The sequence below is a fragment of the Thioclava sp. PTB-PU3-1 genome, assembly GCF_055666785.1.
Window position 1 is genome coordinate 112,027 of sequence record NZ_JBVNVL010000004.1, and the last position, 226,880, is coordinate 338,906.

Consider the following 226,880-nt stretch of genomic DNA (forward strand, 5'->3'; position numbering starts at 1 on the left):
GATGATGTATAATCGGTTCGGAAGCTGGCGGCTGGCGCTTGCCGCCTACAATGCGGGGCCGGAGGCCGTCGCGAAACATAACGGCATTCCGCCTTATCGCGAGACCCGGAATTATGTGCGGATCATCCTCGGCGGTTGATCCTTCGCAACTCACAAATAGAGAAAAGCCCCGCAAGATCAGCGATCTGCGGGGCTTTCTTTATGTCTTGGGTGAAGAGAGCCGCCGAAGCGGCTGATCTTACGGTATAATACGGGTGTATTTCGTGCCCGCGAGCGTCGCGCCCGCCATCAGACCGGCCTGGCCGAAGACCAGCGCAATGATCGGCGCGGTCGAGGTCAGGGTGGAGGCCGAAATCGCGCCGCCCTGATCCGGCACCGCATAGCGCGCATCCGCGCCGAGCTGCCAGCCATCGCCGCGGCGGAAGCCGGCAAGCGCCTCGGGCGTCATGAAGAACAGGGCATGGGCATATTGCTGCGCGCCGATCTGCAGACCGAAGCTCGCCGCCGCTGCCGAGTAGTAATCCACGGTCACGTTGTTGATCCGCAGCGCGCCGCGCCCGAATGCGCCACCGATGCCGAAACCCGCTTCGGTCATCAGAGGCATCCAGAGCACGCCGACCGACTTGTTCTCGAGATCGCGGGTGCCGGGGTATTTCGTCAGAAGGTAGTTCCGGGTCGCATCGACCCGCGCGTCCAACTTGGCGCTGCCTGCACTGCCCACGCCGTTGCCGCAGGCTGCAAGGCCAAGCCCCGCACCGCCCATCGCCAGAAGGGTCCGTCTGGAAAGTTTCGTCATGTCTGTCGCTCCGCTCGATATGCCCGATCTCGCGCCGGGCTGAATGGTCTTATTACGACCGCTTGGCACAATTAATAGACGAGGGAACCCGTTTTGTCACTTCTTCTTGAGCCCATTCACAGCGAAGTGGCAAGACCCTGCTTAGCCGTTACCGAGCAGCTTCGCAGCCTCCGGCGCGAAATAGGTGAGCACACCATCGCAGCCCGCGCGGCGGAAGCTCATCAGGCTTTCGAGCATGACCTTTTCATGGTCGAGCCAGCCGTTCTTCACCGCCGCCATGATCATCGCGTATTCACCCGACACCTGATAGGCGTAGGTCGGCACGCCGAACTGCTCTTTCACGCGGTGGCAGATGTCGAGATAGGGCATCCCCGGCTTCACCATCACCATATCCGCGCCTTCGGAGAGATCGCGCGCGACCAGCCGGATAGCCTCGTCGGAATTGCCGGGGTTCATCTGATAGGTCTTCTTGTCGCCCTTGAGCGCACCCGTCGCGCCCACCGCATCGCGGAACGGCCCGTAGAAGCCGGAGGCATATTTCGCGGCGTAGCTGAGGATCGTCACATCGGCATGGCCCGCGGCCTCGAGCGCCGAGCGCAGCGCCGTGATCCGCCCGTCCATCATGTCCGAGGGCCCGAGGATATCCGCCCCGGCCTCGGCCTGCGCAATCCCCATTTTCACAAGGCATTCAACGGTTTCGTCGTTGAGGATGATCCCGTCGCGCACCAGCCCGTCATGGCCGTTCGCATTGTAGGGATCGAGCGCGATATCGGTCATAATCGCGATCTCGGGCACCTCCGCCTTGATCGCGCGGATCACTCGGTTGGTGATGTTCTCGGGGTTCCAGGCCTCTTCGCAGGCCTCGGTCTTCACCGCCGGATCGGTATAGGGAAAAAGGCAGATCGCCGGGATACCAAGCTTTGCGGCCTCTTCAGCGGCGCGCACCGCACCCTCCAGCGTGCGGCGGACAACGCCCGGCATCGACGGCACCTCGACATCCGCGCCCGGCACGTCGGTGATGAAGATCGGCCAGATCATGTCCTTCACACTCAACCGGTGTTCCTGCGCGAGATCACGCAGCGCGGCAGTACGGCGCATCCGGCGCAGGCGGGTGTGGGGGAAGGGCGGAAGGATCGGGTTCATCGGCAGGCTCCTCTGGCTCGGCCAAATGGGTGCCATGGATCGGTGCCACAGGCAAGCGCGGCCGATCCGCGCGGGGTTCCGCTCGGGCCGAGGCTGGTCTATGCATCGACTTGAGGGGCCGCGACACGACGACCCGGAAGAACGAGGGCGAGGGGCTTGGAAGTTTTCGACACGATCGCGCGGCTGATCGACCTGCGCAGCTTTTCCAACTTGTGGTACTGGATCGCGCTCGCCGCAGTCTGGTCCTCCGCCTCGCATTGGGTGCTGGGCGTGCCGTGGGACATGGTGATCCGCGCGCGCCGCAAGGGCGGCGAGGCGGCCGAGGATCTCGCCGCGATGACGGCACTGAACGCGCGCAGGCTGAACCGGATCCGGCGCGATGCGGGGTTTTCGATGTCGATCTCCATTCCGTTCATGCTGAGCTTCCTGCTGATCACCGGTTTCATCTATGGCTCGGAGACGGCGCAGGCATTCGCGCTGCTGCTGGTTCCGATGATGGGGGTGTTCGGGTTGAGCCTGCGTCTGGCGCATAAACTCGACGCGGACCCAGCGCTGGCGCATGATCCGACGCTTGCGATCAAGGCGCTCTCGCGTCACCGGGTGAACGTGCAGGCGATCGGCGTCGTGGCGATCATCGTGAGCGCGCTTTGGGGAATGTATCAGAACCTTCTCGCTTCGATGCTGGTTTGACGCGCGAAGCAACTTGACACCGGCGGCAGGGCCGATACCTCGCTTGGCTATGGAGCATTTTCTTCTCTCGGGCGCCCCGGAAGGGTTCGACGCCGCCTTGCTGGCCAAAGAGCTCGCGAAGGGCAAATCGGTCATCCATGTCGCGCGCGACGATCGCCGTCTGGCGGCCATGCGCGGGGCACTTGCGTTCTTCGCGCCCGAGGCGACGGTGCTGGACTTCCCGGCTTGGGATTGTCTGCCCTATGACCGGGTCTCGCCGAATGCCGATATCTCGGCCACGCGGATGGCGACGCTGGCAGCGCTCGCCTCGGGGATGCCCGGGCCGTTCGTTCTTCTGACGACGCTCTCAGCTGCCATGCAGCGCGTGCCCGCGCGCGAGGTGCTGGCGGGTGCGAGCTTCACCGCGCAGGTCGGCAAGCGGATCAACGAGCAGGCGTTGCGCGAATTCCTCGTGCGGATGGGCTTCTCGCAGGCCTCGACCGTGTCCGAGCCCGGCGATTACGCGATCCGCGGCGGCATCATCGACATCTTCCCGCCCGGCGAGGGTGGCCCGGTGCGGCTCGACCTGTTCGGCGATGTGCTCGACGACGCGCGCGGCTTCGACCCGGTGACCCAGCGCACGACCGAGAAGCTGAAAGGCGTGGAACTGGCGCCGGTCTCCGAGGTCATCCTCGACGAGGCAGCGATCACGCGCTTCCGGCAGAACTACCGGATCGAATTCGGCTCGGGCGGTGCGGAAGATCCCCTTTATGAGGCCGTCTCGGCAGGGCGCAAACAGGCGGGGATGGAGCATTGGCTGGGCTTCTTCCATGAAAAGCTCGAGACCATCTTCGATTATCTGCCCGACGCGTCGGTGATGCTCGACGACCAGATCGCCGCGCAGCAGGAAAGCCGCTGGGAAGGGATCGCGGATCAGTACGACACGCGGCGCGAGGCGATGACCCGGCGCGACCGGCTGGACTCGGTCTACAAACCCGCCCCGCCGCAGCTTTTGTATTTGAACCCAGAGGGTTGGGAGGCGGTGTTGAAACCGCTTCGCGTTCTGCGTCTGCAGGTGATCCCGGCACCGCCCGGACCCGGCATCTTGAATGCGGGCGGGCGCGTGGGACGCAATTTCGCGCCCGAGCGCAAGGTCGAAAATGTTAGCCTGTTCAGCGCCTTGAAGGATCATGTTCAAGCGCGTCTGGCCGATGGGCCCGTAGTGATCGCTTCTTGGTCCGAGGGGGCACGTGAGCGTCTGCGCGGGTTGATGGAAGACGAAGGGCTGATCGGCGCCAAGCTGATCGGCTCTGCGCGCGAGATCGGGCCGGGAGTGAACCTCACCGTCTGGCCGCTCGACGAGGGGTTCGAAGCCCCGCGCGACGGCGTCGAGATGACCGTGATTTCCGAGCAGGACGTGCTGGGCGAACGGCTCGTCTCGAAGCCGCGACGCAAGCGCAAGGCCGAGAATTTCCTGACCGAACACACGACGCTGTCGCCCGGCGATCTGGTCGTCCATGTCGATCACGGGGTCGGCCGCTACAAGGGTCTGGAGACGGTCACGGCTCTTGGCGCGCCGCATGAATGCGTGCTGCTGGAATATGCGGGCGGAGATCGCCTCTATCTGCCGGTCGAGAATATCGAACTGCTCAGCCGTTATGGCCATGAGGAAGGCTTGCTCGACAAGCTCGGCGGGGGCGCGTGGCAGGCCAAGAAGGCCAAGCTGAAAGAGCGCATCCGCCAGATCGCCGACAAGCTGATGCGCATCGCGGCCGAGCGTCACCTGCGCAATGCGCCCATTCTGGAAGCGCCGCATCACGAGTGGGAAAGCTTCGCCGCGCGCTTCCCTTATACCGAGACCGACGACCAGATGAGCGCGATCGAGGATGTCGTGGACGATCTGAAATCGGGCACGCCGATGGATCGTCTGGTCGTGGGAGATGTGGGCTTCGGCAAGACCGAGGTCGCGATGCGCGCGGCTTTCGTGGCTGCGCAATCGGGCATGCAGGTCGCGGTGATCGCGCCGACGACGCTGCTCGCGCGCCAGCACTACAAGACCTTTGCCGAACGCTTCCGGGGCACCGCGCTGAACGTGAAGCCGCTGTCGCGTTTCGTCTCCGCCAAGGAGGCGACAAAGACCCGCGAGGGGCTGCGCGATGGCACGGTCGATATCGTGATCGGCACCCATGCGGTCTTGGCGAAATCGGTGAAATTCGCCAATCTCGGCCTGCTGGTCATCGACGAGGAGCAGCATTTCGGCGTGCAGCACAAAGAGCGCCTGAAAGAGATGCGCTCGGAAATCCATGTGCTCACGCTGACCGCGACGCCGATCCCGCGCACGCTGCAACTCTCGCTGACCGGGGTGCGCGACTTGTCGATCATCGGCACGCCACCCGTCGACCGGCTCGCGATCCGCACCTATGTCAGCGAATTTGACACCGTCACCGTGCGCGAGGCGCTGCTGCGCGAGCATTACCGGGGCGGGCAGAGCTTCTATGTCGTGCCGCGGATTTCCGATCTTCCCGAAATTGAGGAATTCCTGCAAACCCACGTGCCCGAGGTGAAATATCTCGTGGCGCATGGGCAGATGGCGGCGGGCGAGTTGGACGACCGGATGAACGCGTTTTACGATGGTAAATACGACGTTCTGCTGGCGACCACGATTGTCGAAAGCGGCCTCGACATTCCGACCGCGAACACAATGGTGATCCACCGCGCCGATATGTTCGGCCTCAGCCAACTGTACCAAATCCGGGGCCGGGTGGGCCGCGCAAAGACGCGCGCTTATTGCTACCTAACGACGAAGCCGCGAATGCCGCTGACGCCGCAGGCGCAGAAACGTCTGCGTCTGCTAGGCTCGCTCGACAGCCTCGGAGCCGGGTTCAACCTTGCAAGCCAGGACCTCGACCTGCGCGGCGCGGGCAACCTTCTGGGCGAGGAACAGTCGGGCCATATCCGCGAGGTTGGGTATGAGCTGTATCAGTCGATGCTGGAAGAGACGATCTCGAAGCTGAAATCGGGCGAGCTGACCGAGACGGCGGATGGCGACTGGTCGCCGCAGATCAATCTCGGCGTGCCGGTGATGATCCCCGACAGCTACATCCCCGATCTCGACGTGCGCCTCGGCCTATATCGTCGCCTGTCGAGCCTGACCACCAAGGTCGAGCTGGAAGGCTTCGCGGCCGAGCTGATCGATCGCTTTGGCGAGCTTCCGAAAGAGGTCAACACGCTGCTGCTGGTGGTCCGTATCAAGGCGATGTGCAAACGCGCGATGATCGCCAAGCTCGACGCCGGTCCGAAAGGGGCCACGGTCCAGTTCCACAACGACAAATTCCCGAACCCGCAAGGGCTCGTGGAATTCCTCACCGCGCAGCGCGATCTGGCCAAGGTGAAGGACAACAAGCTGGTCATTCGCCGCGACTGGAAGAACGACAAAGACAAGATCAAGGGCGCCTTCGCGATTGCCCGCGATCTCGCCGAGAAGGTTATCGAGGCGAAGAAGGCGAAGGCCTGAGCGGCTCCGCGCGGAACATCACCTGTCCGCGCGGCAGCATCCGGTCATCGCGGGTGAGGCTCCAGCCTGCCGCGTCCGCCATCGCGTAGAGCGCGGTTTCCGAGAGGTGATAGGGCGCGCGGGTCGCGTGAGTGACGACGCCGTCTTTCTGGCGGTGGCTGGTCGCAGCCTTGGGCGCGAGGAACACCGTCAGCAGCACGCATTCCAGTTGAGGAAAGCGCTGCAACCCCCTGAGGCAAAGTGCAATTGCGTCGCTCTCCAGATGCGGAAAGACGCCGAAGGCGATGGCATGGGTGATCGTGTCGGACACCCCATCAAAACCGAAATCCGCATCCTCCACCAGTTGCACAGGATCGAGCCGCTCGCGGGCATCAAGCTCCGCCGCATAGCCCGCGAGCATCAGCGCGCGCGAGGCATCCGTGCCCCAGTAATGGCCCGGCTCCAGATAGGGCACCGCCTTGCAGCCAAGCCGCAACGCGCCCGCGCCGATATCGAGAAGCACGTGATCGGGCCGCAATCCGTGATGCAGCAGCGCCGCCATCTGCGCGCGGCCCGTCTCGTCCCAGCGACCGCCCACGATGTCGCGGTGGCGCCCCTTGGCGAGCGCCTCATCGTAGAACCCGGGGCGGGCATAGGGCGAGGACATCGGGAGCGACTCAGGACCGGGGAAAGATGCGCGGGTATGCGCCCTTTGCCCCCGTGCGTAAAGCCCCGTCAGTCGGTCTCCTGCGTCTTGCGGATCAGCCACCAGGCGAGGCTCGAACAGATCAGCGTCGCGATCACCATCGGCAGCGCCGTGCCGTTGAAGGACAGCCCCACGGGGGCTGCGATCACCACCGCGCCGACCGTCGAGATCGCGGCGACGATCGAGGCCGCCATGCCCGCGATATGGCCCATATGCTCCAGCGCCAGCGCGTTCAGGTTCCCGAAGGTCAGGCCCGCCATCGCGAAGACCGAGACCGAATAGACGAAGATGAACGGGAAGCCCGACGCGCCGTCGGTCAGCCCGCTAAGCACCAACACCAGCATCACCGCCGAGATCGCCACCTGAGATATATAGGTCCCCTTGACGATCTTGCGCATTCCCAGCCGCATCACGTAGCGCGCATTGAAGATCGTGGCGGTGCCCGCCATCAGCGCGCCAATGGCGAACCACATCGGGAAAGTGTCGGTCACGCCATGCGCCGCGTAAAGCTGTTGCGCGGTCGACAGCAGCGCGAACATCTGCCCGAAACCCAGCGTCATCGTCACGATATAAAGCCGCACATCGGAATGGGTGATCACTTCCAGCGCCGCAGCGCGCAGCTTCGACACGTTCAACGGGCGGCGATCCTCGGGGGCGAGCGTTTCGGGTTGCCGGATCATCAGCCAACTCACGCCGACGCAGCCAAAGACCATGAAAGCCCAGAACACGCCACGCCAGCCCGCAAACGCGATCACGAGTTGGCCGATCGACGGCGCCACGGCGGGTACGAGGATGAAGATCATCATGATGAAGGAGGTGATCTTCGCCATCTCGCGCCCGGCGAACAGGTCGCGCACCAGCGCCATCACGGTGATCCGCGGGCCCGAGGCGCCGATCCCTTGCAGCACCCGCGCGGCCAGCAGCGCCTCTAAGCTTTGTGCGTGGGCGGCGACGAACGCCCCGACCATGTAGATCGCGATGCCGCCTGCGATGGTCTTGCGACGCCCGAGCGCATCCGAGATCGGCCCGGCAAACAGCGTGCCGACGCCCATACCCAGCACGAAGGAGGTCAGCACCAACTGCGCGCGGTTGACCGCATCGGGGCTCAGTTCCTCCGCGATCTGCGGCAGGGCCGGCAGCATCCCGTCGATCGAGAAGGCGACCGTCGCGATCAGCGAGGCGAGCATGACCGTCAGTTCGGGCAGCGAAAGAGGCGTGCGCGCCCGGGGCGCGTCAGAGATCTGGGACATTCTGGGGGACTTTCCGAAAGTCGGATTTATTCGAAGCGCGAGCATAGGGAGCTGCGCCGATTTGGCCAGAGGGCCGGGCGCGCAGCCCCCTGTGCGCTCACGCGATAGTGACGGCGGTTGCGACGCCGGACAAAGCGGTCAGTGCTGGGTCGCGTCGGAGGGTGCGCCGGACAGCTCGTCGATCACCTTCAGCCACAAATCGGTCGGTTGCGCGCCGCTCACCAGATGCGCATTGGCGACAACGACCGAGGGCACCGCGTTGATCCCGCGCTCGCGCGCATGCGCCTCCTTGGCGACGATCGTGTCGATATCGGCATCCGAGGCCAGCAGCCGCTCCACCAGTCGCGGATCCATCTTCGCGGCCTCCGCCACTTCACACAGCACGGTCGCGTCGCCGATATTGCGCCCGTCGCGCCAATGCGCGGCCAGCAGCCCTTCCATCGCATCCTCCTGACGCTCTTCCAGACCCGCCCAATGGAGCAGGCGATGCGCGTTGCGGGTATTGGGCTGATGGGTCACGCGCTCGGGGTGGAAATCGTAGCCCTCGGCCTCGGCGATCTCGAGCAGTTGCACATGCATCTTCGCGGCCCCGTCCTGACCGAATTTCGCCTGCAGGTAATCCGCGCGCGCCATCCCCTCGGGCGGCATCGTCGGGTTCAGCTCGAACGGCTGCCAGGCACGCTGGAACGGATGGTTCGGGCGTTGCGCCAAGGCTCGGTCCAGCCGGGCCTTGCCGATGAAGCACCACGGGCAAACGGGATCGGCGAAAATATCGAGCGTGATCATGAGGTGACCTCCTGTTGCAGCATGGCGCGGATCTCCGAGCGCAGCACCTTGCCGTTACGGTTGCGGGGCAGGGCGGCGATATGGGCGTAAAGGCGGGGCTGCTTGTAACGTGCAAGCCGGGCCTCGGCATGGGCGCGCAGCGTGTCTTCCGCGGCCTCGCCGGTATAGGCCAGCGCGATGATGCTGGCATCGGCCTTCACCGCGACCTCGACCGCGGCCACATCGCCCGCGCCGGGGCAGTCATGCATGACCTCTTCGACCTCGATCGGCGAGACCCGGAAGCCGCCCGCATTCATCATATCATAGCCGCGCCCGAGATAGGTGATCGCACCGTCTTCGCCCATCGCAACCGTGTCGCCGGTCACGAACCACGGGCCGATCCGGCGCGCCGCCGTCTCCTCGGGGGCGTTCCAATAGCCCAGATAAAGCCCCGGATCGCTCTCATGGATCGCAAGCTGACCCGGCTCGCCGCGCGGCACCGGTTGCCCATCCTCGCCCAGCACGGCGACATGGCGGCCCGCCTGCGGATAGCCGCAGGTGCCGGGCGGCGCGGGATGGTCCGGACTGCCCGAGATGAAGGTCGAGCATTCCGACATGCCGAGCGCCTCGTAGACCTTGGTGCCCGTCGCCGCGTTCCAGGCCGCGCGTGTGGGTTCGGGCAGCGCTTCGCCCGCGCTCAACCCATGGCGCAGCTTCGGCAGCGACAGCGTCTCGTGATGTTTCAGGATCTGGCGATAGACCCCGGGGGCGGCGGCGAAGATCGTCGCGTCGAACCGCTTGAGCAGCAGGGGCAGGCTGCGCGGCTCGACCCCGTCCGCCGGGATCAGCGCGGTCGCGCCCAAGGTCCACGGGTCCATCAGCCCGGTCCCGAGCGTGTATGTCCAGTTGAAGGCGCCGGCATGCATTAGACGGTCGTCCGGCCCCATGCCATACCAGCCGCGATACATCATCTGCCGCGCCCAGATCGCACGATGCGCGTGCATCACCGCCCGCGCCGAACCGCCCGTGCCTGAGGTGAAGATCATATAGGCGAGGCGGTTCGGATCGCCCATCGCGAACTCGCAGGGCGCGGCGTCCTCGGCCTTGCGCAGAATTTCGGCAGGGATCACGCGCGCCGGATGATCGGGCAGGGCGATCCCGTCGCCCGCCACAACCGCCGCCGGATCGAGATCGGCCGCGAGCTTGGTGATCTCGACCTCGGTCAGCTGCGCCGATGTCGGCACGGACACGAGCCCGGCGGCAATGGCCCCAAGGAAAGCGATGGGAAATTCCGGCCCGTTGCCCAGCCGCAGCATCACGCGGTCGCCGGGCGTCAGCCCCGCTTCGAGTAAAAGCGTCCCCGCACCGCGCACCGCCGCGATCAGCCGCCCATAGGACCAACGCTGCGCGCCCGAGGGCTTCACGATCTGCATCGCCAGCTTGTCGGGCGTCGCGGCCCCTGCCGCCAAAACATGTGCGGCCATGTTGAAGGCGTTTGGCGGGTCGGGGATCGGGTCTGTGCGGTAAACGGAATCCATGCAGCCTAGCTAGGACGCAGCGCGCGCCCGAGCAAGCCCGAACGCGCCGACATCACTTTCGCTTCGCCTTGGCGAAAATATCCCGGGGAGCGGCGGAGCCGCGGGGCAGAGCCCCCGTTCAACCTAGGTCATGCGCGCGACGCTCACTCTTCGTCGTCATCGCCGAAGCGGGCGTCGTCGTCATACTCGTCTTCGCCCTCGCCGACATATTTCGCCGACAGCGCAATCGAATGACCGTCATGGGTCGGGTCCATGACAACGTCGGAGGGCAATTCGCCCCGCATCCAGTCGCGGATTTCGTCGCGCGCGTCGGCGGGTTCCTGTTCGGTCAGCTCGGCGATATACCGGATGAAGGCTTTCTGATCGCCGTCGATCTCGTCAAGCTCGGCCTCGTCGGCTTCGGGCCATTTGTCCACGATCGCCTCGTAAAATGCCGCCCAGTTTTCCTCGATATGGTGCCATTTCATCGCTTTTGATCCTTTTCTTCGCGGCTCGTCTCACGGGCGGCCCTAATTCTGAGAAAGGGACGCCCGGGGGGCTTTGCAAGGCACAAGGCAAAGATACCTCGCGTGGTTCCATATCGTGATCAGATCCGCGAGGTTACCTGAACCAGCCCTGCACCGAGCGCGCACCGCCAGAGATGTCGTCGCCCACACCGGCCACCGTGTTGCAGCCTGCCAATGCCGCAGCGACTGCTGCCAGAAGGATGAGTTTTTTCATTGTCCTGCCTCTTGATACCACCAGACATCGGGTTGGAAACCCGGCCATGCCCCGTATAGCGGGGTCTTCTCAGGGTAGTGAAGCTGCTTGATATGGGCGATGCGGTCAACCGGGGCATACCAGATCGGGATGACATAGCGACCTGCAGTCAACACCCGGTCGAGCGCATGGGTCGCGGCGACGAAATCCTCGTGGCTCTTGGCGTCGAGCATGGCCTTGACCATCGCCTCGGCAGCGGGGGAGTTCATGCCCATCCAGTTGCGCGAGCCGGGCTCTTTCACGCCTTTCGAGCCCCAATAAAGGTTCTGCTCGTTACCGGGCGACAACGACAGCGCGCGCCAGTACCATGCCATGTCGAAATCATAGGCGTTGGTGCGCTGCGTATATTGCGCGTCATCGATCACGGTCACTTTCGGGAAGATCCCCAGCTTCTTGAGCGCCTCGATGTAAATATCGACGATGCTCTGGGTCTCTGCCGCGCCTTGCTGCAGCACGATCTCGAAGGTGAAAGGCTTGCCGTCCTTCTTCAGAACGCCATCGCTATCGACCTGCCAGCCCGCGTCTTCCAGCAGCTTCGCCGCAGCGCGCATGTTCTTGCGGTTGCGCACGCCGCCATCCGAGGTCGGCAGCGTGTAGCCGTCGATCGTACCGGGCGGCAGTTGATCGGCGAAAGGCTCCAGCAGGGCTTTGACCTTGTCCGCTGCGGGGCCGTGTTCCATCCCAAGCTCGGAATTCGAGAAGTAGGAGGAAATCCGCGGCTCCGCGCCGCCATTGATGGTCTTGTTGATGAATTCGAAATTGAACGCGTCGATCATCGCCTGACGCACCCGCCAGTCGGCGAAGACCGGGTTGCGGGTGTTCATCACCAGCCCCTTGATGCCCGAGGGGCGCCCGTTCGGGATCTCGGATTTCACCACGTCGCCCGATTGCACGGCGGGGAAGTTGTAATTGCGGCCCCAGTCGGCGGCGTTCCATTCGGTATAGCTGTCGGTCTCGCCGCCCTTGAAGGCCTCGAACACGACCCCGCCATCGCCGAAGTAGTCGTAGCGGATCGTGTCGAAATTGTTTCGACCCTTGTTGAAGCCCAGATCCTTGCCCCAGTAATCGGGGTTGCGCTTGAGCTCGATGAATTTGCCGGGATCGACGCGGCCCACGACATAAGGCCCGGACCCGATAGGTGCCATATTGGTGGTGGAGGCGAAGTTGTGCCCCTCCCATTGCGCTTTCTCCAGAACCGGGCGCATCCCCATGATCAACGCCATTTCGCGGTCCTTCACCTCGGGTTTGAAGGTGATGCGGACCTTACGCTCGCCGGTCTTCTCGATCTTCTCGACCTTCGACCAGGCGTTCTGGTAGCGCGGATGACCTTCGGTGCCGAGTGTTTCATAGGACCAGATGACATCTGCGACCGTCACCGGATTGCCGTCGGAGAATTTGGCCTCGGGGCGCAGGGTGAATTCCACCCAGGTGCGGTCGGGGTCGGTCTCGACCGATTCGGCGAGCAGCCCGTAAAGCGTGAAAGGCTCGTCCATCGAGCGGCCCATGAGCGATTCGGCGACATAGCGGCTGATTCCTTCCGCCGGACGCCCGTTCAGAATCCACGGGTTAAGCGAATCGAACATGCCAGCCACGCCAAATCTGATCTCGCCGCCCTTGGGCGCGTCGGGATTGGCATAGGGCAGGTGGGTAAAGCCGGCCGGAAGTGCAGGCTCTCCATACATTGCAATCGCAGGTTGTGGCTCCGCGGCAGCGATCCCTGTAAATACAGGGGCGAGCCCGAAAAGCGCCCCGCCGAGTAAATAGAAAAACACCGATCTCGTCATGTTAACAATCCCTGCCTTGCCTGCATTTATTGGCGCCAAGCTAGCGAGAGGTTTGAAACTGCGCAAACTTTTCCCTTGGAGAGCGGCGCAGGATTGCTTATAAGGGATGCACTGCTCGATAGGTTTCTTGCCTGTATGAAACCTGCCTCATGACTTGACGCCCGCCCTAGCGCGGGCGTCTTTTTTTACGTCATTCCCCATGAAAACAAGGTCCTCACCGCGATATCACACGGTATTGCGCTTGCAGCATGGCGTTCGCAGGCGCGGCACGGCATGATCCCGGCGAATCCGTAACTTATCGCCACCGAAGGAGAGAACATGTCGCTTCAGGGAAAAACCGCCGTCATTACCGGGTCGAATTCCGGGATCGGTCTCGGGGTCGCGCGCGAACTGGCGCGGGCCGGCGCCGATGTCGTCATCAACTCCTTCACCGATCGCGATCAGGACCACCAGCTCGCCGCCGATATCGCGAAGGAATTCGGCGTCACCGCACGCTACATCAAGGCCGACCTGTCGAAAGGCGCCGAGGCGCGCGCGCTGATCGAGCAGGCGGGCAAATGCGATATCCTCGTGAACAATGCGGGCATCCAGCACGTCTCGCCGATCGAGGAGTTCCCGGTCGAGAAATGGGACGCGATCATCGCGATCATGCTGACCTCGGCCTTCCACACCACGGCCGTCGCGCTTCCGATGATGCGCAAAGCGGGGTGGGGCCGGGTGGTCAACATCGCCTCCGCGCATGGCCTGACCGCCTCGCCCTATAAATCGGCCTATGTCTCCGCCAAGCATGGCGTTGTGGGCCTGACCAAGGTCACAGCACTCGAGACCGCGAAGGAAGACATCACCGTCAACGCGATCTGCCCGGGTTATGTGAAGACCCCGCTGGTGGAGGCGCAGATCCCCGACACGGCGAAGGAATACAATATGACCGAGGAAGAGGTGATCGAGAAGGTCATCCTCGCGCGTCAGCCCTCGAAGGAATTCGCGACGGTGGAGCAGATCGGCGGCACAGCCGTGTTCCTGTGCTCGGATGCGGCGGCGCAGATCACCGGGACCACGATTTCGGTCGATGGTGGCTGGACCGCGCTGTAATCGGAAAACACTCTGGCGGAGCGGGTACGCTCCGCCGGATCAATAGGGGCGCGACGAGAGCGCGCGCTCATGCGCCTGTCGATGGGCGATCACAGCCTCCAGGCGGTTCTTCACCCCGTATTTCTGCATGATATTCGTCATGTAGAACTTCACCGTCTTTTCGCTGATTGCGAGGCGCGTGGCGATTTCGCGGTTGGTCTTGCCGCGTTCCAGCTCCCGCAGAACCTGCATTTCGCGATGGGTGAGGTTCTCGCTCTCGGATTTCTCCTGCCCCGAAAGCGCGGCCTGCAGCAGCGCCGCCGCAAAGCTGGGCGAGACGAAGGTGCCGCCGTGCAGGATCGCGTCGATCGCGGCCTGCAGTTCCGAGACGCCCACGCCCTTGAGAATGTAGCCCTTTGCCCCCGCGCTCATCGCTTCGATCGCGGTTGCAGGCTCGTCGCAGGCCGTCAGCAGGATGCATTGCATGGACGGATCATGATCGATGATCTTGCGCAGCGCGTTCAGCCCGCCGCCGGGCATGCTGAGATCGAGGATCATCACGTCCGGCCTGCGCGTTCGGGCAAGCTCGATCGCGTCGATGGCAGAACTGCCCTGATCGATCACGTCGATCCCGAGCGCGTCTTGCAGAACGGCACACAGCCCCTGCCGGAAAATTGGATGATCATCGATAATACAAGCCGTCGTCGGCACGAAATCGGACATGGAAATACCCCTTAAACGATCCCGCGACCGCGTTCCCCAACGCGCGACGGCCATGCCGTCCGGAATGCCGCGAAATCCTTCTTCCCCCTGACCAACAGAATGAAGGTGTCCTGAATAAACACAATAAAGAAAGACGCTTACAGAATAGTCCGATCTGGCTATCGCTATAGACCGTTAGGATTACGTTCGCGTCACCGTTAGGGGGCGTCTGGATCGAGCGGAATGCGGCAAACCACCTCCGCGCCCTGCGGCTCGAGACGGTTAAATTCGAGCGTTCCGCCAAGCGATTGCGCCCGGAATTGCATACCCGGCAGGCCAAGCCCACCCTCGCGGTATTCGCGCTCTTGCTCGATGGTGTAGCCGGGGGCCGGGCCGCTGTCGGAGATGCGCAGGACGAATGAGCCATCTTCTTGATAGGTTTCAATTTTCTGGCTCGAGCCGGGCGCGTGACGCGCGGCGTTTGCGAGGGCTTCCTGCACGATCCGCCCCAAGGTGCGCCGCGTCGTCTCGGTCAGCTCCGGCGCGCCCGGCGCAAGCGCGAGCGTGACCTGTGCCCCGCTGCGTCGGCTATGGTCCGTGGCGAGCGTTTCGATCAGCGCGGAAAGCGTCGGCGCGGCGTCGAATTGCGGCGCGACCAATCCGCCCGAGATGGCACGGATTTCCTCCATCGTCTTGCGCGCGACTTTCTTGATTTCCGCGACAATCCCGGCCGCTTTCGGCTCATCGGTCGCGCCGGGGGAACGAATCATATGCTCCAGCCGGTCGATCTCCAGCACCAGATAGGACAGAAGCTGGCACGCCCCATCATGAAGGTCCGCCCCGATGCGGCGTTTCGCGCGCTCGTCGATATTCGACGCATTCTGCGCGGCCTCGGCGATCGAGCGGTGCAATTGCGAATTGCCCAGCAGCAGACGCTCGCGCTCGGCGAACTGACGGCGGAGCTCGACGGTCTGGCGCTCGATCGTCAGGCTGCCGCGGCGCACGATCAGGAAAAGCATGGTGAAGACGATCATCGCGAGCGGGCCGACGAAGAGCCAGGTCGTCTTGGCAGAGGTCAGCAGCGCGCCCCGGACCACGTCGGCATTCTGGTAGAATTCGCCCACGGCAAGGACGGTGCCCGTCTCCAGATCGCGCAACGGCGCGTAAATCTCGTACAGCTGCACGCCCAGCGCGCGTTCGGCATCATGGGCGGCGTCCTCCAGATCGGGAAAGCGCCCGAAGACCTTCCCCTCGAGCGCCTCGAAAATCTCGTCGTCGGGCAGGACGTGGCCATGCCCGGTCTCGGGCGCGAAGACCAGCTTGCCTTCGCGGCTCCAGATCTTGATGGCGAGGAAATTGCCCTGTTTGCGAAACCCCTCCGCGAGCGCATCCAGGGCTGCGAAATCCTCGGGGAGCAGGGCCTCCGATTGGCCCAGAGCCTGCACATGCGGCTGCAACAGGTTCTGCATGTAGAAGGCGGCCGTGTCGGCAGAGGCATCGAGCAGCCGCGTCGTCGCACGGTTGTTGATCCAGTACGCGAGGGAGGCGAGCACGAGGCTCAGCACCAGCCCAAGCCCCACGAGAAACTGCAGCGACAGCGAAAACCCCAGAAACCAGCGCAACGGGTTTCGCACCGTCTGCACCGGGTCCGGGGCCCCCAAACCCCCGACCTTGGTCGCATCGCTCTTAGACCTTTGTCCCATAGTCCCTTGCGTCCTTTGGCGAGGAGCGTTCCCGACCATAGGGGAGAATCTCGTTGGACCTAAGACAATTTTCGCCCCCTCGATTTGCTGGCCTGATGGAAGGCAGGAAAAAGCGCCGTGCTTGTGGGGGGTGACGGCGCGAGACGTGGCACAGGGGTAAGTGCCGTCTCGCCTAGCCTCCTGATGAGCCAAGCACCGGCGATGGGTGTGACACGGGACCGCAATGCGGCCCGATTTGGTCTTAGGGGGCTGACATGACGATCAAACTGGCCGGAGCCGATCTCGACTATCTGCTGCAACAAGCAAATATCCTGAACGATTATTCCCGACTGACGAGCGCGCTCGACCCGAACGGGGTGCGCGAGGTGTCGGGCTATAACAACAACCTCGCGGGCGGCTATACCGTCGGCGCGGATGGCACGATCGTCTGGACCGGCGGCAATGTGCATCCCGATTGGGGGCAGGCCGATACCGAGTTCCTGCGCATGTTCACCACCAATCACCCGACCGAGCCGGAATACGGCACCTCTTACGCCACCGTGCAGAAGATGTGGGTGACGCTGGTGCTGCCCGACAGCGAGGGCCGTCTTCCCGACGATCCCGATTATGTCGCAACCTCCAAGCAGGTGCTGGTCGACAACCCGATGTCGATGTCGCCCTCGATGTTCGTGGCGGATGGGGCAGGGAATATGCCCGGCGATCCCGATTACACGCCCACTGTCGACGCGATGTCGATGATGGTGGCGATGTCGGATGCGCAGGCCGAATACCAGTTCGGCACCGATGGTTCGACGCTCGACATTCTCAACAGCTCGGTCGTGGTGGATTCCACGCCGCGCCTGATCTCGCAGCTGATCACCAGCTCGAATGTCGACATGACCGATCCGAACTACAACCCGGCCGCCGTGGCCGCGATGAACAATCTGGGCGGCTCGGCCGTGGACGTGTCGAACTCCGTCGTGGGCGACATCACCACCGCCTTCATGCCGAACCCCGGCATCCTCGGCGGTGTCACCTATAACGAATGGTTCGTGGCCTTCGGTCAGTTCTTCGATCACGGTCTGGACTTCATCCAGAAGACCGGCGGCGTGGTGATGATCCCGCTGAGCCCGAACGATCCGCTTTACATTGATCCGATGTATGCGCCGAACCCGGATTACGTTGATGCGGCGACCACGCCGAACGTTCCCGAGATGATCGCGACGAACCCGGCCTATATCCCGGGCGTCTCGAACATGATGATGCTGAGCCGGGCGAAGCTGTCGAACCCCGATACGGATTTCGACGATCAAGGCAACCTGCTGCCGGGTGTCACGCCGCTCTACAACAACAATACCGGCCTGATGATCGACCAGAGCCAGACCTACGGCTCGCATGAGGCGGTCAACGTGCTGCTGCGCCAATACGATGCCGATGGCGTCCTCACCGGCAAGCTGATCACCGGAGCCGAGGACGGGATCGTCCACCGCCCGGATGCGAATGGCAATCTGGTGGAACTCGACGTCTCGACGGGGGCGGCAGTCGCCCCCGATGGCACGGAGGTCACGGGCAAGGACGAGCTGGCGACCTGGGCCGACATGAAGGTCAATGCGGCTCGGATCGGGATCGAACTGGTCGACACGGATGTGCTCGATTGCCCGTGGATCAACGCAGATGCGATCGGGCGGATGAACTTCACGCCGCAGAGCGATTTCCTCTTCCGCTCTGATCAGAGCATCGCCGACCTCAAAGCGATCGCCACCACGACCGGGATCGAGATCGGGGGCATGACCTACACCTCCTTTGCCGATGTGGCAGCTGCGGGCTATGACCCCTTCGTGCGCTGGACCCTGCAGGACGCGATGGAGGGCAAATGCGCCGCGGCCGATATCGGCGAGGTGCGCACCACCAATCAGGCGATCCTTCTGGATATCGCGCATGGCGCCGCGCCGGGCGCCGATTTCCAGGGCAATGAGCTCGACCCGGCCTCGGACCCGAATGCGGGCGCCTTCACCTACGATGACGCGCTTCTGGCCCGTCACAAGGTCTCGGGCGATGGCCGCGTGAACGAGAACATCACGCTGACCTCGGTGCACCACGTCTTCCACGAAGAGCACAACATCCAGGCGCAAAACGTCATGATGTCGGCGGTTCGCGATGCGATCGCAAGCGGTGATATCGACGGGCTGAACGGCACGGATGCGGCGAATGAAGGTTGGCTGGCGGTGGATATCGACCAGATCACCTTCGACAGCTGGGCTGGCACCGATCTGACCGACGACGCGGCTGTGCAGGCCATCGTCGACAGCCTCACCTGGGATGGCGAGCGCGTCTATCAGGCAGCGCGCATTATCACCGAGAGCGAATACAACCATATCGCGGTCGACCAATACATGGGCACGCTTTACCCGGCGCTGCCGGAGTTCGTGTCCTACTCGGCCGATATCAACCTCAACATCAGCCTCGAATTCGCGCAGGCCGTGTTCCGTCTGGGGCACTCGCAGCTGCGCGAGACCGTCCAGATCGCAGTGACCGACGAGGCGGGCGTCAATCCGGGCGAGCCGGGCTACGTGCCGACCTATGTCGAGAAGGGCCTCTTCGACGTCTTCCTCAATCCCGATCAGTTCGACGTCTATGGCGCGTCCGGGATCGCGGCGGGTCTGCTGACCCAGCAGGGCAACGAGATGGACGAATTCGTTACCGCCGCGCTGCAGCAGTCGTTGGTGGGTGTGCCGCTCGATCTGCCCGCGCTGAATATCGCTCGCGGTCGCGATGTCGGCCTGCCGACGCTGAACGAACTGCGCATGGAAGTCTTCGACGGGCTGACCCAGAACACCTCGAACAATACCAATGGCTCGGGCATCGCGCCCTATCACAGCTGGGAAGATTTCGGGGCGCATCTGCGCACGCCGGAATCGCTGGTGAACTTCATCGCCGCTTATGGGCGGGATGAGGACGGCACCTTCGGGCTGCAAGCCGCGCGCGACGCCTATCAGGCGGGCACGGGCGAGCTTTATGAAATCCGCGCGGCGGCGCAGGCGATCCTCGATGCCGCAGCCGATGCGTCCGATCCGCTGCATGACGAAGCGCTGATGTTCATGCGCGGTTCGGGAGAGCCGACCTACACGCCGGGTGTGGGCTGGTCGCTCTCGGGCGGGCAGGGCGATCAGGGCTTCTGGGATATCGACCTCTGGGTCGGCGGTTTGGCCGAACAGGCGATGTTCGACGGCCCGCTGGGCACCACCTTCAGCTTCATCATGCTGGACTTCACCCAGCGCCTGCAGGATGGCGACCGCTTCTACTACCTCTACCGGATGCCGGTCGGCCACCATCTGGGCGACCAGATCATCGGCGAGCAATTCGCCCATCTGATCATGCGCACCACCGGGCTGGAGCATATCCCGGACGCCTTTGCCACGCCCTCGGCGACCTATGTGCTCGACGGGACGACCTCGAGCGGCGACTACCACGACAATGCGCGCGACGGTCTGCTGGGTGTCGATGACGCCTATGGCGATAACGACTATTTCAACGCGACGCTGGAGCGACTGCCCGACGAGGTGCGCGACGTCGCGCTCGCAAATGGTGGCTTCGAGGCGCAGGATCTCGTCGCGGCGGGAGCCCCGACCAATGCGCGCGGCACCTATCTCAATGGGGCGATCGAGGGCTGGACCCTCAACGGCACAGGCGGCACCTGGGCGCCCACCGAAGCTGCGGTGCCCTTCCTGCCCGAAGGCACGCAGGTCGCACAACTTGGCCGCAATGCATCGATGAAAGCCGACACCGGCACGGACCTCGTCGAGGGAAATGTCTACACTCTGACGCTCAAGGTTGGCGACAAGATCGGCTATGTCGCGACCGGCGGCACGGTCAAACTGGTGGCCTCGGATGGCACCGTGTTGGCCAGCGTCGTTTTCGCGCCGCCGCTCGATGACGACGACGTCACGACGGACGATGCCTGGGACATGGTAACCCTGAGCACCGGTGCTGTGCCTGCGGATCTCGCGGGCCTGGGCCTGAGCATCGTGGTCGAGACCGACGGCACCGGCCAGTACACGCTCTTCGACAACGTCCAACTGACCGAGAGCATCCCCGGCGGTCCGGCCAATGACGGCCATATCACCGTGATCGGCCTCTCGGGCGATGACTTCATCGTCGGGGCTCTGGGCGATGACGTGCTCTATGGCGACGAGGGTAACGACCGCATCGAAGGCGCGCAGGGCAACGACCACATCTATGGCGGCGACGGCGACGACTACATCACCGATTACGAGAATGACGACTTCATCCTCGGCGGGAACGGCAATGACACGATCTTTGCGGGCCCCGGCGTGCTCGACACCTCCCACGGCAACGCGGGTGATGACGAGGTCCATGGCGGCGACGGCATCGACGAGGTCTTCGGCGACGATGGCGATGACCGTCTCTATGGCGAGGGCGACACCGACCTGATGATGGGCGGTGACGGCAACGACTACATGGATGGAGGCGACAGCGTCGACGAGATGTTCGGCGGCAACGGCGCGGACTGGATGGTCGGCGGCGTGGGCGACGACAACATCAATGGCGGCTCGGGCAACGACCTGCTCGAAGGGGGCCTCGGCCCGACCGCGAACGATGGCGACCGTCTCAATGGCGACAGCCCCGCGCAGCTCAACCCGGTGATCGAGTTCAACGGAGACGGCACCGAGGGCGACATGGATATCGGCTCCTACGAGGACGCCTATATCAACGTGGTCGCGAACCTGCAGACTTCGAACAACGCAGGCACCGGCTCGGTCCTGATGGACCAGTATGCCTTCCTCGAAGGGCTTGTCGGGTCGCAATACAATGACGATCTGACCGGCGCGGATGAGAACGGCATCGGCTCGAACGGGATGAACAACTACCTCGTAGGCGGCGGCGGAGACGACCGGCTGACCGGCTTGGGCGATGGCGGCGACGAGACCACGGGGCAGGCCGATTTCATCTTCGGCGACAGCGTGATCGTGGACTCGAACCTCTACTGGATCGGCGACAACCGTCACGATCAGTCGGTGACCGTGACCGGCTTCATCGAGGATTGGTACGGCACGGGCGACACCCGCGTTCAGTTCTCGGACGGCTCGCTGGGTCACATCCTCGGCGATACCGGGACGGAGGGCACCGACACCGCGCTCTACACCGGCAATCGCGACGACTACCGGATCGAGCTGATCTCGATGAACGGCCAGCAGGCGGTGAAGATCACCGATCTGCGCAACGGCACCGACAATCAGGGCAACCCGGTCGCGACCGATGGGGTGGATATCCTCGTCGGCGTCGAATGGGCCGAGTTCGCGAATGGCGAGACGATTTCGCTCAATCCCGATCCGATGTCGGACATCATGTGGAACGCGACCGGCAGCAGTGGCGGCGGCACCATCGCCCGGCTGAGCGCGGATGTGCCCTTCGGCGGTCAGGCGACCTACGAGCTACTTTCCGGCTCGCCGGGTGTGTTGCTCACCGGGACCAACGACGATCAGATCCGCATTCAGGGCGGGCTTGGCGACAACGAGGCACTCACCGCCACGATCCGCGCGACCGACGCGTCGGGTACGCAGGTCACCGAGACCTTCGATATCGTCACCGGCGACGCGACGGACGAGGTGATCGACCTGACCGGCGCGACGAATGACACCACGATCTACGGTCGCGAAGGCAATGACACGATTATCGGCGGGGATGGCAACGACACCATCATCTGGAACGTGACCAATCCGCGTCGCAACCAGCCGGAACGGCCCGACGGGCGCGATTTCGTGGATGGTGGAGCCAATGGCACCGCGGGGGACCGCTTCGTTGTCACCGGCAACAACACCCGCGAGAACTTCGTGATCTACACTGTCGCGGCTGCGATGGCGGCCAACATCACGGTGCAGAACGCGGCCGCAGAAATCGTCATCACCCGCGATGGCGAGGTGATCGCAGAGCTCGCCAACATCGAGGAGATCACGATCAACACGCTCGACGTGACCGCCGATAACGGCAACGGCGGGCTTGACGGCGGCAATACCGGCGGGCGGCGCGGCGACAATGTCGAAATCGTAGGCGACTTCACCGGCACCAGCCTGAACTACTCGACGATTACGGTGAACGGCGATGATGGCGACGATGTCGTGGACATCTCGCAACTCGAATCTGATCACCGCATCGTCTTCCACGGTGGCGGCGGCGATAACGTTCTGGTCGGCGGGACGCGGTCGCAGGACGTGCTTGTCGATGCACGCCACGGCGCGCGTCCGGACAATACGAACCCGGACGGCTCGGATAGCGGCAGCGGCAGCGATGACGGCTCCGACAGCGCGATGCCCGACGGGCTGGTGCTGGTCGGCGACGACACCGCCGAGACCTTCATCGGCATGGAGGGCAATGACGTCATCTTCGCAGGCGGCGGCGCGGATAATGCGCTCGGCAACGAAGGCGACGACATGATCTTCGGCGACGGCGGCGCGGATCGTCTCTTCGGCGGCGAAGGCGACGACGTGATCGAGGCTGGCAAAGGCCGCGACTTGGTCTTTGCCGATGACGGCGACGACACGGTCATCGCGACCGAAAACGACGGGGCCGACAGCTACTGGGGCGGGGAGGGCTCGGATACGCTCGACTACGCCGCGATCCAGGCCTCGGTCGAGGTCGATCTGGGCCACGGCACGAACGGCCACGGTCAGGTGATGATCGGCGAGACCGCAGACCAGATCTACAGCTTCGAGAATGTCATCACCGGCAGCGGCGACGACACGATCATCGCCAACAGCGCGGTCAACGTGATGGATGGCGGGGGCGGTCACGATACTTTCGTGTTTACCTCGGCCGCCGATGCCGATGGCGACCGGATCAACGGTTTCGCACCGGGCGACAAGATCGACCTGAGCGGGATCGACGCCGATCAGGGCGCGGCGGGGGCGCAATCCTTCGTCCTGTTCGCGGCGGGCGATTTCAGCGCCGCGGGCGAGCTGCGCGTCTCCTACGAGATGCGCGACGACGGCGAGCACACGATTGTCGCGGGCAATGTCGACGACGATCTGGATGCCGATTTCGAGATCGACATCGCGGGCCGTCACATGCTCGACGCCTCCGATTTCAACGGGGTGAATTAAGGGGGTAGCGCCCGGCGGAGGGGTCCGCCGGGCGTGATTTTTCAAAGTCTCAAGATCTTGGTGGGAGGATCAAATGAGCAATGCACGTCGCCGTTTCCAAGCCAGCGAAGAGCTCGTTTCCGAGCGTCTCGGCCGCTATCGCGGGCTGATCGTCTTTCTTCTCGGCCTGTCTTTCGTGATCAGCCTGCTCGCACTGACAGGGTCGTTCTACATGCTGCAGATCTACGACCGGGCGCTGACCAGCGGCTCTGTGCCGACGCTGCTGGCGCTCTCGGTTCTCGCCATCGCGCTCTACCTGTTTCAGGGGCTGTTCGATGTGCTGCGCAACCAGATCCTCGTGCGCGTCGGCGCGCGGATCGACAACCGCCTCGCGCCGCTCACGCATCGCGTCGCGATCGAGATGCCGCGTTTCGGCTATTCCACCTCCGAGGCACTGGAGCGGGGCCGCGACGTCGACACGATCCGCAGCTTCATCTCGGGGGCCGGGGCCATCGCGCTTCTGGACCTGCCGTGGATGCCGCTGTTTCTCGGCTTCGTCTATCTGCTGCACCCGCTGCTGGGGCTGATGACCATCGGTGGCGCCTGCGTGCTGATCACGCTCACCGTCATCACCGAGATGATGTCGCGCCGCTCGGGTCGGGAGCTGCAGAAGGCCTCCATCGCCCGTGCGATGATCGCTGACACCAACACGCGTAACGCCGATGTGTTGCACGCGATGGGCTTCGGTCGCCGCGCGGTCGAGCGGTTCGACACCGCCAATGCCGAGCATCTGCGCCTGCATGCGCGCACCAGCGACATCACCGGCACGCTCAGCGGGTTGTCGAAGGTCACCCGGATGATGCTGCAATCGGCGCTACTTGGGCTTGGCGCTTACCTGACCATCGTGGGCGAGCTGTCGCCCGGTGCGATCATCGCCTGTTCGGTGGCCGCGTCGCGCGCGCTCGCGCCGGTGGAGATGGCGATCGGCAACTGGAAGGGCTTCGTCGCGGCCCGCCGCAGCCATGCGCGGCTGCGCGACACGCTCGCGACGCTCGAGGATGATGACACCATGGTCGCCTTGCCCGCGCCGACTGAGAGCTTCACCGTCGAGGGAATGACGGTCGTCGCGCCGGGCTCCGGTGCGGTGCTGCTGGGCGATGTCAGCTTCGATCTGAAATCGGGCGATGCGCTCGGTCTGATCGGGCCGTCGGGCTCGGGCAAGACCACGCTCGCCAAGGGGATCGTCGGCATCTGGCCACTGCTGCGGGGCCATGTCCGTTTCGACGGGGCCGCGCTTGATCAATGGCGGGTGGACCTTCTGGGCGATCATATCGGCTACTTGCCGCAGGAGGTTTCGCTGATGGAGGGCACGGTCGCCGAGAATATCGCGCGCTTTGCGCCCGATGCGACCGATGCGGATGTCGTGGCGGCGGCGAAGGCCGCGGGCGCGCATCAGACGATCATCCATCTGCCCGATGGCTACCAGACGCAGCTCGGACCCTTCGGCACGTCGTTGTCGGCGGGCCAGCGTCAGCGCGTCGGTCTGGCGCGCGCGCTCTATGGGGCGCCGTTCCTCGTGGTGCTGGACGAGCCGAACTCGAACCTCGACGCCGATGGCGAAGCGGCGCTCAGCGCGGCTATCGCTTCGGTCCGGGCGCGTGGCGGCATCGTCGTGGTGATCGCGCATCGCCCCAAGGCGCTGGAATCCGTCAATCTCGTGGGCTTCGTCCAGGGCGGCAAGCTGGTGGCCTTCGGTCCGAAAGACGAGATCGTCAATCGATCCGTCGGGCTCAAACCGCTGCCCAAGGGCAAACGCCCCGCAGCAGCGGCGGAGCTGGGGGACAGCATCGAACAGGCGGTGGGCTGAGCCATGGAACAGGACAAGCTCAAGCTCGGTATCCCGGATGACGAAGCGGCGCTCGCGCCGATACAGAAATACCGTGCGCCGGAGCGGCGCTCGGTCTGGCCCGGCCGCGTGGCGGCGGGGCTGGTAGCTCTTGCCTGGGCGGCGCTCGCGCGCAAGCTCTTCGGCACGGATGCGGCGCAGGCGGAAGGTGTTCAGGACGGCCCGGCCCACCCCCCGGCAGATCCCGACGCCCCCGCCGGCCCGCAGACGCCGAACGCGCATCACATCCCCGAAATGGGGTCGAGCGCGGCACTGGCGCAAGAGGAGGAGCAGCCCGATCCCTTGCCCGAGAACGTGATCCTGTTCCCGGGCGCAAATCCGGCACCTTTCGCGCTCTCTCCGCAACGCTGGCACGCCAAGCACAAGGCGACGGTGGATGCGCAGAACGATACGCTGTTCTTCCCCGAGTCGATCGAGGTGAAGGAGTTCGATTTTCCGAAAGTTCCGGTCTTCTCCTCGACCCGTGCCGCGGCGCGCAAGGCGCGCGAGAGCGGGGACCGCGCCCCTGATGAGCCGCGTCCGCCCGGGCCGACGCCCGAAGCCCCGCGCAACCGCGCGCCGGAGACGAATGGCCCGGTGCGCCTCTCACCCGGTCGACGCGACGAGAGCTTTTTCATCGTCGCGGCGGTGCTGCTAAGCGGGGCGAGCGATCCCGACGGCGATCCGCTCTCGATCCTGTCGATGCAAGCCCAAGGGGGCGAGGTGATCGCCCATGGCGAGGGCGAATGGCTCATCAAACCCGATCAGGGGTTCGAGGGCGAATTGATGATCACCTACGATCTCAGCGATGGCGAGCTGGCAATCGGCCAGACTGCGACGGCACTGATCCTGCCGCCCGACTATCATGACGTGATCGGCACCGCCGAGGCCGATCTGCTGACCGGCACGCCCGACCGCGACGCGATCCGGGGCGAGCGGGGCGACGATATCCTCTATGGCCGCGAAGGCGACGACATGCTCGACGGCGGCGATGGCTGCGACGTGCTGATCGGCGGCGCGGGCGCGGATGTCATCTATGGCGGTGCCGGCAATGACACGGTCTTCGCAGGCGCGGGCGACGATATCGTCTTCGGCGAGGCGGGCGCGGATGCGCTGCATGGCGAAGACGGCAACGACTATCTCGACGGCGGCATGGGCGCGGACAGCCTCGATGGCGGCGCGGGCAACGACACGCTGATGGGCGGTGAAGGCTGCGATCTGCTCGACGGGGGCGCAGGCGAAGACCTCGTCTCCGGTGGCGCGGGCGAGGACCGCATCGTGGTCGCAGAGATATCGGAGGCCTCGGGCGACAGCTATGATGGCGGCGAAGGCTCCGACACGCTCGACCTCAGCCGCATCGCGGAATCGGTCACCGTCAACCTGTCTGCCGGGACGATGACGAGCGCTGCGGGCGAGGCGACGCTCGTCAGCATCGAGAACGTCACCTCCGGCGCGGGCGATGATCAGCTGGTCGCAAGCGATGCCTGCAACCTCTTCGCCGGTGGCGCGGGAGAGGACGTCTTCGTCTTCACCTCGCTCGCATCTATCCAGAACGCGGGCCAAGGCCATGACCGCATCACCGATTTCGAACCCGGTGACCGGATCGACCTCTCGCAGATCGACCCTATGGGGGAAGGCTATGGCGAAATGCGCCTGTTCTTTGCAGGCGCGACCGGCGAGGTCCCCGAGGCACGCGGCGGCGTTTTCATAGCCTACGAGATCGAAGACGGAGAAGACGCGCATGAATTCACCGTCGTGAAAGCCAAGCTGAGCGCGCAGCACGAGGATGGCAGCATCGAGGATTACGATTTCGAGATCGAACTCGACGGCCATCTCACGCTCGAAGAAACCAATTTCCTGTTTGATTGCGACGTGCCCGCCTGACGGGCTGCGCGCGATTTTTTGGTGGGGGGAACCGAAAATGACCAAGACTCACAACGATCCGGCCCTGTTCTCGATCCGTGCGCGCATCCTGTTCGCGACGGCGTTTCTGGGCGCGCTGATCCTCGTCTTCGGCGGATGGGCGGCGCAGGCGAAACTCTCCGGCGCGGTGATCGCGCAGGGGCAGGTTGCGGTGAAATCGCAACTGAAGGTCGTGCAGCACCCGGATGGCGGCGTGATCCGCGATATCCGCGTGGAGAACGGCGATCTGGTGCAGGCGGGCGACGTGGTGGTGCTGCTGGACGATACGCAGCTCCGCTCCGAATTGGGGATCGTCGAGACCCAGATCCGCGAATTCACCGGCCGCCGCGCGCGGCTGATCGCGGTGCGCGACAGCGCGGCCGAGATCGTGTTCCCGGACGGATTTGAGACCGCCGAGGAGACGGCCGCGATTGCCGATGGCGAACGTCAGCTTCTGGCGCATGACCGCGCGATGCAGGATTTGCGTCACGACCAGCTTTTGTCCCAAGTCGACCAGTTCGACGAGGAGATCCGTGCCCTCGAAGCGCAGCGCCAGTCGAACGAGATCGAACGCCGTCTGCGCGGCGAAGATTATGACCGGCTGCAAAAGCTGCTGAAGAAAGGCCTGACCGAGAAGGGCGCGATCACCGAGGTCGAGCGCGACATGGCGCGGCTCGACGGGGTCTCGGGCGAGATAGAGGCCAATATCGCGCGGGTGAAGGGCCAGATCAGCGAGTCGAACCTGCGTATCCTCGAGCTCGACCATCAGGCCCGCACCGCTGCGCAAAAGGAACTGCGCGACATCGACGCCCAACTGGCCGAGCTTCACGAACGCGCCGTGGCCGCGCGCGACCGGCTCTCGCGCACCGAAATCCGTGCGCCGATCGCGGGCGTGGTGAACGAGCTGGGCGTGCATACGGTGAACGGTGTGATCGCACCCGGCGAGCGAGTGATGGCGATCGTGCCCGATGGCGAGCTGATCGTGGAGGCGCGGCTGCGCACCACCGATATCGATCAGGTCATGCCGGGCCAATCGGTGCGGTTGCGCTTCACCGCCTTCAACCAACGCACGACGCCGGAAGTGGCGGGAGAGGTGCGCGTGGTCGCAGCCTCGGCGACGAAGGACGAAAGCGGCGGAAGCTATTACCTCTGCGCCGTCGCGCTGACCGAGGCGCCGGTGCTGCCCGATGGGCGCGGCCTGCGTCCGGGGATGCCGGTGGAGGTGTTCTTCCAGACCGGAGAGCGCACCGCGATCTCCTATCTGCTCAAGCCGGTCGCCGATCAGGTGCAGCGCACGATGCGCGAGGATTGAGGAACAGACTGTGGCGGGCCTGCGTCCGCCCCGCGTTTCAAATCAGTTCAATTGCCCGGCTTCGACCCTCCTTTCGGCACCAGATGGGTGATCCCCGCCGCCGCCGCGCGTGCTAGCGCAGGATCGAGCGACATCGGAATATATTCGCCCGAGCGCCACAGTTCCGACAGGTCGTCGTAGTGGCGGCTCAGCGGATGGCCCGATTGCCCGGTCGAGATGATGAAGACCGAACTGTCCGGATCGGCGAAATCGAGCACTTCGCGATAGCCCGCCGCATGGACGTTGGCGAAGCGGTCGGGGCCATCGCCGCCCTTTGTGCGCCCGCGCATCAGGGTGAAATCGCCGCCCGAGGTCGACTGCCGGATATTCACGAACCATTTCAGTCCCGGCACCTTGCCCAGCACCTGATTGTCCTGCTCGGCGATATGCGCGTCGCCCCAGCGCCAACTTTCGATATTCGGCCCGTATTTCTTCGACAGATCCAACAGCGCCGCGTCAAGCGATTGCCGCGCGATGTCGCTGCAGGTCTCTTTCGGGGCCGACTGGATGATGTCGCACCAATGGCTCGCGCCTTGGGTGTCGCGGAAGACCCGCTCGATGAACAGGGGCTCCAGATGGTCGAATTTCTTCGCCAGAGGACCCAGCTCGTCGCGGATCAGCCGGTTTTGCAATTCGCGCATCCAGGCGGCGTAGATCAGCGGCTCCGGCAGATGCTCTGACATCTCGCCATCCCAGCTCGCCAGCATCTCGAGCGCGCGCTGGCGCATCCGCTCGGGCGTGCCGGCGGGCGCAGGATCACCGGTATACCACAGGTTCGCACCGACCAGCGGCAGCAGACCGCGCGCGGCAGGCGACACGGTGTCGAGCTGCGCCGAGATGAAGCTGTCGCGCGAATGCACCTCACGCTCGCCCATCAGCTTCGACAGGCGCTGAATGCGCTGCGTGTCGCCCCAGTGGAACGAGACGTTATAGGGAAAGGGCCGGTCCACCGTCTTGTTGTTGGTGTTCACGACGATACCGCTCTTCGGCTCGACGAATTGCGGGTTGTCCTTGAAGGGCAGGAAACCTTTCCAGCGGTTCTCGGGCTTCCAGCCCGCGTTCGGCATCCGGCCCTGCGTGTCATTCGCCCGGTCGCGCAGCGGGATTTTCCCGGCAGTGACCAAAGCCACCCCGTCCTTGTCGGCCAGTGTGATATTCTGCGCGGGTGCTACGATCTTCTTCGCCGCATCCATTGCCTGCGGGATCGAATGCGCCCGCATCAGGTCCATCGCGCCGGTCATCGTCGTGTCCTGCGGATCGAAGGCGGTCCAGCTGAGCGACATCACCGAATGCGGCGGCGTGACGGTCGCCAGATCGAAATGGCTGCCGGGCAGCACCGGGCCGTTATCGGTCCAGCGCAGGGTCAGCGTGACCGGCTTGGCATCCTTCACCTCGACGATTACGCGCTTGGTCTTGAAACGCTTCCAGCCGTCGGGCGTGCGGTATTTCGTGGGGTCGTCGGGATCGATCTCTTCGATATGCAGGTCCTGATCGTCGACATAGGCCGTGGTCAGCCCCCAGCCCAGATCCTTGTTGCGCCCCGACAGCACCAGCGGCATCCCCGGGATCGTGCCGCCGATCACGCCGCCCGATTGCAGCTGCAGCCGCGCCAGATACCAGATCGAGGGCGCCGTCAGTCCCAGATGCGGGTCATTGGCCAGAAGCGCGCCCCCCGCAGCCGAGCGGTCAGGCCCCGCAGCCCATGCGTTCGACGCCCCGGCAGAACCGCGTGCGGGGAAGGGAGAGAACGCCCCCGGCGCCCCGTTCTCCGCCGTCTGAATGCCCTTTTGCATGGTCGGGAACAGGCTCGCGTAATCGGGCAGGGCAGCGGTCGCCTGTTGCGGATCGTCGGGCATGATGTCGCGCACGAAGTCTTTGCCGACGAGCGACACACGGGCGCGCAGCACCTCGTCTTGCAGCTGGTTCGACAGCTGCACCGCCATCAGCTTCATGATCGCGAGCGAATCCGCGGGCGTCCAATAGGAGATCTTGCTGTCGAAGAGGAAGAATTCCGGCGCGCCGCGCCCCATTGCGCCCTCGTTGACGATCTCGATCCACTGGTTGACGCCCCGCGCATAGGCCTCAAGCGCGGCCTTGGTGTAATCGTCCTGCGCGGACACCGAGTCGACTGCCGCCTGATACAGGCCCATCCGGCGCATCAGCTCGTCGGTTTTCAGCGTCTCCTGCCCGAACACTTCCGACAGCCGCCCCTGCACCGTGCGGCGCATCAGCGTCATCTGCCACAGCCGGTCCTGTGCATGGGCGAGCCCCAGTGCGAAGAACGCGTCCGGGTCGTCCTTGCCGAAAATATGCGGCACGTCCTCGGTCGAGCGTACGATCTCCACCGGGGCGGTGAGCCCGGTGACTTTATAGGTCGCGTCGTAATCGGGAAGCGAGCGCGAGGCGAAGAAATAGATCAGCCCCCCGACGAGAACCACACCCACGATCGCGGCCATGATCAGCCGAACGCCCCATCGAAATGCCTTATACATCGAGCCCTCTGCGCGCCTCACCCGAAATCCCGCCTCCCGGCGCATGAGTTGACGCGCCCGGTTGGCGCGTTAGTAGTTGAGCCCGACGCTACAATCAACGCGCTCGCGCTACACGGGGCGCGGTTTCGTATTCACGCAAGGGAGAGGTCGATGGCGAAAGTTGCATTTCTGGGGCTTGGAGTGATGGGCTATCCGATGGCGGGGCATCTCGCATCGGCGGGCCATGAGGTCACGGTCTATAACCGCACGGCCGCCAAGGCCGAGAAATGGGTCTCCGAACATGGCGGGTCGGCCGAAGCGGCCCCGCGCGAAGCCGCGAAAGGCGCGGATTTCGTGATGTCCTGTGTCGGCAATGACGACGATCTGCGCGAGGTCTGCCTCGGCAAGGATGGCGCGTTCAAGGGCATGAAAACCGGCGCGGTCTTCGTCGATCACACCACGGTTTCGGCAGCCGTCACGCGCGAATTGGCGGGCGAAGCGGCGGGCCACGGCGTGGCCTTCATAGACGCGCCGATCTCGGGCGGGCAGGCCGGGGCCGAGAACGGTCAGCTGTCGGTCATGTGCGGCGGCGACGCGGCGGCTTATGACAAGGCCGAGCCGGTGATCGACGCCTATGCCAAGATCTGCCGCCGTCTGGGCGAAAGCGGCGCGGGGCAGGTGACCAAGATGTGCAACCAGATCGCGATTGCGGGTCTGGTGCAGGGCCTCGCCGAGAGCCTGAACTTCGCCGAGAAGGCCGACCTGGATATCGCTGCCGTGGTCGAGGTGATCTCGCAAGGTGCCGCCGGCTCGTGGCAGATGGCGAACCGCTACGAGACCATGGCGAAGGACGAATTCGACTTCGGCTTCGCGGTGGACTGGATGCGCAAGGATCTGGGGATTTGCCTGAAAACCGGCGATGAGATCGGGGCCTCGCTGCCCGTCACCGCGCTGGTCGATCAGTTCTACAAGGACGTCCAAGCAATGGGCGGCAACCGCTGGGATACCTCTTCGCTTATCGCGCGCCTGCGCAAACTGGGCTGAGCGGGCAGGGCGGCGGGCCATTGGGTCCGCTGCCCGCCCTTGCCGCCCACCCTTGCCGCTTGCGCACTTGGCCCCTCAACCTGCGCCATGCGCATCCTCGAGAACATCATCAGCGACCGCGGCTCGAAATACGCGGTCTCGGGCGGACCTTGCGCCTCGGAAGAGGAGGCCAAGGCCTTCGTCAAGGAGCTGTGCCGGAAGAAGAAATATGCCAAGGCCACGCATAACACCTGGGCGCTTCTAACGGCGGAGGCCCCGGTGAAGAACGACGATGGCGAGGCAGGCGCGGGCATGGTGATCCTGCGGATGCTCGAGCGCGAAGAGCTCTACGACCACATCATCGTCGTCACCCGCTGGTTTGGCGGCAAGCATCTGGGCGGCGACCGCTTCCGCCATGTGCAGGAAGCGGTTCACATTTACCTCGAAGATTTGCGCGCGGACTGAGGCGCGCCGCTACCGCAGCGCCAGAACCGGGATGTCCGACGCGGTCGTACCGGAGATCTGGCCCACCGGTTTAGCCCCGCCGTTCTGGGTCAATGCCTTCGCAAGATCGGATGCCAGCGGCCCCGCCGTCGACCCGTCGCTCGGCACCAGCCCGTCATCGCGAGTAATCGCCCCCATCCAGAGCCGCGCACCGGATGCATCGGTATAGCGCGTCTGCCACAGCCGAAGCCGCGGCAGCTTGTCGGTCGCGTCGCCATCCGGCATGCGGGTGAAGCCAAGCCCGCTCGGCTCGTTCTTCCAGAACAACGGCGCAAGCGCAGCGCCGGGGCGCATCGTATCGCGCACAGCCCCGAAGGCCGCGCCCGCCAGCGTCTTGAGCGTCACCGCATCGGCGCGTTGCCAGCCAATCGCGCTCAGCGCCGCGGTAATCTGATCGGGGTTCGTCGCCCAGAGCCCGATCGAGAGCGGGAACTGTTGATCCGCGTCGAGTGTCTGCGCCATCAGCGGCGCATCACGCAGCGCCTGCGGCTCGGCCCCTTCGGATATCACGATCAACGGCTGCGCCACGGGGGGCGGGTTCAGCGCCTTGGAATAATCGCGCACGCGAACCATCGTGAAGCCCAGCAGCGCCAGTGTCACGACGCCGATCACGCCCATCTGCCAGCGCGGCCGAGCGCGCGGCGCCCCAGCCCATCGCGGATACAACCACTCGGCCACCGCGATACCCACCAGCAGGCACATCGCGCCGAGAAGCCAGCCGCCCAGCACATCGCTCAGGTAATGCTCGACGAGATAGAGGCGGCTCAACCCGATCAGACCGGCGACCAAGGCCGCCAGAAAGCTCGCGCTCAGCGCCCCGAGCCGCGTCAGCCGCCAGAGGAGGAAGACGAGCATCCCGTAAAAGGCGACCGAGAGCGTCGCGTGGCCCGAGGGGAAACTGCCCGAGGTTTCATGGAAATAACCGAGGATCGAGCGCGGCCGCCCGAAGCCCGCTTTCAGGATGATCACCGAGATCAGGTCCAGCCCGAGCGAGACCACGAGCCCCGCAGCCAGATCGAACCGACGCAGCCACGCGAGCCAGACGAGCGCGAGCACGAGCAGCGCCGCCACGAGCTGGGTATCGCCGAGCGCGGTGATCCAGGTGAAGATCTGGATGAGGCCCGGCGTCCAGAACAGCCGCATCAGCGCCGCCAGACGCGCGTCGATCTGCACGATCGGGTCGCTTTGCAGGAAGTCGAGCGACAGGCCGATCAGCACCGAGGCGAGGTAGAGGAAGGCGAGTGCCAGAAGGCTCAGCGGGAGGCCGGAGAACTTGCTGCGGTCAAGCCTGCGCGCGATCCAGGCCGCCGTTTTCGGGTGGCGCCCGCCCCAGCTATCGACGCGGGGGTGGCGGGCGATCTCGTCCATCAGCCCGCCTGCCATCGCGAGGAGATAGGGCACCGCCCGGTCGAGCCGTCTCAGGACCCAGAAGAGCAATGCCGCGATCACGACGAGCCCCAGCAGGAACAAGGTGTTGCGCGTCATCATCGGGCCGAGCTTGGTGAACCCCGCACCAAGCGCATAGCCGAAGCCGACATGGAAGATCGCGTAGGGAAAGCCGCTCAGCAGGTTCCAGATCCGGAAGCGTCGCGTCTCCATCCCGGCGAGGGCGGCAGCAAAGGGCACGAAGCCCGCCACGGGGCCGAGAAACCGCCCCATGACGATCGCGAAGCCGCCATGGCGCGCAAATAGCTTCTCCGCGCGGCGATAGGCGGCCATGCCTTCGACATTCCAGCGCCCGAGCATACCGCGTCGCGCGTGGCGACCAAGCCAGAACGTGGCCTCTCCGCCGAGGACCGAGCCGATCGCCACGAACCACAGAAGGTCGAGCGGGTCGAGCATCCCCTGCTGCACCATCACCCCGCCGGCATCGACAAGCAGGGTGCCGGGCAGGAAAATCCCGGTCGGCAGGAAGGCCTCCAGCCCCGCCGCCGCCCCGATCACCCAGTAGCCGAAGATCCCCAGGGCGGCGAGATTCGGGAGCACTTGGTGGATGGCGTCGAGCATTTCAGTCCTTTGTCAGCAGATTGCGCGCGCCGCCGGAGATCAGCAGGGTAATTTCGGTGAGCGCGAGATAGGGGGAGGTGCCGGGCGGAAGTGCGACATAATGGGGCCGCCATTCGGGCCGGAATTTCTGTTTGAAACGACGTAACCCTTCGAAGTTATAAAAACTTCCGCCGTGACGATAGATCAGATTGCCAAGGCGGCTGGTCAGCCGCGCAGAGGCGCGATCGGGCAGGCCCGCAAGTGGCGCGAGGCCGAGGCTGAGTTCCGTCGCGCCGCGGTCGCGCAGCGCCTCAATCAGGCCGATGAACAGGAATTGCATGACGCCGTCGGCCGCCTCCGGGCGATACCGCATCAGGTCGATCGCGAAACGCCGTGCATCCGGCCCGCCCAGAAGGTTCGCGAAGCCGAGGATTTCGCCGTCGCGCCGGATCAGCGCAATCTCGCAATGGTTGAGGTAGCGCGGATCGAAGCGGCCGATGGAGAAGCCTTTCTCGCGACCTTTCTGGCCTGCGAGCCACGCGTCGGACACATCGCGCAGCGTCGCTATCAGCTCCGGCGCATGCGGCGGGGACGCGATCTCAAGCGTGAAACCCTCGCGCAGGGCGCGGTTCTGCTCGGCCCGCATCGTCTTGAATTTCGACCCCGTGAGCGAGAATTTCTGCAGGTCGACCACGGCCTCTTCGCCGATCTTGTGCAGCGCATAGCCCATCTCGATCCAGAGCGGCAGGTTCTTCGTCGAGACCTCGTAGAAGACAGGGGTGAGCCCCTCGCTCACCGCGCGTTCGTGAAACTCCCACGCCAGTTGCCGCGCCGCCTCGGGCGGGCCGACGGGATCGCCGAGCACGACCCGCATCCCGCCGCGTTGCGCATACATCAGGAAGGCCGAGCGGTCGGGCGAGAACATCACGCATTTGTCGCCCGTCAGCGCGAACCAGCCCTGCGGCACGTCTTGGGCGGTGAGGATTTCAGCGACCGCGATGTCCTGTTCGGGATCGACGGAGAAGGTGAAGCGGCGCATCGGGCGCAGCGTGAGCCACAGAAGAAACCCGAGCAGCAGCGCGCTGATCAGGAGCCCGGCCCTGAGCGCCCGTGGTGTGGGTGAACTCGCGGTGAAATCGAGCCAGAGCGCGTTGGAATAGGGATGCGCCGCATAGGCGAGGAAGAAAAACACCGCCGCCGAGGCCACCATTCCAAGGATGACCGCGAACCACAGGGGGCCGTAGCCGCCCTCGGTCAGCGCGACCCGACGGTGAAAGGCCCCGCGGAACGGCAGCAACACCACCGCGGCGAGCGACAGGACGACCGCGTTGTCGATGTCGAGATCGGCCGCCAAAACCGAGATCACGCCAAGCACCAGCCCCGCAAGTACCAGCCAATAGGCAAGTCTCACCCGGCGCACCAAGCCATGCGACAGCACGATCAACAGCACACCCGCGAGGGCACAAAGCTGCGTGCCGCCTTCTGCGAGAACCGCCGTGATCAGCCCCGGCTCTCCGCCCTGTCGGCCAAGCACCGGCATCAGCGCGACGATCACCATCCAGAAGCCGAGACCCAGCACCGCCACCCCGGCAATCCTGGGGGCGAGCCCCTCGATGCCGCTGATCACCGGGCGCATCGGCTCGGAGATTTCGCCGAAGACGCGGGTGGCCCAGCCACCTGCGAGCCGCGCCTCATTCAGCGAGACCACGACGAAGGCGATCACGAAGGGCAGCAGGAAATAGATCATGCGGAAGGCCAGAAGGCCCGCAGCAGCCTCGCCCAGGGGAACGCCCGCGGGCAGGGCGGCGATCACCACCGTCTCGAACACGCCGACGCCGCCGGGCACGTGGCTCAGGATGCCGACCATGCTGGCCGCGGCGTAGATCGCGACGAAACTCGCAAATGGCGGGGTGCCTGCGGGCATCAGCACCCAAAGCGCGCCCGCGGCCATGGTCGAGTCGAACAGCGCCACGCCGAGCTGGCCGATCAGGATGCGCGGCGCGGGCATCGCGATCTCGCGGTCGCGGATACGAAGGGCGCGCCCGGTATAAGAGAGCCAGAAGGCCCCGCCCAGAAGCAGTGCCGTCGCCGCAAGCGCACCCATGCGGATCAGGACCTCCGGCGCGGAGATGACGCCTGCGAGCGCTGCCGGATGCACGCAGAGCGCCAGAGCGCCCACCATCGTCAGCCCGAGCCCCATCGCCAGCGCGATATAGGACGACAGCGCCGCGACCTCGAAGGCGTTCAGACCAGCGGCGGAATAGATGCGGTAGCGCACGGCCCCGCCCGAGATCACGCTGATCCCGACCGTATTGCCGAAGGCGTAGCCCAGAAACCCGCCAAGCGCGACGGTCCGCAGCGGCAGCTGCTTGCCGAGGTAATGCAGCGCCCAGAAATCATAGCCGACCAGCGCCAGATAGCCCAAAGCGGTCGCGCCCACAGCCGCACCGAGCGTGGGCCACGGCGTCGCCTTGATCTGCGCGATGACCTGATGGACGTCGATGCTCGCGAGAAGATGATGCAGCGCCCACAGCCCCATCAGGAACAGCACGAGCCCGAGCGCAATCGGCCAGAGAATCTTCACACGCGACTGGGGTGGGGCAGGTTGCGCCGGATCAGCGAGAGCCATCTTATATTTCCACGTTTTTTCCTATCTCTGGCGGGACAATCGCAGAAGGAATTTATGGCCTTCTTAAAATTCCGTAAGAAATCGTCCCGAACGCACCTTATTGGCTGAGACCGCGCGACTTACTAGAGAAAGAAAACAGAAACACACGCGGCGCCGAGAGCAAACGCTCCCGACGCCGTCGCGGGTCCGTTACGCGGCGGCAGGTTTAAATCCGGACCCGGCCGCCGCGTCATGGGCTCTTAGAGCTTCACCCAAGCCGCGCCATTCGGGCCGAGCGACAGCGTGCCGCCCTCCAGCGTCGCGGCAAGGCAGGGGCCGACAAGCTCCCCGTCGGCGTCGAGCGTTACCGGATCGGGGCCGAGGTTGAAGTAGCAGGCGAATTTCATCGCGCCATCGTCGCGAATGAAGCCGAGCACCGGGTCGGGCAGGTCGAGGAATTTCGACGCGCCCTCGCGCAGCACCGGGTTTTCCTTCCGGAAGGCCAGAACGCGGCGGTAATAGGCGAGGACCGAACCCTCATCGGCTTCTTCGATTGCAACGGCGCGGGCCGCTTGCGGCGGCTTCACCGGCAGCCACGGCTTGGCTTTGGAGAAGCCCGCATTCGTGCTCTCGTCCCAGACCATCGGCGTGCGGCAACCGTCGCGCCCCTTGTTCTCGGGCCAGAAACGCAGGCCGGGCGGGTCGGTCAGCTCGTGATATTCCATCTCGGTCTCGGTCTGGCCGAGTTCCTCGCCCTGATAGATCCCGATCGTGCCCTGGAAGGACGCGAGCATCGCGATGGCCAACCGTGCGATACTGTCCTCGGTGCCGTATTTCGCCCAGCGGGTGACATGGCGCTGCACGTCGTGGTTCGAGAAGGACCAGCTCGGCCAGCCATCCGGCGCGCCCTTGAAGAAGCCCTCGATCTTGCCGCGGAAATGCGCGGGCGTGAATTTCGGGCCCAGCATGTCGAAGCTGTAGGCCATGTGCAGACGGTCATCGCCGCGGGTGTATTCTTCCATGATGCCGAGCGCGCGATGGGGCGCTTCGCCGACTTCACCGATCAGCGTGCGCGCCTCGTAGTCGTCCATCACCGCGCGCATCTTCTTGAGGAAGGGGACGTTTTCGGGACGGTTCTTGTCGAACTCGTGATCCTGCATGTCGTAGGTCGAGACCGGCGGCCAGCGTTCGGGATCGGGGTCCATCGCCGGATTGTCGCGCAGTTTCGGGTCGTGGAAGTAGTAGTTCACCGTATCGAGGCGGAAGCCGTCGACGCCGCGATCCAGCCAGAAGCGGAACACGTCGAGCAATTCGTCCTGCACCTCGGGATTGTGCAGGTTCAGGTCGGGCTGCTCGATCAGGAAGTTATGCAGGTAATACTGGCCGCGCTCGGGGGCGTATTCCCAGGACGAGCCGCCAAACACCGATTGCCAGTTGTTCGGCGGGCTGCCATCGGGCTTGGGATCGGCCCAGACATACCAGTCCTTCTTCGCGCCGCCTTTCTTGGCGTCCTTGAACCACGGATGCTGATCGGAACTGTGCGAGATCACCTGATCGATCACGACCTTCAGGCCCAGTTCATGCGCCCGCGCCACCAGCGCGTCGAAATCCTCGAGCGTGCCGAATTGCGGATCGATGTCGCGATAATCGGAGACGTCATAGCCCATATCCGCCATCGGCGAGGTGAAGATCGGCGACAGCCAGATCGCATCGACGCCCAGCGAGGCGACATGATCGAGCCTGCGCGTGATCCCCTTCAGATCGCCGATACCGTCGCCCGAGTCGTCTTGAAAGCTACGCGGATAAATCTGGTAGATAACCGCCCCGCGCCACCAATCCTTCGCCATGAATCGCTCCTCTTTCAGTTTCCTGTTGCCCGTTATCGCGGCAAGGGTAGACTTGTTAGCGCAAACGGCAACCGCCGCTCAGGCCGTTTCTGCGCCTTCGCTTGACCTTGAGCAGGGGGCGGCACATCAATCAATTGCTATCTGACGCGTTCCGGAGACCTCCCCCTTGAAAGACACCCAATTGCCCAGTGCCGAGACAGTTCGCGAAGAAATTCTGCACCACATCACTTTTTCGATGGGCAAGGATCCCGATCACGCCTCGGTCTATGACTGGCGCATGGCGCTGTCTCTCGCGATCCGCGACCGGGTCGTGGCGCCGTGGTTCGCAGCGACCCGGCGGACATGGGAAGAGGGACGCAAGCGGGTCTACTACCTCTCGATGGAGTTCCTGATCGGGCGGATGCTCGAGGATGCCGCGATCAACCTCGGTCTGCGCGCCACCTGCCGCGAGGCGATGGAAGCGCTTGGTCAGGACTGGGAAGCCGTGGTCGAGAACGAGCCCGACGCGGCGCTCGGCAATGGTGGGCTAGGGCGGTTGGCCGCCTGCTACATGGAGAGCATGGCGACGCTGGGCTGCCCCGGATATGGCTACGGCATCCGCTATGAACACGGCCTCTTCAAGCAGCGCTTCGAGGGCGGGCGTCAGGTCGAGACGCCGGAGGATTGGCTCAAGCAGCGCCACCCGTGGGAATTCGAACGGCCCGAGGCGGCCTATGAGATCGGCTTCAAGGGCCATGTCGAAACGCTGGACGGCAAGCCGCATTGGGTGCCAGGCGAGACGGTGCTGGCCGAAGCCTATGACATGCCGATCATCGGCTGGGAGGGCAAATGGGCGAACACGCTGCGTCTGTGGTCGGCCAAGCCCACCGAGCAGTTCGACCTCGCACGCTTCAATCACGGCGATTACGCCGCCGCAGCCGAACCCGAGGCGCTGGCGCGCACGCTATCCCGCGTCCTTTATCCCGATGACACGACCTATGCGGGCAAGGAGCTTCGCCTCAAGCAGGAGTATTTCCTGACTTCCGCCGCGCTGCAGGACATCATGCGCCGCCATCTGGCCGCCGGGCACAGCATCGAGGCGTTGCCCGACTTCGTCGCGATCCAGATGAACGATACGCATCCGGCGATCGCGGGGCCGGAGTTGATCCGCATCCTCACCGATCTGCATGACATGGAGTTCGACGCCGCGCTCGAGATCACGATGCAATGTCTGGGCTACACGAACCACACACTGCTCCCCGAGGCGCTCGAACGTTGGGCGACCTATCTGATGGGCACCGTGCTGCCGCGCCATATGCAGATCATCGAGAAGATCGACAGCTGGCACCGGCGCAAATTTCCCAAACGCGCGCATTACGTCGGCATCGTGAAGCATCAGGAGGTGCGGATGGGCGAACTGGCCTTCATCACCTCGCATAAGGTGAACGGGGTCTCGGCGCTCCATACCGAGCTGATCAAGCGCAACCTGTTTCCCGAGTTGGACCGACTGCATCCCGGGCGCATCATCAATCAGACCAACGGGATCACGCCGCGCCGCTGGCTTCGCATGGCCAATGGTGAGCTGTCGCATCTGATCATCGACACGATCGGCGATGGCTGGGAGGCCGATCTCGACAAGCTGCGCGCACTGGAGCCCTATGCCGAGGATGCGAGCTTCCGCGACGCTTTCATGGCCGCGAAACGGCGCAACAAGGTGCATCTGGCGGATTGGGTGCGCGACACGCAAGGGATCACCCTCGACCCCGATGCGATCTTCGACATTCAGGTCAAGCGCATCCACGAATACAAGCGCCAGCTGCTCAACATCCTGCAGACCATCGCCGAATGGCACGCGATCCGCGAGAACCCGCAGGCCGACTTCCAGCCGCGCGTGAAGATCTTCGGCGGCAAGGCGGCACCGGGCTATCACACCGCGAAACAGATCATCCGGCTGATCAATGACGTGGCCGAGGTGGTCAATAACGACCCTTATGTCGATGGGCGCCTCAAGATCGTCTATCCGCCGAACTACAACGTCTCCATGGCCGAGCGGCTGATCCCGGCGGCGGACCTGTCAGAACAGATATCGACCGCGGGCAAGGAAGCCTCCGGCACCGGCAACATGAAATTCGCATTGAACGGCGCACTGACCATCGGCACGCTCGATGGCGCGAATGTGGAAATTCGTGAACAGGTCGGCGCGGAGAACTTCTTCCTCTTCGGTATGACCGCCGACGAGGTGATGGAGCGCCGCCGCGATCCCGAACATGCGCGCCACGCCATCCTCGCAAGCCAGCCTTTGCAGGACGTGCTGCAGATGATCGCCGAGGGACGGTTTTCTCCTGAGGAACCAGAACGCTATCACGATCTTGTTCATAATATGTGGCATAGCGATTATTTCCTCGTCGCTTCCGATTTCGAGGCCTACGCGGCGGCCCAGAAAGAGGTGGACACGGCCTTCGCCGATCGCGCAGGCTGGGCGAAGATGGCTGTTTTGAACACCGCGCGGATGGGGTTCTTCTCCTCCGACCGGGCGATCAAGGGCTACATGGACGAGATCTGGACCACTCAATCGGCCCTGTGAACCAAGGAGCGCTATGACACTTTCCCGCGACGAGGCCGAAGCGCTTATCCACGCGCAACATCCCGATCCGTTTTCCGTGCTGGGTCTGCATGACGGGGAAATCGTGGCGCTTGTGCCCGGCGCAGAAGAGGTCTGGGCGCTTGGCAAGACAGAGGTCGCGCTGGAGCCCGTCGTGCCGGGGATCTTCATCGGCAAATGGGGCGAGGAAACCTACCGTCTGCGCGCGCGGCACGATCAGACGACATGGGATTTCGACGACCCTTACGGCTTCGCGCCGGTGTTGGGCGCGATCGACGAATATCTGATCGGGGAGGGGACGCATACGCGGCTCTGGGAGAAGCTCGGCGCCCATGTGATCACGCATCAGGACGTCGAAGGCGTCCATTTCGCGGTCTGGGCGCCCAATGCGCGCCGCGTCTCGGTCGTGGGCGATTTCAATTTCTGGGACGGCCGCCGCCACCAGATGCGCCGGATCGGCGCGTCCGGCGTCTGGGAGATTTTCGTCCCCGGCATCCATGCAGGCGCGCTTTACAAGTACGAGCTGCTCGACGCGGAGGGGACGGTGCTGCCGCTCAAGGCCGACCCGGTCGGCTTCGGTGCAGAGCATCCGCCCGCGCAGGCCTCGGTCGTGCGCAAGCTTGGGCGGCATCGCTTCGGCGACAGCGCATGGTGTCAGACCCGCGCCGAGGCGCAGGAACGCCACGCGCCGATATCGGTCTACGAGGTGCATCTCGGGAGTTGGATGCGGATCTGGGACGAGGGGGGCAGGCCGCTTTCCTATCACGAACTGGCCGAGAAGCTGGTCGATTACGTCTGCGATATGGGCTTCACCCATATCGAACTGCTTCCCATTACCGAACACCCGTTCGACGGCTCCTGGGGCTACCAGCCGATCGGGCTCTACGCGCCGACGATCCGCCACGGTCGCCCCGAGGAATTCGCGGAATTCGTGGATGCGGCGCATCGGCGGGGCCTCGGTGTGATCCTCGACTGGGTGCCGGGGCATTTCCCGACCGACGATCACGGGCTGAGACATTTCGACGGCACAGCGCTTTATGAGCATGCCGACCCGAAAGAGGGCTTCCATCAGGACTGGAACACGCTGATCTACAATTACGGGCGGCGCGAGGTGTCGAACTATCTGCTGGCCAATGCGCTGTTCTGGCTGGAGGAATATCACCTCGACGGGCTGCGCGTGGACGCCGTGGCCTCGATGCTCTACCGCGACTATTCGCGGGCCGCTGGCGAATGGGTGCCCAACAAATATGGCGGGCGCGAGAACCTCGAGGCGATCGAATTCCTGCAGAACATGAACGCGGCCTCCTATGGCGGCGCGGAAGGCATCATGACGGTGGCGGAGGAAAGCACCGCCTATCCCGGTGTCACGCGCCCCGTGCATGAGGATGGCTTGGGTTTCGGCTACAAGTGGAACATGGGCTGGATGAACGATTCCTTGCGCTATTTTGCGCGCGATCCGCTCTATCGCAAGTTCCACCATACCGAGCTGACCTTCGCGAGCTCGTACATTTACAGCGAGAATTTCATCCTGCCGATCAGCCATGACGAGGTCGTGCACGGCAAGGGCTCAATGCTGGGCAAGATGCCCGGCAACGACCCCGAGAAATACGCCAATCTGCGCGCCTTCTACGCGTTCCAATGGGCGCATCCGGGCAAGAAGCTTTTGTTCATGGGGCAGGAATTCGGCCAGTGGTCGGAATGGAGCCATGAGCGCGAGCTGGACTGGTATCTGCTCGACGATCCGCGCCACGAGGGACTGCGCGCGCTGGTACGCGATCTTAACCGGCTCTACCGCGAGACGCCCGCGCTGCATTGGGGCGATTGCGAGCCGGAAGGCTTCGAATGGATCGCCGCCGACGACTCCGAGGCCTCGGTCTTCATCTTCGAGCGCCGCGCGCCCGGCTCCGATCCGGTCGTGGTGGTCGCGAACCTGACCCCGGTCGAGCACAGCTACCGCATCGGCCTGCCGCTGGACGGCGAGTGGTGCGAGATACTCAACACGGATTCCGGTTTCTACGGCGGCGAGAACCGCGGCAATCTCGGTGCGATCCGCGCCGAAGACCACGCGCAGGGCCGCTGCGCCCAGAGCGCGGAGGTGTATCTGCCGCCGCTGTCAGTCGTGATGTTCACGCCCGCGTAAGCGGTGCCCAGAGGAGGGGGAGGAATATGAAACCACAGCCCAACACGCGCCTGAGCGCGCAGGCCATGGCCTTCGTGCTGGCAGGCGGCCGCGGCAGCCGCCTGAAGGAATTGACCGACCGGCGCGCGAAACCCGCCGTCTATTTCGGTGGCAAGACCCGGATCATCGACTTCGCCCTGTCGAACGCGCTCAATTCCGGCATCCGCAAGATGGCGATCGCCACGCAATACAAGGCCCATTCGCTGATCCGCCACATCCAGCGCGGATGGGATTTCTTCCGCGCTGAGCGGAACGAATATCTCGACATCCTGCCCGCGAGCCAACGCGTGGCCGATAGCCGCTGGTATGCAGGCACCGCCGACGCGGTGGCGCAGAATATTGATATCATTGAAGATTACGGCGTGAAATACGTCATCATCCTCGCCGGAGACCACATCTACAAGATGGATTACGAGGTGATGCTGCGCCAGCATGTCGACACCAAGGCCGATGTCACGATCGGCTGTCTAACCGTGCCGCGGATGGAGGCGACCGCCTTTGGCGTGATGGCCATCGACAAGACCGGACAGATCACCGATTTCCTCGAAAAGCCCGCAGACCCGCCCGGAATGCCCGGCGATCCCGATCATGCGCTGGCCTCGATGGGGATTTATGTCTTTGACTGGCAATTCCTGCGCGAATTGCTGATCCGCGACATGGAAGACCCGAATTCGTCCCATGATTTCGGGCATGACCTGATCCCGCAGATCGTCAAGCACGGCAAGGCGATGGCGCATAAGTTCTCGGATAGCTGCGTGACGACGGGGCTCGAGACCGAACCTTACTGGCGCGATGTGGGCACGGTGGATGCCTTCTGGCAGGCCAATATCGACCTGACCGATTTCACGCCAAAGCTGGACCTCTACGACACCGAATGGCCGATCTGGACCTATGCCGAGATCGTGCCGCCCGCGAAATTCATCCATGACGAGGATGGCAGACGCGGCTCGGCAATCTCCTCGCTGGTCTCGGGCGACTGCATCGTCTCGGGCGCGGAGGTGCGCAATTCGCTGCTCTATACCGGCGTGCGCGCGCATAGTTTCGCGAGCCTTGAGGAGGCTGTGGTGCTGCCTTACGTCGATATCGGGCGGCATGCGCGGCTGAGCCAATGCGTGATCGACCGCGGCGTGCATATTCCCGAAGGGCTCGTCGTGGGCGAAGACCCGGAGGAGGACGAGAAGTGGTTCCGCCGGTCGGAAGGCGGCGTCGTGCTGATCACGCAGACGATGCTCGACAAACGCGCGGCGGCATTGGACTAACGGGGTCAGAGAGCGGGGCGCTGCCCCGCGCCCCGGGATATTTGGAAAGAGCGAAGATATGAAACGCGTGCTCTCGGTTGCGTCAGAAGCGGTTCCGCTAATCAAGACGGGCGGTCTGGCCGATGTGGCAGGCGCCTTGCCCGCCGCGCTCAAAGGGCAGGGCTGGGAGATGCGGGTGATGATCCCGGCCTATCGCGGGATTCTGAAAAAGCTGAAATCACCGAAACCCGTATGGGAAAGCGAGAGCCTCTATGGCGGCCCGGCGCGTCTGGTGCTGGGCAAGGCGGGCGGCATGGAGGTGCTGGCGCTGCAGGCCGACCATCTGTTCGACCGGGACGGGGGCCCGTATTCGCAAGACGGGCGCGACTATCCCGACAATGCGGAACGCTTCGCCGCCCTCAGCTTCGTCGCCGCCGAGATTGCGCGCGAGGGTGCAGGCAAATGGCAGCCCGATCTGGTGCATTGCCACGATTGGCAGACCGGGCTCGTGCCGTGGTATCTGCGCGGCACCGGCATTCCGACGGTGATGACGATCCACAACATCGCGTTTCAGGGCCGGTTCGGCCGCGACAAGCTGGCGGCGCTCGGGCTGCAGACCTGGGATTTCACCCGCGAAGGCGTGGAATTCTGGGGCGATATCTCGACGCTGAAAGCCGGGCTGGTCGCGGCGAGCGCGATCACCACGGTCAGCCCGCGCTATGCAGACGAGTTGATGCGCGGCGAGTTCGGCATGGGGCTGGAAGGTGTCATTCAGGCGCGCGCGGGTGACCTGCACGGTATTCTCAACGGGATCGATCTGGATGTCTGGAACCCCGAGACCGATCCGGAAGTGACGTCTTTCTCGGCGGCTAAACCCGGCGGAAAATCGAAGAACCGCAAAGCTTTGGAGGCCGAATTTGATCTCGATGTGCCGGGACCGCTGGCGATCCTGATCTCGCGCCTGACGCCGCAGAAGGGCATCGATTTGCTCGCTCCGGCGCTTGGGCCCTATCTGGAGGCGGGCGGCGGTCTTGCGGTGCTGGGATCGGGCGATGGCTGGGCGGAAGACGCGATGCGCGACCTTGCCGCGCGCCACCCCGGCCGGGTCGGCGTGAAGATCGGCTATGACGAGGCGCTGAGCCACCGGATGTATGCGGGCGGCGACGCGGTGCTGGTGCCCTCGCGCTTCGAACCCTGCGGGCTGACCCAGCTCTACGGGCTGCGCTATGGCTGCCTGCCGGTGGTCTCCGCCGTGGGCGGCCTCGCCGATACGGTGGTGGGCGCGACGCCCGCGACCGAGGCCGCAGGCGCATCGACCGGGATCGTCTTCCATCCCGTCGACGATCTCGCGTTGCGGCAGGCGCTGATGAAGCTGATCGCGCTCTATGCCGATCGCAAGGGCTGGGCCGCGATGCAGCGCCGGGCAATGAAGACCGACTGGGGCTGGGACGGATCGGCCGCACGCTACGCCGCGCTTTATGACGCGCTTCTCGCGCGATGAAGATAAGCCCCGGCAGAGCGGACCCGCTGGGCGCAACGCCCTGCGAGGGCGGCGTGAACTTCGCGCTGGCCTCGGCCCATGCCGAGCGCGTGGAGCTGTGCCTGTTCACCAAATCTGGCGAGCAGCGGATCGACCTGCCCGGGCGCACCGGTCCGACTTGGCATGGCTTTGTCGCGGGGCTCAAGCCGGGGGCGCGTTATGGCTACCGGGTGCATGGGCCCTGGGCGCCCGAGGCGGGGCATCGGTTCAACCCGGCGAAGCTTCTGATCGACCCCTATGCGCGCGAGATCGACTCGAAGATCAGCTGGCAAGCCCCTATGCAATATGGGAAATCCAAACCCGACCGGCGCAATAGCGCAAGCGTCACGCCGAAATCCGTCGTGGCCGAGATCGCGCGGCCCGAATGGGATCGGCCGCAGCATAGCTGGTCCGAGACGGTGATCTACGAGGCCCATCCCAAGGGGCTGACGATGACCCATCCGGACGTGCCCGAAGCCTTGCGCGGCACCTGGGTGGGGCTCGCCTCCGATCCGATCCTGTCGCATCTCACCGATCTCGGGATCACCGCGATCGAGCTGCTGCCGAGCTGCGCCTATCTCGACGATCGTTTCCTCGTCGAGAAGGGCTTGAGCAATTACTGGGGCTACCAGCCCATCGCCAATTTCGCGCCGGAGCCGCGCTATTCCGGTGCCGATCCGCGCGGCGAATTTCGCGAGATGGTGCGGCGCTTCCATGGCGCCGGGATCGAGGTGATCCTCGACGTCGTCTACAACCACACGGGCGAGGGCAATGCGATCGGGCCGATGCTCAGCCTGCGTGGGATCGACAATGCGAGCTATTACCGCCTGACGCCCGACGGCGCCTATATCGACGAGACCGGGACCGGCAATACGCTGGACCTGTCGAACCCGCTCTGTCTGCGGCTGGTGATGGATTGCCTGCGCCATTGGGTTGAGGAGATGGGCGTGGATGGCTTCCGCTTCGATCTGGCGGCGACGCTGGCACGCGGCACCTCGGGAGCGGTTGAGGCGCATGCGCAATTTCTCACCGCGATCGAGCAGGATCCGGTGCTGCGAGGGGTGAAATTGATCGCGGAGCCCTGGGATATCGGGCCGGGCGGCTATTACCTGGGTGGCTTCCCGCATCCTTTCACCGAATGGAACGACCGCTTCCGCGACGATGCGCGCCGGTTCTGGCGCGGCGACCGGGGCATGGCGGGCGATTTGGCGCGGCGCGTGGCGGGATCAGCGGAAATCTTCGACCAGAACGGGCGGCCCGCTACGGCCTCGGTGAATTTCATCACCGCCCATGACGGCTTCACGCTACAAGACCTTGTTTCCTATGGCGAAAAGCAGAACCTCGCGAATGGCGAGGAAAACCGCGACGGCCATGACGCGAATTTCTCGGAAGCGCTGGAGAGCGTCGAAGCGCAGGCCCTGCGCAAACGCGCGCTGCTTGCGACACTGCTGATGAGCCAAGGCGTGCCGATGCTGCTGGCCGGTGACGAAATCGGCAATTCGCAGGGCGGCAATAACAACGCATATGCGCAGGATAACGAGATCGGCTGGATCGACTGGACCGTGCCCGACGACACTTTAAAAACATTCGTCAAGCATCTGATCCAGATACGAAAAGATCACCGCGTCCTGCGGCAAAACCGCTATCTGCACTCGCTGATCCGCAAGCAGGACGGGATGCGCGATCTGATCTGGCGGCTTGCCTCTGGTGAGGAACCCGAACCGCATGATTGGAACGATCCCGAGCTGCGTTGCATCGGCGTCGAGATTCGCGGCGCTGCCGAAGGTCCGGCCGGCGAGGCCGGCAGCGAGGCGGTCTACGTGATCCTCAACGCAGGCCCCGCGCGCGAAGTGAAATTGCCGCCGGGCCGCTGGACTCGCGCGCTCGATTCCGCCTTGCCCGGACAGAAAGCGGAACAAATCGACGGCCCCGAGGCTTGCCTTGCCGCACAATCCGTTCAAGTCTTTACCCGCGCCACAGTGCAGGAGAAATCATGACCCGCCACGCGACCCAGCCCATCGACGGCCAGAAACCCGGCACCTCGGGGCTGCGCAAGAAAACCCGCGTTTTCATGCAGCCAAGCTACCTCGAGAATTTCGTGCAATCGACCTTCGACGCGATCGGCGGTGTGCGCGGCAAGACCTTGGTTCTTGGCGGTGACGGGCGTTATTTCGGACGGGAAGCGGCAGGCACGATCCTGAAAATGGCGGCCGCCAACGGGGCTGCGCGGGTGATCGTGGGGCAGGGTGCGTGGCTGTCCACGCCCGCCGCGTCGAACCTGATCCGGCAGCGCCAGGCGGATGGCGGGATCATCCTCTCGGCCAGCCACAATCCGGGCGGCCCGGAGGAAGATTTCGGCGTCAAATACAACAGCGCCAATGGCGGGCCTGCGCCGGAGTCGATCACCTCGGCGATCCACAAGCGCACGCAAGAAATCCGTGAGTATCATCTGCTCGATGCGGCAGATCCCGATCTGGACCGCCTTGGCGAGACGCCGCTGGGAGAGATGACGGTCGAAGTCGTCGATCCGGTGAGCGCCTATGCCGACCTGATGGAAACGATATTCGATTTCAATGCGTTGCGGGACGTCTTTAAAGCGGGCTTCCGGATGCGGATGGACTCGATGTGCGCCATCACCGGACCTTACGCAGTGGAGATTTTCGAGAACCGCCTCGGCGCACCGGCCGGGACCGTCACGCATGGCACGCCGCTGCCGGATTTCGGCGGCATGCATCCCGATCCGAACCCGACCTGGGCGCATGAGCTGATGGATGAGATGATGGGCGAAAGTGCCCCGGATTTCGGCGCGGCCTCGGATGGCGATGGCGACCGGAACATGATCCTCGGCGCGGGCACCTATGTCTCGCCGTCGGACAGTCTCGCGGTGCTGGCCGCGAACGCGCATCTCGTGCCGGGCTACAAGGACGGGCTGAAGGGTGTCGCGCGCTCGATGCCGACCTCTGCGGCGGCGGATCGGGTGGCCGAGGCGCTTGGCCTCGATTGCTACGAGACGCCGACGGGTTGGAAGTTCTTCGGCAACCTGATGGATGCGGGGCGCGTGTCGCTCTGTGGCGAGGAAAGTTTCGGAACGGGCTCCGACCATGTGCGCGAGAAGGACGGGCTCTGGGCGGTGCTGATGTGGCTCAACATCCTAGCCGTTCGCAAGATGTCGGTGGCCGAGATCATGGCCGATCATTTCGCGCGCTACGGTCGCAACTACTATTCGCGCCACGATTACGAGGCGCTGCCGACCGAGCAGGCAGAGGCGATGCTGGACGATCTGCGCAGCCGCCTTGGAGAGCTGAAAGGGACGCAAGTCGAAGAGCTTACGGTCGAAAGCTCAGACGAGTTTTCCTATACCGATCCGATCGATGGCTCGGTCGCGGAAGGTCAGGGTTTCCGCATTCTGTTTGAAGGCGGCTCACGCGTCGTGCTGCGTCTGTCGGGCACGGGCACCGAGGGCGCGACGCTGCGCGTGTATCTCGAGCGCTATGCGCCGGGTCCGGATGGGCTGGACCATGATCCGCAAGATGCGCTCGCACCGATCATCCGGGCGACAGAGGCGCTAGTGGGCATCCGTGAACGTACGGGGCGCGAGAAACCCGACGTCATCACCTGATCCGGTCAGGCGGCAAATCCAGCCGGAAAACAAAGCCGGGGGGCCGAAATCGCCCCCCGTTTTCATACCAGCGTTATACCGATAATCGGTATTATGTAAATTATAAGTGCGATTTGACGCCCATTATGGGGTCAAAACCGTGCTCCCGACCGTTTTCCGGCCCTCCAGCGCCTCATGGGCTGCGGCAACATCCTCCAGAGAAAAGCTCTGTGGCACGTCGATCTTGATCTCGCCTTTCCCAATCATCTCAAAGAGTTCTGAGGCGGAGTTACGCAACCAGCCCGGCTGATCCGTGTGCTGGAACAAGGTCGGACGCGTCAGGAACAGCGAGTTGCGCGCCAGATCGCCGATCTTGAACTGATCCGCCGGACCCGAGCTTTGACCGAAGCACACCAGCGTGCCGAACCGTTTGAGCACATCGAGCGACGTCATCACCGTATCCGCGCCCACCGAGTCATAGACCGCGGCGACGCCCGCGCCATCGGTAAGCCGTTTGACCTCCGCGCCGAAATCCTCGGACCGGTAATCGATCACCGCGTCATAGCCGTGCTCGAGCGCACGCGCGCATTTCTCAGGTCCGCCAGCCGTGCCGATCGCGCGCACGCCCTTGGCCTTCAGCCATTGGCCCGCGATTGAGCCAACGCCACCGGCCGCTGCGTGGAAAAGCACGGTGTCACCAGACTTTACGGGATATGAGTGATGGATCAGGTAATGCACGGTCAGACCTTTGAGCATCACCGCTGCCGCGACCTCATCGGAAATCTCGTCCGGGATCGGCACAACGTTTTTCGCAGCCATCACCCGGTGGCTCGCATATGCGCCATTGGGCTGCGTATACGCCACGCGCTGTCCGACCTGCAGATCGACGCCGTCGCCGACCGCCTCGATCACACCCGCCGCTTCGCCGCCGGTGATCAGATTGCTCTCGACCGGCCACGGATAAAGCCCGGTGCGGAAGTAAACATCGATGAAATTCAATCCGATAGCGGTATGTTTTAAAGTGACTTCGCCGGGCCCCGGTTTGGGGACCTCGATCTCGATCTTGTGGAACTGGTCGCGCCCGCCGGGGCGCGAGATTGCCATCGCATAAGCCATGTTATCCTCCCTGTTGCCGCGCAAAGGTACTGCGCGCGGCCCCGGCGTCAATCCGGGATCGGATGCGGCAGGAAGGCGCCGTTCATCTCGACGATCTCATCCCAGACGCGCAGCGCCAGTTCGCGCGGGCGTTCGCTCTCGCGGCGCACGAGGAACCAATGGCGCATCAGTGGCAATCCCGGCGCCGGGATCAGCGCCAGGCGCCCGGTCTCCAGCTCGTCCGTCACCGTGTGCAGGCTGAGAAACGCGATGCCGAGACCCGCCATCACCGCTTGCTTGATCGTCTCGTTGCTGTCCATCTCCAGCGTGTCGTAGAGCCGCCCGTCGCCGACCCGGTCGAGCCAGCGCGACATCAGGATGCGCGTCCCCGACCCTTCTTCGCGTGAGATGAAAGTCTCGCCGAAAAGCTGCTCCAGATCGTCGGCCTTGGCGATCAGCGGATGGTCCGGCGGTGCGACCAGCGCATGCGGATGCTGGCCGATCGGCTCGGCCACAACCGGCGGATGGCGCGGCGGACGGCCCATCACGGCGATGTCGAAACTGCCGCGCTCGATCCCCTCGATGATGGCCGAGCGGTTGCCCACGCGCAGCGCGACCTCGATCTCGGGATGGGCGTCTTGCAGCATCTTCACCAGCCGCGGCGCGAAATATTTGCCGGTCGAGACGACACCGAGCGTGATCCGGCCCACTTGCCCGCGCGCGATGGCGCTCAGCGTCGCCTCGGCCTGCGACAAGTTGTCCTCGATCCGCAGCGCGGTTTCGCGCAACGCCTTGCCGGCCTCGGTCAGCTCGGATCCCGCACCGTCGACGGCGCGCTGGATCAACTTCATCCCGACCGCATCTTCCAAACCCCGAATTTGCGTATGAATTGCGGGAGTTGTGAGGTTCAGGCTTTCCCCGGCTGCCGTCAGAGACCCACCCCGCGCCACCGCATCAAGCGCGCGCAATTGCTTCAGCGTTACAGCGTTCATCCGCATGTAGTTTCAATTTCCCTTAACGCATATTCCCTTTATTTAAATTTCATAAAAATACGATCCGGGCAATGGTCTGGCTCACAAGAACATCGACTTTGGAGGAGGAGAAGATGTCCGTGAGTTTCGACGGCCTCGGTATTTCTGCCGATCTTGCCGACACCATGACCCGCCTGACCAGCGTCGGCGCCCAGCTTGCCCGCATGATTGCGCGCAACGGGCTTGAGGGAAATCTGGCGGAAGCCGCAGGCACCAACGCCGGTGGCGACGGGCAGAAAGCGCTCGACGTGATCGCGGATGAGGCCTTCATGGATGCGCTGCGCGGTGGTGCGGTTCGTCATTACGCTTCGGAAGAACAAGACGAGGTGGTCGATTTCGGCGAGGGCACGCTCGCGCTTGCCATCGATCCGCTCGACGGATCCTCGAATATCGACGTGAATGTCTCGATCGGCACGATCTTCTCGATCTTCGAGGCCGCCGACGACATGGATGCCAGCTTCCTGCGCCCGGCCAATGAGCAGATCGCAGGCGGCTACATCATCTTCGGGCCGCAGACCGCGCTGGTCGTGACCTTCGGCAAGGGTGTGCAGCAATGGGTTCTCGAGCCCGGCAGCGACATCTGGCGCCGCGTGGCCGATCCGAAGCCCCTGCCCTCCGAGACCTCGGAATACGCGATCAACGCGTCGAACTATCGCCACTGGCCGCAGCCGATCCGCGCCTTCATCGACGATCTCGTCGCCGGTGCCGAAGGTCCGCGCGGACGCAATTTCAACATGCGCTGGATCGCCTCTCTGGTGGCCGAAACCCATCGCATCATCTCGCGCGGCGGCGTCTTCCTCTATCCGGGCGACGACCGCGACGGCTACGAGCGCGGCCGTCTGCGCCACGTCTATGAATGCGCACCGATCGCGATGCTGATCGAGCAGCTCGGCGGCGAGGCCACCGACGGCGCCGATCCCATCATGTCCGCGACGCCCGACCGGCTGCATGCCCGCACGCCCTTCGTCTTCGGCTCGGCCAGCAAGGTCGCCCGCGTCGCCGCCTATCACGACCTGCCGCAGGATGAAGCCCACGCGCTCTTCAACACCCGCGGCCTCTTCCGGAGCTAATCCATGTCCAAGAAACACCCCATCATTTCCGTCGTCGGTTCTTCCGGTGCAGGCACCTCGACGGTGAAATCGACCTTCGATCAGATCTTCCGTCGCGAAGGGATTTCCGCGGTCTCGATCGAGGGGGACGCCTTCCACCGCTACAATCGCGCCGACATGAAGGAAGAGCTGCAAAAGCGTTATGACGCGGGCGATCAAGGCTTTTCGCATTTCTCCTATGAAGCCAATGAACTCAGAGAGTTGGAGCGCGTCTTTCGCGAATATGGCGAGACCGGCAAGGGCAAGACCCGCCATTACGTCCATGACGACGCCGAGGCCGAGAAATGGGGCACGCCGCCCGGCCACTTCACCGAGTGGAGCGATTTCGAGGACGAGTCCGACCTGCTTTTCTACGAAGGCCTGCACGGCTGCGTGGTCAATGACGAGGTGAACCTCTCGGCGCTGGCCGATCTGAAGATCGGCGTGGTTCCGGTGATCAACCTCGAATGGATCCAGAAAATCCACCGCGACCGCGCCTCGCGGGGCTACACGACGGAAGCGGTCACCGACGTGATCCTGCGCCGCATGCATTCCTACGTGAACTGCATCACGCCGCAATTCACCGAAACGGATATCAATTTCCAGCGCGTGCCGGTCGTCGACACCTCGAACCCGTTCATCGCGCGCTGGATCCCGACGGCGGACGAAAGCCTCGTGGTGATCCGCTTCAAGAACCCGCGCGGGATCGATTTCCCTTATCTCACCTCGATGATCAACGGCTCCTGGATGAGCCGCGCGAACTCGATCGTCATTCCCGGCAACCGTCAGGATCTGGCCATGCAGCTGATCCTCACCCCCCTCATCGAACGCCTCGTGCGTGAATCGAAGCGGGCTTGAGAAGGATGAACAAGGTGATGAAAGACATTCAAATCACGCAAGAAACGCGCATGGCGAATGCGATCCGTGCGCTTACGATGGATGCGGTGCAAAAGGCCAATTCGGGCCATCCCGGGATGCCGATGGGCATGGCCGATGTGGCAACCGTTCTGTTCAACCGCTTCATGAATATCGATCCCACCGCGCCGAAATGGCCCGACCGCGATCGCTTCGTTCTGTCGGCGGGTCACGGCTCGATGCTGATCTACGCGATCAACCATCTGCTGGGCTATGAAGATATGGGCATGGACCAGATCAAGGCGTTCCGCCAGCTGGGTTCGCGCACCGCTGGCCACCCGGAATACGGCCATGCCGAGGGGATCGAAGTGACCACCGGGCCGCTCGGTCAGGGTATCGCCACGGCGGTGGGGATGGCGATTGCCGAAAAGATGAAGAACGCGCGCTATGGCACTGATCTGGTGGATCATTTCACCTATGTCATTGCAGGCGACGGCTGCCTCATGGAAGGGATCAGCCACGAGGCGATCGACCTCGCGGGGCATCTCGAGCTCGGCAAGCTGATCGTGATGTGGGACGACAATTCGATCACCATCGACGGTGACACGGATCTGTCCACCTCGATGGACCAGAAGGCGCGTTTCGCGGCGGCTGGCTGGCACGTGCTCGAATGCGACGGTCATACGCCGACCGAGATCGCCGATGCGATCGAGGCCGCGCGTCAGGATCCGCGCCCCTCGATGATCGCCTGCCGCACCATCATCGGCTTCGGCGCACCGAACAAGCAAGGCGGTCACGATGTCCACGGCGCACCGCTGGGTGACGCGGAAATCGCCGCCGCGCGCAAGCAACTGCATTGGGATCACCCGCCCTTCGACATCCCTGCGGCGATTTACGACGAATGGGGCCGGATCGCGTCGCGAGGCGCGCGGGCGCGGGCGGAGTGGGAACAGCGGTTGAACACCGCAACCGCCCGCGCCGAATTCCTCGCCGCCGAAGAGGCCGACACCAGCCCTCTGACCGCCGCGATCGCCGCCTACAAGCGCAAGCTCTCGGAAGACAAGCCCAAGGTCGCGACCCGCAAGGCGAGCCAGATGGCGCTGGAAGTGGTCAACGCCACCCTGCCCTTCACCGTTGGCGGCTCGGCCGATCTGACCGGCTCGAACCTCACGAAATCCTCGGGCATGAAATCGATCACGCCCACCGATTTCACCGGTGATTACATCCATTACGGCATTCGCGAGCACGGCATGGCCGCCGCGATGAACGGCATCGTGCTCCATGGCGGGCTGCGGCCCTATGGCGGCACCTTCATGGCCTTCGCCGATTACTGCCGCCCCGCAATTCGTTTGTCGGCGCTGATGGGCGTGCCGACCTGCTATGTCATGACCCATGACTCGATCGGCCTCGGCGAGGACGGTCCCACCCATCAGCCGGTAGAGCATTTGGCCTCGCTCCGAGCCATTCCAAACTTGCTCATCCTCCGGCCGGCTGATGCGGTGGAGACCGCCGAGGCCTGGGAAATCGCCATGACCTCGACGGCCACGCCGACGATGATCGTGGCCTCGCGTCAGGGTCTGCCGACGGTTCGCACCGAACACACGGACGAGAACCTCACCGCCCGCGGCGCCTATCTGCTGCGCGCCCCCGAGGCCCGCGACGTGACGCTGATCGCGACCGGGTCCGAAGTCGAAATCGCGATGGCGGCAGCCGACCAGCTGGCCGAGCAAGGGATCAAGGCGGCGGTGGTCACCGCGCCGTGTTTCGAACTCTTCGAGAAACAGGACGCGGCGTATCGCGCCGAGGTTCTGGGCGATGCCCCGCGCGTCGGCTGCGAAGCGGCGATCCGCCAGGGCTGGGATCTCTTCCTGCGCCCCGAGGACCGCTTCGTGGGCATGACCGGTTTCGGGGCCTCGGCCCCTGCCCCGGCGCTCTACAAACACTTCAACATCACGTCCGAAGCGATTGTTTCGGATGCAAAAGAACTGATCTGAGGGACTAACGAGAATGACGGTTAAAGTTGCCATCAACGGGTTTGGACGTATCGGCCGCAACGTGCTGCGCGGGATCATTGAATCGGGTCGCACCGATATCGAGGTGATCGCGATCAACGATCTGGGCCCGGTCGAAACCAACGCCCATCTTCTGCAATTCGACAGCGTCCACGGCCGCTTCCCGCAAGAGGTCACGACCGGCGAGGACTGGATCGACGCGGGCCGCGGCAAGATCAAGGTCACCGCGATCCGCGACCCCAAGGAACTGCCCTGGGGCGACGTGGACATCGCGATGGAATGCACGGGCATCTTCACCGCGCGGGAGAAAGCGGCCTTCCACCTCGAGAACGGCTCGAAGCGCGTGCTGGTCTCCGCCCCGGCAGCCGGTGCCGACAAGACCATCGTCTTCGGCGTCAATGACGGTGCGCTGACCAAGGACGATCTGGTCGTCTCGAACGCGTCCTGCACCACGAACTGCCTCTCGCCGGTCGCCAAGGCGCTCAACGACGCGATCGGCATCTCGAAAGGCTTCATGACGACGATCCACAGCTATACCGGCGACCAGCCGACGCTCGATACGATGCATTCCGACATGTATCGCGCCCGCGCCGCCGCGCTGTCGATGATCCCGACCTCGACCGGCGCTGCGAAGGCCGTGGGTCTGGTTCTGCCGGAGCTCAATGGAAAGCTGGACGGTGTCGCGATCCGGGTGCCGACGCCGAATGTCTCCGTGGTCGATCTGGTCTTCGAGGCCGCGAAAGATACCACCGTCGAGGAAGTGAATGCAGCTATCCGCGCGGCCGCTGACGGCCCGATGAAGGGCATCCTCGGCTACACCGACAAACCCAATGTTTCCAGTGACTTCAACCACGACCCTCATTCATCGGTCTTCCACATGGACCAGACCAAGGTGATGGACGGCCGGATGGTGCGCATCCTCAGCTGGTACGACAACGAATGGGGCTTCTCCAACCGCATGGCCGACACCGCCGTCGCGATGGGAAAGCTCCTCTAACCGCGGTTCGAACCGTTTGGCCCACAACGTAAGGAACACCTGATATGGCATTGATTACGCTCAGACAACTGCTCGATCACGCCGCGGAATACGGCTACGGCGTGCCGGCGTTCAACATCAACAACATGGAACAGGGTATCGCCATCATGAAGGCGGCGGCGAAATGCGACGCCCCCGTCATCATGCAGGCCTCGCGCGGCGCGCGGAGTTATGCCGGCGACATCATGCTGCGCCACATGATCCAGGCGCTGTCGGAGATGTATCCCGATATCCCGCTGTGCATGCATCAGGACCACGGCAATAACGAGGCCACCTGCCTCACCGCGATCCGCCACGGCTTCACCTCCGTCATGATGGACGGTTCGCTGAAGGAAGACATGAAGACCCCCGCCGATTGGGACTACAATGTCGCGATCACCAAGCGCGTGGCCGACATGGCTCATTGGGTCGGCGCTTCGGTCGAGGGCGAGCTGGGCGTGCTCGGCAACCTCGAGACAGGCGAAGCGGCGGAGGAAGACGGCTCGGGCGCGGTTGGCAAACTCAGCCATGACCAGCTGCTGACCGATCCCGACGAGGCGCTCGATTTCGTCAAGCTGACCAAGGTCGATGCGCTGGCGATCGCCTGCGGCACCAGCCACGGCGCCTACAAGTTCTCGCGCAAGCCCACGGGCGACATCCTCGCGATCAGCCAGATCGAGAAGATCCACGCGAAGATTCCGAATGTTCACCTCGTGATGCACGGCTCGTCCAGCGTGCCGCAATATCTGCAGGACCTGATCAACGAGTCCGGCGGCGAGATGCCCCAGACCTACGGCGTCCCGGTCGAAGAGATCGAGCGCGGCATCAAGTCGGGCGTGCGCAAGGTGAACATCGACACCGACAACCGGATGGCGCTGACGGCTCAGTTCCGCAAGGTCGCGCAAGACAAGCCGACCGAGTTCGACCCGCGCAAATTCATGATCCCCGCGATGGAAGAGATGGAGAAGCTCTGCCTCGACCGCTTCCAGCGCTTCGGCACTGCCGGGAATGCCAGCAAGATCAAGGTGATCGACCTCGACGACATGGCCAAGCGCTATGCCGACGGATCGCTCGACCCGGTGATTTCGGCTGCAAAAGCCGCCTGACACAACCGCGATCCCGGCAGTCGAGCGCCCGGGGCCGCAGATATCGGATTTAGGGAGACAAGGAGACCCCGATGAACCAGCACGCAAATCCCGGTAAATACAGCGCCGGCGTCAAAGAGTACCGTGAAACCTACTGGGAGCCGAACTACACGCCGAAGGACAGCGACGTGCTCGCCGTCTTCAAGATCACGCCGCAGGCCGGCGTCCCGCGTGAGGAAGCCGCAGCCGCTGTCGCCGCGGAATCCTCGACCGGCACCTGGACCACCGTCTGGACCGACCTGCTGACCGATCTCGACTACTACAAGGGTCGCGCCTATGCGATCGAGGACGTACCGGGCGACGACGAGAGCTACTACGCTTTCATCGCCTACCCGATGGGCCTGTTCGAAGAGGGCTCGGTCGTCAACGTCTTCACCTCGCTCGTGGGCAACGTGTTCGGCTTCAAGGCCGTCCGTGCGCTGCGTCTGGAAGATGTGCGCTTCCCGCTGTGGTTCGTGACCACCTGCGACGGCCCGCCCCACGGCATTCAGGTCGAGCGCGACAAGCTCGACAAATACGGTCGCCCCTTCCTCGGCTGCACGATCAAGCCGAAGCTGGGTCTCTCGGCGAAGAACTACGGCCGGGCGGTCTATGAGGCGCTGCGGGGCGGTCTCGACTTCACCAAGGATGACGAGAACATCAACTCGCAGCCCTTCATGCGCTGGCGCGACCGTTTCGAGTTCTGTCAGGAAGCGATCGAGAAAGCCGAGCGCGAGACCGGCGAGCGCAAGGGCCACTACCTGAACGTCACCGCGCCGAACATCGAAGAAATGTATAAGCGCGCCGAGTTCGCCAAGGAGATCGGCTCGCCGATCATCATGTCGGACTACCTGACGATGGGCTGGGCGGCGCAGGCCTCGCTGAGCCGCTGGTGCCGCGATAACGGCATGCTGCTGCACGTGCACCGTGCGATGCATGGCGTGATCGACCGTCACCCCAAGCACGGCATCAACTTCCGCGTTCTCGCGAAGATGCTGCGCCTTCTTGGCGGCGACCACCTGCACTCGGGCACCGTCGTCGGCAAGCTCGAAGGCGACCGCGAAGCGACGCTCGGCTGGATCGACCTGATGCGCGACAAATACGTCAAGGAAGACCGCTCGCGCGGCATCTTCTTCGATCAGGACTGGGGCCAGATGCCGGGCGTGCTCCCGGTGGCCTCGGGCGGCATCCACGTGTGGCACATGCCCGCGCTGGTCAACATCTTCGGCGATGACAGCTGCCTTCAGTTCGGCGGCGGCACGCTGGGCCACCCCTGGGGCAACGCAGCCGGCGCAGCGGCAAACCGCGTCGCGGTCGAGGCCTGCGTCAAGGCACGCAACGAGGGCCGCGATCTCGAAAAGGAGTCGAAAGACATCATGACCTCGGCCGCCAAGCACTCGCCCGAACTCAAGATCGCCATGGAGACGTGGAAAGAGATCAAGTTCGAGTTCGACACCGTGGACAAGCTGGACGTGGCGCACCGCTAAGGCGCGCCCCTCCCACCAACGCCTGAGAAAGGACTGACACCATGAGTGAAATGCAAGATTACGGCTCGCGTATCTCGGACCCGAACAGCCGCAAGATGGGCACCTTCTCCTATCTGCCCCAGCTCAACGACGACGAGCTGCGCAAGCAGGTGGAGTACATCGTCTCGAAGGGCTGGAACCCGGCCATCGAGCATACCGAGCCCGAGAATATGCGGTCGAACTTCTGGTATATGTGGAAGCTGCCGATGTTCGGGGAAACCGATGTCGACGCGATCTTCCGCGAGATCGAGATGTGCAAGAAGGCGAACCCGGGCAACCACGTCCGCCTCGTCGGCTACGACAACTTCAAGCAGACGCAGGGCACCTCGATGGTGGTGCACCGCGCCGACATGTCGGCCTCTGCCTGATCTGACACGAGGGGCGGGCTGCCGATCGCGGCGGCCCGCCCTGCCCCATTTTTCCGGATTTTCCAGCGCGACGGAGAGCCACCCATGAGCGATATCGACCCAGACCAGTTCCGTGTGAAGACCGAGCCTTATTACCGGCCCGTCGGCAACGAGATCGAGCAATATGCCGCCGCGTATGACGTGCGGATGCCGGTGATGCTCAAGGGCCCCACGGGCTGCGGCAAGTCGCGTTTCGTCGAATATATGGCGTGGAAGCTGCAGCGCCCGCTGATCACCGTGGCCTGCAACGAGGACATGACCGCCTCCGACCTGATCGGGCGGTTCCTCTTGGATATCAACGGCACCAAGTGGCAAGACGGCCCGCTGACCGTGGCCGCGCGGATCGGCGCGATCTGCTATCTCGACGAGGTCGTCGAGGCCCGTCAGGACACCACCGTCGTGATCCACCCGCTGACCGACCACCGCCGCCAGCTCCCGCTGGAAAAGAAGGGCGAGCTGGTCGACGCCCATCCCGATTTTCAGGTCGTGATCTCGTATAACCCCGGCTACCAGTCGATGATGAAGGATCTCAAGCAATCGACCAAGCAGCGCTTCGGCGCGATGTCTTTCGACTACCCGCAGGCCGCGACGGAGGCCGAGATCGTCAGCCACGAGGCCGGGATCGACCTGAAGACCGCCGAGAAACTCGTGCAGGTGGCCGAACGCTCGCGCAACCTCAAGGGCCACGGGCTCGATGAGGGCATGTCGACGCGCCTCCTGGTCTATGCAGGCCAGCTGATCTCGCAAAACATTCCCGCGCCCGCCGCCTGCCAGATGGCGCTGGTGGAGCCGCTGACCGACGACGCGGATATGCGCGACACGTTGCAGGCGGCCGTCCAGACCTTCTTCCCCGAGATCACCGACAGTTCGAAGGTGGCGTAAGGAGCGCGTCCGATGAAGGTCGATCTCGACGATTACGCCGCCGATCTGATCAAATCCGCGCCGGAGCTGGAGGAGACCCTCGACGGGCTCTTCCACGAGGCGGCGCGGATGATGTCGCCCGCCGGCCTGAAAGATTACATGGACGGCGCAAAGGCGATGACCTCGCTCGGCAAGGGGCCGCGCCTGCTGACCTCCTATCTCGACGAGATGCCGCAGGTCGCCAAGGAATGCGGCGAGGACGTGATCCGCGATGTCGTGGGCGCGGTGCTGAAGCTGGCGTCGATGGTCTCGGGCGAGATTTTGGTGTTGATGCTCGACACGCTGCCCGGCGCCGCCAACCGCTTCGGTGACCCGGAACTACTGCGCGGCTATCTGGCGCTGTTGCACCGGCTGGCGGCCCGAGCGCCGCGGGGCCTGCGTCCGATGTTCGGCGTGCTCGAGGAACTCCTGAGCAAACTCACCCTCTCGGGCCTGCGCCGCTGGGTGGATTTCGGCGCCGAGGCCTATCGCCGCGACCTGCCCAAGCAGGCGGATTACTTCGGGCTGGTGAGCGAGGACAGCCGCGCGGTGCTCAAACAGGAACGCCGCGGCACGCTCTTCATCGATAGCCAGCGCCGGTTGAACTTCTACCTCCGCGCCTTCTGGGCCCGCGATTTCTTCCTGCGTCCCTCTGCCGCCGACTTCGAGGGGTTCCGCCCCTTCATTGAGGACGGCGCGCTGCATCTGCCCGATGCGGTGGACGGGATCAACGGCGCCTCCGGCCTCGATCTCTACCGCGCGATGTGCGCCCATATGGCGGCCCATATCGTCTATTCCGATCACGGGCTGGGGCAGGAAGCGCTGAACCCCGCGCAGATTTTCCTGATCGGGATGATCGAGGATGCCCGCGTCGAATATTGCGCGACGCAGGCCTTTCCGGGGCTGCGCGCGATGTTCGACCGGCTGATGCCGGACACGCCGCAAGGGCAGTACGAACACGAGACGATGTATCTGCTGGAAAAAGTCGCCCGCGCGCTCAACACGCCCGGCACCCGCACTGGCGATCTGGAGATCGACAATCTCGTCGAGACCTTCCACGGCGAGATCGCGGGCAATGCGCGCGAGACGATGTTCTCGTGGTCGCTGGGGGTCGAGCTGTTCAACCTGCTCGCGCAGCGCCGCGCGGTGCCGTCCCTGCGCATTCTCGAATCCCTGAAAATTCCGTATCGCGACGACAACCGCTTCATCTGGTCGCTCTCGGATTACGACTGGTCGAACCAGAACGCCTACCAGCCCGCGCAAGGTCAGGTGCGTAAGCGCGTGGGCCTGATGGAATTCGTCAACGAGGTCGATGTCGAGACCGCAGGTGACGATGCGCAGGAGGTCTGGGTGCTGTCGTCAGAGCTGTTCCCCTACGAGGATGAGGGCGTCAGCTATAACGAGATGGAGGGCAAGGCCCCGATCTCCGACCCGTTCCATTACGGCGAGTGGGATTACAAGGTGCAGCTGATGCGCCCCTCCTGGTCCACCGTGTACGAACACCGCCCGCCGATGGGCGACCCGGACGAGATCGACACGATCCTGACCGCACATCGCGGCATCCGGCACCGGATCAAGCAGATCGTGGACCGGCTGCGCCCGCAAGGCATCTCGCGCCAGCGGCGGCTGGAGGATGGCGACGAGCTGGATATCAATGCCGCCGTCGATGCGATGGTGATGCAGCGGATCGGAATGCAGCCCGACATGCGGATCACCATGCGCAACGTCATCAACCGGCGCGATCTGGCGGTCTGCATCCTGCTCGACCTGTCGGAAAGCACGAACGAGACCGTGCGCGGCTCGGACAAGACCGTGCTGGAGCTGACGCGCGAGGCCTCGGCGCTGGTGGCCTCGGCGATCGAAGGGATCGGCGACCCGTTCGCGATCCACGGCTTTTCCTCGGACGGTCGCCACGACGTGCAATATCAGCGTTTCAAGGATTTCGAGCAGAAGCTCGATTCCGAGGTCAAAGGCCGCCTCGCGGGCATGAACGGCGGGCTCTCGACCCGGATGGGCGCCGCGATGCGCCATGCCGCCCATCACCTGAGCCTGCGTCCCGAGGCGCATAAGCTGTTGCTGATAGTCACCGATGGCGAACCCGCCGATATCGACGAGCGCGACCCGCAATATCTGCGCATGGATGCCAAGAAGGCGGTTGCGGAACTCCAGCAGATCGGCATTAACAGCTATTGTCTGACGCTGGACCCCGAGGCCGACGCCTATGTGTCGCGCATCTTCGGAGCCAACAACTTCACCGTGATCGATCAGGTCGAGCGCCTGCCCGAGAAACTGCCGACCCTGTTCGCGCAACTGACGAAATGATCCCCGGAGGACCCCATGAGCTTTGACCGTTCCATCAAGATCGCGCCCTCGATCCTGTCGGCCGATTTCGCCAATTTCGGCGCCGAGATCCGCGCCATCGAAGATCAGGGGGCCGATTGGGTCCATATCGACGTGATGGACGGGCATTTCGTGCCGAACCTCACCTTCGGCCCGCCCGCCGTGAAAGCGTTCCGCCCGCATGTGAAAACCTTCATGGACGTCCACCTGATGATCGCGCCGGTCGACCCTTACATCGAGGCCTATGCCGAAGCGGGCGCCGATATGATCGTCGCGCATTGGGAGGCCGGTCCGCACCCGCACCGCACGCTGCAGGCGATCAAGGCGCAGGGCGTGAAATGCGGCATCTCGCTGAACCCCGGCACGCCAGCCAACGTGATCTCGGAACTGCTCGACCTCGTCGATATGGTTCTCGTGATGAGCGTGAACCCCGGCTTCGGCGGTCAGAAATTCATCCCCGGTAGCGTCAACAAGGTCCGCCAAGTGCGCGAAATGATTGGCGATCGGGACATCCACATTCAGGTGGATGGCGGGGTCGATCCGACCACGGTCGGCCCGCTGGTCGAGGCCGGTGCGGATTGCTTCGTCGCGGGCTCGGCCGTCTTCAAGGGCGGTTCGGTCGACAAACCCGAGGTCTATGGCGCGAATATGCGCGCGATCCGCGAAGCGGCTCAGGGCGCTCTCAAAGCGGCGCAATGACGGCCGGATCGGCGCAGGGCGGCGCGGTCGCATTCTTGTGATCTGATCGCTTGCCCTGCCGCCACCTCTCGTTCATATTCGTGGAATTGAATACCAGTAAGGGAGGACTGGCATGACTTTCACGCGACGCACCATTCTGCGCGGAGGGCTGGCGATGGGCGCCATGACCGCCCTTCCCCGGCTCAGCTTCGCCGCTCAGACCCTCGAAATGGGGTCGGCCCGGCTCGACACGCTGTCCGATGGCAATCTCGTCCTGCCGATCGGCTTCGTGAGCGACAATCCCGACGCCAAGCCGATCCTCGAGAGCTACGGCATCACCGGAGACTCGGTCGAACCGCCCTGCAACGTCACGCTCTATCGCGACGGGACCAACACGGTGCTGTTCGACGTGGGCTCGGGCAATGACTTCATGCCCTCGGCCGGCAAGCTGATGGAAGCGATGGTTGCGCTCGAAGTCGCGCCCGATGACGTGACCCATGTCGTCTTCACCCATGGCCACCCGGATCACCTCTGGGGTGTGCTCGACGATTTCGACGAGCCGTTCTTCGCCAACGCCCAGCACATGATGGGCAAGGACGAGTTCGAATATTGGCTGAATCCCGAGACGCTCGACACGATCGACGACGGTCGCAAGACCTTCGCGGCAGGCGCGCTGCGCCGCCTCGAAATCCTTGAAGATCAGATCGACACTTTCGGCGATGGCGAGGAAATCCTGCCCGGCATCATGGCGCAGATGACCCCCGGCCATACGCCCGGTCACATGTCCTTCCACATCAAGAACGGCAACACGCAGGCCTTCATCATCGGCGATGCGATCGTGAACCACTACCTCGCCTTCGCGGCGCCGGGCATGGAGGCGGGCTCGGATCAGAACCCGGAGCTGGGCGCAAAGACGCGCATGGCGCTGCTCGATCAGCTTGCGACCGATAAGCTGCCGATCATCGGCTATCACCTGCCCGAAGGCGGTCTGGGTCGGGTCGAGCGCGACGGCGACGCCTATCGCTACGTCGCGGAGGTGTGAACGTGAAAAAAATTATCCTGACCAGCGCCTTGGCGGCACTTCTTCATGTGAGCCCCGCGCTCGCCTCGGAGGACGTGCCGGACATGTATCCCGGCTCCGTGCTCTATTCGAAGCCCTATGAAGTGATCCCCGGCGTCTGGACTTCGATCGGGGCCACCGCGCCGCCGACCTATGAGAATTCGGGCCATAACAACAATCTCAGCTTCATCGTCACCGGCGATGGCGTAGTCGTGGTGAATTCCGGCGCGTCCTATCAACTCGCCAAGGCACTGCATGACGAGATCAAGGCGGTGACCGATCAGCCGGTGAAACTGGTGATCAACGAGAACGGTCAGGGCCATGCGATGCTCGGCAATAATTACTGGATCGAACAGGGTGTGCCGGTGCTCGCCCATGTCGATGCGGCGGCCGAGTTCGAGCATGACGCAGGCGGCGCTTTCGAGGCGCTGAAGAGCTACGGCAAGGAGACCGCCGAGGGCACCGATCCGAAGCTGCCCACCGAGACCTTTGAGGACAAACGCGTCATCGAGATGGGCGACATGACCATCGAAGTGATGCATCTCGGCCCCGCGCATAGCCCCGGCGACACGCAGGTCTGGCTGCCCGAACAGAAGTTCATGATCGCGGGCGATATCGCCTTCTCTGAACGAATGCCGCCGATCTTCTCGGGCACCTGCACGAGCTGCTGGATCGAGACCTTCGAGACCAAATTCGCACCGCTGGAGCCCGCCTTCATCATCCCCGGCCACGGCCACCCGACCAATCTCGACAAGGTCACGCGCGGCACGACGGGTTATCTGAAATACCTGCGCGGCAAGATCGGTGAGCATATCGACAATGGTGGCGATCTGGCCGAGGCCTACTACGTGGATCAAAGCCCCTACAAAAACCTCGACACGTTCGAGGAGCTGGCGACGAAGAACGCGGGCGTCGTCTACGAGGAAATGGAATTCGAATAGGAGGCCTCATGGCTGTCACACCCCCCGTCTGCGATTTCGGCTGGAAGGCTCCGGGCTTCACCCTGCCCGGCACCGATGGCAAGCAATACAGCTTCGATGACATCCGTGGCCCCAAGGGGACGCTCGTGATGTTCATCTGCAACCATTGCCCCTATGTCCAGTCGATCCTCGACCGCATCCTGCGCGATGCGGCGCAGTTGCAGAAAGCGGGGATCGGGGTCGTGGCGATCTCGGCCAACGATGTCGACGACTACCCTGAGGACAGTTTCGAGAACATGGCCAAACTGGCCGAGGAGAAGGGCTTCCCCTTCCCCTATCTCTATGACGAAAGCCAGGCGGTCGCGAAGGCTTACGGCGCCGCCTGCACCCCCGATTTCTTCGGCTTCAACGCCGAGGACGAACTGCAATACCGCGGGCGTCTCGATGCCTCGACCAAGCAGGCCGCTTCGGCAGATGCCAAGCGCGAGCTGTACGAGGGCATGATGATGGTCGTGGAAACCGGCGAAGGCCCGCGCGACCAGATCCCATCGATGGGCTGCTCGATCAAGTGGAAAGCCGCATGAGCGACGCCCCCTCCGTCATCTTCGACCTCGACGGGACGCTGATCGATTCCGTGCCCGCGATCCATGCCGTCTCGAATGCCGTGCTGACCGAGATGGGCTTCGAACCGCTCTCGCTACCGATGATCCGCAGCTTCGTCGGCAAGGGCGTGCCCAACCTCGTGCGCCAGTTGCTGATCACTTCGGGCGAAGATCCGGACGGGCCGCTTTTCGCCCGGGTGGAGCATGCCCTGATCGCGCGCTACGAGACGGACGTGGAGGGCAACGTGCCCTATCCCAACGTGATCGCCGCGCTCGACACGCTCAAGGAGATGGGCTGCCGGATGGCGGTGTGCACCAACAAGCCCTTCGCGCCCGCAGAGGCCGCTTTGCGCCATGTCGGTCTCTGGGAGTATTTCGAGTTGACGCTCGGCGGGGATTCCATGCCCACCCGCAAACCCGAGCCGCAGATGCTGCACCATTGCCATCAGGCGCTTGGCGGCGGCGCGATGATCTATGTCGGCGATAGCGAGGTCGATGCGGAGACGGCAGTGAACGCGCAGGCGCCCTTCGCGATCTATTCCGAGGGCTATCGCAAGACGCCGCTGACCGAAGTGCCCCATGACGTGGCCTTCTCGGATTGGGCGATGCTGCCCGGTCTGGTGGAGGGCTGGAAATGGTGAGCGCGCTGATCTTCGACGTCGACGGCACTTTGGCCGAGACCGAAGAAGCGCATCGCCGCGCCTTCAACGAGACCTTCGCGGCACGCGGTGTCGACTGGAACTGGTCGCAGGAAACGTACCGCGAACTTCTGAAGACCACCGGCGGCAAGGAGCGCATGGCGCGCCACCGCGAGGTCATGGGTTTCGGCCCCTCTGATGAAGAGATCGCCGATCTGCACAAGATCAAGACCCGGCGTTATGTCGAGATCATCACCGGCGGCGAGGTGCCGCTGCGCCCCGGTGTCGCGCGGCTGATCGCCAATGCCCGTGCCGCCGGGATGAAGCTCGCCATCGCCACGACCACCAACCGGCCCAATGTCGACGCGCTGATCCGCGCGACGCTGGGCGCCGATCCCGATCACCTGTTCGACGCGATTGCCGCCGGAGACGAGGTGGAGACCAAGAAACCCGCGCCGGACGTGTTCGAGCTGGCGCTGAACCGGTTGCATCTGCCGCCCGAGGCCTGCATCGCTTTCGAGGATAGCGAAATGGGTCTACAATCGGCGCAAGGAGCCGGGCTGCGCGTACTGATAACTCCTTCGGCCTATACCGACGGGGGCGATTTTTCGACCGCGGAGTGGGTTCTTCCCGACCTCTCGCATCCCTTACCGCCCGAGATCACGGAAGGGCTGGGACAGAGTGCCGCAATTTCATAAGATTATCCCCGGCACTATCTGCTGGGCAGGTTAACGGAGGCCGCCATGATCAAACCTGACGTCAAAGCGTTTTTCGACACCGCGACTTTCACCGTCTCTTACGTGGTGAAAGATCCGGGCAGCAAATCCTGCGCCGTCGTCGATAGCGTGCTCGATTTCGACTACTCCTCGGGCCGGACGGATACCAAATCCGCCGACGAGGTCATCGCCTATGTGCAGGAAAACGGTCTTGAGGTGGAATGGATCCTCGAGAGCCACGTCCATGCCGACCACCTCTCCGCCGCGCCCTATATCCAGGAGCGCGTCGGCGGCAAGATCGGTATCGGCGACCGCATTCAGGTCGTGCAGGACACGTTCGGCAAGATCTTCAACGAAGGCACCGAATTCCAGCGCGACGGCTCGCAGTTCGACAAGCTCTTCAAGGAAGGCGACACGTTCACCGTGGGCGCGCTGGAAGGCCGCGTTCTGCACACGCCGGGCCACACGCCCGCCTGCCTCACCTACGTAGTCGGCGATGCGGCCTTCGTGGGCGATACGCTCTTCATGCCCGATTTCGGCACCGCGCGCTGCGACTTCCCCGGGGGGTCGGCAGAAACGCTCTATTCCTCGATCCAGAAGATCCTCACGCTACCCGACGAAACCCGCATCTTCGTGGGCCACGACTACAAAGCGCCGGGCCGCGACGAATACGCGTGGGAAACCAACGTCGCCGAGGAAAAGGCCCGCAACATCCATATCGGCGGCGGCAAGTCCGAGGCCGAGTTCGTCAAGATGCGGACCGAGCGCGACGCGACGCTCGCGATGCCGAAGCTGATCATCCCCTCGCTGCAGGTGAACATGCGCGCGGGCCAGATGCCGCCCGCCGATGACGAGGGCAAGACCTATCTCAAGGTTCCGGTGAACGGCCTCTGAGACCATAAGCGAGCGGGCGGGCATGACCCGCCCGTCTCCATCTAAAGGCAGGATAACAGGACAGATTATGGAACTGCGCAAACTTACCGACGAGTTTTCCGTCGCCCCGCAGATCGAGCCCGAGGACGTGCCGAAGCTCGCGGAAATGGGCTTTCGCACGCTGATCATCAATCGCCCCGACGAAGAGATCGAGGATGCGGATCAACGCTCGGACGCAATCGCGGCGCTGTGCCAGTCGCATGGCCTCACCCCCTATTACCTTCCCTATTATCCCGGCGAACTGAGCCTGGAACTGGTCGACGATTTCGCGACGATCATGGATGCCGCGGAGAAGCCCGCCTTGGGCTATTGCCGCTCGGGCACGCGCTCGTCGCATCTGTGGGGGGTGAGCCAAGCGGGCGAAATGGAGATCGACAAGATCGTCGCCACGGCGGCCGAGGCGGGCTATGACCATTCCTCGCTGGTGCCGGTGATGCAGTATTACGCCAGCCGCCGCGATCAGGCCTGATCCGCGCCTAATCCGAAGACCGAGATGCTCAAACGCTACCTGCCGATCCTCAGCTGGGGGCGCGATTACGATCGCCCGACCTTCGAGGCCGACCTGATCGCGGCTGTGATTGTGACGATCATGCTGATCCCGCAATCGCTGGCCTATTCGCTGCTGGCTGGCATGCCGCCGGAATACGGGCTTTATGCCTCGGTGCTGCCACTCTTGATCTACGCGGTCTTCGGCACCTCGCGGCCTCTGGCCGTGGGGCCTGTCGCGGTGATCTCGTTGATGACGGCTGCCGCGGTGGGCAAGGTTGCGGCACAGGGCACGCCCGAATATATCGCCGCCGCCGTGGCGCTGGCCTTCCTGTCGGGCGTGATGCTGGTGATCATGGGTTTCCTGCGGATGGGCTTCATCACGGCCTTTCTCAGCCATCCGGTTCTGTCGGGCTTCACCTCCGCCGTGGGCATCCTGATCGCTGCGGGTCAGATGAAGCATTTCTTCGGCATTCAGGGCGAAAGCGGCGGCATTTTCGACATTCTCGGCGGGCTCTGGGCGCATCTCGGCCAGACCAACGGCTACACGGTCGTCATTTCGATCCTGTCGCTGGTCTTCCTGTTCTGGGCGCGGCGCGGGTTGAAGCCGCGCCTGCTGAAGGCGGGGCTGTCCGAGCGGCTCGCGGCGATCCTGACCCGCGCGGCCCCCGTCTATGCCGTGGCCGCGACCATTCTGATCACCTGGCTTTTCGGGCTGGAGGGGCGTGGCGTTCGCGTGGTGGGCACCGTGCCGCTGGGCTTCCCGACGCCGAGCCTTCCGCCCGCCGATCTCGCGCTCTGGAAGGAACTCTTCGTCCCCGCGCTGCTGATCGCGATCATCGGCTATGTCGAGACGATCTCCGTCGCCCAGACACTGGCCGCGAAAAAGCGTCAGCGCATCGACCCCGATCAGGAATTCATCGCATTGGGCGGCGCCTCCATCGGCTCCGCGATCTCAGGGTCCTTCCCGATCACGGGCGGGTTTGCGCGCTCCGTCGTCAGCTTCGAGGCCGGCGCCACAACGCCCGCCGCCGGGGCCTTCACCGCAATCGGTGTGGCGCTCGCGACCTTCACCCTGACCCCTGCCCTCTATTACCTGCCACAAGCGACGCTCGCGGCCACGATCTTCGTCTCGGTGCTGACGCTGGTCGACACCAAAGCGCTTAAGCGCACGTTCAAATACGCACCGCGCGAAGGCATCGGCATGGCGCTGACCGTGCTGGTCACGCTGATCTGGGGCGTCGAGGACGGCATCGCCTTCGGCGTCATCCTCTCGATCGCGCTTCGGCTGTGGGCCAGTTCGCGCCCTCATGTGGCTGAGCTGGGTCAGGTTCCCGGCACCGAGCATTTCCGCAATGTTCAACGCCACCGCGTAAGCTGCGCGCCGGGCATCCTCAGCCTGCGCATCGACGAGAGCCTGTGGTTCCCGAATGCCCGCTTCGTCGAGGAGATGATCTACGACCGCATCGCCAGTGACGAGACGATCAAGCATGTCGTGCTGAACTGCCCTGCGATCAACCATATCGACATGTCCGCGCTCGAGGCGCTGGAAGAGGTGAACGACCAGCTCAACGATGCGGGCGTGCGGCTGCACCTGTCCGAAGTGAAGGGTCCGGTGATGGACCGGCTCACGCGTTCGGACCTGATCACGCATCTGACCGGGCAGATCTACCTCACCCATTACGATGCGCTCGCGACCCTTGCCCCCGAGACCACCCAAGGTTGCGCGCACGAGAGCCGCATCGAGACCCATCGCTAAAGCGTTTCACCACCTAGATCGGCGCCCATGCGGGTTGCCATAACGCCCGAAAAATAAGACATTCGGATAGATCATCCGGAGCGGAGAAAATCGCGCGCCGGAATAGTAGTAACGATCTACGCGACCTACCGAAATGTGAGGTGAAACGCGATGTTATCCTTTTGCGAGGCAGTCTTACGCGCGAAATCCGTGCAAGAGATCTGGACGCGTCATTGCCAGGAAATGGAACGCTACGGGTTCCATCGTTTGATCTATGGCTTCACAAGCTTCCGAAAGGGCAACAATTTCGGCCACGAAGACGATTTGTTGATCCTATCGAACCACCCGAAGGAATATCTCGATATTTTTGTCGGGGAGGGAAAATACCGCAACGCCCCGATGGTCCAGTGGGCGGCGCAGAACGACGGACCCTGCTCGTGGCGCGTGGTGGCAGACCGTGCGATGCGGGGCGAGCTCACTCCGGGCGAAATCGAAGTCATCGAAATCAACCACCGCTTCGGAATCCGTACGGGCTACTCGATCGGCTTTTCCGATCCGCTCTCCTATGCGCGCGGTGCGATCGGCCTCGTGGGGCGGCCGGGGTTGAGCCAGGACGAGATCGACCGGATCTGGCGCGACAACGAGCGCGAATTGATGGTGATGAACAGCCTCGTACATCTGCGCATCTCCACCATGCCCTATTCCACGGGCCGCCGCCCGCTGACGGATCGGCAACGTGAAGTGCTCGAATGGGTGGCCGAGGGGAAAACGACCGCCGATATCGCGATCATCATGGGGCTGACGCCGTCTACGGTGGAAAAGCATCTGCGGCTTGCGCGAGAAGCGCTCGATGTCGACACCACTGCGCAGGCGGTGATGAAAGCGTCGGTGCAAAAACAGATCTTCCTCAACACTTCGCATACGGCCGCCGCACGTTAAGTTCGCCGCGCAACACTCTGCTATAATACGAAAAACGCCGCCCCGATCCGGGCGGCGTTTTCCGATTTCAAAGAAGAGGCGCGGGCTTAGTTGCCAGCTGCGGTCTTCGCAACTTCGGCGGCGAAATCTTCTTCTTTCTTCTCGATGCCTTCGCCGACTTCCATCCGGACGAAGCCGGTGATTTCGACGCCAGCTTCTTTCGCAGCCTGACCGACGGTGAGGTCGGGGTTGACGACGAATTGCTGGTTCAGCAGCGTGACTTCCGCGGTGAATTTCTTCATGCGGCCTTCGATCATCTTCTCGATCACCTGCTCGGGCTTGCCCGATTCACGTGCGATGTCGATCTGAACTTGCTTTTCCTTCTCGAGGACCGAGGGGTCGAGATCGGCTTCGGACAGCGCGGCCGGGTTGGTCGCGGCGATATGCATCGCGATCTGCTTGCCGATGCCGTTGTCGGCGCCGTTCAGCGCGACGAGCACACCGATCTTGCCCATACCGTCGGCAGCAGCGTTGTGCACGTAATGCACCAGCGTGTCGCCTTCGAGGATGTGCATGCGGCGCAGGTTCATGTTCTCGCCGATACGCGCGATGGCGTCGGTGATCACGTCTTCGACCTTCTTGCCGTTGAGATGCGCAGCCTTGACGACCTCGACATCTTCACCGGTTTCCAGCGCGACTTCCGCGATGTCCGAGACGAGCTTCTGGAAATCGGCGTTCTTCGCGACGAAGTCGGTTTCCGAGTTCATCTCGATCGCGACGCCCTTGCCGTTGTTCACGGCGACAGCGACGAGACCTTCAGCCGCGACGCGGCCGGATTTCTTCGCGGCTTTCGCGAGGCCCTTGGTGCGCAGCCAGTCAACGGCGGCGTCCATGTCGCCATCGGTCTCGGTCAGCGCTTTTTTCGCGTCCATCATGCCTGCGCCGGTTGCTTCGCGCAGTTCCTTCACCTGAGCGGCGGTAATCGCCATGGTCGGATCTCCTTCAAGAACTCTGCGAGGGCGGGATACCCCGCCCTCATGTCATCTGGGTGACGGTCGTGGCTTACTCGGCCTCGGCCTCGGCCAGCGCCTCTTCGACCGGGGTCTCGGTGAGGGCACCGACATCGACGCCCGCCGCGCCCATCTGGGCCGACATGCCGTCGAGAGCTGCGCGCGAAGCGAGGTCGCAATAGAGGGCGATGGCGCGCGCCGCGTCATCATTGCCCGGGATCACGTAGTCCACGCCGTTCGGCGGGCAGTTGGTGTCGACCACGGCCACGACCGGGATGCCAAGCTTCTTGGCTTCCGCGATGGCGAGGTCTTCCTTGTTCACGTCGATCACGAACAGGAGGTCCGGCAGACCGCCCATTTCGCGGATACCACCGAGCGACGCCTGAAGCTTCGCCTGGTCACGCTCCATGCCGAGACGCTCTTTCTTGGTCAGGCCTTCAGCGCCTTCCGCGAGCTTCTCGTCGATCTCGTTGAGACGCTTGATCGACTGGGAGACGGTCTTCCAGTTGGTCAGCGTGCCGCCGAGCCAGCGGTGGTTCATGTAATACTGTGCGCATTTCTCAGCCGCTTCAGCGATCGGGCGAGCTGCCTGACGCTTGGTGCCGACGAAGAGAACGCGGCCGTTTTTCGCAACGGTGTCGCGGATGACCTGCAGAGCCTGGTCCAGCATCGGAACGGTCTGGGTCAGATCGATGATGTGGATGCCGTTACGCTCGCCATAGATGTACTGACCCATACGGGGGTTCCAACGCTGCGTCTGGTGGCCAAAGTGAACGCCAGCTTCCAAGAGCTGACGCAGGGAGAATTCAGGAAGCGCCATGTCCAATTCCTTTTCCGGTTTGCGCCTGAGCGGAGGGTCTCAGGGCAGATGCCCCAACCGGTGGACCTTTGAGGATGTCTCCCTCATTGGCCCGCCTCCGCCTGTGAAGTGCGCGCGATATAGACCCATCGCGCGGGCTTGGCAACCCCTACCGGTCATGGGCGTCCGCGGGAAAACCAAGGCGCGCGCGCCTGCTTCGGCTTGGCAAAAAAATCCCGGGGGTGAGGCGGGCTCAGCGGCCTTCCTGTGGAAGGACGCCCGCCGAACGCCCGAAGCGTAAGCGGAGGGCCGGCGAAGTCAGCGAAGAGGGGCAGCGCCCCTGCCCCGGTCGACCCAGCCTACAGCGCCCGGAACCGGTTGCGCTGGCTGCCGGTCCATTCGACCTCGAAGGTCCAGCCCTCTTCGGTCTGGGTCTCGCCGCGGATCACGTTCTGCTCGTGCAGCCAGGCGCGCTTGCGCCCATCCGCAAAGCGGAGCGTGATTTCCTCGTGGTAGCGTTCTTCGGAGAGCTTCTCGTCGATCGCCGTCAGAAGGGCGTCGAGCCCGTCCCCGGTCAGCGCAGAGATCGCCTGCAGATCGGGCTCGCGGGCTTCCTGCACCGTCAGCGCGCGGCGCTGATCGGGCGGGACGGCGTCCATCTTGTTCCAGACCTCGATCAGCGGCACTTCCTTGGCGACGCCCAGCTTGGCAAGAATGTCGTTCACATCCTCCGCCTGTTCCTCGGTCTCGGGATGCGAGATGTCACGCACATGCAAGATCAGATCGGCTTCGAGCACCTCCTCCAGCGTCGCGCGGAAAGCCGCGACAAGCTGGGTCGGCAGGTCCGAGATGAACCCCACCGTGTCCGACAGGATCACCTTGCGCCCGGTCGGCAGCTCCAGCCCGCGCATCGTCGGGTCGAGCGTGGCGAAGAGCATATCCTTCGCCAGCACTTCCGCCCCGGTCACGCGGTTGAACAGCGTGGATTTCCCGGCATTGGTGTAGCCCACCAGCGCCACGATCGGGAACGGCACCTTGCGGCGCGCGGCGCGGTGCAGCTCGCGGGTCTTCACGACCTTCGCAAGCTGGCGGCGCAGGCGCACGATCTGCTCGTCGATGGCGCGACGGTCGGCCTCGATCTGGGTCTCGCCGGGGCCGCCGACGAAGCCGAGCCCGCCCCGCTGACGCTCGAGGTGGGTCCAAGCCCGCACCAGCCGCGTGCGCTGATAGCTGAGCGCGGCCAGCTCCACCTGCAGCACACCTTCACGGGTGCGCGCACGGTCGGCGAAGATCTCGAGGATCAACCCGGTCCGGTCGAGGAGCTTCACCCCCCATTCCTTCTCGAGGTTGCGCTGCTGCACGGGCGTCACCGGCCCGTCGATGAAGACGAGATCGATCTCGTTCGCTTCCAGCCGCTCCTTGATCTCGGCGAGCTTGCCCTGGCCGAACAGCTTGCCCGGCTCGGGCTTGCGCAGCTTGACGATCTCCTCGCCGATGACCTGCAGATGCGGCAGGGCGGCAGCGAGCGAGACCGCTTCGGCCAGCGCGAATTGGGGCAAGTGGCGTTGGCCCTCTCGCGACGGAATGTCGGGATGGATCACGTAGGCCCGCGTGTCGGGCGTCTCGGTAGAGGTCGTTTCGCTCAAGATATGTATCGCTAAAGCCGCGTGCCGCGACGCTTAGTCGTCGCCTTCGTAAAGCGAAATAGGCTGTCCCGGCATGATCGTCGAGATCGCATGCTTGTAGACAAGCTGAGATTGCCCATCGCGGCGCAGAAGCACGCAGAAGTTGTCAAACCAGGTGATGACGCCTTGCAGCTTCACCCCGTTGATCAGGAATATCGTGACCGGAACCTTCGTTTTGCGAACGTGATTGAGGAATGCGTCCTGCAGGTTCTGTCTATCGCCAGCCATATTGTTCTTGCCCTTGTTCGTGTCTCGCGTCCGGGCGCCTGCGTCAAAGACACCCATTTGATTCAAGTATGCAGTGCAGAGCGGGAGATTCCAGCCCAAAAAACAGTTTGTTAGGCCCTGAGCCAGAATTTGCGTATCAAATCCGGGATTCAGGAGCGCCAGAACTCGGGGTTGAAGAGCGCGATGATGGCCAGCGTCTCGAGCCGCCCAAGCACCATGGCGAAGGCGAATATGGCCTTGATGGGCTCGCTCAGATGGGCCCAGCTCAGAGGCACATCCGCCGCGATCCCCGCCAGCGGACCGGTATTCGACAGCGCCGCGATCGTCAGAATCGTCGCCGGTTCGAAAGACAGGCCGAACAGCGAGACCGCCATCATCACCCCGCCGATCGAAATCGCGAACAGCATGAACACGATCCAGCTGATATAGGCGCCCTCGCGGCGCAACCTGCGCGCCATCATGCCGCCGCCCGCGATGGAGTTCGGGTAGATCAGCTTGTCGAGTTCACGCTCGCCGTGGCGCAGCAGTGCATAGACCCGCAGCAGCCGCACGCCGCCCGCCGTCGTCGCGACCCCGCCGCCGATGATCGCAAGCCCCGCGAGGATCAAGCCCGGCGTGCCCAGCCCCGACCAGTCGCGCGCGTCATGCCACGCCGACGATTCGAAGCCGGTCGTGGTCAGGAAGGACAGCGAGGTGAACAGCGAGCCCCAGATCGATTTGAAGATCGCGCCGAAATCGCCCGGCGTGCGCACTTCCAGCGCCGCGATCCAGTGACGGATGAAGAGAAACAGCGGCACGAGGATCACCAGCGCTGCAGCCAGACGCAGCTCGGGATCGTCGATCAGCTTCGGCGAGGCGCGCAGCTCGCCCCTGCCCGGCCAGAGCCTGCGCGACAGCGCGGGCAGAAAGAACACGAAGATCACCATCTCGCCCGCCATGCCGGAGCGCGCATTGGCCATCCCGCCCACCGGTGAGATCCCCGAGGTAGACAGCGTGGACATCGCATGGATCAGCGCCGTCAGCGACCGATCCCCCGCCATCAGCAGACAGACCCACAAGAGCACCGTCAGCCCGGTATAGATCGGCGCGAGCGACACCGCGTAATGGGCGATGCGCTCTGACATCTCCGCCCCGCCATCGGCCGCCGGGGCCGCCGCGGCCGGCGCGCCCGAGGGACCGCCCGAGAAAAACACCTCGAACCCGCCCAGCCGCATCGGCGCCAGCACCGCGATCGCCATCACGAGGATGAAGAACCCACCCATCCACGCGACCAGCCCGCGCCACAGATGGACCGACCCGACGAGCCGGGTGGGCTCGTAGAGCGTGCCGCCCGTGGTCGTGAAGGCCGAAACCATCTCCCACCAGCTGTTGAAGAATGAGGTGTCGCGCACCGCGACATAGAAGGGCACCGCCAGCATCAGCGGCAGCACGGTGAAGGCGGCGAGCATGATCAAAAGGCTCGCCCGCCCCGCGCGCGCAGGCCGCGGGTTCGACCCGTTGGCCAGACCGATCAGGGCCGTCGCGAAGAGGAACAGCGTGGCGGAATAGAAAAACGCCCGCGCCGTGTGGTGATGGTGGGTCAAAAGCGCATGGATCGCGGGCACATACATCGCCAGCGCGGAGACTCCCATCAGGAGGATCGGCAGCGGCAAGGCCTTGATCATGCGTTCCATGCGGAGCGGCCCTTAGAAGAAGTCGATGGAGACCTGCAACAGGCGCTCCACTTCGGGCACATCGGAGGTCAGCGCGAACAGGACCACGATATCGCCTTCTTCAATGCGGGTATTGCCGGTCGGCTTGACGATCTTGTCGCCCTTGCGGATCGCACCGATCAGCACGCCTTCGGGGAAATCGACATCGCGCACCGCCTTGCCCGACATCGGCGAGGTGCCCATGACCTGCGCCTCGATCGCCTCGCCCTCGGCATCCCCGATCGAGTAGATCGCGCGCACCCGGCCATGCCGGATATGGCGCAGGATCGACGACACGGTGGTCGCGCGCGGGTTGATATAGGCGTCGATATCGAGCGCACTCAGCAAGGGCGCGAGCGTAGGGTCGTTGATCAGACAGATCGCCATGCGGCAGCCCGCCTGCTTGGCGCGCACCGAGACGAGGATGTTGGTCTTGTCGTCATCGGTGATCGCCAGGACCGCATCGGCGGTGGCGATATTCGCCTCCTCCAGCAGCTCCGAGCTCATCCCGTCGCCATTGAGCACGATGGTCCGGTCCAGTGCATCGGCGGCCTTCTCGGCCTGCGCGCGCGAGCGTTCGATGATCTTGGCGCGCACCCGCTCCGTCCGCGCTTCGAGCGCCTTGGCCACGCTGAGACCCACATTCCCGCCGCCGATGATGACGATGCGTTCCTGCTTTTGCGTCGACTTGCCGAAGATATCGAGCGTCCGGTTCACGTCCTCGACATGGGCGAAGACATAGATCTGATCGCCCGCGAAAAGCTGATCGCCCGGCTCGGGCGCAAACAGCCGCCCCTCACGGCGAATGCCGACCACGACCGCGCGCAGCGTCGAGAACAGATCGGTGAGCTGCCGCAGCGGCGTGTCGAGCACCGGGCAATCCGCATCGAGCTCGATCCCCAGAAGCTGCAGCTGCTCGTCGAGGAAGCTTTCCGTGTCGAAGGTCGAGGGCGCCGCCAGACGTCGCAGCGCGGCCTCGGCCACCTCGCGCTCCGGCGAGATGATCACGTCGATCGGCAGGTGGTCGCGACGGTAAAGATCGGAATATTGCGGCTGCAGATAGCTTTGCGCCCGGATGCGGGCGATCTTGCGCGTGATCCCGAAGACCGACATCGCGACCTGACAGGTCACCATGTTGACCTCGTCCGAATGGGTCGCGGCGATCATCAGATCGCAGTCGCGCGCCCCGGCCTGCTCGAGAATATCGGGATGCGAGGCGAAGCCCACCACACCCTGGACGTCGAGCGTATCGGCCGCGCGCCGCACCAATTCGGGATTGGAATCGACCACCGTGACGTCGTTGCGTTCGCCCGCCAGATGGCGCGCGATCTGCCAACCGACCTGACCCGCACCGCAGATGATGACCTTCATGGCAAATGCCTCCGCGCCTCACTTGGCCCCTATCTAGGCCGCGTTGCCGGGGGTGGTCAAATGGCAAACGTGCAAGGCGCACGTCGTGCCCAGAAACCTAAGCCCCTTCTCCTTGATGAAAATATCCCGGGGGGCTCCCACAGGGAGCGGGGGCAGCGCCCCCTCTTTGTTGATCGACTGTCGCCCTACGGCAACGGGGGCAGCGCCCCCTGTCCGGTTCACCGGAACAGCACCAGCGCCCCGGGCGACCATGCGACGCGGGTGCGTGTGCCGACCTCCAGCACGGGCCGTCCGAAGACGTTGCGCATCGAAATGCGGACCGGCTTTTCGGTACCGTCGAGCCGCACATCGTAATAGGTCATGTCGCCGTAATAGACGACCTCGTCGATCGTGCCGGGTGCTTCGCGATCCGAGGCCTGTTGACCTTCGTAAAGAAGCGTTAGGGTTTCCGGCCGGAAGCCCACCGCCGCACCATCACCAGCAGGCGCGCTCGAAATCTGGCCCGGCGCGACTTCGAGCCGACCGAGTCCTGCGACCTCGGCCGTGACCGCGTCGCCCGGCCCATCCGTCACCGAGGCGGGCAGGAAATTCATCACCCCGATGAAATCGGCGACGCGCCGCGAATTGGGGCGGCCATAGAGCACTTCGGGGTCGGCAAGCTGGGCGATCTCGCCCTCGAACATCACCGCGATCCGGTCCGACATGACCAGCGCCTCTTCCTGATCGTGGGTCACCAGCACGAAGGTGATGCCGACCTCGCGCTGCAGCTTGATCAACTCGACCTGCATCTGCTCGCGGATCTTGCGGTCGAGCGCGGAAAGCGGCTCATCGAGCAACAAAACCTTAGGCTTAAGGATCAGCGCACGGGCTAGCGCCACGCGCTGGCGCTGCCCGCCCGACAGCGCATGGGCTGCGCGGGCGCCATAGCCGGAAAGCCCGACCATCTCGAGCGATTCCTCGACCAGCTTGGCTTTCTCCGATTTCGAGCGCGGGTCGCGGCGCAGACCGAAGCCCACATTCTCGGCCACGCTCAGATGCGGGAAGATCGCATAGGACTGGAACACCATGTTGGTGGGCCGCTTGTTCGGCGGCACGCCCACCATCGTCTTGCCGTCGATCAGCACCGCGCCTTCCGAGATCTCCTCGAAACCCGCGATGGTGCGTAGCAGCGTGGTCTTGCCACAGCCCGAAGGCCCGAGGAGCGAGAAGAACTCGCCCGCGCGGATTTCGGCGGTGATGCCGCGCAGCGCGTGATAATCGCCGTAATATTTATGAACGTCCTGAAAGGCGATCATCGGTTTATCGGTCACAGGAAACCTCCGGTATCCTTGGCGCCGGTCCGTTTGACCCCGCGCCGACGGAAGAATTCGGCCACGCTCAGAAGCAGGATCGAGGCCGCGACGAGGCAGGTGCCAAGCGCCATGATGACCGGGATCGCCGACGGGAAACGCAGCTGGGAAAAGATGTAGGTGGGCAGCGTGGGCTGGTTGCCCGCGAGGAAGAAGGCCACGATGAACTCGTCGAGCGAGATCGTGAAGGAGATCAGGAAGGCCGAGATGATACCGGGCATCACCAGCGGCAGAACGATCAGCCGGAAGGTCGACATCCGCGTCTCGCCCAGATCGACTGCCGCCTCTTCCAGCGACTGATCGAGCGTCGCGAAGGCCGTTTGCAGCACCGCGATCGCATAGGGCAGCGAGATAATGACATGGCCCAAGATCACCGTCGCGATCGACAGGTTCACCTTCAACACTTCGAGCATCACCAGCAGAAGCGACATCCCCATCAGGATATCGGGCAGGACCATCGGCAGCAGGATCAGCCCCATGATCCCGCCCTTGCCCTTGAAGCGATAGCGCGTCGAGGCGCGGGCGGCGAAAATCGCAAGGATCGTGGCGCCGGCGGAAGAGGTCAGCGCGATGATCAGCGAATTCGACAGCGCGTGGCGCAGCGTGTCATTCTCGGCCATCTTCGCGAACCAGTCGGTCGTGAAGCCCTTCAGCGGAAAGGCGATGATCGTGCCATCGTTGAAAGCAAACAGCGGCAGCAGAAAAATCGGCGCGTAGAGGAAGATCAGGTAAGCGATCGCGTAGATCTTGAGGGACGGGATTTTCATGCGCGGCTCACTTTCCGACCTTCAGGAAGCGGCGGTTGAGCCACAGGAACACCAGCGACAGCGCAGCGACCACCAGAAGCGAGCTGACCGCGATGGCCGAACCCATGGGCCGGTTGTCCAGCGGCAGCATCTGCGCCTGAATGAGGTTCGCCACCATCGGCATCTTGCCGCCCCCGATCAGCTCGGGCGTAACGTAATCGCCGACCGTCGGGATGAACACGATCAGGGTCGCGGCCACCACGCCCGGCATCGCCAAGGGCAGCGTCACACGCAGGAAGGTGCGCCAGCGGCTCTCGCCCAGATCCTGCCCCGCCTCCAGCAGCGACCGGTCGATCTTCTCGAGGCTCACGAAGATCGGCAGGATCGCGAAAGGCGCATAGGCATGAGCCAGCGTCAGCGCGATCGCGCCCACTGAGTTCAGCATCTGCAGCGGGTCCGCGATCAGCCCGTTCGGCCCGATGATCCCGATACTTTCCAGCGCCGAGTTGATGACGCCGTTATAGCCAAGGATCACCTTCCACAGGAACACGCGGATCAGATAGGAGGTCCAGAAGGGAATCGTGATCAGGAAGATCCACCGGGCCTTCTGGTTCGGTGCCAGACCGAAGCTCAGATAATAGGCAATCGGGAAGGCCAGCGCGACCGTGATCAGTGTCACCAGCCCCGCCACGAAAAGCGAGCGGACCAGAATCACGCGAAAGATCGGATCGGTCCATGTGGCGATGTAATTCTGCAGGGTGAATTCATGCACCACCGTCAGATAGCCGTCCTGGAAGAAGGAATAGGCAAGGATCGTGACCAGCGGCGCGGCCAGCAAAAGAACGGCATAGAGGAAGGGCGGCGAGATCAACGCATAGCCCTGCGCGGACTCGCTGCGCAGCCAGCTCTCCCCTTTACCCGCCATCCATCTCTCCCGATTTGCACCCGTCTCGGGCGTCGTTGGATGTCACGAAAGCACAAGGGCGCGGGCGTGAAAAGAGGGCAAGCGCCCCTACTCGCGTAAGGGCAAGGCAGATGCCGTAATTTTGTGCAGCGCGCCTTAGCGACGCCGCGTGACGCTTCGACCCTCAGACCGGCAGATCGTCGGGCATCCGCTCCAGCAACCCCGTCAGCGTGCGCAAAGCCGTGCGGAAGCGCTCCTCCGGCACCGAGCCCGCCATCGCGATGCGCACCGCATTGGGGGCCTGCCCGTCCTGCACCACATATTCGTCGGCCGAGCGCAGCAGCACGCCTTCCATTTCCGCCATGCGCGCGAAGGTGGAGCCGCGCCAGCCCATCGGGAGTTTCAGCCAGAGGAAGCTCAGCCCCGGCAGCCAGTTGAAATCCTGGCCCGCCAGCGATTGCACCGTCATCTGCAGCCGCCGCCCCATCTCCTCCTGCGCGGCGTAACGCAGGCGCATCGCCTCGCCGCTCTCGAACAGCAGCGCCACCATGTCGGTGATCGGACGCGCGAGACCGAAGAAACTGTGCTGGGCCGCCAGCCGCCCCACCTCGCCCATGCCCTCGGGCGCGGCCACAATGCCGAAACGCATCCCCGCCGAGATAGTCTTCGACAGCGAGGTGACATGCCAGCTGCGCTCGGGTGCGATGACGCGGAAGCTCGGCAGGCCGGTGACCGGCGCGGTATAGCAATCGTCCTCGATGATCTGCAGATCGTGGCGGCGCGCGACCTCGGCCAGCGCTTCGCGGCGCGCGGCGTCCATCCGTCCCGCCGTGGGGTTCTGCGCATCGGGCGTGATGCAGACGATCTGGCCGCCATGTTTGCGGCACGCCGCGTCGAGTGCATCGGGGATCATACCCTGCGCGTCGATCGCGACCGGATGGACCTCGGCGCGGTTCAGCCGCGCCGCGTGCCGGAAACCGGGATAGGCCAGCTCCTCGATATAGACGCCGGGGCGGTCGCCCCGCAGGCAGGTCTGCATCACGAGGTTGATCCCGTTCTGCCCGCCATGGGTCAGCACGAGGTCGTCGGCATTGAGCTCCGACGCGAGCGAGCAATCTTTCGGGAACCAGTCCATCACCGCCTCGCGGCAATACGCGTCGCGGCGCAGGCCGGGATATTGCAGATAGGTCTTGCCGATGTCGCGGGCGGCTTCGGTCATCGCCCATTGTAGCGCTTTTGTCTGGCCGACATCGGGCAATTGTGGCGATCTGAGATTGACCAGATCGTCCGGGGTGGCGTCGATATCCTCTCCCGTATGGCGATAAAGCGGCTCTCGAGGACCGAGTCTCTGCGTTTGTGTCGATACAAAGGTGCCGCGCCCCACCTTGGCCTCCAGCAACCCCTCCTGCGTGGCGATCTGATACCCCCGCGCCACGGTGCCCGGCGTCACTCCCAAAGACCACGCCAAGTCCCTGACTGTAGGCAGTTTTGTGCCCGGCTTGAGATCACCGCGGCGGATGCCTTCGCGCAGCGCGCGGACCAGCGCGAGATATTTCGGGCCGGAGATATGGGCGAGCTCGGGAGACCAGCTTGTATCAGTCACAATATTTCTCTGGTTGCCTAAAAGGAGTCATTGTATCCCTTCTATAGCAACAAAGATCACATTGTATCAATACAGAAAGGCATCGCAATGTTTACCCTGTCGCGGACCCGTCCCGTTCCCGCCCGTCATGGCCGTCTGAGCCTGATCGCGCGCGTTGCGCGCGTCCTCGAAGCGCGCCGTTCGCGGATGGCGCTGGGGAAACTCGATGACCACCTGCTCGAAGATATCGGAATCAGCCGGGAGATTGCCCGGCAAGAAGGGCGCCGCTTCCTGTGACGCGAACGATCCGGGCAATTCCCCTGACCGGAATCGTCTTTTGGCCGGGCCTCAGCGCCCGGCTCTTTTTTTTCCGTTTAATGAAAGCTCAGTCGCTGGACTGCATCTCAGCCGGTGCGGCACCCGCATCGCGCCGTGACAGATCGGGACGTAGCGACAGGAGCTCCGCCCGCTGCGCCGCATCGAAACCTGCCAGCATGGCGGTCTCGGGTCGGAAACTCTCGACCCACACGCCTTCGCAAAGCAGCATCTCCGGCGCGTCGAGCAGCAGCTGCAGATAGCGCACGCCGCCTTCCGCGTGATCGACCTCGACCCCGCCCAACCCGACAAGCTCCTGTGCCATAACGACATTTCCGCGCAGCGGCGCAAGCAACCGGTGATTGGGTGAAACGCGCAGATCCTGCGCGGGATGCCCCTCGCCAAGCGCGCCCGCGCGAATGCACACCGGGCGCAGCAGCGGATTTAGCGCGAGATCGGAGGCGGTGAAGACCCGCGATCCGATCCAGCGCAGCACCTGAACGCCGGAGTCCCGGGTCACGAGCCGCGCGCCGGGGCGCAGATCGCCCGCCGCGACGCCACCGGCCTCGGTCGCCACACGCGTCTCGGGGGTTACGCAGGGAATGGCCGCGCGAAACGCCGCGATGGAGCCGGAAAACACCGTCTCGCCCGCCGCGCCATAGCCGCTGATATGGCCATCCGTTTCGTCATGGCTGTCGAATTCTAGACGCAGCGCCTCGGTGCGCGCCATCGCGGTGCAGCGCAGGCCCTGAGCCGGCGATTGCGCCAAAATCTCCGCGATATCCGTTGCGCGCATGCTCCGCGTCATCCGATCCTCCTGCCTCCCAACAGTCGAGATCCAGAATGACACGATAGCGACAAAACTCTAAGGCGAAAACGTGTTTTACCACTTCTACGTGTGGAGTAGCGGAAACGAAGTGTTCAAGTCGCGGAAACAACACAAAAAGCGCCGCGCCCGGAGACACCCCGGACGCGGTCGCAATTTTCGCTTTGGCGCGGCCCCGATAGGGCGCGCGACTTAGCTCATCAGCAGCACGTTCGCTTCGTGCTTCTTCAGCGTCTTGCGCGCCGCATGATAGGCATCGCGGCCCTTTGCGGTCTGCAGGTCGGGGAAGATCTCGAAGATTTCCTGACGCTGCGAGTTGCCCATGCCGCCCAGCGTCTGATCGCCGGGCTGGAAGCTTTCGGTCCAGGAACCGTTGGCGAGCAGCACTTCGTGACGATCGAACATGAAGTGCAGGTAGCTGGTGCCCAGCGTCTCCACCGTATCCACGCCCTGATTGGCGACGAGATGCTTGGCCGCGACGAGAACCTCATGCTCTTCGAAATAGAGTGCGGTCTTGTCGTTTGCGACGAGCATCCGGTGGTTCGGCGAGACCATCATGTCGCGCTCGGGCAGATCGTTGCCCAGCGAGCCTTTGCGGATCAGCACCGGCTTGAGATGCGGCGCGTGCATCAGACGCTCGCGGCTCATCTCGGCGCGGCCCGCCCAGCGAACGACCTGAATGCCGTTATCGCGGGTCAGAACCTTGTCGCCTTCGCGCAGCGTCTCGGCCGGAACTTCGCCACGCGGCGTCGCGATCAGCGTGCCCGGCGTGAAGCAGGGAATGACATCCTCCATGTTGGAGAATTCGAGCGTGCCGGTGACATTGCCGCTGCCATCGAGGAAGTCGACCGTCCCGGCATAGGTGCTGACACCCGAGACCGGGTCGTAATCGGTGACCGTCGAGTGGACGCGCAGCGGGCCTGCGCCCTGCAGGTCGAGCGTGTCGTAATCGTCGCCGCCCTCGCCACCGTCCAGCGTGTCGCCGATGCCGTCCTCGGACGAGCCGACGATGAACAGGTCGCGATCGTCGCCGCCATAGACGGTGTCGGCATCCGCGCCACCATCGAGCGTATCGTTGCCCTCGCCGCCGTCGAGGCTGTCGGACCCTTCGCCGCCTTCCAGCGTATCCTCGCCCTGCTGACCGTAGAGCACGTCATCGCCCAGACCGCCCATGATGCTGTCATCGCCGGGCTCGCCCGGGTCGTCTTCCACCGGGCAGGTGTCATAGGTCATGTCGGTGATCGAGATCGCCTGATCCGTATCGCCACCGTTCGAGTAGGCGATGGTCAGCTTCGCGGTCGGATCGTTGATCGTAACCTTGACCGAGCCGATCTTGTCGTCCTGATTCAGATAGCCGGTATCCTGATCGCCGCCGGTGATCGTATAGGTGCCGTCGCCATTGTCGGTGACGGTCTGGTTGCCCTCGGGGTCGATCGTGATGTCGACCGGATTGCCATCGGCATCGACCGCGGAAAGCGTCACGATATCAACGTGATCGTCATAGCTGTCCGAGCGGTCGAGATCGTTGATCCGGAAGCTCAGCCCCTGAACTTCACCGGTATAGTCGCTATTGTCCGACGAGAAAGTCAGAACGGTCGTCGAGGTCGGCGAGACGCCATCCCCGCAATCGCCGCCCGCACCGTAGAGTTGCAGCGCCGAGCAGCTGTCGAAGTTCTCACCCGCTTCGGTATATTGCGCGGCGGTCGTCAGCGTCGCCTTCGCCCCGTAGTCCTGCGACTGGAAATCGAAATGGACCTTGGTCTCGCCCAGATCGACGGTCTGGTCCTTCACCTCGCCGCAATCGGTCTGGAAATGGCTCCAATCCACGGTCTCCGAGACCGGATCGCAGGCCGGGCCGCCCGCGGGATCGTTGTCGCCATAGATCGTGTCGTTGCCAGCATCGCCTTCGAGCGTGTCGTTGCCGCCCTCGCCAAAGATCAGGTCGTTGCCATTGCCGCCCTCGACGGAGTCGTCGCCCTGACCGGCATAGACCGTGTCATTGCCGTCGCCCGCGATGATGTAGTCGTCATTCGGCGCGGCCCCCGGCAGGATCGCGTCGTTATTGTCGACCATGTCGCCTTCGGGATCGCCGGTATAGTCGTCGTCGATCAGATCGCCGCCGGAGGTGCCTTCGACGATGCCGTCGGGCGCGCTCACGTCGATCGTGACGGTCGCGGTGTCGTAGCCGCCCTGCCCGTCATAAATCTGGTAGGTAAAGCTGTCGGTGCCGGAATAGTTCGGATCGGGCGTGTAGGTGATCGTGCCATCGGCATTCACCGTGACCGAGCCATGCGCCGGATCGCTCGCCCAGGTCACCTTGAGCGGATCGCTGTCGGGATCGCTGTCATTCGAGAGCACGGCAATCGTCTGCGCGGTGTTGTACTTCACGTTCGCGCTGTCGTTGACAGCGTTCGGATCGGAGTTCTTGTCGCAATCATCGTCGTCGTGATGATAGTAATAATAAGTCATCCCCAACTCTCCTTTACCGTCCGCTTGGCTCCGTGGCCCCGCGCCGTGTCTTCCCTTTGGCGCAAAGCGGCAGCGCCATGACGTGGCCGGACCCGAAGTCCGAACGTGAATGTCGAGAAGAATTGGCCAGCGTCAGCGCGCGCGGGCGCTGCCAGCAAAGTCGCCGCAGATCGCTCCGCGTCTCCTTTGCCCTAAAGGTCGAGGCCGTTATGGATCGGTCCCCTTGGCAGCGCCGGGCGAGCTCTCTTTCGACAACTCTTCTCTTCGGCCACCCCCATGGCCAAAAGCCCCCCAGCAGGGCTTGGCCTCAATTTGCCCTTCTGATCGCCACAAAGAAAAGGGGAATTTGCCGCTTTCTTGCCTCATTTCGGGGGATTGCTTGAAAAACGAGCACCAATAATCCGAATCGCGAAGTGCCTGTTTTCAAACGACGTTTCTATTTTGCAAAAGATCGACCTATCTTTTTGTCGGAAAACTTGCCAAAGTTTTGCCACATTTAAACTAAGGGTTGTGTGGCGATTGTATGGCCTGCCTTAAAAGGCGAAAAACTGTCTTCAATTTAGCGACAATACCTTGATCGATTTGTTTCCCGGAGCGGCCTAAATCGCGACCATATTTCTGCCGCGAATATGTCCCAATTGTCCTCAACATCGCCGCAATCCGGCATCTGATGCCCGTTTGTTCTGAGAACGAAACGAGATTTCTCCGAATCATCTTTTGATAACCACGTTTCACGATGCCGGGTTCTGCCCCAATTTCGCCTGATTTGGACAAAGGGTCCCCGGACACGGAAAACACCCGCGCAGGACATGCGCAAAACGCGCCGGTCGGATCACGGTCGGCGCATGGAACTGTCATTTTCGGAAGGTCTGGTGCCCGAGGTCAGCAACAGCTTGGTGGACCAATTGGTGGACCAGAAGCCCAAAAGCTAAATTTTCTCAATGAAATCAAACTGAGATGGTGCCCGAGGTCGGATTCGAACCGACACGCATTGCTGCGGCGGATTTTGAATCCGCTGCGTCTACCATTCCGCCACTCGGGCCCAGTTCGAGTCCTCTAGCGCGCAGCCGCGCCCGAGGCAAGTACGCTTAGAGGTTACGCGTTGAAAACGTGTCGCATTGCTTGAGATCGCCGCTCTGATAGCCCCGCTCGAACCAGCGCTGCCGCTGGGCGGAACTGCCATGGGTGAAGCTGTCGGGCATCGGCACCCGGCCCGCCTCACGCTGCAGCGTATCGTCGCCGATTTGCGCGGCGGCGTTCATCGCCTCGGAGATGTCGCCGGGCTCGATCGCGCCGATCTGATCCTCGGCCCGGCGCGCCCAGATCCCCGAGAAGCAGTCGGCCTGCAACTCGATCCGAACCGAGAGCGCGTTGGACTGCGCCTCGGAGCTTTGCGCGCGCACTTCATTAACCTTACCGAGAATCCCCAGCTCGTCCTGCACGTGATGGGCCACCTCATGCGCGACAACATAAGCCGCCGCGAAATCGCCCCGCGCACCGAGCTGCTGGCTCAGCGTGTCGAAAAACGCAGTGTCGAGATAGACCTTCTGATCGCCCGGGCAGTAGAACGGCCCCGTCGCGCCGCTCGCATTGCCACAGGGCGATTGCGTGATGCCACTATAGAGGACCAGCACCGCCGGATCGTATTGCCGCCCCAGATCGGATTGGAACACGCCCTGCCAAACCTCCTCGGTATCGGCCAGCGTCACCGAGACGAAATCGCCCATCGCCTTCTCGCGATCGCTCAGCTCACCCGATTGCGTGACCACCTGCCCCGAGCCGCCCGACCCGCCGTCAAGCAGCGGCGTCAGATCGATCCCGAGGAAATAGGCCACGACGACGATCGCGACGACGCCCAGGCCACCGCCACCCAGACGGATCGCGCCGCCCCCTGCCCTGCGCTGGCCGCGCCGGTCTTCGATATTGCGGCTGCCGCGCCGTCCTCGCCATTGCATTCGCGAATGCCTCCCTCGCTTTTATGTGAAGTCTAGCGTGAGGCCGGGAAAAGCAAAGGTGCGACGCGCGTGACTTGACCTTGCGGCCCGCGCGGGAGATGAAGCGAACCGAGCAGCAAGGAAAAGGATGCCGCCATGATCCGCCGCATCTACGACTGGACGATGGCCCGCGCGAGCCACCCGCATGCGATGTGGTATCTCGCCGCTGTCGCCTTCATCGAAGCTTCGGTCTTTCCGATCCCGCCTGACGTGCTGATGATCCCGATGATCCTCGCGCGGCCTTGGGCGGCATGGCGCATCGCGCTGGTGGCGACGCTGTCGTCGGTCGCGGGTGGCTGTCTGGGCTATCTGATCGGCTATGGTTTCATGGATGCGATCGGCAAGCCGGTGCTGGATTTCTACGGCAAAGCCGACGACTTCAACTCGCTCGCCGCCCGGTTCAACGAGATGGGCGGATGGGCTGTGCTGATCGCGGGCGTCACGCCCTTCCCCTATAAGGTGATCACGATCTTCGCCGGCGCCACGAACCTGAGCCCGGTGCTCTTCCTCGGCGTCTCCTTTGTCGCCCGTGCGCTACGCTTCTTCGTGGTCGCGGGGCTCTTGTGGAAATTCGGCGAACCGATCAAAACCTTCATCGAGCGCTGGCTCGGCCCGCTCTTCACCATCTTCGTCATCCTGCTGATCGGCGGGTTCTATCTTCTGAAATATCTCTGAGGCCCCCGATGCAAGACCGCATGCAAACCCTGACCTCCTTCCGCAGCCTCGTTGGCTTCGCCGCCGCGGGCTCCGCCTTCGTGCTCGCCGGGGCCTTCGTCTTTCAGGCGTTCGGCTACGCGCCCTGCCATCTGTGCCTGCTGCAACGCTGGCCACATCTGGCCGCCGCGATCATCGGGATCGTGATCCTCACCTTCCGCCTGCCCGGCTGGACTGCCCTTCTGGGGATGTTGGCGGCGCTGACAACCTCGGTCATCGGCTTCTATCACTCGGGCGTCGAGCGGAAGATTTTCGAAGGGCCCACCGATTGCACCTCGAGCGCCGTCGACACGACCGTCTCCGCCGCCGATCTGCTCAAGCAAATCAACGACGCCCCGCTGGTGCGCTGCGACGAGATTCCGTGGGACATCTTCGGCATCACCATGGCGAACCTCAATGCGGTCGGCTCGCTCGTGCTGGCAGGCATCTGGCTCTGGGCTTTCCTGAAATCGCGCCGCGCCTGAGCGGGGGCAAAGCCCCTTGCTCCGCCCGGGAAACCGCGCCAAGAACCGCGCATGAGCGAATCCAGACCTGATATTCTGTGCATCGGTTCGGTCCTGTGGGACATCATCGGCCGCGCCTCGGTGCATATGCATGAAGGCTCCGACGTGCCGGGGCGGATCGAACGGCTGCCCGGTGGCGTTGCGATGAATATCGCGATGACGTTGCGCCGCTACGGGCTTAAGCCTGCGGTGCTGACCGCGCTGGGGCGCGACAGTCAGGGCAACGACCTGATCCAGTCCGCCGAAGTGCTGGGCGTCGATTGCAACTATCTGTATCGCTCCGACGATCTGCCGACCGACCGCTATATGGCGATCGAGGGCGCGAACGGGCTGATTGCGGCGATCGCGGATGCGCATTCGCTCGAGGCTGCGGGCGAGAAAATCCTCGCGCCGCTCGCGGATGGGCGGCTCGGCACGGAAAACGAGCCGTGGACCGGCGCCATCGCGCTCGACGGCAATCTCACCGAGGCGCTTCTGAGCCAGATCGCGCATTCGCCGCTTTTCGCCAAGGCCGATCTGCGCGTGGCCCCCGCCAGCCCCGGCAAGGCGGAACGGCTGACGCCGCTTCTGGCCCATCCGGCGGCGACGCTTTACGTCAATCTCGAAGAGGCGGGCATCCTGTGTCAGGGCAGTTTCGACAGCGCTGAACATGCAGCCGAGACCCTGCTGGAACGCGGAGCTCAACGCGTGCTGGTGACCGATGGCGGCAAGGCTGCCGCCGACGGCAGTGCGGCCGCAGGCAATGTCATCGCCTCGGCCCCGCCCCCCGTCCTCGTGACCCGCGTGACTGGCGCGGGCGATACTTTCATGGCCGCGCATCTCGTGGCCGAACAGCGCGGCGCGGACCGCATGGAGGCGCTCGAGAGCGCCCTGACCGCCGCCGCGCGCTATGTTTCCGGAGAACTCGCCACATGAGCGCCCCCCTCACCTTCGCCACCGAAGTCGCTGACGCGAAAGCCGAAAACCGTCCCATCGTCGCACTGGAATCGACGATCATCACGCACGGGATGCCCTATCCGCAGAACCTCGAGACCGCGCAGGCGGTCGAGGCCGAGATCCGCAAGGCGGGCGCAGTGCCGGCCACGATCGCGGTGATGGGCGGGAAGATCCATATCGGGCTCGAGCCCGAGGAGCTGGAGGCGCTCGCGCAGACCAAGGACGCGATGAAGGTCAGCCGGGCCGATCTGGCCGTCTGCCTTGCGAAGGGCGCGACGGGCGCCACGACGGTCGCGGCGACCATGATCTGCGCGCACCTCGCGGGCATCGACGTCTTCGCCACCGGCGGGATCGGCGGCGTGCATCGCGGCGCGGAAGACAGCTTCGACATCTCCGCCGACCTTCTGGAACTGGCGCAGACCCCGGTCAGCGTGGTCGCGGCGGGCGCCAAGGCAATCCTCGACCTCCCGAAGACGCTCGAAGTGCTGGAGACTCACGGCGTGCCGGTCATCGCCTTTGGGCAAGACGCCTTCCCCGCCTTCTGGTCGCGCAATTCCGGCCTGCCCGCGCCGCTGCGCGCAGACAGCGCAGCCGAGATCGCCAAGTCGCAGCTCGCACGCGCAGCCCTCGGCCTGCCGGGCGGCCAGCTGATCGCGAACCCGATCCCCGCAGAGGCCGAGATCGCCCGCGAGGAAATCGTTCCGGTCATCGAACAGGCGCTGCAAGAGGCCGAGGCGCAGGGCATCGCCGCCAAGGCGGTCACGCCCTTCCTGCTGTCGCGCATTTTCGAGCTGACCGAAGGCCGCTCGCTCGAGGCCAATATCGCCCTCGTTCTGAACAACGCCCGTCTGGCTGCCGCAATCGCGGGCGAAATCATCACAGCGCGGGCCGCCTGATACGCGGCCCATTGCCCATCGTGGCGGCGCTGCCTAGATAGCAGGCAACGCATCGCCACGAGAGGGCGCATCCAGATCATGACAAAAGACGACCCCCATCCGCGCCGCCGCTCGCGCTTTGCCGCGCTGCGTGCCTCCTTCTTCACCGGGTTGATCGTCGTCGCGCCGATCGGTCTGACGATATGGCTCATGTGGACGATGGCCGGCTGGGTCGATGGCTGGGTGCTGCCGCTTGTCCCGCCCGAACTGCGCCCCGAGCGCTATATCGGCATCAATGTGCGCGGGCTCGGCGTCATCATCTTCCTTGTCTTCACCGTGATCGTCGGCTGGCTCGCCAAGGGCTTCTTCGGGCGCACGATGCTGCGCTTCGGCGAGAGCATCGTCGACCGCCTGCCCTTCGTGCGCACGGTCTATAGCGGGCTCAAGCAGATCGCGGAAACGGTGCTCAGCCAGTCCGAAGGCAAGTTCGACCGCGCCTGCATGATCGAATATCCGCGCGAGGGGCTAAAAGCGGTCGCCTTCGTCTCCTCGACCGCGAAAGGCGAGATCGCGGCGAAGGCCGAAGACGACGACCCGCTGATCTCGGTCTTCCTGCCGACGACGCCGAACCCGACCTCGGGCTTCCTGCTGTTTGTCCCGCAATCGCAGGTGACCTATCTCGACATGTCGGTCGAGGATGCGGCGAAGCTGATCATCTCGGCGGGGCTCGTCTATCCGCAGCCGAAAGAGGCGAAGCCCGCGAAGAAAACCAAGGTGAAACTTCAGTCGAACAAGGCCTGAAGATCGGTCGACGCCTCCTTGCCGATCTTGTCGGCATGGGCGTCGAGCCAACGATCCGCCGCCGCCCGGCCCGCCAGTTTCAGCTTCGCGAGCATCCCCCATTCGGGCAGGATCTTCGACTTTGCGCTCAGCTCGCCCATGACGTCGTCATCGGCGATCATATGGATCAGCACATCCTTCATCGCCCCTTCGGGGAGCCGGTCCTCCCGGATCAGCCGATGTACGAAATTGATCGCTCGCAATTCGCGCAACAGCGAGGAGTTGAAGCTGATCTCGTTGACCCGCTCGTCGATCTGCGCGGGCGTTTTCGGGATCTCGTCGCGCCAGAGCGGGTTGATCGAAATCACCACCACGTCGCGCGGATAGGCCGGTTCGAACAGCGGGAAAAGCGGCGGATTGCCGGTATAGCCGCCATCCCAATAGGCCTCGGTGCGGCCGGTTTTCGGGTCCTCGATCTCGACCGCCTGAAAAATCTCCGGCAGACAGGCGGAGGCGAGGATCGCATCCGCCGTAATCTCTTCACCGGTGAAGACGCGGATTTTTCCGGTCCGCACATTTGTGGCCGAGACGTGCAGCCGCGGCCCCTCTTCGGCGCAGACATCGCGATAGTGAAACCGCTCCACCACCGAGGCCAGCGGATTCACGTAGAACGGCCCCGCATCATAGGGCGAGAAGACCCGCGACATGCCGTCGATGAAAGCCGCGGGCGTGAAGGCGTCGAACCAGCGCGTCAACGCCTCGGTGCCGGGCAATTGCGCGGGCATCAGCCGCTCGAGCCGCAGATCGACGCTTTCGGCGACCTGGCTCCAAAGCTCATCCAGAGACGCGCGTGCGCCCTGACGACCGGCACGGGCATAGCCTGCCTTGAACGCAGCTCCGTTCAGTGCCCCGGCCGAGGTGCCCGAGATCGCCGCGTAGTCCAGCCAGTCTTCATCCAGAAAACGGTCGAGAACGCCCCAGGTGAACGCGCCATGCGCGCCCCCACCTTGCAACGCGAGGTTAATGCTCTTGCGGTTCATCGGCTCGGCCCTTTCGCTGCCTGCCTCCCTGCCGCAGAGTTATGCTGCATCGCAGCAAAAGCAAGTCCCCTCGCCGAGCGGCGCCCTTAGCCTAGCAGATCGTGGCACAATTCGAGCGCGGAAATCAGCGCATCGGCCTCTTCACGGGTGTTGTACATCCCGAAAGACGCGCGCGCCGTCGCCGTGACCCCAAGCCATTCCATCAGCGGACCGGTGCAATGCTGCCCCGCGCGCACCGCCACGCCCCGCTTGTCGAGGATGGTCGAGATGTCATGCGGATGGGCCGGACCATTCAGCGTGAGCGAGAAGATCGCGCCCTTATCCGCCGCGGTGCCCTGCTGGTTGAGCCAGTTCAGCCCGTTCAGTTTCTCGGTGGTGTAGTCGCGCAGGTCGCGCTCGTGCTCGGCGATGTTCTCCATCCCGATTCCCATCAGGTAATCGAGCGCGACCCCCATGCCGATCTGCTGTACGATGCCGGGCGTGCCCGCCTCGAACTTCATCGGCGGCGTGTTGTAGATCACCGTATTGCGGGTGACGGTGTCGATCATATCGCCACCGCCGAGGAAGGGACGCATCTCGAGCATCCGATCGCGACGGATGAAGAGTGCCCCGGAACCACTTGGTCCGTATAGCTTATGTCCAGTGATGACGTAGAAATCGCAGCCCAGATCGTCGACATCGACGGGGCCATGCACCGCCGCCTGCGAGCCATCCACCAGCGTCGCGATTCCACGAGTCCGTGCAGCCTGTGCGATCGGTTTCACATCGACCCGGGTGCCCAGCACGTTCGACATATGGGTGATCGCGATCAGCTTGGTGCGCGGCGTGATCGCCTCCAGCACCTTCTCGGGCGGCAGCGAACCGTCCGCCTCGGGCTCCACCCAGACCAGCTTCACGCCCTGCCGCTCGCGCAGGAAATGCCACGGCACGATATTGGCGTGGTGCTCCATCACCGACAGGATGATCTCGTCGCCCGGCTCGAGGTTCGGCGCGCCCCAGGCGTAGCTCACGAGGTTGATCCCCTCGGTCGAGCCGGTGGTGAACACGATCTGCTCTTCATCGGCGACATGCAGGAAGCGCGCCACGATCCCGCGCACGCTCTCGTATTTCTCGGTCGCGATATTGGAAAGCGTATGCAACCCGCGATGCACGTTGGAATAGTCGTGCTCATACATCCGGGTCATCGCGTCGATCACGACGCGCGGCTTTTGCGCCGAGGCCCCGTTATCGAGGTAAACCAATGGCTTGCCGTTCACTTCTCGAGTCAGGATCGGGAAATCCGCGCGGATTTTTTCGATATCATACATGGAGCACCTCAGAGTGACGCGGGGTCTGCGGGCATTTGCACGAGGCCGGTCGACACCAGCACGATCCCCGCGATCATCGCCGAGCCCAGAAAGGTCAGGATAACCCCGAAGCCGGTCGCCACGGGGTTTTCGAACCCGTGCAGAACCATAGTGAACTGCACCAGCAAGTAGAACATCAGCGCCACCAGCAGCACCGACATCAGCGTGGCCGAGATCGGGAAGAAGACCATCAGCACGACCTGGATCATCTGACCGATCATCAGAACGAATTCGATCCAGGTCAGAAGTAGCAGCGCATCCGGGAATTTCCCATGCCCGCCAAAGCGTTGGCCGACGAAAGACATGGCGAAAGCGCCATAGACCAGAAGCGCGCCCTGCAGCCCCACAACGGTAAGCGGCGGCGTCACCGTGCCGATATCGACCTTGGTGATGAAGCTGAACACCAGCTGCGCGAGCGTGCCGAGGATCGCGGTCATCACGACCACCAGAACCATCGCCATGAACCGCGCATTGGCGTTCAGATTCAGCCCGATCAAATCGCGCGCAACCGACTTCGGATCGGTGAAGCTACGGATAAGCCATTCTTTAAGATCGGGCTGCATCAGTTTGTTTTTCCTTCGAATTCTACCACGCGCAACGCTGCGCCCCATAGCAGGACGAAGGCTACGGTCACAAGCGCGGAAACGAGCGAAAGTTCCGCGCCGCGCCCGATGAACCCCGCCACGAGCCCTTGCAGCAGCATCAGCGGCGAGACCGCCAGAAGCGACCAGAACAGCGCGACGCGCGCACCATACCAGCTTCCCTGCCCGCCGAGGAGCCTCAGCACAAGGTGGCTCAGTGCCGCAATCGCGTAGAAGACGGGCACGGTCGCGAGCAGCGCCAGCACCGTGCCCATCATCAGCCCGACCATCGGCTGGTCGGGCATCTCATGGGCAATCCGCGACAGCCGGGGCCACTGCGCGATGAAGATCACGGTCAGCGCCGCAAGCAGGAAGACCAGCGCGCGCGGCTCGGAGGCCGGGCGCGCGAGATGCTCGCGCATCACCACGCGCGGACGCCGATAGCTGCGCCGGATATCGTCTGTCGCGGACATCGCAGCGCCTCAGCCGCGATGGCGTGCAAGCCACCCTTCCAACCGGGTCAGGATCGCATCGCGGAACCGCTCTTCCTCAATCTCTTCAATGGCATCGGCCACGAAGCTCAGAACCAGAAGCGCGGTGGCTTCCTCTTCCGGCACGCCGCGCGAACGCAGGTAGAAAAGCGCGGTCTCGTCGATCGCGCCGGTGGTCGAGCCGTGCGAACACTGCACGTCATCGGCGTAGATCTCTAGCTCCGGCTTGGCGAGGAACTGGCTGTTCTCGTCGAGCAGCAGCGACTGGCTGATCTGGTAGCCATCGGTCTTCTGCGCGCCCGGCTTCACGAGGATTTTGCCCTGAAAGATGCCCTCGGCGCCGTTCTTCAGCACTTTCTTGAAGACCTGACGGCTCTCGCCGCGCTCGGCCCCGTGGGTGATGAAGACGGTGTCGTCGTGGTGGAACTTGCCGGTTTTGCCATCGCCAAGAGCCGCGCCCGCAACGTGTGCGTTCGCGTCGTCGCCCACGATGTCGATCACGCATTCATTGCGCGTCAGCACCCCGTTCGAGGTCAGCGTGAAGCTCTTGAACAGACCTTCTTCCGCGACGCGGGTGAAGATCGAGGTGATCGCCCGACGCTCATGGTCGCGGCCCTGTACGCGGATGTGGTGGAATTTCGCGCCTTTGGCGACGTCCACTTCCATCAGCTTGTTGAAGCGCGCACCTGCCGGGCCGTTCTCCAAAACCGTGATCTCCGCGCCCTCTTCCAGCTTCACGAGGTGATGCAGGATCGGGTCGGAAGTCTCTGATTCATGGGTGTAAATCAGGCTCACGGGTTTCTCGGCGGCACCGGTCACGCGGATCAGCACACCATCGGTGGCGGACGCCGTGTTGAGCGCCGCGAAGGGACGTTTCACCGGGTCCTGACCGTTGGCTTCCAGCGTGCCATAAAGGCTGCTGGCCCAGCTCACGTCGGGCGCATCGGCCAGACGCAGGATCTCGACGCCGGACATCGACAGATCGTCGGAGGCCTCAGGATCGAACACGCCATCGCGGAAAACGATCTTCAGACGATCGATCTCGCCGAAGATCTCCGGCTCGTCATCGCTGAACGGCGCCGCGGGCACCGGATCGGGCGCGATGAAATCGGTCGGGTTGGTCCAGCGCCAGTATTCGTCGCGACGGCCCGGCAGGCCCATCGCGTTCAGACGGTCCAGCGCGGCGCGGCGTTGCGGCCCGAACCCGTCGGGCAGAGAAACGCGCGCCAGCCGCGTCTCAGCGGGGGTCATTTTCTCGACTGCCGACATTACGCCATCACCTCCGAGATCCCGTGTTTCGCGAGCAGGTCGGCATAGCCGTTCTTCTCGACTTCGAGGGCCAGTTCCGGCCCGCCGGTCTCGATGATGCGGCCATCCGCCATGATGTGGACGACATCGGGTTTGATGTGGTCGAGCAGGCGCTGGTAGTGGGTGATCACGAGGAAGGACCGGCCTTCGTCACGCAGCGCGTTCACGCCTTCGGCGACCAGACGCATCGCGTCGACATCGAGGCCGGAGTCGGTCTCGTCGAGGATGCACATCTTCGGCTCGAGGATTGCCATCTGCAGGATTTCGTTACGCTTTTTCTCACCGCCCGAGAAGCCAACATTGACCGGACGCTTCAGCATATCCGCGTCGATCTTGAGCGATTTCGCCTTGCCGCGCACCAGTTTCAGGAAGTCGCCAGCCGAGATTTCCTCCTCGCCGCGCGCCTTGCGCTGAGCGTTGAGCGCGGTGCGCAGGAAGGTCATGTTGCCAACGCCGGGGATTTCCACCGGGTATTGGAACGCGAGGAACAGGCCTGCGGCCGCGCGCTCTTCGGGCTCGGAATCCAGCAGGTCGGTGTCGTTGAGATGCGCCTCGCCTTCGGTGACCTCGTAGCCATCGCGGCCCGAGAGCACATAGGACAACGTCGACTTGCCCGAGCCGTTCGGCCCCATGATCGCATGGACCTTCCCGGACTCGACGCTCAGGTTGACGCCCTTGAGGATCTGCTTGTCCTCTTCTTCCAGTTTGACGTGCAGGTTCTTGATATCAAGCATGGTTCTTCCTCAAGATACGGTTACAGCGGTGCCGGAGGCCGACACCATAAGCATGGATTGGCCGACGACCTCGTAGTCGAGATCTACGCCGACAACGGCATTCGCGCCCAGCTCGCGGGCGCGGTCTTCAAGCTCGCCGAGCGCCGTGGCGCGCGCGTCTTGCAATTTGGATTCGTACGCGCCGGAGCGGCCGCCGATAATATCGGTGACCTGCGCGAAGATATCGCGGACGACATTGGCGCCCATGATGGCTTCGCCCACGACGATGCCATGATAGGTCGCGATCGGGCGACCCTCGATGGTGGGGGTGGTGGTGACGATCATGCGCGCCCTCCCGTTTGGCGACCCATGCGGGCCGCGGCGGGCGCGCGAAGGGTCAGAAGCGGATGGTGGTCTCGGCGTAGCGCAGGGTGCGCGGCTCGAATTGCGCGGTCTGCTGCTCCACCCAGTCGGGCGTGAAGGCGAGCGCCGCCATGTCCGGTTGCCAGAAGGCGATATTGTGCAGCCCCACGAAGGCCAGCGCGACGCCCAGCAGCTGCACCGCCATCAGTTTCACCGAGGCGAGCCGCAGCATCATACCCAGCCCGAAGGCGGTCAGCACTGCCGCAACCACGAGGACCAGATCCGGATTGGAGCCGACTTTCTCGGCCAGTTCCGGTGTCAGAAAGCGCATCTTGAGCGCGGTGACGACCATCATTCCGATCGCGCCGACCATCAGCGCGGGCAGGACCTTGAACACGGCCAGCCGCGAGTGACGCGGCTTGGCGATGACCTGACGCAGCATCGCTGAATCGTTGGCCACCCAGGCTTCCTGATCCCCGATATGCAGCTGAATCCGGCCCTTCGCCGATTTCCGCGTTTTCTCGATCCGCGCGAGGCGATCGTTGAAGCTGGCGCTCGATACCGTCATGGCCCTCACCTATCCATTTGGACAGGTTAAGACATGCATAAGAATTATGCCCGAAATGCGGCAGATCCTCGGCAATTTCGATATTTGCGCGCGTGAAGATCACCCGACGCTCCCCTCCAGCGAGATCGCCACAAGGCTTTGAGCTTCCATCGCGAATTCCATCGGCAGCGCCTGAAGGACTTCGCGGCAGAACCCGTTGACGACAAGCGCCACGGCCTCTTCCTCGTCCATCCCGCGGGCGCGGCAGTAGAACAGCTGATCGTCATCCACCTTCGAGGTGGTGGCCTCGTGCTCGACCCGGCTCGAGTTGTTCTTCACCTCGATATAGGGAACCGTGTGCGCGCCGCATTTGTCGCCGATCAGCAGCGAGTCACATTGCGTGTAGTTGCGCGAGTCGGTCGCTTTCGGGTGCATCGAGACGAGACCGCGATAGGTGTTCTGCGCCTGACCGGCCGAAATGCCCTTGGACACGATCCGCGAACGGGTGTCTTTGCCGAGGTGGATCATCTTGGTGCCGGTATCGGCCTGCTGCCAGTTATTCGCGATGGCGATCGAGTAGAACTCGCCCTGGCTCTCGTTGCCGCGCAGGATGCAGGACGGGTATTTCCACGTGATCGCGGAGCCGGTCTCGACCTGCGTCCACATCACCTTGGCGCGGTCGCCGCGGCAATCGGCACGTTTGGTGACGAAGTTGTAGATACCGCCCTTGCCGTCTTCATCGCCCGGGAACCAGTTCTGCACCGTGGAATATTTCACCTCGGCATCTTCCTCGACGATGATCTCGACCACGGCCGCGTGCAGCTGCGCAGTGTCGCGCTTGGGCGCGGTGCAGCCTTCGAGATAGGACACATACGAGCCCTTGTCGGCGATGATCAGGGTGCGCTCGAACTGCCCCGTGTTTTCCGCGTTGATGCGGAAATAGGTCGACAGTTCCATCGGGCAGCGCACGCCCGGCGGGACGTAGACGAAGGAGCCGTCCGAAAACACGGCCGAGTTCAGCGCGGCGTAGAAGTTATCCGCCTGCGGCACGACCGAGCCGAGATATTTCTTCACCAGCTCCGGGTGTTCCTGGATCGCTTCCGAGATCGAGCAGAAGATCACGCCCGCCTCGGCCAGCTTGTCCTTGAAGGTGGTCCCGACGGAGACGGAGTCGAACACCGCGTCGACCGCGATCTGGCGATCGTCGAGGTTGATGTCTTCCGCGCCTTCGACGCCCGCGAGGATCATCTGTTCCTTCAGCGGAATGCCGAGCTTCTCATAGGTCGCGAGCAGCTTGGGATCGACCTCGTCGAGCGACTTGGGCTTCTCGACCATGCTTTTCGGGCGCGCGTAGTAATACTGGTCCTGAAAATCGATTTCCGGAACCTTCAGCAGCGCCCAGTTCGGCTTGGGCATATCTTCCCAGCGCGAGAACGCCTGCAGACGCCATTCGGTCATCCACTCGGGCTCTTTGTTCTTGTCCGAGATGAGGCGGACGATATCCGTGTTCACGCCTTTGGGCGCGTATTCCATCTCGATATCGGTGTTCCAGCCGTATTTGTAGGTGCCCATATTCTGGACGGTCTCGACCGTCTCGCGATCGACGCCTTCACGTACTTCCACCTGATCAACGCCCGCCATATCCGGCTCTCCCATCTCTTACCCGCGCCGTGCGCGGTGTTTCGCTTCGCATTTCAGCCAGTGTTCGGCGAAACGCATGACATCTTCTTCGCGGCTCTGCGGCCCCAGCGAGACCCGCAAGGCCGATCCCGCCTCGGTTTCCGAAAAGCCCATTGCGACCAGCGCAGCAGAGCTTTTGACCTTCCCGCTCGAACAGGCGGAGCCTGCGGAAACCGCGAACCCGCCCAGGTCCATCTGCATCACCTGCGTCTCGCCCTTCCAGCCGGGCGTGATGAAGCAGGAGGTGTTCGGAAGCCTGTGCGATTCATTCCCGACAAAAATAGTCTCGCTTGCCCGATCCGCAATGGCGTTTTCTAGAATGTTTCTAAGTTTTTCGATCTCGCGCCAGATTCCGCCCTCAAGATCGCGCGAGGCTGCTTCGGCTGCCGCACCGAATCCCGCGATGCCGATCAGGTTCTCCGTGCCGGCCCGCCGACCCATCTCCTGACCACCGCCTTTGAGCTGCGCGGCGATATCAGTGCCGCGCTTCACGATCAGCGCGCCCACGCCCTTCGGCCCGCCCAGCTTATGCGCCGAGACGATGCCGCAGGTGGTGCCGAGCCAGTTGAACGCAAACGGGATCTTGCCGAAGCCTTGGGTGAGATCGCTCAGATACAGCCCCTCGGGCAGTTCCTGCACCACGCCGGTCTCGGAATTGGCCAGCTGCAGGGCCGAATTCGCCGGATCGGTGACGGTGATCCGCCCTGCCCGATCGACGGGAAGATCCTCGACGCACCAGCTGCGGATCGCATCATGCTCGACGCCCGCGCAATGCACCTCGCGCCCGCCAAGCGCCAGCGCCGCGGCCTCGGTCGCGCCGGAGGTGAAGATCACATCCTGCCCCTCGGCCCCCAAGGCTGCCGCGACCTGAGAGCGCGCGCGCTCCATCAGCGCTTTCGCCGCGCGGCCCTCGGAATGCACCGATGACGGGTTGCCCACCACATCCATCGCTTCGATCATCGCCTGACGGGCCTCTGCCCTCAGCGGCGTTGTCGCGTTCCAATCGAGATAGCTGCGCGCCATGATACGCTCCGCTTAGTTGGGTGTCGGATAGCTGCGGCGGGGATAGGGCAGCCGCGCCCCAGAAGAAAGGGCGTGCCTTCGGCTTGGCAAAAATATCCCCCGCGGAGCGTCCGCGAGAAGCCATCACGCCCCGGCGGTCGGAGTTACTCGTCGACGACCGAAAACAGGCTCGGCACGGCCGGACAGGGTTTCATGCGGTTCTTCACCACATCATCCAGCGTCGTCTGGTGCAGGAAGACGAAGACCTGTGCCGACAGGCTCTCCCACAAACGGTTCGCCATCGACTGCGCCCGCGAGCCCGAAATCGCCCCCGAGGCGCCGGCGCCGACATGCATCGCCGAGACGGTCTCGTCCACGGCCTCGAAAATCTCCGAGATGCGGATCTCCGACGGGCAACGCGCCAGCCGGTAGCCGCCGCCCGGACCGCGCACCGAATTCACCAGCCCCGCCCGGCGCAGCCGTACAAAGAGCTGCTCCAGATAGGGCAGCGAGATATCCTGACGCTCGGACAGCGCCGCCAGAGAGGTCCGGCTGCCTTCGCCCGCCAGCGCCAGATCGACCAGCGCGACCATCGCGTAACGGCCTTTCGTCGACAGTTTCATGCACCCTCCTCGGCCCGAGACCCATCCGAACCCGTATTTAGCCGAAAATCGGCTCGAAAACACCGCCCGCGCAGGAGTGAATCATTGCTAAAGCATTGACGCAAGCGCGAGGGCCGATTACCTCCACCAATGCCCGATCTCCCGGCATGGCGCCGGGGGAGGCTTTCTCCTAGGCCAGCCGCGCCGACCCGTCAAGAAAGGCAGGAGCGCAGGCGCCCAAGGAACCCAGAGCTGGCGCAATAAAAACGAGAGACGATGCCCGAAGTCATTTTTCCCGGTCCCGAAGGTCGCCTCGAGGGGCGCTACCACCCGCAGCCCGCACCCGACGCGCCGATCGCGATCATTCTGCACCCCGACCCGCAATTCGGCGGCACGATGAACAACCGCGTCGTCTACAACCTGCATTACGCCTTCTTCAAAATGGGCTTCACCGTTCTGCGCTTCAACTTCCGGGGCGTGGGCCGCAGCCAAGGCGAATACGATCAGGGCGTGGGCGAATTGTCCGATGCCGCCTCGGCGCTGGACTACCTGCAGACGATGAACCCCAACTCGAAGCATTGCTGGGTCGCGGGCCATTCCTTCGGCGCGTGGATCGGCATGCAGCTTCTGATGCGCCGTCCCGAGATCACCGGCTTCATCTCCGTTGCCCCGCCCGGCCCCTCGTCGCCCGGCCCCGGCAATTACGACTATTCCTTCCTCGCGCCCTGCCCGTCCTCGGGTCTGATCATCAACGGCACGAACGACCGGATTGCGCAGCCCAAGGAGACCGAGCAACTGGTCTCCAAGCTGCAGGAGCAGAAGGGCATCACGATCACCCATGAGGTCATCGAAGGCGCGGATCACTTCTTCAAGAACGAAGAAGCCCATATGCAGCCGATGATCGACACGGTTCAAACCTATGTCCGCCGCCGCCTGACGGAGGGCACGCGCTAATGGCGCTGATCGACGAACTCGCCGAAAAGCTCGCCACCGACACGATGGAGGCGATGCGCAAATACGACGACGAACGCCTCTTCATGGAGGTGAGCAACTATATCGGCACGTCGTCGCCCTCGCTGCAGGAGGCCTATATCACGGCCTGTCGCCTGCATATGGCCGAGCAACGTGGCCGCGAATTCTTCGAGCGCAAGCTGGTGGAACTGGAAAAGCGGGCGCAGGCAGCGGCGAAGACACCGGATTCCGGGACCGGATCATGAGCCCGGGGGCCGCGCGCGTCGTTTTCGCGGCAGCCCTCTCCCTCGCCCTGTCGCTGATCATCGCGACAGCCTTTCATGCAAGCCACATGATTTGCGACGGAGAGTGGAGCGGCGCGTCGTCGCGCGGCGCGGCGCTGGTCATGGGCCTCGGCGAACTCCTCGCAAACCCGATGCATCTGATCCTCGTTGTGGCCCCGCTCTGGCTGGGCTGGACCGGGTTGCTGCTCGCGGCCGCAAACCGCGCGATCCCGCCGGTTCTGGGGATGGGCATCGTCGTCTTTTCGATCCTCGCCACGGTCCTGTTCTACGCCTTCGCGGCGCCGAACCTCGACTGTTCCGGCTACACCGACCGCGCGATGAGCTGGCGCGCCGGCGGTCTCTTCGCCTTCGTGGCGCTGCTTCTGCTTCTGCCCCGGCTCTGGAGACGTACATGACCCGGCTCGATCAGCAATTCACCTTCCTCGCCGAGGCCGAGAAACTGAAATCGGTGACCCGTGCGACGCCGATCCACGACGCCTCGCGCCCCGAAAACTCGGGCGAGCATAGCTGGTCGCTCGCGCTCTATGCGCTGACGCTGGCCGAACAGGCACCCGAAGGCGTCTCGATCGACCGGGTGATCCGCATGCTCCTGCTGCACGATCTGGTCGAGATCGACGTGGGCGATGTGCCGATCCATTCCAAGGGCGGCACGGCGCATGGCGCGGAAGACATCCTGAAAGCAGAAGCCGCCGCCGCCGAACGTATCTTCGGGTTGTTGCCCGGGGATCAGGGAGCGCAGATGCTGGCGCTCTGGCAGGAATTCGAGGCCAACGAGACCCCCGACGCGATCTTCGCGAAATCGCTCGACCGGGTGCAGCCTGTGCTGCTCAACCACCAGTCGGGCGGTGGCTCGTGGATCGATTACGATGTCAGCTTCACCCAACTCGAAGAGCGCATCGGCACCAAGATCGCCCGCGGCGCGCCTGCGGTGTGGGACTGGGTACGGGATCGGGTCGAAGGCTGGTTCGCCGCACGCAGCTAAGCCACACTCGGCCCTTGCCCCCTATTCCGAGGCGTTCCTCCGGGATTTCGCGGAACCTCCGTATACAATCGCATACCGTCTAGCCAAGCGCATCTGAATCGGGTAAGAGGCAGCAAACCGAGGCTTCAACCGAAGAGGGCTGTGCCATGAGCGACAAGAACACTCCTGACATCATTTACACCAAGGTCGACGAGGCCCCGGAACTGGCGAGCGCATCGCTGCTGCCGATCGTGCGCAAATTCGCGCAAGCGGCCGGGATTTCGGTCGGCACCAAGGATATCTCGCTCGCGGGCCGTATCCTCGCCACCTTCCCCGAAGCGCTTACCGAAGAGCAGCGCCAGTCGGACGATCTGGCATGGCTCGGCGATTACGTAAAGACGCCGCAGGCCAACGTCATCAAGCTGCCGAACATCTCGGCCTCGGTGCCGCAGCTCGTCGCCGCCGTGCGCGAACTGCAGGGTCAGGGCTACGCCCTGCCCGACTACCCGGAAGAGCCGAAGACGGATGAGGAAAAAGCCGTCCGCGCGAAATACGACTCGATCAAGGGCTCGGCCGTGAACCCGGTGCTGCGCGAGGGTAACTCGGACCGCCGCGCCGCCGCTGCCGTGAAGAAATTCGCGCAGAACAACCCGCACCGCATGGGCGAGTGGACCGCCGACAGCAAGACCCGCGTGGCGACCATGTCGGAGGGCGATTTCTTCTCGAACGAACTCTCGGCCACCCTGCCGAAAGCGTCCACCGCGAAGATCGTTCTGGAAGGCGCAGATGGCGAGACCGTTCTGAAGGACGGCGTGAGCTATCCCGAAGGCACCGTGGTCGATGCGACCTACATGTCCGCTGACAAGCTCGACGCGTTCCTCGCCGAGGAAATCAAGAAGACCAAGGACGAAGGCGTCCTGTTCTCGCTGCATATGAAAGCGACGATGATGAAGGTCTCCGACCCGATCATCTTCGGTCATGCGGTGAAGGAATGGCTCAAGCCGGTCTTCGAGAAATACGGCGACAAGATGAAGTCGCTCGGCGTCGATCCGGCTTCGGGCATGGGCGACCTGCTGGAGCGCGTCAAAGGCGAGCCGGAAATCCTCGCCGCGATCGAAGAGGTCCGGGACCAGCGCCCGCCGATGTATATGGTGAACTCGGACAAGGGCATCACCAACCTGCACGTGCCCTCCGACGTCATCATCGACGCCTCGATGCCCGCGCTGATCCGCGCCGGCGGCAAAGGCTGGGGCCCGGACAACAAGGAGCACGACTGCGTCTGCGTGATCCCCGACAGCTCCTACGCCCCGGTCTACGATGCGACGATCGAGTATTTCAAAGCCAACGGCAAACTGAACCCCGCCACCGCGGGCACCGTTCAGAACATCGGCCTGATGGCCCAGAAAGCCGAGGAATACGGCTCGCACCCGACCACCTTCGAGATCCCGACCGACGGCACCGTGAAGATGGTGCTCGACGACGGCACGGTGCTGCATTCGCATGACGTGAAGAAGGGCGATATCTGGCGTTCGGCTTCGGCCCGCAAGGCGCCGATCGAAGACTGGGTGAACCTCGCGATCGATCGTCAGAAGGCGACCGGCTACCGCGCGATCTTCTGGCTCGACGAGACCCGCGCCCACGATGCGGAGCTGATCTCCTTCGTGAAGCCGATCCTCGAAGCCAAAGGCGTCGCCGACAAGTTCGAGATCATGGCCCCGCGTGAAGCTACCATCGCCTCGCTCGAGACCATCACCAAGGGCGAGAACACGATCGCGATCACCGGCAACGTGCTGCGCGACTACCTGACCGACCTGTTCCCGATCCTGGAGCTCGCCACCTCGGCCAAGATGCTCTCGATCGTGAAGCTGATGCAGGGCGGCGGTCTGTTCGAGACTGGCGCGGGCGGCTCGGCACCCAAGCACGTCCAGCAGCTGGTGGAGGAAAACCACCTGCGTTGGGACAGCCTCGGCGAATTCTGCGCCTTGGGCGAGAGCTTCAAGTTCTTCGCCGACCAGACCGACAACGCCAAAGCGCGCGTGCTGGGTGAAACTGTCGAGACCGCGACGCAGGGCATTCTCGACAATGACCGCTCGCCCTCGCGCAAGGTCGGCGAGCCCGACAACCGCGCCAGCCACTACTGGTTCGCCCGCTACTGGGCCGACGCGCTGGCGGCACAATCGAGCGACGCCGAGCTGGCCGCCGAATTCGCCCCGATCGCCAAGGCGCTGGCCGATGGCGAAGCGAAGATCGTGGCCGAACTGGCAGAGGTTCAGGGCAAGCCCGCCGATATCGGCGGCTACTACCACGCCGATCCGAAAAAGCTCGCAGCGGTGATGCGCCCGAGCGAAACGCTCAACGCCATCATCGGCTGAGAGCACTGAGACAGAAGGGGCGGCGCGGGCCGCCCCTTTCGATTCCCGGCCTCCCCGGAACACAAACCCGTGAATTTTGGAAGGAACGCGCATGACCAAGATCAAGGTAGACAACCCCGTCGTCGAACTCGACGGCGACGAGATGACCCGCATCATCTGGGACTTCATCAAGCAGAAGCTGATCCTGCCCTATCTCGATATCGACCTGAAATATTACGACCTCGGCATCGAGAGCCGCGACGCGACCGACGACCAGATCACCGTCGACGCGGCCGAGGCGATCAAGCAATACGGCGTCGGCGTCAAATGCGCGACGATCACCCCCGACGAGGCGCGCATGGAGGAATTCAACCTCAAGCGCATGTATCGTTCGCCCAACGGCACGATCCGCAACATCCTCGGCGGCGTCATCTTCCGCGAGCCGATCATCTGCAAGAACGTCCCGCGCCTCGTTCCGGGCTGGACCAAGCCGATCGTTGTGGGCCGTCACGCCTATGGCGACCAGTACAAGGCCACCGATTTCCGTTTCCCCGGCAAGGGCACGATCACGCTGAAATTCGTGGGCGACGACGGTGAGGTGATCGAGAAGGAAGTGTTCAAGGCCCCCGACGCAGGCGTCGTGATGGGCATGTACAACCTCGACAAGTCGATCATCGACTTCGCGCGGGCCTCGCTGAACTACGGCCTGCTGAAGGGCTGGCCGGTGTATCTCTCGACCAAGAACACGATCCTCAAAGCCTATGACGGGCGCTTCAAGGATCTGTTCCAGCAGGTCTTCGAGGAAGAATTCGCCGAGAAGTTCAAGGAAGCGGGCATCTGGTACGAGCACCGCCTGATCGACGACATGGTGGCCTCCTCGCTGAAATGGTCGGGCGGCTATGTCTGGGCCTGCAAGAACTACGACGGCGACGTGCAGTCGGATACGGTCGCGCAGGGCTTTGGCTCGCTGGGCCTGATGACCTCGATCCTGATGACGCCCGATGGCAAGACGGTGGAAGCCGAGGCCGCCCACGGCACGGTCACGCGTCACTACCGCCAGCACCAGCAGGGCAAAGAGACCTCGACGAACTCCATCGCCTCGATCTTCGCCTGGACCGGTGGCCTGAAGCACCGCGCCAAGCTCGATGGTAACGCGCAGCTCCAGACCTTTGCGGAAACGCTCGAGAAGGTCTGCGTGCAGGCGGTCGAAGACGGTCACATGACCAAGGACCTCGCGCTGCTCGTCGGCCCTGATCAGAAATGGCTGACCACGATGGGCTTCCTCGAGAAGATCGACGAATACCTGAACAAGTCGCTGTCGCTGTAAAGCGCGCGAAACGGGTTGAGGAAGGCGGGGTTATCCCCGCCTTTTTCATTTAGCGAGGCGGTTGGCTCCTGACTGGCACGGGGCGACCAGCCCCGGGCCGCGCCCGACCTCCCCCCGGGAGGGCGCATTGGCGGTGTCTCCGCAAACACGCACGTCATTCGGGCTTGTACGATAAAAAGACAAACCACAAAAAAGGAACAGCGCCCACCCGAGGTCGGGCGCGTCCCTCAATCCTTAGTCGGGCCGGGCGCATCACACGCCCGGCCCTTTCGCTTACCGCATCATGCTCCACGGCTCTGGCGGAGGCTCGGCGGGCCCGAGCCCGATATCTCTGCGCAAGTGGTCGCTGAGTTGCTCCGCATCGAGCGGGCGCGGTTTGCCGCCACGCGCGATCAGCGCAAACAGCGCCGCACGGAGAACTTTGCCTGCGCCGAACTTGGCGATGGCGGCTTCGATGGTGAATGCGTCGCTCGGACGCTCGAGAGTCTGGATCATGTCATGTCCCGGCGCGGGACCATCCCCGCAACCGGCCTTTCGTCTACTGATGTGAAAGAAGACCCGACGGGGACCGCGAGAGCGCGGCCAGGATGCGTCACGACAGGATCGGGACGCGGAAATCGGGTCAGTTTGCGGGAGTGGAGCCTAGGCTCCGGGGCGTATCGGGAGGGTCAGTCCTGGCGTCGTGCGACGCGAGTGGTGCCCGAAAAACCGATACGGGTTTCGCACTGCGATGCGAGGGCTTGGCGATATGACATCATGGCGGCCCTCCTCTTGTCTTGGGCATTGCGAATGGCGCCAATTGGCCCGATCCAGAAAGCGGCGGCAACTCACGCGACTGTGATCCGCAGGTATTGGAGCACCTCTGTTGCCGATGCGCCTCAGTTCTTGCGCTTGGCGTTGCCGCGTGGCATCTGAGCGCCATGAGCGAGACCCGTATCCAAGACCCGCACCGCCACACCCTGCCCGAGGACACCCAAGGGCTTCTCACCGGCACCTTGCTGGTGGCGCTGTCGGTGTCGCTGCTGCATGGCGCGGGGCTGTTCACCGGTCAGATCGCAGGCCTGTCGCTGGTGCTGTCTTACGTCACCGGCTGGAGCTTCGGCGCGATCTTCTTCACGCTCAACCTGCCCTTCTACTGGCTGGCTTTCCGCCGGATGGGCGCGCGGTTCACGGTGAAGACGGTGCTCTCGGTTGCGCTCCTGTCCGGATTTACCGAAGTTTTTCCGCATCTTCTGAGCTTCGCCATCCTCCACCCCGGCGCGGCCGCCGTGCTGGCAGGCGTGACCGCAGGCGCGGGCCTTCTGGCCCTGTTCCGCCACGGTGCGAGCCTTGGCGGCGTGGGGATCGTGGCGCTTTATCTGCAGGACAAGACCGGCTTCAAGGCGGGCCGCACGCAGATCCTGTTCGATTGCGGCGTGTTCCTCTTCGCGCTCTTCGTGCTGCCGCTCGACAAGGTGCTGTGGTCGCTGCTGGGCGCGATGGTTCTCAACGTCATCATCCTGATCAATCACCGCCGCGATCGCTATATCGCCACCTGATCCGGGCGTGATCTGCGGGCAACGGGTCCGCGCACCCTGCTCCGACCCTTTCGCGCGATGCAAAGCCGACCTGCGCCCAGCGATTTGGTAGGTCAGCTATTATGCCCTATTATTGGGTCATGACCACTGACGCACATATCACCGCCGACCAGATCGCAGCCAAAGAGGCGACCCGTCCGCATTACTCGAAGCTCGAGGATCTGCAGGGCCTTGTCGTGGCCGCCGCACAGGCCGCGCTGGGGATTCACCTGCTGCGCGCCGCAGGCCTCGTGACCGGGGGCACCGCAGGAGCCGCGCTGATCCTGTCCTATATCACCGGGTTCAGCTTCGGGGTCGTGTTCTTCGTGATCAACATCCCCTTCTACGCCTTCGCCTATTACGCGCGCGGCGCAGGCTTTGCGCTGAAGAGCCTCGTGACCGTGACGCTCGTCTCGCTGATGGCCGAGGCGCTCAAACCCGTCCTGCATGTCGCGGAAATCCACCCCGCCGTGGCCGCCGTGCTGTTCGGCATCTCGGCAGGCGTCGGCCTGCTGGGTCTCTTCCGACACAAGGGCAGCCTCGGCGGCGTCTCCATCGTCGCCGTGATCCTGCAAGACAAGTTCGGCTTCCGCGCGGGCTGGACGCAGCTGATCCATGACCTGTGCCTGTTTGTCATCGCGAGCTTCATCCTCGCGCCGCCGCTGGTGCTCTACTCGCTTCTGGGCGCGCTGGTACTGAACTTTATCGTTGCGATGAACCACCGTCGCGACTGGTATATCGCCGAGTGATCCGGCAGACTGCCGGGCATGTTCAACACCTACCTCTTCCTGCTCATCGCGGTCGCCTTCGAGACCTTCGGCTCGGCCTGTCTGCAGGCGAGCCAGCAATTCTCGCGGTTCTGGCCGACGGTGGGCGTGGCGGTGGGCTTCATCGGCGGGCTCTATTTCTTCACGCTGGTGCTGAAGGTGCTGCCGCTCGGGATCACCTATGCGCTGTGGTCCGGGATCGGCATGGTGCTGATCGCGGGCGTGGGCTGGCTGATGTTCAATCAGCGGCTGGATTTGCCCGCTCTGATCGGGATCGCGCTGATTCTGACGGGGATCATCGTGATCAACCTGTTCTCGAAATCGCATTTCCACTGACGTGATGCCGCATCGCGGCGCGATTGCCGCGCTGGGGGCTAGCCGAGAGGCGATCTTTCCTTTATGGGCGGGGCAACTCAAGAACAGGACGACCTCCCATGGACCTTCGCAACATTGCGATCATCGCTCACGTGGACCACGGCAAGACGACGCTCGTGGACCAGCTTCTGCGCCAATCGGGCGCTTTCCGTGAAAACCAAGCCGTCGCCGAACGCGCGATGGACAGCAACGACATCGAACGCGAACGCGGCATCACCATTCTCGCCAAGGCCACCTCGGTCGAGTGGAAAGGCACCCGCATCAACATCGTCGACACTCCCGGCCACGCCGATTTCGGCGGCGAGGTTGAGCGTATCCTGTCGATGGTAGACGGTGTAGTGCTGCTGGTGGACGCAGCCGAAGGCCCGATGCCGCAGACCAAATTCGTGACCTCGAAAGCGCTCGCGCTCGGCCTCAAGCCGATCGTGGTGCTCAACAAGGTCGACAAGCCCGCAGCCGAGCCCGATCGCGCGCTCGACGAGGTGTTCGACCTCTTCGCGAACCTCGACGCAGATGAAGAGCAGCTCGACTTCCCGCACCTTTATGCTTCCGGCATCGGCGGCTGGTGCGACGAAGAGCTGGACGGCCCGCGCGAGAACCTCGACGCGCTGTTCGACCTGATCCTGAAGCATGTCGAGCCGCCGAAGCAGGAATTCCGCGCCGACGAGCCCTTCCAGATGCTGGCCACCACGCTCTCGGCCGACCCGTTCATCGGGCGCATCCTCACGGGCCGCATCGAGGCGGGCACGCTGAAGGTCGGCGATCAGCTCAAGGCGCTCTCGCGCAAGGGCGACCGCATCGAAGCCTTCCGCTGCACCAAGATCCTCGCCTTCCGTGGCCTGTCGCAGCAGCCGATCGACGAAGCCGTCGCAGGCGACATCGTCACCGTCGCGGGCATGACCAAGGCGACCGTGGCCGACACGCTCTGTGCGCCCGAAGTCGACACCCCGATCGACGCGCAGCCGATCGATCCGCCGACGATCTCGGTGACCTTCGGCATCAACGACTCGCCGCTCGCCGGTAAGGACGGCTCGAAGGTCCAGTCGCGCATCATTCGCGACCGCCTGATGAAAGAGGCCGAAACCAACGTCGCGATCCGCGTCGAGGACACCCCCGGCGGCGACGCCTTCGTGGTCTCGGGCCGCGGCGAACTTCAGATGGGCGTTCTTATCGAGAACATGCGCCGCGAAGGGTTCGAGCTGTCGATCTCGCGCCCGAAGGTGATCTTCCGCGAGGAAGACGGCCAGCGCATGGAGCCGATCGAGGAAGTCATCATCGACGTGGATGAGGAATATTCCGGCGTCGTGATCGAGAAACTGACCGGCTACCGCAAGGGCGAGCTGGCCGAGATGCGCCCGGCCGAGGGTGGCAAGACCCGCATCGTGGCCCATGTTCCCTCGCGCGGCATGATCGGCTATCAGGGCGAGTTCCTGACCGATACCCGCGGCTCGGGCGTGCTCAACCGCCTGTTCCACGGCTGGACCCCTTACAAGGGCCCGATCGACGGCCGCCGTCAGGGCGTGCTGATCTCGATGGAGAATGGCGTATCGGTCGCCTACGCGCTGTGGAACCTCGAAGAACGCGGTAAGCTGTTCATCGGCGCGCAGGAGCAGGTCTACATCGGCATGATCATCGGCGAGCATTCGCGCGAAAACGATCTCGAAGTGAATCCGCTCAAGGGCAAGAAGCTGACCAACGTCCGCGCCTCCGGCACGGATGAAGCGGTCCGCCTGACGCCCCCGACGCGGATGTCGCTCGAAGAAGCCATCGCCTATATCAACGATGACGAACTCGTCGAGGTCACGCCGAAGTCGATCCGACTGCGCAAACTGCACCTCGATCCGCACGAGCGTAAGCGCGCCGCGCGCGAAGCGTGATCGGTTGCGGCCCGCGCCGCACCGGAACACCGCAAGCTGACGTCACGAAGAAGGCCCCGCGCACCCGCCGGGGCCTTCTCCATGATTGCACCCGCCGCTTGCGGCCTTTATAAGGTTCCACAACAATATCTAGAATATCGAGGCGCGCGTGACCGACACTCCTGAACCGCCGGAAACCGAAGAAGAAGGCCCCGGGCGGCCCGCTTATCTCGGCCCCACTGTGTCCATCGCGGACGAGATGAAAACCGCCTATCTCGATTACGCGATGAGCGTGATCGTGAGCCGCGCGATCCCCGATCTGCGCGATGGTCTGAAGCCCGTTCACCGGCGCATCCTGTTTGCGATGCACGAGACCGGGAACACCTTCGACAAGCCCTATCGCAAATCGGCACGTCCGGTCGGCGACGTGATGGGTCAGTATCACCCGCATGGCGACGCCGCGATCTACGACGCGTTGGTGCGCATGGCGCAGCCCTTCTCGATGTCGCTGCCTCTGCTCGACGGTCAGGGCAACTTCGGCTCGATGGACGGCGATAACGCGGCGGCGATGCGCTACACCGAAGTGCGCATGGCGAAACCGGCCAATTACATTCTCGCCGATATCGAGAAAGACACGGTCGATTTCCAGGACAACTACGACGGCAAGCAGGAAGAACCGACGGTGCTTCCGGCGCGCTTCCCGAACATGCTGGTCAACGGCGCGGGCGGTATCGCTGTCGGCATGGCGACCAACATTCCGCCGCATAACCTCGGCGAGGTCTGCGACGCGACGCTGGCGCTGATCGACAACCCCGACATGTCGGACGAGGCGATCATGGAGATCGTCCCCGCCCCCGACTTCCCCACCGGCGGCCTGATCATGGGCCGTGGCGGCGCGCGCAAGGCTTACCTTGAAGGTCGTGGCTCGGTCATCATCCGGGCGAAGACCCGCGTGGAAGAGATCCGCAAGGACCGCTTCGCGATCGTGTTGGACGAGATTCCCTATCAGGTGAACAAGGCGGCGATGATCGAAAAGATCGCCGATCTCGTGCGCGAGAAGAAGCTCGAAGGCATCTCGAACATCGCCGACGAATCCGACCGCGTCGGCGTGCGCGTCGTGATCGAGCTGAAGCGCGACGCGACCCCGGATGTGGTGCTCAACCAGCTTTTCCGCTTCACGCAGATGCAGACCTCCTTCGGCTGCAACATGCTGGCGCTGAACGGCGGCCGCCCCGAGCAGCTGACGCTGCGCCAATTCCTCAGCTATTTCATCAGCTTCCGCGAGGAAGTTGTGGCGCGCCGCACCGCGTTCGAACTGCGCAAAGCGCGCGAGCGCAGCCATGTGCTGTGCGGTCTGGCCGTGGCAGTGTCGAACGTGGACGAGGTCGTCGCCACCATCCGCTCCTCGGCCGATGCGGCAGAGGCCCGCGCCCGCTTGATGGAGCGCCGCTGGCCCGCGCATGACATCGTCGAATATCTCAAGCTGATCGACGATCCGCTGCATCCGGTCAACGATGACGGCACCTACAACCTGTCCGAGACGCAGGCCCGCGCGATCCTCGATCTGCGCCTGCAGCGCCTGACCCAGATCGGCGTGAAGGAAGTCACGGACGAACTCGCCCAACTGGCCGAGAAGATCCGCGAATACCTCGCCATCCTCGCCTCGCGCGAGCGGATCATGGCCATCATCGCCGACGAGCTGCGCGAAGTGCGCGAGCTGTTTGCCGTGCCGCGCCGCACCGAGATCATCGACTGGGCCGGCGACATGGCCGACGAAGACCTGATCGAGCGCGAAGACATGGTCGTGACGGTCACCCAGGGCGGCTACATCAAGCGCACGCCGCTCGCCGATTTCCGCTCGCAAAAGCGCGGCGGCAAGGGGCTTTCCGGGGGCGCGCTGAAGGATGACGACACGGTCACCACGCTGTTCGTCGCCAACACCCATACGCAGCTTCTGTTCTTCACGACCGGCGGCATGGTCTACAAGATGAAGTGCTGGCAGCTGCCGCTCGGCTCGCGCCAGTCCAAGGGCAAGGCGATCGTCAACATCCTGCCGATCCCCACCGGTGTCTCGATCGCGGCGATCACGCCGGTCGATCGCGACGAGGCGGAATGGGACGACCTGCAGATGGTCTTCGCGACCTCCAAGGGCACCGTGCGCCGCAACCGCCTGTCGGATTTCACCAACGTCATGCGCAACGGCAAGATCGCGATGAAATTCGAGGACGAGAACGAAGGCATGCGCCTGATCAATGCGCGCATCTGTTCCGAGGACGACGACGTGATGCTGGTCACCGCCAGCGGTCGCGCGATCCGCTTCCCCGTGCCGGAAGTGCGCGTGTTCAACTCGCGCAACTCTGTCGGTGTGCGCGGCATCAAGCTGAAAGGCGATGACGAGGTCGTCTCGATGTCGGTCATCCGCCACTTCGAGGCCACTTCGGAAGAGCGCGTGGCCTATCTCAAGCAGCGTCGCCTGATGGCGGGCGTCACCGAGGAAGAGATCGAGCCGGACGAGGACGAGGAAGCCGTGGCCGAAGGTCAGCTTTCGACCGAACGCTACGCCGAGATGTCCGCCGCCGAGGATCTGATCCTGACGATCACGTCCAAGGGCTCCGGCAAGATCTCGTCGTCGCACGACTACCCGACCCGCGGTCGTGGCGGTCAGGGCGTGACGGCGATCGACAAGGCGATGCGGGGCGGCCCGCTGGTGGCCTCCTTCCCGGTCGAGATGAGCGATCAGATCATGCTCGCCACCTCGACGGGTCAGTCGATCCGATGCCCGGTGGAAGACATCTCCTTCCGCTCGCGCTCTGCCGGTGGCGTGCGTGTGTTCAACACCGCCAAGGGCGAGGTCGTGGTCTCGGTCGCGCGGATCGCCGATCAGGGTGAGGACGACGATCTGGAGCCGGACGCCGAAGGGTCGACCGATGCGCCGGACGCGCCGAACGCCTCCGAGGGTGGCGGCGGCACGCCGGATAGCGAAAGCTGATCCCGTACGGGCTGTTCCCAATTCGGAACGGCTTCGCAAAAAGCAATGAAATCAAGCCCCCGCTCCGCAAGGACGGGGGCTTTTTCTTGTTACAGGACGGGGTCGACGTCTGGAACTTCGGCGGGCGCGTGGCGCTCGGCAAAGGCTCGAACAAGAAGCTGCTCCGCTACCGACCCACCTTCTAATTGCAGACGCATTCCGATGTTGCGGCCCGGCCACGCGCCGGGCCGTTTCCATTTTTTCTTTTCTCCAATGTCCCGTCTGCGCGGAACCACCCCTGAAGCCACCCGTTGCGGTTGCACTATTAGAAACAGGGAGAGTTTCATGAAAGCCTTTGCAGACAGGCTCGGCCTACGAACCGACCCCACCATTTTTTTCGTATCAGCAGGCTTCACGATCCTCTTCGTGCTCGCGCTTGTCATCTTCCCCGGCCCGATTGGCGATGCGTTCGCCACGGGCCGTTCTTGGATTGTCACCAATCTCGGCTGGTTCTTCATCCTCGGCGTCAACATCTGGCTCGGGTTTCTGATCTGGGCCGCACTGTCGCGCCACGGCCATATCCGGCTGGGTCCGAGGGACAGCCGCCCCGAATACGGCAATCTGTCATGGTTCACGATGCTCTTCGCGGGCGGCATCGGCACGGTTCTGATGTTCTGGGGCGTGGCCGAGCCGATGAGCCATTTCTCTAAGCCGCCGCTGCCGGGCGTCGAGCCCTATTCCGACGAGGCCGCGAAAGACGCGATCTCCATCGCGGTCTATCACCTCGGCCTGCACACCTGGACAATCTTCACGCTGCCGGGGCTTGGCTTCGCCTATTTCATCAACCGCTACGACCTGCCGGTGCGGGTGTCTTCGGTGTTCTATCCGCTGCTGAAAGAGGGCATCAACGGGCCGATCGGCAAAGCGATCGACATCGCCTCGATCCTCGGCACGCTGTTCGGCGTCGCCGTCTCGCTCGGCCTCGGCTCCAGCCAGATCGCCGCTGGCCTGGACGCGCTTCTGGGTACGGGCGACGGCACGTTCGTCAAGATCGCGATCCTGACGGTGCTGACCGCCGTGGCGATCACCTCGATCGTGGCGGGGCTCGACAAGGGCGTGAAGCTGCTGTCGAACATCAATATCGGCATGGCCGTGGGGCTGATGGTCTTCGTGCTGATCTTCGGCTCGACCCTGTTCCTGCTGCGCGGGATCGTGCAGACCGTCGGCCTCTATCTCACCAACCTGCCGCATCTGGCCTTCTGGAACGACATGCTGGCCAACGAGAACCCCGACACGCCCGGCTGGGGCTGGCAGGGCTCGTGGACGGTGTTCTACTGGGCCTGGACGGTGACTTGGTCGCCCTTCATCGGGTTGTTCGTGGCCCGCATCTCGCGCGGCCGCACGGTGCGCGAATTCGTCTTTGGCGTGCTGCTGGCGCCCTCGCTCTTCACTCTGATCTGGTTCGCGATCTTCGGCTGGCAGGCGATGGAGTTCGACGGCATCGGTCAGGCCGCCCGCGATGCGATGGGCGATCAGGCGGGGCAATTGTCGCAAGCGGTCTCGGATAGCGTTCCGCTCGCGATGTTCGCCTTCTTCGAGCATTTCCCCTTCGTCCATATCGTCCAAGGCATCGCGGTGATCGTGGTCGCGATCTTCTTCGCAACCTCGTCGGACTCGGCGTCCCTCGTGGTCGATATGCTCTGCACCGGCACACCGACGCCGGGCCCGGTCCATCAGCGCGTCTTCTGGGGCGCAGCAGAGGGCCTCGTCGCGGCGATGCTGATCGTGCTGGCGGGCGATGCGGGGCTGACCGCACTGCAGCAGGTCATCACGGTCGTGGGCCTGCCGATCTTCATATTGGTCTCGATGATGATCCCCTCGATCATAAAGGGCTTTGCGCTGGAGGATATCGACCACGTCTCGATCGGGAAGCGGCCCAAGCTGGACGATTTCTGATCGCGCGCGATCCCGAGGTCAGACCCAATCGAACGGCCCGGAGTGGAAACGCTCCGGGCCGTTAACCCATTAGAAAGTTTAACCCTTCCTTAAGACCCGTCCGCCTGCCAAAAGAGATCGAAGCCGCAGCGGAGCATGAGCCCGAAGCGCAGCCGGCGAAGTTCGGCCTTGTTCAGTTTCCGCGTCACGAGGTCCGATCATGCGCCACGCTCCTGTCTCTGCCCTGCGGGGCGCCGTTTTCTGTCTCGCCGCAGCCGTCGGCGCTGGCCCCGCGCTCGCCCAAAGCGCGCTCGGCTTCACCGGGGCCGAGCTGACGATCCAGAACTCCACCGGCGACTTTGGAACCGCCCGCGCCGATCTGAGCGCCGATTTCGCCCTGACCTCAGCGCATGGGCTGCAACTCGACCTCGGCGCAAATGATGCCGGTCCGCGCTGGCGTGGCGATCTGGCGGCGCATCTCTACATGGCGCCCACGGAGCGCGCGAAATACGGGCTCTTCGCCGCCGTCTCCGACACCAGCCACGCCAGCCAGACGGCCTATGCGCTCGGCGCCGAAGCGATCTGGGCCGTGGGCACGCGCGGCAGCGTCTCGGCGCGCGGCGGGCTCGGCACCGTCAAACCCGGCAGCAACGATTACGTCTTCGCGGGCCTCGCCGCACGGTGGGACGTCAGCCCGCGCACGACGCTGACCGCAGGGCTTTCCGTCGTCGACATCTCCGAACTTGCCTTCAGCGCCCGCGAGACCATCGCCGCGCTCGGGTTGCGCCACCGGCTGGGCGACGGCCCCGCGATGCTCTTCACCCGCATCGAGCGCGCCCATTTTACCGGCCGCCCCGACAGCCGCGACGAGACGCGTCTCGCCCTCGGCCTCACAGTGCGCTTCGGCCCGCGCGGTCACGGCGTACGCAACCAGAGCTTCGCGCCGATCCGCCCGCTCGACGGCCTCTTCGCGCGTGGTACCTTCGCCCTGGACTGAGCACTTCCCTTTTTCCGCTTTGACCACTACATGAGCGGCCATGACAGAAGAACTCCATATCGTCGGCGGTGGCATGGCGGGCTCGGAAGCGGCCTGGCAAGCGGCGAATGCCGGCATCCGCGTGGTGCTGCATGAAATGCGGCCCAAGGTCGAAACCTTTGCGCACCAGACCGGCAACTATGCCGAGATGGTCTGCTCGAACTCGTTCCGCTCGGACGATCACGAGCGCAACGCCGTGGGTCAGCTCCATTGGGAAATGGGCGCCGCGAACGGGCTGATCATGGACACGGCGCGGCAGCATCGTCTGCCCGCAGGTGGTGCGCTCGCCGTGGACCGCGAGGCGTTTACGCAATCCGTGACCGAGGCGCTGCGCGCCCATGAGAACATTTCCTTTACCGAGGAAGAAGTTACCGAGCTTCCTTCAAGTGGCAAATGGATCTTCGCGACCGGCCCGCTGACCTCGGAATCCTTGGGCAAAGCGATCCTGCAAGCGACCGGCGAAGAGCGTCTGGCCTTCTTCGACGCCATCGCGCCCATCGTCTATGCCGACACGATCGACATGTCCGTCGCGTGGCGTCAGTCGCGCTACGACAAGGGCGAGACCGAGGAAGAGCGCACCGCCTATATCAACTGTCCGATGACGAAGGACGAATACGAAGCCTTCATCGACGCGCTTCTCGCGGCCGACAAGACCGAGTTCCACGAGGGCGAAACTGCGGGCTATTTCGACGGCTGCCTGCCCATCGAGGTCATGGCAGAACGCGGCCGTGAAACCCTGCGCCACGGGCCAATGAAGCCGGTCGGTCTGACCAACGAACACGATCCGCAAACCAAGGCCTGGGCCGTCGTGCAGCTGCGCCGCGACAACGCGCTCGGCACGCTCTACAATATCGTGGGCTTCCAGACCAAGATGAAGTACGGCGCGCAAGCCGATGTTTTCCGGATGATTCCGGGGCTTCAGGATGCCAAATTCGCGCGTCTCGGCGGCATCCACCGCAACACCTTCATCAACTCGCCTACACTGCTCGATGCCCAGATGCGGCTGAAATCGCACCCGAACCTGCGCTTCGCCGGACAGATCACCGGCGTCGAGGGCTATGTCGAGAGCGCCGCGATGGGGCTGCTGGCGGGTCGTATGGCCGCTGCCGAACTTCAAGGCCGCGAACTGCCGCCCCCGGGACCCGAAACCGCGATGGGGGCGTTGATCACCCACATCACCGGCGGGGCCGAGGCGAAGACGTTCCAACCGATGAACGTCAATTTCGGGCTCTTCCCGCCGATCGACGCCAAGGGCGGGCGGCGTGGCCGCAAAGACCGCTACAAGGCCTATACCGATCGCGCCAAGACGGTCTTCGGCGTCTGGCTGGCGCAGCAAGGAGAGACTGTATGAATTACGTACTGGCCCTGTTTCTGCCGCCGCTTTCTATCGTTCTGATCGGACGCATCTTCCTCGCGATCCTCGTCTTCGTGATCTGGATTCCGGCGATCATCTTCTCGGGCGGGCTGACGCATCCGATGTTCATCCTGCTCGCCTGGATCCTGATCTATCAGGCGCATGCGGATCGCCGCGCGGGCGGCTGATTTGGCGGGGTGCGCGCGTCAATGATCACACGCTTCGCCCCCTCGCCAACGGGCCCGCTGCATCTGGGCCATGCCTATAGTGCGATCTTCGCGCATGACATGGCACGCAAGGCCGGCGGCCAGTTCCTGCTGCGGATCGAAGATATCGACCAAAGCCGCGCGCGACCGCATTGGGAAGAGCAAATCTATGACGATCTGCGCTGGCTTGGGCTGACCTGGGACGGGCCGGTTCTCCGCCAATCGGACCGCTTGAACATCTATCGCGAAGCCCTTGAAACACTTTGGGAAAGAGACCTTCTCTTTGCCTGCACCTGCACGCGGCGTGATATCGAGGCGGCAGCCTCCGCACCGCAGGAAGGCGTGCAATACGGGCCCGACGGTCTGATCTACCCCGGCACCTGCCGCGAGCGCGGCGCGCGTCGCCCCGGGGCTCCGCTGCCCGACAGCGCGCTACGCCTGAACATGATCCGTGCCGCCCGCGATATCCGTTTCGAGGAAATCTGCGCGCTGCACAAAGGCACGCATAACGTCTCCCGCGCCGATCTGATCGACAAGGTGGGCGATGTCGTGCTCGCGCGGCGCGAGATGGGCACGTCCTATCATCTCGCAGTCGTGCTCGACGATGCCGCGCAAGCCATTACTCATGTCACCCGCGGCGCGGACCTGTTCGACGCCACGCAGATCCATGTTCTGCTTCAAGCGATGCTTGAACTTCCGACGCCAACTTATTGCCATCACGAGCTAATCCGTGACGAGAGTGGAAAACGCCTCGCGAAGCGCGACGACGCCCGCGCCATCGCGAAATACCGCGAGGACGGGGCCACCCCGGGCGACATTCGCCGCATGGTCGGGCTGCCCGCTTCCTCTTGACGGAAATATCCTCCCCGAAGGGCCGCTCTCAATCTTCCATCGGCGTGAGGATCTCGACCTCTTCGCCATCGCGGATCGCGGTGTAGAAGCACGACCTGCGATTGGTGTGGCAGGCCGGGCCTTCCTGCTCGACCAGAACCAGAAGCGCGTCGCGGTCGCAATCCACCCGCATCTCGCGCAGGCGCTGCACATGGCCCGAGGTCTCGCCCTTCACCCAGAACGATTTCCGTGAGCGCGACCAATAGGTTACGCGCCCTGTTTCAAGTGTCTTCGCGACGCTTTCCGCGTTCATCCATGCCATCATCAGGATATCGCCCGAGAGCGCATCCTGCGCGATCGCGGGGATCAAACCGTTGGCGTCATAGGTCAAGCTGGCGGGATCGAATGGCATCGGCTCTTTCCTTCCTGTGGCTCAGGTCCTATCTACGCCGGACGGGCCGAAGGGGAAAGAGATGAGCGACACCGATCTGATCAAGCTCTATTCGCAGCGTATTCTGGCGCTCGCCGCCGATATGCCGGGCACCGATCCGCTCCCCGAGCCCGACGTGACCGTGCGCAAGCGCGCGCCGCTGTGCGGCTCCACGGTCGAGGTTTCTCTGACCTGCACGGATGGCCGCGTGACCGGTTATAGCCAGACCGTCCATGCCTGTGCGCTGGGTCAGGCCTCGGCTGCGATCTTCGGGGCGCAGGTCGTGGGTCGCACGCACGACGAGGTTGCGAAGCTGCGCGATCAGCTGGCCGAGATGCTCAAGGGCGGCCCCGTCCCCGATGCGCCTTTTGGCGAGTATGAGGTTCTGCAAGCCGCGCGCGACTACCCCAACCGGCATGGCTCGATCCTGCTCGCCCCCGAGGCGACGCTCGAAGCGCTCGAGCAGTGCTGAGCCGCTAACCTCCACCTCTCTCGCGATAAAAAAAGCCGCCACTCGAAAGAGCGGCGGCTGAAGTTGCGCTTTACGGACAGGCGGGCCTGGGGGACAGGCGAAGCCGCAGGTTTGGGACAGGTGCGGCAGCCAAAAAGCGCGAGGCAGTAACGATGAGACAGGTCGGGCTTAGAGGAGCCCCGGCAGCCAAAGCGCCATGATGAAGCTTGCGCAAAGCGCGATGCCCCCCACGGCGTCGGCCAGCAGTGTGCTGTGATTGCGGTCGAGAAGTTCCTTGATTTCCTTGGCCATCTGGCACCTCCATTCCCTCTGTTGCTACTTTGTTCTCATAATTGACGTCGCGTGTAAAGAACTTTTTAGGAACATTTGAGAACACTGGGTGAGAACGTGAGTCGAACGGGGCTCAGCCGATGCCGATCAGACGGATCGCGCGGTCCTGTTCCATCAGCCACAGCAGCACCCGCGCCGCCTGTCCGCGCGGGCCGCTCAACTCGGGATCGTCGGACAGGAGCTTGCGCGCATCCGACTGCGCCACCGCCATCAGACCGGCCTGGCGTTCGAGGTCAGCCACGCGAAAGCGCGGCAGGCCCGACTGTGCCGTGCCGATCACATCGCCCGCCCCGCGCATGGCGAGGTCTTCCTCGGCGATGCGGAACCCGTCCTCGCTTTCGCGCAGGATCGACAGGCGCCGTTCGGCCGTCTCGCTCAAGGGCGTCTGGTAGATCATCAGGCAGGTCGAGGCCGCAGCCCCACGCCCGACCCGCCCGCGCAGTTGGTGGAGCTGCGCGAGACCGAAGCTCTCGGCCCGCTCGATCACCATGATCGACGCGTTGGGCACGTTTACGCCCACCTCGATCACCGTCGTCGCGACGAGCACCCGGGTCTGCCCCTTCACGAAGGCCGCCATGGCAGCGTCTTTCTCGGCCGACGGCATCTGGCCGTGAACCAGCCCCACGACATCGTCGCCAAGCGCCGCGCGCAGCGCCAGAAAACGGTCGGTCGCAGAGCTCAGATCGACACGCTCGCTTTCTTCGACCAGCGGGCAGACCCAATAGGCCTGCCGCCCCTCGGCCACCGCTTTGCGCAGATGTTCGACCACCTCGCCCATCCGCTCCATCGCGACAAGCGCGGTCTTGACCGGCGTCCGGCCCGGCGGCTTTTCGTCCAAGAGGCTCACATCCATATCGCCATATTGCGCAAGCGCGAGCGAGCGCGGGATCGGTGTGGCGGTCATCACCAGCACGTCGACCGCCTGCCCCTTGGCGCCCAGCTCCATCCGCTGCGCCACGCCGAAGCGATGCTGCTCGTCGATCACGGAAAGCCGCAAATCCTGAAATTCCACGTCTTTCTGAAAAACCGCATGGGTGCCGACGAGGATGCCGATCGCGCCCGAGGCCAGATCGGCGAGCTTGCGCGCCCGCTCCGCCCCCTTGTCGCGCCCGGTCAGGATCTCCAGCCGGACGCCCGCCGCCTCGGCCAGCGGCGCCAGACCTTCGAGATGCTGGCGCGCGAGGATTTCCGTGGGCGCCATCATCACGCCCTGCCCGCCAGCCTCGACCGCCGTCAGAAGCGCCATGAAGGCGACCAGCGTTTTACCCGCGCCGACATCGCCCTGCAGCAGCCGGTTCATCCGCCGCTCGGAGCCCAGATCGCCCGCGATCTCGGCAATCGCGCGGGTCTGTGCGCCGGTCGGCTTGTAAGGCAAGCTCGCCAGCACCTGCGCCGAAAGCTTGCCCGTCCCGCGCGTCACGCGGCCCTTCTTGCGCCGCGACTGGCGCCGCGCGAGCGCTAGCGTCATCTGGTGGGCGAAAAGCTCGTCATAGGCGAGACGCGCGCGCGCCGGCGCGGTGGTCGAAAGATCGTCAATCTTTTCAGGGTGATGCGCCGTTTTCACCGCATCCTGCCAGTCGGGCCAGCCCTCGCGGCGCTTGAGCGCATCGTCGATCCATTCCGGCAGGTCGGGCGCGCGCGCCAAGGCCCCCTCCGCCGCCTTCGCCATCAGCTTTTGCGTGACGCCCGCGGTGAGCGGATAGACCGGCTCGAACCGGGGCATCTCACCCGCATTTTCGGGCGGCAGGATGTAGTCGGGATGCACGATCTGCGCCTGCCCGTCGTAGATTTCGAGCTTGCCCGAAATGATCCGCCGCGCCCCGTTGGGCATCTGTTTCGCGAGCCAGTCGCCGCGCGCGCGGAAGAAAACCAGCGTGATATCGCCCTGCGCGTCATGGCACAGAACCCGATCCGGCGCGCCTTGTTTGCGCGCGGGGCTATGAGCGCCGATGGTCACTTCGACGGTGACGGTGGTGCCTGCAGGCACGCCCTGCACGGTCGCGACGGGGCGGCGATCGATCACCGAATAGGGCAAGGTAAACAGCACATCGCGCGGGCGGGTGATCCCCAACCCTTCGAAATGCTTGGCCGTTTTCGGACCGACGCCCGCAAGGCTGTCGAGCTCGGCGAAGAGCTCGAAAAGCTCTGCGGGCCGCGTGCTCATGCGCCCCCCGCGAGCGCAATCCATTCATCCTCGTCGATGACGCGGATGTTCAATTCGGCCGCTTTCTTGGCTTTCGAGCCCGCGCCGGGCCCTGCGACGAGCAGGTCGGTCTTGGCGCTGACCGAGCCCGAGACTTTCGCACCAAGTGCCTCGGCCCGCGCCTTCGCCTCGGCCCGCGTCATCTTCTCCAGCGTGCCGGTGAAAACGACCGTAAGGCCCGAAACCGGACTGTCGGACTTCGGCTTCTCGGCCTCCTCGACGCTCAGATGCGCGGTGAGCCGGTCGATCGAGGCACGCTCGGCTTCTTGCTGGAAGGTCGTCACGACCGAGGTCGCGAGCGTCTCGCCCACCCCGTCGATCGAGATCAGATCGTCCCATTCCGGGCCCTGCCCGCAGTCTGCCTGCGTCATCGCGGCCTCGAATGTCTCCCATGTGCCGTAATGAGTCGCGAGCATCCCGGCGCTGGTCTCACCGACATGGCGGATGCCGAGCGCGAAGATCAGCCGTTGCAGCGGGATCGTGCGTTTCTCGGCGATGGCGGCAAAGAGATTGCGCGCGGATTTCTCGCCCCAACCCTCGCGGTTCTTGAGTTGCTGGAGGCCCTGACCGTAGCGCTCTTCCAGCGTAAAGATGTCGGCGGGCTCCTTGATCCAGCCGTCCTCGTAGAATTGCTCGACCTGTTTCGCGCCGAGCCCTTCAATGTCGAAAGCCGCGCGGGAGACGAAATGTTTCAGCTTTTCCACGGCTTGCGCGGGGCAGATCAGACCGCCCGTGCAGCGGCGCACCGCGTCGCCTTCTTCGCGGATCGCCTCGGAGCCGCAGCGGGGGCAATGGGTCGGGAAGTCGTAGGGCACCGCATCGTCGGGGCGGCGCGTGAGGTCCACATCGGCGATTTTCGGGATCACGTCGCCCGCGCGATAGACCTGCACCCAATCGCCGATGCGAATATCCTTGCCGCCGCGGATCTCGGCGCCCTTCGAATCGCGCCCGGCGATGTAATCCTCGTTATGCAGCGTCGCGTTCGAGACGACGACGCCGCCCACGGTCACCGGGGTCAGCCGCGCGACCGGCGAGAGCGCCCCGGTGCGACCGACCTGAATGTCGATCCCTTCGAGCTGCGTCCAGGCAAGCTCGGCGGGGAATTTATGCGCGATCGCCCAACGCGGCGTGGTCGAGCGGAAGCCCAGACGCCGCTGCAACGCGAGGTCGTTCACCTTGTAAACGACGCCGTCGATATCGTAGCCGAGCGTGGCGCGCTTCGCCTCAATCTCGCGGTAATGGCTAAGCATATCGGCGGGGCCGTTGCATAGCTCGGTCATCGGGTTGGTCTGGAAGCCGAGGGATTGCAGCCGCGCAATGGCGTCGATCTGGGTCTCGGCCAGCGGCGCGGACAGCTCGCCCCAGGCATAGGCGAAGAATTTCAGCGGGCGCGCGGCGGTGACTTTCGGGTCGAGCTGACGCAGCGATCCGGCGGCGGCATTGCGCGGATTGGCGAAACGCTTTTCGCCCGCGGCCTCGTTTCGGGTATTGAGCGCCTCGAAATCGGCGTGGCTCATATAGACCTCGCCGCGGACTTCCAGCACCTCCGGCGCGTCCGCGATCGACGTCGGAATATCGTCGATGGTGCGGGCATTCTCGGTGACGTTTTCGCCAACCGCGCCGTCGCCGCGCGTGGCCGCGTGGATCAGCTTGCCGTGTTCGTAGCGGATCGACAGCGACAGACCGTCGATCTTCGGCTCGGCCGTGTAGTTGAGCGGGGCATCCGTTTTCAGGCCGAGGAAGCTGCGGATGCTCTCGTCGAATTCGGTCACGTCCTCGTCGGAGAACGCGTTGGCGAGGCTCATCATGCGGACGGCATGGGTGATCTTGCCGAAGCCTTCGGCCAGCTGCCCGCCCACCTGTTCGCTGGGCGATTGGTCTGATTTCAGCGCGGGGAATTTCGCCTCGATCGCCGCGAGCCGCTGCTTGAGCGCGTCATACTCCGCATCCGAAATCTCGGGCGCGTCATGGGTGTGATAGGCAGTATTGGCCGCCGCGATCTTCTCGATCAGCTCGGGCAGCTCGGCGCGGGCCTCGGCCTCGCTCAGCGCGTCGATCTCGGTGCGGCTTGGCTCGGACATAAAAAGACCCCCTCGTGCTGACCTTGGTTTAGGCAAGCGCCGAGGGGGCGTAAAGAGCCGTGACGACGGAGATCATCGGCTTGAGGGAAGTCAGGCACCCATAGCGATGCGACGTTCCAACTCGGACGGGTCGGGATCGCGCAGCACATAGCCGCGGCCCCAGACGGTTTCGATGTAATTTTCGCCCTCGGTGGCATCGGCCAGCTTCTTGCGCAGTTTGCAGATGAAGACGTCGATGATCTTCAATTCGGGCTCATCCATGCCGCCATAGAGGTGGTTGAGGAACATCTCCTTCGTCAGGGTCGTGCCCTTCCGGAGGCTGAGCAGTTCGAGCATCTGGTATTCCTTGCCAGTCAGATGCACCGGCTTGCCGTCGACCTCGACCGTCTTCGCATCGAGATTGACCGAGATCTTGCCGGTGCGGATGATCGATTGGGCATGACCTTTGGACCGGCGGATGATCGCGTGAATGCGCGCCACCAATTCCTCGCGATGAAACGGCTTGGTCATGTAGTCATCGGCGCCGAAGCCGAATCCCTTGATCTTGTTCTCGGTGTCGTCCGCGCCGGTGAGAATCAGGATCGGCGTGTCGATCCTGGCCAGACGCAATTGCCGTAGCACCTCGTGCCCGTTCATGTCGGGAAGATTGAGGTCGAGCAGGATCAGATCGTAATCGTAGAGCTTCGCGAGATCGATTCCTTCCTCCCCCAGATCGGTGCAGTAGACGTTGAGATTCGCGTGCGTCAGCATCAATTCGATACTGCGCGACGTCGTCGGGTCGTCTTCCACCAATAAAATCCGCATCCTGGGTTCTCCGCATTAATCCCTCGATCGGGGTCGAGACTTACACCAAATGGTTAACACCGGGTTACCTTGTCACGTTTCCGTTACATCGCAATCTAAAGTTGTTTCAATTTCTGGATCGCGGTGACTTTAAGACCTTGAATCCCGTGCCTTTCGACACCCTCGATCCAGAGATCCAATTCCTCATCAGAGAGCGCATAGCGCTCCAGAACCTCGTCGCGGGCGATCAACCCATGCGCGACCGCCTGCACGATCACCGCTTTCCGGCTCGCCACCCATCGTCGGGTTTTCGGAGAGGGCAGATCCGCGCGCGTCAGGATCGTGCCGTCGGCGAGGGTCACCGCGCGCGGACCATCGACTTTCTTGAGATACATGGGCTCACCCCTTCAAGCTCTTCACGCCGGCCACACTGGCGCGCGGGCCCTTAACACTGCGTGAAACGCGGGGTTGAGAGTGGGTCGCATTTTCCTATATTGCTGCACGTCTCGTTAAAGGACGCTTCATCATGCCCAAGGATCTGCCGCTCAATTCGCTCGGTTTCGCCAAACCGCCCGCGGACACCCGCGTCGTCGTCGCCATGTCGGGCGGCGTCGATAGCTCGGTCGTGGCCGCCAAGCTGGCCGAGGAAGGCTATGACGTGGTGGGCGTGACGCTGCAGCTTTACGACCATGGCGCGGCGCTGGCCAAGAAAGGCGCGTGCTGCGCCGGGCAGGACATCCACGATGCGCGCCGCGTGGCCGAGGAAATGGGCTTTCCGCATTACGTGCTCGATTACGAGAACACCTTCCGCGAGGCGGTGATCGACGAATTCGCCGACGCCTATCTGGGCGGCGCGACGCCGGTGCCCTGCATCCGCTGCAACGAGCGCGTGAAGTTCAAGGACCTGCTGGAGACGGCGAAGGACCTCGACGCCGATTGCATGGCGACGGGCCATTACATCCAGCGCAAGGACGGTGCGGCCGGGCCGGAGCTGCATTGCGCAGCCGATGCGAACCGCGACCAGAGCTATTTCCTGTTCTCGACCACGCCCGAGCAGCTCGATTACCTGCGCTTCCCGCTGGGTCACCTGCCCTCGAAGGACGCGACGCGGGAGCTGGCTGCGAAATACGGGCTGGCCGTGGCCGACAAGCCCGACAGTCAGGATATCTGCTTTGTGCCGAACGGGAATTACGCGAGCGTCATCGAGAAGCTGCGGCCTGGTGCTGCCGATCCCGGCGATATCGTGGATATGCAGGGCAATGTGCTCGGCCAGCATCGCGGCGTGATCCATTACACGATTGGCCAGAGGCGCGGGCTCGGCATCGGCGGTCTCGAAGACCCGCTTTACGTGGTGAAGCTCGATCCGGACACCCGCCATGTGGTCGTCGGCCCGAAAGAGGCGCTGTCCACCCGCACCATCCCGGTGCGCGAGATCAACTGGCTGGGCGACGAGCCCTTCACCTCGCGCAAGGAGTGGCATCTGAAGGTCAAGGTCCGCTCGACCCGCCCGCCGCGCGAAGCGATCATCCGTCCGATCTCGGAAACCGAGGCGGAAGTCGAACTGGTCGTGCCAGAGGAAGGCGTCAGCCCCGGTCAGGCCTGCGTGTTCTACGCGCCCGAGGACAGCCGCATCTTCGGCGGTGGCTGGATCTACAAGAAGTAAGCGCCGAATAGGCCCGCAAACAGCACTGCGCGCGGCGAGCCCGTCTAGCTTGCCGCGCCTAACTATCTGTCGGATCACTCAGACCGGCACGTCTCCGAGGCTCACCCCGTGCTTGCCGACCCGAGTCGTCACTTTTTTCCGACCGCCTTGGCGAGCGCTTCGCCCTCTTCGGTGGCCGAGCGCACCGCGCGCTCCGCAATCCCCGTCATCGAGGTCGCGAGCTTCGTCATCTCGGCGGTGTAATCGCTGGCCGTGCGCTGCCAGAATTCGCCCCAGAGGCTCATCGCGCGCATCGGATCGGGCGTTTCCGCCAACTGGGTGACCATCTCCTGGTCGCGCTCGAAGCGGGTCTTCAGAAACTCGAGCAGCTCGATATTCTGCGCGATCATCGATTCCATCATCTTGAGCTGCGGTGCCATCACCGAGCTTACCGACCCCATATCCGGCACTGGCATACAGCCAGCCATGTTCATACCGGGTGCGGATTTCTTCTGTGCCATGTCAGCCTCCCTTGTGACTGGATGGCGCGAGCGTAGCATGGGTGCGGCGCACAGCGTTTGATTTGGAACAATCGTAGCGCGAAAAGCTTGGCTCAAGGCAAATGCCGAAAATTTGGGCCGAGATCGCGCGCCCGCGTATGCATTTCGAGCGTTAGCGTAAGTGAAGGACCGATGGCCGAGCCGCTTCTGATCCCGCGCCCCGAAGGGCTCTACTGCCCTAGCGGCAATTTCTATATCGACCCGAGTCGCCCCGTGGCGGGGGGGGGGGGGGGGGGGGGGGAGGGGGGGGGGGGGGGGGGAGGGGGAGGGGGGCGGTCCCTCCCACCTTCCCCCCCCTCCCCCCTTTTACACCCGCTCTCCCCACGCATGGCCATGCCGATCACGCGCGCGCAGGCCACGGGCATGTGCTGGCCACGCGCCAGACGCTGGAGATCATGGCGATCCGCTACGGCGAAGATTTCGCCGGTCAGCGGCAAGCCTATGAGGGGCCGCTCTCCGTAGGCGGCGTGGATGTCAGCTTTCACCCGGCGGGGCATGTTCTGGGCTCCGCGCAGATCGCGATCACGCATCGCGGGCAGCGGATCGTGGCGTCGGGCGATTACGCGCGCGTGGCCAATCCCTCCTGCGCGCCCTTCGAGCCGGTGCCCTGCGATACGTTCATTACCGAAGCCACCTTCGCGCTCCCGGTGTTCAAACATCCCGACCCGGCCGACGAGATGGCCAAGCTGATGGACTCCATGCGCGCCGCGCCGGAGCGCCCGCATCTAGTGGGCGCCTATGCGCTGGGCAAGGCGCAGCGGGTGATCATGCTCGCGCGCGAGGCGGGCTACGACGCGCCGATCTATATCCATGGCGCGCTGCAAAAGCTTTGCGACTATCACATCGAGCAGGGCATCCCCTTGGGCGATCTGCGCCCTGCCACGATGGACAAGGCCGAGGCGCGGGGCTTGCGCGAGGCGCTGGTGATCGCGCCGCCCTCCGCCTTTTCCTCGCCTTGGGTGCAGCGCTTTGCCGATCCTGTGATCTCTTTCGCCTCGGGCTGGATGCAGATCCGCGCCCGTGCCCGCCAGCGCGGCGTCGAACTAACGCTGGTGATCTCGGACCATATCGACTGGGTCGACCTGACGCGCACGGTGCGCGAGATCGACCCGTCCGAGCTGTGGATCACCCATGGCCGCGAGGAGGCGCTGATGCGCTGGGCCGAACTGGAGGGGCGCGTGGCCCGCCCGCTGCATCTCGTAGGCTATGAGGAGGAGCCGGAATGAAAGCCTTCGCGGTCCTCCTCGAACGGCTCGCCTTCACGCCGGGGCGCAATGCCAAGCTGAGCGTGCTGGCCGATTACCTGCGCCACGCGCCCGACCCCGAGCGCGGTTATGCGCTGGCGGCCCTGACCGGAGAGCTGGAACTGGGCCGCGCGCAGCCTGCGGTCCTGCGCGCCATGGTGGGCGAGCGGGTCGATCCCGAGCTCTTCGCGCTGTCCTATGACTACGTGGGCGATCTGGCCGAGACGATCGCGCTGATCTGGCCGCAGGAGAACACCGCCCAGGACGTCGATCTGGTCGAGATCGTCGAGACCTTGCAGGACACGCCCAAAACCCGCGTCGGGCCTCTGATCGCGGGTTGGCTGGATCGGCTGGAACCCTCGGAACGCTATGCGCTCTTGAAACTCGCGACCGGGGGGCTGCGCGTGGGCGTCTCGGCGCGGCTCGCGCGGGTGGCGCTGGCCTCGGTCGGCACGCCAGAGCTGGAGGAGATCGAGGAAATCTGGCACGGGCTCTCGCCGCCCTATCAGCCGCTTTTCGACTGGATCGAAGGCGGCGAGAAACCCGAGCGCGCGGGCTTTGCGCCGTTCCGGCCCGTGATGCTCTCGACGCCGACCGATCTCGACGCGCTGACCGATCTGTCGCCCGGCGACTTCGCCGCCGAGTGGAAATGGGACGGCATCAGAGTGCAAGCGGTGGCGGAGGGCGGCGAGCGGCGGCTCTATTCGCGCACCGGCGAGGATATCTCCGGCGCCTTTCCCGATGTGGTGGCACATATGGCGTTCGACGGCGCGCTCGATGGCGAGTTGATCGTGCGGCGCGGCGAACAGGTCGCGCCCTTCGGCGATCTGCAAAAGCGGCTGGGGCGGAAGTCTCCGGGCAAGGCGATGCTGGCCTCGCATCCGGCGGCGCTGCGCCTCTACGACATCCTGATCGAGGGCGAGGAAGATCTGCGCGCCCTGCCCTTCGACACCCGCCGCACGCGGCTGGAGGCCTTCGTCTCAGAGTTGAACCCGGAGCGCTTCGACGTCTCGAAGCTGCTGCCTTTCGAGACGTGGGACGACCTTGCCGCCCTTCGCAAAGACCCGCCCGAAGTGGTGATCGAAGGCGTGATGCTCAAACGCCGCGAAACGCCCTATATGGCGGGCCGCCCCAAGGGGCCGTGGTTCAAGTGGAAACGCGATCCGCGCATCATCGATGCGGTGATCCTCTACGCTCAACGAGGGCATGGCAAACGCTCGGGCTTCTATTCCGATTTCACCTTCGGCGTCTGGGACGGTGACCGGCTCGTGCCCGTGGGCAAGGCCTATTCCGGCTTCACCGACGAGGAGCTGCGCAACCTCGACCGTTTCGTGCGCAATCACACCGTGGAACGCTTCGGCCCGGTGCGGTCCCTGTCGCCCGATCTGGTGGTGGAAGTGGCCTTCGAAGGGCTCAACCGCTCCACCCGGCACAAATCCGGCGTCGCGATGCGCTTCCCGCGCATCTCGCGCATCCGCTGGGACAAACCCGCCGCCGAGGCCGACCGGATCGAGACGCTGCGCGCGATGCTGCCCGAGGTGACCCAGCCCTAGCGGATCAGCACATACTCCCCCGGCGCGTCGCAAAGCGGGCGATACTTGCGCCCCTTGCCCATGGGCGGCGGCGCGATCTCCTGCCCGTCGCCGGTCTTGCGCAGCCATTTCGCCCAAGGCTCCCACCACGATCCTTCGCGCGGCGCGCATTCCGCGGCCCAGTCCGACGCGGAAGGGTGCAGCATGCCGGGGCGGTGCTCCATCAAGCGGTAGCTCGCCCGCGGCGCGCCCGGCGGGCGCACGATCCCGGTATTGTGCCCACCCGAGACCAGCGCGAAGGTGACGGCGCCCGGCAGCGACCATGTCAGCTTGAAGACCGAATGCCACGGTGCGATGTGATCGGTCTGGGTCGCAACGGCAAAGACCGGGGTCTCGATATCCTGCAGGAAGACCGGCGCGCCGCGCGTATCCATCCGCCCCTCGGCCAGATCGTTGTCGAGAAACAGCCGGCGCAGATATTGCGAATGCATCTTGTAGGGCATCCGCGTCGCGTCGTGGCTCCACGAGGCCATCGCGCCATCCGTCTCGCGCTCTCCCATCAGATAGGTATGGACCGCCTGCGACCAGATCAGGTCTTTCGACTTGAGCATGGTGAAAGTGCCCGCCATCGCGGTCTTGTCGAGATAGCCCTCCTCCCACATCATATCTTCGATCAAGCTGAGTTGGTCTTCATTGGTGAACAGGCTCAATTCCCCGGCCTCGGTGAAATCGACCTGTGCCGCCAGCATCGTGAGCGAGGCCAGCCGATCATCGCCATCGCGCGCCATCGCCGCCGCCGCGACCGACAGAAGCGTGCCGCCGAGACAATAGCCCAGCCCGTGAACCTTTTCCGCCCCGGTGATCTCGCAGACCGCATCGAGCGCCGCCATCACGCCCTCTTCGCGGTAATCGTCGAAGCCCAGATCGCGGTCGCCCTCGTCGGGGTTCTTCCACGAGATCGCGAAGACGGTGAAACCTTGCCCCACGAGCCAGCGGATCAGCGAATTCGTCTCCTCCAGATCGAGGATGTAATATTTCATGATCCATGCTGGCACGATCAGCAGCGGCACCGAATGGACCTTCGGCGTGCTGGGCTCGTATTGCAGCAGCTCGATCAGATCGTTGCGCAGCACCACCTTGCCCGGCGTCAGCGCGACATCGGTTCCCGGGATCAGCGTGGGCTCCGGCTTGGTGTCGCCGGTCATCACCTTGAACGCATCCTCGCCCCAATAGCGCGCCCCGCGCATGAGGTTCACCCCGCCCTCTTTCAGCGTCTGGGCAAGCACCAGCGGATTGGTCGCGATGAAATTCGTGGGCGACGCCATGTCGAGCCATTGCCGCGCATAGAACTGCATCATCTGTTCATGGCGCGCCTCGACCCCGCGCACATCCGTCGTGGCGTTGTGCCACCATTGCTGGGCATGGAGGAAACTCTGCGCATAGAGGGAATACGGGAACTTCTGCCAGTCGGGCGCAGAGAAGCGGCGGTCCTGCGGCAGCGGGTCGAGCGGCTGCGCGCCCTCGTCGTCGCTCCGGTGCGGCGCCATCTCGCGCATCAGGTGCATCCATTTGCGGCCCGCCTTCCAGCCCAGCTCGGCCTGCTTGCCGGGGCTGAGCGCAAGATGGGTCGCCCAATCGGAAAACGCGAGCCCGAGCGAAATCGGAGACAGCCCGCCCTCAGCCCGGCCCATCAGCGCGTGAGACAACCGATCGAGACGTTCGAACGAGGCCAGCGCCGCGCTATGCTCGTCGGCCTGAGGTGTGTCGGCCTTGGCAGATTTGCCCGCAGCTTTCCCTGCGCCCTTGCGCGGCGGCGTCTTGTCCCCGGCCATATCCTTCATCCCGCAGCCTCCTAGCGTTGCGATTCCGCGCAGAACTTACCGCAAAAACGATGACAGCGGTTTGACCTGACGCAAGAGAACGCGCCCTCGCGACTCTTCACGCAAATAAGAGCCGATCTCACATGGGCGGGAGGCGGATGAAATATCGGAACTGAGGCATTGCTGCATCGGTTCACCCTGCACATCTCGAGACGCAAGGGCAAAGGCGAGATGGCAAACCGGGACACGCCACCCCCGGGGAGCGCTGTCCGCTGCCGATGCCCCGCGACATACGGATACGACATACGGAAAGGCCGGGTTTCTCTCTCCACCCTTCCCTCTGCCCGGGTTTCCGCCCGACCTGCTTCCGGGTTCTCCTGTCTCTCTTGCCCGGAAGCAGGCCCCTTCACTCCCAACTCCCCGCCCCTCTCGGGCGGGGTTTTCTTTGCCCGCCTCACCTGCGCGATAGAGCACGCAAGCCTGCGCGCGGCCGCGGGGTGACACCGGTCGCCTGCGTGCTAGCTATGCCCGGTCATGTTGAGCAGGCTTCGAGACAATATCATTCCGCTGACGGTGGCGCTGTCGCTCCTGATGGAGCTGATCGACGCGACCGTTCTGGCGACCGCGATCCCGGTGATCGCGCGGGACCTGTCGGTGCCGGTGCTGTCGCTCAAGATGGCGATGGCGACCTATCTGATCGCGCTCGCCGCTTTCGTGCCGATCTCGGGCTGGATCGCGGACCGGATCGGGGCGCGGCGGACTTTCCTCGCGGCGATGGGCGTGTTTCTCGTGGCCTCGCTTCTCTGTGCGATCCAGACGAGCCTGACCGGGCTGGTGCTGGCCCGCGCGTTGCAGGGCATCGGAGCCGCGATGATGAGCCCCGTGGGCCGCCTGATCGTGCTGCGCCACACCTCCAAGGAGGAGATGACCCGCGCGATGGTCTATGTCACCCTGCCCGCGCTGATCGGCCCGGCGCTGGGCCCCTTCGTGGGCGCGACGGTGACGACCTTCCTCGGCTGGCGCTCGATCTTCCTGATGAACCTGCCGCTGGGGGCGCTCGCGATCTGGCTGACGCTGCGCCACATGCCCGCCGACGGCCCGCCCGAGACGAAGCCGTTCGATTTTCCGGGCTTCCTGCTGTCTGCCGTGGGGCTGGCAGCCGTGATGACCGGGTTTTCCGCGCTGGGCGAGCATATCCTGCCATGGCAGGCCGCCGCGGGCCTCAGCATCGCGGGCGTGGCGCTGCTCGTCCTCTACTGGCTGCGCGCGCGCAATACGTCCGAGCCGCTTCTCGATCTGCGGCTGTTCCGGCATCGCACCTTCGATGTCTCGATCACCGGCGGGCTGATCTTCCGGCTGTCGAACGGCGCGATCTCGCTGCTGCTGCCGCTGTTCTTCCAACTGGGCCTCGGGGCCTCGGTGATGGTCTCGGGCGCGCTGACGGGTCTGAACGCAGTGGGCGCGGTCAGTCTGCGGACCTTCGTGCCGCGCATCCTCGACCGGTTCGGCTTCAAATGGGTGATGATCTGGGCGGCGGTGATCCGCGGCGCGACGATCTTCGGCTTCCTCACCGTGACGAGCATCCATGACTGGCAACTGATCCCGCTTCTGCTGATCGGTGGCGCCGCGCAATCGGTCGTCTTCACCGCGATCAACTCCATCGGGTTCGCCGATCTCGATACGCGCGAGATGAGCCCCGCCACCGCCTTCACCGCGATGAGCCGTCAGGTCTCGCTCGCGCTCGGCATCGCGCTGGCGGGCGTGGTGCTGGAACTGACCGCAGGCTCGGCGGCGACCACGACAGGGGCCGAGATGATCCCGATCCACGCCTTCCTCTGGGGCTTTGCGATTGCGGGCGCGACGGGGCCGCTCTCGGCGCTCTATTTCCTGCGCCTGCGCCGGGGCGATGCCGACGGGCTGCGCCGCAAGCGCCGGACCGTCGAGCCCTACGGTTCGGCCAAGGAGCGCTTCCGCGCCCCGCAATCCAAGCAACGCGAACCAGCCGAATGAGCAGTGCTGCACCGGACCCGAAAAATCGGGGATGCGCAGGGCGTTAACCCGGTGTAGCGTGGCGCCATGATCAAGCTCGACCCCCGCGATATCGAAATTCTGCGCGTGCTGGCGCGCGAGGGCCGCATCACCAAGGCGGCGCTGGCCGAGAAGATCAACCTCTCGCCGACGCCCGCCTGGGACCGGCTGAAAAAGCTGGAGAAAGCGGGACTGATCGCGGGCTATCGCGCGACCTTCAACCTCAAGAAGCTCGGGCCGCATGTGACGCTGTTCGTCGCTGCCGAACTGGCCGATCACACCGCCGCCAGTTTCCAGACATTCGAGCGTTCACTGGATCAGCACCCGGAGGTTGTGGGTTGCTGGGCTCTGGGCGGAGGCTTCGATTATCTGATGCAGATCGTGACCCGCGACATCGACGCCTATCAGCGGCTGATCGACTCGATGCTGGACGCGCGGATCGGCATCGCGCGCTACTTCACCTATATCGTCACGAAAGAGGTGAAGAACGCCGCCATGCCCCCCTTCGACCTCTTCGCAGACCAAATGGACTGACGGACGGCGCTATTTCAGCCCAAATCCGGGGCCCGCGCAGTCCATTCGGACTATTACCCTGTGAAATCGGGCGCAGAGTGATCTCAACCAAGGAGGTCTCTCATGCTCGACACCGCCATTTCCGCCCGCCCCGATATTGCCGACAAGCGCCTGCTGCGCAGCTTTGCCTATGTAAACGGCCGCTGGATCGCGGGCGAGACGGGCGAGGTCATTCCAGTTACCAACCCCGCCAATGCCGAACGTCTGGGCGATATCACCGCGCTCAACCGCAGCCAGTCGCGCGCGGCGGTCGATGCCGCCCAAGCCGCCTTTCTCGACTGGTCGATGACGCTGCCGCAGGAACGCTCCGCCATCCTGCGCCGCTGGTTCGACTTGATCATCGAGGCAAAGGACGATCTCGCGCGGATCATGGTGCTCGAACAGGGCAAGCCGCTCAGCGAAGCTCTGGGCGAGATCGACTATGCGGCGAGCTTCATCGAATACTATGCCGAAGAGGCCAAGCGCCCGAATATCGAGGGCGTCACCTCGCATCTGCATGACGCAGAGGTGGAGCTGTGGCTCGAACCCGTGGGCGTCGTGGGCCTCGTCACGCCGTGGAACTTCCCCGCCGCGATGTTGACCCGCAAGGCCGCCGCCGCCATCGCGGCTGGCTGCACCGTGGTCGCCCACCCCTCGCATGAGACGCCCTATTCGGCGCTGGCGCTGGCGGAACTGGCCGAGCGCGCGGGCCTTCCCGCAGGCGTGTTCAACGTGTTGACCGGCCACGCCCCGGAAATCGTCGAGCCGTGGTGCGACGACACCCGCGTGCGCGCGCTCTCCTTCACCGGCTCGACCGAAGTGGGCCGCCTGCTCTATCGCCAATCGGCTCAGACCGTGAAGCGGCTGGTCCTCGAACTGGGCGGCCACGCCCCGGTGATCGTCTTCAAGGGCGCCGATCTGGATCAGGCCGTGGAAGAGGTGATCAAGGCGAAATTCGCGACCTCGGGCCAAGACTGCCTCGGCGCGAACCGGATCTATGTCGAGCGCCCCGTCTATGACGAGTTTTGCCGCCGCTTCACCGAAGCCACGCAGGCACTCACCGTGGGCATCGGCATGGAAGATCCCGATATCGGCCCGCTGATGAACGAAAAGGCCGTGGCCAAACAGGAAGAGCACGTCGCCGACGCGCTGGCCAAGGGCGCGAAACTGGCCTGCGGAGGCAAACGGCTCGATCGCGGCCCGCTGTTCTTCGCGCCGACCGTGCTGACCGACGTGCCTGATAATGCCAAGATCATGCATGAAGAGACCTTCGGCCCGGTCGCCCCGATCACCGTCTTCGACACGGAAGAAGAAGTCTTCGCCAAAGCCAACGCGACCGAATACGGGCTGGTGGCCTACGTCCACAGCCAGAACCCGAAACGCATCTACCGCGCCACCCGCGCGCTGCAATTCGGCATGGTCGCGGTCAACCGCACCAAGGTCACCGGCGCGCCGATCCCGTTCGGCGGCATGAAGCAATCCGGCCTCGGCCGCGAAGGCTCGCGTCGCGGAATGGAAGAGTTCATGGAAATCAAATACGTCTGTCGGGATTGGGGTTAACTCCCCCGCCTGCCCGGACGGCCCAAGACAAGAAGAAGGAGAGAAAATTGCTGACCAATGACCAACTCGACAAGTGGGATCGCGAAAGCTTCTTCCACCCCTCGACCCATCTCGCCCAGCACGCGCGCGGCGAGTCTCCCAACCGCATCGTCACCGGCGGCAAAGGCGTGTTCATCGAGGATCGCGACGGCAACAAACTGCTCGACGCCTTTGCAGGCCTCTACTGCGTGAACGTGGGCTACGGGCGCACCGAGATCTCCGAGGCCATCGCCGAGCAGGCGAAGGAGCTGGCCTATTACCACGCCTATGTCGGCCACGGCACGGAAGCCTCGATCACGCTGGCGCATATGGTCCTCGACCGCGCGCCCGATCACATGTCGAAGGTCTATTTCGGTCTGTCGGGCTCGGATGCGAACGAGACCAACATCAAGCTGGTCTGGTATTACAACAACATCCTGAACCGCCCCGAGAAGAAGAAGATCATCTCGCGCTGGCGCGGCTATCACGGCTCGGGCCTGATGACCGGCTCGCTGACGGGTCTGGAACTGTTCCACAAGAAGTTCGACCTGCCGCTGAGCCAGGTGATCCACACCGAGGCGCCCTATTACTACCGCCGCCCCGATGAGGCGATGTCGGAAGAGGCCTTCACCGCCTATTGCGCGTCCGAGCTGGAGCAGCTGATCGAACGCGAAGGCCCCGACACCATCGCCGCCTTCATCGGCGAGCCGGTTCTGGGCACCGGCGGCATCGTGCCCCCGCCCGCGGGCTATTGGGACGCGATCCAGAAGGTGCTGAACAAATACGACATCCTGCTGATCGCCGACGAGGTCGTGACCGGCTTCGGGCGTCTGGGGAGCATGTTCGGCTCGGATCACTACGGCATGAAGCCCGACCTGATCACGATCGCGAAGGGTCTGACCTCGGCCTATGCGCCGCTCTCGGGCACGATCGTTTCCGACAAGATGTGGAAAGTGCTGGAGCAGGGCACCGACGAGAACGGCCCGATCGGCCACGGCTGGACCTATTCGGCGCACCCGATCGGGGCTGCGGCCGGTGTCGCGAACCTCGAACTGATCGACAAGCTGGGCCTCGTCGAGAATGCGGGCGCGGTCGGCAAATACCTCAATGACCAGATGCGCGCCGCTATCGGCGAGCACGCGAATGTCGGCGATATCCGCGGCGAAGGCATGCTCTGCGCGGTGGAATTCATGGCCGATCGCGACAACCGCAGCTTCTTCGACGCATCCGACAAGATCGGCGCGAAGATCGCGGGCGCGATGGTCGAGCGTGGCGTGATCGGGCGCGCGATGCCGCAGGGCGACATCCTCGGCCTTGCCCCGCCGCTGTGCCTGACCGAGGCGGAGGCCGACAAGATCGTCGAAGTCACCGCCGATGCCGTCAAATCGGTTCTGGGCTAAGGCCCCTCGGCAGGGGTCGTCTTACGAGGCGATCCCTGCCAGCCATTCGGCAATCGCCGCGCGGCTGTCTGGATCGGGCGAATGGTGACGCACCATGAAATCGTCGAACCAGTCGCGCCGCGCCTCGGGCGTTTGCGTATCTGCGGTCCAGTCGATCTTTGCGACCATCCGCTCTGCATCCCGATGACAGCGCCCGCAGGATTGCGCGAAAAGCTGCGCCGGATCGGTCTCGGCCAAGGCGGCCCCGGCCCAGATTGTCAGAAAAACAGTCAAAAAGACGCGCATCACGCCCTCCCGAGAAACTCCAGAACCGAACGCGCCGCGCGCAGACCCGGCGGCTCACCGCCCTCGCCCAAACGGCGCATCACCTCTTCCATCGCGGCCATCTGCTCGTCGCGGGCCGCGTCTTCTTCCAGCAACTCAAGCATTTTCGCCGAGATGTCACGCGGCTTGCAGTCGGGCCCGAGGAATTCCGGGATCACCCGCGTCTCGGAGACCAGATTGACCAGCGTCACCGTATCGATCTTGAGCATCCGCGAGATCACGTGCCAGGTCAGGAAATTCGCGTCATAGGCGATCACCATCGGCACCCGGTTCGCCGCCAGCTCCAGACTGACCGTGCCCGAGGCCGCCAGCGCGATATCGGCAGCAGCAAAGGCGGCGCGCTTGTCGTCGGCATTCTCGACCACGATCGGCGCGACCGGCCAGCGCGCCGTCATCTCGCGCACCATCGGCGCGACGCCCCGCACGGTGGGCAGCACGACACGCAGCCCCGGCTCGCGGTCGCGCAGCTGCATCAGCGCTTCGTCGAACCGGGCCCCAAGCCGCTTGACCTCGCCGCGCCGCGAGCCCGGCAGACACAGCGCCAGCGGTTGGTCTTCGCCGATCATATGGGTCTCGCGGAAGGCTGCGGCATCTGCCCCGGTCGCGCGCGGCTCGGCCACGACGGGATGGCCCACGAAATCGCAGCTCATCCCGGCGGCTTCCATATAGGGCGGCTCGAACGGCAGCAGCGCAAGCACGTGATCGACCACCCGCGCCATCTTCGTCGCGCGCCCCGGACGCCATGCCCAGACCGAGGGCGCCACATAGTGGATCACCTTGAGATCAGGGCGCTTTTCTTTCACCAGCCGCGCCACGCGCAGGCAGAAATCGGGACTGTCGATCGTGATCAGCGCCTCGGCACCGCTTTCGACCACGTGATCCGCGGTCTCGGCGATGCGGCGTTTCAGATGGCGGTATTTCGGCAGGACCTCCATCAGCCCCATGACCGACAGTTCTTCCATCGGGAACAGGCTGGTCAGCCCCTGCGTGCCCATCTCCTCGCCGCCGATGCCGGACCACTCGACGCCCGGCGCAAGCCCGTTGATCCCCGCCATCAGGGCGCCGCCGAGCTTGTCGCCCGATGCCTCGCCCGCGATGACGTAGAGCCTCATGACGCTCGCGCCCAGAGAAAGAGGCCCGCAGCCTCGGCGGCCTCGATGACCGCGTCGCGATCCAGAAGCATCACGCCGCCCGCCTCGAAGGCGATGCCCGAAAGGCCAGCGGCGGCGGCGTTCTTGACCGTCTCGACGCCGATGGCAGGCAGATCGGCACGACGGTCCTGATCGGGTTTTGGCGCCTTGTAGAAGACTCCCTTCACCGCTTTAAGATCGCCGCGCAAGCCTTTGTGGTGCTGCACGAATTCCAGCATCGCATCGGTACCCGGCAGGGTCTCGACCGCAAGGCAAAGCCCGCGCCCGACGACCGCGCCCTGACCGATATCAGACGCCCCAAGCGCGGCCACAATCTCGGCCCCACGCTCGGCATCTTCCTCGTCCACGACGGACGGTTTGCCGCATAGCACGCCCGCCTCGGGCAGCAGCGCGGGCGCGATCTCATGCGCGCCGACGACCTGCAGATCGAACTCTTCGAACACCTCGATCACCGCGCGCAGCGTCGCATCGTCGCCCGCCTGCATCGCCATCGCGAGCCGCGGCACCAGCTGCGCCGAGCGGGGATCGAACTGCTCGGGATCGATCGCCGGACGCTGCATCGCGCCCGCGAACACCACACGCTCGATCCCGCGATCGGCCAGTTCGTCGAGAAACGGCACCAGCCGCTCAATCCGAAAGCGCAGATGCTCGCCGTCCAGATCGCAAGGCGCGCCGATCATTTCGCAGACGAGAAGATCCGGAACGGCCTCGGTCAGGATCGCGGGCAGACGGCCAGCCCCGGCGATCAGCGCGGTATGCGTGCCCCCGCTCATTTGCCGGGCGTCAGGAAGCTGCGCTCGGACGGGCCGAGGATGAAATCGAGCACTTCGCGCGCCAATTCGCCTTCGACGCCCTCTTCCGAGAGCGTTCGCGCGCTTTCGCGGAAGCTGCCCTGACCGAGTGCCTCGACGGTCTTGCGCAGCGCGGAGATTTCCTCGCGCGGCGTGCCACGGCGCTTCAGCCCCACGAGGTTCAACCCTTCGAGCCCCGCGCGCGGTCCCGCGACCAAGGCATGCGGGATCACATCCGCCGTCACCATAGACAGCGCGCCGATGATCGCGCCGCGCCCGATCCGGACGAATTGGTGCACGCCTGACAGACCACCAACGATGACGTCATCCTCAAGCTGACAATGCCCCGCGAGCGCCACGGAATTCACAAGGATTACACGGTCGCCGATCTTGCAGTCATGCCCGACATGGCAGGACGACATGAACAGCCCGTCATCACCCACCTGAGTGAGCCCACCGCCGCCATCCGTCCCGGTGTTCATCGTGACGTATTCGCGGATGCGGTTGCGCTTGCCGATCTTGAGCCGCGTCTTCTCGCCCTTGAATTTGAGATCCTGCGGGATCTGCCCGAGCGAGGCGAAGGGAAAGATCTGCGTCTCCTCGCCAATCTCGGTCGCGCCCTGCAGCACGACATGGCTTTGCAGGCTGACGCCCCGGCCCAGCACAACCTCGGGGCCGATCACGCAGAACGGACCGATCCGGCAGTCCGGACCGATCACCGCGCCGGGTTCGATCACCGCGGACGCGTGGATCTGCGCGCTTGGGTCAATGCTCATGCATTCAGCCCTGAAGGTCCATCATGGCGGTGAACTCGGCTTCGGCCGCCAGTTCACCATTCACCGTACCCCGGCCTTCGAATTTCCAGATCTTGCCGCCGCCGCGCTTCACGGTGACATGCAGTTCGAGCACGTCGCCCGGCACCACTTTGCGGCGGAACTTGCACTTGTCGATACCCATGAAATAGGTCAGCAGCGGCTTGTCGATCACGTCGAGCGAGATCCCAACCACCACGGCAGAGGTCTGCGCCATCGCCTCGACGATGGTGACACCGGGCATGATCGGCTCTTCCGGGAAGTGGCCCTGGAAATGCGGCTCGTTCGCGGTGACGTTCTTGATGCCGACCGCGCCCTTGTTCGGGACGATGTCACGCACCTTGTCGATCAGCAGGAACGGATACCGATGCGGAATGATGCGCTTGATGAGCGACAGATCGGCTTCGGTATAGGGGGCGGGTTCGGTCATGAGCTGTCCTCGTTCTTGGGCGCACTGCGCCTGCGGCGGTACCAATTTGCCGCATCACGCGATCGTCGCTTTTGGATTGTTGCTAGCAATCGCGGCCCCGCTTGGCAAGCAGCGCGCGCTTGCTATTGCGCTGGTGCGGTGTCGGTCGGCGCAACCTGATTGTTATCTTCGACCGGCAGACCGAGCGGTAGTCCCGGCGCATCTCGGGTCGCGCCGTCGAGCGTGGAATTGCCGCCCGATTTGCCAGCGGAGTTGGGGCTGCTGTCGACAAAGACACCCGCCTCGCCGTTTTGATCCGCGCCTGCGCCGCTTGACGATTGGCCCGAAGCGGGCTGGTTCGAACCAGGCTGGTCCGGCGTCGCGGGCGCACCTTGAGCCGCATCCGCCGAGCCCCCGTTCGACGTCGGCGGCACCAAGGGCGTCACGCGCCCGGCCCCGTCCCCGATCTCCTTGTCGACGCGCGCGCCCAGTTCAGCCGTTACATCGGCCTGCGCGAGCCCGCGAATGATCGCGCGGGAATCGAGCACCACGACTGCGCCGCGCGCCTTCAGCACCTCGTCGAGCAGCGGCACCACGGTTTGCACGAAGGTCTGGTGTTCCTGATTCAACTGGCGCTGGATCGCATCGGCCTTGGCCTTCTGGGCCTTGCGGATATCGGTCGCCCGCGTGTCGAAGGCATCGGCGGCTTGCTGGAACTGATCCGAGGGCATCGTCAGCCGCTCCTCGGTGAGCTTGCGCTCTTCCGCCTCGAGTTGACTGGCGATCCGGTCGTTTTCCTTGCGCAGCGCGCTCGAAGCGGACTCGATCTCGGATTGCACCCGCTTGCCCCACAGCGAGTTGTCGTAGAGCCGCTCCCAATCGAGGGTGAGGACCGCGCTCTGCTGGACGCGCGGCCCGGCTGCAGGCGCCTGCGTGTGGGGCGTCTGCACCGCGGATTGCGCGACAGCCGCGCCGGGCCCGAAGGCCAGCGCGGCTGCAATGAAGGAAACGGTGACGCTGCTCAGACGCATCGCGCGCCCTTAGAACTGCGTGGAAAGCGACAGATCGAAGTTCTGGGTCTTGTCGTAGCTTTCTTTCTTGATCGCCCGCGAGAAGTTCAGACGCAGCGGACCGATCGCGGATTTCCAGAAGATCGAGACACCGACCGCCGAGCGGACATGCATCGAGTCGTCGACTTCGTTGCCGCCGGTCCCGGTCGTGTCGTCCAGACCCCAGACCGAGCCCACGTCCCAGAACACGCCGCCGGTGATGCCGTATTCCTCGGGCAGACCGATCGGGAATTCCGCTTCGACCTTGCCGACCCAGTAGTAATTGCCGCCGAGCGCGTCGGTATTGCCCGCATTGAGGTCACGCGGACCGATGCCGTAGCTCTCGAAGCCGCGGATCTGGCTGCCCGAGAAGCGTTGCAGGATCGTCGAACCGTCCGTGGCATCGACCGCGCCGCCTTCGAGCGAGGCGCGCAACGTCGCTTCCTCGTTGAAGATCTTGCGCTCGCCGACGATCTTCGCGGTGGTCTGGCCGCCTTTCACGTCGCCGCCGACGCCCCAGAACTGCTGATCGACGTTGAACCGCCAGGTGAAGCGCGGGTCGATCTGTTCGCGCGCGGTATCATAGCTGTAGCGCAGACCCGGGCCGCTGTAACGCTGCGTGCCCTTGTCGGCTTCTTCGTTCAGCAGGATTGCCGAGGAGTCGCTCGGCACGTTGTTCAACGTGTCTTCGCCGATCTTGTAGCTCACCTGCAGACGGCCGCGCTCGGAGACCGGGAATTCCAGTGCCGGCTCGACGCTGATGCGGCGCGTGTCGTAAGCGGTGTTCGACGCCGAGCTCGAGGTCGCATAGGCGGCCGAGAACTTCAGCGCCACGTCACGTCCGAGGAACGCCGGCTCGATGAACCGGAAGCTGGAGCTGTTATTGTCCTTGGTCGTGCCGATCGACACGCCGAGATACTGCCCGCGACCGAGGAAGTTCTTCTCTTCCAACGAGGCGTTGAAACCGATCCCGTCCGAATTCGAATAGGAGGCGCCGAAACCAAGCGAGCCGGTGGGCTGCTCTTCGACATTCACGTCCACCACGACCTGATCGGAGCTGCTGCCCGGCTTCGTGTTCACGTCGACCGACTTGAAGTAGCCGGTGCCGCGGATGCGGTCGGCGGCGTTCGAGATCTCACGCGGGTTGTAGGGGTCGCCTTCAACCGTCCGGAACTCGCGCCGGACCACCCGGTCGAGCGTCGCGGTGTTGCCCTCGATGTCGATGCGCTGCACGAAGACGCGCGGGCCACGGACCAGCACGAAATCGACATTGACCGACTGCGTGCGCGGGTCCTGGGTGATGCGCGGCTCGACGCGGGCGAATTGGATGCCCTTCTTGATCGCAAGCTGCTCCATCCGGGTCACGGCCAGTTCGATCGCTTTCGGCGAGAAGGTCTGCCCTTGGCGGATCTTGGTAAGCGGCGCGAAATCGTCAGGCGCGACGCCGTCGATCTCGGAAGTCGTGTTGATCGAGTTGAAGTGGTATTTCTGCCCTTCGATGATGTTGAAGGTCATGAAGAACGCATCGCGCTGGCGCGACATCTGCGAGGACACGCCGGTGACCTGCACGTTCTTGTAGCCGCGCGCTTGGTAGAAATCGATCAGCTTCTGACGGTCGACCGGGATCCGGTTCGCGTTGAACGTGTCGTTCTTGACGAAGGTGCGGAAGATCCCCGCCTGCTTCGTCTCGAGCACCTGACGCAGACGACGGTCCGAATAGGAGCGGTTGCCGGTGAAGGTCACGCGCTCGATCGAGGTGACCTTGCCTTCCTTGATCTCGAAGGCGACGTCGACGCGGTTATTGTCGCGGCGGATGACCTTCGGCACCACACGGGCGGCCATGCGGCCGTCCTCGGAATAGGCGCGCGCCAGACGCTGGGCGTCGGCTTCGATCTGGGCGGGATTGTAGACGCGGTTCGGCTTCGCCTGAATGATCGTGGCGAGCTGCTCGTCCTTGATGATCTTGTTGCCTTCGAAATTGATCACGCTGATCGTCGGATATTCGGTCACGGCGATCTTGAGCGTGTTGCCCTGCGGCGTGATTGCAACGTTCTCGAACAGGCCGGAATTCGTCAGACGCTGGTAAGCGGCGTTGAGATCGGCTGCGGTGACGGCTTGATTGCGGGCGATTCTGGCGAAGGACAGAATCGTCGCCGCGTCGACGCGCTCGTTACCGGTGATCACCACCTGCGAGAAACTGTATTGCTGCGCCTGAGCGATCACGGGAACCGCAAGGCAACTCATTGCAACTGCTGGAAATACTACGCTGGCCCGCAGTGCCTTTCGCGTCGCACAGAGTCTCAGCATAGTTTGCACGCTCATAGACATCGCCCTCTCCCGCCGGAAGTTCACTTTTTCCCTTTGATAAGGGTCGTACCGAAGGGCGTAAGCGATGTCAAAGCTGGGATGGGGGCTCAGACCCGAGATTTTGTGGAGCGCGATCATCTTGCCACGAAAGAAAGGGCCGCGAAGGCGGCCCCGGGATCGACGATGAAGGGATTTTGCGGGCGTTTCGTGCCCTTTTCGGACCGGCTCAGATGCGCTGGAAGCTGGAAGCGTCGCCGCCGAGAATGTCGATCAATTGAATGCCGATCAGCGCCGCGCCGAACAGCGCGACCAGAACCGCTGCGATGAACAGCAGCCGGTCCCCGACGATTTCCACCAACGGGCGAAGTTCGCGATAGTGATGCGCGATGATCTCGGACATGAGCGGTCTCCTTCGCGCGATTTGCGCTAAGAGTGCCCTACCCTGCCTTCATGACCGCATTGCGAGGCAATTGTGGCGAAATCTGGGCCGTCACGTCCCCGCTCAGCAGGTCAGATCGTTCCAGAGCCCGAAGACCATCAGCGTCAGCACCAGCGCCAGCCCGATCGACATGAAGACGTTCATCAGCTGATCGGAGGGCGGCTTGCCCGTGATCGCCTCGTAAAGGTGGAACATCAGGTGCCCGCCATCGAGCACCGGGATCGGGAAGAGGTTCAGAAAGCCCACTGCCGTCGACAGAACCGCGATGAACCAGATGAAATCGAGCACACCCGATTTCGCCGCCGCCGCCGAGGTCTCGGCAATGCGCAGCGCCCCGGTCAGGTTACAGCTCGAGATCCGCTGTGCGATCATCGCCTGAATGCCCGAGACCGATTGGGTGATGATACCCCAGGTCTGCCGCGCGCCGCCGACGAGAGCATCGACCGGACCGACCGATTGCGTCACCGGCTCGAACATGAACGAACCCGTCGCCCCGATCAGGAACCGCGTCTCGAACTGCCCGTCGCCCACCGGCAGATCGGTTCGGCGCGGCGCCAGCGTCACGGAGAAGGTCTCGCCGCCATCGCCCGCAGGCCGCCAGATATCGAGCGAGACCGCCTTGCCCTCGCCCGCTTTCACCGCGTCCTGCAGATCGACGAAGCGATAGACCGGCTTGCCGTCGATCGCGGTGATCACATCGCCCGCGCGCAGCCCGGCATCATAGGCGGCAGAGCCCGGCTGAACGCCGGCAAACCGCGCCGGGAAAAGCTGTGGCCCCGTCGCGTCGATTTCGCTGCCATCGCGGGTCACGGTGTAATCGAGCGTCGGGCCTGCGGGCAGTTGATCGACCACATCGGAAAGCGCCTGATAATCCGGCGTGGGCTTGCCCGCCACCGCATCAATCACATCGCCCTGCTGCAGATCGCCCGATCCGCCGGGCAGCGCCACGACCGTCTGGATCGCGGGCGTGTCGGTCGCCTGCCCCGTCCAGAGGCTCAGCCCCGCGATCACGCAGATCGACAGGATGAAGTTGAAGACCGGCCCGGCCGCCACGGTCGCAGCCCGTGCCCAAAGCGGCGCGCCATGCATCGTGTGGCGGCGTTCCTCGGGGCTCAGATGGGCCATTTCCTCGGAATCGACCCCGGCAGAGGCCGCATTCGCATCGCCCAGAAACTTGACGTAGCCGCCAAGCGGCACGGCGGCGATCTGCCAGCGCGTGCCATGCTTGTCGACGCGGCTGATCAGCTTCGGCCCGAAGCCGAGCGAGAAGACCTCCGCCTTGATCCCGGAAATCCGCCCGATGATGTAATGGCCGTATTCATGCACCGCGACGATGATCGAGAGCGCGACGACGAAGGCCACCACGGTATAGAGCAGATTGCCGAATTGGGGCAGCAGGTCCAAAACTCAGATCCTTCCGTGTTCACAAATCGCCATCGCGCGCGCCCGCGCTTCGGCGTCGCAGCTCAGAACCATATCGAGGTCTTTTGCGGCGATTCCAAGACCCTGGTCCCGCGACATCTCGCCCAGAACCTTCTCGACCAGCGTGGCCATGTCGAGAAATCCGATCCGACCGGCGATGAACAGATCGAGCGCGACTTCCTTGGCGGCGTTGAACACGGTGCCCGCCAGACCGCCCGTCTCCATCACATCGCGCGCCAGCCGCAGCGCGGGGAACCGCTCCAGATCCGGGGTGCGGAAATCGAGCTGTCCGATCTTCGCCAAGTCGAGCTTCTCGACCGGCAGAGGTTTGCGCGCGGGCCAGTTGAGCGCATAGCCGATCGCATGGCGCATGTCGGGCACGCCCATATGCGCCATCAGCCCGCCATCGTGGAACCCGACCAGCGAATGGACGATGCTCTGCGGATGGACGAGGACTTCGATCTGCTCCGGCGCGAAGCCGAAGAACTCTTTCGCCTCAATGACTTCCAGAGCTTTGTTGAACATCGACGCGGAGTCGATCGTGATCCGCTGCCCCATGTCCCAGTTCGGATGCGCCGAGGCCTCGGCCACCGTGGCATGGGCGAGTTTCTCCATCGGCCAGTCGCGAAACGCGCCGCCCGAGGCGGTGATGATCACCCGCTCGACCGCGGCGATATCCTCGCCTACGAGCCCTTGGAAAATCGCGGAATGCTCGCTGTCGACCGGCAGGATCGTCGCGCCATGCGCGCGCGCCTCGGCCATCAGAAGCGGCCCCGCGGTCACCAGCGATTCCTTGTTGGCCAGCGCCAGCGTCGCGCCTTGCGAGAGCGCCGCGAAGCCCGGTGCGAGCCCCGCCGCGCCGACGATCCCCGACAGAACCCAATCGGCCGGACGATAGGCCGCCTCGATCAGCGCCTGCGGCCCGGCGGCCACCTCGATCCCGGTCCCGGCCAGCGCATCGCGCAACGCCGGCAGACACTCGTCGAACGCGGTCACGGCCAGATCGGCCTTCAGCGCCACGGCCTGCTCGGCCAGACGCTCCACATTGCGGCCCGCGCTCAGCGCGACGACGTCGTAGGCCTCCGCCCCGCCCTGTGCCATCAGCAGATCAAAGCAGCTTTCGCCGATCGAGCCGGTCGCCCCGAAGACCGAAACCTTCCGCATCGTTCAGCCTTCCGTCAGCGGCAGGGTCATCACCTGCGAGATCAGCATCAGGAAGACGACCGCGCCGGTCAGCGCGTCGAAGCGGTCCAGCACACCGCCATGGCCCGGGATCAGCGAGGAGCTGTCCTTCACGCCGGTCGCGCGCTTGATCGCGCTTTCGGCGATATCGCCCAGCTGGCCTGCGAAGGCCAGAAGCGGCGAAATCCAGATCATCGCGAGCCCGCCGCCCATCTGGGCGAAGAGAAAGCCCACGAGCGCCGCGCCGACCCAGCCGCCGACCGTGCCCGACCATGTCTTCTTCGGGCTGACCTTGGGCCAGAACTTCGGCCCGCCGACCGTGCGACCCACGAAATATCCCATGATATCAGAGACAACGACCACCGCGACGATCCATGTGATCGCGCCAAGCCCTGCCCCTTCACGCAGCGCCACGAGCCCATAGCCCGTCAGCATGATCGCAAGCGCATAGCCCGCACCAAGCCAGCGCCGCCCGGTGCAGATCACAGCCGCCATGATCGGCACGATCAGCAGATAAAGCAGGCCATAAGGCTCATGGATCGCCAAGACGAAAGTCAGCGCAGCCGCCGCCACGAGCCCCAGACCGACCGCCTTGCCGGGGCGTTCGGGGCGCAGCATCGCGGTGAGTTCCCAGATCATCAGACCCGTCACGAGCACGGAGAGCGCCGCGAAGACCGGACCGCCCCACCAGATCGCAGCGAGGCCGATCGCGACCATCGCAAGCCCGGAGGCGAGCCGCGGGACGAGATCGCCCCATTTGCCGGTCCGCGGCGTCTCCGTCACGAGGCAACCCCGCCGAAGCGCCGCTCGCGCCCGGCAAACCGATCGAGAATATCGGACAGCTCGTCCGGCGTGAAATCGGGCCAGAGCGTCGGCGTGAATTCATATTCCGAATAGGCCGCCTGCCAGGGCAGGAAATTCGAGGTCCGCGTCTCGCCGGAGCTGCGGATCACCAGATCGGGATCGGGCATGCCCGCGCTGTCGAGCCGCGACGAGATCATCGCCTCGTCGATATCCTCGGCCGCGAACTTGCCCGCGGCCACGTCGCGCGCAATCGACTGGGCTGCGCGTTTCAGCTCGTCGCGCCCGCCGTAATTGATCGCAACCGCCAGCGTCAGCTTGGAGTTGCCCTTGGTGCGGGTCTCGATCGCGTCCATCGTCTCGCGCAGAAGCGGGTCGAGCGGCGTGCGATCGCCGATGAAGCGCAACTCGACGCCCTGACGCGACAGCTCCGCCGCCTCGCGTTTGATCATCAGCCGGAACATCTTCATCAACCCGAGAACTTCCTGCGTCGAGCGCTTCCAGTTCTCCGTCGAGAAGGCGTAGATCGTCATGTAGCGGATGCCCAGATCGGGCGCGGCCTGCACGACCTTCTTGATCTGCTCGGCCCCTTTGCGGTGACCGGCCAGACGCGGCCAGCCCCGCTGGGTGGCCCACCGCCCGTTGCCATCCATGATGATCGCGACATGCAGCGGCGCCGGGGCGCCCCCCTCATGCCCCTGCGGGGTCTGGGCGATGTCGGGAATGCTAGGGGCCATCGGCAATGTGATCCTTTTCGCTCAAGACGCAGGGGGCTGAGGCAAACGCCTCAGACCTGCATGATCTCGGCTTGCTTGTCTTCGAGCGCCTTGTCGACCTTGGCGATATGCGCGTCGGTCATGTCCTGAACTTCGCTCTCCCAGATCTTCACGTCGTCTTCGGACATGCCGTCGGCCTTGGCCTTCTTGATCTGGTCCATGCCGTCGCGGCGCACGTTGCGGATCGCGACGCGGGCGTGCTCGGCATATTGGGCGGCGACCTTGGTCAGCTCGCGGCGGCGTTCCTCGTTCAGCTCCGGGATCGGCAGCATGATGATCGTGCCGTTGGTCTGCGGATTGATGCCCAGACCGGATTCGCGGATCGCTTTCTCGACCTTGCCGACCATCGACTTGTCCCAGACGTTGATCGTGACCATCCGCGGCTCGGGCACGTTCACGGTGCCGACCTGGTTGATCGGGGTCATCTGGCCATAGGCTTCGACCTGAACCGGCTCCACCATCGAGGCCGAGGCGCGGCCCGTGCGCAGCGACGCGAATTCATGCTTGAGCGAGCTCATTGCGCCATCCATGCGGCGGGCAAGGTCATCGGTGTCGATCTCGATATCGTCGGACATTGGGTATTTCCCCGTTCTTGTTGAGCCTCGGGCCGAGCTTTAGCGCAGCTCGCAGGCGAAAACTAGCATTTGTGACCGTCGCGCCGCGCTCAGCCCTGCACTTTGGTGTAGGTGCCTTCGCCTGCCAGAATGCCGCGGAAGCCACCCGGCTCGTCAAGCGAGAACACGATGATCGGCTTGTTGTTATCGCGTGCGAGCGCGATCGCCGAGGCATCCATCACGCCGAGGTTCTTCTGCAGAACTTCATCGTAGCTGACGGTGTCGTAGCGCTTGGCGTCGTCGAATTTCACCGGATCCTTGTCATAGACCCCATCGACCTTGGTGCCCTTGAAGATCGCCTCGCAGGACATCTCGTTGGCGCGCAGCGTCGCGGCGGTGTCGGTCGTGAAATAGGGGTTGCCTGTGCCGGCAGCGAAAATGCAGACCCGCTTCTTCTCGAGGTGGCGCACCGCGCGACGGCGGATATAGGGCTCGCAGACCTGATCCATCGGAATGGCCGAGATCACGCGGGTGAAGACGCCGAGGCCTTCCAGCGCGGATTGCATCGCCAGTGCGTTCATCACCGTCGCGAGCATCCCCATGTAATCGGCCGTCGTGCGCTCCATCCCCTGAGCCGAGCCCGCAAGCCCGCGGAAGATGTTGCCGCCGCCGATCACCATGCAGATCTCGACGCCCAGATCGCGCACCGATTTCACTTCATGCGCTATACGCGAGACGGTCGGCGGATGCAGGCCGTAGCCTTGGTCGCCCATCAACGCCTCGCCCGAGATCTTCAGTAGCACGCGATTGTATTTGGCCGCGGGATGCGTCTCGGTGCTCATCTGATCCTCCGATGGGCTGTTGTCATTGGCGCGCAAAATGATCCAAATAGAGCCGGGGTTCAACCTCTTGCGAAAGCGTAGAGCCCCGAGCCCGCCAGAAAGCCTGCAAGAGCCGCCGATGCCGCCTGCCCTGCCCGAAATATCGCCGCGAACGCCCGTGCTGATCGCGGGAGCGACGGCGAGCGGAAAATCGGCGCTGGCGCTGTCGATCGCCGAGGCCGAGGGCGGCGTGGTGATCAATGCCGACGCGCTGCAGGTCTGGTCTTGTTGGCGGGTGCTGAGCGCGCGCCCTTCGCCCGAGGAAGAGGCCCGCGCGCCGCATGCGCTCTACGGTCATCTCGATCCCGGCGCCGACTATTCCGTCGGCCACTGGCTGCGCGACGTCACCCCGTATCTGGAAGCATTCCACGCAGGCGGGCCGCGCCCGATCATCGTGGGCGGCACCGGGCTCTATTTCACCGCCCTGACGCGAGGACTGGCGGAAATCCCTGAAACGCCACCGGAAATTCGCGCCGAGGCCGATCAGCGGCGGCTCTCGGAAGGCCATGCCGGGATGCTGGACGAGTTGGACGATGCGACCCGCGCGAAGATCGACGCGCAGAACCCGATGCGGGTGCAGCGCGCGTGGGAGGTGCTGCGCGCCACCGGCGAGGGTCTTGCTGCGTGGCAGGCCCGCACCCCGCCGCCGCTTCTGCCGCTCGACACCCTGGCGCCGCTTCACCTCGATCCGGATCGCGACTGGCTGGCGGACCGCATCGACCGCCGTTTCGACCTGATGCTCGAACAAGGCGCGCTCGACGAGGTCCGCGCGGTGGAGCCGATCTGGGATCCGAACGCGCTCTGGGCGAAGGCGATCGGGGCGCCGGAATTGATCGCGCATCTGCATGGCGCGCTCGACCTGAGCGAGGCGCGAGAACGCGCACAGGCGGCAAGTCGCCAATATGCGAAGCGGCAGCGCACTTGGTTTCGTGGCCGCATGAAGGCGTGGCACAAGATCACGTAGACTGTGACCCCGCGGCAACTGCGCGCCCGGACTTCTCTGGAAAACTCCTTGGTTCACGCGAGAGTTGCGGGCTATCCTCCCGCCGAAATCGCGTAGGATCAAAGCATCGTGAAGCTCTTTTCGACACCGCCCCTTTCGCAGCTCTCGCAGGCCAAAACCGTGAAGCCCGGCGCAAGCGGCTCGCCCGGCCCGGCGCAGACCGCGACCGACCTGCCGAGCCCCCCGAGTGAGCCGCGGCTGGTGCAGATCGCGCATCTGGCCAAAGGCGGGCGCTGGCGGGTGGAGGCGATGCGCGCCCATTCCGAACCCTGCCTGCTGTGGTTCTCGCGCGGGCAAGGCCGGATCACACTGGGCGGCGTGACCCGCGGCTACGGCCCCAATAACGCGATTTTCATCCCGCCGGGCGTGATGCACGGCTTCGAGATTTCCAACCAGACACACGGTCAGGCCCTGTTCTTCGGCCGCGACACCGACATCACTCTGCCGCCTGCCGCCCATCACCTGCGCATCCGCGAAGCGATCGCGCAGGGAGAGATCGGCTCGATCTTGGAGGCGATCCAGCGCGAAAGCGAAAGCACGCGCCCCGCCGCCGACCGCGCGCTGCGCAGCCATCTGGGCCTGCTGAGTGTCTGGCTCGAGCGGCAGATCGCGAGCAATGCGAACGAGGCGATCCGGCCTAGTGCTGCGCGCCGTCTCGTCACGCGCTACGCCGTTCTGGTCGAGCGCGAGTATCGCGCGGGAACGCCGGTCGCGGATATCGCGCGCGAGTTGGGCGTCACGCCCACGCATCTATCGCGCGCCTGCCGCGATGCCTGCGGGAAATCGGCGCTGGAGCTGATGCAGGAACGACGGCTTTACGAGGCGCGCCGCCTGCTGCGCGACACACCCGTCCCGATCAAGGATATCGCGCAGCTTCTGGGCTATCGCAGCCCGGGCTATTTCTCCCGCGCCTTCCAGGCCGGCACCGGCAGCACGCCGAACGCCTTCCGCCGCGCGAGCTGACCCGCGTCGCGACAGGCCACCTGCCCGATCCATCCGACCCAGCGACACGAAAAAGGGCCGCGCCTTTGCAGACGCGGCCTGGGGTTTGGGGAGGTAAACCCTATCAGAAGAACCCGAGCTTGTTCGGGTTGTAGCTGACCAGCATGTTCTTGGTCTGCTGGTAGTGATCGAGCATCATCTTGTGGGTCTCGCGACCGATGCCCGATTGCTTGTACCCGCCAAAGGCCGCATGGGCCGGATAGGCGTGGTAGTTGTTGACCCAGACGCGACCTGCCTCGATCCCGCGCCCGAAGCGATAGGCACGCGAGCCGTCACGGGTCCAGACACCGGCGCCAAGGCCGTACATCGTGTCATTGGCGATCTCGAGCGCCTCGGCCTCGTCCTTGAAGGTCGTGACCGACACCACCGGGCCGAAGATTTCCTCCTGGAAGACACGCATCTTGTTGTGGCCCTTCAGGATCGTCGGCTGGATGTAGAAGCCGTTCGCCAGATCGCCGTTGAAGCGCGCGGCGTCACCGCCGGTCAGCACCTCGGCCCCTTCTTCGCGACCGATGCTCAGGTAGGACATGATCTTGTCATGCTGCTCCTGGCTGGCCTGCGCACCGACCATCGTCTCCATCGCGCGGGGATCGCCCTGCTTGATGGCTTCGACGCGGGCGATGCAGCGCTCCATGAACTTCTCGTAGATGTCTTCCTGAATGAGCGCACGGCTCGGGCAGGTGCAGACCTCGCCCTGATTGAAGGCGAAGAGCACGAAGCCCTCGATCGCCTTGTCGAGGAAGGCGTCATCCTCGGCCATCACGTCCGAGAAGAAGATGTTGGGCGATTTGCCACCCAGCTCGAGCGTGACCGGGATCAGGTTCTCGGTCGCGGCCTGCATGATCTTGCGGCCCGTCGCGGTGGAGCCGGTGAAGGCGATCTTGGCGATGCGCGAGGAACTCGCGAGCGCCGCGCCGACTTCCGCGCCATAGCCGTTGACGATGTTCAGCACACCATCGGGCAGCAGGTCGGCGATGACTTCCATCACCACGAGGATCGCCGCCGGGGTCTGCTCGGCCGGTTTCAGCACGATGCAGTTGCCCGCCGCCAGCGCAGGCGCCAGTTTCCATGCCGCCATCAGCACCGAGAAGTTCCACGGGATGATCTGACCCACGACGCCCAGCGGCTCGTGGAAGTGATAGGCGACGGTGTCGTTGTCGATTTCCGACATCGTGCCTTCCTGGCTGCGCAGAACGCCCGCGAAATAGCGGAAATGGTCGACGGCGAGCGGAATGTCGGCCGCCGTGGTCTCGCGGATCGGCTTGCCGTTGTCCCAGGTCTCGGCGGCGGCGATCAGGTCGAGATTTTCCTCGATCCGGTCGGCGATCTTGAGAAGGACGTTCGAGCGCTCGGCAGCCGAAGTCTTGCCCCAGGCGTCTTTCGCGGCATGCGCTGCGTCGAGCGCGGCTTCGATATCCTCTGCGGAGGAATGCGCGACTTCACAGACCTTGCCGCCGGTGATCGGCGTGATGTTGTCGAAATATTTACCGTTTTTCGGGGGCACGAATTTGCCGCCGATGAAGTTGTCATAACGGTCGCGGAACGGCGAAACCGAAACGCCCTTGAATTCAGGTGCCATATCGTTGGCCATTGGTCTTCCTCCCAGATTTGAGCGCAACCGACAGGGCTGCGCGCCATGGGATAAGCCTGCCGAACCGCGCGCCCTGCGCATAGCCGCTCTGCGCTGGTGGAATGCATCATCTGTCTCGCGCCTGAGACAGGTGCAGCCGCAGCATTGAGGATTTGCAGGCGCGCTGAGACTATCGAAGACGGCGTGTGTCGCGCTCGCGTAAGTAAGCGAAGTCCTGAGACACGTGGATTTCACGACGGCAAGTCGTTCCGGACCCTCTCGCCCGGATCAGAAACGCGCCGTCCATCCCAGCGAAACCCCCATCGCCGAACTCTGTCCCGGCTCGTAGACGAGCCCCGCACCGAGCCGCCCGATCCCGGCCTTGCGCGAATAGCCGATCTGCAGGTCGGGCTGAGGCGCCACGCTTTCGATATTCACCGAGGCTGTCGTCATCACGACCTTTTCGGAGCGCGTATTTCCGATGGCTGCGCCGACAGCGGTCGGAACGCTCATCGTCAATTTCCCCGAGGCGAGCGCGATCGGCGTCGAAACCCCGACAGAGAGGCGGTCGTCCCCGGTCAGAAACCCGGTCTTGCTCAGGCCAATGGCATAAGCGTTCGACCGCAGCCCACTCCCGGATTGGAGCAAACCGTTCCCGGAGAAGCTGGAGCTGCCATTGGCGGCCGTAAGCTCGAGAGTTGCCCCGTCTCCGAGAGCGACATTCATCCCAAGCTGTACGAAATGGGTATTGCTCGAAAGTCCGCCGCCGAACGCGCCCCCCACCGAGGTGCCCAGGAAACCGCCGTCTTCGTGCAGGTTGCCGACGGTCATCGAAAGCGTGCTGGCCCCGAACCGGGCATTGAGCGAACCGGCGATATATTGCGAGCTAACATCGCCCGCGCCGCCGCCTGCCTGCGAAATCGAGGCCGATACGCCATCGCCGAGACCGATTTCGTAGTGAAGCGCGGAGTCGGTGTCGAAAGATTTCAGATAGGGCGCGGCCATCGCGGCACTGTCGACCCATTTCGTTCCGGCAATCGCGGAGCTATCGCCATGCGACAGCGACAGGGTACCGGTGCCTGCGCTGAAATTGACCGGAGCGGTCGCCCCCATCGCGAAAGTCTCGGTGGAGGCCTGCGCGGCGCGGGCATCGGCATAGTCGGCCACGAAGCTGCTCGCCGCCACGTGATAGCCGCGATCATAGGCATCCGTGACGATCATCCGCTGATTGGAGAGTGTCGCGCGCAGCGCGCCTGCGACACCGCGGGTTGCGCTGATCGTGCTCTGGGTGGCGGGCACGGAAGGACCGTCGAGCGAGCTGGTCGTCTCGACTTTCAGCGTTCCGGCCGGTGCCTGAGCCTGTCGCAGATTGAGTTCGCCCCAGCCATAGATCGGGTCGATCCCCACCGCACCGAGATCGGTTGCGCTGTTTTCGAGGATCTGCACGATCTGCTGACCGGTGAGCTCGGGGAACTCGCTCTTGAGCGCCGCAACCGCGCCGGTGACATAGGGCGTCGCCATCGAGGTCCCGCTCATATAGGCGTAATCGCTTCCAAGATCGCTCGGATAGGTCGAGAGGATATCCACGCCCGGCGCGGCGAGACAGTAATTCATCGCCTCGCCACAGCGGTTGGAAAAACTGGCGATCTGGTGGTTGCTGTCCACGGCCACGACGCCAAGTATCGAGCCTTCCATTTCCGGGAAATACTCCGGCAGGCCCGCCATCAGGCTCGGATTGGCTCCACCGTCATTGCCCGCTGCGAACACGCTGACCATGCCCGCCTTTGCCGCCGCGTCGAGCGAGTCGATGGTGGCCGACCCAAGCTGTTGGCGGATCTGGTCGGCGCTCGAAAACTGGTCGATCGTGAGTGTCTTGTTATTGCCGTCGACATAGGCCCAGCTGTTGTTCATCGAGACCGCACCGGCATTGACCGAGCGCGTGACCGCATCGGCGTAGCTGCCCGCAGGCACCGAGCCTCCGACGCCTTGCAGGATCATCAGCTTGGACCCCCAGGCGATCCCCTCGATCCCCTGCCCGTTCTGCACACCGGCAACGATCCCGGCCACATGCGTGCCGTGCCCGTCGGTGTCGGTGACGTCAGAGGTGTTGTCGAAATAGCTGTAGGAGAGCGCGCCATCGATGTTGCCAGCGAGATCGGGATGGGTCACATCCGCGCCGGAATCGTAGATCGACACGAGCGTTCCCAGCCCATAGGCCCCCTCGGCGTAGCGATAGGCTGCCTCGGTCTGCGCAAGGCCGCCGCTTGCATAATACTCGTCAGTCTCAAAACTGCTGACGCTGCCGCCAGTGCCGGTATACGGCGCGTTGCCCGAGGGTGGCGGCTGGGTGTTGCTCGAGGAGCTGGATGAGCTCGAGGACCCGCCTCCTCCTCCCCCCGCAGCGGCGGCCAGCCCCACCACACCAAGGCCAAGGAGCAAGAGCATGCTGTTGGAGCCGGTCACCGATGTCGTGCTGGCCGCGGCAGTGTCCGCAGTATTTCCCGAAGTGGTATCAGGCGAACCGGGCGCGGCGGCGGGAGCCTGCGCGAGACCGTAGGAGACCGTCGTGCGACCCGCGAGCGCGATCCGTTGAGTGAGATCCTGTGCATGCACCTGTGTGACGGCAAGCGAGGTCAAAGCCGTCGCCGCCAGAATACGTCCCATCGTCATCAAGATCCCTTTCGCGGAAAAATGCCTGCTTCGCGGAGGTCCGGTCTTCTTTTTGTCTGGATAGCCTCAGCGATACTGTGCTTCTCCCCTTGCTTCAACGACACTTGAGTTAAGCATCGGTTAAACGCGCTGGCATGTGTTGATCGCGACGCAGGGAGCCCTCGGAAAATTCATCAGAGCGCGCTTGGAAACGCAGTGGACACGGTGCGAAACCTCAATGTTTCTTGACCCTACTTCACGAAGTCACAGATGGCGGGACGTCGGATGCGCTGCGCCTCGCAAGCATGCCGGTTGCTTCGGATACACGAACAATTGAAACGTCATCGCGGCGCTCGGTCGGGTTGCATCGGCCCCTTTCGGCACAATCTGCAGCGTAGCGGGTCGCGTACCGCGGCGCGCGACGTTGAGCGAACAGCACGCATCTATGACAGAACAGGCGGCCAAACGCCCCGCGTCTGACTTACGTCGATGCGCGCTCAACCAAGCTCCATCGTTGCGATGGTTTGCAAGGACGCCGTCGTCTTCGGAGCGGTGCCGCGATACATGCGCGCCGTCTCGAAAGCCGGGGTGAAGCCGCACTCCGACAGACGGGCCCTGAGTGGCGCGTTGCTCTCGGGCAGGTCGATCGAGACGGGCGCAGTCGGAAAGCGGTTCGCCGCGGCACGTGCCAGCCGCATCGCATCGTCACTCCGCTCGGCAATGATCGGCCCGATCTTGAGCCCCTCGCGACATTGCCTGACGGTCGCGAAGCCTGTGCCATCGCTGAGCCGGACGGTCTGACGGGATGGGCCGGGCGCGAGCCAGCGGCTCAGGAAAGCGTCCCGCCGCACGCCAGATGCCTGCGCATCGAGCGCAATGAGGTGCTCAAGGTCAGCATGCTCGGCCAGCACGATGCCCGTGTCGTCTTCGCATGACAGCACCCCCGTGAGCCGCAAACTCGCGCCCTGACGCCGAAACCCGGAGCGCGCGTAATTGTCCTGCTGGGCCGCCACACCATCGAGGCCGACGCTGCGCTCTCCTGCATGGCGCAGCGCATGTTGCCACAAGGCGAACCCGATGCCCTGCCCCCGGGCTTCGGGTTTGCAGATATAGAGACCCAGAAACGCGGCTTTCTCGTCATGATTGACCACAGAGATCGCGGCCACAGGCGCGCCATCCACATCGGCGACAAAGAACCCTTGGGGATCGGCTGCGTAGAAAGCCTCGGCATCCGCGAGGCCGGGGTTCCAGCCCTCGGCGGCGGCCCAGTCGAGAACCGTCTCCAACTCTGACAGATCGGCATTGCGCAGGATCATGCCCCCAAGGCCTCACGCAGGCTCGCAGGCGCGGAGGTGCGGTTTCGCAAGTCGAGAGAGCTGAGGAGGTCGAGAAGGTGATTTTTCATCAGCTCCTCCGCCAAGTCGGCATCGCGTTCCGCGAAGGCGCGCATCAAGGCATGGTGGGCATGGCTTTCGCACAGGGCCCCGCGCCGGTGCCAATAGAGCGCGATGATCAACGAAGACCGCGCGACCAGCTGGGTGATGAATTCGGTGATCGTGGCCTGATCGGCAATCCGTGCGATCTCGAGATGGAACTGCCCCGAGAGAAAGAGTGCCCGGCCCGCCTCGCCATCGTCGATCGCCGCGTGTTCTTCGTCGATATGACGTTGGAGGGCCGCGAGGTCGTCCTCAGTGATCCGCTCGGCGGCCGAGCGCGCGGTGCGCGGCTCGAGCAGAGCGCGCGCCTCGAACACCTCGCGCGCCTCGCGCACCGTGGGCTGCGCGACATAGGCCCCGCGGTTGCGCTTGAGTTCCACCAGCCGGTCATGGGCCAGCCGCTGCAGCGCGGCGCGGATGATGGTCCGCGAGACACCGTATATCTCCCCCAGCTCCTCTTCCGACAGCTTTGTGCCCGGCATCAGCCGATGCTCGTGAATCGCGAGCGCCAGATCATTGGCGATCGTATCGGGCATCGGGGCGGCGGGGAGCGGGTCGTTCATCTTGAGTTCCTTTCGTTCACACGATGCCCCGGGCGATCCGCGGAGGACAAGCTGGATCGCTTCGATTCGGATTGTATACAATGTTGTGTCGTAATTTTGCGCATGCAGAAAATTTTTCTGCTCAAATTCGAGGCAAGGTCGGATTCACGGCACCGTGAGTTCGGAAAATGATGGCGAGCTGTCCGGTTCGCACCGAAGGCTGAACCCAGATCAAAGGGAAGCGATGCGATGCGAACGGCACATGATCTCGAGCTGGTGAATCTGACGAAGCGCTACGGCGACACGGTCGCGGTGGACGCGATCAATCATGTCTTCGCGCCGGGCAGCTATGTCTGCCTGCTCGGCCCCTCGGGCTGCGGCAAGAGCTCGACCCTGCGGATGATCGCGGGCCATGAAAGCGTGAGCGAAGGCGCGATCCGCCTGAACGGCGTTGATATCTCCGCCCTGCCCCCGGCCAAGCGCGGCACGGCGATGATGTTTCAGAACTACGCGCTCTTTCCGCATCTCTCGGTCAAGGACAATGTCGCGTTCTCGCTGCGGATGAAGGGCGTCGACAAGACCGCGCGCCATGCCAAGGCGATGGAGCTTCTCGAACTCGTCGATATGGCGCATCTCTCCGAGCGTCTTCCCACGCAGCTCTCCGGTGGGCAGCAGCAACGCGTCGCGCTGGCGCGCGCGCTGGTCACCGAACCGGAAGTACTGCTTCTCGACGAACCGCTTTCCGCGCTCGACCCCTTCCTGCGGGTGCGGATGCGTGCCGAGCTCAAGCGGCTGCAGCGCGAGCTCGGCATCACCTTCCTTCATGTCACCCACGGGCAGGACGAGGCGCTCGCGCTCGCCGACGAGGTCGTGGTCATGAACAATGCCGTCATCGAACAGGCCGGACCCGCACGCGAGGTGTTCAACACGCCCCGGACCGAATTCGTGGCGCGCTTCATGGGCGGCCACAACGTGGTCACGCTCGACGGGCAGCTCCATGCGATCCGCTCGGATGCAGTGCGCCTTGGCCCCGAGGGGATGCCCGCGACGGTCAGTGCGATCGAATATCAGGGCGACCGCGTCGCGGTAACCGCCCAGGCCGAGGGCCAGGAACCGATCATCGCGCTGATGAGCGACGAGGCCTTCTATTCCAACGACATAAACCCGGGCGAGCAAGTGCGTCTTGCTTGGGATGAGGGGCGGCTGCACCGCCTCCGTGCCTGAAATCGATACTCCAACAGAGGGATAAGTGACAATGTCGAAAACCGGTTATACCCGCCGCTCGATTCTAAAAACCGGGGCGGCCGCGCTTGGCGCCTCCGCCCTGCCCGCGCCGATGATCTGGGCGCAGGAAATCAAGAACATCACGCTGCGCCAGTTCGGCACGGGCGTTTCGAACCTCAATGACGTGGCCAACAAGGTGAAGGAAGATCTCGGCTTCACGCTCGAGATGACCGCGCTCGATTCCGACGCGGTGACCCAGCGCGCGGCAACCCAGCCCGACAGCTTCGACATCGCCGATATCGAATACTGGATCTGCAAGAAGGTCTGGCCGACCGGCAACCTGCAGGCGATGGACACCTCGAAGATCAAGAATTACGACAAGATCGTCGGCATCTTCAAATCCGGCAAGCTGACGCCCGAGAGCGTGATCGCCCAAGGCACCGCGCCCTCGACCGTAGGCTTCGTCGAGGGCCCCGGCGGCACCACCTTCGCCGAGAGTGAAACCGGCTGGATGACGCTGATCCCGACCATCTACAACGCCGACACGCTGGGCATCCGTCCCGACCTGATCGGGCGCCCGATCGAGAGCTGGACCGAACTGCTGAACCCCGAGTTCAAGGGCAAGGCCTCGATCCTCGACATCTCCTCGATCGGCATCATGGACATGGCCATGGTCTGCGAGGCGATGGGCGAGATCCAGTATGGCGACAAGGGCAACATGACCCGCGAAGAGATCGACAAGACCATGGCGATCTTCACCGAGGCGAAGAAGAACGGCCAGTTCCGCGCCTTCTGGAAGACCTTCGACGAGAGCGTGAACCTGATGGCCTCGGGCGAGGTCGTGATCCAGTCGATGTGGTCGCCCGCGATCACCGCGGTGAAATCGCGCGGAATCGACTGCGTCTACCAGCCCCTGAAAGAGGGCTATCGCAGCTGGGGCGGCGGTCTCGGCCTGTCGAAGTCGCTCTCGGGCATGGAGCTCGATGCGGCCTATGAATACATCAACTGGTATCTCTCGGGCTGGGTCGGCGGCTACCTGATGCGTCAGGGCTATTACTCGGCCGTGCCGGAAACCTCGAAGGACTTCATGTCGGACAACGAGTGGGGCTACTGGTTCGAAGGCAAGCCCGCGACGGATGTCATCACCAGCCCGACCGGCGACAAGCTGGCCGAAGCCGGCGAGACCCGCGACGGCGGCTCCTTCTACGACCGCATGGGCCATGTCGCGTGCTGGAACGCCGTGATGGACGAGAACCAGTACATGGTTCGTAAGTGGAACGAGTTCATCGCCTCGTGATGAACGAAGGTGGGGGGCTGTCTGCCCCCCACACCCCCCGAGGATATTTGAGCCAAGTCGAAGGGCAGGATCGCGATGAAAGTGACCCGCGAGACGGTGACGGGATGGTTGCAGGCGGCGCCCCTGACGGTGGTGTTGCTGGGCTTTCTGGTCGCGCCGATCATTACCATCGTGATCGTCAGCTTCTGGCAGGCGACCGAGTTTTCGATCATCCCCGCCTTCAGTCTTGAGAATTACGAGTTCCTGTTCGGCTCGCCGGTGACCTACAAGGTCTTCGCCGCGACCTTCAAATACGCCTTCCTGACCTGGGCGATGACGCTCGCGATCGGTTTCACTGTCGCCTATTACCTCGCCTTTCACATCCGCAGCCAGACGATGCAGATCGCGCTGTTTTTGCTGTGCACGATCCCGTTCTGGACCTCGAACATCATTCGCATGATCTCGTGGATCCCGTTCCTCGGGCGCAACGGGATTGCGAACCAGACGCTGATTTCATGGGGCGTGATCGACCAGCCGCTGGAGTGGCTGCTCTATTCCGATTTCTCGGTGATCCTCGCCTTCGTGCATCTCTACACGCTGTTCATGGTGGTGCCGATCTTCAACACGATGATGCGGATCGACCGCAACCTGATCGAGGCGGCGCGCGACAATGGCGCGAGCGGGTTCCAGACGCTGGTCCATGTGATCATCCCGCTGACCAAACCCGGCATCATGATCGGCACGATCTTCGTGCTGACGCTGGTGATGGGCGATTTCATTACCGTGCGGTTCATGTCCGGGTCGCAGCGGGCCAATGTGGGGCGGCTGATCTCCAACGATATCGCGCTGCTGCAATACCCGTCCGCGGCCGCCACGGCGGTGGTGCTGCTGTGTACCGTGCTGATCGTGATCGGGATCCTGCTGCGCTTCGTCAACATCCGCAAGGAGCTCTGAGCCATGGAGAAACGTCCGCGCAGCTTCTACGTCCTGACCGTCATCTTCGCGCTTTTCGTGCTGTTCCTTTACGGGCCGACGATCACCATCGGCATCCTGAGCTTTCAGGGCCCCGAGGGCGGGCTGACCTTCCCGATGCGGGGCGTGTCGCTCAACTGGTTCCACGAGCTGTTCCAGCAACAGGCCGTGGGCGATATCTGGGGCGCATTCCGGCGGTCCTTCATGCTCGGCCTGCTGGTCATGGTGACGACGGTCGTCGTCTCGGTCATGGCGGGCCTTGCCTTTCGCAAGAAATTCCCGGGCTCCGGCATTCTGTTCTACCTGACGATCGCCTCGCTGGTGATCCCCTCGATCCTGATCTCGCTGGGCGTGGGGCTGATCTTCAACCAGCTCGGATTGAAGGTGCATTGGGCGACCTCGGGCTTCGGCTCTCAGCTGACCTGGACGCTGCCTTTCGGTCTGCTGATCATGTTCGCGGTCTTCAACCGCTTCGACAAAAGCTTCGAGGAGGCCGCGCGCGATCAGGGCGCGAGCGCATGGCAGACGATCCGCTTCGTGGTGCTGCCGATCATCGCGCCGTCGCTGATCGGGGTGGCGCTGTTCGGCTTCACGCTGAGCTATGATGAATTCGCGCGCACGCTGCTGACGGCGGGCAGCTACAACACGCTTCCGCTCGAGATCTTCGGGATGACGACGAATGTGACGACGCCCGTGGTCTATGCCCTGGGCACACTGACCACGGCGTTTTCGCTGCTGATCATCGGGGCGTTCCTGATCGCCGCCTGGGTGATGGCACGGCGGCGCGCACGGCTTGGCTCGGATGCCGGGAAAGGCGTTTGATCCCAGATGCGCATTCTCTACATCAACCCGAATTCGACGGCGTCGATGACCGATCAGATCGTGGGCATCGCGCGGGCCGCGCTGCCGGACGCCGAGATCGTCGGCTGGACGAATGCGGAGGGGCCACCCGCCATCGAGGGCCCCGAGGATGGCGCGCATGCCGTGATCGGGCTGAAAAAACAGCTGCCCGAGGCGAAGAGGCTTGGCGCCGACCTGATCGTGATCGCCTGTTTCGACGATACCGGGCTCGACGAGCTGCGCGCCGCCGCGCATTGCCCGGTGATCGGGATCGGTCAGGCCGCCTATGTGATCGGCGCGCTGGCGTTCGGGGCGTTCTCGGTGGTGACCACGCTGCCGGTATCCGTGCCGGTCCTCGAGGAGAATATCGCGCAGTACGGGCTTGCGGGCGCGTGCATCGCGGTGCGCGCGAGTGGCGTCCCGGTGCTGGCCGTCGAAGAGGGATCCGAGCCGGTCCGCGCGCGCCTCTCCGAAGAGATCGCCGCAGCCGGGAAGGAAGGCGCACGGGCTGTTGCGATGGGATGCGCAGGCATGTCGCATCTGCGCGCCGATCTCTTCGAGAGAACCCGCGTTCCGCTGATCGACGGTGTCATCGCCTCGGCGCATCTGGCGCGGGCGATCCGGGCGACCCTGAGTTGAGATCAAACGTGTTCCTGAGGGCGAGGCACCCTGCCTGTTCCCCTGCCGCTCAGACCCCGAGATTGAGCGCCTTGGCCTTGCGGTAGAACGTTGCCCGCCCGATGCCGAGATCGCGCGCGGCCGCCGACACATTGCCGCCGTTGCGGGCCAGTGCGCGGGCCATTTCGGAGCGTTGCGCCTCTTCCAGCCCGTTGCGGATGCCGTGTTCCAGCAGGTCCGACGCCGGAAGCTGGCCGATCTGCCCGGCCTCGATCCCGAGATGCCTGCGCGCGGCGCGGGTCGCGCCGACGACCAGATCGTCGCGGTCGAGCGCCAGCAGCATCACGCCCTGCGCCCCGGTCTCGCCCGAGCCGGTCGAGAGAATGCGCGCGCCGTCATAGGAGGCGCGGAACAGGTCCGCCTCGATCCGATGCGCCGCGTCCTGCACGGTCAGCGCCACGAGCCGCGCATAGCCCTCGGTCATGTCAGAGCGCGCGGAGCTGACATCGATCACCCCCGCCAGATCGCCCTGTGCGCCGAAGATGGGCGAGCCCATGCAGGTCAGCACGGTGTTGCGGGTGCGGAAATGCTGATCGCGCCAGACGGTGACGGGGCGCGCCTCGGCCACGCAGGTGCCGATGCCGTTGGTGCCCTCGACCCCTTCGGACCAGTCCGAACCGGGCGCGAGGTTCGAGGAATGAAAGTCATCGACATCGGCGTCGCGCAGACGTTCATCCAGCACCAGCCCGCCCGCATCCGACAGCAGAACCGTGCAGCCCGCATCGCCTGCCGCGCGCGACAGCCGGTCGAGCACCGGCGAGGCGATCCGCATCATCAGACCCGCCCGCTCGCGGCGCTCGCGCATCTCGGCCTGGGTCAGACGCTCGTTGCGCCCACCGGTTTCGGGGTCGATGCGATGATGGATCATCGAGCGGCGCCAGCTGGCCGCGAACCCCGCCCGCGTGGCGGATTTCGGCGAAGAGACGACCTCGCGCACGATATCGGCATGTTGGCGCGGAACGCCCGTATGCAGTGACGGCATGCGAAAGCCTCCCTCTCTTGCGCAGCCTATGAAAGCCCAAGCAGGTTAGGCCGATTCGGACCTTACACAACGTAAATTCCCGCTGAGCGAGCCGGCACCTGTCTCGGGGGTGAGACAGTCGCGGCTCAGTCCTCCTCGTGCCGCCGCCCGCGAAATCCTTGGGCGACCACGAATTTCTCCGAACTGTCCGAGCGCGAGGCCGGTGGTTTCACATTGGCGACCTTGGTGAAGTTTTTCTTCAGGATCGTCATCAGCCCCTGCTCCGCACCGCCTGCGAGGACCTTGGCGACGAAAGTGCCGCCCTCTTCGAGCACGTCGAAGGCGAACTCCGCCGCCGCTTCGCACAGCGTGATGATGCGCAGGTGATCGGTGTTCTGGTGCCCCGAGGACGAGGCCGCCATATCCGACATCACCACATCCGCAGACCCGCCGAGCCATTCCTTGACCTTGTCGTCGGCGCCTTCCTCGAGGAAATCGAGCACATGGATCTCGGCCCCCGGGATCGGATCGACCTCCTGCAGGTCGACGCCCAGAACGGTGCCGACCTTCTTGCCCGATTTCTCGCCCAAGGCGTTCACGCGCTTGACGGCCACCTGACACCAGCCGCCGGGCGCGCAGCCCAGATCGACCACCCGCGCGCCGGGCACGAGAAAGCGATACTTGTCGTCCAGCTCGAGGATCTTGTAGGCCGCGCGTCCGCGATAGCCCTCTTTCTTGGCGCGCTGCACGTAAGGGTCGTTGAGCTGCCGCTCGAGCCAGAGGGTCGAGGACAGCCTGCGCCCCTTCGCCGTCTTCACGCGCACGCGCAGGTCGCGCTGCCCGCGTCCGGAAGTGTTCTTGCCGCTGGGTGTCTTCGCCATCATTTCATCTCTTCTAACACGCCGTCTCCGGCCATTTGCGCATAGAGGAGCCCCTCGCGCAGGCCACGGTCGGCAATGGACATCTGGTCGGTGGGCCAGACCCGCATCAGGGCCTGCAGGATTGCAGCCCCCGACATAATCAAAGTGTGCCGGTCGCGCCCGATCCGCGGATCCGAGCGCCGCCCGGCGGGGCCGAGTTGCAGGAAGGAGCGGATCACCGCGTCGATCTCTCCCGAGGTCATCGTCAGCCCGTCGACCCGGTTGCGGTCGTAACGCTTCAGGTTGAGGTGGCAGGCCGCAACGGTGGTGACGGTGCCCGAGGTGCCGATGATCTGGAACCCGTCCTGCGGGCTGCCCGCCGCATAGGGCGTGAAGTCCGCGAGCTTCTCCTCGAAGAACCAGCTCATCAGCGCAAAGCGCGCGGCATCGTCCTCGACATCGGCGAATTGATCCTTGAGCGTCGCGACCCCCAGCGGCACCGAAATCCAGTCCACCACCCGCGCCGCCGGGTCCGGCCCGTCGGGCTGGTTGAACCCTTGCGAGAGCCGCATGATCGCGCGGGCTCGGTCGCCGGGCGGCACATCTTCGAGGTCAATCCAGACCAGCTCGGTCGAGCCGCCGCCGATATCGACCACCAGCACTTGCTCGGAATTGGGTGACACCAGCGAGGCGCAGGAGATCACGGCCAGCCGGGCCTCTTCCTCGGGCGGGATGATCTCCAGCGGCAGGCCGGTCTCGCGGCGCACATAGCGGATGAAATCGCGCGCGTTCTTGGCCCGGCGGCAGGCCTCGGTCGCCACAAGACGCATCCGGGTGACCCCGTGGGTTTCGATCTTGCGTCGGCAGATTTGCAATGCCTGAACGGTGCGCGACATCGAGCTGCGCGACAAACGGCCATAGGTTTCAAGACCTTGGCCCAGCTGGACGGCTTTTGAGAAGCTATCCACCACCTGAAACTGAGAACCCCGTGGACGGGCAATCAGCATCCGGCAACTGTTGGTGCCAAGGTCGAGAGCGGCATATAGCCCCTCGCCGGACTTGGCGGATTTGGTCGCGGGGGACTCGACCTGAGCCGGTTTCACCGCCCGCGCGGGCGATGCAGCTGTCGGGAGCGCGCCCGCCGACCGGGGACGCTTGGGCGCCATGATTACGCCCTCCGATTTGAAGTTGCTCTAAAGCTATCGGTTTGCGCCTCCCGGTTCAAGGGAGCGCGACGCGGAAGTGATAGAAGGGCGGCGCTTTTCACGGGCCGCAAGCGGGTCGCCCCGGCGCGCCCTCAGACCGCGGGCAGGATCACCGTGAAGCAGCTGCCCTCGCCCTTCTTGCTGTCGACGCGGAACCGGCCACGGTGGCGCGCCACGATATGCTTGACGATGGCGAGCCCCAGCCCGGTGCCGCCCTTCTCGCGCGAGCGGTGGGTGTCGACGCGGTAGAAGCGCTCGGTGATGCGCGGCAGATGCTGTTCGTCGATCCCCTCGCCGCGGTCGATCACATCGACGCGATAGGCTCTGCCGCGCAGCACCGGTTCATGCGCGATCGCCGAGACGCGCAGCCGCACCTCGCCGCCCTGCCCGCCATATTTGATCGCGTTCTCCACGAGGTTGGAGAAGACCTGCGTGAGCTGATCGGGATCGCCCTGCACCGGCAAGGCCCCGGTCTCGCCCTCGGAGATCAGCTTCACCTTGGCCGCCTCGGCGACGGGTTCGAGCGTCTGCGTGACCCCCTTGAGCACCAGCGCCAGATCGACCCTGCCGGTGGGGCGCATCCGCTCCTCGCCCTCGACGCGGCTGAGCGACAGAAGATCGCCCACCAGACGGTTCATCCGCGCCGCCTCGCGCTCCATGATCGACAGGAACCGATCCCGCGCCGCCGCATCGTCGCGCGCGCTCGAACGCAGCGTCTCGATGAAGCCCATCAGCGCGGTCAGCGGTGTGCGCAGCTCGTGGCTGACATTGGCCACGAAATCGCGCCGCATGGCTTCGGCGGATTCGAGCGCCGTGATGTCCTCGAAACTCGCCAGAACCGAATTCGTGGCGAGCGGCCCTTCCGGCGCGGGCGGCAGCGGAGAGAAATGCACAAGCGTGATCGTCTCGGCCTGACCGGTCGGATGAAGCCGCAGGCGCACCGGGTCGGGCCGCGCACCGCGAAGCGCCGCGCTCACCGCGGCCCCGAAGCCGGGCTGGCGCAGCACCGTCACATAGGGACGCCCGAGAAACTGCGTACCGAAAAGCCGGTTGGCGGCGATATTGCCCTGCGCGATCCGCTCGTCGCGTCCGATCAGCAAAACCGCGCTCGGCAGCGCGTCGAGAACCTGTCCGATCGCCCCTTGGCTCATTGCCATGCCTCCCCGCCTGCCATCGCTGTCGCGGCAAGGTTTGAGCGATGCGGCGCGAGCTGTAAAGCCTTGCCATGTCCGAAAAACCGACCCCTGCTTCGGTTTTGCAACTCACGCTTCGCAGTCAACAATCAGTGCCTTGTGAAATAAGTGAAAAAACGCTAAACCTAGGCGTGTATTTCATGGGATCTTTCCGGATCCCGTCACTTACACCGCGGGGGCGATGAGGTTTGCACTATTACTATGTCAAGAACCCCCCGTTCCCGTCTCGCCTTACAAGCCGTTCTCTTTCAATGTGTGAAGGCGTCTGAGACCAGCAACCTGCTGCTGGTCGACCCCGCGCGTGAGCTGCCGTCTTCGCTCAAAGAGATCTCCGGCCAGGCGATTCAGGTGCTTCAATACGACCAGATCACCGCGCAAAAGATGGTGAAGCTGCGCCCCGAACTGGTGCTGGCTCCGCTTCTGTCGGAGAGGTTCGACATTCTCGACCTCGCGAAGCGGCTCGAGGAATTCGGGTTCACCGGCAAGCTGCGAGCCTATTCCCGCCCGCTGCCCAATATCTCAGCCATCCGGCAGGAGGTGCGCGCCGCGCATCCCCAGCTCAACTTCGACATCTTCACCCTGCCGGTAGATGAGTTTCGCGACAATTAACCGATCGCTTTGAGCCCCTTCGAGAAGCGCGCGGCATTCTCGCGATAATGTGCGGCGGAGCCCAGCAGCGCCTGCAGTGCCTTCTCGTCAAGCTGGCGGACCACCTTGCCCGGCGCGCCCATCACGAGGCTGCCATCGGGGATTTCCTTGCCTTCGGTGATCAGCGCGCCCGCGCCGATCAGGCAGCCCTTGCCGATCTTCGCGCCGTTGAGCACCGTCGCCCCCATGCCGATCAGCGAGCCGTCCCCGATCGTGCAGCCATGCAGCATCGCCTTGTGCCCGACCGTGCAATTCGCGCCGATCACCAGCGGAAAGCCCATATCGGTGTGGCAGACGACGTTTTCCTGAATATTCGAACCCGCGCCCACGCGGATTTCCTCGTTATCGCCGCGCAGAGTGGCGCCGAACCAAACCGAGGCCTCAGTTTCCAGCACCACCTTGCCGATCAGATTGGCGTCGGGCGCGACCCATGCGTCTTTGGCGATTTCGGGGGCGATCCCGTCCAGTTCGTAAATCATCTTGCCTCGAACTCCCTGTTCAGTTTTCGCACGAATTCACTCAACCCGGTCTGACGGTCGCGGCGGCTGCGCTCGGCGGTCAGGATGGTGCGCAACTGCTCTTCGGCGCGGTCAAGATCGTCATTGACCAGAACATAGTCATATTCCGACCAATGGCTGATTTCGGCGAGCGATTTTTCCATCCGGCCGTTGATCACGGCATCGCTGTCCTGCGCACGGCTGCGCAGCCGCTCTTCCAGCGCCGCAATCGAGGGCGGCAGGATGAAGATCGAGACCACGTCCTTGCCCAGCGAGGAGTTGCGGATCTGCTGCCCGCCCTGCCAATCGACGTCGAACAGCGTATCGCGCCCCTCGCCCATCGCGGCCTCCACCGGCCCTTTCGGCGTGCCGTAGAAATTGCCGAACACCTCGGCATGTTCCAGCATGTCGCCCTGATCGACCATCTTCTCGAACTCGGCGCGGGACTTGAAGAAATACTCCACCCCGTTGCTCTCGCCCGGACGCGGATCGCGGGTCGTGGCCGAGACCGAGAAGCGCAGCGTCGGGTCCCAGGTCATCAGCCGCTTGGCCAGCGTGGATTTGCCTGCGCCCGAGGGCGAAGAAAGGATAATGAGAAGGCCGCGGCGGCTGGTATCGGGCATCGAAATTACTCTACGTTCTGAATCTGCTCGCGCAGCTGGTCGATCGCGTATTTCAACGCCAGACCGATCCGCGTCAACTCCGCATCGCCCGATTTCGAGCACAGCGTATTGGCCTCGCGGACGAATTCCTGCGCGAGAAACTCGAACTTGCGGCCCACGGGGCCGGTCTCGGCCAGAAGCGCACGCGCGGCCTCGACATGGACGCGGAGCCGCTCGATCTCTTCGGTGACATCGGCCTTGATCGCGATCAGGGCCAGCTCCTGCGCGACCCGGTCGGGATCGACATCGGTCGCCTCCATCACCCGCGCAAGGGCGGCCTTCAGCGTCTCTGCAGCCTTCGGGGCGCGCGCGGCGGCGGCGTCAGCGGCCTCGTCGGTCAGCGCGGCGATCTCGTCGATGCGCGCGGCCAGCAAGGCGCCGGTCCGGGCGCCCTCTTCGCGGCGCATCGCGACGAAACTCTCCAGAACGGGCTCGAAACTCTCCAGCAGCGCAGCCAGCAGCGCCGCGGGATCCTCGATCGTGCCGCCCGAGTGATCGACCACTCCGCGCATCGCCATCAGATCGCTCGGCTTGAGCGGCGCCAGCGCCACGCCCTTGCGTTCGGCGGCGCGCTCGACCTTGTCGACGGCGGCAAGGGCGGCATTGAGCACGTCGGGCTCGATCCGCATCGCGGCGCTGCCAGCGGCCTGCGTGAGCTTGAGGTTCAGCGTGACATTGCCCCGCGCAACCCGGTCGCCGACCGCCTTGCGCAGCGCGGGCTCCAGCCCCTCGATATCGGGCAGCCGCAGCCGCAAGTCGAACCCTTTGCCATTGACCGAGCGCAGATCCCAGCTCCAGTCATGCCCCGCGCCGCTCCCCTGTCCGGCGGCAAATCCGGTCATCGAGACAGTCGCGGCGGCGGCGGGCGCCCCCTCCGGGCGCGGCTCTGGAGCGGGTTTAACCATTTAAGAGTTTCTTTCCCCATGTGACGAAAAAATGGCCTAACTTGGCCTTGGTAAGAGTTCAGTAACGATTTCGCCCTGACGGTCAACCGCAAGGCGGCACATGCCGCCCGATCGCCGGGCGCGAGACAGCCACCCCGCGCCCGTGCCGCGCGGGACGAAGTAAGGGTGATTGAAATGGATCGCGAGACCGACAGCAACGCCGCATCCCCCGCCTCGGCCAAAGGTCGCCGGATCGGCAACGAGCTGCGCGCCTATTGGGAGGCGCTGTTGGCCGGCCGCCCGATGCCCGCACGCGCCGATATCGATCCGCGCGGCATCGACCGCGCGCTGGAATTCGCCTTCATCCTCGAACGGGTCGCGCCGGGCATGGGGCGGTTTCGTCTCGCAGGGCAGCATATCTGCGACCTGATGGGGATGGAGGTGCGCGGGATGCCCCTGACCTCGCTTTTCGCGCCCGAAGGCCGCAAGCAGATCGCAGATCTGACCGAGGCCGTCTTCGCGCGTCCCGCCATCGCCGAGGCGCGGCTGGTCTCGGAGGCCGGGATCGGCAAGCCGGGGCTGGCCGGTCACCTTCTGATGCTGCCGCTGACGGATGATTTCGGCGCGGTGACGCGGGTGCTGGGGTGTTTCGTCGCGGAGCCTCTGCGCAATACGGGCGAGGCGGAAGACATCCACGATGCAGGCCGCGCCCCGCGCCGCTTCACGGTCACGGGCGCCCGGATCAAGCCGCTGGAGATGCCGCCCCAGCCCAAACCTGCCGGACGCGATTTCCGCGCCGCGCCCCAATTCGAGCAGCCCGCACCGATGCCCGCCAGTTCGGGCTTCGCCGAGGGCCAGACGCCCTACACGCCACGCCCAAAAACCCGCGCCGAGCATCTGGCAGAGATGACACCGGACGAGCGCCGCGCTATGTTCCGGGTGGTGCGTCAGGAGGGGTAGAGAAGCCCTCGCGCTGGCGCTCAGCTACAGCCCGCAACTTCCTATCACGCTTTGATTATTCTCTGCAGCGCCACACTTGAAAAAGGCCCGGACACAAAGGTCCGGGCCAATCAATCCGTTGAAACCTGCCGCAGCGCGGCGCGCGCTTATTGCGACGCGGCTTTCGCGAACTTGCGGCGGTCCTGCAGTTCCTCGGCGACGAGGAAGGCCAGTTCCAGCGACTGGCTCGCATTCAGACGCGGGTCGCAGGCGGTGTGGTAGCGCGAGGACAGATCGCCATCGGTCACGGCACGCACGCCGCCGGTGCATTCGGTCACGTCCTTGCCGGTCATCTCGAAATGCACGCCGCCGGGGATCGTCCCCTCGGCTTTGTGGATCGCGAAGAATTCCTTCACCTCGCGCAGCACGGACTCGAAGGGCCGGGTCTTGAAGCCCGAGGCCGATTTGATCGTGTTGCCGTGCATCGGATCGCAGGACCAGACGACATTCGCGCCCTCGGCCTCGACCGTGCGGATCAGGCGCGGCAGGTGATCGCCGACATTGCCCGCCCCGAAACGCGCGATCAGGGTCAGACGGCCCGCTTCGTTTTCCGGGTTCAGCTTCTCCATGAGCACCTTGAGGTCGTCCTCAGTGGTGGTGGGGCCGCATTTCAGGCCGATCGGGTTCTGCACGCCGCGTGCGAATTCGACATGCGCGCCGTCGGGCTGACGGGTGCGGTCGCCAATCCAGAGCATGTGACCGGTGCCCGCGATCGGCAGGCCGGAAGTGGAATCGATGCGGCAGAGCGCCTCTTCATATTCCAGCAGGAGCGCCTCGTGCGAGGTGTAGAAATCGACCGAAGCCAGCTCATGCGCGGTTTCCGAGGTCACGCCCGCGGCCCGCATGAAGTCCATCGCCTCCGAGATCTGATCGGCGACCTGACGGTATTTCTCGGCGTCGTCGGCATCGGTGAAGCCCGCGATCCAGCTTTGGACGCGGTGGATATCGGCGAAACCACCGGTCGAGAAGGCGCGCAGCAGGTTCAGCGAGGCCGCCGCCTGCGTGTAGGCCTGCAGCATCCGGTTCGGATCGGGCAGACGCGCTTCCGAGGTGAATTCGAAGCCGTTGATGATGTCGCCGCGATAGCTCGGCAGCTCGGTGCCGTCGATGGTCTCGGTCGGTGCCGAACGCGGCTTGGCGAACTGACCCGCCATGCGACCGACCTTGATCACCGGAACCTTCGCGCCCCAGGTCAGCACGACCGCCATCTGCAGCATCACCTTGAAGGTGTCGCGAATGTTATCGGCCGAGAATTCCCCGAAGGACTCGGCGCAATCGCCGCCCTGAAGCAGGAATGCTTCGCCGCGCGCGGCTTTCGCCAGCTCCGACTTCAGCGTGCGTGCCTCGCCCGCGAAGACCAGCGGCGGCATCCGCGACAGCTGTGCCTCGACAGCGTTCAGCGCCCCCTGATCGGGATAGTCGGGCATCTGAACCCGCGGTTTCGCGCGCCAGTCCGATTTGCTCCAACCCTTGCCCATCTGATCCTCCAAAAGCGTGGTCGTTTCATTCGGCGCCGCTTATAGACGTGGCGGGTCAGGGAAACAAACCCGAAATTGCATTTCCGCACGCCTGCGGGCCCCTCCGTAAGTTCCCCCTCTTGCGGCGGGCACCAATTTCCTGTTTCGGTGATTCACCACAGATGACGGATTGACGACATGCCTGATCCCCGCCCCACCCGTCGCCCAGCCCCTTCTCAGGGGATGATCCGGATCGCCCCGGACGCCCGCCAGCGCTCGGTCGTCTTCATGCTTCTCGACCGGTTCACGATGATGGCCTTCGCCAGCGCCATCGAGCCGCTGCGCCTCGCCAACCAGGTTTCGGGCCGCACGCTTTATACGTGGAAACTGGCCTCGGAAACCGGCGAGGATGTCACCTGCTCGAACGGCACGACCTTCCGCACCGATATCGGGCTGGAGGAACTGGGCCGCGATACGATGGTGCTGGTCTGCGGCGGCATCGACGTGGCCGAGGCGGTCACCAAGCCGCTTTTGAACTGGCTCCGGCGCGAGGCGCGGCGCGGCGCGACGATCGGGGGTCTGTGCACCGGCTCTTACGCGCTGGCCCGCGCAGGGCTGCTCGACGGCAAGCGCGCGACGATCCACTGGGAGAATGTCGACGCTTTCGCCGAGGATTTCCCCGATATCGAGCTGACCAAGGGTGTTTTCGTGATCGACGGCAACCGGGTGACGACGGCGGGCGGCACCGCCTCGATCGACCTGATGCTGCGGCTGATCGCCCGCGATCACGGCGAGGAACTGGCCAATACCGTCGCCGATCAGCTGATCCATTCCTCGATCCGCTCGGATCGCGACACGCAGCGGCTGTCGATTCCCACCCGGATCGGGGTGCGTCACCCCAAGCTCGCGCAGGTCATCGGCCGGATGGAGCGCAATATCGAAGACCCGATCAGCCCCGCGACGCTCGCGACCGAAGTGGGCATGTCCGCGCGCCAGCTAGAGCGGCTGTTCCGTCGCTACCTCAACCGCTCGCCAAAGCGCTATTACATGGAATTGCGGCTGCAAAAGGCGCGTAACCTGTTGATGCAAACGGAAATGAGCGTGATCAACGTGGCCATGGCCTGCGGCTTTGCGAGCCCGTCGCATTTCTCGAAATGCTACCGCGCGCATTACCAGACCACACCCTACCGTGAACGCGGCGCGAGCGCGGCAGGCGAAAAGGAAAGCCTGGACTCCACCGTGGATTTAGGGCCGGAAGACTCGCTCGACTGAAAATTGCGCAATCGACCCCCGCGCCTTTCACGAATTTGCACATAACCCCAAATTGCCGTTACGTCGCATTGCGCGCACCTTGACCTTCGGGTCCGTTTTTCGCGTCATCGCGCCACTCGCGGTTCTTCACATTTGACGAGCCGCGCACTAACCTCGCGCAAGAACGCGAGTTCCAACACGGGAGTGAACACATGAAAAAACTGCTTCTGGCTTCGGCTGCGATCGCGCTTGGCGCGACTGGCGCATATGCCGATGACGTGAAGATGGGCGTCCTGCTGGGCTTTACCGGCCCGCTTGAATCGCTCGCCCCGCCGATGGCGCAGGGTGCCGAGATGGCGATCAAGGAAGTCTCCGATTCCGGCAAGCTGCTGGGTGGCGACACCGTGACCGCAGTCCGCGGCGACTCGACCTGCGTCGACGCAGCAGCCGCGACCGCGGCAGGCGAAACGCTGGTCACTACCGACAAGGTCGCTGGCATCATGGGCGCAATGTGCTCGGGCGCGACCACCGCTGTCCTGCAAAACGTCGCAATGCCGAACGGCGTCGTGATGATCTCGCCCTCGGCGACCTCGCCGGCACTCTCGACGCTCGAGGATGATGGCCTGTTCTTCCGCACCGCACCGTCGGATGCGCGTCAGGGCGAAGTCATGGCCGACGAGATCCTCGAGAAGGGCATCAAGAACGTCGCCGTGACCTACACCAACAACGACTACGGCAAGGGTCTCGCCGACAGCTTCGAGAAAGCCTACAAGGCCAAGGGCGGCAGCGTGACCATCTCGGCCGCGCACGAAGACGGCAAGGGCGACTACTCCGCTGAAGTCGCATCGCTCGCTTCCGCAGGTGGCGACGCGCTCGTCATCGTCGGCTATATCGACCAGGGCGGCTCGGGCATCCTGCGCGGCGCGCTCGACACCGGCGCCTTCGAGAAATTCGTCTTCCCCGACGGCATGGTCAGCCAGACGCTCGAGGACAATTTCGGCTCGGAAATCAACGGCTCCTTCGGCCAGCTTCCCGACTCGGCAGGCGACGGCATGAAGACCTATCTCGGCATGGCCGAGAAAGCCGGCTTCGACGGCTCGTCGGCTTATTCGGGCGGTGCCTATGACGCGGCGGCTCTGATGCTGCTGGCGATGCAGGCGGCGGATTCCACCGACCCGAAAGTCTACAAGGACAAGGTCATGGAAGTCGCGAACGGCCCCGGCGAGAAGATCTATCCCGGCGAGCTGGGCAAGGCGCTCGACCTGATCAAGGAAGGCAAGCCGGTCGACTATGAAGGCGCGACCGCTGTCAACCTGATCGGCAATGGCGAAGCCGCGGGCACCTTCCGCGAAATCGCGATCAAGGACGACAAGATCGAGACGGTGAAATACCGCTAAGCGGTCATCAGAGCTGAAGCAGCCCGGAGCGATCCGGGCTGTTTTCAATTATAAAACAACAAGATGCGGCGTGAAGCTAACGCGCCTACAACTCAGGGGACCCTATGATCCGGGTTGAAAACCTAGTCAAATCCTTCGGCGGATTCCGCGCGGTCGATGGCGCGAGCCTCGAAATCGCGACCGGCTCGATCACCGGGCTGATCGGCCCGAACGGCGCCGGCAAATCAACGCTCTTCAACGTCATCGCAGGCGTGCACGAACCCACCGCGGGCCGTGTCACGATGGATGGCGAGGACATCACCGGGCTTGCCCCGCACGAGCTGTTTCACAAGGGGCTGCTGCGCACCTTCCAGATCGCGCATGAATTCCCCTCGCTCACCGTGCGCGAGAACCTGATGATGGTGCCCACCGGTCAGGCGGGCGAAACGCTCTGGAACACATGGTTCGGGCGCAAACACATCCGCGACGAGGAAGCGGCACTTCTGAAGAAGGCCGATGAAGTGCTTGATTTCCTGACGATCTCGCATCTCAAGGATGAAAAGGCGGGCAACCTCTCGGGCGGTCAGAAGAAGCTTCTGGAGCTGGGCCGCACGATGATGGTCGAAGCCAAGATCGTCTTCCTCGACGAGGTCGGCGCGGGCGTGAACCGGACGCTTCTGAACACGATCGGCGACGCCATCGTGCGCCTCAACAAAGAGCGCGGCTACACCTTCTGCGTGATCGAACACGACATGGATTTCATCGGCCGCCTCTGCGACCCGGTCATCGTGATGGCCGAGGGCAAGGTGCTGGCCCAGGGGTCTGCCGATCACATCATGGAAAACGAAGCCGTCATCGAGGCCTATCTGGGCACCGGGCTGAAGAACAAGGTCAAGGCCGAGGAAACCGCCGAGACCGCCGCCCATGAAGACCACGGCGCGCAGCCCGGTCTGGGCGATGAAGCCGGCAAAGGGGGTGCCCAATGAGCTATCTCAACGCCTCCAACATGACCGGCGGCTACGGCAAGGCCGACATCCTGCACGACTGCACGCTGACCGTTGAAAAGGGCGAGATCGCCGTGATCGTCGGCCCCAACGGCGCGGGCAAATCCACCGCGATGAAGGCGGTCTTCGGCATGCTCGGCCTACGCGAAGGCAAGGTCACCCTCGACGGGCAGGACATCACCGGCCTTTCGCCGCAGGACCGCGTCAAGAAAGGTATGGGCTTCGTTCCGCAGGTGAACAACGTCTTCCCGACCATGACGGTCGAGGAAAACCTCGAGATGGGCGCCTTCATCCGCGACGACGATTTCCGTGGCACGATGGATCAGGTCTTCGATCTGTTCCCGATCCTGAAGGAAAAGCGCCGCCAGAACGCGGGCGAGCTGTCCGGCGGGCAGCGTCAGCAGGTGGCCGTGGGCCGCGCGCTGATGACCCAGCCGAAACTGCTGATGCTCGACGAGCCGACCGCGGGCGTCTCACCCATCGTGATGGACGAGCTTTTCGATCGCATCATCGAGGTCGCCCGCAGCGGCATCTCGATCCTGATGGTCGAACAGAACGCCCGCCAAGCCCTTGAGATCGCGGATAAAGGCTATGTCCTCGTGCAAGGCGCGAACAAATACACCGACACTGGCGAGGCCCTTCTGGCCGACCCGGAAGTCCGCCGCACCTTCCTGGGGGGCTGAGGAATGGAACTCATCAACGCGCTTGTCGCGGTTACCAATTACGTCATCATCCCCGCCACCGCCTATGGCGCGCAGCTCGCGCTCGGTGCGCTCGGGGTCACGCTGATCTACTCGATCCTGCGGTTCTCCAACTTCGCCCATGGCGACACGATGGCCTTCGGCACCGGGGTCGTGATCCTGATCACCTGGGGCTTTCAGGCGATGGGGATCAGCTTCGGCCCGCTGCCGACCGCCCTTCTCGCCCTGCCCTTCGGCATCGCGGTCACCGCGGCGCTGATGCTCGGCACGGACAAGGTCGTTTACCAATATTACCGAAAAGTCAGGGCTGCGCCCGTGGTCATGGTCATGGTCTCGGTCGGCGTGATGTTCGTGATGAACGCGCTCACGCGCTTCCTGATCGGCGTCGACCAGATCAACTTCGACGACGGCACGCGCTTCGTCATCAACGCCCGGCAATGGCGCGAGATGACGGGCCTGCACGAGCCGCTGACGCTGCGCTCGACCCAAGTCATCACCGTCGTCACCGCGATCATCACCGTGGCCGCGTTGTTCTGGTTCCTCGGCAAGACGCGCACCGGCAAATCCATGCGCGCGTTTTCCGATAACGAGGATCTGGCGCTGCTGTCGGGCATCGACCCGAACAAGGTCGTGGCGGTCACCTGGATCATCACCGGCGCGCTCGCGACTATCGCAGGCACGCTCTACGGGCTCGACAAGTCGTTCAAAGCCTTCACCTATTTCCAGCTTCTGCTACCGATCTTTGCCTCGGCCATCGTCGGCGGCATCGGCAACCCGGTGGGCGCGATCGCGGGCGGCTTCGTGATCTCCTTCTCCGAAGTGGGCCTCACCTACGCGTGGAAGAAGGTCGCGACCTATCTGGTCCCGAGCTGGGAGCCGGACGGCCTCGTCCAGCTTCTCTCCACCGACTACAAATACGCAGTCAGCTTCACGATCCTGATCCTCGTCCTGATCTTCAAGCCGACCGGCCTCTTCAAGGGGAAAATCGTATGAGCAGCAATCGTCAGGCTGGCGAGACCAGCCGTCTCCGCGCCCCCCTCTTCTTCGCCATCATGGCCGCGCTCATCCTGCTCGAGGGCTTCACCTCCGGCTGGAACTCGGCGCTCGGCATTCTCAACATGGGGCTTCTGTCGGCGATCATGGCGCTCGGCGTGAACATGCAATGGGGCTATGCGGGCCTGTTCAACGCGGGCGCGATGGGCTTCCTCGCGCTTGGCGGCCTCGCCCCGGTGCTGATCTCCATGCCGCCCACCCCCGGCGCCTTCTCGGGCGGCGGTCCGGGCATCATGGCGGCCTTCTTCGTGGCCATCGTCGCGGTTCTCGCGGCGGTCTGGATCTGGCGCAATCTGCGCGGCAAGACGCGCGGCATCGCCGTGACCGCCGTGCTGATCGTCGGCTTTTTCACCTATCGCTGGCTGTTTGATCCGGCGGTCGAGGTGATCGAGGCGATCAACCCCTCGGCGCAGGGCAACCTCGGCGGGCTGGGCCTGCCGACGCTGATCTCCTGGCCCGTGGGCGCGGTTCTGGCCGCAGGGGCGGCCTGGCTGGTCGGCAAGACCGCCCTCGGCCTGCGCTCGGATTACCTCGCGATCGCCACGCTCGGCATCGCAGAGATCATCGTCGCGATCCTGAAGAACGAGCAATGGCTCGACCGCGGCGTCTTGAACGTCAACGGCATCCCGCGCCCCTGGCCGGTGCCCTACGAGATCGACCTGCAGAACTCGCCCGATTTCGTCGCGCAGATGCAGGCTTGGGGTCTCGATCCACAGCTGGGCTCGACGATCGCGGTGAAGCTGGCCTTCCTCGTGCTGTTCGTGATCGTCATCCTCGCGCTGATCTGGCTGACCGAGATGTCGCTGAAATCGCCATGGGGCCGGATGATGCGCGCGATCCGCGACAACGAGATCTCGGCGGCGGCAATGGGCAAGAACGTCACCCGCCGCCACCTGCAGATCTTCGTGCTGGGCTCGGCGGTGATCGGGCTTGCGGGCGCGATGATGATCTCGCTCGACGGGCAGATGACGCCGACCTCCTACAACCCGCTGCGCTACACCTTCCTGATCCTCGTGATGGTGATCGTGGGCGGTTCGGGCAACAACTGGGGCTCGATCCTCGGTGGCGTGCTGATCTGGTATGTCTGGGTCAAGGCGGGCGATTGGGGCCCGGATATCATGGGCGCGCTGGCCGCACCCTTCCCCGATGGCGGGCTCAAGGATCACCTGATCCAGTCGGCCCCGCATATGCGGATGCTCGTGATGGGGATCATCCTGCTGATGGTGCTGCGCTTCAGCCCGCGCGGGCTCTTGCCGGAGAAATAAAAATGAGGGGCTCTGCCCCTCGCCCGTTCCGGGCTCACCCCGGGATATTTCTTCCAAGCCGAAAACAAACGCGCGCCTCGAAAGGAGGCGCGCGTTTTTCGTTACTCCTCGCCGCCGTCGAATTGGGCAACGCGGGCGCCCGCCTTGTTCGTGGTGACGACGCCGAGCGATTTGAGTTTGCGGTGCAGCGCCGAGCGCTCCATGCCGACGAAATTCGCGGTGCGCGAGATGTTGCCCCCGAAGCGGTTGATCTGCGTGAGGAGGTATTCGCGCTCGAACAGCTCGCGCGCTTCACGCAAGGGCAGCGTGGCGAGCGCACCGCCCAGAACGATGCGCCCCTCATCCGCCGGGCCTTCCTGACCGGGCAGCTCGCGCGCCTCGATCGCGCCCGTGCCTTCGCCGAGGATCAGCACCCGCTCGATCACGTTGCGCAGCTGGCGAACGTTGCCGGGCCAATCCATCGTCTGCATCAGCGCCGCAGCCTCTTCCGAGATTTCACGCAGCGGCAGGCCCTGGGTCTCGTTGAACCCGCGCAGGAAATGATCGGCCAGAAGCGGCACGTCCTCGCGACGCTCAGAGAGCGGCGGCACCTCGATCGGCACCACGTTCAGCCGGTCGTAGAGCTCCTGCCGGAAAAGACCCTCGCGTATCTGCGTCATCAGATCGCGGGTCGTCGACGAGATCACCCGCAGATCGACGCGGACCTTGTCGGCCCCGCCGACGCGCAGGAATTGCTGCTCGGTCAGCACGCGCAGGATCTTCGACTGCGTGCCGAGCGGCATCTCGGCCACCTCGTCGAAATAGATCACGCCGCCATGGGCCTGTTCCAAGAGCCCCTTCTCGACGCCGCGCTCAGGGGTCTCGCGCCCGAACAGCACCTCTTCCATCCGGTCGGGTTCGATCGAGGCGGAATTCACGGTGATGAACGGCCCCGCCGCACGGGTCGAGAACTGGTGGATATAGCGCGCGGCCATCTCCTTGCCCGAGCCTGGCTCGCCCGTCAGCATCACCCGGCCGTTGGACTTGGTCACCTTGTCGAGCTGATCCTTCAGTCGCCGGAACGCCGCCGAGTCGCCGATCATCTCGCCCGAGGACATGTCGCGGCGTTTCAGCGTCGAGTTCTCGCGCCGCAGCCGCGCTGTCTCCATCGCGCGGGAGATCACCACCATCAGCTGGTCGATGTTGAAGGGCTTCTCGATGAAGTCGTAAGCGCCCTGCTTGATCGCCGCCACCGCGATCTCGATATTGCCGTGGCCCGAGATGATGATCACCGGCACGTCCGGGTTGTCGCGCTTGACCGTCTTGAGGATGTCGATCCCGTCCATCTTGCTGTCTTTCAGCCAGATATCGAGGATCATCAGCGCCGGTTCCTGCGCGTTGATCTCGTCCATGCACTCGTTGGAATTCGCCGCGAGGCGTGTCTTGAAGCCTTCGTCGCGCAGGATGTCGGCGATCAGCTCGCGGATGTCTTTCTCGTCGTCGACGATCAGAATGTCGCTCATGTCACTTCCCCGGGGGCTTCGCCCCTCTCCTTGATGGCTCTGAGCGCTGCTCGGGCGCGTGGGAGCCTGATTTCGGCGAGCGCCCCGCGATGGGCACCCTCTGCAAAGGCGGGCGCGTCGCTCAGGGTCAGCGTTCCACCATGTTCCTCAATGATCTTCTTGACGATGGGAAGGCCCAGCCCGGTGCCTTTCTCACGCGTCGTAACGTAAGGCTCGAACAGCCGCGAGCGGTCGGGCGGCAGGCCGATCCCGTTATCCGCGATATGGATCGTCACATGCTCGGGCGCGACCTGCATATCGAGGCGAACCTCGGGCGCGAAGCCTTCTTCCACGTTGCCTTTTTCCGTATAGGATTCAATCGCTTCGCCAGCATTCTTTACAAGGTTCGTCACCGCTTGCGAAATCATCGTCGCGTCCAGCTCGACGATCACCGGCTCGCTCGGGACATCCGTCACCAGTTTCGCGCCATGCAGGCTGTCTTGCTGCAGGGTCGCGGCGTCGCGCACCAGCTGTGCCAGATCGTGATCGGCGCGGTCGGGTTCCGGCATCCGGGCGAAGCGCGAGAATTCATCAACAATGCGCCGCAAGTCATTGGTTTGCCGCACAATCACGCCGGTGAGCTGATTGAGCGTCTCGAGATCTTCGCCCTCGGTCATCTTGCCGAATTTGCGCTTGATCCGCTCGGCCGAAAGCTGGATCGGCGTCAGCGGGTTCTTGATCTCATGCGCGATGCGCCGGGCCACGTCGCCCCACGCCGCCATCCGCTGCGCCGAGACCAAATCGGTCACATCCTCGAAGGCCACGACATAGCCCTCGGGCGTGCCCAGATCGTTGCGCCGCACCGCCATGCGCACCAGCAGGCTTTCCAGCCGCCCACCGCGCGAAACCCGGATTTCCTCTTGCGCGACCTCGTTAAGACCGTCTTGCAAGCGATTGTAAAGCCCGACAAATTCCGGAACGGCGGTCGAGAGCTCGCGGGCATTGTCACGCGCACTATCGAGCGCCAGCAAAGTCATCGCCGCCCGGTTCACGAAGTCTATCCGCCCATCGGCATCCAGCCCGATCACCCCCGAGGTTACCGAAGACAAAACGGAATCGAACATCCGCCGACGCTCCTCGGTCTCGCGGTGGTTCTCGATCAGGGCCATGCGCTGGCCCTTCAGTTGCCCGGTCATCCGGTTGAACGCCTCGCCGAGGGTCGCGATTTCGTCGTCGCCCTCGGCCTCGATCACCCGCGCATCCAGATCGCCCGAGCCGACGCGCTCTGCCGCGGCGGCAAGCCGTCCAATGGGGCGCGACAGGCGCTCTGCGAACCACAGGCCCATCCAGAGGGCGGCGAGGATTAGGATCAGCGCGAAGCCGAAATAGAGCAGCCCGAATTCGAAAATCACCCGGCCGCGTGCGCTCTCCAATTGCTGATAGAGCGTCACCGTCTCGCGCGTTTTATCGAGCAGCGCGAGGATCTGCCCGTCCACCTTGCGCGAGATATAGAGATAGCGGTCTACAAATGCATCGAGCCGGATCAGCGCGCGCAGTTCCGAGTTCGGCCAATCCTCGATCAGCACCGTCTCGCCCTTCTGCGCCTCGACGATGTCGCGCGGAGAAGGCTCTTCGTAATCAAAGAGATAGGAACGATCCCCGCGGGCTACGATCCGGCCCGTGCCGTCGATCACATAGGCCTCTTTCACGCCGCGCTGGATGCCCGCCTGCCCGGTGATCAGCAATTCGCGCAGCTCGCCATCGGACATGAAGGTCGAAGCCTGCCGCCGCAGATTGAGGAAATTCGAGAGCGCCCGGCTGTCCTGCACCAGATCACGCTTATGCTCCGACTGATAGGCCTCGGCGGCCTGAAGCGACGTGCCCACGACCGAGCGCACGCGATCCGAGAACCACCCCTCGAGACCGATATTCACCGTGAGGAACGCGAAGACCGCGACGAGGATCGTCGGCACCAGCGCGATGCCCGCGAAAACGCCCGTCAGGCGCAGGGTCAGCCGCGATCCGGCGGAATGGGCGCGCCTTGCGGCGATGATCTGCACCAGCCGCATCAGGATCAGACCGGCGAGTAGCAGGAAATAAACGAAATCGGCGAGCAGGATCAGGCGCAGCGCGGTGCTGTCCGCCCCCTGTCCCAAGGGCCCGAGGACTATAAAGGTCGCAATCGCGAGCGCCGGGCCCAGAACGACCAGACCGAAGGTAAACAGGTTGCGCACCCGCTTCTGGCGGCGAAAGCGCGCCAAACGGTCCCAGCCTGAGCGATATGCCGTGCTGCCCTGCACTAATGCCCCCTCATTCCAGACCGTGGCTCGCGAATCCGTGTGAACGGAAAAGCCACAGCCCCCTGTTGCGGGTTTACATCAGTTTGCGGCGGCGTGTCACCTGAATATCCAGATCGGTGATCTTTTTACGCAACGTATTGCGGTTGATGCCGAGCAGATCGGCACATCTGGCTTGATTGCCACCGGTCGCATCGAGCGCGATTTCGATCAGCGGAGCCTCCATTTCCTTCAAAATGCGGTCGTAAAGGCCAGGAGGCGGCAGCGTGCCGCCGTGAAGGTCGAAATAGCGCCGCAGGTGGCGCGCGATGGAGGCCGAGAGCTTCTCGCCCTCGCCGCCTTGGCGCAGCGGCTCGATCGCGGGCTGGTTGCCCAGCACGAATTCCGCCTCGGCGCGGGTGATTTCTTCTTCGGGCGAGGTCACCGCGAGACGGCGGATCGTGTTTTCCAACTGGCGCACGTTGCCGGGCCAGGAATAGGCGCGCACGAGTTGCAGTGCCTCGGGCGTGAAGCGGCGCAGCCCCAGCCCGTCGCGTTCGGCGCGGGCAAGGAAATGCTCGGCCAGAAGCGGGATATCCTCGACCCGCTCGCGCAGGCTCGGCACATTCAGCGTCACGCCGCCCAGCCGGTAGAACAGGTCCTGACGGAACTTGCCGGCCTCCATCAGCCCCGCGAGGTCGATCTGTGTCGTCGCCATGATCCGCGGCGCGGGATCGGGCAGCGCGTCGAGCATCCGCACGATACGCGCCTGCGTGTCGTCGTCGTAATCGCCAACCTCGTCGAAGACAAGCGAGCCGCCCTTGGCTTTCGCCACCAGAGCCGCCGGGCCGTCCGCGCCTTGCAGATCGCCCGCCTGCGCAACCACGAAGGGCAGCGTGCGGCGGTCGGAGAAATCGTGAATAGCTTTCGCGATCAGGGACTTGCCGGTGCCGCTCTCACCCGCGATCAGCACCGCGAGATCGGCATTCATCACCCGTGCGACAAGCCGGTAAAGCTCCTGCATCGCCGGGGTTCGCCCGACTAGGGGCAGATCGCCCGCATCGCCGCCGCCTTCGATCTCGCGCGGGGCGATCGGGCTACGGCGCTTCTGCTCCAGCGCCTTTTGTGCGCGCTTCATCAGGTCCGGCAGATCGAACGGTTTGGGCAGATAGTCGTAAGCCTCGGCCTCGGCTGCCTGGATCGCGGTCATGATCGTGTTCTGCGCAGAGATCACGATGACCGGCAGACCCGGGCGCTCCTCGGAGATCTTCGGCAGAGCCTCGAGCCCGTTTCCGTCAGGCATGATCACGTCCGAGATCACAAGATCGCCTTTGCCCTCTTCGACCCAACGCATCAGCGTTACCAGCGAAGCAGTGGCATGAACCTTACAGCCCGCCCGGGTCAGGGCCTGGGTCAGAACGGTGCGGATTGTGCGATCGTCATCCGCGACAAGTACGGTGCCGTCCATGGATCAGGCCTCCTTTGGCGCAACGGGAAGTGAAATGCGAAACCGGGTCTTCCCCGGGACCGAGTCGAGCGTGACCCAGCCGTCGTGATCGTTGATGATCTTCGAGACAAGCGCGAGACCAAGCCCCGTGCCGTTCTCACGGCCCGAAACGAAGGGCTCGAAGATTTCGTTGGAGATTTCCGGTGGAATGCCGGGGCCGTCGTCGATGATCTCGATCTGCAGCGGCAGAGGCTGCCCCGATCCATCGGCGCGACGCAAACGCAGGCTGTGTTCGTAGAAGGTCCGGATCTTGATTTCTCCGTTCCCTTCCGAGGCTTCTGCGGCGTTCTTCAACAGGTTCAGGAAGACTTGAGTCAATTGATCCGCATCGCCCAGTGTCGGCGGCAGCGAGGGATCGTAATCCTCCTTGATCGTCATATGCGCGCCGAAGCCGACGCCTGCGGATTTGCGCGCGCGATCGAGTACGTCATGGATATTGACCGCTTTCTTCTCGGGCGCGCGGACATTGCCGAACTGTTCGACCTGTTCGAGCAGCTTCACGATGCGGCGCGTCTCGTCGACGATTAAGTCCGTCAATTCAAGGTCTTCTCCGGACAAGTTCATGCTCAGAAGCTGGGCCGCGCCAGCGATCCCGGCAAGCGGGTTCTTGATCTCATGGGCCAGCATCTCCGCCATGCCGATGGCCGAGCGCGCCGCCGATTTCACGAGGCTCGCGCGGCCCAGCCGATCAGCCAGCTCGCGCGGCTCGATCAGCAGCAGCACCCGGTCGGGGTCTTCGCCCACGGGGGCGGCTTGCAGATTGCATTGCACCGGGGCTTTCTCGCCCGTCGTCAGCTCGACATCGTTAACGAAAAGCGAGGCGCGGTTCTTCCGAACCCGGTAGAAGATTTCTTCCAAAGGCGCGGAAATCGCGAGCCTTTCGCCGATCGCCTTACCTCTCAGCGCCTTGGCGGACAGGTTAAGGAACAGCTCGGCGGCCGGGTTCACCTCGTCGACAAGATCATCGCCATCGATCAGCAAAGCCGGGGTCGGAAGCGAGGTCCAGATAATGCCGGGGGCCGGAAGGTTCATGCGGCGCACCTTTCCCCGAAAGCGCGCTCGATCAGCGACAAGGTCGCCTCCGGCGTCTGGCTGACCATCATCTCGGCGCGCAGCGGCGCATTCGCCGCCTCGCAATACCAGCCCAGATGCTTGCGCGCGAGACGCAGCCCGAGATCACGTCCGTAGAAACTCAAGATCGCCTCGTAATGCTCTGAAATGTAATCGCAAAGCGCATTTCCGTAGGGAACCTGCGGCTTCGGCGATCCGAAGATTTCGTGCCCGATTTCAGCCAGCCGCCACGGCGCGCCCTGCGCCCCGCGACCGACCATCACACCCGCCGCGCCCGATTGCGCAAGCGCTGCGCGGGCGGAGCTCGCATCGACCACATCGCCATTGGCGATCACCGGGATCGAGACCGCGTCGACCGTCTCGGCAATCGCTTCCCAATCGGCGCTGCCCTTGTAGAACTGCATCCGCGTGCGGCCATGCACGACGATCATTTTCACGCCCGCAGCCTCGGCCCGGCGCGCGATCTCGGCTGCGTTATGCGTGTCGTCACACCAGCCCAGCCGCATCTTCAGCGTCACCGGCAGGTCGACCGCGCCCACCGTCGCCTCGATCAACCGCAGCGCATGATCGGGATCGCGCATCAGCGCCGAGCCCGACGCCCCGCCCGTCACCTTCTTGGCCGGACAGCCCATATTGATGTCGATGATCCGCGCGCCCATGTCCGCGACCATCTTCGCGGCCTCCGCCATCGGCTCGGGCTCGCGCCCGGCGAGCTGCACCGAGGTCGGCAGCTCCAGCCCCATCTCGACCCGTGCTTTCGCGCGCACCGAGGGTTTCGCAGTCAGCATCTCTCCCGACGCCACCATCTCGGACACGACGAGACCCGCGCCGAAACGCGCCACCATCCGCCGGAACGGAAGGTCGGTGATCCCGGCCATGGGCGCGAGAAAGACCGGCGGGGTCAGTGTGATGTCGTCGAGAACCAAAATCTTCGGCACGGAGGTGTCCTGTCACTCGTCTTCCTTCGAATTAGGCGTTTGACCAAAGAATCACAATTGCGTCCACCCCTTTTTAGGTGGGAAAATCAGCATCCGCCTATTTTTTAATCACCTAACTGTGGCCAGTTGTCACATCGCGCGACGTATCGCGTCCAGCGGCACCGATTGCGCAAAGCCGCGTCTTCGCCTAAGCCCTTGGGCGATCAGGGAGCCGCCATGAGCAACGCCATCATCATCGTCGCCGCCGGGCGTGGCACCCGCGCTGGCGGAGAAACCCCGAAGCAATGGCAGAGCCTCGCGGGGCAGCCGGTGCTGGCCCATACCGTTGCCGCTTTCAAAGGCATCGGGCGGATCGTGGTCGTTCTGCATCCCGAGGACATGACGCGCGGCATCGCGCAGTTTCAGGGCGAGGTCGCGCTTTGTGCGGGCGGTGCGAGCCGCGATGCCTCGGTGCGCAATGCGCTGGAGATGCTCGAGGGCTCGGGCGTCGAGAAGGTGCTGATCCATGACGGCGCCCGCCCGCTGGTGAGCCGCGCGGTGATCGACGGCGTGCTCGAGGCGCTCGACAGCGCACAGGCGGCAGCGCCCGCCCTGCCCGTGTCGGATGCGCTCTGGACCGGCGAGAACGGTCAGGTCACCGGCACGCAGGACCGCCACGGGCTCTACCGCGCGCAAACCCCGCAGGGCTTCGATTTCGACGCGATCCTCAGCGCCCATCGCGCCCATCCCGGCGGGGCGACCGATGACGTGGAAGTGGCCCGCGCGGCCGGTCTTTCGGTTGCGATCACGCGCGGCTCGGAAGACAATCTGAAGATCACCTACCCGGAGGATTTCGCCCGGGCCGAGAGACTGTTGGGAGACAAGATGGATATCCGTTTGGGCCATGGCTACGACGTGCACGCTTTCGAGCCGGGCGATCATGTGACGCTCTGCGGGGTCGCGGTGCCGCATGACAAGAAGCTCAAGGGTCATTCCGATGCCGATGTGGGCATGCACGCGCTGACCGATGCGATCTATGGCGCGCTGGCCGAGGGCGATATCGGACGGCATTTCCCGCCGTCGGACCCGCAATGGAAAGGCGCTGCGTCGGAGATCTTCCTCGATCACGCGGTGAAACTGGCCGAGACGCGGGGCTTTCGTCTGGGCAATGCCGATGTGACGCTGATCTGCGAGCGCCCGAAGATCGGCCCGCATGCCGCTGAAATGGCGCAGGCTCTCGCCCGCATCATCGGGATCGAGCCGGGCCGGATCTCGGTCAAGGCCACCACCTCCGAGCGTCTGGGTTTCACCGGGCGCGAGGAAGGCATCGCCGCCATCGCCACCGCCACGCTGATCAAGGAGTAACCCCATGCTGCGCGCCATCAACACGGTCGGATTTGTCGGCTTGCTGAAACCCGCGCCGGGCACCTGGGGCTCGCTGGTGGCGGTGCTGATCGGCTGGGTGATCGAGCATTGGCTGGGCTTCCTCCCGCTGGTGATCGCCACCATCGCGGTCACCGCGCTCGGCTTCTGGTCGGTGCGCGCGCAGCTGGGCGACAGCGCCGACGACCCCTCCGAGATCGTCATCGACGAGGTGGCGGGCCAATGGGTGGCGCTCCTGTTCCCGGCCTTCGGCTTCTGGCAGCGCGGCCTCTCCACGGGCGTCGATCTACACATGGTCTGGCCCGGGCCGGTCGCAGCGTTCCTGCTGTTTCGGCTGTTCGACATCTGGAAGCCGTGGCTCGTGGGCCGCGCCGATCGCCGCCATGACGCGACGGGCGTGATGCTGGATGACATCTGGGCCGGGGTCTTCGCCGGGATCGTGTCGATCATCCTCGCAGGCCTCTACCACATCGTCTTTCTGGGCATGATGGGATGAGCCGCGCGTCGGACGTTCTCGACGCCTGCAAGGCGCGCGGCCTGATGGTCGCGACCGCCGAGAGCTGCACCGGAGGGATGGTCGCCGCAGCCCTTACCGATATTCCGGGATCGTCCGCGGTCGTGGAGCGCGGCTTTGTCACCTACACCAATGACGCCAAACGCGAGATGCTGGGCGTCAGCGCGGAAAGCCTCGACGCCCACGGCGCGGTCTCCGAGCCTGTCGCGCGCGAGATGGCCGAGGGCGCGCTGAGCCACTCCCACGCCCAGATCGCCGTCGCGATCACCGGCATCGCGGGCCCCGGCGGATCGGAATTCAAACCCGAGGGCCGCGTCTGTTTCGGCCTCGCGCGCGAGGGCGCCGAAACCCAAGTCGAGACGGTCGAATTCGGCGCACTCGGCCGCGACAAAGTGCGCGAAGCGGCCCGCGATCACGCGCTCGCCCTGCTGCTGTCGGCGGCGCAAGCCTGACTCCAAACCGCCCACGTCATAAGCACACGCACCCCGCACCGCCCATTTTTCGCGCAGTTACAAAAGTGACGCGCGAATAGGCGGGTTTTGCGCAAAATGTCTCTTTATTGCGCGCGGCGCTTATGTCCCCTGCCCTCCAGAGGGAATTTCGAGGAGGATTTGTCGAGATGGAAGCGGGGATGAACGCGGCCGATACCGCGTGGATCATGGTGGCGACGGCGCTGGTTTTGCTGATGACGCTGCCGGGGCTGGCGCTGTTTTACGGCGGGCTCGTGCGGGCGCGCAACGTGCTGTCGATCTTCATGCAGTGTTTCTCGATCGCGGCGCTGATGAGCGTGCTGTGGCTGCTGTTCGGCTATTCGATCGCCTTCGGAGATGCTAATGGCTACTGGGGCGGCTTGGGTAAATTCGCACTGCTGGGCATCACGCCGGACACGCTGTCGGGCTCGATCCCCGAGATCGTCTTCTTCGCCTTCCAGATGACCTTCGCGATCATCACGCCCGCGCTGATCGTCGGCGCCTTCGTGGAGCGCATCAACTACGGCTTCGTGATGGTCTTCACCGGGCTGTGGATGCTGCTGATCTACGCGCCCGTCGCGCATTGGATCTGGGGCGGTGGCATCATGTCCGATGGCGGCATCTGGGGCGCGGTCGGCACCAAGGATTTCGCGGGCGGCATCGTGGTGCACGAAACCGCGGGCCTCGCGGCCCTCGTGCTGGCGCTGATGATCGGCCCGCGGGTGAAGCGCACCACGCCGCCGCATAACCCCGGCATGGTCGCGATGGGCGCAGGCCTGCTGTGGGTCGGCTGGTTCGGCTTCAACGGCGGCTCGGAGCTGGCAGCCGATGGCGTGGCCGGCATGGCGATCACCGTCACCCATATCTCCGCCGCCGCCGCCTCGCTCAGCTGGGCGCTGTGGGAGCGCATCAAGTTCGGTCGCGCCTCGATGGTGGGCCTCGTGACCGGCACGATCGCAGGCCTCGCCTCGATCACCCCCGCCTCGGGCTTCGTGGGCCCGATCGAGGCGCTGGTGATCGGCTTCGCCGCCGGGATCATCTGTCAGGAATTCGTCGTGCTGATCCGCGAAAGGCTGCATGTCGACGACAGCCTCGACGTCTTCGCGGTCCATGGCGTGGGCGGCATCTTCGGCACGATCATGATTGCGGTCTTCGGCCATGGCAGCTTTGTTGCCCAACTCGGCGCGCTGGCCGTCGTCGGGGTCTTCACCGTCGCGGGCAGCTGGGTTCTGGCGATGCTGGTGCGGCTGGTCTTCCCGCTTCGCGTGAGCGACGAGCACGAGACCAACGGGCTGGACCTGTCCACCCATGGCGAGCGCGCCTATGACATGAACTCCTGATCGCAGGGGTTTGACCCGAAACAGAAAAGGCCGCCCCCGAAGGGCGGCCTTTTTCGTAGAACGCAAGGCGAGGATCACTCAGCCCTTGGGGCCATACAATTCCTCGGCGCGCTTCTCGAAAGCGCGCACGATCCGCTGCATCGCCTCGTTGAAGACGACGCCGATCACGCCCTGCAGGATCGCGTTTTTGAATTCGAAATCGACATGGAAATCGACCTCGCAGGAGCCGTCGTCGCGATCGGACATGCGCCAATGGCTGTGCATGTATTTGAACGGCCCGTCGAGATATTCGGTCTCGATGTGATGCTCATCGGGATGCAGCACCACGCGCGAGCCGAACTTCTCGCGGAACACTTTGAACGAGATCACCAGATCGGCCAGCATCAGGATCGAGCCGTCCGGGCGCTCCTCGCGCGAGCGCACGCGGGCTGCCGAATTCCACGGCAGGAATTTCGGATAGCTCCCCACATCGGCCACCAGATCGTAGATCTGTTGCGCGCTATAGGGCATGACCCGGTTCTCGTGATGCTTAGGCATGTCTCTCCCGTTTTCTTGCGCCTCTTGATGCGCTAAAGCTAAGCCCGAGTTCAAGCCCTACAACCCGTTTCGAGGCCCGACATCATGACGCAGCGCCCCTATGTGATCGACCAGATGATTTCGGCAAAGCAGATCGCGGCCCGGGTCGAGGAATTGGCCGCCGAAATCACCCGGACCTTCAAGGGCACCGACAAGCTGGTCGTGGTGGGGCTCTTGCGCGGCTCTTTCGTGTTCATCGCCGATCTGGTGCGCGAGATCGACCTCCCTGTCGAAGTCGATTTTCTCGAGGCGTCGAGCTACGGCGACGCGATGACCAGCTCGCGCGAAGTGCGCATCCTCAAGGACCTGCGCGCAGGGATCGAAGGCCGCGACGTGCTGGTGGTCGAGGATATCGTCGATACCGGCTTCACCCTGCACCACGTCATGGGCATGCTGCGCGCGCGCAAACCGGGCCGGATCGAATGCTGCGCCCTGCTCGACAAACCCTCGCGGCGCGAGGTCGATGTGCGCGCCACCTGGACCGGCTTCGAGATCCCCGACGAATTCGTCGTGGGCTACGGCATCGACTTCGCGCAGCGCAATCGCAACCTGCCCTTCATCGGCAAGGTGCGCTTCACCGAGGATGCTTCGTGAATTACACGTGGCTGCTGCGCATGGCGCGGTGGGCACGTCGCCCGCCGTCGATGACGCAGGTGAAGATCGTGGCCGTCGTGGCGCTGGCCGTGATCGCGATCGTGGTGATTGAGAAGCTGGGATATTGGCCGGATTGGGCGACGGTGAACCCGCGCGCCCTGCGCGCGCCCAGACCCTGAGCCCCCTCTTCCTCTTGGCGTAAGTATCCCGGGGGGTGAGGCGGGAAAGGCGGCCTTCCAGTGGAAGGACGCCCCGCCGAACGCCCGACGCGCAAGCGGCGGGCCGTGACGCGCGGGGGCAAAGCCCCCGCCACGCCAGTTTTACAGCGACGAAATGCGCAGCAGACGCGCGATTTCACCGACGATGCCGCGGCGGAACAGCAGCACGCAGGCGATGAACGTGCCGCCGATCACGACCTGCACCCACGAGCCGATGCCCGACAGGAAGTGCTGCAGCGTGACCACGATGAACGCGCCCACGACCGGGCCGAAGATCGTGCCCATGCCGCCCAAGAGCGTCATCAGGATCACCTCGCCCGACATCTGCCAATGCGCATCCGTCAGCGAGGCGAACTGGAACACCAGCGCCTTGGTCGAGCCCGCAAGCCCGGCCAGACCCGCCGAGAGCACGAAGGCCAGCAGCTTGAAACGGTCCACGTTGTAGCCCAGCGACAGCGCGCGCGGCTCGTTCTCGCGGATCGCCTGCAGAACCTGACCGAAGGGCGAATGCACGATGCGGTAGATCGCGAGGAAGCCGACGATGAAGACGGCCGCCACGAAGTAATACATCGTGATCGGATCGCTGAGGTTGAAGATGCCCAGCAGATTGCCGCGCGGGATGCCCTGCAGACCGTCCTCGCCCCCGGTGAAGGGCATTTGCAGCGCGAAGAAATACACGATCTGCGCGAGCGCGAGCGTGATCATCGCGAAGTAGATGCCCTGCCGACGGATCGCGAGCGAGCCCACGACCCAGCCCATCGCAGCCGCTGCGAGCGTGCCTGCGATGATGCCGAGGATCGGCGGAAAGCCCCAGACCTTCAGCACATGGCCCGCCACATAGGCCGCGCCCCCGAAGAAGGCGGCATGGCCGAAGCTGAGAAGGCCGGTGAAGCCGATCAGCAGGTTGAAGGCCGCCGCGAACAGCGCAAAGCACAGCAGCTGCATCACGAAGACCGGGTAGAGGAAGAACGGGGCCACCGCGAGGAAGCCCAGCAGCACCACCCAGAACACCGCCTGCACCATGCGGCCGCGCTTATGGGTCTCGGGGCTGACGTCGTCCTGTTCGAATTCGCCGATTTCGCTCGTCGTACTTGTCGTATTGCTCATGTCTTCACCCTCACCCTTGACGTCCGAAGAGGCCCGACGGGCGCACCAGAAGCACGATCACCATCAGCAGGAAGATCACCGTGTTTGCAGCGGGCGCATAGAAGACCTTGGTCACGCCCTCGATCAGCCCCAGAGAGAAGCCGGTAATCACCGCCCCCGCAATCGAGCCCATGCCGCCGATCACGACGACCGCGAAGATCACGATGATCAGGTTCGCCCCCATCAGCGGGCTGACCGAGTAGATCGGTGCCGCCAGCACCCCTGCGAGACCCGCAAGGCCGGTGCCGAAGCCGAAGGTCAGCATCACCATCAGCGGCACGTTGATCCCGAAGGCTTTCACCAGCTCGGGGTTCTCGGTGCCCGCGCGCAGCCGTGCGCCGATCCGGGTCCGTTCGATCACGAACCAGGTCACGAAACACACGACGATCGAGAAGACGATCACGAAGAGGCGGTATTTCGGGAACATCATGAAGCCGAGATTGGTCACGCCCTTCATGCTCTCCGGCATCCCCGGATAGGGCGTGCCCGACGCGTTGAAGAAGTTGATGAACAGGCCCTGCAGCACCAGCGTGATCCCGAAGGTCAGCAGCAGCGAATAGATCGGGTCGAGCTTGTAGAGCCTGCGCAGCAAGAAGCGCTCGATCAGCATCCCGAAGCACGCCACCAGGATCGGCGCGAGGATCAGCGCCGGCCAGAAGCCGATATGCAGGTCCGCCATGCCGATCCACTGACCGACATAGGAATACATGATCAGCGCAAGAAACGCGCCGAGCATATAGAGCGCGCCATGCGCGAAGTTGACCACGTTCAAGAGGCCGAAGATAACCGCGAGCCCGAGGCTCAGCATCGCGTAGAACACGCCGTTGTTTAGGCCCAGCATCCCCTGGGCAAGAATAAGTCGGATCATCGGATCCATCGGGGTTGTCCTCCCTGTCGGGTCTCGGGCGCCTGAGCCCGGCCCGGTTTCTCGTTACACGCTCAGGTAATGGTTCAGCCGGTCCATCGAGGCTTCGACCTGATCGGCTTCGATCACGTCGATCACCTCGCCATGTTCGATGACGTAATGGCGGTCGGCGAGCGGGGCGGCGAAGCGGAAGTTCTGCTCCACCAGAACGATCGTATAGCCGCGCGATTTCAGGTCGCGGATCACGCGGCCCAGCGTCTTCACGATCACGGGCGCAAGACCCTCGGTGATCTCGTCAAGCAGCAGCAGCCGCGAGCCGGTGCGCAGGATGCGCGCGATGGCCAGCATCTGCTGTTCGCCGCCCGAAAGCCGCGTGCCCATCCGCTTGCGGACATTGGCGAGGTTCGGGAACATCTCGAAGAGTTCCTCCACCGACATGCCGCCCTCGCCCACGCTCGGCGGAAGCATCAGGTTTTCCTCGACATTGAGCGAGGCGAAGATGCCGCGCTCCTCGGGGCAATAGCCGATCCGCGCATCGGGCGAGATCTTGTGCGTGGGTTTCGTCAGGAACTCCTCGCCATTGATCTTGATCGAGCCTTCGCGGCGATCGACCATGCCCATGATCGAGCGCAGCGTGGTCGACCGGCCTGCGCCGTTGCGGCCCAGAAGGGTGATCAGCTGCCCCTCGCCCAGTTCGAGATTGATCCCGTGCAGGACGTGGCTCTCGCCATACCATGCATGCAGGTTCTCGATCTTGAGCATCGGTTTGATCATCGTTTCGGTGCTCATGCGACCTCCTCCTGCTCGTCGGCGGAGACGCCCATATAGGCCTCCATGACAGCCGGGTTCTTCGACACTTCGGAATAGGGCCCTTCGGCCAGCACTTCGCCGCGCGCGAGCACGGTGATCGTGTCGGCCAGTTCGGCCACGACGCCGAGGTTATGCTCCACCATCACGATGGTGCGCCCCTCGCGGACACGGCCGATCAGCTCGGTCACGGCGCCCACGTCCTCGGTGCCCATGCCCTGGGTCGGCTCGTCGAGCAGCATGAGTTCCGGCTCCAACCCCAACGTCGTCGCGATCTCCAGCGCGCGTTTGCGCCCGTAGGGCAGCTCCACCGCCTTGAGATGGGCGAACTCCTTCAGACCCACCTGATCGAGCGCCGCGACCGCTTTCGCGTCGAGGTCATGCAGCACCGATTTGGAGCGCCAGAACTGGTAGCTCACGCCCAGCGAGCGCTGCAGCGCAAGCCGCACGTTCTCCAGCGCCGTCAGGTGCGGGAACACGGCGGAAATCTGGAACGACCGCACGATGCCCATATTGGCGATCTCCGCGGGTTTGCGATTGGTGATATCGCGGTCGTTGAAGAGGATCTTGCCCGATGTGGGCGTGATGAATTTCGTCAGCAGGTTGAACATCGTCGTCTTACCCGCTCCGTTCGGGCCGATGATCGCGTGGATCGCGCCGCGCTTGATGCGCAGGTTCACGTCATTGACGGCCACGAAGCCGCCGAAACTCTTGGTCAGGTTCTTGGCCTCGAGAATGATATCGTCGCTCATGGTCTCGCTTTCGGACTGATACGCAGGCGCAGGGCGGTCGCAATGCCGCCCTGCGCCAAGGATTTGTTCAGATCACTTGTTGACCAGCTTGCAGCCGCCCGCTTCGAGCGAGGCATAGGCCTCGTTGCCCGGAATCGTGCGTGCCACGTCGGCCACATCCCACGGATCTTCGCCGCCGTCTTTCACCTTGAGCAGGTACATGTCGTGCTCAAGCAGGCCGTCGGAACGGATGGTGCCGCCCTTGGCGAAGAAGTCGTCGATCTTCATCTTGCCAAGCTGCTCACGCACCTTGTCGGCGTCGTCGGTGCCAGCTGCCTTGATCGCCTCGAGATAGGCCATGGTCAGCGAGTAGTCGGCTGCGTGCACGAAGGTCGGCGCTTCGCCGCCCGAGAACTTCTCGTACTCCGCTTTCCACTTCCGGCTCTCGTCATCCATGTTCCAGTACCAACCGCTGGTGAACTGGAGGCCCTTGGCGACGTCGGTGCCGAGCGACTTCACGTCCGAGATCAGCACGAGCATACCAGCGAGCTGCTGGCCGCCTGCGACGATGCCGAATTCATGCGCCTGCTTGATGGCGTTGACGGTGTCCTGACCCGCATTCGCGAGACCGATCACCTTCGCGCCCGAGCTTTGCGCCTGCAGCAGGTAGGAGGAGAAGTCGGTGGTTGCCAGCGGCACGTCCGAGCTGCCCACAACCGAGCCGCCCAGATCTTCCACGACCGAGGACGTGTTGTCCTGCAGCGCGTGACCGAAGGCGTAGTCGGCGGTGATGAAGTACCAGCTGTCGCCGCCATTCTTCACAACGGCCGTCGCGGTGCCGACCGGCAGCGCGTGGGTGTCGTAGCCGTAGTGGATACCGTATTTCGAGCAGTTCTCGCCGGTCAGGGCCGCGGTGGCAGCACCGGTGGCGAAGGTGATGGTCTTCTTCTCGGAGGCGAGCTGCTGCACGGCAAGCGCCACGGCCGAGTTGGTCAGGTCGGCGATCATGTCGACATGCTCTTGGTCGATCCACTCGCGAGCGGTGGCCGAACCGACATCCGCCTTGTTCTGGTGGTCGGCCGAGATCACTTCGATCGGCTTGCCGAGAACTTCGCCGCCGAAGTCGCGCACGGCCATCTTGACCGCGTCGACCGCGCCCTTACCCGAGAAACCGGTCGAATAGACGCCGGACATATCGCCCAGCACACCGATTTTCACGGAGCCGTTCGAGATCGCGTCCTGCGCCATCGCGCCGCCTGCGGCCAAGCTCAGCGCCGCGGCACTCACACCTGCGTAAATAGCTGATTTCATCAACATTCCTCCCGTTGGTTGATAGATTTGGCTCCCCGGCGCGCGGCGCCATGAGAGCACACCGACGGGACGCCTTTGCGGTCCCTGCCGGAATAAGATCTTGTGTTTCTCCTCGTGCGGCCGTCCCTGCTCCTCAACGCGGCCGCCAGTGAATTCAGCGTGGAAACGGGCGGACATTCAAGTGCTTGCGCCGCCGCGGTTCCCGATGACCCGATAAACTTCCTGTCAGTGCACGCACCTTAGGCAGAAACCGGCCATGTGCAAAAGGCTAGGTGGGAAAATGCACGCGACCATGCCACGTATTGCCAAACGCATGTGCGGAAATGCCCATATTACCCGTTTTTCCGACACGAGACCGCAAAAAGGACCGTCAATGAGCTTCGATTGGGACGATCTCCGATTCTTTCTCTCGGTGGCCCGGGCCGGTCGCCTGACCGTCGCAGCCCGTGCGATGGGCACCGATCATGCCACTGTATCACGTCGGGTCAAATCTCTGGAGACCCAGCTTGGCGCGCAATTGTTCGAGCGCAGCCCGCGCGGCTATGCGCTCTCGGAACATGGCGAGCGGCTTCTGGCGAAGGCCGAGCAGATCGAGAATGTCGCAGCCCGCGTGCAGGACGAATTGTCGGGCACGCTCTATGCGTTGTCGGGCACGGTGCGGATCGGCGCGCCCGATGCGTTCGGGGCGTTCTTCCTCGCGCCGCGTCTGGCGGAATTCATCAAGGCCAATCCCGAACTGGAGGCGCAGCTGGTCGCCACCCCGCGCCTCTTCTCGCTGTCCAAGCGCGAGGCGGATATCGCGATCACCCTGTCGCGGCCCGAAAAGGGGCGGCTCGTGTCACGCAAGCTCACCGAATACACGCTGCATTTCTATGCGTCCCCCGATTACCTCGCCCGCAATCCGGGGATCAACCGCAAGGAGGATCTGCTGAAGCACCCGCTGGTCGGCTATATCCCCGAGCTGATCTACACGCCGGAGCTGGATTACCTGTCGGTCACGCTGGGCGATCACACGCCGCGCCTGTCCTCGACCAACCTCTTCGCGCATAAGCATGTCGCGGAGGCCGGACGCGGGATCGCGGTGCTGCCCGACTTCCTCGCCCGCCATTCGACGAAGCTGGTGCCGATCCTGCCCGACGAGATCGAGATCCGCCGCACCTTCTGGCTGGTGACCCATGAAGACCTGCACGAGATCGCCCGCGTTCGTGCCGCGATGCGCTTCATCGCCGAGGAAGTCTCGAAGAACCGTGCAGAGTTCCTGCCCCGGATCACTGCCACCAGCACCTGACCACCCGACCGCAAAGCGACCGGGCGTCGTGGCGCTGTCATTCCTGTGCGGGCATTACTGTGCGGGCTTGCGCGCGAAATCGTCGATGGTGACTCCGCCATCGCCATTCTTGTCGAGCTGGGCGAACCACTTGGCCGTGCCGGTCTGGAACTCAGCCAGCGTCACCTGCTTGTCGCCATCGGCATCGGTCGCGACCATCGTCATGCCATCGGCCATCTTCTGCATCTGCGCGCGCTGCTGACCCTCGTAGCCCGCCACGTCATTGGCGCGCGCCTCGTCGAAGACCGCGTGTTCCTCGGCGTCGAGCTTGCCGTCTTCATTGGCATCGAAAGAGGCAAAGACATCCGAGCGCATCTGCTCCAGCTCGGCCAGCGTGGCCGTGCCGTCGCCATCGAGATCCCAAGTGGACATGAACTGCTCGCCGGGGGTCTCTGCCTGAGCGGCGAAGGGGAGCGCGGTGAACAGCGCCGCGATCAGAATGGAGGTCTTGGTCATCTCGGATCATCTCTCTGACTTGGCCGCACCGCAGAGGGGCGACCTGTTTTCGGGTTGCCCGGAGGATGTAGACAGTGCGGCGCGTCACAGAATGTGCCAGATCGCCGCGCGGCGTTTGTGCCGCAGGCAGCTTGAGCTACGCTCATGATCTTGGCGCGGATTATTCCGATGCACAGAGGTGGCCCAGCCCCCTGCCCGGCTGCTATCACCTGCCCCACAGTCACCGGCACGTCGCTCAGCCGCGACGGAATGTCGAAAATCCACCCTGTCCCGCGTCGGTTTCGGGCAATTCTGCGCATACGAGGAGAGATTCGCATGGCACAGATCACCTTGGTCTATTGGCGTGACATCCCGGCCCAAATCATTGCGGGCAAGGGACGGCGTGGCGTCAAGAAACCGCTGCCCGAACGGTTCGAGCAGGCGATCGACCGCGCGGCTATGAAGATCGGCGCCCGCGACAGCGACGCCTATCTGGCCGAGTGGCGCAAGGTGGCTTCGGGTGAAGAGCCCGGCGACGATGCCGAAGCGGCCGAAGCCGTGCTGGCGCGTATTCTCTCTGACTATGACGACGCGCGGTTGCGTGCGTTGATTGCCAATGACGGCTGGAACACCCAGCCCGACGCGTAAGGGAGAATAGGCGCATGGCTCTTGTGAATTTCCGCCGCGAGGCCAAGACCCCGGCCCGTCCGCCGGTGAACGGCAAGATGGCGGCTCTGCTGGAGGGCGCCTCGGTCGAGGTGATGCCCCGCACCGCCGCCAAGGTGGAAAGCTTCGCGCCTTTGTTCGCGAAGGGCTCCCGCGTCTATATCGCCCATATCGACGGCACCCCGATCGAGGAGATGCTCGCAACCGCCAAGCGTCTGCGCGAAGAGGGTTTCGAGCCGATGCCGCACTTCCCCGCGCGCATCATCCGCGACGAGGCGCAGCTCAATGACTGGGTCGCGCGCTATCGCGGCGAGGCAGGCGTCGAGCAGGCGCTGCTGCTGGGCGGCGGCGTGGCCGAGCCGAAGGGCGACTTCCACTGCGCGATGCAGATGATCGAGACCGGCGCCTTCGACGGCTTCGCCCGTCTGCACGTCGCCGGCCACCCCGAGGGCAACCGCGACATTGACCCCAATGGCGGCGAGGCCGAAGTGATGGCCGCGCTGAAGCTCAAACAGGATTTCGCGAACCGCACCGATGCGGATATGGCGATCGCCACGCAATTCGCCTTCGAGGCCGGTCCGATCCGTGACTGGGCCAAGCGTCTGGAGGCCAACGGCATCGAAATGCCGATCCATCTCGGCATCGCGGGCCCCGCGAAACTGCAGACGCTCCTGAAGTTCGCCATCGCCTGCGGCGTCGGCCCTTCGCTGAAAGTGCTGCAAAAGCGCGCCCGCGACGTGACCAAGCTGCTCATGCCCTTCGAGCCGACCGAATTGCTGGCCGATCTGGCCGCCGATTGCCCGTCGAATATCGAAGCCGTGCATTTCTTCCCGCTGGGCGGTATCACCGCGACAGCCAATTGGATCGCCGAACAGAGAGGCCATGAATGACCCGCACCGTCCTTGAGTCCAAAACCAAAACCGTCGTGATCGGCTTTGACGAGCCCTTCTGCGTCATCGGTGAGCGGATCAACCCCACCGGCCGCAAGAAGCTGGCCGCCGAGCTGGAGCAAGGCGATTTCTCGACCGTCGAGAAAGACGCGCTCGAGCAGGTCGCCTGCGGCGCCACGGTTCTGGACATCAACTCGGGTGCGGTGTTCTCGAACAAGATGGCCGAAGACCCGCGCTATGCGGATAACAACTTCGTCGAGCCCTCGCTGATGCGCGACCTGATCAACTGCGTGCAGGGCGTGATCGACGTGCCGCTGTGCATCGACAGCTCGGTCCCGGCCGCGCTCGAGGCAGGTCTCGAAGCCGCCGAAGGCCGCCCGCTTCTGAACTCGGTCACCGGCGAGGAAGAGCGTCTGGAACTGGTTCTGCCGCTGGTGAAGAAATACAACGTGCCGGTCGTCGCGATCTCGAACGACGACACCGGGATTTCCGAAGATCCCGACGTGCGTTTCGCCGTGGCCAAGAAGATCGTCGAGCGCGCCGCCGATTTCGGCATTCCCGCGCATGACATCGTGGTCGATCCGCTGGTGATGCCGGTGGGCGCGATGGCCTCCGCGGGCCGTCAGGTCTTCACGCTGGTCAACCGCCTGCGCGACGAGCTGGGCGTGAACACCACCTGCGGCGCGTCGAACATCTCCTTCGGCCTGCCGAACCGTCACGGGATCAACGGGGCCTACCTGCCGATGGCGATCGGCGCGGGCATGACCTCGGCGATCATGAACCCGGTCCGCAATCAGGAGATGGAGGCGATCCGCGCCGCCAACCTGCTGATGAACCACGACCCGAACGGGATGGAGTGGATCCGCCTGTCGAAGACGCTCGACGCGATGAAAGAGAACGGCATCAGCTTTGCCGAGGCTTCGGCGGCAGCTGCGACCTCCTCGGTCGGTGGACGCCGCGGCGGGCGCCGTCGTCGCGCCTGATCAGCCCTACGAAGACAGTCGAACGCCCGGGGCTCGCTCCGGGCGTTTCGCATTTTGCGCATCGCGTTTCTTCCAAGCCGGATTTGCGGCCCATCCAGCAACGATTGTTGTGCAAACAGGCACAAATTGTCCGCATTTCCGCGACAATGGCGATCATCACGGCGCGATTCGCGGATCCGTGATCAATCCGAGCCCCTGCGCACAGAAACCGCCCCATTCAGCGATTTGCGGCCTCAGCTGCGCAGCTGACCGGCGGGATGTCGCCGCTTCAGGGCGCGCAGGCTCAAAATTCCGATTATAAGGCAAAGATTTACTGGTCGGGCTTAAACCCGTATGTGTACCTTTGCGGCAACGAACAGGGATCACACGCTGCCATGCGCTTAGCATTCAAACCGCTCAGCGCGGCCTCCCCGGCGCCGACGCACCTCGGGACGGCACCGCGCACAGGCCTGCTGAAAGGCGCGTCCCCCGGACGTGCTGCGGCGCGGGCGGGTACGTTTGCTGCGCTGATCATCGCGGGCGCCCTCGCCGCCTGTTCGACCAACAGCCCCGAAGTGACGACGGCCCGCGGCACGGCCCAGCTGCTCGATCTGTCCGCGACCGATCTGGCGCCGGGGCTCAAAAACGGTCCCCCGTCTGAGCGGCTCCCCGATAACAGCCATCTGGGCGCCGACTTCATGGAGCTCAGCTTCTTCCTCGAATCCGGGCGCGCCCTGCCGCGTTTCACCCGGTTTGAAGGCCCGGTCTCGATCACGCTGGCGGGCAACGCGCCGCCCGTGGCGCAGACCGAGCTCGGTCATCTGGTCCACCGGCTGCAGAGCGAGGCGGGGCTGAACGTCTCGACCGAGCCGGGCAATGCCAACACGATCTCGGTGCAGTTCGTACCCAAACGGCAGATGCGCCAAGAGGTTCCCAATGTCGCCTGCTTCGTGGTGCCGAATGTCGAAAGCTGGACGGATTACCGCAATTCGCATGGCGACGAGGCCAGCGATTGGGCCAAGCTGACGCAGCGCCAATCCGCCACCGTATTCATCCCGGCCGACTCCACGCCGCAGGAAATTCGCGACTGCCTGCATGAAGAGGTCAGCCAGGCGCTGGGGCCGGTAAACGATCTCTACCGCCTGCCCGACACGGTCTGGAACGACGACAATTTCCACACCGTGCTGACCAAGTTCGACATGACGATCCTGCGCGCCTATTACGATCCGGCGCTGCATACCGGCATGAGCCCCGATGAAGTGCGTGCGGCCCTGCCCGCGATCCTGTCGAAGATCCACCCGTCGGGCGGTTCGATGCGCACGCTGCCCGCCGATCCGACACCGCGCGCCTACGTGAAAGCGATCACCACCGCGCTCGGTCAAGGCGCGAACGACAAGCGCCGCCGCGCCGCTGCCGAACGCGCCACGAAGATCGCCACCAGCCGGGGCTGGCATGACAGCCGCGCCGCCTTCGCGTGGTTCGCGGTCGGGCGGCTGACGATGAAGACCGACCCCGAGAAAGCGGTCGCCGCCTATAAGAAAGCGGGCCAGATCTACCGCGCGACGCCCGGCGCAGAAATTCAGGCCGCACATATCGACATGCAGCTGGCGGCCTACGCGCTTGGCACGGGCCGCGCGCAGGAGGCGGTGACGCTGGTGAACCGCGCGCTGGCCTCCGATGTCTCGACCGAGAACGCCTCGCTGATGGCCACGCTCTACATGATCCGCGCCGAGGCCTATGGCCAGCTTGGTGACGCGACGAAGGAACATCAGGCCCGTCTCGACATGCAGCAATGGGCGCGCTATGGCTTTGGCTCCGACGCGGCGGTGAAACGCCGCGCGAATGAGGTGGCGGCCCTCGCCAATGCGGGCGCTCGCGTGAACTGACCGCAAAAGGCGGACCGGGCGCGCCCGGACCAAGACCGTAAGGGGGCGCAGCATGTATGTTCTGGCAGGTGTCGTGATCGGGCTGATCTGGGGCGACTGGAAGGCCCGCAAACGCGGCGGCAACAAGCTCGACCGGGCGCAATATGCCGCCGTCCATGCGATCGGGCTGGCGCTGGTGGGCCTCTTCGTCACCGTGATCATCAACCGCATCTGGGCATAATCGGAGGGCGGCGATGTTCCTGCCATTCTTCGATGCTCTTCGGCGCGGCGGTGTCCCCGTCTCTCTGCGCGAATATCTGAGCTTCCTCGAAGGGCTGGCCGCGGGGCTTTGCACCTACGATATCGACGGCTTCTACTATTTCGCCCGCGCTGCGATGGTGAAGGACGAACGCTTCCTCGACCGCTTCGACCGGGCGTTCTCCGAGGCCTTTTCGGGGCTGGAGGCGATCACGCCGGACGATGTGCTCAACGCCGTCGATCTGCCCGAAGAATGGCTGCGCAAACAGCTGGAGAAACACCTCACCGACGAGGAAAAAGCGCAGATCGAGGCGCTTGGCGGGTTCGACAACCTGATGGAGACGCTGAAAAAGCGGCTCGAAGAGCAGAAAGGCCGCCATCAGGGTGGCAATAAATGGATCGGAACGGGAGGCACCTCGCCCTTCGGCGCTTACGGCTACAATCCCGAAGGCGTGCGGATCGGACAAAAGGAAAGCCGCCACCAGCGCGCCGTGAAGGTCTGGGACAAGCGCGAGTTCCGCGACTTCGACGACACGGTGGAACTGGGCACGCGCAATATCAAGGTGGCGCTGAAACGCCTGCGCCAATGGGCGCGGCACGGCGCGAACGAAGAACTGGACCTGCCCGGCACGATCCGCGCCTCGGCCGAAGCGGGCTATATCGACGTCAAAACCCGCCCCGAGCGACACAATGCGGTGAAGGTCGTGCTGTTTCTCGATGTGGGCGGCTCGATGGACGCCCATGTGCAGCTGGTGGAGGAACTGTTCTCCGCGGCCAAGTCCGAGTTCAAACATCTCGAGCACTGGTATTTCCACAATTGCCTCTACGAGGGCGTCTGGAAATCGAACAAGCGCCGCTGGAACGAGGCGACGCCGACCTTGGACGTGCTGCATCGCTATGGTCCCGATTACAAATGCATTTTCGTGGGCGACGCCTCGATGTCTCCCTATGAGATCACCCATCGCGGCGGCGCCAACGAGCATTGGAACGACGAGGCGGGCCATGTCTGGCTGACCCGTGCGCGCGAGCAATGGCCCGATCACACATGGCTCAACCCGATCCCGGAACGCGGCTGGGGCTACACGCAGTCGATCCAGATCATTCGCGAGATCTTCGAGAACCGGATGCATCCGCTGACCCTCGAAGGGATCACCGCGGCAATGAAGGAACTCGGATGAACCGGCTGCGCTACCTCTGGGGGCATCACAAGATCGCCTCGCTGGGCTTCATCCTCGCGGTCGCGCTGTCGCTGTTCTTCGGCGCGAGGTTCGTCTCGCGCGCGATCTACTGGTCCGACCCCGCCCATCTGCATCAAAGCCCCGAGGAATGGATGACGCCGGGCTATATCGCGCGCAGCTGGCATCTGGAGATCGAGGAGGTCGACGCGATCCTCGGCATCAAGGATGGGCGTGCGCTGGTCGGCGCGGGCCGCCCGACCCTGGAACGTATCGCAAAGGCCAAGGGCGAGCCGCTGCAGGACCTGATCCGCAAACTCTCGCTCGGCCTGCCCAAGACCATCGCCGACAAAGAGGCGCAGCCGCAGCAATGAGCTTCTCCGACCTCTCAGATTGGCTGCTCGCACAGGTGCCGCTCTACGGGCCGTGGCTTCTCGGTCTCACGACCTTCCTGAGCTGCCTCGCGATCCCGGCCCCCTCCTCGCTGATGATGATCGCAAGCGGAGCCTTCGTGGCCTCGGGCGATCTGGACCTCGCGACCGTCGGCGGCGCGGCCTTCACCGGCGCGGTGATCGGCGATCAGGTGGGCTTCCAGCTGGGCCGCCGGGCCGAGCGCTTCCTGCCCCATCCCGACACCAAACGCGGCGCACTGGTCGCGAAAGCGATGGCCGCCCTGCGCAAACGCGGCGCGGTCACCGTCTTCTTCACCCGCTGGATGTTCTCCGCGCTGGGGCCTTGGGTGAACCTCGCAGCCGGCGCGTCCGGCTTCGCGCATCGCCGCTTCACTCTGGCCGATCTCGCGGGCGAAGCGGTCTGGGTCACCACCTATGTGGGCCTCGGCATCACTTTCGGGGCCAATCTGGACGCCGCGGCCGAGCTTGCGGGCAACGCGCTGGGGTTGCTGGGCGCGGGTGCCGCTGCCTTCGCCTTCGGCTGGTGGCTGTGGCACGCGGCCAAGCGCGCGCCCAAAGCGCCCAATCCGACGCCTGATCACGACGCTTGATCACGGGCCCGCGAGCCGCCATATCCATCCCATGTTGTTGCGCCTTCTCCCCATCCTGCTGCTGGTCCTCTATGGCTTCGCCATGTGGCATTTCTCGACCTGGCAACTCAAACGCCAGCTGAACGGGAATTCGCGCCGGTTGCGCGACAGCAAGCTGGAGCCCTATCTCGACCGGCTCGCCGCCGCGCTCGAAGTCTCGGAAATCCCGGTCCATGTCTACCAGATCGAGCCGGTGAACGGGCTCGCCGCCCCCGATGGCCGCGTCTTCATCACCGAAGGTTTCATGCGCAAATATCGCGCGGGCGAAGTGTCCCCGGAGGAACTGACCTCGGTGATCGCGCATGAGCTGGGCCATGTCGCCTTGGGCCACTCGCGCCGCCGCATGATCGACTTCTCAGGCCAGAACGCCCTGCGCGCCGTGCTGATGACGGTGCTTGGCCGCTTCATCCCCTTCATCGGCCCGTGGATCGCCAATCTGATCACCGCAGCACTCGCCGCCCGCCTCAGCCAGCGCGACGAGTTCGAGGCGGATGAGTTTGCCTCCGCGCTGATGATCAAGGCGGGCTTCGGCACCGAGCCGCAGGTCACGCTGTTCCACAAGCTCGACGCGCTGACCAAAAACGCAGGCCAGACCACGCCCGCCTGGCTCCTGACCCACCCAAAGACCGAAAAGCGCATCGCCGCGATCGAGGCAAACCAGCTGCGCTGGTCGCGCGCAGAGCACTGATTTTCCTTACTTTCGCCGCGCAGGGCCGCTAATCTGCCCGCGAGGAAGGGCAGTGAATGACAAGCGGGTCTCTAGCGCGGGTGCACAGGCGCCGGGTGTTCTACATCCCCGGCTACGACCCGATTCATCCCCGCCGCTACCGCGAGCTCTACCGCAAGGAAGGCGCAGACCAGGCCCGCATCTCGGGCTACGAGATCGCGCTGGCCCCGAAACGCGCAGGCGGCCCCTATGGCTGGCACGTCACCTCCACCCAGGACGGCGCGGAGGTCGAGGCCGATGTCGAGGTGCTCGTCTGGTCCGATATCGTGCGCTCATCCATGGGCAAATCGATCCTTGCCACCTACGCGCAACTGGTCCGCACGGCCTGGGCCTATATCGCCTCCGGCGCGCTGTTCCGCCTGATGCGGTTGCGTAAGGGCCCGGTGATCGCCGCGCTCTACCCGATCGTCGCGCTGATCGTTCAGGCGCTGATCGGGATCGGCCTTGGCTGGGCCGGTGCCGCACTCGCATTGGCGCTCCTGCCCGGCTTCCCGCTCGACAGACTCGCGGGCCTCATTCTCGGCGCCGCGATCCTCACCCTGACCCTACGCTGGTTTCGGGCCAAAGACGGCAAGCTCTTCGCCTATTATCTGATGCATGACTACGCCTTCACCGCGCGCTGGGGCGGCGCAAACCCGCCCGAGCTGGAGGCCCGCATGGCCGATTTCGCCGCCCGCATCGAAGAGGCGATGCGAGAAGACTGGGACGAGGTGCTGATCGTCGGCCATTCCTCGGGCGCCCATCTCGCCGTCTCGATCCTCGCCGACCTGATCCGCGAGAACCGCCTCCCCCCTTCCTCTTGGCAAAAATATCCCGGGGGGAGGCCGTCAGGCCGGGGGGCAGCGCCCCCAGCGCTCGCCTTCCTCTCGCTCGGTCAGGTCGTCCCGATGGTGAGCTACCTGCCCCGCGCGACCCGCCTGCGCGCCGATCTCGCCTACCTCGCCACCCGACCCGAGCTGTTCTGGCTCGACGTCACCGCGCCGGGCGATGGCTGCGCCTTCGCGCTCTGCGATCCGGTTGCGGTCTCGGGCGTGGCCCCGGAGGTCCAGATCCACCCGCTGGTGATCTCCGCCGCTTTCACCCAGACGCTCAGCCCCGAGCGCTGGCGCACCCTCCGCTGGCGCTTCTTCCGGCTGCATTTCCAGTATCTCTGCGCCTTCGACCGGCCCGGAGATTACGATTATTTCCGCCTGACCGCCGGGCCGCTGCCGCTGGCCGAACGCTTCCACGGTCGCGCCCCGTCGAAAAGCCGGATCACGACGCCCGCGAACCGGTTCACGAGCGTCACATGAGCCAGCCGTCCCGCCTGCCCCCGAAACCGACCCCGCGCCCGGATCGCGTCTCGCTCTGGCGCTATTTCCGGCTGTTCAAATCCGACATCCTCTCGGCCCAGCCCGCGCGTCTCTACCGCGCATGGATGGCCGAGTTCCGCACGCCGTTCTTCCGCTCCTATATGTGCAACGACCCCGATCTGGTCGATCTGGTGCTCAACAAACGCCCGATGGATTTCCCGAAGTCCGACCGCGTGCGCGAGGGGCTGAAACCGCTTCTGCGCGAGAGCGTCTTCATCACCAATGGCGCGCAATGGCAGCGCCAGCGCCGGATCATCGACCCGGCCTTCGAAGGCGGCAAACTGCGCGAGACCTTCCCCGCGATGTGGGCCGCGGGCGAGGCTTGCGTCGAGCGCATGAAGGTGAAGACCGACGCCGAATCAATTGATATTGAAACGGAAACCTCTCACGTCGCCGCCGATATCATCTTCCGCACCCTGTTCTCGATCCCGATCGAGGATGAGACCGCCAGCGCCGTGTTCGCCGCCTTCAAGCGCCATCAACGCGCCTCCCCGGTGGTCAATCTCGGTGCGCTGCTGCCGCTGCCGCGCTGGTTTCCGCGGTTCCATGCGCGCGAGACGAAACGCACCGCAGCGCATATCCGCGCGCTGATCGAGCGGCTGACGACAGAGCGCGCCGCCCGGATCGCCGCCGGCACCGCGCCTGACGATCTGGCGACCAAGATCATGACCACTGCCGATCCCGAAACCGGCGAGACCTTCGACACCGCCGAGATGGTCGATCAGGTCGCGATCTTCTTTCTCGCGGGCCACGAGACCTCCGCCTCGGCGCTGGCATGGTCGCTCTATCTGCTGGCGACGCATCCCGAATGGCAGGATCGGTTGGCCGAAGAAGCCGAGACCGCGTTGGCGGAAAACCCCGACTTTTCCGTGCTTTCCAAGCTGAAGTTGAACCGCGCCACCTTCCGCGAAGCGATGCGGCTTTACCCGCCCGTGCCGATGTTCGTGCGCGAGGCGACCTGCCCGGAAACCTTCCGCAAGCGCGACGTCAAACCGGGCAGCCAGGTCGTCATCTCACCTTGGCACCTGCATCGCCACGAACGGCTCTGGGACAACCCCGACGGGTTCGACCCGAGCCGCTGGGAGACCGAGAACGGCAAGGCCTGCCAGCGCCGCGCCTATATTCCGTTCTCCTCGGGCGCGCGGGTCTGCCCCGGTGCAGGCTTCGCAATGGCGGAGGGGCCGCTTCTGCTCGCGATGCTGCTGCGGGCGTTTCGGTTCGAGGCTGTCGAGGGCCACGAACCGGTCCCTGCCGCGCATCTGACGGTGCGCGGCAAGGACGGGATTTACCTCAGGATTTCCGAGCGTTGAGGGGGCCTGCCCCCGCTGGCCCTGCCAGCCCCCCGGGATATTTCGGCCAAGCCGAAGGGATCAGTCGCGCACGACCAGATCGGCGGCGCGGCTTTCGCGCGTAATGGTGCGGCCATTGGGCAGGTCGTTTTCCTCGACGCGGCGGCGCGTCTCGGCCAGATCACAGCCCTGATCGCGCCAGCGTTGGGTCAGCCGCTCTCGCAGCACCTCTTCGGGCAGATCGATGCGGATCGTGAGATCGAAGAGCGGGTAGAGATCGCGCCAACCGGGCCGCGTCAGCAGCAGGTAATTGCCTTCGACGATCAGATATTTCGCCGAGCCCGGCACGCTTGCGCCGCCCGGAACGGTGGCGTCCAGATCGCGGTCGAAGGTCGGCACGGGCTCGTCCTCACGGCTCGACTTCAGCCGCGCAAGAAGCCGCGAAAACCCTTCCGTATCAAAGGTTTCCGGCGCGCCTTTCACGTTACGCAACCCGCGCGTGTCGAGCCAGTCATTGTCGCGGTGAAACCCGTCCATCGCGACGATGGCCGATTGCTCCCCGAGCGCCTCGGCCAGCTCATGCGCGAGATGCGACTTGCCCGCGCCAGGGCCGCCGACCAGCCCGATCAGCAGCCGCTCGCCCGGAAGCTGGCGGATATGCGAGGCCAGATCGGCGCGCGGCACCTGCAGCTCGCTCTCCATGAAAGCGCCGTGATCGCCCATCGGGCCGTCGCTATCGCCGAGCCAATCCGGCATCACGACATCGCCTTGATGAACCGTCCCAAAGCTGCGGCCGGGTCGTCCTCGCGCCAGACCTCGTCGCCGAAGGCAAACCAGTCGGTGACGGGGGCGAATTTCGTGACCAATTCTTCGGTCAGCGCACCTTCGGCCACCACCGGCACTTCGATCACTTCCGACCACCATGCGAACAGCTCATGTTCGGCGGGTTCGGCGGTGCCGAGATTGGTCTCGCCGATCGGGCCGAAGCAGACATAGTCGGCCCCCGCCTCGCCCGCGTTCATCCCCTCATGGCGCGAATTGCCGCAGTAGCTTCCGACGATCGCGTCGTCTCCCAGCTCTTTGCGGCCGTAGCGGATCTGCTTCGCGCCGTCGGTGAAATGCACCCCGTCGAGCCCGTGGCGTTCCACCAGAGCGACATGGGATTCGATCACCAGCGCCACGTCGCGCGCATGGGCCACTTCGCGCATCGCATCGGCGATCCGACCGATCTCGTATTCGTCGCGACTGGCCAGCGACAGGCGGATGCAGGCGATGTCATGCGCATCGAGCACCGAGGCCAGTTTCGGCGCGAATTCCTCGGCGTCGAAAGCGGGCGGCGTGATCAGGTAAATCTGCGGGCGGTCTTCGGCCATGGGCAGGCTCCTTTGCGGGTCGTGGCCGCCTATTAACGCAAGCGGCGCGGCCTTGCCAGTGCCAGCTTGCGCGACTAGGAGAGGCGCGAAAGGACCGCCCATGCCCAATACGCCCGAAATTCCCAATCCCGCCCAGCCCGCCTTCATCCTCGTGCGTCCGCAGATGGGCGAGAATATCGGGGCGGCGGCGCGCGCGATGCTGAACTTCTCGCTGCGCAAGATGCGGCTGGTGGAGCCGCGCGACGGCTGGCCCAACCCCAAAGCGGTGGCGATGGCCTCGGGAGCTGCCGGTCAGGTGCTCGATTTCGCGGGCGTCTATGACAGCGTGGCGGACGCCGTGGCCGATTGCGATTACGTCTTCGCCACCACCGCGCGGGGCCGTGAATTGCCCAAACCGATCTACACGCCCGAGGCGGCGATGGAGGAGGCGCGCAAACGCATCGTCGCGGGCCAGAAGGTCGGCGTGCTTTTCGGGCCCGAGCGCACGGGGCTGGAGAATGACGACATCCTGCGCGCCAATGCGATCATCACCGTGCCGGTGAACCCGGAATTCTTCTCGCTCAACCTCGCGCAGGCGGTGCTGTTGTCGGCCTATGAATATTCGCGCCACACGCTCGAGTCGGTGCCGATCGATCCGGGGCTTGCGGGCCATGATCCGGCGAGCGCGGTCGAGGTCGAGAAGCTGGGCGATCACTTCGAGCAGCGGCTCGAGGAGGCAGGCTTCTTCCACCCGCCCGCGAAGGCGCCGATGATGAAGCGCAACCTGCGCAACATGTGGACGCGTTTCGCGATGACGCGCTCGGAGGTGCAGACGCTGCATGGCGCTCTGCGACAAATCCTCCGTCCGCGCGACTGACGCTTGGTCAAAGACGCCGCTTGCGCCATCTTGGCAGCATGTGGCGCGTCATCCGGGTCTCAGTATTGGCACTTCTGGCGGGTGGGCTTTTGGGTCTGCTCGCGCTGTTGTGGTTCTACCCGGTGCTGGCGGCGGGGCTGTGCCCGCGCTGTTTCGGGATGGACCGGGCCGCGCCGGGCATTTTCGTCGAACATGAGATGAGCCGCGCAGAGCGGCGCGATCTGGTCGAGACGGTCGATGCGGCGCGCGACACCGTCGGCCAATTCTATCCGACGCGCGAAGCCCATACCCGCATTCTCGCCTGCACGAGCGATGCCTGCGACCGCCGCCTTGGCGGACGGGGGGCTGCGGCGGTGACCTATTCGCTCGGGGCCTGGGCGGTGGTTCGCGTGGCTCCGCGCGGGCTGACCGAGACGATCCTCGCCCATGAGTTGACCCATACCGAGACCCATGCCCGGCTGGGCGTTCTGGGTCAGGTGCGCGGTCGGATGCCCGCGTGGTTCGACGAGGGGCTCTCGGTGCTGGTCTCGAACGATCCGCGCTATCTCGGGCCGGGCTCGGGCATCGAGCGCTGTCAGGCGCTGCCGCGCGCCGACCTGCCCAGCTCGCCTTTCGACTGGGCGCCGCAGGCCGGGCGCGACAACGGGCTTTATGCCGAGGCCGCCTGCGCCGTGCTGATCTGGGAGGCGCATCAGGGCGGGCCCGAGGCCATCCTTGCGCGGTTGGAAGACGGGCGCAGCTTTCCCTGAAACGCAGCCATGCACGCGGCTTGCGCGGATTGCCCTTGACCTGAGGCCGTGTGCGCAGAAAAAGGGGCCATGGCACAGGCAAATCTTCATATCGACCTCGACGCAGTGGTCAGCAATTGGCGCGCTCTCGATGCGCAATCGGGCACGGCGACGCGCACCGCGGCGGTCGTGAAAGCCGACAGCTACGGCTTGGGCGCAGAGCGCGTGGCACCGGCTTTGTATCAGGCGGGTGCGCGCGACTTCTTCGTCGCGCTGGCCGAGGAGGGCGCGAAGCTCCGGCCCCATCTGGGCGAGGACGCGCGGATCTTCATCCTCGGCGGTCACATGGCGGGCGATGCGGGTTTCCTGCGCGACGCGCGGCTGATCCCGATGCTGAACTCCGCCGAACAGGCGCAGCGGCATCTGCAGGCGATCCCCGAGAGCCCCGTGGGCGTGCAGCTCGATACAGGGATGAACCGGCTCGGGATGGAAGCAGCCGAGTGGCAGGCCACCGCCCCGCAGCTGATGGAGCGCGGGATCGAGCTGGTGATGAGCCACCTCGCCTGTTCCGACGAGCCGGACCACGAGATGAACGCCAAGCAGCTGGCCGAGTTCAAACGCATGACCGACGGGATGGGGCTGAGCCGCTCGCTCGCGGCGACGGGCGGCATCCTGTTGGGGCCGGATTATCATTTCGACGTGACGCGACCCGGCATTGGTCTCTACGGCGGACGCCCCTTTGACGACGCGCGCCATGTCGCGACCCTGTCGCTGCCGGTGATCCAGACCCGCGTGGTCCAACCCGGCGAGACCGTGGGCTACGGCAACACCTGGACGGCCGAGCGTGAGACCAAAATCGCCACGCTCTCGGCGGGCTATGCCGACGGGATCCACCGCGTGCTGTCGAACATCACCGCGCTTTATGCAGGCGACACGGCATGTCCGCTGCGGGGCCGCGTCTCGATGGACCTGCTGACGGTCGATGTGACCGATCTCGATACGGTGCCCGACACGCTCGATCTGCTGGGGCCTCATCAGGGCGTCGATACGCTGGCCGATCTGGCGGGCACGATCGGCTATGAGATCCTGACCTCGCTCGGTCCCCGCTATGCCCGGAATTACGCGGAGCCCACCGCATGAATGCAGCGGCGCTCAGCCGACCGCTGGCCGCACTGGGGCGGGCCACGCTCGCGCTGATGGCGGCGACGGGGCGGCTGTCGCTCTTTGTGGGCGAGACGCTGAGCCACCTGCTCCGCCCGCCCTTCTACCTGCGGGAATTCTGGCTTGCATGCCTCAATATCGGCTGGCTGTCGCTGCCGGTCGTGGGAATGACCGCGCTGTTCACCGGGGCGGCGCTGGCGCTGCAGATCTACGCGGGCGGCGCGCGCTTCTCGGCCGAACAGGTCGTGCCCTCGATCACCGCAATCGGCATGGTGCGCGAGCTGGGCCCGGTTCTGGGCGGGTTGATGGTGGCGGCACGCGTCGCGTCGAGTATCGCCGCCGAGATCGGCACGATGAAAGTGACCGAGCAGATCGACGCGCTCACCACGCTCTCGACCAATCCGATGAAATATCTCACCGTGCCGCGCGTGCTGGCCGCGACGCTTTGCGTGCCGATGCTGGTCGGCGTGGGCGACGTGATCGGGATCATGGGCGGCTGGATGGTCGGCGTGAACCGCCTCGGCTTCAACTCGGCCACCTATCTCAAGAACACATGGGACTTCCTTGAATTCTGGGACGTGGGATCGGGCCTCGTGAAAGGGGCGGCCTTCGGTTTCATCGTGGCCACGATGGGCTGCTATCACGGGATGAATTCGGGCCGCGGCGCGCAGGGCGTGGGCCGGGCCACGAAATCGGCGGTGGTCGCCGCCTCGGTCGCGATCCTCGCCGCGAATTACGTGCTGACGGAGGCCTTCTTCTCGGCATGATCACCCTCGACGGCATAACGCGGAGTTTCGGATCGAAACACGTCCTGCGCGGCGTCGATCTGGTGGTGCCGACGGGGCAATCCACCGTCATCATCGGCGGCTCGGGCACCGGCAAATCGGTGCTGCTGAAATGCATCCTCGGGCTGATCGAGCCCGATGGCGGCAAGATCACCCTCGACGGGGTCGACGTCCACGAGGGCGAGCGCGACGCGTTCCTCGCCCGCTTCGGGATGCTGTTTCAGGGCGGCGCGCTGTTCGACAGCTTCTCGGTCTGGGAGAACGTGGCGTTCCGCTTGCTGCGCGGCGCGCTGAAGCGGCCCAAGGCGGAGGCGCGCGAGATCGCGGTGGAGAAGCTGCGCCGCGTGGGTCTCTCGCCCGATGTGGCGGACCTGTATCCGGCGGAGCTGTCGGGCGGGATGCAGAAACGCGTGGGCCTTGCCCGCGCCATCGCCGCAGAGCCCGAGATCATCTTCTTCGACGAACCCACGACCGGGCTCGACCCGATCATGGCGGGCGTCATCAACGAGCTGATCCGCGAGATCGTGACCGAGATGGGCGCGACCGCGATGACCATCACCCATGACATGTCCTCGGTCCGAGCGATTGCCGACCGCGTTGCGATGCTTCATGCGGGCAAAATTCGCTGGGAAGGTCCGATCGCGGAAATGGACGAAACTTCAGACCCTTACGTCCAGCAATTCATCCACGGGCGCGCCGAAGGGCCGATCGAAACGCTTCGTTAACACACAGGCTGCGGAACCAAGCGAATTTCCGCGCATTCTTCCCAAGTGCTTGATCCGCCAACGAGACTCAATCTCGGACCGGAACTGGCCGCTATCTTCAATATGGGAACCGGGGGGAGGTCACATCATGCAAACCGAACAGGTAGGAAGCGCCAATCTAGACCGTTTCAACGCGGCAATTGGCCAAACACTCACCGTCACTGTCGCAGTCACCGCACTCGCCGCCATCGGCGCGGTCGCAGCCGCGTCGCTCGGCCTGATGCCGTGGCTCAGCCTCGAGGCGCAATTCGGCGAAACCGCCCTGCCCGATTTCGGTGTCTGGCTGCAGGTGGGCGCGGCCTTGCTTGCGCTGATCCTGTTGCTCTATCTACCCTCCTGCTCGCGCGTGTCCAAGCTCGAAGGCAGCCACCGCCGCTTCCATGTCGGCATGGATGACGTGGCCCGCGCCTATCGCAGCGCGCATGATGCCGACCGCGCGGGTGTCTTCGCGCTCTCGGGCGAGTTCGACGCGGTGCGCGAGCGGATCACCCATCTGCGCCAGCATCCCGATCTGGGCGGGCTGGAGCCGGAACTTCTGGAACTGGCCGCACAGATGAGCCTGCAATCGCGCGATCTCGCTGAGGTCTATTCCGCCGAGAAAGTCAAACGCGCCCGCGCCTTCCTCGAACAGCGCCAGCAAGAGGCCGAGACTCTGAGCGATCAGATTTCTGTCGCCCGCCGGACCTGCTCGGAGCTGCGCGAATGGCTGACCGATGTCGAGACCGAAGAGCGCGAGGTCAGTGCCGAGTTCAGCCTGCTGGAGCGCGACCTGCGTGACATCCTGCCGCTGCTGGGCTACGAAATCGAAGACGGCCCGCAGCCCAACGTGGTGCCGATCGCGAAGAAAGAATCCAAGTCGTAACGGGGCCTGAGCGCCCCTTGGGGTGAGCTCCGGCAGATGCTGAAATACGCCAATCTGGCGCTCTTGCTACTCTTCCCCCTCGCCTGGGCCGCGCCGCTTCTGCGCGCGGGGCTGTTGCCCTTCTTCGGGCTGGAGGAGATTTCGGTGCTCAGTGGGTTGCAGACGTTGTGGCGGACGGATGTGTTCCTCGCCCTGCTCGTCAGCTTCCTCGCGCTCTTTGCCCCCTATCTGAAGGTGATCGGCGTCGCGCTGATCCAGTTCGATCTGGCCGCGCCGCGCCTGCTGCCCGCGCTCAATATCCTCGGCAAGCTGGCGATGGCCGACATCTTCCTGATCGCGATCTATATCGTGGTGGCGAAGGGCGTGGGCGTCGGGCGGCTCGAGACGGCCTGGGGGCTGTACCTGTTTACCGGATGCGTCGCGGCCTCTTTCGCGATCTCGCATCTGGAAATGAAAAAGGCGCCGCGAGGGTGATCCCCCGGGCGCCTTTCGCGTCCTTTCAGCCGATCAATGGACCGAGACCGGGTCCAGATCGTTCTGCCGGGCCAGCGAGAAGGCCAGCTTGCGGTCCTTCACCAGCGCGAGCCGTTCGCCATCGCTGTCATGCACCGCATAGAGGTGATCGACATCGTCCAGCTCGGCCCGGATTTCCTCGGGCAGATCGACGACCGCGACTTCGCGGACATAGACGATGGGATGCTCGGCATTATCGCCGAAATCATATTCCGTATTCATTGCGCGTTTCCTTTCCTGCCTGTTCATTTCCGCTCGATCGGGATGGTCTGCACGATCGTCTCGGGCGGGGCCCGGTTCAGATCGACATGTAGTAGACCGTTCTCGATCGTCGCGGCTGCGACCTCGACCCCTTCTGCGAGCACGAAGCTGCGCTGAAAGGCCCGTGCGGCGATCCCGCGATGTAGGAAAAGGCGTTCGCTGTCCTCTTCGCTTTGACGGCCGCGGATCACGAGCGCCCGGTCTTCGAGCGTGATCGCGAGGTCTTCCTCGCGGAAGCCTGCCACTGCGAGCGTGATGCGGAACGCATCCTCGCCGCGTTGTTCGATGTTATACGGCGGATAGGCATCCGATCCCTTGGCGGTGCGTTCCACCAACCGTTCCAGCTGGTCGAAGCCCAGCAGGTAGGGATGTGCGCCAAAACTCAGTTTCGTCATTCGGCAAGCCCTTGATCAAGCGACGTTGCAAGTTCGGGCCCCGATCTTCGGCAGCCCACTGATCAAATATGGGCGGCGTGGAAGCCCCCTGCAAGACCCCGCCGACCATTTACGCTGACGGCAAATTTTCTCCTAACCCGTTCGAAACCTGTTATATTGACCCTCCCACCTGACCGCCCTGGCCGAGTCGGGCGGATGATATTTTGCGCAACCAGAACCGGACGATACGGATATGAACGCCCATCTCGAGATGGATCATGAAGAAGTGCTGCGGGTAAAACTGGAAGTGCTGCGCCGCGAACACCGCGATCTGGACGAGGCGATCCTGGCGCTCACGCAGGCCGTGCATTCCGATCAGCTGCGCCTTGTGCGGCTGAAAAAGCAAAAGCTGGCCCTGAAAGACGAGATCGCGCGGATCGAAGACCAGCTCACCCCCGACATCATCGCCTGAACCTGACCTCCGACCAATCCGATCGGCGCCTGCGCGCCTCCGGGGCTTGCCGCGACGGCACAGATTCCTATAGTGCGCGCTCCATCTGCAAAGGGGGCGTCATGAGCGTGAAAGTGGGAATCATCATGGGCAGCCAGTCCGACTGGTCCACGATGAAAGAGGCGGCGGAAATTCTCGACGAACTCGGTGTGGAATACGAGGCGAAGATCGTCTCGGCCCATCGCACTCCCGACAGGCTCTGGTCCTATGGCAAGACGGCTGTGGAGCGTGGGCTGCACGTCATCATCGCTGGCGCTGGCGGTGCCGCACACCTGCCGGGCATGATGGCCTCGAAGACCCGCGTGCCGGTGATCGGCGTGCCGGTGCAGACCCGCGCACTCTCGGGCGTCGACAGCCTTTATTCCATCGTGCAGATGCCCAAGGGCTTCCCGGTCGCGACCATGGCGATCGGGGCTGCGGGGGCTGCCAATGCCGGTCTGATGGCGGCGGGGATCTTGGCCGTGTCGGATGCGGATTTGGCGAAGCGGCTCGATGACTGGCGCGAGAAGCTCTCGGCCTCGATCAAGGAGGAGCCGGAAGATGAGTGAGCCCCTGCCCTATGGATCGGTGATCGGCATCCTCGGCGGCGGTCAGCTGGGCCGGATGCTCTCGGTCGCGGCCTCGCGTCTGGGCTACAAGACCCATATCTTCGAGCCGGGCGCGAACCCGCCCGCAGGCGACGTGGCCCATGCGGTGACGACTGCACCTTACGAGGACGAGGCCGCGCTGCGCGCCTTTGCCGAGGCGGTGGACGTCATCACCTATGAATTCGAGAACGTGCCGACCTCGGCGCTTGATCTGCTGGAAAGCCTCAAGCCGATCCGCCCGAACCGCAAGGCGCTGGCCGTCAGCCAGGACCGTCTGGTCGAGAAAGCCTTCCTCAACGATCTGGGCCTCGCCACCGCACCTTTCGCCGCCGTGGACGATCTCGAGGACCTGCAGGAGGCAATTGCCGAGATCGGCTGCCCCGCGATCCTGAAAACCCGCCGGTTCGGCTATGACGGCAAGGGTCAGGTGGTGATCAACGCGCCCGAAGAGGCCGCCGCCGCGCTGGAGGATATGAAAGGCGCGCCCGCGATCCTCGAAGGCTTCGTGGAGTTCTTCAAGGAGATCTCCGTGATCGGCGCGCGCGCCGAGGATGGCGCGATCTCCTGCTACGATCCGGGCCAGAACAAGCATGAGGGCGGCATCCTGCGCACCACGCTGGTCCCCGCCGCGATCACCGATAACCAGCGCACCGATGCGGTTCTGCTGGCGGCCAAGATCCTGAACAAGCTCGATTATGTCGGCGTGATGGGGGTCGAGCTGTTCGTCACCCGCGACGCGTTGATCGTAAACGAGATCGCGCCCCGCGTGCACAATTCCGGCCACTGGACGCAGGCAGGCTGCGCGGTCGATCAGTTCGAGCAGCATATCCGCGCGGTGACTGGCTGGCCGCTGGGCGACGGCTCGCGCCATTGCGATGTCGAGATGGAGAACCTGATCGGCGACGATATGGACCGGGTGCCGGGGCTGGCGAAGCTCGCGCGGTATCAGGTGCATCTCTACGGCAAGGCCGAGGTGAAGCCGGGCCGCAAGATGGGCCACGTGAACCACATCCTGTAAGTGAAAAAGGCGCCCATCGCGGGCGCCTTTCTCTTATCTCTCGATCACTTCGCGGACCATGTGAAGCGCGTGCCCCACGGGTCGGCCACGCTGTCGCCATAGGCCTCGCGGAAGGCGGCGAGCGGTTCGGCGTCCGCCTTCAGCCCCACTTCGACCAGACCGGTCGCGGGTTGGTGACGCTCTTTGGCCCCGCGGCTGTTCCAGACATTGGTCGCGAGGTGGTGGTGATAGCCGCCCCACCCGTGGAAATTCGCCCCCGGATAGCGGGCCATCACATCCGCGCCGAGCGTCTCGGCATAGAACGGTTCCGCCGGATCGAGCGCGCCCACCTGAAGGTGAACGTGGCCGATCACCGTGCCTTTCGGCGCACCGCGCCACGGGCCACGGGCCTCTGCCATCACGTCGCGCAGGTCGATCGGATCGGTCACCATCGCGATCATCCCGTCCTTGCGCGGCCAGTCTTCGCGGGCGCGGTCACGGTAGATCTCGATGCCGTTGCCCTCTGGGTCGTGCAGGTAGACCGCCTCGCTGACAAGGTGATCGGACGCCCCGTCGAGCCGGATGCCGGTCTCGGCGGCGTGGGTCAACCACGCGCCCAGATCGGCCCGTTCGGGCAGCAGGAAGGCGGTGTGAAACAGCCCCGCTTCCGACCGGCTCGATTTGCGCGCCGATGCGTCGGCCTTGAGGATCACGAGCACCTTGCCATCGACGCCGTAGCGCGCCTCGGTTGCGTCGCCCGAGATCCGCTCCAGCCCGAGCACGCTCTCGTAGAACGCGCCCACCGCCGGGAGGTCATGGACCACGAGGGTCACATGGCCGATTTCGACATTTGCATCACTGGTAGCCATCGTCTCCTCCTGTCATTTCAGTTTGGTCGGGCGCAGCGCATAGAGGCCGTCACCCAGAGCCGCGAGCGCGAATTGCACGACGGCCCACATCACCGGGTATTCCCAGCCACCGCCCTGGTTCGAGAAGCCGAAGCCGTTGCCCCAGTGTGCCGTGAAGGCCGCGCCGAGCAGGATGAACCCGAGCCCGAAGGATACGATCCGCGCATAGATGCCGGTGATCAAGGCGATACCGCCGAGAATTTCTGCCGCCATCGTGAGGATGCCGAGCCAGCCGGGCAGGCCCAGCGATTCAAAGAAGCCCATCGTGCCGGCCGGGGTGAAGACGAACAGCTTCGTCAGCCCGTGGACGAGGAACAAAGCGCCGGTCAGAAGGCGCAGGACGAGGATGCCGTAGGGGGCGAGTTTCGTGTCGATCATGGTCTGTCTCCTGTAGCCGCACTCTCTGTGCGGTGTGTTCGCGTTACAGCGAGGAAATTAGCCATTCCGTTAGCGAATAAAATGGATATTATCAGGAATGACTTTTACCATTTTGTTCTGAATAGCGATGGACATCACCGAACAACTCCGCGCCTTTGTCGCGACCGCCCGCGCGGGCTCTTTCACCGCAGGGGCGGAGCAGCTGGGCATCTCCAACCGGCTCGCCTCGAAATACGTGGCCGAACTGGAGGACCGTCTGGGTACGCGCCTTCTGCAACGCACGACGCGGCGGATCGGGCTGACGCCCGCGGGCGAGCGTCTGCTGGCCGAGGCGCCAAGCGTGCTCGACGGGCTCGACGATCTTCTGGGCGCGGTGTCGGAACAATCGCGCGGGTTTTCGGGCGTGCTGCGGATCTCCGCGCCGGTCACTTTCGGCGAGGTCTATCTGGCGGAAATGCTCGCGCGCTTCGCAGCCCCCCACCCCGATCTGGTGATCGACTTGACGCTCTCGGATGCCGCGACCGATCTGGCCGCCGAGGGGATCGACCTCGCCTTCCGGATCGGGCAGCTCCGCGATCAGGCGCTGCGGGCGCGCAAGCTGGGTGAGATCGGGATGCGTGTCGTGGCCTCTCCCACCTATCTCGAACGTGCGGGCCGCCCGACCCAGATCGCCGATCTGGCCGATCACCGCTGTATCCACGACACCAATCACAGCGCGATCCCGCATTGGCGCTATCGCGAGGGCGGAGAGATCGCCGCCCTGCCCGTTCCCGCGCAGATCCGCGTCAATAGCGGGCGCGCCGCCTGCGAACTGGCGCTGGCGGGGCATGGCATCACCTATGGGCCGGACTTCGTGCTGGAGCCGGAGATCGTGGCGGGGCGGCTGGTCTCGCTGTTTCCGCCGGAGACGCTGCTGCGCATCCCGCTTCATGCGGTCTATCTCGACGGGCCGCGCCTGCCGCGCAAGCTGCGCGCGCTGATCGATTTCGCCTATGAGGATACGCGCGCTCTGCGGACCTGAGCGCTTAGCCCTTGGCCACCACCGTCACGCTTTGCTTCGCCGAGCGATCGCTGCGCTGCGCCGCCTCGGCGCGCTGGTCCATCATGTCCTCGACGAAAAGGCTCAGAAGCGCGCCGCGCCCGTTCACCCCCGCCTTGCGGTAGATCGCGGCGCTTTGCGCCTTGGCGGTGCCCTCGGAGGTCTCGCGGAGCGCTGCGATCTCCGCCGTACTCAGCCCCTTGATCGCAAAAAGCGCGACCTCGCGCTCTGCTGCCGTGAGGCCCCAGTCGGAGAAGCGCTCTTCCAGCAGGTCTTCGAAGGCCGAGGTCGCCCGGCGTAGACGCGCCTTCGCCCGTGCGCCTTCTCGCAGCGCCCCTGCGAGGGCGAACGCGCCGAGGGCGAGGCCCAGAACAAGGCCGATCGCGGCCCCGAGTTCGAGGATTTCACGGTTCTGCCAGCTGATCGGCGCGGGATAGAGGCCGAAGACCGACAGCAGGATATCGGAAATGAAAAACAGCGCGCAGACCGCCTGGAAAAGCAAGATCGCCCCGACAAGCACCGCGCGGCGCAGCCGCGACGTCATAGCGCCGCTCCCGCCGACCGGTGCGAGGGGTCAATCATCGTCGCTTTCCCCGCCGCCATCGTCGCCGCCACCGCTGTCGCCGCCGCCGCCACCGCTACTGTCGCTGTCGCTGCTGTCATGGCTTCCGCCATCGTCGCTGCCCGATGCGCTACTGCTATCGTCCGAGGAGTCGTCGGAGGAATCGCTATCGGAGGTCGTCGTTGTGCGGTCGGAGGTGGAGGTCGCGGAATAGCTCCCCGAGGCGGCGCCGCCCAGAGGGCTATTGTTCAAGATCGGCGTGCGGCTGGAGCGGGACAGGTCGCGCAGGATCTCGCCACTCCGCGGATCGAGGACGATTTCGCGCTCGACGCCCTTGCGGGTGCCGGTGATGCGCACGCGGCCCAGCAAGGTCCGGTGCACATCGATATTCTGGTAGCCGTAGGATTTGAGCTGCCGGGTAACCGCTTCGCTCGCGGTTTCGGCCCGCGCGAGCCCTGGCACCACGGGCACGCTCAGCGCGCCGATCAACACGGCTATCGCCAGATCTCTGCGCAGTCTCATCGGCAAAACTCCCCCCGCGCGCGAACGCGGCATTTCAGAGGATTATGCCCGGCGCACATGGCACCGGGCAAGTCCGTTCGGATCAGTCGTCGTCGCCACCGTCGTCGCCGCCGCTGTCATGCGACCCGCCGCCGTCGGAGCCACTGTCGTGCGAACCGCCATCGTCAGAGCCGCTCTCATGCGAGCCGCCGTCATCCGAGCTGTGATCGGAATCGGACGTGGTGTGATCGTCGTCGTGGCTGTCATCCATGTGATCGTCGCTGCCCGAATGGTCGTCGCCGTGATCGTCCATATGGTCGTCGTCGCTGCCGTCATAGAAATCTTCCGACTGCTGACGGACGCTGACGCCCTGCGTCATGTCATAGCCGGCGCGCGTCCGCGACATTTCCTGCTTCTGGATCTTGCCGGTGGCGCGGTCGTAGACCACTTCGATCTTGGTGCCGTTCGGGTTGTAACCCTCGGCCTTCACCTGGGTCGGGCCGACCTTGATCTCGACATTGGTGAAGCCATTGGCCTGCAGATCGGCAGCGATACCGTCCGTGGACACTTCAGCCTGTGCCATATGCGCCGAGACCGCGAGAGCCGCCAGCGCGGCGAGGGTGGATTTCATTTTCATCTTCTATCTCCTCCGGAACAATTGTCCGCCGCGGGCTGCGACGTCGGAGCAAAGGGTCGGCGGACAACGCCCGCCGGTCCATTGCCAATTGGGTTATGGAGGAGCAATAAACCTCAGGTTGTACGCCGTAAACCTGAGTTTATGCGTCCATATCGAAGCCGAGATGCTTCGCGACCGCGAAAATGTCCTTATCACCGCGGCCACACATGTTCATCACGATGATATGGTCCTTGGGCAGATCGGGGGCGATCTTCATTACATGAGCCAGAGCGTGCGAGGGCTCGAGCGCGGGGATGATCCCTTCAAGACGGCAGGAGAACTGGAACGCCTCCAGCGCCTCCTTGTCGGTGATGTTCACATATTCCGCGCGGCCGGTGTCGTGCAGCCAGCTATGTTCGGGACCGATGCCCGGATAATCGAGCCCGGCCGAGATCGAATGCCCTTCGAGGATTTGCCCGTCCTCGTCCTGCAGCAGATAGGTCCGGTTGCCATGCAGCACGCCCGGACGCCCGCCGGTGAGCGAGGCGCAGTGCTCCATCTTCTCGTCGACGCCGTGACCGCCGGCCTCGACGCCGATGATGCGCACGGATTTGTCGTCGAGGAACGGATGGAACAGGCCCATCGCGTTCGAGCCCCCGCCGATCGCCGCGATCACGGTGTCGGGGAGACGGCCCTCGCCTTCCTGCTCTTCAAGCTGCCAGCGCACTTCCTTGCCGATGATCGACTGGAAATCGCGGACCATCGCCGGGTACGGGTGCGGACCGGCAACCGTGCCGATGCAATAGAACGTGTCGCGCACATTGGTCACCCAGTCGCGCAGCGCATCGTTCATCGCATCCTTCAGCGTGCCGCGGCCCGATTTCACCGGGACGACTTCGGCGCCCAGCAGGCGCATGCGGAAGACGTTGGGGGCCTGACGCTCGACGTCCGTGGCGCCCATATAGACCACGCATTTGAGGCCGAATTTCGCGCAGACGGTCGCGGTGGCCACGCCGTGCTGGCCCGCGCCGGTCTCGGCGATGATCCGGGTCTTGCCCATGCGCCGCGCCAGCAGGATCTGCCCCAGCACGTTGTTGATCTTATGCGCGCCGGTGTGGTTCAGCTCGTCGCGCTTGAGATAGATTTTCGCGCCGCCCAGCTCCTCGGTGATGCGGGGCGCGAAATAGAGCGGCGACGGGCGACCGACATAGTGCTTCCAGAGGTCGTCCATTTCCGCCCAGAAATCGGGATCGGTCTTGGCCTTCTCGTATTCTTCTTCGAGCGACAGGATCAGCGGCATCAGCGTCTCGGACACGAAGCGGCCACCGAAAATGCCGAACCGCCCGTTCTCGTCGGGCACATTCATGAAGGAATTGATCAGATCGTCAGCCATGGCACACCTCGCGCTATTCGTGAGGATCGGTCTAGCGTCAAAGCGGGGCGAGATAAATCCCCGCCCCGGCATCTGGCTAAAAATACTCGATTGCGCGGGGGCCCGCTACGTCCCGTCGGCGCCCTGACGCGCCGCGCGCACGAAAGCGCGGATTTTCTCGGGGTCTTTGACGCCCGGCGCGCTCTCCACGCCCGAGGAGACATCGACCTGCCGCGCGCCGGTCAGCAGGATCGCCTCCGCCACGTTCTCCGGCGTCAGCCCACCGGCCAGCATCCACGGTTTCTCCCAGTTGCGCCC

At 64.2% G+C, this 226,880-nt stretch carries 207 protein-coding genes, 1 tRNA gene and 1 pseudogene (2 of these 209 only partly in view); 109 read left to right on the plus strand and 100 right to left on the minus strand.

Features of this window, described 5'->3' with window-relative positions; translation table 11 throughout:
• Positions 1-139 carry the end of a lytic transglycosylase domain-containing protein gene (locus ACZ7GB_RS12475; RefSeq protein WP_472158921.1) on the plus strand. It extends 485 nt beyond the left edge of the window, so 139 of the gene's 624 nt are visible here — the last part of the coding sequence; its start codon lies beyond the left edge, outside the window; it ends in the stop codon at positions 137-139.
• 99 nt (positions 140-238) lie between these two features.
• Here the strand turns inward: ACZ7GB_RS12475 and ACZ7GB_RS12480 are convergent, their stop codons facing one another.
• Positions 239-796 carry a lipid-binding SYLF domain-containing protein gene (locus ACZ7GB_RS12480; protein ID WP_078520647.1) on the minus strand — a complete coding sequence of 186 codons (558 nt, stop codon included), beginning with the start codon at positions 794-796 and terminating at the stop codon, positions 239-241.
• A 141-nt stretch (positions 797-937) separates the two neighbouring features.
• Positions 938-1,939: a porphobilinogen synthase gene (gene hemB, locus ACZ7GB_RS12485; RefSeq protein ID WP_078540992.1), complete on the minus strand. Its 1,002-nt coding sequence runs from the start codon at positions 1,937-1,939 to the stop codon at positions 938-940.
• A gap of 156 nt (positions 1,940-2,095) precedes the next feature.
• Here hemB and ACZ7GB_RS12490 point away from each other — a divergent pair, with 156 nt between their 5' ends.
• Together ACZ7GB_RS12490 and mfd are read left to right on the plus strand one after the other, a co-directional pair.
• Positions 2,096-2,629 (plus strand): hypothetical protein, encoded by a 534-nt coding sequence (locus ACZ7GB_RS12490; protein WP_078550422.1) that lies wholly within the window; start codon positions 2,096-2,098, stop codon positions 2,627-2,629.
• Positions 2,630-2,678: 49 nt separating this feature from the next.
• Entirely contained in the window at positions 2,679-6,122 is a 3,444-nt protein-coding gene (gene mfd / locus ACZ7GB_RS12495) for a transcription-repair coupling factor (protein ID WP_472158923.1), read from the plus strand.
• Here the strand turns inward: mfd and ACZ7GB_RS12500 are convergent.
• The 7 genes from ACZ7GB_RS12500 to ACZ7GB_RS12530 all read right to left on the minus strand — a co-directional run bounded on the left by ACZ7GB_RS12500 (position 6,094) and on the right by ACZ7GB_RS12530 (position 12,903).
• Complete coding sequence (locus ACZ7GB_RS12500) at positions 6,094-6,768, minus strand: class I SAM-dependent methyltransferase (RefSeq protein WP_472158924.1); 675 nt, start codon at positions 6,766-6,768, stop codon at positions 6,094-6,096. The two genes, mfd and ACZ7GB_RS12500, sit on opposite strands and share 29 nt — an antisense overlap.
• A 68-nt stretch (positions 6,769-6,836) precedes the next feature.
• Complete coding sequence (locus tag ACZ7GB_RS12505) at positions 6,837-8,057, minus strand: multidrug effflux MFS transporter (protein WP_078550415.1); 1,221 nt, start codon at positions 8,055-8,057, stop codon at positions 6,837-6,839.
• Between the two features lie 138 nt (positions 8,058-8,195).
• Complete coding sequence (locus ACZ7GB_RS12510; RefSeq protein WP_472158925.1) at positions 8,196-8,843, minus strand: DsbA family oxidoreductase; 648 nt, start codon at positions 8,841-8,843, stop codon at positions 8,196-8,198.
• The gene (locus tag ACZ7GB_RS12515) at positions 8,840-10,360 is read right to left on the minus strand and encodes a class I adenylate-forming enzyme family protein (protein ID WP_472158927.1); all 1,521 of its coding nucleotides are present in this window, start codon (positions 10,358-10,360) and stop codon (positions 8,840-8,842) included. Before ACZ7GB_RS12515 ends, ACZ7GB_RS12510 begins: the two co-directional genes overlap by 4 nt.
• 143 nt (positions 10,361-10,503) lie before the next feature.
• Positions 10,504-10,827, minus strand: coding sequence for a hypothetical protein (locus ACZ7GB_RS12520; RefSeq protein WP_078520654.1), 324 nt, complete (start codon positions 10,825-10,827; stop codon positions 10,504-10,506).
• A gap of 133 nt (positions 10,828-10,960) precedes the next feature.
• The gene (locus ACZ7GB_RS12525) at positions 10,961-11,080 is read right to left on the minus strand and encodes a lipoprotein (RefSeq protein ID WP_338113616.1); all 120 of its coding nucleotides are present in this window, start codon (positions 11,078-11,080) and stop codon (positions 10,961-10,963) included.
• Positions 11,077-12,903, minus strand: coding sequence for an extracellular solute-binding protein (locus ACZ7GB_RS12530; protein WP_472158928.1), 1,827 nt, complete (start codon positions 12,901-12,903; stop codon positions 11,077-11,079). The genes ACZ7GB_RS12525 and ACZ7GB_RS12530 overlap by 4 nt, the downstream gene beginning before the upstream one ends.
• Before the next feature lie 318 nt (positions 12,904-13,221).
• On the opposite strand from ACZ7GB_RS12530, the gene ACZ7GB_RS12535 reads away from it, so the two are divergent.
• On the plus strand, positions 13,222-13,995 hold the full coding sequence (locus ACZ7GB_RS12535) for a 3-hydroxybutyrate dehydrogenase (RefSeq protein WP_472158930.1): 774 nt from the start codon (positions 13,222-13,224) through the stop codon (positions 13,993-13,995).
• 39 nt (positions 13,996-14,034) lie between these two features.
• On the opposite strand, the gene ACZ7GB_RS12540 is transcribed toward ACZ7GB_RS12535, so the two are convergent.
• Positions 14,035-14,697, minus strand: a complete 663-nt coding sequence (locus ACZ7GB_RS12540) for a response regulator transcription factor (RefSeq protein WP_078520657.1) — start codon at positions 14,695-14,697, stop codon at positions 14,035-14,037.
• Positions 14,698-14,894: 197 nt separating this feature from the next.
• Positions 14,895-16,379 carry a sensor histidine kinase gene (locus ACZ7GB_RS12545; protein ID WP_472158932.1) on the minus strand — a complete coding sequence of 495 codons (1,485 nt, stop codon included), beginning with the start codon at positions 16,377-16,379 and terminating at the stop codon, positions 14,895-14,897.
• 254 nt (positions 16,380-16,633) lie between these two features.
• Between ACZ7GB_RS12545 and ACZ7GB_RS12550 the strand changes: the two genes are divergently transcribed.
• From ACZ7GB_RS12550 to ACZ7GB_RS12565, 4 genes are all read left to right on the plus strand, one after another.
• Complete coding sequence (locus tag ACZ7GB_RS12550; RefSeq protein ID WP_472158933.1) at positions 16,634-23,476, plus strand: peroxidase family protein; 6,843 nt, start codon at positions 16,634-16,636, stop codon at positions 23,474-23,476.
• A gap of 73 nt (positions 23,477-23,549) precedes the next feature.
• Positions 23,550-25,322: a type I secretion system permease/ATPase gene (locus ACZ7GB_RS12555; RefSeq protein ID WP_472158934.1), complete on the plus strand. Its 1,773-nt coding sequence runs from the start codon at positions 23,550-23,552 to the stop codon at positions 25,320-25,322.
• Between the two features lie 3 nt (positions 25,323-25,325).
• Entirely contained in the window at positions 25,326-27,224 is a 1,899-nt protein-coding gene (locus ACZ7GB_RS12560) for a cadherin-like domain-containing protein (protein WP_472158935.1), read from the plus strand.
• Between the two features lie 37 nt (positions 27,225-27,261).
• A complete protein-coding gene (locus ACZ7GB_RS12565; protein WP_472158936.1) occupies positions 27,262-28,554 on the plus strand; it encodes an HlyD family type I secretion periplasmic adaptor subunit in 1,293 nt (430 codons plus the stop codon).
• A gap of 47 nt (positions 28,555-28,601) precedes the next feature.
• On the opposite strand, the gene ACZ7GB_RS12570 is transcribed toward ACZ7GB_RS12565, so the two are convergent.
• Entirely contained in the window at positions 28,602-31,085 is a 2,484-nt protein-coding gene (locus ACZ7GB_RS12570) for a penicillin acylase family protein (RefSeq protein WP_472158937.1), read from the minus strand.
• Between the two features lie 48 nt (positions 31,086-31,133).
• On the opposite strand from ACZ7GB_RS12570, the gene ACZ7GB_RS12575 reads away from it, so the two are divergent.
• Together ACZ7GB_RS12575 and ACZ7GB_RS12580 are read left to right on the plus strand one after the other, a co-directional pair.
• Positions 31,134-32,108 (plus strand): NAD(P)-dependent oxidoreductase, encoded by a 975-nt coding sequence (locus ACZ7GB_RS12575; protein ID WP_472158939.1) that lies wholly within the window; start codon positions 31,134-31,136, stop codon positions 32,106-32,108.
• A gap of 87 nt (positions 32,109-32,195) precedes the next feature.
• Positions 32,196-32,552, plus strand: coding sequence for a YigZ family protein (locus ACZ7GB_RS12580; protein ID WP_472158941.1), 357 nt, complete (start codon positions 32,196-32,198; stop codon positions 32,550-32,552).
• A gap of 9 nt (positions 32,553-32,561) precedes the next feature.
• On the opposite strand, the gene ACZ7GB_RS12585 is transcribed toward ACZ7GB_RS12580, so the two are convergent.
• From ACZ7GB_RS12585 to ACZ7GB_RS12595, 3 genes are all read right to left on the minus strand, one after another.
• Positions 32,562-34,598: a bifunctional DedA family/phosphatase PAP2 family protein gene (locus tag ACZ7GB_RS12585; RefSeq protein ID WP_472158942.1), complete on the minus strand. Its 2,037-nt coding sequence runs from the start codon at positions 34,596-34,598 to the stop codon at positions 32,562-32,564.
• A 1-nt stretch (position 34,599) separates the two neighbouring features.
• Positions 34,600-37,206, minus strand: coding sequence for a bifunctional lysylphosphatidylglycerol flippase/synthetase MprF (gene mprF, locus ACZ7GB_RS12590; RefSeq protein ID WP_472158943.1), 2,607 nt, complete (start codon positions 37,204-37,206; stop codon positions 34,600-34,602).
• 239 nt (positions 37,207-37,445) lie between these two features.
• Positions 37,446-39,032 carry an alpha-amylase family glycosyl hydrolase gene (locus tag ACZ7GB_RS12595; protein ID WP_472158945.1) on the minus strand — a complete coding sequence of 529 codons (1,587 nt, stop codon included), beginning with the start codon at positions 39,030-39,032 and terminating at the stop codon, positions 37,446-37,448.
• A 166-nt stretch (positions 39,033-39,198) separates the two neighbouring features.
• On the opposite strand from ACZ7GB_RS12595, the gene ACZ7GB_RS12600 reads away from it, so the two are divergent.
• Genes ACZ7GB_RS12600 through ACZ7GB_RS12625 form a run of 6 tightly spaced genes read left to right on the plus strand, consistent with a single transcriptional unit; the run spans position 39,199 to position 50,168 of the window.
• Positions 39,199-41,595, plus strand: a complete 2,397-nt coding sequence (locus ACZ7GB_RS12600; protein ID WP_472158946.1) for a glycogen/starch/alpha-glucan phosphorylase — start codon at positions 39,199-39,201, stop codon at positions 41,593-41,595.
• Between the two features lie 13 nt (positions 41,596-41,608).
• Positions 41,609-43,753 carry a 1,4-alpha-glucan branching protein GlgB gene (gene glgB, locus ACZ7GB_RS12605; protein ID WP_472158947.1) on the plus strand — a complete coding sequence of 715 codons (2,145 nt, stop codon included), beginning with the start codon at positions 41,609-41,611 and terminating at the stop codon, positions 43,751-43,753.
• Between the two features lie 26 nt (positions 43,754-43,779).
• Complete coding sequence (gene glgC, locus ACZ7GB_RS12610; RefSeq protein WP_083076818.1) at positions 43,780-45,051, plus strand: glucose-1-phosphate adenylyltransferase; 1,272 nt, start codon at positions 43,780-43,782, stop codon at positions 45,049-45,051.
• A 58-nt stretch (positions 45,052-45,109) separates the two neighbouring features.
• Positions 45,110-46,531: a glycogen synthase GlgA gene (gene glgA, locus ACZ7GB_RS12615; protein ID WP_472158949.1), complete on the plus strand. Its 1,422-nt coding sequence runs from the start codon at positions 45,110-45,112 to the stop codon at positions 46,529-46,531.
• Complete coding sequence (gene glgX, locus ACZ7GB_RS12620; protein WP_472158950.1) at positions 46,528-48,546, plus strand: glycogen debranching protein GlgX; 2,019 nt, start codon at positions 46,528-46,530, stop codon at positions 48,544-48,546. The genes glgA and glgX overlap by 4 nt, the downstream gene beginning before the upstream one ends.
• Positions 48,543-50,168: an alpha-D-glucose phosphate-specific phosphoglucomutase gene (locus tag ACZ7GB_RS12625; protein ID WP_472158952.1), complete on the plus strand. Its 1,626-nt coding sequence runs from the start codon at positions 48,543-48,545 to the stop codon at positions 50,166-50,168. The genes glgX and ACZ7GB_RS12625 overlap by 4 nt, the downstream gene beginning before the upstream one ends.
• A gap of 123 nt (positions 50,169-50,291) precedes the next feature.
• On the opposite strand, the gene ACZ7GB_RS12630 is transcribed toward ACZ7GB_RS12625, so the two are convergent.
• Both ACZ7GB_RS12630 and cbbR read right to left on the minus strand, forming a co-directional pair.
• Positions 50,292-51,263, minus strand: coding sequence for a quinone oxidoreductase family protein (locus ACZ7GB_RS12630; RefSeq protein WP_472158953.1), 972 nt, complete (start codon positions 51,261-51,263; stop codon positions 50,292-50,294).
• Positions 51,264-51,310: 47 nt separating this feature from the next.
• A complete protein-coding gene (gene cbbR / locus ACZ7GB_RS12635) occupies positions 51,311-52,240 on the minus strand; it encodes a LysR family regulator CbbR (protein ID WP_472158955.1) in 930 nt (309 codons plus the stop codon).
• A 107-nt stretch (positions 52,241-52,347) separates the two neighbouring features.
• On the opposite strand from cbbR, the gene ACZ7GB_RS12640 reads away from it, so the two are divergent.
• From ACZ7GB_RS12640 to ACZ7GB_RS12730, 19 genes are all read left to right on the plus strand, one after another.
• Positions 52,348-53,343: a class 1 fructose-bisphosphatase gene (locus ACZ7GB_RS12640; protein ID WP_078605393.1), complete on the plus strand. Its 996-nt coding sequence runs from the start codon at positions 52,348-52,350 to the stop codon at positions 53,341-53,343.
• A gap of 3 nt (positions 53,344-53,346) precedes the next feature.
• Complete coding sequence (locus ACZ7GB_RS12645) at positions 53,347-54,219, plus strand: phosphoribulokinase (RefSeq protein ID WP_472158956.1); 873 nt, start codon at positions 53,347-53,349, stop codon at positions 54,217-54,219.
• Positions 54,220-54,236: 17 nt separating this feature from the next.
• A complete protein-coding gene (gene tkt, locus ACZ7GB_RS12650) occupies positions 54,237-56,210 on the plus strand; it encodes a transketolase (RefSeq protein WP_472158958.1) in 1,974 nt (657 codons plus the stop codon).
• Between the two features lie 13 nt (positions 56,211-56,223).
• Entirely contained in the window at positions 56,224-57,225 is a 1,002-nt protein-coding gene (gene gap / locus ACZ7GB_RS12655; protein WP_078601427.1) for a type I glyceraldehyde-3-phosphate dehydrogenase, read from the plus strand.
• Between the two features lie 44 nt (positions 57,226-57,269).
• A complete protein-coding gene (fba, locus tag ACZ7GB_RS12660; RefSeq protein ID WP_078540936.1) occupies positions 57,270-58,349 on the plus strand; it encodes a class II fructose-bisphosphate aldolase in 1,080 nt (359 codons plus the stop codon).
• A gap of 71 nt (positions 58,350-58,420) precedes the next feature.
• Positions 58,421-59,854 (plus strand): form I ribulose bisphosphate carboxylase large subunit, encoded by a 1,434-nt coding sequence (locus tag ACZ7GB_RS12665; protein ID WP_078540934.1) that lies wholly within the window; start codon positions 58,421-58,423, stop codon positions 59,852-59,854.
• A gap of 41 nt (positions 59,855-59,895) precedes the next feature.
• A complete protein-coding gene (locus ACZ7GB_RS12670) occupies positions 59,896-60,261 on the plus strand; it encodes a ribulose bisphosphate carboxylase small subunit (protein WP_078520682.1) in 366 nt (121 codons plus the stop codon).
• A gap of 84 nt (positions 60,262-60,345) precedes the next feature.
• Positions 60,346-61,182, plus strand: coding sequence for a CbbQ/NirQ/NorQ/GpvN family protein (locus tag ACZ7GB_RS12675; protein ID WP_134332541.1), 837 nt, complete (start codon positions 60,346-60,348; stop codon positions 61,180-61,182).
• A 12-nt stretch (positions 61,183-61,194) separates the two neighbouring features.
• The gene (locus ACZ7GB_RS12680) at positions 61,195-63,522 is read left to right on the plus strand and encodes a nitric oxide reductase activation protein NorD (RefSeq protein ID WP_472158959.1); all 2,328 of its coding nucleotides are present in this window, start codon (positions 61,195-61,197) and stop codon (positions 63,520-63,522) included.
• 15 nt (positions 63,523-63,537) lie between these two features.
• Positions 63,538-64,239: a ribulose-phosphate 3-epimerase gene (gene rpe / locus ACZ7GB_RS12685; RefSeq protein WP_472158961.1), complete on the plus strand. Its 702-nt coding sequence runs from the start codon at positions 63,538-63,540 to the stop codon at positions 64,237-64,239.
• A gap of 112 nt (positions 64,240-64,351) precedes the next feature.
• Positions 64,352-65,260 carry an MBL fold metallo-hydrolase gene (locus tag ACZ7GB_RS12690; protein ID WP_472158962.1) on the plus strand — a complete coding sequence of 303 codons (909 nt, stop codon included), beginning with the start codon at positions 64,352-64,354 and terminating at the stop codon, positions 65,258-65,260.
• 2 nt (positions 65,261-65,262) lie between these two features.
• A complete protein-coding gene (locus ACZ7GB_RS12695) occupies positions 65,263-66,219 on the plus strand; it encodes an MBL fold metallo-hydrolase (RefSeq protein WP_472158964.1) in 957 nt (318 codons plus the stop codon).
• Between the two features lie 8 nt (positions 66,220-66,227).
• Positions 66,228-66,782 (plus strand): thioredoxin family protein, encoded by a 555-nt coding sequence (locus tag ACZ7GB_RS12700; RefSeq protein WP_472158965.1) that lies wholly within the window; start codon positions 66,228-66,230, stop codon positions 66,780-66,782.
• Complete coding sequence (locus ACZ7GB_RS12705; RefSeq protein WP_078520689.1) at positions 66,779-67,441, plus strand: phosphoglycolate phosphatase; 663 nt, start codon at positions 66,779-66,781, stop codon at positions 67,439-67,441. Before ACZ7GB_RS12700 ends, ACZ7GB_RS12705 begins: the two co-directional genes overlap by 4 nt.
• Positions 67,435-68,136, plus strand: coding sequence for an HAD family hydrolase (locus tag ACZ7GB_RS12710; RefSeq protein WP_472158967.1), 702 nt, complete (start codon positions 67,435-67,437; stop codon positions 68,134-68,136). Before ACZ7GB_RS12705 ends, ACZ7GB_RS12710 begins: the two co-directional genes overlap by 7 nt.
• A gap of 48 nt (positions 68,137-68,184) precedes the next feature.
• Positions 68,185-69,048: an MBL fold metallo-hydrolase gene (locus tag ACZ7GB_RS12715; protein WP_472159102.1), complete on the plus strand. Its 864-nt coding sequence runs from the start codon at positions 68,185-68,187 to the stop codon at positions 69,046-69,048.
• A 67-nt stretch (positions 69,049-69,115) separates the two neighbouring features.
• On the plus strand, positions 69,116-69,556 hold the full coding sequence (locus ACZ7GB_RS12720; protein WP_083076851.1) for a protein tyrosine phosphatase family protein: 441 nt from the start codon (positions 69,116-69,118) through the stop codon (positions 69,554-69,556).
• 24 nt (positions 69,557-69,580) lie between these two features.
• Entirely contained in the window at positions 69,581-71,332 is a 1,752-nt protein-coding gene (locus ACZ7GB_RS12725; RefSeq protein ID WP_472158968.1) for a SulP family inorganic anion transporter, read from the plus strand.
• 189 nt (positions 71,333-71,521) lie between these two features.
• On the plus strand, positions 71,522-72,250 hold the full coding sequence (locus ACZ7GB_RS12730) for a helix-turn-helix transcriptional regulator (protein WP_472158970.1): 729 nt from the start codon (positions 71,522-71,524) through the stop codon (positions 72,248-72,250).
• An 86-nt stretch (positions 72,251-72,336) separates the two neighbouring features.
• Here ACZ7GB_RS12730 and tsf read toward each other — a convergent pair whose 3' ends face one another.
• From tsf to ACZ7GB_RS12780, 10 genes are all read right to left on the minus strand, one after another.
• Positions 72,337-73,218, minus strand: coding sequence for a translation elongation factor Ts (tsf, locus tag ACZ7GB_RS12735; RefSeq protein WP_134332553.1), 882 nt, complete (start codon positions 73,216-73,218; stop codon positions 72,337-72,339).
• Positions 73,219-73,291: 73 nt separating this feature from the next.
• Entirely contained in the window at positions 73,292-74,059 is a 768-nt protein-coding gene (gene rpsB, locus ACZ7GB_RS12740) for a 30S ribosomal protein S2 (protein ID WP_274963687.1), read from the minus strand.
• 338 nt (positions 74,060-74,397) lie between these two features.
• A complete protein-coding gene (gene hflX / locus ACZ7GB_RS12745) occupies positions 74,398-75,684 on the minus strand; it encodes a GTPase HflX (protein ID WP_472158971.1) in 1,287 nt (428 codons plus the stop codon).
• 33 nt (positions 75,685-75,717) lie between these two features.
• A complete protein-coding gene (hfq, locus tag ACZ7GB_RS12750) occupies positions 75,718-75,951 on the minus strand; it encodes an RNA chaperone Hfq (RefSeq protein WP_078521029.1) in 234 nt (77 codons plus the stop codon).
• Positions 75,952-76,100: 149 nt separating this feature from the next.
• Positions 76,101-77,624 (minus strand): TrkH family potassium uptake protein, encoded by a 1,524-nt coding sequence (locus ACZ7GB_RS12755; RefSeq protein ID WP_472158973.1) that lies wholly within the window; start codon positions 77,622-77,624, stop codon positions 76,101-76,103.
• A gap of 12 nt (positions 77,625-77,636) precedes the next feature.
• Complete coding sequence (gene trkA, locus ACZ7GB_RS12760) at positions 77,637-79,013, minus strand: Trk system potassium transporter TrkA (RefSeq protein WP_078520699.1); 1,377 nt, start codon at positions 79,011-79,013, stop codon at positions 77,637-77,639.
• A 218-nt stretch (positions 79,014-79,231) separates the two neighbouring features.
• Positions 79,232-80,308 carry an ABC transporter ATP-binding protein gene (locus ACZ7GB_RS12765; RefSeq protein WP_472159103.1) on the minus strand — a complete coding sequence of 359 codons (1,077 nt, stop codon included), beginning with the start codon at positions 80,306-80,308 and terminating at the stop codon, positions 79,232-79,234.
• Positions 80,309-80,319: 11 nt separating this feature from the next.
• Positions 80,320-81,129 carry an ABC transporter permease gene (locus ACZ7GB_RS12770; RefSeq protein ID WP_078540909.1) on the minus strand — a complete coding sequence of 270 codons (810 nt, stop codon included), beginning with the start codon at positions 81,127-81,129 and terminating at the stop codon, positions 80,320-80,322.
• 7 nt (positions 81,130-81,136) lie between these two features.
• A complete protein-coding gene (locus ACZ7GB_RS12775; RefSeq protein WP_078520701.1) occupies positions 81,137-82,033 on the minus strand; it encodes an ABC transporter permease in 897 nt (298 codons plus the stop codon).
• Between the two features lie 163 nt (positions 82,034-82,196).
• A complete protein-coding gene (locus tag ACZ7GB_RS12780; RefSeq protein ID WP_078550326.1) occupies positions 82,197-83,615 on the minus strand; it encodes an aminotransferase-like domain-containing protein in 1,419 nt (472 codons plus the stop codon).
• Positions 83,616-83,645: 30 nt separating this feature from the next.
• Here ACZ7GB_RS12780 and ACZ7GB_RS12785 point away from each other — a divergent pair, with 30 nt between their 5' ends.
• The gene (locus ACZ7GB_RS12785; protein WP_246831909.1) at positions 83,646-83,891 is read left to right on the plus strand and encodes a DUF1127 domain-containing protein; all 246 of its coding nucleotides are present in this window, start codon (positions 83,646-83,648) and stop codon (positions 83,889-83,891) included.
• Positions 83,892-83,979: 88 nt separating this feature from the next.
• Here ACZ7GB_RS12785 and ACZ7GB_RS12790 read toward each other — a convergent pair whose 3' ends face one another.
• The 4 genes from ACZ7GB_RS12790 to ypfJ form a co-directional block, all read right to left on the minus strand.
• Complete coding sequence (locus tag ACZ7GB_RS12790) at positions 83,980-84,717, minus strand: Hint domain-containing protein (RefSeq protein ID WP_472158974.1); 738 nt, start codon at positions 84,715-84,717, stop codon at positions 83,980-83,982.
• 210 nt (positions 84,718-84,927) lie between these two features.
• Entirely contained in the window at positions 84,928-87,204 is a 2,277-nt protein-coding gene (locus ACZ7GB_RS12795) for a Hint domain-containing protein (protein WP_472158975.1), read from the minus strand.
• A gap of 958 nt (positions 87,205-88,162) precedes the next feature.
• Positions 88,163-88,246, minus strand: a tRNA-Leu gene (locus ACZ7GB_RS12800).
• Positions 88,247-88,292: 46 nt separating this feature from the next.
• Positions 88,293-89,159 carry a KPN_02809 family neutral zinc metallopeptidase gene (ypfJ, locus tag ACZ7GB_RS12805; RefSeq protein ID WP_472158976.1) on the minus strand — a complete coding sequence of 289 codons (867 nt, stop codon included), beginning with the start codon at positions 89,157-89,159 and terminating at the stop codon, positions 88,293-88,295.
• 135 nt (positions 89,160-89,294) lie between these two features.
• On the opposite strand from ypfJ, the gene ACZ7GB_RS12810 reads away from it, so the two are divergent.
• From ACZ7GB_RS12810 to ACZ7GB_RS12830, 5 genes are all read left to right on the plus strand, one after another.
• Positions 89,295-89,873, plus strand: coding sequence for a YqaA family protein (locus tag ACZ7GB_RS12810; protein ID WP_078520707.1), 579 nt, complete (start codon positions 89,295-89,297; stop codon positions 89,871-89,873).
• 8 nt (positions 89,874-89,881) lie between these two features.
• Positions 89,882-90,376 (plus strand): disulfide bond formation protein B, encoded by a 495-nt coding sequence (locus ACZ7GB_RS12815; RefSeq protein WP_246831908.1) that lies wholly within the window; start codon positions 89,882-89,884, stop codon positions 90,374-90,376.
• A 51-nt stretch (positions 90,377-90,427) separates the two neighbouring features.
• Complete coding sequence (locus ACZ7GB_RS12820; RefSeq protein WP_078520708.1) at positions 90,428-91,330, plus strand: PfkB family carbohydrate kinase; 903 nt, start codon at positions 90,428-90,430, stop codon at positions 91,328-91,330.
• On the plus strand, positions 91,327-92,247 hold the full coding sequence (locus tag ACZ7GB_RS12825) for a pseudouridine-5'-phosphate glycosidase (protein ID WP_472158978.1): 921 nt from the start codon (positions 91,327-91,329) through the stop codon (positions 92,245-92,247). Before ACZ7GB_RS12820 ends, ACZ7GB_RS12825 begins: the two co-directional genes overlap by 4 nt.
• A 78-nt stretch (positions 92,248-92,325) precedes the next feature.
• The gene (locus tag ACZ7GB_RS12830) at positions 92,326-93,027 is read left to right on the plus strand and encodes a DUF502 domain-containing protein (RefSeq protein WP_078540889.1); all 702 of its coding nucleotides are present in this window, start codon (positions 92,326-92,328) and stop codon (positions 93,025-93,027) included.
• Here the strand turns inward: ACZ7GB_RS12830 and ACZ7GB_RS12835 are convergent.
• The 11 genes from ACZ7GB_RS12835 to iscR form a co-directional block, all read right to left on the minus strand.
• Positions 93,009-94,046, minus strand: a complete 1,038-nt coding sequence (locus tag ACZ7GB_RS12835; protein ID WP_472158979.1) for a patatin-like phospholipase family protein — start codon at positions 94,044-94,046, stop codon at positions 93,009-93,011. The two genes, ACZ7GB_RS12830 and ACZ7GB_RS12835, sit on opposite strands and share 19 nt — an antisense overlap.
• An 86-nt stretch (positions 94,047-94,132) precedes the next feature.
• Entirely contained in the window at positions 94,133-95,353 is a 1,221-nt protein-coding gene (locus tag ACZ7GB_RS12840; protein ID WP_078601388.1) for a cysteine desulfurase, read from the minus strand.
• A gap of 8 nt (positions 95,354-95,361) precedes the next feature.
• Positions 95,362-95,955, minus strand: a complete 594-nt coding sequence (locus tag ACZ7GB_RS12845; protein ID WP_158522163.1) for a YIP1 family protein — start codon at positions 95,953-95,955, stop codon at positions 95,362-95,364.
• Positions 95,955-96,446: a Yip1 family protein gene (locus ACZ7GB_RS12850; protein ID WP_078520714.1), complete on the minus strand. Its 492-nt coding sequence runs from the start codon at positions 96,444-96,446 to the stop codon at positions 95,955-95,957. Before ACZ7GB_RS12850 ends, ACZ7GB_RS12845 begins: the two co-directional genes overlap by 1 nt.
• Before the next feature lie 9 nt (positions 96,447-96,455).
• Complete coding sequence (gene sufD, locus ACZ7GB_RS12855; RefSeq protein ID WP_472158980.1) at positions 96,456-97,733, minus strand: Fe-S cluster assembly protein SufD; 1,278 nt, start codon at positions 97,731-97,733, stop codon at positions 96,456-96,458.
• Complete coding sequence (gene sufC / locus ACZ7GB_RS12860) at positions 97,733-98,506, minus strand: Fe-S cluster assembly ATPase SufC (protein WP_075774850.1); 774 nt, start codon at positions 98,504-98,506, stop codon at positions 97,733-97,735. Before sufC ends, sufD begins: the two co-directional genes overlap by 1 nt.
• Positions 98,507-98,515: 9 nt before the next feature.
• Complete coding sequence (locus ACZ7GB_RS12865; RefSeq protein WP_075774851.1) at positions 98,516-98,830, minus strand: heavy metal-binding domain-containing protein; 315 nt, start codon at positions 98,828-98,830, stop codon at positions 98,516-98,518.
• 52 nt (positions 98,831-98,882) lie between these two features.
• Entirely contained in the window at positions 98,883-99,416 is a 534-nt protein-coding gene (locus ACZ7GB_RS12870; RefSeq protein ID WP_078540878.1) for a hypothetical protein, read from the minus strand.
• Between the two features lie 99 nt (positions 99,417-99,515).
• The gene (gene sufB / locus ACZ7GB_RS12875; RefSeq protein WP_078520718.1) at positions 99,516-101,036 is read right to left on the minus strand and encodes a Fe-S cluster assembly protein SufB; all 1,521 of its coding nucleotides are present in this window, start codon (positions 101,034-101,036) and stop codon (positions 99,516-99,518) included.
• A gap of 18 nt (positions 101,037-101,054) precedes the next feature.
• On the minus strand, positions 101,055-102,098 hold the full coding sequence (locus ACZ7GB_RS12880) for a cysteine desulfurase family protein (protein WP_078550301.1): 1,044 nt from the start codon (positions 102,096-102,098) through the stop codon (positions 101,055-101,057).
• A 143-nt stretch (positions 102,099-102,241) separates the two neighbouring features.
• A complete protein-coding gene (iscR, locus tag ACZ7GB_RS12885) occupies positions 102,242-102,700 on the minus strand; it encodes a Fe-S cluster assembly transcriptional regulator IscR (protein WP_078520720.1) in 459 nt (152 codons plus the stop codon).
• Positions 102,701-102,955: 255 nt separating this feature from the next.
• Between iscR and ACZ7GB_RS12890 the strand changes: the two genes are divergently transcribed.
• The 6 genes from ACZ7GB_RS12890 to ACZ7GB_RS12915 all read left to right on the plus strand — a co-directional run bounded on the left by ACZ7GB_RS12890 (position 102,956) and on the right by ACZ7GB_RS12915 (position 108,574).
• Positions 102,956-103,633, plus strand: coding sequence for an alpha/beta hydrolase (locus tag ACZ7GB_RS12890; protein WP_078540872.1), 678 nt, complete (start codon positions 102,956-102,958; stop codon positions 103,631-103,633).
• Entirely contained in the window at positions 103,633-103,896 is a 264-nt protein-coding gene (locus tag ACZ7GB_RS12895; protein ID WP_198453180.1) for a hypothetical protein, read from the plus strand. The genes ACZ7GB_RS12890 and ACZ7GB_RS12895 overlap by 1 nt, the downstream gene beginning before the upstream one ends.
• Positions 103,893-104,330 (plus strand): hypothetical protein, encoded by a 438-nt coding sequence (locus ACZ7GB_RS12900; RefSeq protein ID WP_078571051.1) that lies wholly within the window; start codon positions 103,893-103,895, stop codon positions 104,328-104,330. The genes ACZ7GB_RS12895 and ACZ7GB_RS12900 overlap by 4 nt, the downstream gene beginning before the upstream one ends.
• Complete coding sequence (locus ACZ7GB_RS12905) at positions 104,327-104,917, plus strand: HD domain-containing protein (RefSeq protein ID WP_078550295.1); 591 nt, start codon at positions 104,327-104,329, stop codon at positions 104,915-104,917. Before ACZ7GB_RS12900 ends, ACZ7GB_RS12905 begins: the two co-directional genes overlap by 4 nt.
• A gap of 146 nt (positions 104,918-105,063) precedes the next feature.
• Complete coding sequence (locus ACZ7GB_RS12910; protein ID WP_472158981.1) at positions 105,064-107,268, plus strand: NADP-dependent isocitrate dehydrogenase; 2,205 nt, start codon at positions 105,064-105,066, stop codon at positions 107,266-107,268.
• 91 nt (positions 107,269-107,359) lie between these two features.
• Positions 107,360-108,574 carry an NADP-dependent isocitrate dehydrogenase gene (locus ACZ7GB_RS12915; protein WP_274963411.1) on the plus strand — a complete coding sequence of 405 codons (1,215 nt, stop codon included), beginning with the start codon at positions 107,360-107,362 and terminating at the stop codon, positions 108,572-108,574.
• A 273-nt stretch (positions 108,575-108,847) separates the two neighbouring features.
• On the opposite strand, the gene ACZ7GB_RS12920 is transcribed toward ACZ7GB_RS12915, so the two are convergent.
• Positions 108,848-109,069 (minus strand): hypothetical protein, encoded by a 222-nt coding sequence (locus tag ACZ7GB_RS12920; RefSeq protein ID WP_078550289.1) that lies wholly within the window; start codon positions 109,067-109,069, stop codon positions 108,848-108,850.
• Positions 109,070-109,494: 425 nt separating this feature from the next.
• Here ACZ7GB_RS12920 and ACZ7GB_RS12925 point away from each other — a divergent pair, with 425 nt between their 5' ends.
• From ACZ7GB_RS12925 to gluQRS, 10 genes are all read left to right on the plus strand, one after another.
• Positions 109,495-110,112 (plus strand): YitT family protein, encoded by a 618-nt coding sequence (locus ACZ7GB_RS12925; protein ID WP_083076936.1) that lies wholly within the window; start codon positions 109,495-109,497, stop codon positions 110,110-110,112.
• 119 nt (positions 110,113-110,231) lie between these two features.
• On the plus strand, positions 110,232-110,879 hold the full coding sequence (locus tag ACZ7GB_RS12930) for a YitT family protein (RefSeq protein WP_078601379.1): 648 nt from the start codon (positions 110,232-110,234) through the stop codon (positions 110,877-110,879).
• A gap of 18 nt (positions 110,880-110,897) precedes the next feature.
• Positions 110,898-111,233 carry a DMT family transporter gene (locus tag ACZ7GB_RS12935; protein WP_078520728.1) on the plus strand — a complete coding sequence of 112 codons (336 nt, stop codon included), beginning with the start codon at positions 110,898-110,900 and terminating at the stop codon, positions 111,231-111,233.
• A 98-nt stretch (positions 111,234-111,331) separates the two neighbouring features.
• Positions 111,332-113,149, plus strand: coding sequence for a translational GTPase TypA (typA, locus tag ACZ7GB_RS12940; protein WP_472158982.1), 1,818 nt, complete (start codon positions 111,332-111,334; stop codon positions 113,147-113,149).
• A gap of 148 nt (positions 113,150-113,297) precedes the next feature.
• Positions 113,298-116,117 carry a DNA gyrase subunit A gene (gene gyrA / locus ACZ7GB_RS12945; protein WP_472158983.1) on the plus strand — a complete coding sequence of 940 codons (2,820 nt, stop codon included), beginning with the start codon at positions 113,298-113,300 and terminating at the stop codon, positions 116,115-116,117.
• Between the two features lie 324 nt (positions 116,118-116,441).
• Positions 116,442-118,052, plus strand: a complete 1,611-nt coding sequence (locus ACZ7GB_RS12950; RefSeq protein WP_472158984.1) for a BCCT family transporter — start codon at positions 116,442-116,444, stop codon at positions 118,050-118,052.
• A 199-nt stretch (positions 118,053-118,251) separates the two neighbouring features.
• On the plus strand, positions 118,252-119,028 hold the full coding sequence (locus ACZ7GB_RS12955) for a hypothetical protein (protein ID WP_472158986.1): 777 nt from the start codon (positions 118,252-118,254) through the stop codon (positions 119,026-119,028).
• Positions 119,029-119,068: 40 nt separating this feature from the next.
• Positions 119,069-120,418, plus strand: coding sequence for a methylenetetrahydrofolate--tRNA-(uracil(54)-C(5))-methyltransferase (FADH(2)-oxidizing) TrmFO (gene trmFO / locus ACZ7GB_RS12960; protein ID WP_472158987.1), 1,350 nt, complete (start codon positions 119,069-119,071; stop codon positions 120,416-120,418).
• Positions 120,415-120,609, plus strand: coding sequence for a hypothetical protein (locus ACZ7GB_RS12965; protein ID WP_078520734.1), 195 nt, complete (start codon positions 120,415-120,417; stop codon positions 120,607-120,609). Before trmFO ends, ACZ7GB_RS12965 begins: the two co-directional genes overlap by 4 nt.
• Before the next feature lie 21 nt (positions 120,610-120,630).
• Positions 120,631-121,479, plus strand: a complete 849-nt coding sequence (gene gluQRS / locus ACZ7GB_RS12970) for a tRNA glutamyl-Q(34) synthetase GluQRS (protein WP_078601373.1) — start codon at positions 120,631-120,633, stop codon at positions 121,477-121,479.
• Between the two features lie 28 nt (positions 121,480-121,507).
• Here the strand turns inward: gluQRS and hisI are convergent, their stop codons facing one another.
• Positions 121,508-121,870, minus strand: a complete 363-nt coding sequence (hisI, locus tag ACZ7GB_RS12975; protein WP_078540842.1) for a phosphoribosyl-AMP cyclohydrolase — start codon at positions 121,868-121,870, stop codon at positions 121,508-121,510.
• A 61-nt stretch (positions 121,871-121,931) separates the two neighbouring features.
• Between hisI and ACZ7GB_RS12980 the strand changes: the two genes are divergently transcribed.
• Positions 121,932-122,360 carry an iron-sulfur cluster assembly scaffold protein gene (locus ACZ7GB_RS12980; RefSeq protein ID WP_472158989.1) on the plus strand — a complete coding sequence of 143 codons (429 nt, stop codon included), beginning with the start codon at positions 121,932-121,934 and terminating at the stop codon, positions 122,358-122,360.
• 168 nt (positions 122,361-122,528) lie between these two features.
• Here ACZ7GB_RS12980 and ACZ7GB_RS12985 read toward each other — a convergent pair whose 3' ends face one another.
• From ACZ7GB_RS12985 to sciP, 5 genes are all read right to left on the minus strand, one after another.
• A complete protein-coding gene (locus tag ACZ7GB_RS12985) occupies positions 122,529-122,651 on the minus strand; it encodes a hypothetical protein (RefSeq protein ID WP_255266459.1) in 123 nt (40 codons plus the stop codon).
• Between the two features lie 112 nt (positions 122,652-122,763).
• Positions 122,764-124,854: an ATP-dependent DNA helicase RecG gene (gene recG / locus ACZ7GB_RS12990; RefSeq protein WP_472158990.1), complete on the minus strand. Its 2,091-nt coding sequence runs from the start codon at positions 124,852-124,854 to the stop codon at positions 122,764-122,766.
• The gene (ligA, locus tag ACZ7GB_RS12995; RefSeq protein ID WP_472158992.1) at positions 124,851-126,974 is read right to left on the minus strand and encodes an NAD-dependent DNA ligase LigA; all 2,124 of its coding nucleotides are present in this window, start codon (positions 126,972-126,974) and stop codon (positions 124,851-124,853) included. Before ligA ends, recG begins: the two co-directional genes overlap by 4 nt.
• 90 nt (positions 126,975-127,064) lie before the next feature.
• Entirely contained in the window at positions 127,065-127,778 is a 714-nt protein-coding gene (ctrA, locus tag ACZ7GB_RS13000) for a response regulator transcription factor CtrA (protein ID WP_078520739.1), read from the minus strand.
• A 95-nt stretch (positions 127,779-127,873) separates the two neighbouring features.
• The gene (gene sciP, locus ACZ7GB_RS13005; protein ID WP_078520740.1) at positions 127,874-128,152 is read right to left on the minus strand and encodes a CtrA inhibitor SciP; all 279 of its coding nucleotides are present in this window, start codon (positions 128,150-128,152) and stop codon (positions 127,874-127,876) included.
• Between the two features lie 131 nt (positions 128,153-128,283).
• On the opposite strand from sciP, the gene mnmA reads away from it, so the two are divergent.
• Positions 128,284-129,420 (plus strand): tRNA 2-thiouridine(34) synthase MnmA, encoded by a 1,137-nt coding sequence (gene mnmA / locus ACZ7GB_RS13010; protein WP_274962795.1) that lies wholly within the window; start codon positions 128,284-128,286, stop codon positions 129,418-129,420.
• Positions 129,421-129,548: 128 nt separating this feature from the next.
• Here the strand turns inward: mnmA and ACZ7GB_RS13015 are convergent, their stop codons facing one another.
• Complete coding sequence (locus tag ACZ7GB_RS13015) at positions 129,549-129,920, minus strand: phasin family protein (RefSeq protein ID WP_165756948.1); 372 nt, start codon at positions 129,918-129,920, stop codon at positions 129,549-129,551.
• A gap of 171 nt (positions 129,921-130,091) precedes the next feature.
• Between ACZ7GB_RS13015 and ACZ7GB_RS13020 the strand changes: the two are divergent.
• Together ACZ7GB_RS13020 and ACZ7GB_RS13025 are read left to right on the plus strand one after the other, a co-directional pair.
• A pseudogene (locus tag ACZ7GB_RS13020) lies at positions 130,092-131,185 on the plus strand (ligase-associated DNA damage response exonuclease).
• Complete coding sequence (locus ACZ7GB_RS13025; protein ID WP_472158993.1) at positions 131,182-132,756, plus strand: cisplatin damage response ATP-dependent DNA ligase; 1,575 nt, start codon at positions 131,182-131,184, stop codon at positions 132,754-132,756. Before ACZ7GB_RS13020 ends, ACZ7GB_RS13025 begins: the two are co-directional and overlap by 4 nt.
• Here the strand turns inward: ACZ7GB_RS13025 and ACZ7GB_RS13030 are convergent.
• The gene (locus ACZ7GB_RS13030) at positions 132,753-134,576 is read right to left on the minus strand and encodes a PHA/PHB synthase family protein (RefSeq protein WP_472158995.1); all 1,824 of its coding nucleotides are present in this window, start codon (positions 134,574-134,576) and stop codon (positions 132,753-132,755) included. The two genes, ACZ7GB_RS13025 and ACZ7GB_RS13030, sit on opposite strands and share 4 nt — an antisense overlap.
• 513 nt (positions 134,577-135,089) lie before the next feature.
• Here ACZ7GB_RS13030 and ACZ7GB_RS13035 point away from each other — a divergent pair.
• The 4 genes from ACZ7GB_RS13035 to ACZ7GB_RS13050 all read left to right on the plus strand — a co-directional run bounded on the left by ACZ7GB_RS13035 (position 135,090) and on the right by ACZ7GB_RS13050 (position 140,113).
• Positions 135,090-136,565, plus strand: coding sequence for an MFS transporter (locus ACZ7GB_RS13035; protein ID WP_472158996.1), 1,476 nt, complete (start codon positions 135,090-135,092; stop codon positions 136,563-136,565).
• A 66-nt stretch (positions 136,566-136,631) separates the two neighbouring features.
• Complete coding sequence (locus ACZ7GB_RS13040) at positions 136,632-137,117, plus strand: Lrp/AsnC family transcriptional regulator (protein WP_152844310.1); 486 nt, start codon at positions 136,632-136,634, stop codon at positions 137,115-137,117.
• 102 nt (positions 137,118-137,219) lie between these two features.
• Positions 137,220-138,695, plus strand: a complete 1,476-nt coding sequence (locus tag ACZ7GB_RS13045) for an NAD-dependent succinate-semialdehyde dehydrogenase (protein ID WP_472158998.1) — start codon at positions 137,220-137,222, stop codon at positions 138,693-138,695.
• A 47-nt stretch (positions 138,696-138,742) separates the two neighbouring features.
• On the plus strand, positions 138,743-140,113 hold the full coding sequence (locus ACZ7GB_RS13050) for an aminotransferase (RefSeq protein WP_472158999.1): 1,371 nt from the start codon (positions 138,743-138,745) through the stop codon (positions 140,111-140,113).
• Between the two features lie 21 nt (positions 140,114-140,134).
• On the opposite strand, the gene ACZ7GB_RS13055 is transcribed toward ACZ7GB_RS13050, so the two are convergent.
• The 14 genes from ACZ7GB_RS13055 to pyrH all read right to left on the minus strand — a co-directional run bounded on the left by ACZ7GB_RS13055 (position 140,135) and on the right by pyrH (position 152,972).
• Positions 140,135-140,398 carry a hypothetical protein gene (locus ACZ7GB_RS13055; RefSeq protein WP_472159000.1) on the minus strand — a complete coding sequence of 88 codons (264 nt, stop codon included), beginning with the start codon at positions 140,396-140,398 and terminating at the stop codon, positions 140,135-140,137.
• Positions 140,398-141,549 (minus strand): lipid-A-disaccharide synthase, encoded by a 1,152-nt coding sequence (gene lpxB, locus ACZ7GB_RS13060; protein ID WP_472159002.1) that lies wholly within the window; start codon positions 141,547-141,549, stop codon positions 140,398-140,400. Before lpxB ends, ACZ7GB_RS13055 begins: the two co-directional genes overlap by 1 nt.
• A complete protein-coding gene (locus ACZ7GB_RS13065; protein WP_472159003.1) occupies positions 141,546-142,361 on the minus strand; it encodes an LpxI family protein in 816 nt (271 codons plus the stop codon). The genes lpxB and ACZ7GB_RS13065 overlap by 4 nt, the downstream gene beginning before the upstream one ends.
• The gene (gene lpxA, locus ACZ7GB_RS13070) at positions 142,358-143,155 is read right to left on the minus strand and encodes an acyl-ACP--UDP-N-acetylglucosamine O-acyltransferase (protein WP_472159005.1); all 798 of its coding nucleotides are present in this window, start codon (positions 143,153-143,155) and stop codon (positions 142,358-142,360) included. The genes ACZ7GB_RS13065 and lpxA overlap by 4 nt, the downstream gene beginning before the upstream one ends.
• 4 nt (positions 143,156-143,159) lie before the next feature.
• Positions 143,160-143,621 (minus strand): 3-hydroxyacyl-ACP dehydratase FabZ, encoded by a 462-nt coding sequence (gene fabZ / locus ACZ7GB_RS13075; protein WP_078520753.1) that lies wholly within the window; start codon positions 143,619-143,621, stop codon positions 143,160-143,162.
• Between the two features lie 122 nt (positions 143,622-143,743).
• Positions 143,744-144,631, minus strand: a complete 888-nt coding sequence (locus tag ACZ7GB_RS13080; protein WP_472159006.1) for an OmpH/Skp family outer membrane protein — start codon at positions 144,629-144,631, stop codon at positions 143,744-143,746.
• 9 nt (positions 144,632-144,640) lie between these two features.
• Entirely contained in the window at positions 144,641-146,893 is a 2,253-nt protein-coding gene (gene bamA, locus ACZ7GB_RS13085; protein WP_143595060.1) for an outer membrane protein assembly factor BamA, read from the minus strand.
• 289 nt (positions 146,894-147,182) lie between these two features.
• A complete protein-coding gene (locus ACZ7GB_RS13090; protein WP_166741394.1) occupies positions 147,183-147,356 on the minus strand; it encodes a hypothetical protein in 174 nt (57 codons plus the stop codon).
• A gap of 102 nt (positions 147,357-147,458) precedes the next feature.
• Positions 147,459-148,799, minus strand: a complete 1,341-nt coding sequence (gene rseP, locus ACZ7GB_RS13095) for an RIP metalloprotease RseP (RefSeq protein WP_472159007.1) — start codon at positions 148,797-148,799, stop codon at positions 147,459-147,461.
• 3 nt (positions 148,800-148,802) lie between these two features.
• Positions 148,803-149,981, minus strand: a complete 1,179-nt coding sequence (dxr, locus tag ACZ7GB_RS13100; protein WP_472159009.1) for a 1-deoxy-D-xylulose-5-phosphate reductoisomerase — start codon at positions 149,979-149,981, stop codon at positions 148,803-148,805.
• 3 nt (positions 149,982-149,984) lie between these two features.
• Positions 149,985-150,782: a phosphatidate cytidylyltransferase gene (locus ACZ7GB_RS13105; RefSeq protein ID WP_279627338.1), complete on the minus strand. Its 798-nt coding sequence runs from the start codon at positions 150,780-150,782 to the stop codon at positions 149,985-149,987.
• Positions 150,779-151,453 carry a polyprenyl diphosphate synthase gene (uppS, locus tag ACZ7GB_RS13110; protein ID WP_472159105.1) on the minus strand — a complete coding sequence of 225 codons (675 nt, stop codon included), beginning with the start codon at positions 151,451-151,453 and terminating at the stop codon, positions 150,779-150,781. The genes ACZ7GB_RS13105 and uppS overlap by 4 nt, the downstream gene beginning before the upstream one ends.
• A gap of 134 nt (positions 151,454-151,587) precedes the next feature.
• Positions 151,588-152,151, minus strand: coding sequence for a ribosome recycling factor (frr, locus tag ACZ7GB_RS13115; RefSeq protein ID WP_078550245.1), 564 nt, complete (start codon positions 152,149-152,151; stop codon positions 151,588-151,590).
• An 89-nt stretch (positions 152,152-152,240) separates the two neighbouring features.
• Complete coding sequence (gene pyrH, locus ACZ7GB_RS13120; protein WP_078550242.1) at positions 152,241-152,972, minus strand: UMP kinase; 732 nt, start codon at positions 152,970-152,972, stop codon at positions 152,241-152,243.
• Positions 152,973-153,090: 118 nt separating this feature from the next.
• On the opposite strand from pyrH, the gene miaA reads away from it, so the two are divergent.
• Positions 153,091-153,975 carry a tRNA (adenosine(37)-N6)-dimethylallyltransferase MiaA gene (miaA, locus tag ACZ7GB_RS13125; protein ID WP_472159010.1) on the plus strand — a complete coding sequence of 295 codons (885 nt, stop codon included), beginning with the start codon at positions 153,091-153,093 and terminating at the stop codon, positions 153,973-153,975.
• 108 nt (positions 153,976-154,083) lie between these two features.
• Entirely contained in the window at positions 154,084-154,977 is an 894-nt protein-coding gene (locus tag ACZ7GB_RS13130) for an AraC family transcriptional regulator (protein ID WP_078571025.1), read from the plus strand.
• Between the two features lie 103 nt (positions 154,978-155,080).
• On the opposite strand, the gene adh is transcribed toward ACZ7GB_RS13130, so the two are convergent.
• From adh to ACZ7GB_RS13150, 4 genes are all read right to left on the minus strand, one after another.
• On the minus strand, positions 155,081-156,607 hold the full coding sequence (gene adh / locus ACZ7GB_RS13135) for an aldehyde dehydrogenase (protein WP_078520760.1): 1,527 nt from the start codon (positions 156,605-156,607) through the stop codon (positions 155,081-155,083).
• Between the two features lie 267 nt (positions 156,608-156,874).
• Complete coding sequence (locus ACZ7GB_RS13140) at positions 156,875-159,250, minus strand: S8 family peptidase (protein WP_472159012.1); 2,376 nt, start codon at positions 159,248-159,250, stop codon at positions 156,875-156,877.
• Positions 159,251-159,732: 482 nt separating this feature from the next.
• Positions 159,733-160,551 (minus strand): GNAT family N-acetyltransferase, encoded by an 819-nt coding sequence (locus ACZ7GB_RS13145; RefSeq protein WP_078601355.1) that lies wholly within the window; start codon positions 160,549-160,551, stop codon positions 159,733-159,735.
• Positions 160,548-161,234 (minus strand): GntR family transcriptional regulator, encoded by a 687-nt coding sequence (locus ACZ7GB_RS13150; protein WP_078550232.1) that lies wholly within the window; start codon positions 161,232-161,234, stop codon positions 160,548-160,550. Before ACZ7GB_RS13150 ends, ACZ7GB_RS13145 begins: the two co-directional genes overlap by 4 nt.
• A gap of 228 nt (positions 161,235-161,462) precedes the next feature.
• Here ACZ7GB_RS13150 and ACZ7GB_RS13155 point away from each other — a divergent pair, with 228 nt between their 5' ends.
• The 5 genes from ACZ7GB_RS13155 to ACZ7GB_RS13175 all read left to right on the plus strand — a co-directional run bounded on the left by ACZ7GB_RS13155 (position 161,463) and on the right by ACZ7GB_RS13175 (position 166,164).
• Positions 161,463-162,437: an ABC transporter ATP-binding protein gene (locus tag ACZ7GB_RS13155; RefSeq protein WP_083077009.1), complete on the plus strand. Its 975-nt coding sequence runs from the start codon at positions 161,463-161,465 to the stop codon at positions 162,435-162,437.
• A 31-nt stretch (positions 162,438-162,468) separates the two neighbouring features.
• The gene (locus tag ACZ7GB_RS13160) at positions 162,469-163,734 is read left to right on the plus strand and encodes an ABC transporter substrate-binding protein (protein ID WP_472159014.1); all 1,266 of its coding nucleotides are present in this window, start codon (positions 162,469-162,471) and stop codon (positions 163,732-163,734) included.
• 75 nt (positions 163,735-163,809) lie between these two features.
• Positions 163,810-164,667, plus strand: a complete 858-nt coding sequence (locus ACZ7GB_RS13165) for an ABC transporter permease (RefSeq protein ID WP_078601352.1) — start codon at positions 163,810-163,812, stop codon at positions 164,665-164,667.
• Between the two features lie 3 nt (positions 164,668-164,670).
• Positions 164,671-165,507: an ABC transporter permease gene (locus ACZ7GB_RS13170; protein ID WP_472159015.1), complete on the plus strand. Its 837-nt coding sequence runs from the start codon at positions 164,671-164,673 to the stop codon at positions 165,505-165,507.
• 6 nt (positions 165,508-165,513) lie between these two features.
• The gene (locus tag ACZ7GB_RS13175; RefSeq protein ID WP_472159016.1) at positions 165,514-166,164 is read left to right on the plus strand and encodes an aspartate/glutamate racemase family protein; all 651 of its coding nucleotides are present in this window, start codon (positions 165,514-165,516) and stop codon (positions 166,162-166,164) included.
• Positions 166,165-166,213: 49 nt separating this feature from the next.
• Here the strand turns inward: ACZ7GB_RS13175 and ACZ7GB_RS13180 are convergent, their stop codons facing one another.
• The 4 genes from ACZ7GB_RS13180 to ACZ7GB_RS13195 all read right to left on the minus strand — a co-directional run bounded on the left by ACZ7GB_RS13180 (position 166,214) and on the right by ACZ7GB_RS13195 (position 170,380).
• A complete protein-coding gene (locus tag ACZ7GB_RS13180) occupies positions 166,214-167,185 on the minus strand; it encodes a GAF domain-containing protein (RefSeq protein WP_078520769.1) in 972 nt (323 codons plus the stop codon).
• A 125-nt stretch (positions 167,186-167,310) separates the two neighbouring features.
• Positions 167,311-168,045, minus strand: a complete 735-nt coding sequence (locus tag ACZ7GB_RS13185; protein WP_078520770.1) for an RlmE family RNA methyltransferase — start codon at positions 168,043-168,045, stop codon at positions 167,311-167,313.
• The gene (locus tag ACZ7GB_RS13190) at positions 168,045-169,190 is read right to left on the minus strand and encodes a Ppx/GppA phosphatase family protein (protein WP_078520771.1); all 1,146 of its coding nucleotides are present in this window, start codon (positions 169,188-169,190) and stop codon (positions 168,045-168,047) included. The genes ACZ7GB_RS13185 and ACZ7GB_RS13190 overlap by 1 nt, the downstream gene beginning before the upstream one ends.
• 131 nt (positions 169,191-169,321) lie before the next feature.
• Positions 169,322-170,380, minus strand: coding sequence for a sensor histidine kinase (locus tag ACZ7GB_RS13195; protein WP_472159018.1), 1,059 nt, complete (start codon positions 170,378-170,380; stop codon positions 169,322-169,324).
• A 390-nt stretch (positions 170,381-170,770) separates the two neighbouring features.
• On the opposite strand from ACZ7GB_RS13195, the gene ACZ7GB_RS13200 reads away from it, so the two are divergent.
• Complete coding sequence (locus tag ACZ7GB_RS13200) at positions 170,771-171,031, plus strand: hypothetical protein (protein ID WP_472159019.1); 261 nt, start codon at positions 170,771-170,773, stop codon at positions 171,029-171,031.
• Here ACZ7GB_RS13200 and ACZ7GB_RS13205 read toward each other — a convergent pair.
• The 3 genes from ACZ7GB_RS13205 to ACZ7GB_RS13215 are packed head-to-tail and all read right to left on the minus strand — an operon-like array spanning position 171,028 to position 173,134.
• Positions 171,028-171,549 (minus strand): gamma carbonic anhydrase family protein, encoded by a 522-nt coding sequence (locus ACZ7GB_RS13205; RefSeq protein ID WP_078520774.1) that lies wholly within the window; start codon positions 171,547-171,549, stop codon positions 171,028-171,030. The two genes, ACZ7GB_RS13200 and ACZ7GB_RS13205, sit on opposite strands and share 4 nt — an antisense overlap.
• Positions 171,546-172,190, minus strand: coding sequence for a guanylate kinase (gene gmk, locus ACZ7GB_RS13210; RefSeq protein WP_472159021.1), 645 nt, complete (start codon positions 172,188-172,190; stop codon positions 171,546-171,548). Before gmk ends, ACZ7GB_RS13205 begins: the two co-directional genes overlap by 4 nt.
• A 5-nt stretch (positions 172,191-172,195) precedes the next feature.
• Positions 172,196-173,134, minus strand: coding sequence for a YicC/YloC family endoribonuclease (locus ACZ7GB_RS13215; protein WP_472159022.1), 939 nt, complete (start codon positions 173,132-173,134; stop codon positions 172,196-172,198).
• 174 nt (positions 173,135-173,308) lie between these two features.
• Between ACZ7GB_RS13215 and ACZ7GB_RS13220 the strand changes: the two genes are divergently transcribed.
• Positions 173,309-174,073, plus strand: coding sequence for a PAS domain-containing protein (locus ACZ7GB_RS13220; RefSeq protein ID WP_472159023.1), 765 nt, complete (start codon positions 173,309-173,311; stop codon positions 174,071-174,073).
• Between the two features lie 146 nt (positions 174,074-174,219).
• Here ACZ7GB_RS13220 and ACZ7GB_RS13225 read toward each other — a convergent pair whose 3' ends face one another.
• A complete protein-coding gene (locus ACZ7GB_RS13225; RefSeq protein ID WP_078540799.1) occupies positions 174,220-175,590 on the minus strand; it encodes a class II 3-deoxy-7-phosphoheptulonate synthase in 1,371 nt (456 codons plus the stop codon).
• Positions 175,591-175,812: 222 nt separating this feature from the next.
• Here ACZ7GB_RS13225 and ACZ7GB_RS13230 point away from each other — a divergent pair, with 222 nt between their 5' ends.
• The 6 genes from ACZ7GB_RS13230 (at position 175,813) to ACZ7GB_RS13255 (ending at position 182,219) form a co-directional block, all read left to right on the plus strand.
• A complete protein-coding gene (locus tag ACZ7GB_RS13230; protein ID WP_108722344.1) occupies positions 175,813-176,841 on the plus strand; it encodes a GlxA family transcriptional regulator in 1,029 nt (342 codons plus the stop codon).
• A 191-nt stretch (positions 176,842-177,032) separates the two neighbouring features.
• Positions 177,033-178,217, plus strand: coding sequence for an ABC transporter substrate-binding protein (locus tag ACZ7GB_RS13235; RefSeq protein ID WP_078540798.1), 1,185 nt, complete (start codon positions 177,033-177,035; stop codon positions 178,215-178,217).
• 104 nt (positions 178,218-178,321) lie between these two features.
• Positions 178,322-179,182, plus strand: coding sequence for an ABC transporter ATP-binding protein (locus tag ACZ7GB_RS13240; protein ID WP_078540797.1), 861 nt, complete (start codon positions 178,322-178,324; stop codon positions 179,180-179,182).
• Positions 179,179-179,883 (plus strand): ABC transporter ATP-binding protein, encoded by a 705-nt coding sequence (locus tag ACZ7GB_RS13245; RefSeq protein WP_078540796.1) that lies wholly within the window; start codon positions 179,179-179,181, stop codon positions 179,881-179,883. The genes ACZ7GB_RS13240 and ACZ7GB_RS13245 overlap by 4 nt, the downstream gene beginning before the upstream one ends.
• 3 nt (positions 179,884-179,886) lie before the next feature.
• On the plus strand, positions 179,887-180,894 hold the full coding sequence (locus ACZ7GB_RS13250; RefSeq protein ID WP_078540795.1) for a branched-chain amino acid ABC transporter permease: 1,008 nt from the start codon (positions 179,887-179,889) through the stop codon (positions 180,892-180,894).
• Entirely contained in the window at positions 180,891-182,219 is a 1,329-nt protein-coding gene (locus ACZ7GB_RS13255) for a branched-chain amino acid ABC transporter permease (RefSeq protein WP_472159025.1), read from the plus strand. Before ACZ7GB_RS13250 ends, ACZ7GB_RS13255 begins: the two co-directional genes overlap by 4 nt.
• Before the next feature lie 101 nt (positions 182,220-182,320).
• Here ACZ7GB_RS13255 and ntrX read toward each other — a convergent pair whose 3' ends face one another.
• The 5 genes from ntrX to dusB all read right to left on the minus strand — a co-directional run bounded on the left by ntrX (position 182,321) and on the right by dusB (position 189,432).
• The gene (gene ntrX / locus ACZ7GB_RS13260) at positions 182,321-183,721 is read right to left on the minus strand and encodes a nitrogen assimilation response regulator NtrX (RefSeq protein WP_078520784.1); all 1,401 of its coding nucleotides are present in this window, start codon (positions 183,719-183,721) and stop codon (positions 182,321-182,323) included.
• Positions 183,718-186,000: a sensor histidine kinase NtrY-like gene (locus tag ACZ7GB_RS13265; RefSeq protein ID WP_472159026.1), complete on the minus strand. Its 2,283-nt coding sequence runs from the start codon at positions 185,998-186,000 to the stop codon at positions 183,718-183,720. Before ACZ7GB_RS13265 ends, ntrX begins: the two co-directional genes overlap by 4 nt.
• 73 nt (positions 186,001-186,073) lie before the next feature.
• A complete protein-coding gene (locus ACZ7GB_RS13270; protein ID WP_078520785.1) occupies positions 186,074-187,444 on the minus strand; it encodes a response regulator in 1,371 nt (456 codons plus the stop codon).
• A gap of 3 nt (positions 187,445-187,447) precedes the next feature.
• Complete coding sequence (locus tag ACZ7GB_RS13275; RefSeq protein WP_078520786.1) at positions 187,448-188,515, minus strand: two-component system sensor histidine kinase NtrB; 1,068 nt, start codon at positions 188,513-188,515, stop codon at positions 187,448-187,450.
• Positions 188,512-189,432: a tRNA dihydrouridine synthase DusB gene (gene dusB, locus ACZ7GB_RS13280; RefSeq protein ID WP_078550703.1), complete on the minus strand. Its 921-nt coding sequence runs from the start codon at positions 189,430-189,432 to the stop codon at positions 188,512-188,514. Before dusB ends, ACZ7GB_RS13275 begins: the two co-directional genes overlap by 4 nt.
• A gap of 276 nt (positions 189,433-189,708) precedes the next feature.
• Between dusB and ACZ7GB_RS13285 the strand changes: the two genes are divergently transcribed.
• The 4 genes from ACZ7GB_RS13285 to ACZ7GB_RS13300 all read left to right on the plus strand — a co-directional run bounded on the left by ACZ7GB_RS13285 (position 189,709) and on the right by ACZ7GB_RS13300 (position 193,178).
• Positions 189,709-190,836: a bifunctional 2-C-methyl-D-erythritol 4-phosphate cytidylyltransferase/2-C-methyl-D-erythritol 2,4-cyclodiphosphate synthase gene (locus ACZ7GB_RS13285; protein ID WP_472159028.1), complete on the plus strand. Its 1,128-nt coding sequence runs from the start codon at positions 189,709-189,711 to the stop codon at positions 190,834-190,836.
• Between the two features lie 4 nt (positions 190,837-190,840).
• Positions 190,841-191,350: a phosphatidylglycerophosphatase A family protein gene (locus ACZ7GB_RS13290; RefSeq protein WP_472159030.1), complete on the plus strand. Its 510-nt coding sequence runs from the start codon at positions 190,841-190,843 to the stop codon at positions 191,348-191,350.
• Positions 191,347-191,820: a CinA family protein gene (locus tag ACZ7GB_RS13295; RefSeq protein ID WP_078550193.1), complete on the plus strand. Its 474-nt coding sequence runs from the start codon at positions 191,347-191,349 to the stop codon at positions 191,818-191,820. Before ACZ7GB_RS13290 ends, ACZ7GB_RS13295 begins: the two co-directional genes overlap by 4 nt.
• Positions 191,821-191,999: 179 nt before the next feature.
• Positions 192,000-193,178 (plus strand): ammonium transporter, encoded by a 1,179-nt coding sequence (locus ACZ7GB_RS13300; RefSeq protein ID WP_472159107.1) that lies wholly within the window; start codon positions 192,000-192,002, stop codon positions 193,176-193,178.
• A gap of 78 nt (positions 193,179-193,256) precedes the next feature.
• Here ACZ7GB_RS13300 and ACZ7GB_RS13305 read toward each other — a convergent pair whose 3' ends face one another.
• Positions 193,257-193,715 (minus strand): type II toxin-antitoxin system RatA family toxin, encoded by a 459-nt coding sequence (locus ACZ7GB_RS13305; RefSeq protein WP_078520790.1) that lies wholly within the window; start codon positions 193,713-193,715, stop codon positions 193,257-193,259.
• Between the two features lie 84 nt (positions 193,716-193,799).
• Here ACZ7GB_RS13305 and hpt point away from each other — a divergent pair, with 84 nt between their 5' ends.
• Positions 193,800-194,348, plus strand: a complete 549-nt coding sequence (hpt, locus tag ACZ7GB_RS13310; RefSeq protein ID WP_078520791.1) for a hypoxanthine phosphoribosyltransferase — start codon at positions 193,800-193,802, stop codon at positions 194,346-194,348.
• Positions 194,345-194,527, plus strand: coding sequence for a hypothetical protein (locus ACZ7GB_RS13315; RefSeq protein WP_078550189.1), 183 nt, complete (start codon positions 194,345-194,347; stop codon positions 194,525-194,527). The genes hpt and ACZ7GB_RS13315 overlap by 4 nt, the downstream gene beginning before the upstream one ends.
• Positions 194,528-194,668: 141 nt before the next feature.
• On the opposite strand, the gene ACZ7GB_RS13320 is transcribed toward ACZ7GB_RS13315, so the two are convergent.
• The 5 genes from ACZ7GB_RS13320 to ACZ7GB_RS13340 form a co-directional block, all read right to left on the minus strand.
• A complete protein-coding gene (locus ACZ7GB_RS13320; protein ID WP_078521040.1) occupies positions 194,669-195,589 on the minus strand; it encodes a branched-chain amino acid ABC transporter permease in 921 nt (306 codons plus the stop codon).
• A 94-nt stretch (positions 195,590-195,683) separates the two neighbouring features.
• Complete coding sequence (locus tag ACZ7GB_RS13325) at positions 195,684-196,580, minus strand: branched-chain amino acid ABC transporter permease (RefSeq protein WP_246831903.1); 897 nt, start codon at positions 196,578-196,580, stop codon at positions 195,684-195,686.
• Between the two features lie 63 nt (positions 196,581-196,643).
• Positions 196,644-197,351, minus strand: coding sequence for an ABC transporter ATP-binding protein (locus tag ACZ7GB_RS13330; RefSeq protein WP_198453301.1), 708 nt, complete (start codon positions 197,349-197,351; stop codon positions 196,644-196,646).
• Positions 197,352-197,362: 11 nt separating this feature from the next.
• Positions 197,363-198,136, minus strand: coding sequence for an ABC transporter ATP-binding protein (locus ACZ7GB_RS13335; RefSeq protein WP_078540781.1), 774 nt, complete (start codon positions 198,134-198,136; stop codon positions 197,363-197,365).
• A 72-nt stretch (positions 198,137-198,208) separates the two neighbouring features.
• On the minus strand, positions 198,209-199,426 hold the full coding sequence (locus tag ACZ7GB_RS13340; protein WP_078540779.1) for an ABC transporter substrate-binding protein: 1,218 nt from the start codon (positions 199,424-199,426) through the stop codon (positions 198,209-198,211).
• Between the two features lie 373 nt (positions 199,427-199,799).
• Here ACZ7GB_RS13340 and ACZ7GB_RS13345 point away from each other — a divergent pair, with 373 nt between their 5' ends.
• Positions 199,800-200,714: a LysR family transcriptional regulator gene (locus tag ACZ7GB_RS13345; RefSeq protein ID WP_078520797.1), complete on the plus strand. Its 915-nt coding sequence runs from the start codon at positions 199,800-199,802 to the stop codon at positions 200,712-200,714.
• A 54-nt stretch (positions 200,715-200,768) separates the two neighbouring features.
• Here the strand turns inward: ACZ7GB_RS13345 and ACZ7GB_RS13350 are convergent, their stop codons facing one another.
• Positions 200,769-201,209 (minus strand): EF-hand domain-containing protein, encoded by a 441-nt coding sequence (locus tag ACZ7GB_RS13350; protein WP_472159031.1) that lies wholly within the window; start codon positions 201,207-201,209, stop codon positions 200,769-200,771.
• 315 nt (positions 201,210-201,524) lie between these two features.
• Between ACZ7GB_RS13350 and ACZ7GB_RS13355 the strand changes: the two genes are divergently transcribed.
• From ACZ7GB_RS13355 to ACZ7GB_RS13405, 11 genes are all read left to right on the plus strand, one after another.
• Positions 201,525-201,836 (plus strand): virulence factor, encoded by a 312-nt coding sequence (locus ACZ7GB_RS13355; RefSeq protein ID WP_078520799.1) that lies wholly within the window; start codon positions 201,525-201,527, stop codon positions 201,834-201,836.
• A 14-nt stretch (positions 201,837-201,850) separates the two neighbouring features.
• Positions 201,851-202,744: a methylenetetrahydrofolate reductase gene (locus ACZ7GB_RS13360; RefSeq protein WP_472159033.1), complete on the plus strand. Its 894-nt coding sequence runs from the start codon at positions 201,851-201,853 to the stop codon at positions 202,742-202,744.
• The gene (locus ACZ7GB_RS13365) at positions 202,741-203,727 is read left to right on the plus strand and encodes a methyltetrahydrofolate cobalamin methyltransferase (protein ID WP_472159034.1); all 987 of its coding nucleotides are present in this window, start codon (positions 202,741-202,743) and stop codon (positions 203,725-203,727) included. Before ACZ7GB_RS13360 ends, ACZ7GB_RS13365 begins: the two co-directional genes overlap by 4 nt.
• Positions 203,728-204,101: 374 nt before the next feature.
• Positions 204,102-205,592 (plus strand): DUF2927 domain-containing protein, encoded by a 1,491-nt coding sequence (locus ACZ7GB_RS13370; RefSeq protein WP_472159035.1) that lies wholly within the window; start codon positions 204,102-204,104, stop codon positions 205,590-205,592.
• A gap of 52 nt (positions 205,593-205,644) precedes the next feature.
• On the plus strand, positions 205,645-205,812 hold the full coding sequence (locus ACZ7GB_RS13375) for a hypothetical protein (protein WP_165756950.1): 168 nt from the start codon (positions 205,645-205,647) through the stop codon (positions 205,810-205,812).
• A 13-nt stretch (positions 205,813-205,825) separates the two neighbouring features.
• Positions 205,826-207,007 (plus strand): vWA domain-containing protein, encoded by a 1,182-nt coding sequence (locus ACZ7GB_RS13380; RefSeq protein WP_078550176.1) that lies wholly within the window; start codon positions 205,826-205,828, stop codon positions 207,005-207,007.
• Positions 207,004-207,378 (plus strand): hypothetical protein, encoded by a 375-nt coding sequence (locus ACZ7GB_RS13385; protein ID WP_078601337.1) that lies wholly within the window; start codon positions 207,004-207,006, stop codon positions 207,376-207,378. Before ACZ7GB_RS13380 ends, ACZ7GB_RS13385 begins: the two co-directional genes overlap by 4 nt.
• A complete protein-coding gene (locus ACZ7GB_RS13390) occupies positions 207,375-208,007 on the plus strand; it encodes a DedA family protein (RefSeq protein ID WP_472159037.1) in 633 nt (210 codons plus the stop codon). Before ACZ7GB_RS13385 ends, ACZ7GB_RS13390 begins: the two co-directional genes overlap by 4 nt.
• A 34-nt stretch (positions 208,008-208,041) precedes the next feature.
• Positions 208,042-208,734 (plus strand): M48 family metallopeptidase, encoded by a 693-nt coding sequence (locus ACZ7GB_RS13395; RefSeq protein WP_472159109.1) that lies wholly within the window; start codon positions 208,042-208,044, stop codon positions 208,732-208,734.
• Between the two features lie 56 nt (positions 208,735-208,790).
• Positions 208,791-210,065 carry a hypothetical protein gene (locus ACZ7GB_RS13400; RefSeq protein WP_472159038.1) on the plus strand — a complete coding sequence of 425 codons (1,275 nt, stop codon included), beginning with the start codon at positions 208,791-208,793 and terminating at the stop codon, positions 210,063-210,065.
• Entirely contained in the window at positions 210,062-211,435 is a 1,374-nt protein-coding gene (locus tag ACZ7GB_RS13405; RefSeq protein WP_472159039.1) for a cytochrome P450, read from the plus strand. Before ACZ7GB_RS13400 ends, ACZ7GB_RS13405 begins: the two co-directional genes overlap by 4 nt.
• A 60-nt stretch (positions 211,436-211,495) precedes the next feature.
• Here the strand turns inward: ACZ7GB_RS13405 and ACZ7GB_RS13410 are convergent, their stop codons facing one another.
• The gene (locus tag ACZ7GB_RS13410) at positions 211,496-212,170 is read right to left on the minus strand and encodes a nucleoside/nucleotide kinase family protein (RefSeq protein WP_472159041.1); all 675 of its coding nucleotides are present in this window, start codon (positions 212,168-212,170) and stop codon (positions 211,496-211,498) included.
• On the minus strand, positions 212,170-212,787 hold the full coding sequence (locus ACZ7GB_RS13415; protein ID WP_078520808.1) for a thiamine phosphate synthase: 618 nt from the start codon (positions 212,785-212,787) through the stop codon (positions 212,170-212,172). The genes ACZ7GB_RS13410 and ACZ7GB_RS13415 overlap by 1 nt, the downstream gene beginning before the upstream one ends.
• 100 nt (positions 212,788-212,887) lie before the next feature.
• On the opposite strand from ACZ7GB_RS13415, the gene ACZ7GB_RS13420 reads away from it, so the two are divergent.
• The 7 genes from ACZ7GB_RS13420 (at position 212,888) to ACZ7GB_RS13450 (ending at position 218,417) form a co-directional block, all read left to right on the plus strand.
• Complete coding sequence (locus tag ACZ7GB_RS13420) at positions 212,888-213,643, plus strand: RNA methyltransferase (RefSeq protein ID WP_472159043.1); 756 nt, start codon at positions 212,888-212,890, stop codon at positions 213,641-213,643.
• Positions 213,644-213,663: 20 nt separating this feature from the next.
• The gene (locus ACZ7GB_RS13425; protein ID WP_286789304.1) at positions 213,664-214,392 is read left to right on the plus strand and encodes a hypothetical protein; all 729 of its coding nucleotides are present in this window, start codon (positions 213,664-213,666) and stop codon (positions 214,390-214,392) included.
• 69 nt (positions 214,393-214,461) lie between these two features.
• Positions 214,462-215,511: an alanine racemase gene (gene alr, locus ACZ7GB_RS13430; RefSeq protein ID WP_472159044.1), complete on the plus strand. Its 1,050-nt coding sequence runs from the start codon at positions 214,462-214,464 to the stop codon at positions 215,509-215,511.
• Positions 215,508-216,299, plus strand: a complete 792-nt coding sequence (locus ACZ7GB_RS13435; RefSeq protein WP_078520812.1) for an MlaE family ABC transporter permease — start codon at positions 215,508-215,510, stop codon at positions 216,297-216,299. Before alr ends, ACZ7GB_RS13435 begins: the two co-directional genes overlap by 4 nt.
• Positions 216,296-217,042 (plus strand): ABC transporter ATP-binding protein, encoded by a 747-nt coding sequence (locus ACZ7GB_RS13440; protein WP_472159046.1) that lies wholly within the window; start codon positions 216,296-216,298, stop codon positions 217,040-217,042. Before ACZ7GB_RS13435 ends, ACZ7GB_RS13440 begins: the two co-directional genes overlap by 4 nt.
• A 127-nt stretch (positions 217,043-217,169) precedes the next feature.
• Positions 217,170-217,943: a DNA repair protein gene (locus tag ACZ7GB_RS13445; RefSeq protein ID WP_246832019.1), complete on the plus strand. Its 774-nt coding sequence runs from the start codon at positions 217,170-217,172 to the stop codon at positions 217,941-217,943.
• A 36-nt stretch (positions 217,944-217,979) separates the two neighbouring features.
• A complete protein-coding gene (locus ACZ7GB_RS13450) occupies positions 217,980-218,417 on the plus strand; it encodes a paraquat-inducible protein A (RefSeq protein ID WP_078520814.1) in 438 nt (145 codons plus the stop codon).
• Between the two features lie 33 nt (positions 218,418-218,450).
• Here the strand turns inward: ACZ7GB_RS13450 and ACZ7GB_RS13455 are convergent, their stop codons facing one another.
• Positions 218,451-218,678, minus strand: a complete 228-nt coding sequence (locus ACZ7GB_RS13455; protein ID WP_078520815.1) for a DUF1150 family protein — start codon at positions 218,676-218,678, stop codon at positions 218,451-218,453.
• Between the two features lie 23 nt (positions 218,679-218,701).
• On the minus strand, positions 218,702-219,112 hold the full coding sequence (locus ACZ7GB_RS13460) for an Hsp20 family protein (protein WP_078540722.1): 411 nt from the start codon (positions 219,110-219,112) through the stop codon (positions 218,702-218,704).
• Positions 219,113-219,344: 232 nt separating this feature from the next.
• On the opposite strand from ACZ7GB_RS13460, the gene ACZ7GB_RS13465 reads away from it, so the two are divergent.
• The 3 genes from ACZ7GB_RS13465 (at position 219,345) to ACZ7GB_RS13475 (ending at position 221,207) form a co-directional block, all read left to right on the plus strand.
• Positions 219,345-219,563: a YdcH family protein gene (locus tag ACZ7GB_RS13465; RefSeq protein WP_078520817.1), complete on the plus strand. Its 219-nt coding sequence runs from the start codon at positions 219,345-219,347 to the stop codon at positions 219,561-219,563.
• 101 nt (positions 219,564-219,664) lie between these two features.
• The gene (gene purE, locus ACZ7GB_RS13470; protein ID WP_078520818.1) at positions 219,665-220,150 is read left to right on the plus strand and encodes a 5-(carboxyamino)imidazole ribonucleotide mutase; all 486 of its coding nucleotides are present in this window, start codon (positions 219,665-219,667) and stop codon (positions 220,148-220,150) included.
• Positions 220,143-221,207: a 5-(carboxyamino)imidazole ribonucleotide synthase gene (locus ACZ7GB_RS13475; RefSeq protein ID WP_078601326.1), complete on the plus strand. Its 1,065-nt coding sequence runs from the start codon at positions 220,143-220,145 to the stop codon at positions 221,205-221,207. Before purE ends, ACZ7GB_RS13475 begins: the two co-directional genes overlap by 8 nt.
• Positions 221,208-221,251: 44 nt before the next feature.
• Here the strand turns inward: ACZ7GB_RS13475 and ACZ7GB_RS13480 are convergent, their stop codons facing one another.
• Both ACZ7GB_RS13480 and ACZ7GB_RS13485 read right to left on the minus strand, forming a co-directional pair.
• A complete protein-coding gene (locus tag ACZ7GB_RS13480) occupies positions 221,252-222,055 on the minus strand; it encodes a VOC family protein (RefSeq protein WP_078540716.1) in 804 nt (267 codons plus the stop codon).
• 12 nt (positions 222,056-222,067) lie between these two features.
• A complete protein-coding gene (locus ACZ7GB_RS13485) occupies positions 222,068-222,472 on the minus strand; it encodes a DoxX family protein (protein ID WP_078601325.1) in 405 nt (134 codons plus the stop codon).
• A gap of 127 nt (positions 222,473-222,599) precedes the next feature.
• On the opposite strand from ACZ7GB_RS13485, the gene ACZ7GB_RS13490 reads away from it, so the two are divergent.
• Positions 222,600-223,493: a LysR family transcriptional regulator gene (locus ACZ7GB_RS13490; protein ID WP_472159048.1), complete on the plus strand. Its 894-nt coding sequence runs from the start codon at positions 222,600-222,602 to the stop codon at positions 223,491-223,493.
• A gap of 4 nt (positions 223,494-223,497) precedes the next feature.
• Here the strand turns inward: ACZ7GB_RS13490 and ACZ7GB_RS13495 are convergent, their stop codons facing one another.
• The 5 genes from ACZ7GB_RS13495 to ACZ7GB_RS13515 form a co-directional block, all read right to left on the minus strand.
• Positions 223,498-224,055: a helix-turn-helix transcriptional regulator gene (locus ACZ7GB_RS13495; RefSeq protein WP_472159050.1), complete on the minus strand. Its 558-nt coding sequence runs from the start codon at positions 224,053-224,055 to the stop codon at positions 223,498-223,500.
• 30 nt (positions 224,056-224,085) lie between these two features.
• Positions 224,086-224,595, minus strand: coding sequence for a hypothetical protein (locus tag ACZ7GB_RS13500; protein WP_472159051.1), 510 nt, complete (start codon positions 224,593-224,595; stop codon positions 224,086-224,088).
• A gap of 82 nt (positions 224,596-224,677) precedes the next feature.
• Positions 224,678-225,211 carry a PepSY domain-containing protein gene (locus tag ACZ7GB_RS13505; RefSeq protein WP_078540699.1) on the minus strand — a complete coding sequence of 178 codons (534 nt, stop codon included), beginning with the start codon at positions 225,209-225,211 and terminating at the stop codon, positions 224,678-224,680.
• Between the two features lie 139 nt (positions 225,212-225,350).
• Positions 225,351-226,583 (minus strand): tryptophan synthase subunit beta, encoded by a 1,233-nt coding sequence (trpB, locus tag ACZ7GB_RS13510; protein ID WP_078520826.1) that lies wholly within the window; start codon positions 226,581-226,583, stop codon positions 225,351-225,353.
• Between the two features lie 105 nt (positions 226,584-226,688).
• Positions 226,689-226,880, minus strand: the end of a protein-coding gene (locus tag ACZ7GB_RS13515; RefSeq protein ID WP_472159053.1) for a phosphoribosylanthranilate isomerase. 495 nt of this gene lie beyond the right edge of the window; 192 of the gene's 687 nt are visible here — the last part of the coding sequence; its start codon lies beyond the right edge, outside the window; its stop codon occupies positions 226,689-226,691.

What these genes read in the sequence shown, in the direction of transcription:
- ACZ7GB_RS12550 (WP_472158933.1), top strand. Translation starts at nt 16,634, where the DNA reads ATGACGATCAAACTGGCCGGAGCCGATCTCGACTATCTGCTGCAACAA.
- ACZ7GB_RS13080 (WP_472159006.1), bottom strand. Translation starts at nt 144,631, where the DNA reads ATGCGTCTGAGCAGCGTCACCGTTTCCTTCATTGCAGCCGCGCTGGCC.
- ACZ7GB_RS13320 (WP_078521040.1), bottom strand. Translation starts at nt 195,589, where the DNA reads ATGGTGCAGGCGGTGTTCTGGGTGGTGCTGCTGGGCTTCCTCGCGGTG.
- ACZ7GB_RS13330 (WP_198453301.1), bottom strand. Translation starts at nt 197,351, where the DNA reads ATGATCAAACCGATGCTCAAGATCGAGAACCTGCATGCATGGTATGGC.
- ACZ7GB_RS13415 (WP_078520808.1), bottom strand. Translation starts at nt 212,787, where the DNA reads ATGGCCGAAGACCGCCCGCAGATTTACCTGATCACGCCGCCCGCTTTC.
- ACZ7GB_RS12725 (WP_472158968.1), top strand. Translation starts at nt 69,581, where the DNA reads ATGCTCAAACGCTACCTGCCGATCCTCAGCTGGGGGCGCGATTACGAT.
- ACZ7GB_RS13435 (WP_078520812.1), top strand. Translation starts at nt 215,508, where the DNA reads ATGAATGCAGCGGCGCTCAGCCGACCGCTGGCCGCACTGGGGCGGGCC.
- ACZ7GB_RS12625 (WP_472158952.1), top strand. Translation starts at nt 48,543, where the DNA reads ATGACCCGCCACGCGACCCAGCCCATCGACGGCCAGAAACCCGGCACC.
- ACZ7GB_RS13160 (WP_472159014.1), top strand. Translation starts at nt 162,469, where the DNA reads ATGTCGAAAACCGGTTATACCCGCCGCTCGATTCTAAAAACCGGGGCG.
- ACZ7GB_RS13295 (WP_078550193.1), top strand. Translation starts at nt 191,347, where the DNA reads ATGAGCCGCGCGTCGGACGTTCTCGACGCCTGCAAGGCGCGCGGCCTG.
- ACZ7GB_RS13290 (WP_472159030.1), top strand. Translation starts at nt 190,841, where the DNA reads ATGCTGCGCGCCATCAACACGGTCGGATTTGTCGGCTTGCTGAAACCC.
- ACZ7GB_RS12890 (WP_078540872.1), top strand. Translation starts at nt 102,956, where the DNA reads ATGCCCGAAGTCATTTTTCCCGGTCCCGAAGGTCGCCTCGAGGGGCGC.
- dxr (WP_472159009.1), bottom strand. Translation starts at nt 149,981, where the DNA reads ATGCGGAAGGTTTCGGTCTTCGGGGCGACCGGCTCGATCGGCGAAAGC.
- ACZ7GB_RS13040 (WP_152844310.1), top strand. Translation starts at nt 136,632, where the DNA reads ATGATCAAGCTCGACCCCCGCGATATCGAAATTCTGCGCGTGCTGGCG.
- ACZ7GB_RS13460 (WP_078540722.1), bottom strand. Translation starts at nt 219,112, where the DNA reads ATGACGAAACTGAGTTTTGGCGCACATCCCTACCTGCTGGGCTTCGAC.
- ACZ7GB_RS13180 (WP_078520769.1), bottom strand. Translation starts at nt 167,185, where the DNA reads ATGCCGTCACTGCATACGGGCGTTCCGCGCCAACATGCCGATATCGTG.
- ACZ7GB_RS13305 (WP_078520790.1), bottom strand. Translation starts at nt 193,715, where the DNA reads ATGCCTAAGCATCACGAGAACCGGGTCATGCCCTATAGCGCGCAACAG.
- ACZ7GB_RS12815 (WP_246831908.1), top strand. Translation starts at nt 89,882, where the DNA reads ATGCAAGACCGCATGCAAACCCTGACCTCCTTCCGCAGCCTCGTTGGC.
- ACZ7GB_RS13140 (WP_472159012.1), bottom strand. Translation starts at nt 159,250, where the DNA reads ATGGGACGTATTCTGGCGGCGACGGCTTTGACCTCGCTTGCCGTCACA.
- ACZ7GB_RS13275 (WP_078520786.1), bottom strand. Translation starts at nt 188,515, where the DNA reads ATGAACCTTCCGGCCCCCGGCATTATCTGGACCTCGCTTCCGACCCCG.
- hemB (WP_078540992.1), bottom strand. Translation starts at nt 1,939, where the DNA reads ATGAACCCGATCCTTCCGCCCTTCCCCCACACCCGCCTGCGCCGGATG.
- ACZ7GB_RS13455 (WP_078520815.1), bottom strand. Translation starts at nt 218,678, where the DNA reads ATGAATACGGAATATGATTTCGGCGATAATGCCGAGCATCCCATCGTC.
- ACZ7GB_RS12700 (WP_472158965.1), top strand. Translation starts at nt 66,228, where the DNA reads ATGGCTGTCACACCCCCCGTCTGCGATTTCGGCTGGAAGGCTCCGGGC.
- ACZ7GB_RS13450 (WP_078520814.1), top strand. Translation starts at nt 217,980, where the DNA reads ATGCTGAAATACGCCAATCTGGCGCTCTTGCTACTCTTCCCCCTCGCC.
- ACZ7GB_RS12580 (WP_472158941.1), top strand. Translation starts at nt 32,196, where the DNA reads ATGCGCATCCTCGAGAACATCATCAGCGACCGCGGCTCGAAATACGCG.
- ACZ7GB_RS12985 (WP_255266459.1), bottom strand. Translation starts at nt 122,651, where the DNA reads ATGGCCAAGGAAATCAAGGAACTTCTCGACCGCAATCACAGCACACTG.
- ACZ7GB_RS12570 (WP_472158937.1), bottom strand. Translation starts at nt 31,085, where the DNA reads ATGTATAAGGCATTTCGATGGGGCGTTCGGCTGATCATGGCCGCGATC.
- uppS (WP_472159105.1), bottom strand. Translation starts at nt 151,453, where the DNA reads ATGGATGGCAACGGGCGGTGGGCCACCCAGCGGGGCTGGCCGCGTCTG.
- ACZ7GB_RS13500 (WP_472159051.1), bottom strand. Translation starts at nt 224,595, where the DNA reads ATGAGACTGCGCAGAGATCTGGCGATAGCCGTGTTGATCGGCGCGCTG.
- recG (WP_472158990.1), bottom strand. Translation starts at nt 124,854, where the DNA reads ATGAGCACGCGGCCCGCAGAGCTTTTCGAGCTCTTCGCCGAGCTCGAC.
- ACZ7GB_RS13380 (WP_078550176.1), top strand. Translation starts at nt 205,826, where the DNA reads ATGTTCCTGCCATTCTTCGATGCTCTTCGGCGCGGCGGTGTCCCCGTC.
- ACZ7GB_RS12955 (WP_472158986.1), top strand. Translation starts at nt 118,252, where the DNA reads ATGCGCCACGCTCCTGTCTCTGCCCTGCGGGGCGCCGTTTTCTGTCTC.
- ACZ7GB_RS13495 (WP_472159050.1), bottom strand. Translation starts at nt 224,055, where the DNA reads ATGACGTCGCGGCTGCGCCGCGCGGTGCTTGTCGGGGCGATCTTGCTT.
- ACZ7GB_RS13400 (WP_472159038.1), top strand. Translation starts at nt 208,791, where the DNA reads ATGACAAGCGGGTCTCTAGCGCGGGTGCACAGGCGCCGGGTGTTCTAC.
- ACZ7GB_RS13345 (WP_078520797.1), top strand. Translation starts at nt 199,800, where the DNA reads ATGAGCTTCGATTGGGACGATCTCCGATTCTTTCTCTCGGTGGCCCGG.
- ACZ7GB_RS12565 (WP_472158936.1), top strand. Translation starts at nt 27,262, where the DNA reads ATGACCAAGACTCACAACGATCCGGCCCTGTTCTCGATCCGTGCGCGC.
- ACZ7GB_RS12505 (WP_078550415.1), bottom strand. Translation starts at nt 8,057, where the DNA reads ATGTCCCAGATCTCTGACGCGCCCCGGGCGCGCACGCCTCTTTCGCTG.
- ACZ7GB_RS13420 (WP_472159043.1), top strand. Translation starts at nt 212,888, where the DNA reads ATGCCCAATACGCCCGAAATTCCCAATCCCGCCCAGCCCGCCTTCATC.
- ACZ7GB_RS12950 (WP_472158984.1), top strand. Translation starts at nt 116,442, where the DNA reads ATGAAAGCCTTTGCAGACAGGCTCGGCCTACGAACCGACCCCACCATT.
- ACZ7GB_RS13375 (WP_165756950.1), top strand. Translation starts at nt 205,645, where the DNA reads ATGTATGTTCTGGCAGGTGTCGTGATCGGGCTGATCTGGGGCGACTGG.
- glgC (WP_083076818.1), top strand. Translation starts at nt 43,780, where the DNA reads ATGAAACCACAGCCCAACACGCGCCTGAGCGCGCAGGCCATGGCCTTC.
- ACZ7GB_RS13475 (WP_078601326.1), top strand. Translation starts at nt 220,143, where the DNA reads ATGAGTGAGCCCCTGCCCTATGGATCGGTGATCGGCATCCTCGGCGGC.
- purE (WP_078520818.1), top strand. Translation starts at nt 219,665, where the DNA reads ATGAGCGTGAAAGTGGGAATCATCATGGGCAGCCAGTCCGACTGGTCC.
- glgB (WP_472158947.1), top strand. Translation starts at nt 41,609, where the DNA reads ATGACACTTTCCCGCGACGAGGCCGAAGCGCTTATCCACGCGCAACAT.
- ACZ7GB_RS13270 (WP_078520785.1), bottom strand. Translation starts at nt 187,444, where the DNA reads ATGGACGGCACCGTACTTGTCGCGGATGACGATCGCACAATCCGCACC.
- ACZ7GB_RS12865 (WP_075774851.1), bottom strand. Translation starts at nt 98,830, where the DNA reads ATGATCGTCACCACCACCCCCACCATCGAGGGTCGCCCGATCGCGACC.
- ACZ7GB_RS12500 (WP_472158924.1), bottom strand. Translation starts at nt 6,768, where the DNA reads ATGTCCTCGCCCTATGCCCGCCCCGGGTTCTACGATGAGGCGCTCGCC.
- ACZ7GB_RS13480 (WP_078540716.1), bottom strand. Translation starts at nt 222,055, where the DNA reads ATGGCTACCAGTGATGCAAATGTCGAAATCGGCCATGTGACCCTCGTG.
- ACZ7GB_RS13030 (WP_472158995.1), bottom strand. Translation starts at nt 134,576, where the DNA reads ATGAAGGATATGGCCGGGGACAAGACGCCGCCGCGCAAGGGCGCAGGG.
- ACZ7GB_RS13240 (WP_078540797.1), top strand. Translation starts at nt 178,322, where the DNA reads ATGATCCGGGTTGAAAACCTAGTCAAATCCTTCGGCGGATTCCGCGCG.
- rpe (WP_472158961.1), top strand. Translation starts at nt 63,538, where the DNA reads ATGAGCTTTGACCGTTCCATCAAGATCGCGCCCTCGATCCTGTCGGCC.
- bamA (WP_143595060.1), bottom strand. Translation starts at nt 146,893, where the DNA reads ATGAGTTGCCTTGCGGTTCCCGTGATCGCTCAGGCGCAGCAATACAGT.
- ACZ7GB_RS13155 (WP_083077009.1), top strand. Translation starts at nt 161,463, where the DNA reads ATGCGAACGGCACATGATCTCGAGCTGGTGAATCTGACGAAGCGCTAC.
- sciP (WP_078520740.1), bottom strand. Translation starts at nt 128,152, where the DNA reads ATGTATCTCAAGAAAGTCGATGGTCCGCGCGCGGTGACCCTCGCCGAC.
- trkA (WP_078520699.1), bottom strand. Translation starts at nt 79,013, where the DNA reads ATGAAGGTCATCATCTGCGGTGCGGGTCAGGTCGGTTGGCAGATCGCG.
- ACZ7GB_RS13090 (WP_166741394.1), bottom strand. Translation starts at nt 147,356, where the DNA reads ATGTCCGAGATCATCGCGCATCACTATCGCGAACTTCGCCCGTTGGTG.
- ACZ7GB_RS12710 (WP_472158967.1), top strand. Translation starts at nt 67,435, where the DNA reads ATGGTGAGCGCGCTGATCTTCGACGTCGACGGCACTTTGGCCGAGACC.
- ACZ7GB_RS13255 (WP_472159025.1), top strand. Translation starts at nt 180,891, where the DNA reads ATGAGCAGCAATCGTCAGGCTGGCGAGACCAGCCGTCTCCGCGCCCCC.
- mprF (WP_472158943.1), bottom strand. Translation starts at nt 37,206, where the DNA reads ATGGCTCTCGCTGATCCGGCGCAACCTGCCCCACCCCAGTCGCGTGTG.
- lpxA (WP_472159005.1), bottom strand. Translation starts at nt 143,155, where the DNA reads ATGAGCATTGACCCAAGCGCGCAGATCCACGCGTCCGCGGTGATCGAA.
- dusB (WP_078550703.1), bottom strand. Translation starts at nt 189,432, where the DNA reads ATGGCCGGGATCACCGACCTTCCGTTCCGGCGGATGGTGGCGCGTTTC.
- ACZ7GB_RS13410 (WP_472159041.1), bottom strand. Translation starts at nt 212,170, where the DNA reads ATGCCGGATTGGCTCGGCGATAGCGACGGCCCGATGGGCGATCACGGC.
- ACZ7GB_RS12755 (WP_472158973.1), bottom strand. Translation starts at nt 77,624, where the DNA reads ATGGAACGCATGATCAAGGCCTTGCCGCTGCCGATCCTCCTGATGGGA.
- trmFO (WP_472158987.1), top strand. Translation starts at nt 119,069, where the DNA reads ATGACAGAAGAACTCCATATCGTCGGCGGTGGCATGGCGGGCTCGGAA.
- ACZ7GB_RS12905 (WP_078550295.1), top strand. Translation starts at nt 104,327, where the DNA reads ATGACCCGGCTCGATCAGCAATTCACCTTCCTCGCCGAGGCCGAGAAA.
- ACZ7GB_RS13045 (WP_472158998.1), top strand. Translation starts at nt 137,220, where the DNA reads ATGCTCGACACCGCCATTTCCGCCCGCCCCGATATTGCCGACAAGCGC.
- ACZ7GB_RS13505 (WP_078540699.1), bottom strand. Translation starts at nt 225,211, where the DNA reads ATGAAAATGAAATCCACCCTCGCCGCGCTGGCGGCTCTCGCGGTCTCG.
- ACZ7GB_RS12850 (WP_078520714.1), bottom strand. Translation starts at nt 96,446, where the DNA reads ATGTCCGCGACAGACGATATCCGGCGCAGCTATCGGCGTCCGCGCGTG.
- ACZ7GB_RS12630 (WP_472158953.1), bottom strand. Translation starts at nt 51,263, where the DNA reads ATGGCTTATGCGATGGCAATCTCGCGCCCCGGCGGGCGCGACCAGTTC.
- ACZ7GB_RS13165 (WP_078601352.1), top strand. Translation starts at nt 163,810, where the DNA reads ATGAAAGTGACCCGCGAGACGGTGACGGGATGGTTGCAGGCGGCGCCC.
- ACZ7GB_RS13350 (WP_472159031.1), bottom strand. Translation starts at nt 201,209, where the DNA reads ATGACCAAGACCTCCATTCTGATCGCGGCGCTGTTCACCGCGCTCCCC.
- ACZ7GB_RS12535 (WP_472158930.1), top strand. Translation starts at nt 13,222, where the DNA reads ATGTCGCTTCAGGGAAAAACCGCCGTCATTACCGGGTCGAATTCCGGG.
- gmk (WP_472159021.1), bottom strand. Translation starts at nt 172,190, where the DNA reads ATGCCCGATACCAGCCGCCGCGGCCTTCTCATTATCCTTTCTTCGCCC.
- ACZ7GB_RS13185 (WP_078520770.1), bottom strand. Translation starts at nt 168,045, where the DNA reads ATGGCGAAGACACCCAGCGGCAAGAACACTTCCGGACGCGGGCAGCGC.
- ACZ7GB_RS13145 (WP_078601355.1), bottom strand. Translation starts at nt 160,551, where the DNA reads ATGATCCTGCGCAATGCCGATCTGTCAGAGTTGGAGACGGTTCTCGAC.
- ACZ7GB_RS13220 (WP_472159023.1), top strand. Translation starts at nt 173,309, where the DNA reads ATGGATCGCGAGACCGACAGCAACGCCGCATCCCCCGCCTCGGCCAAA.
- ACZ7GB_RS12810 (WP_078520707.1), top strand. Translation starts at nt 89,295, where the DNA reads ATGATCCGCCGCATCTACGACTGGACGATGGCCCGCGCGAGCCACCCG.
- ACZ7GB_RS13225 (WP_078540799.1), bottom strand. Translation starts at nt 175,590, where the DNA reads ATGGGCAAGGGTTGGAGCAAATCGGACTGGCGCGCGAAACCGCGGGTT.
- ACZ7GB_RS12510 (WP_472158925.1), bottom strand. Translation starts at nt 8,843, where the DNA reads ATGATCACGCTCGATATTTTCGCCGATCCCGTTTGCCCGTGGTGCTTC.
- ACZ7GB_RS12900 (WP_078571051.1), top strand. Translation starts at nt 103,893, where the DNA reads ATGAGCCCGGGGGCCGCGCGCGTCGTTTTCGCGGCAGCCCTCTCCCTC.
- pyrH (WP_078550242.1), bottom strand. Translation starts at nt 152,972, where the DNA reads ATGAGCACCGAGACGCATCCCGCGGCCAAATACAATCGCGTGCTACTG.
- ACZ7GB_RS12825 (WP_472158978.1), top strand. Translation starts at nt 91,327, where the DNA reads ATGAGCGCCCCCCTCACCTTCGCCACCGAAGTCGCTGACGCGAAAGCC.
- tkt (WP_472158958.1), top strand. Translation starts at nt 54,237, where the DNA reads ATGAAAGACATTCAAATCACGCAAGAAACGCGCATGGCGAATGCGATC.
- mnmA (WP_274962795.1), top strand. Translation starts at nt 128,284, where the DNA reads ATGCCCAAGGATCTGCCGCTCAATTCGCTCGGTTTCGCCAAACCGCCC.
- ACZ7GB_RS12540 (WP_078520657.1), bottom strand. Translation starts at nt 14,697, where the DNA reads ATGTCCGATTTCGTGCCGACGACGGCTTGTATTATCGATGATCATCCA.
- ACZ7GB_RS13215 (WP_472159022.1), bottom strand. Translation starts at nt 173,134, where the DNA reads ATGGTTAAACCCGCTCCAGAGCCGCGCCCGGAGGGGGCGCCCGCCGCC.
- ACZ7GB_RS12690 (WP_472158962.1), top strand. Translation starts at nt 64,352, where the DNA reads ATGACTTTCACGCGACGCACCATTCTGCGCGGAGGGCTGGCGATGGGC.
- ACZ7GB_RS13170 (WP_472159015.1), top strand. Translation starts at nt 164,671, where the DNA reads ATGGAGAAACGTCCGCGCAGCTTCTACGTCCTGACCGTCATCTTCGCG.
- ACZ7GB_RS13250 (WP_078540795.1), top strand. Translation starts at nt 179,887, where the DNA reads ATGGAACTCATCAACGCGCTTGTCGCGGTTACCAATTACGTCATCATC.
- ACZ7GB_RS12835 (WP_472158979.1), bottom strand. Translation starts at nt 94,046, where the DNA reads ATGAACCGCAAGAGCATTAACCTCGCGTTGCAAGGTGGGGGCGCGCAT.
- fabZ (WP_078520753.1), bottom strand. Translation starts at nt 143,621, where the DNA reads ATGACCGAACCCGCCCCCTATACCGAAGCCGATCTGTCGCTCATCAAG.
- ACZ7GB_RS12765 (WP_472159103.1), bottom strand. Translation starts at nt 80,308, where the DNA reads ATGATCGCCTTTCAGGACGTTCATAAATATTACGGCGATTATCACGCG.
- ACZ7GB_RS12595 (WP_472158945.1), bottom strand. Translation starts at nt 39,032, where the DNA reads ATGGCGAAGGATTGGTGGCGCGGGGCGGTTATCTACCAGATTTATCCG.
- ACZ7GB_RS13175 (WP_472159016.1), top strand. Translation starts at nt 165,514, where the DNA reads ATGCGCATTCTCTACATCAACCCGAATTCGACGGCGTCGATGACCGAT.
- ypfJ (WP_472158976.1), bottom strand. Translation starts at nt 89,159, where the DNA reads ATGCAATGGCGAGGACGGCGCGGCAGCCGCAATATCGAAGACCGGCGC.
- ACZ7GB_RS12775 (WP_078520701.1), bottom strand. Translation starts at nt 82,033, where the DNA reads ATGGCGGGTAAAGGGGAGAGCTGGCTGCGCAGCGAGTCCGCGCAGGGC.
- ACZ7GB_RS12830 (WP_078540889.1), top strand. Translation starts at nt 92,326, where the DNA reads ATGACAAAAGACGACCCCCATCCGCGCCGCCGCTCGCGCTTTGCCGCG.
- ACZ7GB_RS13190 (WP_078520771.1), bottom strand. Translation starts at nt 169,190, where the DNA reads ATGGCGCCCAAGCGTCCCCGGTCGGCGGGCGCGCTCCCGACAGCTGCA.
- ACZ7GB_RS13035 (WP_472158996.1), top strand. Translation starts at nt 135,090, where the DNA reads ATGTTGAGCAGGCTTCGAGACAATATCATTCCGCTGACGGTGGCGCTG.
- alr (WP_472159044.1), top strand. Translation starts at nt 214,462, where the DNA reads ATGGCACAGGCAAATCTTCATATCGACCTCGACGCAGTGGTCAGCAAT.
- ACZ7GB_RS13465 (WP_078520817.1), top strand. Translation starts at nt 219,345, where the DNA reads ATGAACGCCCATCTCGAGATGGATCATGAAGAAGTGCTGCGGGTAAAA.
- ACZ7GB_RS12545 (WP_472158932.1), bottom strand. Translation starts at nt 16,379, where the DNA reads ATGGGACAAAGGTCTAAGAGCGATGCGACCAAGGTCGGGGGTTTGGGG.
- glgA (WP_472158949.1), top strand. Translation starts at nt 45,110, where the DNA reads ATGAAACGCGTGCTCTCGGTTGCGTCAGAAGCGGTTCCGCTAATCAAG.
- ACZ7GB_RS12530 (WP_472158928.1), bottom strand. Translation starts at nt 12,903, where the DNA reads ATGACGAGATCGGTGTTTTTCTATTTACTCGGCGGGGCGCTTTTCGGG.
- ACZ7GB_RS13205 (WP_078520774.1), bottom strand. Translation starts at nt 171,549, where the DNA reads ATGATTTACGAACTGGACGGGATCGCCCCCGAAATCGCCAAAGACGCA.
- ctrA (WP_078520739.1), bottom strand. Translation starts at nt 127,778, where the DNA reads ATGCGGATTTTATTGGTGGAAGACGACCCGACGACGTCGCGCAGTATC.
- hisI (WP_078540842.1), bottom strand. Translation starts at nt 121,870, where the DNA reads ATGCCATTCGATCCCGCCAGCTTGACCTATGACGCCAACGGTTTGATC.
- ACZ7GB_RS12665 (WP_078540934.1), top strand. Translation starts at nt 58,421, where the DNA reads ATGAACCAGCACGCAAATCCCGGTAAATACAGCGCCGGCGTCAAAGAG.
- ACZ7GB_RS12920 (WP_078550289.1), bottom strand. Translation starts at nt 109,069, where the DNA reads ATGATCCAGACTCTCGAGCGTCCGAGCGACGCATTCACCATCGAAGCC.
- ntrX (WP_078520784.1), bottom strand. Translation starts at nt 183,721, where the DNA reads ATGAGCGACATTCTGATCGTCGACGACGAGAAAGACATCCGCGAGCTG.
- ACZ7GB_RS13245 (WP_078540796.1), top strand. Translation starts at nt 179,179, where the DNA reads ATGAGCTATCTCAACGCCTCCAACATGACCGGCGGCTACGGCAAGGCC.
- ACZ7GB_RS13235 (WP_078540798.1), top strand. Translation starts at nt 177,033, where the DNA reads ATGAAAAAACTGCTTCTGGCTTCGGCTGCGATCGCGCTTGGCGCGACT.
- ACZ7GB_RS12670 (WP_078520682.1), top strand. Translation starts at nt 59,896, where the DNA reads ATGAGTGAAATGCAAGATTACGGCTCGCGTATCTCGGACCCGAACAGC.
- hpt (WP_078520791.1), top strand. Translation starts at nt 193,800, where the DNA reads ATGACGCAGCGCCCCTATGTGATCGACCAGATGATTTCGGCAAAGCAG.
- ACZ7GB_RS13340 (WP_078540779.1), bottom strand. Translation starts at nt 199,426, where the DNA reads ATGAAATCAGCTATTTACGCAGGTGTGAGTGCCGCGGCGCTGAGCTTG.
- fba (WP_078540936.1), top strand. Translation starts at nt 57,270, where the DNA reads ATGGCATTGATTACGCTCAGACAACTGCTCGATCACGCCGCGGAATAC.
- ACZ7GB_RS12965 (WP_078520734.1), top strand. Translation starts at nt 120,415, where the DNA reads ATGAATTACGTACTGGCCCTGTTTCTGCCGCCGCTTTCTATCGTTCTG.
- ACZ7GB_RS12795 (WP_472158975.1), bottom strand. Translation starts at nt 87,204, where the DNA reads ATGACTTATTATTACTATCATCACGACGACGATGATTGCGACAAGAAC.
- ACZ7GB_RS12645 (WP_472158956.1), top strand. Translation starts at nt 53,347, where the DNA reads ATGTCCAAGAAACACCCCATCATTTCCGTCGTCGGTTCTTCCGGTGCA.
- ACZ7GB_RS13230 (WP_108722344.1), top strand. Translation starts at nt 175,813, where the DNA reads ATGATCCGGATCGCCCCGGACGCCCGCCAGCGCTCGGTCGTCTTCATG.
- ACZ7GB_RS13300 (WP_472159107.1), top strand. Translation starts at nt 192,000, where the DNA reads ATGAACGCGGCCGATACCGCGTGGATCATGGTGGCGACGGCGCTGGTT.
- tsf (WP_134332553.1), bottom strand. Translation starts at nt 73,218, where the DNA reads ATGGCGATTACCGCCGCTCAGGTGAAGGAACTGCGCGAAGCAACCGGC.
- ACZ7GB_RS13390 (WP_472159037.1), top strand. Translation starts at nt 207,375, where the DNA reads ATGAGCTTCTCCGACCTCTCAGATTGGCTGCTCGCACAGGTGCCGCTC.
- ACZ7GB_RS12680 (WP_472158959.1), top strand. Translation starts at nt 61,195, where the DNA reads ATGAAGGTCGATCTCGACGATTACGCCGCCGATCTGATCAAATCCGCG.
- ACZ7GB_RS12515 (WP_472158927.1), bottom strand. Translation starts at nt 10,360, where the DNA reads ATGGATTCCGTTTACCGCACAGACCCGATCCCCGACCCGCCAAACGCC.
- ACZ7GB_RS13325 (WP_246831903.1), bottom strand. Translation starts at nt 196,580, where the DNA reads ATGATCCGACTTATTCTTGCCCAGGGGATGCTGGGCCTAAACAACGGC.
- ACZ7GB_RS12675 (WP_134332541.1), top strand. Translation starts at nt 60,346, where the DNA reads ATGAGCGATATCGACCCAGACCAGTTCCGTGTGAAGACCGAGCCTTAT.
- sufD (WP_472158980.1), bottom strand. Translation starts at nt 97,733, where the DNA reads ATGTCGGCAGTCGAGAAAATGACCCCCGCTGAGACGCGGCTGGCGCGC.
- ACZ7GB_RS12935 (WP_078520728.1), top strand. Translation starts at nt 110,898, where the DNA reads ATGTTCAACACCTACCTCTTCCTGCTCATCGCGGTCGCCTTCGAGACC.
- frr (WP_078550245.1), bottom strand. Translation starts at nt 152,151, where the DNA reads ATGTCCGACGATATCGAGATCGACACCGATGACCTTGCCCGCCGCATG.
- ACZ7GB_RS12705 (WP_078520689.1), top strand. Translation starts at nt 66,779, where the DNA reads ATGAGCGACGCCCCCTCCGTCATCTTCGACCTCGACGGGACGCTGATC.
- typA (WP_472158982.1), top strand. Translation starts at nt 111,332, where the DNA reads ATGGACCTTCGCAACATTGCGATCATCGCTCACGTGGACCACGGCAAG.
- ACZ7GB_RS13365 (WP_472159034.1), top strand. Translation starts at nt 202,741, where the DNA reads ATGACCCGCACCGTCCTTGAGTCCAAAACCAAAACCGTCGTGATCGGC.
- ACZ7GB_RS13485 (WP_078601325.1), bottom strand. Translation starts at nt 222,472, where the DNA reads ATGATCGACACGAAACTCGCCCCCTACGGCATCCTCGTCCTGCGCCTT.
- ACZ7GB_RS13150 (WP_078550232.1), bottom strand. Translation starts at nt 161,234, where the DNA reads ATGAACGACCCGCTCCCCGCCGCCCCGATGCCCGATACGATCGCCAAT.
- ACZ7GB_RS13385 (WP_078601337.1), top strand. Translation starts at nt 207,004, where the DNA reads ATGAACCGGCTGCGCTACCTCTGGGGGCATCACAAGATCGCCTCGCTG.
- ACZ7GB_RS12845 (WP_158522163.1), bottom strand. Translation starts at nt 95,955, where the DNA reads ATGCAGCCCGATCTTAAAGAATGGCTTATCCGTAGCTTCACCGATCCG.
- ACZ7GB_RS12870 (WP_078540878.1), bottom strand. Translation starts at nt 99,416, where the DNA reads ATGACGGTATCGAGCGCCAGCTTCAACGATCGCCTCGCGCGGATCGAG.
- sufB (WP_078520718.1), bottom strand. Translation starts at nt 101,036, where the DNA reads ATGGCGGGCGTTGATCAGGTGGAAGTACGTGAAGGCGTCGATCGCGAG.
- ACZ7GB_RS12560 (WP_472158935.1), top strand. Translation starts at nt 25,326, where the DNA reads ATGGAACAGGACAAGCTCAAGCTCGGTATCCCGGATGACGAAGCGGCG.
- mfd (WP_472158923.1), top strand. Translation starts at nt 2,679, where the DNA reads ATGGAGCATTTTCTTCTCTCGGGCGCCCCGGAAGGGTTCGACGCCGCC.
- ACZ7GB_RS13445 (WP_246832019.1), top strand. Translation starts at nt 217,170, where the DNA reads ATGCAAACCGAACAGGTAGGAAGCGCCAATCTAGACCGTTTCAACGCG.
- rpsB (WP_274963687.1), bottom strand. Translation starts at nt 74,059, where the DNA reads ATGGCGCTTCCTGAATTCTCCCTGCGTCAGCTCTTGGAAGCTGGCGTT.
- ACZ7GB_RS12480 (WP_078520647.1), bottom strand. Translation starts at nt 796, where the DNA reads ATGACGAAACTTTCCAGACGGACCCTTCTGGCGATGGGCGGTGCGGGG.
- gap (WP_078601427.1), top strand. Translation starts at nt 56,224, where the DNA reads ATGACGGTTAAAGTTGCCATCAACGGGTTTGGACGTATCGGCCGCAAC.
- ACZ7GB_RS12880 (WP_078550301.1), bottom strand. Translation starts at nt 102,098, where the DNA reads ATGGCGCGCAGCTATCTCGATTGGAACGCGACAACGCCGCTGAGGGCA.
- ACZ7GB_RS13440 (WP_472159046.1), top strand. Translation starts at nt 216,296, where the DNA reads ATGATCACCCTCGACGGCATAACGCGGAGTTTCGGATCGAAACACGTC.
- sufC (WP_075774850.1), bottom strand. Translation starts at nt 98,506, where the DNA reads ATGCTTGATATCAAGAACCTGCACGTCAAACTGGAAGAAGAGGACAAG.
- ACZ7GB_RS12720 (WP_083076851.1), top strand. Translation starts at nt 69,116, where the DNA reads ATGGAACTGCGCAAACTTACCGACGAGTTTTCCGTCGCCCCGCAGATC.
- iscR (WP_078520720.1), bottom strand. Translation starts at nt 102,700, where the DNA reads ATGAAACTGTCGACGAAAGGCCGTTACGCGATGGTCGCGCTGGTCGAT.
- ACZ7GB_RS12585 (WP_472158942.1), bottom strand. Translation starts at nt 34,598, where the DNA reads ATGCTCGACGCCATCCACCAAGTGCTCCCGAATCTCGCCGCCCTGGGG.
- glgX (WP_472158950.1), top strand. Translation starts at nt 46,528, where the DNA reads ATGAAGATAAGCCCCGGCAGAGCGGACCCGCTGGGCGCAACGCCCTGC.
- trpB (WP_078520826.1), bottom strand. Translation starts at nt 226,583, where the DNA reads ATGGCTGACGATCTGATCAATTCCTTCATGAATGTGCCCGACGAGAAC.
- ACZ7GB_RS13360 (WP_472159033.1), top strand. Translation starts at nt 201,851, where the DNA reads ATGGCTCTTGTGAATTTCCGCCGCGAGGCCAAGACCCCGGCCCGTCCG.
- ACZ7GB_RS12525 (WP_338113616.1), bottom strand. Translation starts at nt 11,080, where the DNA reads ATGAAAAAACTCATCCTTCTGGCAGCAGTCGCTGCGGCATTGGCAGGC.
- ACZ7GB_RS13065 (WP_472159003.1), bottom strand. Translation starts at nt 142,361, where the DNA reads ATGAGCGGGGGCACGCATACCGCGCTGATCGCCGGGGCTGGCCGTCTG.
- miaA (WP_472159010.1), top strand. Translation starts at nt 153,091, where the DNA reads ATGCCGCCTGCCCTGCCCGAAATATCGCCGCGAACGCCCGTGCTGATC.
- ACZ7GB_RS13195 (WP_472159018.1), bottom strand. Translation starts at nt 170,380, where the DNA reads ATGAGCCAAGGGGCGATCGGACAGGTTCTCGACGCGCTGCCGAGCGCG.
- gluQRS (WP_078601373.1), top strand. Translation starts at nt 120,631, where the DNA reads ATGATCACACGCTTCGCCCCCTCGCCAACGGGCCCGCTGCATCTGGGC.
- ligA (WP_472158992.1), bottom strand. Translation starts at nt 126,974, where the DNA reads ATGTCCGAGCCAAGCCGCACCGAGATCGACGCGCTGAGCGAGGCCGAG.
- ACZ7GB_RS12895 (WP_198453180.1), top strand. Translation starts at nt 103,633, where the DNA reads ATGGCGCTGATCGACGAACTCGCCGAAAAGCTCGCCACCGACACGATG.
- ACZ7GB_RS13490 (WP_472159048.1), top strand. Translation starts at nt 222,600, where the DNA reads ATGGACATCACCGAACAACTCCGCGCCTTTGTCGCGACCGCCCGCGCG.
- ACZ7GB_RS12910 (WP_472158981.1), top strand. Translation starts at nt 105,064, where the DNA reads ATGAGCGACAAGAACACTCCTGACATCATTTACACCAAGGTCGACGAG.
- ACZ7GB_RS12790 (WP_472158974.1), bottom strand. Translation starts at nt 84,717, where the DNA reads ATGACGCGGAGCATGCGCGCAACGGATATCGCGGAGATTTTGGCGCAA.
- ACZ7GB_RS12915 (WP_274963411.1), top strand. Translation starts at nt 107,360, where the DNA reads ATGACCAAGATCAAGGTAGACAACCCCGTCGTCGAACTCGACGGCGAC.
- ACZ7GB_RS12925 (WP_083076936.1), top strand. Translation starts at nt 109,495, where the DNA reads ATGAGCGAGACCCGTATCCAAGACCCGCACCGCCACACCCTGCCCGAG.
- cbbR (WP_472158955.1), bottom strand. Translation starts at nt 52,240, where the DNA reads ATGCGGATGAACGCTGTAACGCTGAAGCAATTGCGCGCGCTTGATGCG.
- ACZ7GB_RS12520 (WP_078520654.1), bottom strand. Translation starts at nt 10,827, where the DNA reads ATGAAATGGCACCATATCGAGGAAAACTGGGCGGCATTTTACGAGGCG.
- ACZ7GB_RS13025 (WP_472158993.1), top strand. Translation starts at nt 131,182, where the DNA reads ATGAAAGCCTTCGCGGTCCTCCTCGAACGGCTCGCCTTCACGCCGGGG.
- ACZ7GB_RS12930 (WP_078601379.1), top strand. Translation starts at nt 110,232, where the DNA reads ATGACCACTGACGCACATATCACCGCCGACCAGATCGCAGCCAAAGAG.
- ACZ7GB_RS13370 (WP_472159035.1), top strand. Translation starts at nt 204,102, where the DNA reads ATGCGCTTAGCATTCAAACCGCTCAGCGCGGCCTCCCCGGCGCCGACG.
- ACZ7GB_RS12770 (WP_078540909.1), bottom strand. Translation starts at nt 81,129, where the DNA reads ATGAAAATCCCGTCCCTCAAGATCTACGCGATCGCTTACCTGATCTTC.
- ACZ7GB_RS13055 (WP_472159000.1), bottom strand. Translation starts at nt 140,398, where the DNA reads ATGCGCGTCTTTTTGACTGTTTTTCTGACAATCTGGGCCGGGGCCGCC.
- ACZ7GB_RS12980 (WP_472158989.1), top strand. Translation starts at nt 121,932, where the DNA reads ATGAGCGACACCGATCTGATCAAGCTCTATTCGCAGCGTATTCTGGCG.
- ACZ7GB_RS12555 (WP_472158934.1), top strand. Translation starts at nt 23,550, where the DNA reads ATGAGCAATGCACGTCGCCGTTTCCAAGCCAGCGAAGAGCTCGTTTCC.
- adh (WP_078520760.1), bottom strand. Translation starts at nt 156,607, where the DNA reads ATGGCCAACGATATGGCACCTGAATTCAAGGGCGTTTCGGTTTCGCCG.
- ACZ7GB_RS12840 (WP_078601388.1), bottom strand. Translation starts at nt 95,353, where the DNA reads ATGTATGATATCGAAAAAATCCGCGCGGATTTCCCGATCCTGACTCGA.
- ACZ7GB_RS13335 (WP_078540781.1), bottom strand. Translation starts at nt 198,136, where the DNA reads ATGAGCGACGATATCATTCTCGAGGCCAAGAACCTGACCAAGAGTTTC.
- hfq (WP_078521029.1), bottom strand. Translation starts at nt 75,951, where the DNA reads ATGGCTGGCGATAGACAGAACCTGCAGGACGCATTCCTCAATCACGTT.
- ACZ7GB_RS13405 (WP_472159039.1), top strand. Translation starts at nt 210,062, where the DNA reads ATGAGCCAGCCGTCCCGCCTGCCCCCGAAACCGACCCCGCGCCCGGAT.
- ACZ7GB_RS13355 (WP_078520799.1), top strand. Translation starts at nt 201,525, where the DNA reads ATGGCACAGATCACCTTGGTCTATTGGCGTGACATCCCGGCCCAAATC.
- ACZ7GB_RS12820 (WP_078520708.1), top strand. Translation starts at nt 90,428, where the DNA reads ATGAGCGAATCCAGACCTGATATTCTGTGCATCGGTTCGGTCCTGTGG.
- ACZ7GB_RS13015 (WP_165756948.1), bottom strand. Translation starts at nt 129,920, where the DNA reads ATGGCACAGAAGAAATCCGCACCCGGTATGAACATGGCTGGCTGTATG.
- ACZ7GB_RS12640 (WP_078605393.1), top strand. Translation starts at nt 52,348, where the DNA reads ATGTCCGTGAGTTTCGACGGCCTCGGTATTTCTGCCGATCTTGCCGAC.
- lpxB (WP_472159002.1), bottom strand. Translation starts at nt 141,549, where the DNA reads ATGAGGCTCTACGTCATCGCGGGCGAGGCATCGGGCGACAAGCTCGGC.
- ACZ7GB_RS13285 (WP_472159028.1), top strand. Translation starts at nt 189,709, where the DNA reads ATGAGCAACGCCATCATCATCGTCGCCGCCGGGCGTGGCACCCGCGCT.